Genomic DNA, 230686 nt, shown 5'->3' with positions numbered 1-230686 from the left:
GCGGCTCCTCACGATGTGGCCGAGGTTGCTGCGCAGATCGTGGCCGAGGGCCTGCCCCACGCGATGGGCGGCGACGGCCCGCCCTCAGGCGGCTCCCTGGAACTCCGTACTGCGCTCGCGGAGCGCCTCACGCTGGAGGGCGTCCCAACGGAGCCGGGCCAGCTGACTCTCACAGTGGGAGCCGCTGCCGGGCTCAACGCGGCACTGGCTGGGCTGGACCTAGGACCGGGTGTGGCGATCACCGAGTCTCCGACGTACCCGGCGGCCTTCGACCTGCTGCGGAAGCACCGGCTGGACGTGGTGGGCTGGCCCGCGGGCGTCTGGGATACGGACCAGCTCGCGCACCTCTGCCGACGCCACAAGCCGAAGGTGATCTACCTGCAGGCGGACAACCACAATCCGACCGGGTTGAGCCTGCCCGCGGACCGGCGTACGGCTGTGGTGGAGATCGCCAGGCGGTATGACGCTGCACTGATCAGTGACGAGACCATGCGGCCGTTATGGCTCGCCGGCGGGGAGCAGGCGGACCCGCTGAGTCGATATCCGCGGACGGTCAGCGTGGGATCGCTGAGCAAGACCGTGTGGGGTGGACTGCGCGTCGGCTGGGTCCGGACCGGGCGGCAGCTCCGCAGACGGATCAACACCGCGGCGCAGCTGAGTGTCACCTCGCCGAGCGCACTGGACGACTTGCTGGCGCAAGCGATCGTGGGCCGGCTCGATCGGGTGATCTCCCGGCGGAAGACCCGGCTGCGGGCGAACCTGGCCGCTCTGGAAACCGGGCTGAGAACTTTGGACGGTGTGGCCTGGCCCACGCCGACCGGTGGCATGACGTTGTGGCTGGAGCTGACCGCAGTACGTTCTCGGCGGGTGCTGGAGGCGGCTCGGGAGCAGGGGCTGCTGCTGGGGGCCGGCGACCTGTTCACGCCGGACGGCACGGACAGGCGGCACATCAGGATCCCGTTCACCGCGCCACCGGCGACGCTGCGGTTGGTCGTCGCCCGCCTCGAGGTAGCCCTGGAGCGGGCCGGCTGACCATCAGTCCAGTGGATTCGAGGTGGACTGAGGGATGCGCCGGAAAGCGTCCTACGCTGGAGGCGTGTCAAGCCGCGACCAGGAGGATGTAGTGACCGAGACCCAGAACAGCCCGCAGACCGGTACCGCGAAGGTCAAGCGGGGGATGGCCGAGATGCTCAAGGGCGGCGTGATCATGGACGTCGTCACCGCCGAGCAGGCCAAGATCGCCGAGGACGCCGGAGCCGTCGCGGTGATGGCGCTGGAGCGGGTCCCCGCCGACATCCGCGCCCAGGGCGGCGTCTCCCGGATGAGCGACCCGGACATGATCGACAGCATCATCAGCGCCGTCTCGATCCCGGTGATGGCCAAGGCCCGGATCGGCCACTTCGTCGAGGCGCAGGTGCTGCAGAGCCTCGGCGTCGACTACATCGACGAGTCCGAGGTGCTCACCCCGGCCGACTACGCGAACCACATCGACAAGTGGAAGTTCACCGTCCCCTTCGTCTGTGGCGCGACCAACCTGGGCGAGGCGCTGCGCCGGATCACCGAGGGCGCGGCGATGATCCGCTCGAAGGGCGAGGCCGGCACCGGTGACGTGTCCAACGCGACCACCCACATGCGCCAGATCCGCCAGGAGCTCCGCAAGCTGCAGAACCTGCCCGAGGACGAGCTGTACGTCGCGGCCAAGGAGCTGCAGGCGCCGTACGAGCTGGTCAAGGAGGTCGCCGCGGCCGGCAAGCTCCCGGTGGTGCTGTTCACCGCCGGCGGCATCGCCACCCCGGCCGACGCCGCGATGATGATGCAGCTCGGCGCCGAGGGCGTCTTCGTCGGCTCCGGCATCTTCAAGTCCGGCAACCCGGCCCAGCGCGCCGAGGCGATCGTCAAGGCGACCACCTTCTTCGACGACCCGGACGTGCTGGCCAAGGTGTCCCGCGGTCTCGGCGAGGCCATGGTCGGCATCAACGTCGACGAGATCCCGCAGCCGCACCGGCTCGCCGAGCGCGGCTGGTGACGACTCCCGTCAGTGACCGGACGGCCAGGGAGCTGCGGGGACTAGCCCGCGTCCTGGTCCGTTCGGGGTACGCCGACCGCGCCGCGGTCAGCGCCGCACTGACCGAGGCCGTCCAGGAGGACGCCCCCTCGGCCGACCCCGCAGTACTGGTGCCGGAACTCGTCTCCGGCGCCGAGGCGGAGCTGGCCGAGGACGCGGCCACCTGGCCGGCCGAGACCGACCCGGACCGGCTGGACGCAGTACTGGCCGAGCTGGAATCGCTCGGGCTCGTGGTGGTGCGCTACTGCGCCGACCACCACGAGGCCCGCAAGGCGCTCGAGGCGAGCATCGAGCCGAAGGGCTTGGTGTTCTTCACCGACACCGACGTCTGGCATGCCGTCGACTTCGGCATGCTCGAGCTGAAGGTGTGGCATCCCGACACGGCCAACGTGGTGCCGGGGGAGCCGTTGCTGGCGGACGTGCTCACCCTGCTGCGCGAGCGTGGTCTGCCGGCCGTCTTCGACGAGGGCCGGATCGAAGTCACCGTGAACTGGCAACGGAGGGTTCAGCTTTGACCGTCATCGGTGTGTTCGCCCTGCAGGGCAACGTCCGCGAGCACCTGGCGATGCTGGCCAAGGTCGGCGTCGAGGGCCGGCCGGTACGCCGCCCGTCGGAGCTGGCGGAGGTCGACGGCCTGGTGCTGCCGGGCGGCGAGTCCACCACGATGGACAAGCTGGCCCGGTCGTTCGAGCTGTTCGAGCCGCTGCAGAAGCGGATCGCGGACGGGATGCCGGTGTTCGGCACCTGCGCCGGGATGATCATGCTGGCGAACGAGATCACCGGCGGGATCGAGGGCCAGGAGACACTCGGCGGGCTCGACGTGACGGTCCGCCGGAACGCCTTCGGCCGCCAGGTGGACTCCTTCGAGGCGGACCTGACCTTCGCCGCGTTCGACACGCCGTACCACGCGGTGTTCATCCGGGCACCGTGGGTCGAACGGGTCGGCCGGGAGGTCGAGGTGCTGTCGACCGTGAGCTCTGGCCCCGCCAAAGGTAGGATCGTCGCGGTTCGCCACGATCGGCTGCTGGCCACGTCGTTCCACCCGGAGATGACGGGTGACGCCCGGCTGCACGGATACTTCGCCGATCTGGTGCGCGACCTCTAAGTCAGCAGCAGGCGGTAGAAGGGTTGGGTTCGCGATGTCAGGCCACTCCAAATGGGCCACCACCAAGCACAAGAAAGCGGTCATCGACTCGAGGCGCGCCAAGCTCTTCGCGAAGCTGATCAAGAACATCGAGGTGGCCGCCCGCACCGGCGGCGGCGATCTCGCGGGCAACCCGACCCTGTACGACGCGGTCCAGAAGGCGAAGAAGTCCTCGGTCCCGAACGACAACATCGACCGCGCGGTCAAGCGCGGCTCCGGTGCGGAGGCGGGTGGCGCGGACTGGCAGTCGATCACGTACGAGGGCTACGGCCCGAACGGCGTCGCCATGCTGGTCGAGTGCCTGACCGACAACCGGAACCGGGCCGCGGCCGACGTCCGGACCGCTATGACCCGCAACGGCGGTTCTCTGGCGGATCCGAACAGCGTCGCCTACCTGTTCAACCGCAAGGGCGTCATCGTGCTCGCCAAGGAGCAGGACGGCAAGACCCTGACCGAGGACGACGTGATGGAGGCCGTGCTCGAGGCCGGCGCCGACGAGGTGAACGACCTGGGCGAGTCCTTCGAGGTGATCAGCGAGGCGAGCGACCTGGTCAAGGTCCGCACCGCGCTGCAGGACGCCGGGATCGACTACGAGTCGGCCGACGCGTCGTTCGTGCCGTCGATGACGGTCGAGCTGGACGCCGAGGGCGCGGGCAAGATCTTCCGGCTGATCGACGCGCTCGAGGACAGCGACGACGTGCAGAACGTCTACGCCAACTACGACGTCTCCGACGAGGTGATGGAACAGGTCGGCTGACCTGCCCGCCTTCGACGCCCGTGGAACCGACCGGTTCTTCGGGCGTCGGTCTTTTCCGGGCAGGTTGGTAGGCGACAACTGCTGTTACCTATGGGTAACATCTTCCGTATGGCGACTCAGGTGCTGGCGATGTGGGAGAAGTTCCGGGGCGTGCCCGGCGGTCAGCGGGCGTTCTCGCTCGCGTTCACCTGGAAGGCGCCGTACTTCCGGTCGATCCGGCCGCGCTTCGTCCAGGTGAGCCCGAACTACGCGTCGCTGGTGCTGCCGAAGCGCCGCGCGGTGCAGAACCACATCGGCACCGTGCACGCGATCGCCGTCTGCAACGGCCTGGAGGCTGCCATGGGCGCTCTGGCCGAGGCGACCGTGCCGAATGGGAAGCGCTGGCTCCCCAAAGACATGGAGGTCGCCTACTTGGCGAAGGCCACGTCCGACCTCACCTGCTCGGCCGAGACCGACCCGGACGCGTGGGCCGCCGGCCCCGACGTACCGGTCCGGGTCAAGGCGACCCGCGACGACGGCACGGTGGTTGTCGAGGGCACCATCAACCTCTGGGTGACCGATAAGAAGTAGCCGTTGTCCGCAGGGGGTATCTGTGTCGCCGGGCCCCGGGGCTTCGTCGTAGGGTCGGGGCGTGACTGATGCTTTGCGACTGGTCGACATCACTGCGGCACACCTCGACGACGTGATCCGCGTCCGGTCCAGGTCGTTCGGGCCGCTGGGGGTGTCGAACCGGGAAGAGTGGATCAAGGACGCGCAGGAGTTCATCGACGGCAACCGGTACGTCGGGGTCGCCGACGGGAACGAAGTGGTTGCCGCGGGCCGGATCTGGGACTTCCGGCAGTGGTGGGGCGGTCGGCAGGTCCCGATGGCCGGCATCGCCAGCGTGGTCGTCTCCCCGGAGTACCGCGGTCGTGGTGTCGGCAGCATGCTGATGCGCGGGGTGCTCGCCCGGAGCGTCGAGCAGGGCTTCCCGCTCACCGCGCTCTACCCGGCGACGACCGTGATCTACCGGCACCTGGGTTACGAGTTCAGCGGCGGTCGCTACCGGTTCTCCTTCCCCGCTGCGGATCTGCGGTCGCTCGGTGGCAAGGACGTGGGCATCCGGCGGGCCGGTCCCGCCGATGCCGGGCGGTTCTTGGAGTTGGTGGCCGAGTCGCACGCGGCGGGCCGGGTCAACGGGCCGCTGGTGTGGGCCGAGTCCAAGGTGGCCGAATGGCTCGAGGACGAGGACAACTTCGGCTACCTCGCCGACGACGGGTTCGTCGTCTACAACTGGCATGACTCGGACCTGCGCATCGACGAGATCGTGGCGGGCTCCGAAGCGACCGCCCGCGCCCTGTGGGCCACCGTCGGTTCCGGCTCGTCGATCGCGACCAACGTCCAGGCCTACATCGCTCCGAACGACCCCGTGCACCTCCTCGTCAACCACGAGGCTGACAAGCACGCCCAACTCCAGCGGTGGATGCTCCGGGTGCTCGACGCTCCGGCGGCCATCGCGGCCCGCGGTTTCGCACCCGGTGCGACGGTGGAGGTCGACCTGGAGCTCGAGGACCTGGAGGTCGGCGGAAACACCGGCCGCTGGCATCTGTCCGTCGCCGACGGCTCGGGTTCGCTGGCGCCGTCCACTGGCGCCGGCGACGCCCTGCGCCTCGGCTCCCGCGGCCTCGCCGCCCTGTACGCCGGTACGCCGCTCGCTGCGCTTCGCCGATCCGGCCTGGCGTCGGGTGGTTCGGCCACCGCGGACGGGCCGATCGACACGGCCTTCGGCGGCGCCACGTCGTACATGCTCGACTTCTTCTGATCACTCCGGCGGGTTCTCGCATCGCGACGGCGGGTCTTCCGATCGCCCTCGGAGGTGGCGGGAATCCGTTGTCCACAGGCCCCGGCGCGTCGATTTCGCGGCCTGTCACCGGGCGTCTAGGGTTGTCGAACAAACGTTCGGAGGTGGTGTTCATGCGAGTGCTCGGCGTTGACCCGGGATTGACCCGGTGCGGCCTCGGCATCGTCGAGGGCACGCCCGGACGGCCTCCGACGCTGATCGCCGTCGGGGTGATCCGGACACCCGCCGACCTGGACGTCGCGAAGCGGCTGGTCCTGATTGAGACGGGGATCGACGAGTGGATCGCCGAGCACCGGCCGGACGCGGTCGCGGTCGAGCGAGTGTTCGCCCAGCAGAACGTGCGGACCGTGATGGGCACCGCCCAGGCGTCCGGAGTGGCGATGGTGGTCGCCGCGCGGCGCGGACTGCCGGTGGCGCTGCACACGCCGAGTGAGGTGAAGGCGGCGGTGACAGGGTCGGGCCGCGCCGACAAGGCGCAGGTGACCACGATGGTGACCCGGATCCTCAAGCTGGCCGAGCGACCGACGCCGGCCGACGCTGCGGACGCGCTGGCCCTGGCAATCTGCCATGTCTGGCGAGGCGGCGTGACGAACCGGCTGCAGGAAGCCTCCGAGGCCCGGGCCAACCTTGAGGCGCAAGCCCAGGCCCAGTCACGCCTCCAGGTCGCGCGTCTGCGCGCCGCGGTGGCGGCCCAGGGCGGCAAGCGATGACTGTTGTTGACCAGGCGATGACTGTTGTTGGGGTAGAGCGGGTCGGAACGCTGGGAGGTTGGGGATGATCGCGTTCGTGCGCGGGCCGGTGGCCGCGATCGGGCTGGACAGCTGCGTGATCGAGGTCGGGGGAGTGGGGCTGCAGCTCTTCTGTCACCCGGGGACGCTGGCGACGCTCAGACCGGGTCAGGAGTTCAAGCTGGCCACGTCGATGGTGGTGCGAGAAGACTCGCTGACCTTGTACGGCTTCACGGACGCCGACGAGAAGGAGCTGTTCGAGCTGCTGCAGACCGCCTCGGGAGTCGGCCCCAAGCTGGCCCAGGCGGCGTTGGCGGTGCTGAGCCCTGATCAGCTTCGGCAGGCGGTGGCGCAGGAGGATCTGGTGATGCTGGTGAAGATCCCCGGTGTCGGCAAGAAGGTGGCGCAGCGACTGGTGCTGGAGCTCAAGGACAAGATCGGCCTGCCATCGAAGACTGTTGCCGGACGGCCGCTGCAGCCGACCGAAGCTTGGCGCGAGCAGGTACACGCAGGTCTGGTCGGGCTCGGCTGGTCGGCCCGCGATGCCGACGACGCGGTGATCGCGGTATCGCCGCTGGCTGCGGGCAGCGCGGAGCCCTCGGTGCCCGACCTGCTCAGGGCCGCGCTCCGCGCGCTTTCGAAGGCGTAGCGGGCGATGGAAGACAACGTCAGGCCGCTGGTGTCCGCGGACGCGATGGATATCGAGGAACGCAAGATCGAGTCCGCGCTGCGGCCGCGCACCCTGGCCGAGTTCGGTGGGCAGCGCCGTGTCAGTGAGCAGCTGGAGCTGGTTCTGCACGCTGCCCGCGGCCGCAATCGCGCGCCCGACCACGTGCTGTTGTCCGGCCCACCCGGGCTTGGCAAGACCACGCTGGCCATGATCATCGCAAGTGAGCTCTCGGCGCCGCTGCGGATCACGAGTGGTCCGGCGATCCAGCATGCCGGTGATCTGGCGGCGATCCTGTCCGGGCTGAATGAGGGCGAAGTCCTGTTCCTCGACGAGATCCACCGGATGTCGCGGCCGGCCGAGGAACTGCTCTACATGGCGATGGAGGACTTCCGGGTCGACGTGATCGTCGGCAAGGGACCCGGGGCCACCGCGATCCCGCTGGAGATCCCGCCGTTCACGCTGGTCGGGGCGACCACCCGGGCGGGCCTGCTGCCTGGGCCGCTGCGGGACCGGTTCGGGTTCACCGGTCACCTGGAGTTCTACGACGCCTCCGAGCTGGAGAAGATCGTCAACCGCTCGGCCGATCTGCTCGAGGTCGACATCACCGCGGAGGGCGGTGCGGAGATCGCCTCCCGGTCGCGGGGGACACCCCGGATCGCGAACCGGTTGCTCCGCCGCGTGCGCGACTACGCGGAGGTGCGGGCCGACGGCATCGTCACCCTCGCGCTGGCCAAGGCTGCCCTCGAGCTCTACGAGGTCGACAGGATGGGCCTGGACCGGCTGGACCGCTCGGTTCTGGACGCTCTCTGCCGCCGCTTCGGCGGCGGACCCGTCGGCCTGTCGACGTTGGCAGTTGCCGTAGGCGAGGAACGCGAAACGGTGGAGGAGGTTGCCGAACCATTCCTGGTCCGCTCCGGCTACTTGGCCCGCACTCCACGCGGCCGCGTAGCCACCCCAGCCGCCTGGCGCCACCTCGGCCTCTCAGTCCCGAAGGGCGCGACCTTTGCCGACACCCTCTTCGATACCGAAGACGAATAGAGCGGCAGGGCTGAGGACCCGGGGCTGGATCGACGCAGACCCGGGTGCCCCACGGGATCAGCGCGGTGCCGCTCGAGACCTCATGTGATTCCTCCCCAGTCGGATACCACCGATGTCACGGTGTAGTCGGACTGTCGCTCACGGTGATCAGATCGGGAAGGGACGTAGACTAGCGTCCAAGGCAGGTCGTCAGTGACGCAAATGTGACCGTGGGTCAAGGTGGCAGTGGTTGCCCCCGGCGTTAGACTCGCCGTTGGCCTGGCTCCAGGCCGTCTCGTCGTACCTGCATGCCGTTTCGCAAGTGCGCGGGCCCCGCTAGCTACGAAGGATTCTGAGTCCCGATGGAACTGATCGCCGCACCGATGGCCTCCTCCGGGGGATCGGGCATCACGCTCCTGCTCCCGCTGATCCTGATCGTCGGGATGATCTGGTTCATGAGCCGCACCCAGCGCAAGCAGCGCCAGCGTCAGGCCGACACGGTCGCCGCGCTGGAGCCGGGCACCAAGGTGGTCACCACCAGTGGCGTGGTCGGCATCGTCGAGGAAGTCGACGACGAGTACGTCACGCTCGAGATCTCCGAGGGCGTGCTGGTGCAGTTCGTCAAGGCGGCGGTCGGCCGGGTGGTCCCCGAAGACGACGACCACGCTGACGACCACGCCGACGAGACCGCGGACGAGACCGTCGCGGAGGCGGCCGAGGAGCCGGTCGTGGCCAAGGATTCCGTCGAGGTGCCGGACGCCGGCGGCGAGAAGGTGCAGGACAAGTCCAAGCTGCCTCCCACGCACACCGAGAACTGATCCACCCCGTCCTAATCGGCGTGCGGCGCGCGAGCGGTCCCTGTGATGCTCGCGCGTGCCCTGTAGCGCAAGGAAGAATTTGACGTGGCAACGACGACGACATCCCGCCCCGGGAGGCTCCTGATCTTCCTGGGAGTCATCCTGGTCCTGTTGTTCGGGATCATGGGCCTCACCAAGAGTTGGAGTCCCAAGCTGGGGCTGGACCTGCGTGGTGGCACCACCATCACGCTGACGGCCGAGTCGCTGGCCGGTGGCGGCCAGGTGACCGCCGAGCAGTTGTCCGAGGCGAAGAACATCATCTCGCAGCGCGTGAACGGCGCCGGTGTCGGCGAGGCCGAGATCACCACCGCCGGCGCCAACCACATCACCGTGGCGGTGCCCGGGTCCAACCAGGACGCCCTGGTGAAGCAGGTCGGCCAGACCGCGCTGCTGTACTTCCGGATCGTCTACGGCAGCCAGCCCGGCGCGCCGGCGCCGACCACGCCGCCGTCACCGACTCCCACCGGGAAGCCGTCGACCACGCCGAAGCCGAGCACCACGCCGAAGGCCAGCACGACGGTCAAGCCGTCGACCTCGGCCACGCCGAAGGGCCGGGCCTGGAGCAGCGTGCTCGCGGCCGCCGACCCGACCCCGACCCCGTCGGCCAAGCCGAGTACTCCGGCCGCCACGCCGTCGCTCCCGCCGGTGACCGGTGACCCGCTGCAGTGGCAGCCGGACGCCGCGACCCAGGCCGCGTTCGCCGCCTTCACCTGCGGGGACAAACCGTCGTCGGAGGACCCGAAGCAACCGCAGATCACCTGTGACCGCGAGGGGACGACGAAGTACCTGCTCGGCCCGGCGATCATGCAGGGCACCGACCTCGCGGACGCCAACGCAGGTATCCCGCAGGGCGGCTTCCAGTGGCAGGTCAACCTGAAGTTCACCGGCGACGGCGGTGACAAGTTCCTCAAGGCCACCACGGCGATCTCCAAGCTGCCGCAGGGCCAGAACCTGTTCGCGATCGTGCTGGACAACGAGGTCATCTCGACGCCGAGCGTCAACAACCCGATCCCCGGCGGTCAGGCCGAGATCAGCGGCAGCTTCACCGAGGCCGAGGCCCGCGACCTGGCGAACGTGCTGAAGTACGGCGCGCTGCCGGTCTCGTTCGACGTCTCCTCGGTCGAGACGATCTCTGCGCAACTCGGCGGCGACCAGCTGGCCGCGGGCATCATGGCCGGCCTCATCGGCCTCGGCCTGGTGGTCCTCTTCTCGTTCCTGTACTACCGCGGCCTCGGGCTCGTCGTCGTGCTGTCGCTGGCGGTGGCTGGACTGCTCACCTACGCGTCCGTGGTGCTGCTCGGCAAGGCGATCGGCTTCACCCTGACACTGGCCGGCATCGCGGGTCTGATCGTGGCGATCGGTATCACCGCCGACTCGTTCGTCATCTACTTCGAACGATTGCGTGACGAGGTCCGGGAGGGCCGCAGCCTGCGCTCCTCGGTGGAGACGGGCTGGGCGCGCGCCAAGCACACCATCATCGCGGCCGACTCGATCTCGCTGCTTGCCGCGGTGGTGCTGTACGTCCTGGCGGTCGGCAGCGTGAAGGGCTTCGCGTTCACGCTCGGCCTGACCACCCTGATCGACCTGCTCGTGGTCTTCATCTTCACCAAGCCGCTCGTGACGCTGCTGGCCCGCACCGACTTCTTCGGTCACGGGCACAAGCTGTCCGGGCTCGACCCCGAGCACCTGGGCGTCGAACGGCTGCCCGGCCAGATGAAACCGACGCCCCGTCCGGCCAAGCCGACGACGCGCAAGCCCGTGGGAGGCGAGGTCTGATGTCGAAGCTCGGAAACATCGGTGCCAAGTTGCACCGCGGTGAGGTCTCCTACGACTTCATCGGCCACAAGAAACTGTGGTTCACCGTCTCGCTGGTGCTGATCGCGATCTCGCTGATCGGGCTGTTCGCCCGCGGCCTGGCGCTCGGCATCGAGTTCAAGGGCGGCGTCGAGTACCAGGCGAACGTCAAGGTCACCAGCAGCACCGTCGACGACTTCACCGCCGCGGTGAAGGCGACCAACGCGAAAGACCTGGGCGACCCGGTCGTCACCACGATCGGCCAGGACAAGGTCCGGGTGCAGACCAAGCCGCTGGCCCAGGACGACATCACCAAGGTCCGGGCCGCCATCGCCAAGGAGGCCGGGGTCTCGCCCGACCAGGTGAGCAACTCCCAGATCGGCGCCTCCTGGGGTTCCCAGATCGCGAACAAGGCGATCCTGGCGCTGATCGTCTTCCTGGTGCTCGTCTTCGCGGTGATCTGGATCTACTTCCGAGAACCCAAGGCGTCGATGGCCGCGATCATCGCACTGTTGCACGACGTGCTGATCACCGTCGGCGTGTACGCGCTGATCGGCTTCGACGTCACGCCCGCCACCGTGATCGGCGTACTGACCATCCTCGGTTACTCGCTGTACGACACGGTCGTGGTGTTCGACAAGATCCGGGAGAACACCCGCGGTATCACCGGGTCGAACCGCTACACCTACAGCGACGCGACCAACCTGGCCGTGAACCAGACGATCGTCCGGTCGATCAACACCACCCTGATCGCGCTGATGCCGGTCGGGTCGATCCTCGTGGTCGGCACCGTCGTACTCGGCACCGGGCCGCTGAAGGACCTGTCGCTGGCGCTGTTCATCGGTATCGCCGTCGGTGCGTACTCGTCGATCTTCATCGCGCCGGCGCTGCTGGCCACCTTCAAGGAGCGTGAGCCGGGCATGCAGGCGCTGCGCCGCCGGGTGCTCGCCAAGCGCGCTGCGGCCGGCACGACCGCCGTTGGCAAGCCGGTGGCGGTCGCTGCCGCTGGAGGTGGCGCGACCGTGGTGACGGACAAGCCGACCGCTGCTGGAGCGAAGGCGGGTGCACCGGCCAAGCAGGACCGGCCGAAGGCGAGTTCGCCGGTGTCCTCGAGCCGCCCGGTGAAGTCGACCAGCGGCGCGGGTCGCCCGCAGCCGACGCGCAAGCCGCGGTCCAAGCGCGGTAAGTGATGCGCTCGCTGGAAGAGGTCCTGAAGGCCGGTATCCGCGACATCCCGGACTACCCGCAGGCGGGGGTGGTGTTCAAGGACATCACCCCGCTGCTGGCGGACCACGACGGCTTCGCCCACGTGGTCCAGGCGCTGGCCGAGTCGGGCAAGGACGAGGACGGCAACGTCGTGGTCGACAAGGTGGTCGGGATCGAGGCCCGTGGCTTCATCCTGGCCGCCCCGGTCGCGCTCGCCCTGGGCGCGGGATTCGTCCCGGTCCGCAAGAAGGGCAAGCTGCCGGCCGCGACGTACGAGGAGTCCTACGCGCTGGAGTACGGCGAGGCGACCATCGAGGTCCACCAGGACGCCTTTGCTCCGGGTGAGCGGGTGCTGGTGATCGACGATGTCCTGGCGACCGGCGGCACGGTCGAGGCCTGCCTCCGGCTGGTACGCCGCTGTGGCGCCGAGGTGGTCGGTACGACGGTGCTGCTGGAGCTGTCTTTCCTGCCGGGCCGGGAGCGGCTCGCGGAGGAGCAGCTAACCGCTCTCGTCACTGTCTGAAGTCACGCGGTCCACTCGGTCGGCGTGTTGTCCACAGGCCGTGTCAGCCGCGTTGGTGGCTTCCCCCTAGACTGGTGGTCTGTCGGCGGAGGGAAACAACGTGGGCGAAGACCCGGCGATGACTTCAGCGGTGCCGGACGTGGTACCGCATGAGCCTCCGCGCGCGCCCGCGAGCCGCCCGGCGGCCAGTCCTTCGCCGTCCCCAGCCGCTGCCGCGCCCCCTGCGGCGCAGCCGCCCCGGATAGCGCCGGCCCGGGTCCGCGCGCGCCTGGCGCGGCTCGGCGGCACCCGGCACCCGAACCGGGCGCCGATGCTGGAGCCGCTGTTCCGGGTCGTCCGTGCGACCCACCCCAAGGCCGACCTGGCGATCATCGAGCGCGCCTACCGGACGGCCGAGAAGTACCACACCGGCCAGCTCCGCAAGAGCGGCGACGCCTACATCACCCACCCGCTCGCGGTGGCGACGATCCTGGCCGAGCTGGGTATGACCGCGCCGACGCTGTGCGCCGCGCTGCTGCACGACACCGTCGAGGACACCGACTACACGATCGACCAGCTGACCAAGGACTTCAGCGAAGAGATCGCCATGCTGGTCGACGGTGTGACCAAGCTGGACAAGGTCAAGTACGGCGAGTCCGCGCAGGCCGAGACGATCCGCAAGATGGTCGTCGCGATGGCCAAGGACATCCGGGTGCTGGTGATCAAGCTCGCCGACCGGCTGCACAACATGCGCACGCTGGGCTTCCTCCGGCAGGAGAAGCAGGAGCGGATCGCCCGCGAGACGCTGGAGATCTACGCCCCGCTGGCACACCGGCTGGGTATGAACACGATCAAGTGGGAGCTCGAGGACCTGTCGTTCTCGACCCTGCACCCGAAGGTGTACGACGAGATCGTCCGGCTGGTCGCCGAGCGCGCCCCGTCCCGCGACGAGTATCTGGCCTCCGTGATCGACCAGGTGCACGAGGACCTGCGCGCCGCGAAGGTGAAGGCCACCGTCACCGGCCGGCCGAAGCACTACTACTCGATCTACCAGAAGATGATCGTCCGCGGCCGCGAGTTCGGCGACATCTACGACCTGGTCGGCATCCGCGTGCTGGTCGAGTCGGTCCGGGACTGCTACGCCGCGCTGGGTGTGCTGCACGCCCGGTGGAACCCGGTGCCCGGCCGGTTCAAGGACTACATCGCGATGCCGAAGTTCAACATGTACCAGTCGCTGCACACCACCGTGATCGGCCCGCAGGGCAAGCCGGTGGAGCTGCAGATCAGGTCGTTCTCGATGCACCGCCGCGCGGAGTACGGCATCGCCGCGCGCTGGAAGTACAAGGAAGACCCGAACTCGCCGGCACCCGAGGTGGGCACCTCGCCGACCTCCGAGGTCGGCGCCCCGAACGAGATGCCGTGGGTCCGGCAACTGGTCGACTGGCAGCGGGAGACCTCCGACCCGTCGGAGTTCCTCGACTCGCTGCGGTTCGAGATCAACAACTCCGAGGTCTACGTCTTCACCCCGCGCGGTGACGTGATGTCGCTGCCGACCGGGTCGTCACCGGTCGACTTCGCCTACGCGATCCATACCGAGGTCGGGCATCGCTGCATCGGTGCCCGGGTGAACGGCCGGCTGGTCCCGCTGGAAAGCACCCTCGAGAACGGCGACGTGGTCGAGGTCTTCACGTCGAAGGCGCAGGGCGCGGGTCCGTCGCGCGACTGGCTCACCTTCGTCAAGAGCCCCCGGGCGCGGAACAAGATCAAGCACTGGTTCAGCAAGGAGCGCCGCGACGAGGCGATCGAGCACGGCAAGGACGCGATCGCCAAGCAACTCCGCAAGGAGGGCCTGCCGCTGCAGCGCCTGCTGTCGCACGAGACCCTGACCGCGGTCGCGAACTCCCTGCGCTACCCGGACGTCACCGGCCTGTATGCCGCCGTCGGCGAGAGCCACGTCAGCGCCCAGGCCGTAGTACGGCGCCTGATCGAGACGTACGGCGGCGAGGAAGGTGCGGCTGAGGAGCTGGCAGAGGGCGTTCGGCTCCCGGCCACGCGGGAGCGCCGCAAGCGCACCGCTCGCGGCGACGCCGGCGTCATCGTCAAGGGCGCCACCGATGTCCTGTCGAAGCTCGCCCGCTGCTGTACTCCGGTGCCGGGCGACGAGATCATCGGGTGGGTCACCCGCGGCGCCGGGGTCTCGGTCCACCGCGCCGACTGCGCCAACGTCGAGAACCTCCAGACCCAACCCGAACGCATCGTCGAGGTCGAGTGGGCCCCCACCGCCCAGTCCGTCTTCCTGGTAGCCATCCAGGTAGAAGCCCTGGACCGGGCCCGCCTCCTCTCCGACATCACCCGGGTCCTCTCCGACTACCACGTCAACATCCTCTCGGCCGCCCTGACCACCACCCGAGACCGCATAGCGAAGTCCCGCTTCACCTTCGAAATGGGCGACCCCACCCACCTTGGCCACGTCCTGAAGGCAGTCCGCTCGGTCGAAGGCGTCTTCGACGTCTACCGAGTAACCCAGTAACCCGCGAAAGTAAGAAATCAGGCGAGGCTTCGGCGGCGGATTCTGAAGGTGTACGTAGGGCGTGCGTGGGCGTCCGAGGTGGGGCTGGAGGTTTCCCAGGCGGCTGTGGTTGCGATGTCCCAGCCGCGTTGGTCGCGCATGTGGCGGGCGAAGGTCTTGAGGTCTCTCACCTCACAACCACAGTCCAGTCGAGCCTCGACCGACACATACGCACCAGTCGGGCGGTCCTCGCACGGGCTGATGCTCCACCGCACCTGATGCTTGTGCTCCTGCAGACCTGTCCGCACCGGATCATGCTGCAGCCCAAGCGCCTTCTCGTATTCATCAATGTCGTCGATGAGAAACAGATCGCTCCGGTAGTGCCCCGGCCAGACCGCATACAGCCGGCTCTCGCCGCGTCGCACCCGGACCTGCACGTGCTCCTCCGGCGGAGACGTCACACCTCCGTCAGCCCCCACCTCGATGTAACAAACCGTCGCCAACTCGAACGGAAAGTTCTCCGACTCACTGGCCAGGCGCATCAGCCTCACCCCCAGGTGGTCAGCTGAAGTCGTTGAGGGCGTTTTGGGCTTGGGCCAGCCATTCTCGGCGGGCTTCGATTGCCTCGCGGGCTTCGGTGGCCTTGCGGGTGTTGCCTTGGGACTCGTACTTGGCGGCCTGCTTCTCCAGGTCGGCGATGAGGGACTGGAGTTGCTTGACGGTGGCCTCGGCGCGGGCCCGGGCTTCGGGGTTGCTGCGGTTCCAGACCTCGTCCTCGGCGGACTTGACGGCCTGCTCGACCGCGCGGAGGCGGCCGTCGATGGCGCGCATCGAGTCGCGGGGGACCTTGCCGATCGCGTCCCATCGGTCGAGGAGCTCGCGGAGCTGCTCGCGGGCGGCCTTGGCGTCCTTGACCGGGAGGATGGCCTCGATCTCCACCAGCAGGGCTTCCTTGGCGGCGAGGTTGGCGACCTGCTCCTGGTTCTCCTCGGCCTGGACCGCGTCGCGGGCGCCGAAGAAGGCGTCCTGGGCGCTGCGGAACCGGGCCCAGAGCTTGTCGTCCACCTCGCGAGGCGCCGGACCGGCGGCCTTCCACTGGCGCATCAGGTCGCGGAAGCGGCCCGAGGTCGGACCCCAGTCGGTGGACGAGGACAACCCCTCGGCCTCGGCGGCCAGGCGTTCCTTCACCACCGCGGCCTCGTCGCGCTTGGAGGACAGCTCTGCGAAGTGCTGCTTGCGGTGCCGGGTGTACGTCGTCCGTGCGGAGGAGAACCGGTGCCACAGCTCGTCGTCGCTCGACTTGTCGAGCCGGGGGAGCGCCTTCCACTCGTCCAGGAGCTCCCGCAGCCGGGTGACGCCGTGCCGCCAGTCGGTGCCGGCGGCGATCGTCTCGGCCTCGGTGGCGATCTTGGTCTTCGCGTCGCGGGCTTCCTCGACCTTGGCGGCGCGTTCGGCCTTGCGCTTCTCACGCTGCTGCGCGACCAGCGGGGTGAGGGCCTCCAGCCGGGTCCGCAGGCCGTCCAGGTCGCCGACGGCCTGGGCCTCGTCGATCGAGCTGGTCACCTTCTTCACGGCGGCGCGGGCGTCGTCGGGGGACACGGTCCCCGCCTGCACGCGCTTCTCCAGCAGGTCCACCTCGAAGGCGAGAGCGTCGTACCGGCGGGTGTAGAAGGCGAGGGCCTCCTCCGGGTTGGCGTCCGGCCACTGGCCGACCGCTCGTTCGCCGTCCTTGGTCCGTACGAAGACCGTTCCGTCCTCTGCTACCCGGCCCCAGCTTTCCTCGGCCACAACTCGCCCCTTCCGGCGGTATGTACTGCGCTCGTGCCCATTCTGGTCAGTCCCCGGTTCAAACCGGGCAGACACAGCCAATCCGGGCGCGTCGGGAGCTCTCCCCACGCGTATCACTGAACAATCACAAACTCCCAGGCGCTACGCAACGGGGTTGCGGTCACAATCCGTCGAACGAGCCGCTATCCGGTTCGATCTCGGTACTGCGTGACCGGTAGCCTTGGGTGGTCCCGAAACGTTCCAGGAAGGTCTGTCGTGCTCATCGCCGGGTTCCCCGCGGGTTCGTGGGGCACGAACTGCTACGTCGTCGCCACCGGCCAGGGCGCGGAGTGCCTCGTCATCGACCCCGGGCAGGACGCCGCCCAGGGGGTCGACGAGGTGGTCCGGGAGAACAGGCTGAAGCCGGTCGCCGTGCTGCTCACCCACGGGCACATCGACCACATGTTCTCGGTCCTCCCGGTCTGCGGCGCCTACGACAGCACCGCCTGGATCCACCCCGACGACCGGTACCTGCTGAGCGACCCGATGGCCGGGATCAGTGCGGAGAGTGCCCGGATGCTGCTCGGCGGTGACCACACGTTCGCCGAGCCGGACGACGTCGCCGAGCTCAAGGACGGCCAGAGCCTCGAGCTCGCGGGCCTGCAGTTCACGGTCGACCACACCCCTGGGCACACCCGGGGCTCGGTCACCTTCACCACGCCGTACGACGGGCCGGAGAACAACGGCGCCGTGCCCGCCATCCTGTTCTCCGGTGACGTGTTGTTCGCCGGGTCGATCGGCCGGACTGATCTGCCAGGCGGCGACCATCCGACCATGCTGCATACGTTGGCCACCAAGATCCTGCCGATGCGCGACGAGATCGTCGTGCTGCCGGGTCATGGCGGCCAGACCACGATCGGCCGGGAGAAGGCGACCAACCCTTACCTGCAGGACCTGGAGACATAGCGCAATGAGCAAGGCCAAACTGTGAGCAAGATCAGCCCCATCAGTGGGTTCCCCGAGTTTCTTCCCGCGGACCGGATCGTCGAGCAGCACTTCCTCGACGTGATCCGGGAGACGTTCGAGCTGCACGGCTTCGCGTCGATCGAGACCCGCGCGGTGGAGCCGGTGGAACGCCTGTCCAACCAGGGCGAGGACGCGGACAAGGAGATCTACGGCGTACGGCGGCTCGGCGCGTCGGCGGACGACGAGGGGCCCGGCCTCGGGCTGCACTTCGACCTGACGGTGCCCTTCGCGCGGTACGTGCTGGAGAACTCCGGCAAGCTCGCGTTCCCGTTCCGGCGCTACCAGATCCAGCGGGTGTGGCGTGGTGAGCGCCCGCAGGAGGGCCGGTTCCGCGAGTTCACCCAGGCGGACATCGACATCGTCGGCGACGGCACGCTGCCGTTCCACTACGAGGTGGAACTGCCGCTGGTGATCGCGGACGCGTTCAGCAAGCTGCCCATCCCGCCGTTCCGGATCCAGGTCAACAACCGGCAGATCCCCGAGGGCTTCTACCGCGGCCTGGGGATCGAGGACGTCGCCGCCGTACTGCGGATCGTCGACAAGCTGGACAAGATCGGCCCGGACAAGGTGACCCAGTTGCTCACCGCAACGGACGGCCCGGGACTGCCGGCGGAGACCGCCAAGCAGGTGCTCCGGCTGGCGGAGATCTCGGCGACGGACGCGTCGTTCGTCGAGCAGGTCCGGGCGCTCGGCGTGCAGCACGAGATCCTGGACGAGGGCCTCGAGCGGCTCGCCGCCATCATGACCGCGGCCAACGAGCACGCGCCCGGTCTGCTGGTCGCCGACCTGAAGATCGCCCGCGGGCTCGACTACTACACGGGCACGGTCTACGAGACCCAGCTGATCGGCCACGAGTCGTACGGTTCGATCTGCTCCGGCGGCAGGTACGACTCGCTCGCCAGCGACGGCAAGACGACCTACCCGGGCGTGGGCATCTCCATCGGTGTCTCCCGCCTGCTTGCCCGGCTGTTCAGCCAGGGGCTGGTGAGGAGCACCCGCAGCACGCCGACCGCAGTACTGGTTGCCTTGAACAACGAAGACGAGCGGGGCGACGCGCTGCGTACGGCGGCCGCGCTGCGGCAGCGGGGGATCCCGGTCGAGGTGGCCCCGGCGGCGGCGAAGTTCGGCAAGCAGATCAAGTTCGCGGATCGCCGCGGGATCCCGTTCGTGTGGTTCTCCACCGAGACCGGTCCCGAGGTCAAGGACATCCGCAGCGGCGAGCAGGTGCCGGCCGACCCGGCCACCTGGACGCCGCCGCCGCAGGACGTACGACCAGGCATCGAAACCCCTCAGGAGAACTCGTGATCCGTACCCATTCCGCAGGCTCCTTGCGAGCCGAGCACACCGGCGAGACCGTCACGCTGGCGGGTTGGGTGGCGCGGCGGCGCGATCACGGCGGCGTGGCGTTCATCGACCTGCGCGACTCCAGCGGCACGGTCCAGGTCGTCATCCGGGACGAGGACGCCGCGCACGGCCTGCGGGCGGAGTACTGCCTGAAAGTCGTCGGCGTCGTCTCCCCGCGGCCCGAGGGCAACGCGAACCCGAACCTGCCGACCGGTGAGATCGAGATCATCACCGAGGAGGTCGAGATCCTCAACGAGGCCGCGCCGCTGCCGTTCCCGGTCGAGGAGCACCACGCGACGCCGGTGAACGAGGAGGTCCGGCTCAAGTACCGGTACCTCGACCTGCGCCGTCAGGGCCCGGGGTCGGCGCTGCGGCTGCGCAGCAAGGTGAACAAGGCCGCCCGGGACGTGCTCGACCGGCACGACTTCGTCGAGATCGAGACGCCGACGCTGACCAAGTCCACCCCTGAGGGCGCGCGGGACTTCCTGGTCCCGGCCCGCCTGCAGCCGGGTTCGTGGTACGCGCTGCCGCAGTCGCCGCAGCTGTTCAAGCAGCTGCTGATGGTGGCCGGGATGGAGCGGTACTTCCAGATCGCGCGCTGCTACCGCGACGAGGACTTCCGCGCCGACCGGCAGCCCGAGTTCACCCAGCTCGACATCGAGATGAGCTTCGTCGACCAGGACGACATCATCGCGCTGTCCGAGGAGGTCCTGGCCGAGCTGTGGAAGCTCGCCGGGTACGAGCTGCAGACGCCGATCCAGCGGATGACGTACGCCGAGGCGATGGCGCGGTTCGGCAGCGACAAGCCGGACCTGCGGATGGGCCTCGAGCTGGTCGAGTGCACCGACTACTTCAAGGACACCCCGTTCCGCGTCTTCCAGGCGCCGTACGTCGGCGCCGTGGTGATGCCGGGTGGCGCCGACCAGCCGCGCAAGCAGCTCGACGCGTGGCAGGACTGGGCCAAGCAGCGGGGCGCTCGTGGTCTGGCGTACGTGCTGGTCGGCCAGGACGGGGAGCTCGGCGGCCCGGTCGCCAAGAATCTGTCGGAGCAGGAGCGCGCGGGACTCGCCGACCACGTCGGGGCGAAGCCGGGGGACTGCGTCTTCTTCGCGGCCGGCCCGGTCAAGTCCTCGCGGGCGTTGCTGGGCGCGGCGCGGCTGGAGATCGGCCGCCGTGGCGGTCTGCTCGACGAGTCGGCCTGGTCGTTCGTCTGGGTCGTGGACGCGCCGCTGTTCGAGCCGGCCGACGAGGCGACGGCCGCCGGCGACGTGGCGGTGGGTTCGGGTGCGTGGACCGCGGTGCACCACGCGTTCACCTCGCCGAAGCCGGATTCGATGGACACCTTCGACACGGACCCGGGCAACGCGCTGGCGTACGCGTACGACATCGTCTGCAACGGCAACGAGATCGGCGGCGGGTCGATCCGTATCCATCGCGAGGACGTGCAGAAGCGCGTCTTCAAGGTGATGGGGCTGACCGACGAGGAGGCGACCGAGAAGTTCGGGTTCCTGCTCGACGCGTTCAAGTTCGGCGCGCCGCCGCACGGCGGGATCGCGTTCGGGTGGGACCGGATCACGGCGCTGCTGGCCGGTACCGAGTCGATCCGCGACGTGATCGCGTTCCCGAAGTCGGGTGGCGGGTTCGACCCGTTGACCGCGGCGCCGGCGCCGATCACCCCGGAGCAGCGCAAGGAGGCCGGCGTCGACGCCAAGCCGGAACCCAAGGGCGAGAAGGCAGAAGCCAAGCAGTAAGAGCCGGGGCCGGCGTCTGACGTCTGTGCGCTCGGGCTGGGCACGCGAGCGGGCTCGCAGCAAGGTTGCTGCGAGCTTGCTCAGCCGTACTCGATGTCGCTGGAGGTGACACGGCCGGCCTTGTCGAGCGTCCGGTAGTCGATCTCCATCGCGTGCTTCTCGTGGATCGCGCCCGGCTGCGAGGCCGTGACGTACCCACTGCCGTTGACCACCGCCACGCCGTACCAAGGTGATGCGCCGCCGGTCCAGCGGATCCTGATCTCGACCCGGGCCACGTCCGGCATGGTGACGAAGGTGAATTCGGTGAAGAGCAGAGTGGACCGGCCGTCGGGCAGGTCTCTGATCGTCCAGCTTCCGTTGATCGGCTCGGCCGCGTTCAGCGGCAGGGCCTTTTCGCGAGAGGTGCCGGCCAGGGCCGGGTCGAAGATGTCTGCCAGTTGCGAGTCGAGGCACTCGACCCAGACGTTCCTCCGGGTGGTGAAGGTCTGCAGCAGCATCCGGTCCCTGGCCGGACGGAGCTCGCCGTCCTGACCCGGGAGAACCTTCAGCCAGCGAGCCTGGTGGACCGTGGCCGTCTCGGCATCGGCCGGGGTGGCCGGGTTCGGCGCCCCTGTCGCTGCGGCTGACTTCTGCAGGCACTGCCGCGCGGCTGCCTTTGCCTCTGCGCCCGAGGCCGGCCCGAGATCGAGCGACACCTGCCGCGACTTGCCGGCTGGGACCTTCTGCACCTGCGCGGGGCTTGGCGTGATCGTCGCGGGCGCGGAGGCGACACCGGATCCGTCGCCGCCCGACCCATCACCGCCGGTCCGGGTCAGGACCACGACACCGATCGTGATCACCGCGATTCCGCAGGCCGCGGCCAGCGCGGGGACCCAGACGAACCGCCGGCGCCGGCTGCTCCGGGCGTCCTCCACGAGCCGGCCACGGATCCGGTCCGCGTAGTCTCGGTCGATTTCTTCGACCGGGGGTGGGGTGGTGAGGTTCATCGGGTCTCCTCCGGTCCGGTCTGGTCCAGCAGTGCGGGCAGGCGGCGCCGGGCCCGGGACAGCCGCGCCTTCACGGTCCCTTCGGCGACCCCCAGTACCACGGCCGCTTCGGCGACAGACAGTTCCGCCCAGTACACGAGCTCGACGGTCTCGCGCTCGTGAGCGGGCAGCTTCGACAGGGCCTGCCGGACCGTCTGGATCTGTTTCTCGGAGTCCACCCGGGCGGCGACGGCCTCGGCGTGGTCCGGATGATGCAGGGGATGCTGGCGGCTGATGAACTGCGCGAGCCGACGCCTGGCCCGGGTCGTGTTGCGCAGTTCGTTGCGGGCGATCGTGAGCAACCAAGCCCTGGCCGTGCCGTGCACGAGCGGGCCCGGATCCGACCGGGTGAACTGCCGCCACACGGTGATGAACGTCGCCTGTACCGTGTCGTCGGCGAACCCGTAACTGCCGGTATGACGAACCGCGTATGCGTGCACGACACCGGAGTACCGGCTGAACAGGTCGCCGAGGGCCTCCGGCTCGTGGCGGCGCAGTGCGTCCCACAACTCGTGGTCGGTCGGTCCGGGTGGACCCGCGGGCGGCGCGGCAGGCGGAGGCTTGTCCTGCCTGCTCGAGGTCATGGTCATACCCAACAGGGTCCGCGGGTCTGGATCAGGTTGCCGCGACTTGCTGGGGCCTTGCCCGGATCCAGGTCTGGTCAGGCGTCAGGTAGTCGACCAGTTCCAGCCCGGAGGCACGCAACTGATCGGTGAGCTGCTGCTCGGTGAGGTTCTGGACCAGGATGTCCTGGGACCAGGTCTCCTCGCCGACGGTGTGGGTCATCGTGGCCGCCTGCCGGTCACCGGGTAACTGCTGGACATCGGAGATCACGAGCCGGTGGTTCTCCCGCTCCAGTACTGCGTTCTGCGCGAAGGAGCGGCGGTCGTGCTGCTGGAGCAACACCGTGCCGTCGGGCTTCACGTGCCGGGCACAGGTGTCCAGGAGGCCGCGGCGGGCGTCGTCGTCAGGGACGTTGATCAGGAACGACATCATCAGCACAAGGTCGAACCGACGGTCCAGGCGCAGGTCCTCGATCGTCGAGCAGAGTGTCTCGGTCTCGGTGATCCGGGCGACCATGTCGGGTGATTCGTCGACAGCGAGCACCTGGTGGCCCAGGGCGAGGAGCGGCCGGGTGATCCGGCCGGTGCCGCAGCCGAGCTCGAGGATGCTGCTCCTCGGGGAGAGCACGGCGTTGATCAGTTGGTCCTCGCCCCGAGCCTCAGCGCGCTCGTACATCTCGATCGGGCTCCCGTCGGGACTGATCGGCCCCGGTCCGCTGCCGCCCTGGCCGACTCTGTTCGGTATCACCATGCCGATGACCCTCGCGGACGCCTTCCCCGCTGTCCAGACATTCGCCAGGAAGCGAAAGTTGTTCCAGCTCTGACCGGAGGGGTGCTTCGTATACGATAGACCGGGTGACTTCGAACTCGGTGCTCGTGGGGGACAGCCATCTGCCGCTGCGTGACGTGGTGGCGGCAGAGCTGCGCCGGTTGATCCTGGACGGTTCGCTGAAGCCGGGGGATCGGCTGGTGGAGGATCGGCTGGCCCAGCAGTTGGGAGTGTCGCGCAACCCGATCCGCGAGGCGATGCGGGTGCTGGAGGCGGAGGGATTCCTCGACGTGGTGTCCCGCCGGGGGGCCTTCGTGGCCAAGCTGACCGCGCGCCAGGCCGACGACCTCTTCCATGTCCGGTTGGCGCTCGAGCCCCTCGGAGCTCGGCTCGCGGCCTCCGCCGAGGAGCCTGAAGCCGCCCTACTCACGAGAGCCTGGGCGATTCTCGACCTGGTGAACGTGTCCGGCCCGGACCAGGACCGCGACACGCTGGCGACCCTGCACACCGAACTGCACTCGCTGATCTTCGAGATGACCCGGAACGACTACCTGATCGCGATCGCGATCCCGATGGTGAAGCGCGGCCAGTGGCTACTGCGCCAGAACGCCCAGCTGCAGACGCCGTCGGCCTGGTCCGAGCACTACGGCCTGATCGCGGCGATCGAGGCCGGCGACCCCGACCTCGCCGAGGCCGCCGCCCGCCACCACGTGCTCAGCGTCCGAAGCTCCCTCCGTCCCCGGCTCGAGCCGGCCTGACAGGGTCACCCTGGGCAGCTAGCAGCGCCGCAGGGCCCGCTCTACACCGTATACAGTCCCGCGCCACCGAACATACGGCCTCCGACCCGCCGAGAGGCTTCGGTTTCGCTGCGGTGACGTCGCGCCCTCGTTGTTTTACGGGGAGATGGGCTGAGTCGCCGCCTTCGTGCAGGTTGAGACGAAACCAGCTCGTGGCGGAGGCGAAACACGCATGTAGCACGAACCGTATACAACATACGGAAGAGCTTCCGTGCCAGCCCAAGGAGCACGTCCATGGACCAGCAAGACCTCCACCTCACCTCCGCGGCCTTCGGCCCCGCCCTCCGCCGGCCGCTCTCCCGCCGCCGGCTGCTCGGGCTGGGCGGCGGACTCGCCGCCGGCCTCGCCCTCGCGCCCCTGCTCTCGGCCTGCGGTGCCGATGACACCGCGTCGACGGCGTCGATCGGCAGCAGCGGCGGCACCCTGACGATGGGCATCAACGCGACCCCGGACACCCTCGACCCCGGTGCGACCGGCCTCGCGCTCACGCTGCTCATCTCGTTCGCGCTGTTCGACCCGCTGGTCTACTGGCTGCCGGACGGCAAGGGCGGGAGCGCCTTCCATCCCGGCCTGGCGGAGTCTTGGACGATCTCGCCCGACGCTTCCGTCTACACGTTCAAACTGCGCAAGGGCGTCACCTTCCACGACGGAACGGCGTTCACGGCGGCCGCGGTCAAGGCGACGTACGACCACGTGGTCGACCCGAAGACGAAGTCCAAGAGCGGCCTCGGCGCCCTCGGTCCGTACAAGGAGACCAAGATCCTGGACGACTACACCGTTCAGATCGTCTTCACGGCGCCGAACGCGTCGTTCCTGCACCAGCAGGCGGCCGGCAACTTCGGCATCTCCTCACCGGCGGCGCTGACCAAGTACGGCCCCACCGGCTTCGGCAACAACCCGGTCGGGACCGGACCCTTCACCTTCGACAGCTACCAGGCCGGCAGCCAGCTCACGCTGCTGAAGAACCCGAAGTACAGCTGGGGTCCGAAGGCGCTCGGCGACGGTCCGGCCAAGCTCGACAAGCTCGTCTTCCGGATCGTCACGGACGACAGCGGCCGCTACAACGCGTTGCAGAGCGGGCAGTTGCAGATCGCCATGAACCTGCCGCCCAACAACATCTCCGCCGCGCAGAAATCCGGCAAGTATCAGCAGTTGCTGGTGCCCTCGATCGGCACGCCGCTCGGGATGCCGATCAACGTCGCGAAGCCGCCCACCGACGATCCGCTGGTCCGTCAGGCGATCCTCTACGCCGTCGACCAGGACGCGATGGTCAAGAGCGTGCTGTACGACGTGTACAAGCCGGCCCACAACGTGCTGACGCCGATCACCCCCGGGTTCAGCGAGTCGGCGAGCAAGCTCTACTCGCACGACCCGGACAAGGCGGCGGCCCTGCTCGACCGGGCCGGCTGGTCCGTCGGCGAGGGCGGCACCCGGACCAAGAACGGCCAGAAGCTGAACCTCGACATCATCCTGTTCAGCGGTGGCGGCCTCGAACTGCCGACCCAGTTCGTCGTCTCGGAACTCCAGAAGGTCGGGTTCAGCGCCAGTACCAGCGTCCAGCCGTTCGCCACCGCGCAGGCCAGCTTCAACTCCGGCGCGCACAACCTCGGCTCCTTCGGCTACTACGGCGCCGACCCGTACCTGCTCAACATCTGGGTCAACTCGAACGCGATCGAGTCCGGCTTCAACTGGTCGCACTACAACAACCCGGGGATCGACAAGCTGATCGCGACGGCCAACGCGACCGCGGCCGACGCCGCCCGCGACGGTCTCTACGAGCAGGTCGGCACCAAGCTCATGCAGGACTCGATGTTCCTGCCGCTGTGGGATGTCGCGGGTGCCTTCACGATGTCGCCGAAGGTGAAGAGCCTGCACCAGACGCTGAACGGCTACCTGGCGTTCCACAGCGCCACTGTCGGCTGATGACGCTGTTCATCCTGCGCCGGCTCGGCGCCGCGATCCCGGTCGTGGTGGGGATCACCGTGATCTCGTTCGCGCTCGTCCACATCGTGCCGGGCGACCCGGCCAAGGTGATCCTCTACGGCTCGAACGCCTCGCCGGAGCAGATCGCCCTGCTCCGTCAGCAACTCGGCCTGGACGCGCCGATCTGGAAGCAGTACGCCGATTTCGCCGTCCACCTCCTGCACGGCGACCTGGGGACGTCGTTCCTGACCCAGAACCCGGTGGCCTACGAACTGCTGTCCCGGGCGCCGAGCACGCTGATCCTCACCGCGTCGTCGATGCTGGTCGCGGTACTCGTCGGCGTCCCGCTGGGCCTGGTCGCGGGACAGCGGCCCGGCTCGGTGCTGGACACGATCGCCCGCTGGGTCTCGTTCGTCGGCGTCGCGGTGCCGTACTTCTTCCTCGCCCTGCTGCTCGTGCTCGTCTTCAGCGTCAAGCTGGGCTGGCTGTCCGCGATCGACGACGGTACGGCGAAGAGCCTCATCCTGCCGGCCGTGTCCCTCGGGTGGGGCTACGCCGCGATCCTCACCCGGCTGGTCCGCGGCCGGGTCATCGACGAACTGCGCAGCGACTACGTGAAGTCGGCCCGGGCCAGGGGGAGCAGCGAGCGCAGGGTGCTGCTGCGGCACGTGCTGCGCAACTCCTCGGTCCCGGCCGTCACCACGATCGGCCTGCAGTTCGGCAACATCCTGACCGGAGCCGCCATCACCGAGGTGATCTTCGGCCGCGCCGGTCTGGGCAGCTTCCTGGCCACCTCGATCACCAGCAAGAACATCCCCGTCGTCCAGGGAGCCGTCGTGGTGATCGGGATCGGTTACGTCGTGATCAACCTCGCCGTCGACCTGGTCGTCGGCGCCATCGACCCGCGGACCAGGCAGGAGGCCACCGCATGACCTCGCTCGATCCGCTCAGTGTCGGCGCCCTGCACGTCCGCGTCTCCAGGCCGGCCCGCCGGTCCCGAAAGGGGCTCAGAGCAACGATTGGCGGGGCTGCGCTGGCCGCGGCGGTCCTGCTGGTACTGATCGTGCTCGCCGCTCCCGGCCTGCTCGCTCACGTCAGCCCGGTCGCGACCAGCGATGCCAACCTCCAAGGTCCCAGTGGCGCTCACTTGTTCGGCACTGATCTGCTCGGCCGCGACGTCTTCAGCCGCACCGTGTACGGCGCGCGCCCGGTGCTGCTGGCAAGCCTGCTCGGCGTACTGCTCGCCACCGCGTCAGGCGTCGCGATCGGTGTGCTCGGCGGGGTCGCACCACGGCTCGTCAATGCCCTGGTGATGCGTCTGGTCGACGTGTTCCTCGCACTGCCCGTGCTGCTCATCGCCCTCATCCTGATCGCGACGGCCGGGTCGGGAGTACGCAGCATCGTGCTGGCGATCGGCGTCGCCTTCACGCCCGGATTCGCCCGTGTGGTGGAGTCCTCGGTCCGCAGGCTGCGCAAGGCCGAGTACGTCGAGGCGGCCCGGGTGTTCGGATCGAGCACGTTGCGGACCTCCTGGCGCCATCTGCTGCCGAACCTGCTCACCGAGGTCGTGGTGCTCGGCAGCAGCGCGATCGGGTGGGGCGTGCTGACCGCCACGACGCTGAGCTTCCTCGGACTCGGCGTCCGGCTGCCGGCGCCGGACTGGGGCAGCGACCTGGCGGCGGGCGCGACGAACCTGGCCGATGCCTGGTGGCTCTCGACCTTCCCCGGGCTGGCGATCATGGCGACGATCCTGCTCGCCAACTTCTCCGGCGACCACCTGATGCGGGTCCTCGACCCGCGCGCGCGGCTGGGCCGCGGCTTCCGGCACCTCGCCACCCGTCTTTCCCGTCCTGGAGGTGAGACCAGATGAGCCTGCTCGAGGTCACCGGTCTGAGCACCGAGATCGACACCCGGCAAGGCCGGATCCGGCCGGTCGACAACGTCACCTTCTCCGTCGACGCGGGCGAGACGCTCGGGGTGGTGGGGGAGTCCGGTTCCGGCAAGACGATGACCGGGATGTCGATCATGCGGTTGCTGCCGCCCGGCGGCGAGATCGTCGGCGGCTCGATCCGGCTGGACGGGCAGGAGCTCACCGGGCTGGACGAGGGCCGGATGCGCGGCCTCCGGGGCAACCGGCTGGCGATGATCTTCCAGGACCCGATGACGTCGCTGAACCCGGTCCGGACGGTCGGCAGCCAGCTTCGCGAGGCGTACCGGATCCATCGGGGTGGCAGCCGTGCGGCAGCGACCGCCCGGGCCACGGACGTCCTCGGCCTGGTCGGGATGCCGCGGCCGCGTGAGCGGCTGGACGACTACCCGCACCAGCTGTCCGGCGGGATGCGGCAGCGGGTGATGATCGCGCTCGGGCTGATGTGCGACCCCGGCCTGCTGATCGCCGACGAGCCGACCACCGCGCTCGACGTCTCGATCCAGGCGCAGATCCTGACCCTGATCGACGACCTCAAGTCGCAGTTGTCGATGGGTGTTCTGCTGGTCACCCACGACATGGGCGTGATCGCGGAGTACGCGGACCGGGTCGCGGTCATGTATGGCGGCCGGATGGTCGAACAGGCCGGCGTCCAGGAGTTGTTCGCCGCGCCCAGGCACCGCTACACCGAGGCGTTGCTGGCGGCGATGCCGACGCTCGAGCTGGATCGGAGTGCGGATCTCGCGACCATTCCGGGAGCACCGCCGAAGTTGCTGGACCTGCCGCCACAGTGCCGCTTCGCTCCGCGGTGCGCCTTCGCCACGGACGACTGCCGGAGTACGGATCCAGCCCTGGTGCCGGCAGCACCGGGGAGCGAGCATTTGTATGCCTGCTTCCACCCGACCGAGGTGAAGGCGCAGGAGGTCGTGGTGGCCGATCGTGCCGGAACCGAGCTTCGGCAGGAGCCGCGCGGTAGCGACTCGCTGGTGCAGCTCTTCGACGTACACAAGAAGTTCGGGCTGAGGTCGCGGCGGCCGTTCGGGCCGAAGCGGGCCGTGCATGCGGTGTCGGGGGTGACCTTGACGATCGCGGCCGGGGAGACCTTCGGCATCGTCGGGGAGTCCGGCTGCGGCAAGACCACGATCGGCCGGATGCTGGTCGGCCTCGAGCGCCCGAGCAGCGGATCGGTCACCTTCGACGGGCGCGATCTCGCCGCGCAGGGCCGGAACGTGCTGCGCCGACGCCGGCGGGATCTGCAGATGATGTTCCAGGACTCCGCCGCGGCCCTGGATCCGCGGATGACCGTGGCCGCTCTGATCGAGGAACCGCTGGTCGCCCAAGGAGTCGGTACCAGGCGCGAGCGGCGCCGGACCGTCGCCGAGTTGCTGGACGCGGTCGGGTTGCCGCCGGACGCCGCGCAGCGGTACCCGCACGAGTTCTCCGGCGGTCAGCGGCAACGCATCGCGATGGCCCGCGCACTCGCGCTCCGGCCGAAGGTGATCGTCGCCGACGAGCCCGTCTCGGCTCTGGACGTCTCGGTCCAGGCGCAGATCCTCAACCTGATGCGCTCGCTGCAGGACCGGTACGGTCAGACGTACGTCGTGATCTCCCACGACCTGTCCCTGCTGAAGTACCTGGCCGACCGGATCGGGGTGATGTACCTCGGCCGGCTCGTCGAGCTCGGCGCGAGCGAGGACGTCTACAGCGCACCCCGGCATCCCTACACGGCCGGACTGATCAAGGCCATTCCGCTGCCCGAGTCGGCGAAGGCGGGCACCGAGCGAGCCGTCGGGCTCGGTGGAGAACTGCCCTCCGCGATCGATCCGCCCAGTGGGTGCCACTTCCGGACCCGTTGCCCGCTCGCCACCGATCGCTGCGCCGAAGAGGTGCCGACGCTTACCGCCGGCGACGGCCTGCACGCGGTCGCCTGTCACCACCCCCTGACCACCGAACCCCTGTCCATCGAACTGACGCCGGTGAGGTAGCGGATGACCATCCAGGACACCACCCACAAGCTCGACGCCACTCCCGGCACGACCGTCGACGTGTTCACCGCGGAACGCCCGCCGGTGCTGAGCGTGGACGCCGGGGACACTCTCGTCGTCCACTCGCTCGACGCGTCCGGCTACCTCTCGCCGCAGACCTTCCCGGGCGAGAAGCAACCGACGATGTTCACCGAGTCGCGAGGGCACTGCCTGACCGGTCCGATCGCTGTCCGGGGCGCCATGCCCGGCGATGTGCTCGCAGTCCAGCTCGTCTCCCTGACACCCGATCCCTGGGGCTGGACCGTCGCGGGTGCGCTGAAATCCCCGATCACCGAGCGCCTCGGCATCACGGACCAGCCGCCTGCCTGGCTGCTCTGGGAGCTGGATCCTGAAGCGGGCAAGGGCAGCTGCAACGGCGGCTTCACCCGCGACCTGGCGCCGTTCCTCGGTGTCATCGGCGTCGCACCGGATGCCACCGGCGAGTACTCGACGATCCCGCCGCGCGCTGTCGGCGGCGGGAACATCGACTGCAAGGAGCTGGTGGCCGGCTCGACGCTCTACCTGCCCGTGTCCGTCCTCGGCGCGATGCTCAGCCTCGGGGACGGACACGCCGCCCAGGGCGACGGCGAGGTCGGCGGTACGGCGATCGAGTGCCCGATGACCACCACGCTGACAGTGGACCTGGTGCAGGGTGCGATCGGGACCATCCACGCCGAGACGCCGGCGGGACGGGTCACCTTCGGGTTCGACCCGGACCTCGATGTCGCGATGGGCGACGCGCTGGACGCGATGGTCGGCTGGATGCAGGTGATCCACGACGTGGACAAGAGCACCGCCCTGGCCCTTGCGAGCACGGCTGTCGATCTGAGGATCACCCAGGTCGCCAACCAGACCTGGGGCGTCCACGCGCTGCTGCCGGCCGGAGTACTGGCGTGACGTCCTGGCCGGTGGAGACCGGAGTCTTCGAGCTGGGCGACCTCCCCGTCGAGCGCGGCGGCGTCATCCGCGGGGCCGAGCTGGCCTGGCAGACCCACGGCACGCTCTCTCCGGCGAAGGACAACGTGATCGTCTACCCGTGCAGCTACGGGGCGACGCACGAGACGCAGGACTGGTTGATCGGTCCGGACGGGGTGCTGGATCCCGAGCGCTGGTTCATCGTGATGCCGGACCTGTTCAGCAACGGACTCTCGTCCAGCGCGTCGTCCGATCCGGAGTTCCCGTCCCTCGTGACGATGGCGGACAACGTGCACGTGCAGTACCGGCTGCTCAGTGAGTACTTCGGGATCACCCGGCTGGCCGCGGCGTACGGGTTCTCGATGGGGGCGGGGCAGGCCTACCACTGGGCGTCGCTCTACCCGGACGTGGTCGAGCGGGCGATCGTCGTCTGCGGAAGTGCCCGGACCTCCCTGCACAACCGGGTCTTCCTGACCGGGCTGCTCAGCATTCTCGAGGCGGCGCCGGAGCACCTGGGCAACGGCCGGTTCAGCGCCGAGCCGGTCGCCGCCAAACGAGCCTTCGCGCACGTGTACGCCGGCTGGGGGCTGAGCCAGGACTTCTACCGCGAACGGCTCTTCGAGTCGCTGGGCGCTCCGGATCTCGACACGTTCCTGCAGACCGACTGGGTGGACCGCTTCGCCGAGAGCAGCTCGGCCGACCAGTACGCGCAGGCGCTCACCTGGCTCGAGGCCGACATCAGTACGCCGTACGCGGGTGACCTGGACGCTGCGCTGGGGGCCATCGTTGCCCGGGTTCTGCTGCTGCCCTCGGCCACCGATCTGTACTTCCGCACCGCCGACAACGAACTCGAGCTGGCCTCGCTGCGCAAGGCGGAACTGGTCGAGATCCCGAGCCTCTGGGGCCACCGGGCCGGGTCGCCACGGGACATCCCCGCCGATCTCGCCTTCCTCCGCGAGCACGTACGCGACTGGCTCGCTTCCTGAGGTATGGGAGAGTCGGGGGGTGACGATCGCTCAGGTTCCGATCGAGCTGCTGCCGCACCTGCGCCGCGCCAGGGATGTTGCTGATCGCAACTATGCGGAGCCGCTCGACCTGGCCGGGCTGGCCGCGGCGGCGGGCGTCTCGAAGTACCATTTCCTGCGCTGTTTCGCCGCGGAGTACGGCGAGACCCCGATGCAGTACGTCACCCGCCGCCGGATCGAGCGTGCCGCGGACCTGCTCCGGGCCACCAACCTGACCGTGACGGAGGTCTGCGGACTGGTCGGGTACGCCAGCCTCGGCTCGTTCTCCCGGCGGTTCGCCGAGCTGGTCGGGGTCAGCCCGTCGCGGTACCAGCGGACCCAGGCGGGCCCGAGGATCCCCGGCTGCTTCGTGTTCATGCTCGGGCTGAACTCAGCAATTCCGGAGAAGCACGCCGGGCCACCGCCGCCCTACCGTCGTACCGACCGCGACGACGAGGAGGAACCGTGATCACCAACGTCAGCCTGGTGACCGTCTATGTGAACGACATCGACGAGTCCAAGGTCTTCTACACCGAGAAGCTGGGGTTCGTGCTGAAGGAGGACATCAAGCTGCCGGACTTCCACTGGTGCACCGTCTACCAGGCGGACCACCCGGAGCTCCGGCTGGCGCTGATGAAGCCCGGCCCGCCGATGGACGAGGAGTCGGCCGAGTCGATCCGCCGGATCATGGCGAAGGGGTCGATGCACGGCTTCGGCATCCGCGTCGACAACTGCCGCAAGACCTTCGACGAGCTGGTCGCCAAGGGCGTCGAGTACATCCAGGAACCCTCGGACCGCCCGTACGGCGTGGAGGCCGTGCTGCGCGACAACTCCGGCAACTGGCTCGTCCTGATCGAGGAGAAGCCCTACAGCCCGGAGGACTTCGCCTGACCTTCCGGCAGTGCTTGACTCTGGGTTGTTTGTGTCAATACATTTGGCACAAACAACTCGGGGAGTCAGGGGAGTGACGAGGCTGATGTCGGGTACGAAGTGGGGGCTGCGGCGTTCGCGGCGGGTGATCGGATGATCATTTCGGTGGATCCGGCCGCCTCCCGGCCGCCGTACGAGCAGGTGAAGCAGCAGATCGAGCAGCTGATCCGGCGGGGGGAGCTGGCGCAGGGGACGCGGTTGCCGACGGTCCGGCAGTTGGCCGGCGAGCTGGGGCTGGCGGTGAACACCGTCGCGCGGGCGTACAAGGAACTGGAAGCGGACCGGCTGGTGGAGACGCGCGGGCGGAACGGGACGTTCGTGCTGGCGTCGCGCAGTCAGGTCGACGACGAGGAGACGCGGGCGGCGGCGACCGTGTTCGCCCGGGCCGCACGGAGGGCGGGTCTCAGCATCGCCGAGGCCACCCGGGTCCTCAACGAAGCCTGGTGATCCCGGAGTTGCGCGAAGTCGGTTGACGGTTCCGGACGGAAACGATTCCAAGCAAGTTGGGGGCAATTTGCCGACAACGTTGTCCGAGCTCTCGAGACGAGGAGTGAAGGTGGCTAATCTCCCCGTCATTTGACAGCGATGTCAACCACAGGGGAGTGGTCACGATGGTGTCGAGACGAACGTTCCTGGCGGGTACCGGCGCCCTGACGGCCGGCGGGTTCGGGTTGATCCCGGCTCAGTCCGCCGCGGCGGCGGGAGCCGGTGGCACTGGTGATGCCGCCAACGCGGCCCGCCGATTGCTGCCGGCCTTCGGCAGGCCGGAACACCTGCACTACGGCGATGTCAGCAAGCTCAGCGGCGGCGATCAGACCCTGCTCACCACCTTGCAGGGTGTCGTCAACCGCAGCAGCCCGGAGCTGTACTTCCTCTTCTCGCCGGGCGGTCCGGACGGCGTGGACGCCCGCTGGCTCAGGGACACCGGGCTCCCGACGACCCGGTACGCCGATCCGCTCGAGCTGGTCGCGAAGTACAGGCATCGCGTGCGTGGCGCGATCGTCCACGACCCGGACGTGATCGACTCGCTCAACGTGGCAACAACCTTGGCCGGCCTGGAGAACGCGGTGGTCGCGGATGCCGCGCAGGCGAAGGCGCACGGCCTGCGGATCGTCCAGGACCTGCGCGGGAAGTTCGACGGCGACCGGGTGAAGACGTACCGCTGGCAGTTGGAGAACCTGTTCCCGCGGTGCACTCACCAACTGCTCACCGGGTTGCCGCCGACGATGGTGGTCCAGGCCGAGAACCTCACCTGGCACGAGATCGCTCGCGAGACCCGGCAGATCCGTGACTCGTCGAACCGCGGCAGCTACACGCTCGACGTGTCGCCCGCGCTCGGCAAGGAGGCCGTGTACGTCCGCTTCGGGGACTCCTTCGGCGACGACGGCTGGGGTGCCTCGGTGGCGTCGGTGTCGGCCAAGGCGAACGGCGTCGAGATCGCGAACTTCCTGCCCGGCACGGACGCCGAGACGCCGTTCCTCTTCGACGGGCTGAACTCGTCGATCGGCGGCGAGGGCAACCGCTTCAGCGACGGCGGCGGCTACTTCATCTACAAGTTCACGCCGCCGGCCGGGACCACCTCTCTGACCGTCACGGTCGAGATGTGGAACCAGTACCTCGTGACGGCCACCGATACCGCGCCCACCCGCGTCGAGGCGTTCCCGTACTTCCGTGACTACGTGGTCGCGACGAAGGCCCTCGTCAGCTGGCTGCCGCCGAACGGCCCGACCGGCGACCTGCTCAAGGAACACTTCGACAAGGTGGCGCCCACCGCGCCGTACGCCGGGTGGTTCTCCAACGACGTCGCGGGGGAGTGGAGTGGCGTCGATCTCGCCGCGCAAGGCGGGGTCGAGGTGCTGCCGGCGGACTTCTACATGAACGGCACCGTGCACTCCGGGGTGTCCGCGCCGATCTCCGACAAGGTCCGCAAGCTGACTCCGGCCAAGCCCGGGAACAAGGTCTTCCTCACGCTGACCTTCGGCGAGGGCGACAACGTGCAGTACTGCCAGCGGCACATGCGCGATCTGTGGGACGACCCGCACCGCGGTGAGGCACCGGTCAACTGGACTGTCAGCCCGTTGCTCGCCGAGGTCGGCCCGGCGCTGTTCAGCCACTACCAGCGCACCGCGACCAAGAACGACCTGCTGATCTGCGGGCCATCCGGAGCCGGCTACACCTACCCGGGGGCCTGGCCGGCGGATGAGGTCGACGAGTACATGAAGCTGTCGGGGCGGTTCATGCGCAGTACCGGCATGGACCTCGTCTACGCCTACAACCACCGCGAGAACGACAAGTGGGTGCCGTTCTCCGAGGAGATCGGCCGCTCGTACGCCGAGCACACCCCGCTCCGCGGCATCATCCAGTCCTGGGAAGCCGGCGACCTGCTCGTACGCCGTGGCGGTATCCCCGTGATCGGCAACTTCTCCCCGCCTGGCAAGGCCGCGGAGTACAAGGCCGCCCTGGATGCCCACATCGCCGACTGGGACGGCAAGTCACCCTTGTTCATCGCCGGTGGCATCAACGCCTGGTCCTGGACCCCCACGGACGTCGCCGAACTCGCCAAGCTCCTCAAGGCCCCCTACGAACTACTGCTGGGCAACGCCTTCTTCGACCTCCTCAACCGCACCCTCTGACAGCAGCTGGACCTGCCGCAGCGCTTGCGGCAGGTCCAGGTGAGGCGGTGCTACCAGCTGTGCGCGACGTCGACGACGATCCGGCTATACCCCCCTCAAGGACACTTGTCAGATGCTCTCGAGGGGCCGAAAGTTACTGCTGGCGTTGAGGTTTCAGGAGTTTGGTCGGCGGGCGGCAGGCATGGGGCTGGACCTGCCGTGGGGGGACGGCAGGCCCAGGTGGGGGTGGGGGCTGACTACCAGCGATGGGCGACATCGACGACCACGCGGCTGGTGTTGCCGGGGCCGGTGAGGGTGAGGACGCGGAACGGGAGGCGGGCGCGGACACCCAGCCCGATCGTGGTCTGGCCTTCGAAGCTGCCGGCGTAGGCGACCTGGCGGAAGGTCTGGTAGCCGGTGACGTTCGTCAGTTCACGCCGGTTCGCCGGCTTGTAGGTCGAGACGCCCGCGTCGTTGTAGTCCGCACCGCGGACGACCAACTGGAGCTTGGCGCCACCGCGGAGCGGGACGAGAGCACCCTGACCGTCGGTGTAGACGTTCTTCACGTACGACACGTGGTACCCCGTCGGCTTCCCCGCGAGGTCGAAGACGATCCGGTCGAAACAGGCGTGCCGTCCGGTCCGGACGTTCGTCAGCTTGGCGGCGCTCATCTTGTTGTTGGCCTCGGGCAACGAGCCCCAGCCGGTCGGGCACTTGGTGGTGGCGGCGGCCATGGTGGCCGTCGTGTTGGTTGTGGTCGTCTGGCCGGCGAGTGCCGGCACAGCGATCGCGGCCGCCGGAACCGCGGCGATCGCCAGGACGGCGAAGGCGGTGCGGATCGGTCGGTGGAGCGGATTACGGATGGTGTGGAAGTGCTTCATGATGTCCCCCCTTAGAGACAACTGTTAGATGCGTTCAGGGGGACCTGAGTTGACATAATCCGTCGGTAATTTCAGGTGCCCGAGTGAGCACCCACGGCGATCAGTCGTCCCGGGGGAGAACGCCCGAAACCGCGACCAGGCAGCCGGACAGGACCAGCGGCAGAACCATCGCGTGCTGGACGCCGAAATGCTCGACCAGTTGGCCGATGATGGCCGGCCCGACGAGGAAAGCGGCGTACCCGAAGGTCACCACGATCGCGAGCATGCGACCATCGCCGACGTGGCCTGCGACCGCGTAGACCTGCGGAGCGACCAGTCCGACCCCGAGGCCGACAAGCGCCCATCCGACCAGCAGCAAGGGCAGCGGCTGGGTGAAGACCGTCACCAGGTAGCCGGCAATCGCTGTAACCGCACCGACGCGGACCACGGCGCGACGCCCGACGCGTGCGACAGCCTGGTCGCCAAGCAAGCGGATGATCACCATGAAGCCGCTGACCGCGACCAGACCGAGTGCGCCGGTCGACGGGTCGATCTTGGCCACGTCGGTGACATGGACGGACGACCAGTCGACGGCCGTGCCCTCGGCGAGGCCGAAGCAGAACGCCATCAGCCCGAGCGCCCAGGCCAGCCGGGGGATCGCGGTCCGGACGCCGTCCAACTTGTGCTCGATCTTCCGGCCGACCGGCACGATCCGGAAGCAGACCGCGATCGAGATCAGCCCGGCTGTGCAGAGGGTGCCGAGCGCCGGTCCGACGTTCGCGCCGCCGGTCCGGTCGAAGATGCGCGCGATCAGCACGATCGTGCCGGCCGCGGTGAGGTTGCCCAGGCTCCAGAACGCGTGGAACCGGCTCATGATCGGTTTCGGCCGGGCCTGTTCCACCTCGACGCCGAGCGAGTTCATCGCCACGTCCATCGCGCCGTTGCCGAGCCCGGCCAGCACCATCGCGACGATTGCCCAGGGCAACGATGACGTGAGGGCGAGCAAGCCGACTCCGACGGCCAGCAGGGTGAGCGTGCAGAGCGCCACCGGCCGGGCGCCGATCCTGTCCGCCAGCCGTCCACCGATCTGCATGGAGATGACAGCGGAGGCGGCCAAACAGAACAGCAGCAGGGAAAGGCCCGAGGCGCTGACCTCGAGCCGCTCGCGCAGAGCCGGCAGCGCGCCGCCGACCCCACCGATCAGAGCGCCATTGGTGATGAACAGCAGCCCGACCGCGACAGCCGCGGTCCGGGTCGACATCACCGGCGGAGTCTCCGTCGCCGTCATCAGGCGAGCCGAATCTCGACGTCAGCGGATCGATAGACCTCGAGCGCCGCCGCGTCGGCATCAGCGTCGGTGACGAGCACATCGACGGCGTCAGCTCCGGCCACGGTCACCATCGCGGTCCGTTCGAGCTTCGCGGACTCGATCGCGAGCACCACCCGCGCCGACGACTCGATCAGCGCACGCTTCATCGCCGCGTCCGCGAGCGTGTTCGTGGTCAGCCCGTGCGCCGGCAACGCCGCACAACTGCTGACCACCGCCGTGTCGAAATGAATCCCTCGTACTCCGGCCTCGGCGGTCGCGCCGTACGACGCGAGCTCGGGGGAGCTGACTTCGCCGCCCGGCATGATCAGCTTCGTCCGGGCGGATTCACCGAGCACCACGGCCGAGTGGAGCGACAACGGCATCACCGTGATCGCGCGGCCGGAGAGTTCGCGGGCCACCGCGAGGCAGGTGGTGCCGTTGTCCAGGGCGACCGCCTCACCGTCGCTGATCAGCTCGGCGACGGCGGCCGCCAGCCGGCGCTTGACCTCCTTGCCCTGCTTGTCGCGCAGCGTGAACGGGATCACCTCGCCCCGCAGCGCGACACCGACCGCGCCGCCCCGGACCCGGCGTACCAGTCCTTGGCTCTGCAGCAGGTCCAGGTCGCGGCGGATCGTCATCTCCGACGTGCCGGTGTCGTGGGCGAGTTCGGCGACCCCGACCCGGCCGGTGCGGGCCAGCTCCTCGACGACGAACCTCAGGCGTTCCTCACTGTTCACCTGTCCATTCGAACAGGCCTGATGTTCGTTCGCAACTCGGTTAACGGGTCGCGGTCTCACCAGTGGTGAGCGACGTCGATCACGAGGCGGGTGGTCCTAAATAGGGGTGACGGTCGACGGTGCAGGGGACAAGATGGCGCCTGATGACACCTGATGAGCTTCTCGACGTGTTCCACCGACGCATCCGCCTGCCGGACGCCGACACCATTCCCGGCTGGAAGCAGGAACTGGACGGCCTCGTGCATCGCTCGTACGCCGAGGGGCCGGGTGGCGGCGGATTCGTCGAGACGCCACGCGGGCTCGGCGACGACCCGGACGCGGTGATCGCCGGCCAGGTCGAGTTCTTCCGCGAGCGTGGGTTGTCGTTCGAGTGGAAGACCTACGCGTACGACGAGCCGGCGGATCTGGGGGAGCGGCTGGTCCGGGCGGGGTTCGTGGCGGAGGAGCCGGAGACGCTCATCCTCGGCGAGGTGGACCGGATCCTGGAGCGGCCGAGCGCGTTGCCGTCGAAGGTGCGGTTGCGCGATGTGCACGAGCAGGCCGACTTCCACCGGATCGCCGTACTGATGGACACGCTCTGGAACAACGGGCTGGAGCGGATCGAGGAGCGGCTGGCGAACGAGTCGAAGCTGTTCCCTGACCGGCTGGTCGTCACCCTGATCGAGGAAGCGCTCAACGGGCCGGACGGACCCGCGCTCACGGCCGCGTGGATCCGGTTCCACCCGGGGACGGGGTTCGCGAGCCTGTGGGGTGGCGGGACGTTGCCGGAGTGGCGGCGGCAGGGGTTGTACAGCGCGATCCTGGCGCACCGGGCCCGGATCGCGAAGGACCGCGGGTACGAGTTCCTCCGGGTGGACGCGTCCGAGGACTCGCGCCCGATCCTGCAGAAGCTCGGCCTGCACGCGGTCACCACCACCACGCCGTACCAGTTCTCCGTCTGACTCGCCCGGGCCGGTGCGCGGAACGAGCGGCCGAGGTTGTACGTTGCGGAGATCATGGCCATGAAACTGACCTCGCGCTTCCGCCGGCTTCTGCAGCGCCCCGGCTCGATCGACCTCGGCCCGTACGAGAAGCTGACGGCTCTGGTCGCTGCGGCCGAGGAGTCGCTCCAGGAGCTGACCGACGACGAGCTCACCGAGGTCGTCACCGAGATGCGCAAGCCCGAGGCCCTCGACGAGGACGACCTGATCGAGTTCCTCGCGCTGGCTCGGGAGGCGGGCAAGCGGGCGATCGGCGAGCGGGCTTTCGACGGCCAGATCGTCGGCGCGCTGGCGCTGCTGCGCGGCCGGATCGTCGAGATGGCCACCGGTGAGGGCAAGACGCTGGCCGGTGCGTTCGCCGCCGCCGGGTACGCGATGGGCGGCCACCGCGTCCAGGTGATGGCCGTGAACGACTACCTGGCCCGCCGCGACGCCGAGTGGATGGGCCCGGTCTACAAGCTGCTCGGCATCTCCGTCAGCTACATCGGCCAGGCGTCCACCCCGGAGGAGCGTCGCGAGGCCTACCAGGCGGACGTCTGCTACGCCCCGGTCAGCGAGCTCGGGTTCGACGTACTGCGGGACCGGCTGGTCGACGACGTCGCGGACAGGGTGACGGTCAAGCCCGACGTCGCACTGGTGGACGAGGCCGACTCGGTGTTGATCGACGAGGCCCGGGTGCCGCTGGTGCTCGCGGGCGCGACCCGGACCGAGGAGCTGGACGACAACGTCGTCGCCCTGGTCCGCACGCTGCGCGCCCGGATCGACTACGAGATCGACGGCGACGGCCGTACGGTCGCGCTGACCGACAAGGGCACGGACAAGGTCGAGGAGCACCTCGGTGGCATCAACCTCTACGAGGACGAGAACCTCGAGCAGCTGACCCAGATCAACGTCGCGCTGCACGCGGAGGTGCTGCTGCGCAAGGACGTCGACTACCTGGTCCGCGACGGCAAGGTCAACCTGATCAACAACAGCCGCGGCCGGATCGCCAAACTGCAGCGCTGGCCCGACGGTCTGCAGGCCGCGGTCGAGGCGAAGGAGGCCGTGCCGGTCAGCGACTCCGGCGAGGTCCTCGACAGCATGACCGTGCAGGCGCTGGTCAGCAGCTACCCGACCCTTTGCGGAATGACCGGTACGGCGGTCGTCGTCGGCGAGCAGTTGCAGGAGTTCTACAAGGTCGAGGTCGCGGTCGTCCCGCCGAACAAGCCGAACGTCCGTGTCGACGAGCAGGACCGGCTGTACCTGACCGTCGAGCAGAAGAACAAGGCGCTGGTCGAGCACATCGCCGAGGTGCACGAGACCGGCCGCCCGATCCTGATCGGCACGCACAGCGTCGAGGAGTCCGAGCAGCTGAGCGATCTGCTCGAGGCGGCTGAAGTGCCGCACGTCGTACTGAACGCGAAGAACGACGCCGAAGAGGCCGCGATCGTCGCCGAGGCGGGTGTGCCGGAAACGGTGACAGTGTCGACGCAGATGGCCGGTCGCGGTACCGACATCCGGCTCGGCGGACGGGACGAGTCGCACGACAAGGACCGGGCGGTCGAGCTGGGCGGGCTGTATGTGATCGGCACCGGCCTGCACGCCTCCCGCCGGCTCGACGACCAACTGCGCGGTCGCGCCGGCCGTCAGGGCGACCCGGGCGGCTCGCTGTTCTTCGCCAGCCTCGCCGACGAACTCGTCACCCGGTACTCCGTGACGTCGGGGCTGCGGCCGTCGCCGGACGAGAACGGGCGGCTCACCGACCGCAAGGCGATCGGGATGCTCGAGCACTCCCAGCGTGTGGCGGACGGTGCGAACGCCGAGCTGCACCGTACGACGTGGTCGTACCACCGGCTGACCGGACAGCAGCGGGCGATCCTGCTCGACACCCGGGAGAAGGTGCTGACCGAGGATCTCGCCGCCGATGAGCTCGCCGAGCGGGCCAAGGAGCGGTACGACGAACTGGTCGAGGAGATCGGCGAGGACAAGGTCAAGGACGCGGCCCGCAAGATCGCGCTGCACCACCTGGACCGGAAGTGGACCGATCACCTGGCCTATCTCGCCGATCTGCGCGAGGGGATCCACCTGCGGTCGCTGGCCGGCGGCATCGTGCACCTGAAGCCGATCGACGAGTTCAACAAGTCCGCGATCGCCTCCTTCGACGACCTGATCGCGGACGCCTGGAAGGAAGTGGCGGAGACGTTCACCGAGGCCGAGATCACCGAGGCCGGCCTGGACGAGGCAGCCTCCGGTGTACCGCGGCCGACGGCGACCTGGACCTACCTGGTCAACGACAACCCCTTCGGCACCGAGGCCGACCGCATCCTCGGCCGCCTCCGCAACGCCATCAAGCCGGAATCCGCCGCCCAGGCGGAGGAAATCCCGGAAGAGGAATTCGAAGACCTCCCTGAGGAACTCCGCGACCTGGACGACGACGATCTCCCGGAAGAACTCCGCGAGGCCGACGACGATCTCCCCGAGGAACTCCGCGACGCCGGCGACGACCTCCCGGACGACCTGCGCGAGGTCGATGACGACGAACTGCCCGAGGAACTGCGCGAGGCGGACGACCAGGACGAGAAGAAGTAACCCCGAGCCGGATCGTCCAACCCGAACTGAAACTCGGAGACCCCGGTCAGAAAGCCGGCACCTGGCCCCATCTTGGGGAACTTGGCACAGGGCGACCTGCCCGAGGTCCCGAGAACTCGCCCGCGCCAGGGTGAGCGATGTGGGTTCTCGCGCGGCCGGTGGAGGGTTGTTCGACCGGTGGCGCCCTACGAGGCGCCAGTCGCCAAGGAAGCCGCCATCGGGCAACCTCGGCCCCTTGGCAACACTCGGCAGACCTCGTCCGCTCGGTGGCCTTGCTGGGCTGGGCTCCGCCTGGTTGGGGGGAGTGTCGGTCGGCGTAGGTAGGCTCGTCGGGTGAGTGACGGTCTGTTCGATCTTCCCGGTGCGCCCGCGCCTGCTCGTGGGGGTGGCAGCCTGGCTGATGTCGACCACACCTCCGCCCCGCTGGCGGTCCGGATGCGGCCACGGAGTCTGGATGAGCTGGTAGGGCAGCAGCACCTGCTGGCCCCCGGGTCGCCGTTGCGACGGCTGGTCGAGGGCGACCAGCCGATGTCGCTGCTCCTGTGGGGCCCTCCCGGGACGGGGAAGACGACCATCGCGGCGGTTGTCTCGCACCAGACGAACCGGAGGTTCGTCGAGCTGTCCGCCGTCACCGCGGGAGTGAAGGACGTCCGCCAGGTGATCGACGGCGCTCGGCGTGACCTTTCCCGGCCAGGCAACACAGTCGAGACCGTGTTGTTCATCGACGAGGTACACCGCTTCACCAAGGCACAACAAGACGCCCTCCTCCCAGGAGTCGAGAACCGCTGGGTCACCCTCGTCGCCGCGACCACCGAGAACCCGTTCTTCTCCGTCATCTCCCCGCTCCTCTCGCGCTCCCTGCTGCTGACGCTCGAATCACTCACCGACGACGACATCGCAGTACTGCTCGATCGGGCCCTGACCGACGAGCGCGGCCTGAACGGTGAGTTCGAGCTCGACGAGGACGCCCGCGCGCACCTGCTCCGGATGGCCGGGGGAGACGCGCGTCGTGCACTCACGTACCTCGAGGCAGCCGCCGGTGGAGCCCGAGCCAAGCAGGCGGCCACCATCGACCTGAAGACCCTGGAGACCGCGGTCGACCGGGCCGCCGTCCGGTATGACCGCGCCGGCGACCAGCATTACGACGTCGCCTCCGCGCTGATCAAGTCGATCCGCGGCTCCGACGTGGACGCCGCGATGCACTACCTGGCCCGGATGATCGAGGCCGGTGAGGACCCCCGGTTCATTGCCCGCCGGCTGGTGATCTCGGCGAGCGAGGACATCGGCATGGGCGACCCGACCGCGCTCGGCGTCGCGGTGGCGGCGGCCGACGCGGTGCAGCTGATCGGCATGCCCGAGGCCCGGATCAACCTCGCCCAGGCGGTGGTCGCGCTCGCGCTGGCGCCGAAGTCGAATGCGGTGATCATGGCGATCGACGCGGCCATCGCCGATGTGAAGGCGGGCAAGGTCGGTCCGGTCCCACCCCATCTGCGCGACGCCCACTACGCCGGCGCCAAGAAGATCGGCCACGGCTCGTCGTACCAGTACTCCCACAACGATCCGCGCGGTGTGGTCCCGCAGCAGTACGCGCCCGACGTTGTGGACGACGCGGAGTACTACAAACCCACCCGCCGCGGCGGCGAGGCGGCGTACGCCGAGCGCCTCGCCAACATCCGCAAGATCCTCAAGGACCGCTGATGGACCGGGTCGCCGCGCACGTCGAGGCCTTCAACCTCGCCGTCACCACCGGCGACTGGGCCAGCTTCGCCACCCGCTTCGCCGACGACGCCACGATGACCTTCGTCGGCGTCCCCGCCGGACCGTACGAGGGCCGCCTCGCGATCACCCAGGCCTACCGCGACAACCCACCCACCGAAATCATGACCCTGCTGACCACGAACAGCGACGAAGCCCGCTTCCGCTGGTCCAGCGGAGGCACCGGGGCCATGCACCTGTCCTGGACCCCCGACGGCAGGGTGGCGGCGCTGACGGTGACCTTCGACGATTCCCCGCAGAGCCTCGACGATCGCTGACCGGACAGGTCCTTGGACCCGCCCAGCGATGGCATATGGCTCTGCCCCGGCCGCGGTCCTCGCGCTGCCATGAGGAAAAGCAGCTCGGACACGGGGAAGACAAAGGGGGCCATCATGGCGATCAGTAGGAGACGGCTGCTCCAGGTCAGCGCAGGTCTCGCGATTCCCGTGCGGTTCTCGGCGGACGCCGCCGCGGTTCCAGCAGGTATGACGATGTTCACGGAGCAACTGCCGACCTTGTCCGAACTCGGCGTCGTCGATGCAACCGCCGGCGGCAGCGCGACCTTGCGGATGGTCAACGCGACTCACCGCTTCCACGGCGCGCTGGCCCCGACACCGACGTTCGCATACCGCAGTTCCACCGGATCGCAGACCTACCTCGGACCGGTCATCGTCGCCCGGCAGAACACCGCCTTCGACCTGACCGTGAGCAACGAGCTCGGCGCGCACCCGCTCGCGTTCGCCATCGACGACGGACTGATCGACGACGCGGTCGGAGAAGGGCTGCTGCCGGCCGGAACCGACGATGCGGTGGGTCCGCGCGCCGCGACCCACCTGCACGGTGGCAACACCCGCCCGGAGTTCGACGGCGGTCCGCTGGACGTGTTCGGACTGGGAGCGTCGTTCACCTACTCCTACGAGAACCGGCAGGAGGCCGCCGGACTCTGGTACCACGACCACGCGCTGGCAATCACCCGGCTGAACGTGTACGCCGGGCTGGCGGGCGGCTACCTCATCCGCAACGACGACGATCCGGGCGACGGCAGCCGTCTCCCCGCCCCGCCCTATGAGGTGCCGCTGGTGATCCAGGACCGCATGTTCGCGGCCGACGGGACGTTCGCCTACCCCGCGAACCCGAACCCGACCACGCCCCGTCCGTGGGCGCCGGAGTTCTTCGGCGACGTCGCGACCGTGAACGGCAAGGCCTGGCCGAACCTGGACGTGGCGCGGGGGAAGTACCGCTTCCGGGTCTACAACGGGTCCAACGCCCGCTTCTACCTGCTGAAGTTCATGGTGGCCGGGAACAGTCTCAGCTTCCACCAGCTCGGCACGGACGGCGGTCTGCTGGACGCTCCGGTCCGGATGAGCAAGCTGACCCTCGGACCCGGCGAGCGGGCCGACCTGGTGGTCGACTTCGCCGCGCTGCCGGCCGGGAGCACAGTCGTCCTCGCGAACAGTGCACGGACGCCCTTCCCGGACGGACCACAGGCAACTCGTCGCGGTGGCGCGCCGCTGAGTCAGATCATGCGGTTCACCGTCACCGCCGCCACCGGGTACACGGCTCCGCTTCCGGCCCGGCTGCGGGCGACACCCATCACCCGGCTGGCGGGTCGCCCGGTCGCGGCCACCCGGACGATGACCCTGGTCGAGATCCTCGACGAGGCCGATACGCCGCTCATGGCCTTGCTGAACAACCGGCGCTTCGGCTCCAGCGACTACCTGACGGCACCGGTCGCCGCCGACACCCTCGAGCAGTGGGAGCTCGTCAACACCACCGGCGACGCGCACCCGATCCACCTGCACTTCACCCAGTTCCAGCTGCTCGACCGGCAGCGCTTCGATGTCGACCGCTACCTGACCGCGGTCTACGGTTCCGACGACTTCGAGCCCGGCACCGGCCCGTACCAGAGCCCGGGCATCGCGCCATCGGTGACGCCGTTCCTGATCGGCGGGGCCGCTCCACCTGCGGCCAACGAGCATGGCTGGAAGGACACCGTCGTGGCCATGCCAGGCGAGGTCACCCGGATCGTCGTCCCCTTCGGCGCCCAGGCCGCCGGAGGTGCCCCGCTGGCGATCGGCGCGACCTACACCGGTGAGTACGTCTGGCACTGCCACATCCTCGAGCACGAGGACAACGACATGATGCAGCGCTACGTCATCTCCTAGCAGTCCCCCCGCACCGCCTGGCGGCGCCACGCACCGCCGGCGGTGCCACGCGTCTCCTGGCGATGGCACCGTCACGCGCGGTGGCGAAGGCCGTCCATCGGTTTGGTGGGCGACTGTGATGTGAGGGATGGTGTCCCTGGGACTGGCCGGGGTCTGCCGCGCGATAAAGTCGGGCGGTCCACGAGGTGTACCAACGGAAGGTGGATCGTTTCCATGAGCGTCGGTGAAGTCGCGGGGCTGATCGCGGCCTGCGCGCTGCTGATCCTGGTGGGCCTGCTGGCCTATCCGATCCTGAAGCTCGGCAAGGTGTTCGACGAGACCCGGATCCTGGTCAAGGGGGTCTCGGACTCCGGCGTGCCGCTGATCGGTGAGGTGACGACCACCGTGGCGACCACGAACGCCCAGTTGCTGAAGGTGGACACCATCACCGACAACGCCAGCACCGTGACCACCAACGCGGCGGCGCTCACGTCGCTGTTCGCGGCCACCGCCGGCGGTCCGCTGGTCAAGGCCGCCGCGTTCACGTACGGCGTCCGCCGGGCGCTGGGCGAGAGCCAGCGCCGCGACGTCTCCCGCCGGGTGAAGGAAGAGATGAAGGCCGAGCGCAAGGCGAAGAAGCGCGGTGACGTCCGGTGAAGCGGATCCTGTGGTTCATCATCGGCACGGCCGTCGGCGTCTACGCGGTGACCCGGCTGAAGAAGCGGGCCCAGGTGCTCGCGCCGGAGAGCCTGCAGCAGTCCGCGGAGAAGGTGGCCAGCGCGATCCGGCACTTCGGCGACGAGGTGCGGGCGGGCATGGCCGAGCGGGAGACCGAGCTGCGCGACGCGCTCGGCATCGACACAGCACCAACTGAACGTGAGGACTACCGGTAACACCATGGAAACCAGTGAGATTCGCCGGCGGTTCCTGAGCTACTTCGAGGACCGGGGCCACACGGTCGTGCCGAGCGCGCCGCTGCCCTCGCCGGACCCGAACCTGTTGTTCAACGTCGCCGGGATGGCGCAGTTCGTGCCGTACTTCGTCGGCCAGCAGACCCCGCCGTACCCGCGCGCCACCAGCGTGCAGAAGTGCGTCCGGACCCTCGACATCGAGGAGGTCGGCAAGACCACCCGGCACGGCACGTTCTTCCAGATGAACGGCAACTTCTCCTTCGGTGACTACTTCAAGGAGCAGGCCGTCCAGTACGCCTGGGAGCTGGTCACCAAGCCGCAGAGCGAAGGCGGCTACGGCTTCGACGAGTCGGTGCTGTACGCCTCGGTGTACTACGAGGACGACGAGGCGATCGACATCTGGAAGCGGGTCGCCGGGCTGCCCGACGACCGGATCGTCCGGCTCGGGATGAAGGACAACTTCTGGTCGATGGGCATCCCGGGTCCGTGCGGCCCGTGCTCGGAGATCCTGATCGACCGCGGCCCGGAGTTCGGCGCCGACCGGGACTGGGAGGCGGGCGACCGCTACCTGGAGTTCTGGAACCTGGTCTTCATGCAGAACATCCGCGGTGAGGGTGGCGGCAAGGAGGGCTACCCGATCCTCGGCGAGCTGCCGAAGAAGAACATCGACACCGGCCTCGGCCTCGAGCGCGTCGCGTACCTGCTGCAGGGCGTCGACAACATGTACGAGATCGACGAGATCTACCCGGTGATCGAGAAGGCGTCGGAACTGAGCCGCCGTAAGTACGGCGCCGACCACGTCGACGACGTCCGCTTCCGGGTGATCGCGGACCACGTCCGCAGTGCGCTGATGCTGATCGGCGACGGCGTCACGCCGGGCAACGAGCGCGGCGGTTACGTACTGCGCCGCCTGCTGCGCCGGGCGGTCCGCTCGATGCGCCTGCTCGGCTACGAGGACCCCAGCCTGGTGGAACTGCTGCCGACCAGCCTGGAGCAGATGAAGAAGTCGTACCCCGAGCTGGAGGCCGACTTCGGCCGGATCAGCCAGGTCGCGTACGCCGAGGAGGAGGCGTTCCGCCGTACCCTCACGGCCGGTACGAGTGTCTTCGACCTGGCCGTGAAGTCGGTGAAGTCCGAGAGCGGCGCCACCCTCGCCGGGGCGCAGGCGTTCCAGCTGCACGACACCTACGGCTTCCCGATCGACCTGACCGTCGAGATGGCCGCCGAGCAGGGTCTGCAGGTGGACACCGAGGGCTTCAAGACGCTGATGACCGAGCAGCGCGAGCGGGCCAAGGCGGACGCGCGGGCGAAGAAGGCCGGTCACGCGGACACCTCGGGCTACCGCGAGCTGCGCGAGAGCGGCGCCACCGAGTTCACCGGGTACCAGGAGCTCACCACCGACTCCCAGGTCCGCGGCGTCCTGCGGGACGGCGTGGTGACGCAGGCCGCCGAGCCGGGTGACACCGTCGAGGTCGTGCTGGAGAAGACCCCGTTCTATGCGGAGTCGGGTGGCCAGATCGCCGACGAGGGCCTGATCGTGGCCGACGGCGTCAAGCTCCAGGTGCTCGACGTGCAGCGTCCGGTCAAGGGCCTGATCGTGCACCGGGTGAAGGTGCTCGAAGGTGTCGTCCAGCCCGGGCTCGACGTGCACGCGCAGGTCGACCACGAGTGGCGGGTCTCGGCCTGCCAGGCGCACTCCGGCACGCACGTCGTGCACGCGGCCCTGCGCCAGGTGCTCGGCCCGAACGCGCTGCAGAGCGGCTCGTACAACAAGCCCGGCTACCTGCGGCTCGACTTCGCCTGGTCGTCGGCACTGGACTCGGCCACTCGCAGCGAGATCGAGGAGGTCGCGAACCTCGCCGTCCGCCAGGACCTGCCGGTCTCCGCGCAGTACATGTCGCTGCCCGAGGCCCGGGAGTGGGGTGCGCTGGCGCTGTTCGGCGAGACCTACGACGAAGAGGTGCGCGTCGTGGAGATCGGTGGCCCCTGGTCGCGCGAGCTCTGCGGTGGCACGCACGTCAAGCACTCCTCGCAGGTCGGCGCGCTGACCGTGACGAGCGAGTCGTCCGTCGGTGCGGGCGTTCGACGCCTCGAGGCGTTCGTCGGCATGGACGCGCTGCACTACCTGGGCAAGGAGCGGGCGCTGGTCCGACTGCTCTCGGAGTCGCTGAAGACCCGGCCGGAGGAGCTGCCCGCGAAGGTGGCCGACCTGTCCGAGCGGCTGCGGATCGCCGAGAAGGAACTGGAGAAGGTCCGGGCCGGCCAGGTGCTGGCCGCGGCCGCCGAACTGGCGCAGAACCCGAAGGACGTCTTCGGGGTCGCGTACGTCGGCCACCGGGCTCCCGACGGCGTGAACGGCGGGGACCTGCGCAAGCTGGCCCTCGACGTCCGTGGCCGGATGCCGGCCGACCGGCCGGCGGTGGTCTCCGTGCTCAGCGTGAACGACGGCAAGCCCGCCGTGGTGGTCGCTCTGAACGACACCGCGCGCGAGTGGGGCCTCAAGGCCGGTGACCTGGTCCGGATCGCCGCCGAACAGCTCGGCGGTCGTGGCGGCGGCAAGGACGACGTCGCGCAGGGTGGCGGTACGGACGCGACCGGTGTGGACAAGGCGCTGGCCGCGGTCGAGCACTCCGTCGGCCAGTCGGTCACCGGCTGACCGTGAGACCGCAGTCGACCTGGCGCCGGGGTAGGGCACACCGGGTGTGCCCGCCCGGCGCCGCTGCGCGACCCGACGGCGGAGCACACTAGTGCGCCGGGGTGTTCGGCTCGCGCTCGATATCGGCGACGCCAGGATCGGCGTCGCGACCAGTGACCCGCACGGGATTCTCGCCACACCGGTCGAGACGGTGCGCCGTGGACCCGGGGATCTTGACCGGATCGCTAGTCTCGTAGCCGAGCTAGACGCGTTCGAGCTCGTGATCGGCCTGCCCCGATCGTTGTCCGGCGGTGAGGGACCGGCCGCGGTCCGGATCCGCGAGACGGCTGAGCAGGTGCGGTTGCTGGTGCACAAGGTGAACCCGGAGGCGACGGTGCGGATGGTGGACGAGCGGTTCACCACGGTCACGGCCGAGCGGATGCTCCGGGACCGGGGGAAGAAGGGTTCCAAGCGGCGGGCCGTGGTCGACCAGGCCGCGGCGGTCGTGATCCTGCAACACGCGCTCGACTTCGAGCGTGAGACCGGCAACCCGCCCGGGAGGCCCCTGTGAACGGAACATCGGTGAACGAAGACCGTGAGGACCTGGACGACCATCTCGGCCTGCGTCCGGAGAGCCGCACCGAGCGCCGGGCGAACCGGCGCAAGGCCCGGGCGCGGCGTGGTTTCGGGTGCTTCGCGGGGCTGGTCTCGCTGCTGGTCGTCGGCGCGCTGATCGGCGGTCTGGTGGTCGGTTACGGCAAGGGCCGCGACGCACTGGAGCGGATGTTCGCCGCACCGGACTACGAGGGCACCGGCACCACCGCGGTGACGGTCGAGATCACCCAGGGCCAGAGCGCCCAGGCGATCGCCGACACGCTGGAGAAGAAGGGCGTGGTCAAGAGCGCCAAGGCGTTCGAGCGGGTTGCCCGCGACGATCCCCGGTCCCGCCAGATCCAGGCCGCGACGTACACGCTGAAGAAGGAGATGTCGGCACAGGCCGCGCTGGACCTGCTGCTGAACCCGGCCAAGTCCGTGCTGGTCACCCGGATCAGCATCCCGCCGGGCCGGACGAAGGCCGAGGTGGTCGCGCTGCTGCAGAAGTCCAAGACCGCGAAGTTGCCGGCCGGCGCCGCCGCGGCCGCGATGGCCAACGGGCAGAACCTCAAGCTGCCGTCGTACGCGAACAACAACGCGGAGGGCTTCCTCTATCCGGGCACGTACGACATCCCGAAGAACGCCAACGCGACCACCATCCTGCGGCTGCTGACGGCGCAGTACGCGAAGACCTCGGCCGAGCTGCAGTTGCCGCAGACCGCGCAGCGCAAGAAGCTCGACCCGTACCAGGCGGTGATCGTGGCCAGCATCATCGGCGCCGAGACGAACCGCCCGGAGGACTACGCGAAGGTCGCCCGGGTGATCTACAACCGCCTGCAGATCGGCAAGAAGCTGCAGATGGACTCGACCGTGCACTATGTGACCGGCCGGGACGGCAAGGTCTTCACCACCGACGAGCAGCGCCAGAAGGACTCGGCCTACAACACCTACATGTACTCCGGGCTGCCACCGACGCCGATCAACTCGCCCAGCAAGGAGACCCTGCAGGCGGCGCTGAACCCGGCGAAGGGGAGCTGGCTGTACTTCACCCTGGTCAACCTCGACACCGGCGAGACCCAGTTCGCCAGCACGGGTGACGAGCACCAGGCGAACGTGAAGAAGCTGCAGGCCTGGTGCGCGTCCCACACCGGCCGGTGCTGATGACCCGTTGTGCCGTGCTCGGGCAGCCGATCGCGCACTCGCTGTCCCCGGCGATGCACCGGGCCGCGTACGCCGAGCTCGGGCTGGACTGGCGGTACGACGCGTACGAGGTCGGCGAGGACGAGCTCCGCGGATTCCTGAGCACGCTCGGCGACGAGGTACGCGGGTTGTCCCTGACGATGCCGCTGAAGCGGGTCGCGCTGGACCTGGTGGACACGGTGGACCCGGTCGCGGAGCTGATCGGCGCGGCGAACACGATGCTGTTCGAGCCGGACGGATCGCGCTCGGCCCACAACACCGACGTACCGGGGTTGGTGGCGGCGTTCGCGGAGCGCGGGATCACCGGCGCGGACACGGCCGTAGTACTGGGTGGTGGGGCGACGGCGGCGTCGACGCTGGCTGCCCTGCGGGGGTTGAAGGTCAGCGAGGTCACCCTCGTCGTCCGGGACCTCGGCAAGGTCGAGCGGCTCCGGGACCTGGCGGCGGAGCTGGGACTGAAGACGTCGGTCACGGATTTCGGCCAGGTCGAGCAGATCGGCGGGTTCGACCTGTGCGTCTCGACGTTGCCGGGTGGCGCCGTCGATCCGTGGGCGGCGCACTTCGCGCAGGTGGCGCCGGTCGTCTTCGACGTCGCGTACCACCCGTGGCCGACCCAGCTCGCGATCGCGGCGCACCGGATCGGTACAGAGCTGTTGAACGGCCTTGATCTACTCGTGCATCAGGCGACTCTCCAGGTGGAGATGATGACCGGTAGGTCGCCCGCGCCCTTGGCGGCCATGAGAGCCGCAGCGCGTGAGGAGCTCGATGAGCGTGAGCCAGGTTGATCGCCGTACCTTCCTGAGGGCAGGCGGCGCTGTCGCCGCCATCGCTCTCACCGGCCGCTCCGTCAGCACCTAATACGGCGCCACCTACACGCGGCTCCAGTCGATCAAGAAGAAGTACGACCCCACCAACTTTTTCCGCACTGCGTACACCCTTCCCTGATTAGCCTTCCGCCATGAAGTTGTGGCGGTTGGTCGCGGGGGTGCTGGCGTTCGTTGCCGTGGGCGCGGGAGTTTCGCCCGCGTGGGCGTGCGCGTGTGGCGGGTATCTGTCGGACGCCGGGTCGCGGGCGCGGGCCTTCGGGGAGAACGCGCTGGTGCGGTTCGACGGCACGCAGGAAGAGATCGTGCTGTCGATGTCGATCCAGGGGCAGTCGAAGAAGGCGGCCTGGATCATGCCGGTACCGGCCGCCGCGAAGGTGGAGCTCGGCGACCGCGACCTGTTCTACCGGCTGGAGTCGATCACCCGTCCCAAGGTGGTGATCCGCAAGACCTACTGGCCGTTCCGGGATCTGGGGATCATGGGCAGCGGCCGGGGCGACTCCGCCGGCGCCGCGCCGGGTTCGGCCGTCAACGTGCACCAGCAGATGGTGCTCGGCCCGTTCCAGGTCGCGCGGCTCGGTGGGACCAGCGCGACCGCCGTGACGGACTGGCTCAGCAGGAACGGGTACGTCGTACCGGCCGGGCTGGCGACCAACCTCACGCCGTACATCACCGAGAACTGGGAGATCGTCGCGGTCAAGCTGGCACCCGGGCGCGAGGGCGGTTCGATGAGCGGGTCGACCCCGCCGTTGCGGTTGAGCTTCCCGTCGACGCGCATCGTCTACCCGATGCGGTTGAGCAAGGGCGCGACCACCGACCAGACGGTGACCGTGTACGTCGCCGCGCCGTACCGGGTGGACACGACCAAGCTGCCGGACCCGGCGATCAAGCCGGAACTCCTGTACGCCGGGCGGACGGAGGGCGAGTCGTATCCGCAACTTGCCGCGCCGACGTCGTTCCTGACGGCGTACACGGTGTCGTACACCGAGCCCGGCCGGATCACCGACGACTTCGTCTTCGCCAAGGCCGCCACGGACGCGGAGTACCAACGGGTCACGTACGTCACCCGCAACGACGGGTTGCTGAGCACGATCGGGGTGATCTTCGGGATCCTGCTGCTGGTCGGTGCCGGCGCCGCGGTGATAGCCCGGATCCTGGTGCGCCGGTCCGCTTCCTGAGCTATCCACAGGGCGCGGTTGCCGGACCGGCGGGCGGCCGTCGGATCGTCTAGGCTCCTGCATCGTGCCGGCTGATCACGCGTTGCTCGCCGCGAGCGCCGGTGTGGTGCTCTGCGGCCCTGCGGCGTACCTGCTCGGCCCGTGGCTGTTACGCCGGATCCCCGAGCCGATCCTGGAGGAGGGGGAGACCAAACCCCTGTACGCCGAGCTGGCCGGGCAGCGGGCGGCGTACTGGTGCGGGGCGACCGCCGCGGTCGCGGGCGGGCTGCTCGGCTGGTCGCTGGGGAACTCGCCGGCGCTTGTGGCGTGGCTGATCCTTGCTGTGGTTGGTTCCGTGCTCGGTTACATCGACACCCGGACGAGGTACCTGCCGTCGGCGATCATCTGGCCGTCGTACCTGGTGGTCGGGCTGGCGCTGGTGGCCGGCTCGGCGGTGTCGGGGGAGTGGGGATCACTCCGGCGGGCGGCGATCGCGGGGGTGATCGGGTTCGGGGTGTTCTACGTGCTCTGGTACGTGTTCCCGCGCGGGGTGGGGTTCGGCGACGTACGGCTGTCCGGGTTGCTCAGCATGGCGCTCGGCTGGCTCGGCTGGGGTGAGCTCGTCACCGGTCTGTACGGCGGGTTCTTCCTCGGCGCGGTGATCGGGATCGTGCTCACGCTGGCGAAGGTGTTCAAGCGCAGACAGCTGTTCCCGTTCGGTCCGTTCATGCTGGTCGGTGCACTGGTCGGCGTACTGGTCGGTGGTCCGCTCGAACGCCTCTACCTGGGCTAGTGTCCCGTGAGGGCCGAGACTCCAGCGGATCAAGGCGACCTGGGACCCGCGTAATCTGTTCCGGCACAAGCTTTCGATCGAGCCGGCCTGACGGCTGACCTGAACCGGCCGGGGCGCCGGGCCTGATCCTCGGGGGACGGGCCGGACGCCCCGGCCCGCCTGTCAGTGACGTACTTCCAAGCCGATGGCGTCGCGGAGTTTCTGGGTGGCTTCCTGGAGTGCTGGGTCGGTGCGGGTCTGTGAGTGCATCAGTTCGGCGAGTGCCTCGGCGATGACGTTGAGCTTCTCCTGGGCGGCTTCCTCGGTACGACGGGCGGCGTTCTCCAGCAGCACCAGCAGGAGCAGCGTGCCCGGGTAGTGCTGTGACCTCCCCGGGCTCACCAGCCGGGGTAGCGCTGGCGCCAGCCGGTCTCGGGGCCGTACTCGCCGTGCAGCCTTGGCTGCTGGGTGAACTCGAACACCAGGTCGTCGGCCAACTCGAGGATCACGCCGCGGCCTTCGACGGCGAACACGAGTTCCGGCGGCAACGCGGTCTCTCCGTGCAGCGCGCCGAGGATGTTGCCGCAGATCGCGCCGGTCGAGTCGCTGTCGCCCGAGTGCGTGACCGCGAGGGCCAGAGCGTCGAGGAACTGCTCGGGCTCGGGATACGCCAGAGCGCAGTACACACCGATGCCGAGCGCTTCCTCGGCGATCCAGCCGCCACCGAGTCGTTCCACCGTTGCCGGTCCCGGCTGGCTGTTGGCGGCCAACTCCCGCGCGGCGGCGAGCGCAGTACTGGTCTCTTCGTGGCCGGGTTTCTGCGCGAGTAGAGCTTGCGCGGAGTCGAGCGCCGAGTTGAGGTCAGCGCCTTGGCAGATGGCGTGGACGATCGCGGCCAGCGCACCGGAGGCGAGCTTGCCGGTCACGTTCCCATGTGTGTACCCCGCTGCCTGCGCCGCCGAGTCGAACGCCCACTCGGCACTGAACCACTTCGCCGGCAACAGCCCGAAAGGCGCCGCCCGCATCACCCCGCCACAGCCCTTGGAGTCGTTGACCGCCTGCCCGCCGAACTGCTGAATCCGGTCGCCGCCCTTGCGAGCCTCGGTCAACGCCGACAGACACGTGTTGCCGGGAGCGCGGCGTGCGTACAACCACTGCTCACCCTGCAACCACCCGTCGAGTGCCCCACTCGGCCCCGGCAACAACTGCGTGTCGAGCCACCGGTCGTAAGCGTGATGCACCACCGCCACCGTGAACCCAAGCCCTCGATCAGTCCGCACCCCCGCCCGGATCAGCCCCTCGACGGTGAACAAGGTCATCTGAGTGTCATCAGTCACCGTCCCCGCCGGCCACCCCGTGCCCCCGGCAACAAACCCCCGCAACCCCTCCGGATGAGCAGCAACAATCTCCTGCCCCTGCGAGAACTCGACCGGCCCCCCGAGCGCATCCCCGATCGCCCCACCCAACAAACAACCCCGAACCCTGGACCGATAAGCCTCATCATCCGCTCGCGTCACCCGCCGAGCGTACGACGCGGAGGAGCCACTCCGACGCCACCTCCTTCGTCGGCGGCGGCCGCCACCCCGGGTCGCGGCTCCTTCGTCGCTCGCTCGACAACTGCCGGGCGGCACGGGTGCCGGGTGCTCTGTGAGCCGAGGACAGCCATCGCCACGCGACCTCCTCCGTCGATAGCTCCCGCCACCCCAGGTCGCGGCTCCTCCGTCACTCGTTCAGCAAGGGTCAGACGAGACGTGTGTCGGGAGGAGGACGCTGTGCGCCCGCTGCACCAGCCGAGGTAAGCCCTCGCAGCCAGCGATGCACAATCGGGCAATCACGTCGGGCCTCGCCCGGCAACGACCCCAGGCGCCACCCGGCAAACACACCCAGACCCCGCCCGGCAACCTCCCCAAGCCTCTGCGTCCACCCGCGGCCAGGAGGCCCGGCTGGCGGACTACCCCCTTCTGCTGAGCGGCGACGGAGGAGCCGCGACCCCGAGGGTGGGCGGGCCTGGCAAACGCTGAGGACGGGCGAGCGGCGTACGCAACGACAGGTAGTACTGCGTTCTCCGCACGCCTTGACCGCCTCGGTGAGCGTGGAGGTTGATGTCGCGAGCGACCTCTTCCTGTCGGTCGGTACAGCCGTGCCGCAGCAGCAACTCGGGGGGACTTCTTGTCAGGTGAGCCGGCCGGCTGGCTTCCTCTGGTCAGGCGGACCGGCTGACTACCTCTGGTCAGGTGAGCCGGCCGGCTGACTACCTCTGGTCAGGCGGGCCGGCTGACTACCTCTGGTACGGCGGGCCGGCCGGCTGACCACCTCGCCGCGGTCTAGTAACCAATCCGGGCCTGTCCGTGAGCCTTCGCTCCGCTGCGACCACCTGGCACCCGCTGAGCGGCGACGGAGGAGCCGCGACCTCCTGGGGCGGGTGGGGCAGCGACGCAGGAGCGTTGAGCTGTTCTACCCGGAGCCAGCCAGAGCTCAGGCTTGCAGACCACCTCGTTTCCGTTGAGCGGCGACGGAGGGGCCGCGACCCGGGATGGGCCGGAACATGCCCACGGAGGAGCTGCGTGGGCATGTTGTCCACGGGGTGGGCGGGAGCGGCCGTCGTGGGAGCGCGTGGGAGGATTGCGGCATGCTGCGCTGGCTTACCGCCGGCGAGTCGCACGGACAAGCGCTCGTCGCCGTACTCGAAGGTCTTCCCGCAGGCGTCCTGGTCACCACGGATGATGTGGCCGACGCCCTGGCTCGTCGTCGTCTCGGTTATGGCCGGGGCGCGCGGATGAAGTTCGAGCGGGACGAGGTGACTTTCATCGGTGGGTTCCGGCACGGGGTGTCGCTCGGCAGCCCGGTCGCGATCCAGGTCGGGAACACCGAGTGGCCGAAGTGGGAGCAGGTGATGGCTGCCGATCCGGTCGACCCGGAGGTGCTGGCCGATCTCGCCCGCAACGCCCCGCTGACTCGCCCGCGCCCTGGTCACGCCGATCTCGCCGGGATGCAGAAGTACGGCTTCGACGAGGCCCGTCCGGTGCTGGAGCGCGCGAGCGCTCGGGAGACCGCGGCCCGGGTCGCGCTCGGTGAGGTCGCCGCGCGGTTCCTCAAGCAGGCGTACGGGATCACCATCGTCAGCCACGTGGTCGAGCTCGGCACGGTGAAGGCGCCGTACGGCGTGATTCCCTCGGCCACCGATGTCGCCAGGCTCGACGCGGACCCGGTGCGCTGCCTGGATCCGGACGCGAGCAAGCAGATGGTCGCCGAGATCGATCAGGCCCAGAAGGCGGGTGACACCCTAGGCGGTGTCGTCGAGGTTGTCGTGGACGGCCTCCCGCCGGGTCTCGGCAGCTACGTGCACTGGGATCGCCGGCTGGACTCCAAGCTCGCCGGTGCATTGATGGGCATCCAGGCGATCAAGGGCGTCGAACTCGGCGACGGCTTCGAGCTGGCCCGTACGCCGGGATCCCAGGCGCACGACGAGATCGTCGCCGAGGACGGAGAGGTACGCCGTACCAGCGGGCGCTCGGGTGGTACCGAGGGCGGCATGAGCACGGGGGAGACCCTGCGCGTGCGCGCCGCGATGAAGCCGATCGCGACGGTGCCGAGGGCGCTGCGCACGATCGACACGGTCACCGGCGAGGCGGCTTCGGCGCACCACCAGCGCTCCGACGTCTGCGCCGTACCGGCCGCGGGCATCGTCGCCGAGGCGATGGTGGCCCTGGTTCTGGCGGACGTGTCGATCGAGAAGTTCGGCGGGGACTCCGTCGGGGAGACCTCACGCAACCACAAGTCGTACCTGGCGAACCTGCCGTCGACGATCGCCGCACGCGAGTGGGCCCAGTGAGCCCGGTCGTCGTCCTGGTCGGACCGCCCGGTTCGGGCAAGTCGACCATCGCCGCGCTGCTGGCGACGCGGCTCGGCAGGACGCACCGCGACACCGACACCGACGTCGTGAACGAGGCGGGCAAGCCGATCTCGGACATCTTCGTCGACTCCGGCGAAGCCGCTTTCCGCGCACTCGAGCGGGCCGCGATCGTCGCCGCTTTGAAGGACGACGACGCGGTGCTGTCGCTCGGTGGTGGCGCCATCTTGGACCCCGAGACCAGGGCCGATCTGGCCGGACACAACGTCGTCTACCTGGACGTGTCCATCGGCGAGGCGGCCAAGCGGGTCGGCCTCGGAGTCGCCCGGCCGCTGCTGCTCGGCAACGTCCGCACCCAGCTGAAGAACCTGATGGACGCCCGCCGGCCCTTGTACGTCGAGGTCGCCAAGCTGACGGTGACCACCGACGGCCGGACGCCGGAGGAGATCGCCGACGAGATCGTGGAGCACCTCGGATGAGCACCGAATCCGGTACCAACGGCGTGGTGGACAAGACCCGCAGGATCAGGGTCGAGGCGGCGTCGCCGTACGACGTTGTCATCGGCAACAACCTGCTGGACGAGCTGCCTGCCCTGCTCGGTGATGACGTACGACGGGTCGCGGTGATCCACCCGCGGGCCCTTCGCACCAGCGGCGACGCCATCCGCGACGACCTGACCGCGGGCGGGTTCACCGCGCACGCGATCGAGATCCCGGACGCCGAGGAGGCCAAGTCCGCCGAGGTGCTGGCGTACTGCTGGTCCGTGCTCGGCCAGGCCGGCTTCACCCGGTCCGACGCGGTCGTCTCGGTCGGCGGTGGTACGACGACCGACCTCGCGGGGTTCGTCGCCGCGACCTGGCTGCGCGGTGTCCGGGTGGTCCACATCCCGACCACGTTGCTCGCCATGGTCGATGCGGCCGTGGGTGGCAAGACCGGCATCAACACAGCCGAGGGCAAGAACCTGGTAGGCGCGTTCTGGGAGCCGGCCGGAGTGCTGTGCGACCTGGCCGCGCTCGAAACCCTGCCCCGCAACGATTACGTGAGCGGTCTGGCCGAAGTCGTGAAGTGCGGGTTCATCGCGGACCCGGTGATCCTCGACCTGGTGGAGAAGGATCCGGCCGGCGCGTCCGTACCGGCGTACGAGCACACTGAGGAACTCATCGCCCGGGCGATCCAGGTGAAGGCCGACACGGTCGCCGCCGATCTGCACGAGCGGACGACGACAGTCGGCGGCCAGGTCGGGCGGGAAGCCCTGAACTACGGGCACACCCTGGGCCACGCGATCGAGCGGGTCGAGCGGTACAAGTGGCGCCACGGTGCCGCGATCAGCATCGGCATGGTGTTCGTCGCGGAACTCGCGCGTGCCGCGGGCAAGCTCGACGACGCCACGGCCGACCGGCACCGCGCAGTACTGGAGTCCCTCGGCCTGCCGACGTCCTACCGGGCCGACGCCTGGTCGCACCTGCAGGACGCGATGAAGCTGGACAAGAAGACCCGGGCCGACCGGTTGCGCTTCGTAGTACTGGATGGGTTGGCCAAGCCGACCATCCTCGAAGCGCCCGACCCGAGTCTTCTCGTCGCCGCCTACGCCGAGATCAGCTGAGGTTCAGCGCGGCTTGGTGCTCTCGGGCTGCAGCGAGATGACGGAGTACTTACCCTCGTTGGTCAGGGCGACGACATAACGCCCGGTCAGCGAGGCGCTGACCGGCTTGCCGGCCTTGTCCAGCAGCCGGGTCTCCAGCTGGACCTTGTCGCCGGCTACGAGCTTCGCCTCGGCCTGGGCCTGAACGTAGCCGAGGCCGTCGGTCACCTCGCTCGTGAACCACGGCGTCGGCTTGCCCTTCACGACGATCCGGCGCTGGACGGTGGCGGCCCCCGGGGGGGCAACGACCCACCGGCTCGTGGACAGCTTCGCCGGTTTGCGCCCGCTCAGGTCAGTGATCAGCCCGACGCCATCACCGGTACCGCCGAGGCCGTCCGGGTACTTGGTGCTGAAAGTCCCGAACTCGTAGTCGCGTTGCACGTGGCCGTGCGCGTCTTTCGTCGGCATCCGGCCGACGCAGGCGTAGATGCGGTCGCCTGACTTGACCGCGACGGTCCAGCGCGTGCTTCCGGGGGGCGGTCCGGCGACCTGTCCGGCGATCTGGGTCGCGTGCAGAATCTTGTCGACCTTCGCTCCGGCTCCGGGCCAGTTCAGAGGCGCCGTTCCGTAGGTCTGCCCGGGAATGTCCTTGGAACCGATCCACTTGGCGCACTCGGTCCCGAACGCCTTCGCCTGGGCGTCGGTGAGCTTGCCCCGGTCGATCGAAACGGTCTGCTCGGTCGGCTTGTTCGTCGGCGCCTTGCTCGCACCGACCGACTGCCCGGCCGCGCCCGGGTCGTCATGCTTCAGCAGCGACGGCACGGTGAGAGCGCCGGTGGCAACCACCGCGATCGACGCGGCGGCCGTAACCGGCAGCAGCCAGCTCCTCCGGCCACGCTTCTCGTCGGTCTCGGCCAGTAGGTGGTCAAGGATCGTGGTCTTGTTGGGGAGCGGTCGCTCCGCCGGGATCTGCTTGGTCATCCGAGCCCTTCCGTGGTGCCGAGATCGAGGAGGCCGGCCAGGCGCGTCCGCGCTCTGGACAGCCGGGATTTGACGGTGCCTTCCGGTACGCCGAGGGCTCTGGCCGCCTCGGCGATCGAGCACTCCGACCAGATGACGAGTTCGACGGCCTCGCGCTGCTTGGCCGGGATCCGGTCGAGCAGCCGGCGGATCTCGCTCATCGCGCGTTCGTCGTCGACCCGGTCGGCCGCCGCTCCCGAATGGTCGGGGACGGTGCCGCTGTGATCGATCAGCTCGACCCGGTCCGTCAACGCTGTCTGTCGCCGGGTGGACCGCAGGACGTTGCCGCACTCATATCCAGCCATCACCAGCAGCAGCGGCCGGGCGGTGGCGAGTGTCAGCCGGTCGATCCGGCCGGCGCGAGCGCGTCGCCAGAGCGCGACGAAGGTCGCCTGGACGACATCCTCGGCGCTCGCCCACGACGACGTCCGCCGGAAGGCGAAGTTGTAGACCGCGTCGCTGTGGCGATGGAACAGATCGGCCAGGGCCTGCTCGTCGGCGACCCGGAGTCGTTCCCACGCCTCCCGGTCATCGCTGAGCGTGGACCTGGGGCTCGCCGCCATCCGCCGCACTCCCATCGTTGCTGTTCTTGTGCTCATACCGGGGAGAGTCCGGCAGCCGCGGCGTGGGTTCCATCGGGCTCGAAGTCAGCCCAGTTCGTCCGGCAGCGGGCGGTGGTGCAGGACGTCGAGCCGGGAAACCGCTCTGGTCAGCACAACATAGAGACGGTTCAGGCCGCGGGTTTCGGCTTCGACGATCGCGGCCGGCTCGACGGCGATCACGTGGTCGTACTCGAGTCCCTTTGCGAGTCACCACTAGGGTGGACCTGTGACTGATGTGGCTGGTGGGCGTCGTGTACTGGTCCTGAACGGACCGAATCTCGGCCGGCTCGGATCGCGCGAGCCCGACGTGTACGGCGCGACGACGTTCGCGGATCTCGTCGCGGACTGCGAGAAGACCGGCGCCGAACTCGGCCTCCAGGTGGAGGTCCGGCAGACCGACGACGAGGCGGAACTGGTCGGCTGGTTGCACGAAGCCGCCGACACCAAGACCCCGGTGGTGCTGAACCCGGCTGCCTTCACCCATTACTCGTACGCCCTGCGCGACGCGTGCGCCCAACGCACCGCCCCGCTGATCGAGATCCACATCAGCAACCCCGCCGCCCGCGAGGAGTTCCGCCACACCAGCGTCGTGGCCGCCGTAGCCACCGGCACCATCGCCGGCTTCGGCCTGAACTCCTATCGCCTCGCCCTCCAAGCCCTCACCACCCTCCCGTAACCCTCGGTTGTTTCGTCTTAAGGCTGGCTGAAGGGTGGGCGGGGAGGATGGGTGCGTCGAATGGGGGTCCGGTGTGAGTACAGAGGTTCAGCGCTCTGGGGGAGTGGGGCTTATGACGCAGCAACGCGTGCCGGTGTGGGTGAAGGCTCTTGATCCGTTGTCGCGGTTCGGGTTGATGCATGCGTTGAGGCAGCGGCCGGAGATCCTGCTGATCAGCGACGCCGACCTGGCGGAGTTCCAGCAGGCACAGGCAGACCAGCGCACCGCCCCGCCGCTCGTCGCGCTCGTCGTCGTCGACTCGCTGGACACGACCGCGGTCCAGGTACTGCGATCGGCCGCGCAGCGCGGGTGTCGCCGGATCGTGCTGATCAGCAGCACGATCGACGACGACGCGCTGATGACCGCGGTCGAGTTCGGAGTCTCAGGAGTACTGCGCCGCGCGGACGCCACGGCCGACCGGATCGTGCACCTTCTGCAGTCGGCCGCCGCCGGCAACGGCAGCCTGCCACCGGATCTACTGGGCCGCCTGCTCGGCCAGGTGTCCCGGATGCAGCGCCAGGTCCTCGCGCCGCGCGGCCTGTCCCGCACCGGCCTGTCCGACCGCGAGACCCAGGTCCTGCGACTCGTTGCCGACGGCAAGGACACCCAGGAGATCGCCCGCGAGATGTCGTACTCCGAGCGCACCGTCAAGAACGTCCTCCACGACATCACCACCCGCCTCCAACTCAGGAACCGCTCTCACGCCGTCGCCTACGCCCTCCGCGAAGGCCTCATCTGACGCTCACCCACCTCCGTCTCACCACTCCCGAACCGCCCAGCCGGGCGGCCGCCGGCGCTCGACCCGCCGCGGCCGCTCCGCCGCGGCCGCTCCGCCGAGGGCGCACCTTGTGTGCGGCGTGAGTGTCAGGTCGGGGGTCTGAGTCGGGTCGGGATGGTGGTTTCGGGGGTGGGCCTGTACCGACCGACAGGTAGAACCGGGCGGATCGCCGAGGTTCCAGGCGTGGGGTGCATGCCGGGGTCGTGTCTGCGGCGACTACCACCTGTTGTTCGGTACACCAGCAGACCCCGACGGTGGGTTACGCGCCGGTGGGTGGTGTGGTTGTGCCGATTCGGGGGTTGGTGCCGGCCGTTGTGGCTCGTGGCGGGGTTCTCTGGATGGTTGTTCGCCAGCTGGCGGCTTGTAGGACGCCAGCCGGCGAACGACCCGTCAGCGGGCGGCCGACCACCGTCCCGGGGCCGAGGGCGGGCGGTGGCGGGGACCGCGGACACCCTGTGGGGGCCTGGGGCACGGTCGGGGGTAGTCCGAATGCCGTGATGTGCGTTTCAGGTTCTTTGGAGAACGGGGACGACGGCCGGCGGTACGGGTTCCTTCTTCTTCGTCTGGGCAACCACCAAGGCGGTCAGTACGACGAGGCCGCCGACTAGCTGGGCGGGGCTCAACCGCTGGTCGAGAGCGAGCCAGCCGAGGACGGTCGCGACCACCGGGCTGAGGAGTCCGAGGAACGTGACGTCTGTAGGGGAGAGTCCTCGGAGCCCGCGGAACCACAGGGCATAGGCGAGCGCGGACCCGATGATCGTCAGGTAGGTATAGCCGGCCAGGTTCGCGAAGGTCAGAGACGCGGGAAGCGCTCCCTCGACGATCCAGGCCACCGGCAGCAGGAGGATCCCACCCGCGACGAGTTGCCAGCCCGTGGTCGCCAGCAGGGGAGCCGGTGATGCCCAGCGCTTGCTGAGCACGACCCCGGTCGCCATCACGACGGCACCTCCGAGGGCGGCGACGACGCCCCACGCGTCGAGCCGCGCGTCGGCCCGGAGTACGAGGAGACTGACGCCGGCCACGCCTGCGATCGCGGCCAGCAGCTTCCGCGTGGACAGGCGCTCGGCGAGCAGGCCGGTCGACAGTACGGCGACCAGCAGGGGCTGCAGTGCGCCGACGGTCGCCGCGACCCCGCCCGGCAGCCGGTACGCCGCGACGAACAGCAGGGCGAAGAACACGCCGATGTTGAGCGCGCCGAGGACGAAGGCGCGCCACCACCAGCTCCCCTGCGGCAGCCGCCGGGTGATCGCGACGAGCAGCAGCCCGGCCGGGAGAGCGCGGATCACCGCGGCGAGGAGCGGACGGCCCGGAGGGAGCAGTTCCGTTGTGACCAGATACGTCGTTCCCCACAGCGACGGCGCGATGGCCGTGACCAGGATCAGGGTGAGTCGATTGCTTAGCACTAAGACAATATATCTCAGCGCTAAGCAATCTTTCAAGGTTTTAGCTCACCGCTAAGAGATCCACTACGCTGAACGGATGGCGGATCATGTCGACCTGGTGCTCGAACAGTGGGGCGAGCAGCGCCCCGACCTGGACGCGTCACCGATGGCGGTGCTGGGCCGGCTGAAACGGCTCGCGCTCCTGGTCGACGGCGAACTCCGGCGCAACTTCGCCGCCCACGACCTGGACTCGGCCTCGTTCGACGTGCTGGCGACACTGCGCCGCAGCAACGCGGAGCACAGCCTGACTCCGGCCGGTCTGATGCGATCGTCGATGGTCACCTCTGGCGCGATCACCCAGCGGCTGGACCGGCTCGAGTCCCGCGGTCTGGTCACCCGGAGCCGCAGTGAGACCGACGGCCGCGGCGTCGAGGTGAAGCTCACCCCGGCCGGCCTCGAGTTGATCGACGCCGTCCTGCCGACCCACGTGGCCACCGAGAACCGGCTGCTGGAAGCGCTGTCCGGGCCGGAGCGCGAAGCCCTTGCGGACACCCTGCGGACCTTGCTCGAATCCCTCGGCGACAAGACGGACTGACGGCATGACCGCGGCCGGCAACGACCCCCGGTACGCCGCGAGGTTGCGCTCGGCGCTCACCGATCTCCTGGTGACGCAGGGCGTGATCCGCGACGAGCGGGTCGAGGCGGCCTTCCGGGCGGTGCCACGGCACGTCTTCGTGCCGTTGGTGCCGCTGGAGAGCGCGTACACCGACGACGTGGTGCTGATGAAGCGCGACGAGGCCGGGGTCGCGATCAGTTCGGTGTCCCAGCCGACGGTGGTCGCGATGATGCTCGAGCAGGCGGACATCCGGCCGGGGCACCGGGTGCTGGAGATCGGTTCGGGCGGCTACAACGCCGCGCTGCTGAAGGAACTGGTCGGTCCGGACGGCTCGGTGACCACGATCGACATCGATCCGGACGTCGTCGACCGCGCGCGGGTGAGTCTCGCCGAGGCGGGATACCCGGAGGTCCGCGTGGTCTGGACCGATGGTGAGTTCGGGTCGCCGGAGAGCGCTCCCTATGACCGGATCGTGGTCACGGTGACAGCCTGGGACATCGCCCCGGCCTGGATCGACCAGCTCAGCGCGAACGGGCGGATCGTCGTACCGCTGCGGGTGCGGGGGCAGACGCGGTCGATCGCCTTCGACCTGGAGAACGGGTTCCTGCGGAGCCGGTCGATGACGTTGTGCGGATTCGTGAACATGCAGGGGGCCGGGGCGAACTTCGAGCGGGTGGTCCCCATCCATGGGGACAAGGTCGAGTTGAGCATCGACGAGGACCAGTCGATCGACGCGGCCGCGCTCGACGGAGTACTGCGGCAGCCGCGGGCGCGGGCCTGGTCGGCGGTGCTGATGAACCGCGAGGAGCCGGTGTCCGATCTCGATCTCTGGCTGGCGTCGACGCTGCCGGGGTACTGCGTGCTGACAGCCGGGCGGTCCGCGCGGAAGAAAGGGCTGGTGTCACCGACGCCGCGCTGGGGAGCCTCCGCGATCGTTGCCGGCGGCACCCTTGCTTACGTGACCTCGAGAGCGACCGCCGACCCGGACTTCGTGGAGCTCGGGGCGATCGGACACGGACCGGACGCGGCCGACCTGGTCGAGCGGCTGACCGCCCAGATCCAGTTCTGGCACCATCACCACCGCCACGGCCCCGAGCCCGTTCTCACCATCCACCCCGCGACAACCCCCACTGCCGAGCTCCCCGCCGGCCACCACATCCCCAACCGCCACACCCGAACAACCATCACCTGGCCCTGACGGCCAACTGTGGGTCAGTTGTTCTGCTGGGGTGGTCGGCCGGCGTTGCGGACTGTTTGCCAGAGCTCGTCCATGTCGGTGCGGTCGTCGGCCTCGGGCTTGTCGACCCAGCCGCTGGCCCAGACGTTCTCGTCGGGGTCGGTGTCGAAGACGGATTCGGCGAACGCGGCGGAGCCGACGTACCGGGTCTCTTCCTCGGCCGGCTCGGAGCGGGGAGCGCTCTCGGGGCTCTCCTGGGTGTTCTGATCGCCCTTCGGGCGGCCCGGGGGAGCGGCCAGGCTGCGGGCATACTTCTGGGCCTCGATGATGCCCATGTCCTGCTCCTCGCTGAGCAGCCGGACCGCGGCGACCTCGTTGCCGGAGGCCATCAGTTCACGGATGCGCTGCTCGAACGCGCCCTTGGGGGACGGCAGGTTGTTCTGCGGCGGCCGGTGGGACTGCTGCCAGACGACGGGCGGAGGCGGCGCGTACTGACCCGACTGGAACTGGGCTGGCTGGTACTGGCCGGGTGCTGGGTACTGCCCGGGACCGGCGGCTTGCTTTCCTGCCTGGAGGAGCTGGTGGAGCATGCCGGCCAGTTGCGCGCTGCTCTGTGCCCGGCCGGACCCCTGCCTCTGAGGAGCGGGGGACATGTTGCCCTGGCCGGCGGGCTGGGTGTACTGGCCTTGGAGCTGGGTGGGCTGCGCGCCGGACTGCCGTGCCTGCATCCGCTCGATCAGGCGCTGCGCCCGGGGACTGGGCTTGCTCTTGTCCGCCTTGCGGTTGCCCACGTTCTTGATCAGCGCGCCGACGATCAGCACCCCGATGAAGACGATGAACTCCACCATCAAATGCCTCCCGGCGCCGCTCACTGAACTGCCTGGTACTCAGCGTAGGGGCAGCCCGGTCCTCCCGCGGGCCACCGGCCGGGCGGTGAGGCCGCCTGCGAGTGGGCGGGGAGTCGGCCGCAGTACGTGGTGCCCGCTACAATCTGGCGTACCGCTGATCACTTTCGAAGGGTTTCCCGCGTGGCAACGACGAACGACCTCAAGAACGGCATGGTGCTCAACCTGGATGGGCAGCTGTGGTCCGTCGTCTGGTTCCAGCACCACAAGCCCGGCAAGGGCGGTGCCGTGATGCGGACGAAACTGAAGAACGTGCTGTCCGGCAAGGTGGTCGACAAGACCTTCAACGCCGACGTCAAGGTCGAGGTGGCCAACGTCGACAAGCGGGACATGACGTATCTGTACAACGACGGCGGTTCCTACGTCTTCATGGACAGCTCCACCTACGAGCAGGTCCACGTCACCCCCGAGGTGGTCGGCGACGCCTCGCACTTCCTGCTGGAGAACCAGGACGCCATCGTCGCCGTGCACGAGGAGCTGCCGCTGTACGTCGAGCTCCCGCCGTCGGTCGAGCTGACCGTCGAGTACACCGAGCCCGGCCTGCAGGGCGACCGCTCGACCGGTGGCACCAAGCCGGCCAAGCTCGAGACCGGCTACACGATCAACGTCCCGCTGTTCCTGACCACCGGCGAGAAGGTCAAGGTGGACACCCGGACCGGGGACTACCTCGGCCGCGTCACGTCCTGAGCCCCGAAAGCTGACAACAGAACATGTCTGCCCGTAGCAAGGCCCGCAAGCGCGCTCTCGACGTGCTCTACGAGTCGGAGGTCCGCGGGCTGCCCGTCGGCGGCACCCTCGGCGACCGGGTGGCTGACAACGACCCGCCGGTGAACGAGTTCACCGTGGCGCTGGTCGAGGGTGTCTCGGAACACATCGACTCGATCGACGAGCTGCTCAGCACCCACTCGGTGGGCTGGACGCTGGACCGGATGCCGGCGGTCGACCGCAACATCCTGCGGATCGGCGTCTACGAGCTGCTGTTCGACGAGCAGGTGCCGGACGTGGTGGCGGTCAGCGAGGCGGTCTCGATGGCGCGCGACCTGTCCACCGACGAGTCGCCGGCCTTCGTGAACGGCCTGCTGGCCCGGCTGTTGCAGCTCAAGCCGACCCTCGGAGTCTGAGCTCGGCGCTCATCCTGCCGGGGTCTGAACAGACCCCGGTGAGTACAACGGGCCCGGTACCGCCACAGTACGGTGCCGGGCCTTCTCGGCGTCCCCGTTCATCGGCGCGGGGGGAACGGCCCCGGCCTGGATTACTGAAAATGCCTGGTACTACGTGCTTCAGGTCTTGCTGTGGCCCGTCCTCGTGAAGGAGGGCGGGCAGGCGGCCGCGGGCAAGCTGCTACGAGCCCCGACCGTCTTGTCGCGCCCGCCTCAGCCGGCTGCTTCGGACTCCTCCACGTCGCCCTTCGCCTCCGGGTTGAGGACGCCCCAGGAGATGAAACGCTCGGTCAGAGTCGTCGGCGACTCGTCGTAGATCACCGCAAGAGTGCGCATGTCGTCCTGACGGATCGACAGCACCTTGCCGTTGTAGTCCCCGCGCTGAGCCTGGATCGTGGCCGCGTACCGCGTCAGCGGACCGGCCTCGCTCGCGTCGAGGTGCTGCAGAGCCTCCAGATCGAGGATCAACCGGGGCGGAGCTGCAGCCGCAGCAGCCGCACTGGCGGATCCAGGAAGCAGCTCACGGATCGGCACGCCGTAGAAATCGGCGAGCTCCGCGAGCTTCTGGACGGTGACGGCCCGATCGCCACGCTCGTACGAGCCGACGACGACCGCCTTCCAGCGACCCTTGGACTTCTCTTCCACGCCGTGCAGCGATAGTCCCTGCTGCTGGCGGATGGCGCGCAACTTGCCGCCCAGTGTCTTCGCGTATTCGCTAGGCACGCTGGTTCTTCCCTCCGACTTTTGATCGATTACCGAGTGGCCCGGATGGGTGGGCCGTTTTGGTGAAACCCCCCACGATTACACAGAGTAACAATATTCCGGCCGCGAGGCCAGCGTCAAGACGGCGTGTCACATCCGCTAGCATGTCAAGCGGTCCGAACGTCCTTTAAAGACCCGTCCAGAGAGGCGGGAAAGGAGGAACGGTAGCGATGAGCCCTGCCTTGGTACCAGGTCCCGCGCCCGAGTCAGTCCCCGAGACTGCCCCGGTCGCCAAGGCCGTACCCCGCACAGTGCTGGATGCTTCCGACATTTCCCGGGCACTGACCCGGATCGCGCACGAGATCCTCGAGCGCAACCGCGGTGCCGACCCCGTGGTCCTGCTGGGTATTCCCACCCGAGGGGTGGGGCTGGCCAGCCGCATCTCCGACCGCATCGCGGCGGTCGAGGGGCGGAGCGTGCCGACAGGGTCACTCGACGTGACGATGTACCGCGACGACATCGGCCTGAAGCCGGCCCGCGCGCTGGAACACACCGACATCCCGCCGGGTGGCATCGACGGCAAGGTCGTCGTGCTGGTCGACGACGTGCTGTTCTCCGGCCGCACCATCCGCGCCGCGCTGGACGCGATCGGCGACATCGGCCGCCCGAGGGCGGTCCAACTGGCCGTGCTGGTCGACCGCGGGCACCGCGAACTGCCCATCCGCGCCGACTACGTCGGCAAGAACCTGCCCACCTCGCTGGTGGAGCGCGTCACGGTCCACCTGACCGAGTACGACGGCGCCGACGCCGTCCTGATCGCCGACCAGGCCCACCCGGACAAGACCCGCCCCGACAGGACATCGGCTGACAAGAAGTCCGGCAGCACCGACAAGACGGGAGCCTCCGCGTGATGCGGCATCTGCTGAGCGCGGGCGATCTGAGCCGCGACGACGCCCACCTGATCCTGGACACCGCCGAGGAGATGCGCTCGCTGGCGGACCGGCCGATCAAGAAGCTGCCGGCACTGCGCGGCCGCACGGTGGTGAACCTCTTCTTCGAGGACTCCACCCGGACCCGGATCTCGTTCGAGGCGGCCGCCAAGCGGTTGTCCGCCGACGTGATCAACTTCTCCGCCAAGGGCTCGAGCGTGAGCAAGGGGGAGTCCCTCAAGGACACCGCGCTGACGCTGCAGGCGATGGGCGCGGACGGTGTCGTCTGCCGTCACGGCTCCTCGGGTGCGCCGCACCTGCTGGCCAACTCCGGCTGGCTGACCGGCGCGGTCGTGAACGCCGGTGACGGCACCCACGAGCACCCGACCCAGGCGCTGCTCGACGCCTTCACCATGCGACGCCACCTCGGCTCGCTCGAGGGCCGCCGGATCACCATCGTCGGCGACGTCCTGCACAGCCGGGTGGCCCGGTCGAACGTGCTGCTGCTCTCGACGCTCGGCGCCGACGTCACCGTGGTGGCGCCCCCGACGCTGCTCCCGGTCGACATGACCACCTGGCCCTGCGAGACGTCGTACGACCTGGACGCGGCGCTGGCCAAGAGCGACGCGGTGATGATGCTGCGGGTGCAGCGCGAGCGGATGAACGACGCGTTCTTCCCCAGCGCCCGCGAGTACACCCGGCGCTACGGCCTGGACGTGCACCGGATGGCGCAACTACCGGACGAGGCGATCGTGCTGCACCCCGGCCCGATGAACCGCGGCATGGAGATCAGCGCCGAGGTCGCCGACTCGACCCGCTCGGTGATCGTCGAGCAGGTCACGAACGGCGTGGCGATCCGCATGGCCGTCCTCTATCTGCTGCTCTCAGGAAGTTCCGAAACACCCACCACTGAGGAGACCACCGCATGACCGCGTACCTGATCACCGGAGCCGGCATCATCGGCGGTGAGGTGGCGGACCTGCTGATCGACAACGGCGAGATCGTGGCCATCGGCAACGATCTGGACGCGCCCGCCGATGCCACCACGATCGACGGCGCCGGCAAGATCGCGCTCCCCGGTCTGGTCGACCTGCACACCCACCTGCGCGAGCCGGGCCGCGAGGACGCGGAGACCGTTCTCACCGGCACCCGGGCGGCGGCGCTGGGCGGGTTCACCGCCGTGTTCGCGATGGCCAACACCGACCCGGTCGCCGACACCGCCGGCGTCGTCGAGCAGGTCTGGCGCCTCGGTCGCGAGGCCGGGTACGCCGACGTCTACCCGATCGGCGCGGTCACGGTCGGCCGGCAGGGGACGCAGCTCGCGGAGCTGGGCGCGATGGCGGACTCGGCGGCCCGGGTGCGGGTGTTCTCCGACGACGGCGACTGCGTCTGGGACGCCGCCCTGATGCGGCGCGCACTCGAGTACGTGAAGGCCTTCGGCGGCACGATCGCACAGCACGCGCAGGAGCCCCGGCTCACCCAGGGCGCCCAGATGAACGAGGGAGCGCTCTCCGGTGTTCTCGGACTGACCGGCTGGCCGAGTGTGGCCGAGGAGTCGATCATCGCGCGCGACATCCTGCTGAACGCGCATGTCGGGTCCAAGCTGCACATCTGCCACCTGTCCACCAAGGGCTCGGTCGAGATCGTCCGGGCGGCGAAGCGCCGGGGGCTCGAGGTCACCGCTGAGGTGACGCCGCACCACCTGCTACTGACCGAGGACAAGGTCGAGTCGTACAACCCGGTCTACAAGGTGAACCCGCCGCTGCGGACCAAGGAGGACGTCGAGGCGGTCCGCGAGGGGCTAGCCGACGGGACGATCGACATCGTCGCCACCGACCACGCGCCGCACCCGGTCGAGGACAAGGACTGCGAGTGGAGCGCGGCCGCGTTCGGTATGACCGGGCTGGAGACCGCTCTCTCGGTGGTCCAGCACGCGATGATCGACACCAAGCTGATGACGTGGGCGGACCTCGCCGACCGGATGAGCTACCGCCCGGCCGCGATCGGCCAGGTCAGCGGCGAGCAAGGACAGCCGCTGGCAGCGGGAGCGCCCGCCAACCTGGTCCTGGTCGACCCGGCCAGCGAGCGCACCGTGGTACCGAGTGAGACGGCTTCGTTGTCGCGGAACACGCCGTTCGACGGGATGACCTTGCCCGGTCGCGTCGTCGCGACCTTCCTCCGCGGGAAGCCGACCGTGTTGGACGGGAAGCTGACCCGGTGAAGACGGCTCTGGGCATCGTCGGCACCTTGCTGGTGATCGGCGCGGGCTGGTTCGGCATGTACCGCGGCTGGCGCAACCGCCAGCAGCGGCAGGCCGACCTGGCCCCGCTCCCGGCCGTCCCGGCCGACGTCAAAGGCGCCAAGACAGAGGGCGTGTACGTCGCGACGACGACGGCAGGCGACTGGATGGACCGGATCGCCGTGCACGAGCTCGGAGTCCGCAGTACGGCGGACCTGGCCGTCAGTGAGGCCGGCCTGATCTTCCACCGGCAGGGCGCGGCGGATGTCTTCATCCCGGCCGACCACCTGACCGGGGTCCGGACCGACCGCGGCATCGCCGGGAAGGTGACTGCCGAGGCGTCCGGTCTCGTGGTGGTCACCTGGACCCACGACGGCCACGAGCTCGACACCGGCTTCCGGCCTCGCCGCAAGGCCGACACCGCCCCCTTGACCGATTCCATCTCGACCCTGATCGGAGCCGAGTAAATGAGCCAGGCAGCTTCCACAGCCGCCCTGCTGGTCCTCGAGGACGGCCGCGCCTTCGCCGGTACGTCGTACGGGTCTACCGGCGAGACCTTCGGCGAGGCGGTGTTCACCACCGGCATGACCGGCTACCAGGAGACGCTGACCGACCCGTCGTACCACCGCCAGATCGTCACCCAGACCGCGCCGCACATCGGCAACACCGGGGTGAACGACGAGGACGACGAGTCCCACCGGATCTGGGTCGCCGGGTACGTCGTCCGCGACCCCGCCCGGGTGCCGTCGAACTGGCGCGCCAAGCGAACCCTCGACGACCAGCTGAAGGCGCAGGGCATCGTCGGCATCTCCGGCATCGACACCCGCGCCCTGACCCGCCACCTGCGCGAGCGGGGCGCGATGCGGGCCGGCATCTCCACCGAGATCCTGGACCCTGCGGCACTGCTGGCCAAGGTGCTCGAGCAGCCGCCGATGGTCGGCGCGGACCTGGCCTCCGAGGTCACCGCCACCGAGGCGTACGTCGTACCGGCCGAGGGGGAGAGGCGCTTCACGGTCGTCGCGCTCGACCTCGGGATCAAGTCGATGACGCCGAAGCGGATGGCCGAGCGGGGGATCGAGGTCCACGTGCTGCCGGCCACCGCCACCCTGGAGGAGGTGCTGGCGGTGAACCCGGACGGCATCTTCATGAGCAACGGCCCGGGCGACCCCGAGACCACCGAGCACCCGACCACCCTGCTCAAACAACTCCTCGAGCAGAACAAGCCGTACTTCGGCATCTGCTTCGGCAACCAGGTCTTCGGCCGGGCTCTCGGGCTCGGCACCTTCAAGCTGAAGTACGGCCACCGCGGCATCAACCAGCCGGTGCTCGACCGGGCCACCGGCAAGGTCGAGATCACCGCGCAGAACCATGGGTTCGCCGTTGACGCGCCGATCGACGAGACGGTCGAGACGCCGTACGGGACCGCCGAGGTCAGCCACGTCTCGCTCAACGACAACGTGGTCGAGGGTCTGAAGCTGACCGGGCGCGACGGGCGGGTGCTGGCCTTCTCGGTCCAGTACCACCCGGAGGCCGCGGCCGGTCCGCACGACTCGGCCTACCTCTTCGACCGCTTCGTAGAACTGATGGAAGGTCGCAGCTGATGCCCCGCCGTACAGACATCGACTCGGTGCTGGTGATCGGCTCCGGGCCCATCGTGATCGGCCAGGCCTGCGAGTTCGACTACTCCGGCACCCAGGCCTGCCGGGTGCTCAAGGAGGAGGGTTTCCGGGTCATCCTGGTGAACTCGAACCCGGCCACGATCATGACGGACCCGGAGTTCGCCGACGCCACCTACGTCGAGCCGATCACGCCGGAGTTCGTCGAGAAGGTGATCGAGAAGGAGCGCCCGAACGTCCTGCTCGCCACCCTGGGCGGCCAGACCGCGCTGAACGCGGCAATCGCTCTGCACGAGAACGGCGTGCTGGACAAGTACGGCGTCGAGCTGATCGGCGCCTCGGTGGACGCGATCCAGCGCGGCGAGAACCGCGAGTCGTTCAAGGCGATCGTGGAGAAGCTGGGCGCCGAGGTCGCGCGCTCGGTGGTCTGCCACACCCTCGACGACGTGCTCGCCGCCGCGGCCGAGCTGGGCTACCCGCTGGTGGTCCGGCCGTCCTTCACGATGGGCGGCGTCGGCTCCGGGATGGCGTACGACGAACCGGACCTGCGGCGGATCGCCGGGGCCGGGCTGTCCGCCAGCCCGACGACGGAGGTCCTGATCGAGGAGTCCATCGTCGGCTGGAAGGAGTACGAGCTGGAGGTGATGCGCGACAAGGCCGACAACGTGGTGATCATCTGCTCGATCGAGAACGTCGACCCGATGGGCGTGCACACCGGCGACTCGGTCACGGTCGCGCCGGCGATGACGCTGACGGACCGCGAGTACCAGGTGATGCGGGACCTGGCCATCGGCATCATCCGCGAGGTCGGCGTCGATACCGGAGGCTGCAACATCCAGTTCGCGGTGGATCCGGCCGACGGCCGGCTGATCGTGATCGAGATGAACCCGCGGGTGTCCCGGTCGTCCGCGCTGGCGTCGAAGGCGACCGGCTTCCCGATCGCCAAGATCGCGGCGAAGGTCGCGATCGGCTACACGCTGGACGAGATCCCGAACGACATCACCAAGCAGACCCCGGCGAGCTTCGAGCCGACCCTGGACTACGTCGTCGTCAAGGTGCCGCGGTTCGCGTTCGAGAAGTTCCCGGCCGCGGACGCCACGCTGACCACGCACATGAAGAGCGTGGGCGAGGCGATGGCGATCGGCCGCAACTACACGGAGGCGCTGCAGAAGGCGTTGCGCTCGCTGGAGAAGCCGGAGGCGCGGTTCACCTGGGCCGAGGCACCCGCGAGTGATCTCGAGCCGTTGCTGGAGGCAATCAAGACGCCGCATGACGGCCGGCTGCGCACTATCATGGACGCGATCCGCGCCGGGGCGAGTCCCGAGCAGGTCTTCGACGCGACCAAGATCGACCCGTGGTTCGTGGACCAGCTGTACCTGATCCACGAGACCGCTCTCCAGGTCGCGGCCGCACCACGGCTGACCCCGGAGATCCTCCGGCTCGCCAAGCGCCACGGGTTCTCCGACCTCCAGCTGGCGGAGATCCGCGGGCTCACGGAGGACGTCGTACGGGGTGTCCGGCAGGCGCTGGGGATCCGGCCGGTCTTCAAGACGGTGGACACCTGCGCGGCCGAGTTCGCCGCCGCCACGCCGTACCACTACTCGTCGTACGACGAGGAGAGCGAGGTGGCTCCGCGCACCGAGCCCGCCGTACTGATCCTCGGCTCGGGTCCGAACCGGATCGGGCAGGGCATCGAGTTCGACTACTCCTGCGTGCACGCGTCGATGGCGCTGCGCGACGCCGGCTACTGCACCGTGATGGTGAACTGCAACCCGGAGACCGTCTCGACCGACTACGACACCTCCGACCGGCTGTACTTCGAGCCGCTCACCTGCGAGGACGTGCTGGAGATCGTGTACGCCGAGATGCAGGCGGGCCCGGTCGCCGGGGTCATCGTGCAACTGGGCGGGCAGACTCCGCTCGGACTGGCCCAGCGGCTCGCGGACGCGGGGGTGCCGATCGTCGGCACGCCGCCCGAGGCGATCCACCTGGCGGAGGAGCGCGGCGCCTTCGGCAAGGTGCTCGCCGACGCCTCGCTGCCCGCGCCGAAGCACGGCACCGCGATGTCCTTCGACCAGGCCCAGACGATCGCCGCCGAGATCGGATTCCCGGTGCTCGTGCGGCCGTCGTACGTGCTGGGTGGGCGCGGCATGGAGATCGTCTACAGCGAGGCCGAGCTGACGGCCGCGCTGCAGCGGCTCAGCGGTGACGCGATCGCGGCGAACTGGGAGCACCCGGTGCTGATCGACCGGTTCTTGGACGATGCGGTCGAGATCGACGTGGACGGGCTGTACGACGGCAACGAGTTGTTCCTCGGCGGCGTGATGGAGCACATCGAGGAGGCCGGGGTGCACTCGGGCGACTCGTCCTGCGCGCTGCCGCCGATCACCCTCGGGAACGCGGACATCCGGAAGATCCGCGAGTCGACCGAGGCGATCGCGCGCGGCGTCGGAGTACGGGGTCTGCTGAACGTGCAGTACGCGCTCGCCGGCGACGTGCTCTACGTGCTCGAGGCAAATCCGCGGGCGTCGCGGACGGTGCCGTTCGTCTCCAAGGCGACGGCGACGCCGCTGGCGAAGGCCGCGGCCCGGGTGATGCTCGGGGCGACGATCGCTGACCTGCGGGCCGAGGGGATGCTCCCGGCTCAGGGCGACGGTGGCACGCTGCCGGCTTCGACGCCGATCGCGGTGAAGGAGGCCGTGATGCCGTTCAACCGGTTCCGGACGATCGACGGTACGTCCGTCGACACCCTGCTCGGGCCGGAGATGCGGTCCACCGGCGAGGTGATGGGCATCGACGACACCTTCGGTACCGCGTTCGCCAAGTCCCAGGCGGGGGCGTCCCAGCCGCTGCCGGGATCCGGCAAGGTGTTCGTGTCGGTCGCGAACCGGGACAAGCGGCACATGATCTTCCCGGTCAAGCGGCTGGCGGATCTCGGTTTCCAGATCTACGCGACCGAAGGGACGGCCGACGTCCTGCGGCGCAACGGGGTCGAGGCGGTCACCGTGCGCAAGAGCAGCCAGGGCCCGGGGCCGAACGGCGAGCCGACGATCGTCCAGATGGTCCAGGACGGTGAGCTGAACCTGATCGTCAACACCCCGATCGGGATCACCCAGGGCGGTTCGCCGCGCATCGACGGCTACGAGATCCGCAGCGCGGCGGTGGCCCGGAACATCCCGTGCATCACCACGGTGCAGGGCCTGGCCGCGGCGGTGCAGGGGATCGAGGCGCAGCAGGCCGGGGACATCGGAGTGCGCTCCCTGCAGGACTGGACCTCCCGGATCCGCGGGACTGCCGACTCTCCAGCGGGCTCGGCGGCGGGTGTGGAGAGCTGAGCGGCGTGTACCGGAAGGTGATCAGGCCGGTCCTGTACCGGCTGGGCAAGGGAGATGCCGAGGTCGCGCACGAGCAGACCTTGCACGGGCTGCGCCGGCTGAGCCGCGTTCCGGGCGCGGTGAGCGCTCTCTCGCGTTCCTACGGTTCTCTGCCGGCCGGGCTCGAGCGGACGGTCTTCGGCGTCCGTTTCCCGAGTCCGGTCGGGCTGGCGGCCGGCATGGACAAGAACGGTGTCGCCCTGCCGGCCTGGCGTGCCCTCGGATTCGGGTTCGTCGAGGTCGGCACGGTGACGGCCCATGCCCAGCCGGGCAACGAGAAGCCGCGGTTGTTCCGGTTGGTCGAGAGCGAGGCCGTGATCAACCGGATGGGCTTCAACAACCTCGGCTCGGCGGCGCTCGCGGACCGGCTGGCGCAGTACGGCGATCTCGGGTACCCGCTCGGGGTCAGCATCGGGAAGTCGAAGGTGACGCCGCTCGAGGACGCGGTGGAGGACTACGTCACGTCGCTGCGGCGGCTCTACCGCTTCGGCGACTACTTCGCGGTCAACGTCAGCTCGCCGAACACGCCGGGATTGCGCTCTCTGCAGGACTCCGGGCACCTCCGGGAACTGCTCACGGCCCTGCACGCCGAGGCCGAGGCTCTGAGCTCCGGTGGTCGCGGGCCGAAGCCGATCCTGGTGAAGATCGCGCCCGACCTGACCGAGCAGGCGATCGACGAACTGCTCGGCGTCTGCACGGACGTCGGGGTGGCCGGGATCATCGCGACCAACACCACGATCGGCCGAGCCGGGCTCGCTCCGGCCGACGAGCGGCTGGCGGGGGAGGCCGGCGGTCTGTCCGGTCGTCCGCTGACCGAGATCTCCGCCAAGACCGTGGCCCACATCTACGCCGAGACCGGGGGAGCGCTGCCGATCATCGGCGTCGGCGGCATCCTCGATCCGGCCGACGCGGCCCGCCTGCTCGACGCCGGCGCCAGCCTCGTCCAGCTCTACACCGGCCTGATCTACCGCGGACCGGGCCTGATCCGCCGGACCAACCGCAACCTGGCCGCCCAGAGCCGATGACTTCGATGAGCTTGAGGACTTCGATGAGAGAGCGAGAACGCCCCATGAGCAGCCAGCCCTTCGGAACCCGGCTCCGCGCCGCGATGACCGAGCGCGGCCCCCTCTGCGTCGGGATCGACCCGCACGCACACCTGCTGGCGGCGTGGGGTCTGCCGGACGACCCCGACGGCCTCGCCTCGTTCACGTACGGCGTGGTCGACGCACTCGCCGAGCAGGTCGCCGTGTTCAAGCCGCAGTCGGCGTTCTTCGAGCGCTTCGGGTCGGCCGGCATCGCAGTACTGGAGCAGGCGACGATCCGCCTGCGCGAGGCCGGCGCACTGGTGATCATCGACGCCAAGCGGGGTGACATCGGCTCGACCATGTCCGGTTACGCGTCGGCCTACCTGTCCGAGAAGGCGCCGCTGGCGTGCGACGCGCTGACGGTCAGCCCGTACCTCGGGTTCGGCTCGCTCCAGCCTGCGATCGACGAGGCCCGCGAAGCCGGTGCCGGTCTGTTCGTGCTGGCGCTGACCTCGAACCCGGAAGGCCCGCAGTTCCAGTCCGCCCGTACTGCGGCCGGGCCGACCGTGGCCGGGGCGGTTCTCGACGGGTTGCGCGAGCTGAACGCCGATGCGGACGACCTGGGCTCCTTCGGTGCCGTGGTGGGCGCCACGATCCAGCCGACCGACGAGAACCTCGACATCCGTGGCCCCCTGCTCGCCCCGGGCCTCGGTGCCCAGGGAGCCACACCCGCAAGCCTGTCGAAGGTCTTCGGCACCGCGGTCCGCAACGTCGTACCGTCAAGCTCCCGCGAGATCCTCGGCGCCGGCCCCAACCCGACCGCCCTCCGCGAAGCCGCAGCCCGCTCCAACGACGCTTTCCGGACAGTCCTCGGCTACTGATCGTTGTAGAGCTCTGTGAGCAGAGCTACCGCGGCGTGGGTGGCGGGGTGGGGGTCGTGGCGGCGCCAGGCCAGGTGGACCTCGACCAGGGGAGCGTCGCGGACGGGGCGGTAGACGATGCCGTCGCGCCGGTACTGCGTGACGGTGGCTTGCGGGGTCAGGCCGACGTACCGGCCGGTGGCGATCGCGGCCAGCCAGTCGTCGATGTCCTGGGTGTACTCCAGTCGCGGCCGCGAGCCTTCCGGCCAGAGGTCGGTCGTGGTCGTCCCGGTGCGGCGATCCACCAGCAGGGTGCGTTCCCGTAGCTCGTCCATGGTGATCGAGCGACGACGCTTCCAGGGGTCGTCCGCGGCCATCGCGCAGTACCGGCGTTCGTCCGCGATCTTGGCGTGCGCGAACCGCTGGGTGTCGATCGGCGTCCGGACGACCGCCAGATCGCACAGACCTTCCGCCAGCCCGCCGGTGGTCGTGTTGGTGCGGACCAGATGCAACTCGACCTCGGGGTAGAGCGCGGCCCACCGTCGCTGGAACTCACCCGTGTGCTGCCCCATCGCCGACCACGCATGCCCGATCCGCAACCGCGTATGTCCGGTCGTCGCCTCCCGCACCAGATCGTCCGCCTCGGCCAGCAGATGCCGGGCCCGTGCCAGCACCTGTACGCCGGCCGTGGTCGGGCTGACGGTCCGGCTGGTCCGATGCAGCACGCGCACCCCGAGAACCTGCTCGAGACTCAGCAACGTCCGCGACACCGCCGCCTGCGAGATCCCCAGCTCGATCGCGGCGTCGGTGAAGGTGCCCGAGTCCACGATCGCCACCAGGCACCGCAACTGCCGCAGCTCGAGGTCCATGACTTCAGCGTATAGATCCCCTCGTCGATGCATTTTGCGAATAGTTGGCGCCGGCGCAGCCTCGAACCATGACAACCGCCAGTCATACCCACGAAGCGCCGGCGACAGCCGACCCTCAGCCCGCAATGGGCGTGCTGATGATGTTGGGGAGCGGGCTTTCCAATCAGGTCGGAGCGGCGATGGGAGCCCTCGCGTTTCCGGTGATCGGGCCGGTGGGTGTGGTGGCGGTGCGGCAGTTGGTGGCTGGGCTGCTGCTGGTGGCTGTCGGGCGGCCTCGGTTGCGGGAGTTCACGGCGCGCCAGTGGTGGCCGGTCCTCGGGCTGGCGATGGTGTTCGCGACGATGAATCTGTCGCTCTACACGGCCATCGACCGGATCGGGCTCGGCCTGGCGGTGACGTTGGAGTTCCTCGGGCCGCTGACGGTGGCGCTGGTGGGCTCGAGGCGGAAGATCGACCTGGTCTGTGCGCTCGCCGCGGGACCGGCGGTGGTGGTGCTCACCCGGCCGCAGGCGAGCACTGACTACCTCGGCGTCGGGCTGGCGCTGGTGGCGGCGGTCTGTTGGGGCTGCTACATCCTGCTCAACCGCACGGTGGGACAGCGAATCCCGGGAGCGCAGGGATCGGCAGCTGCGGCCGCCGTGTCGGCGCTTGCCTACCTCCCGGTCGGAGTCTTCGTGCTCTGGCACCATCCGCCGACGGTTGCGGCGATCGGGTACGCGCTCGCGGCCGGACTGTTGTCGTCGGCTGTTCCGTTCCTGGTGGACCTGCTGGCGCTGCGCACGGTTCCGGCGCAGTTGTTCGGGGTCTTCATGAGTGTGAACCCGGTACTGGCTGCCCTGGTCGGCCTGCTGGTGCTCGATCAGCGGCTCGATCACCTCGACTGGTTCGCCATCACCGTGATCGTCGCGGCGAACGCCGTCGCCGCGGGGACGGCCGGCCGACGCGGCAGATCAGTGCGTGCTGCCGTGGCGAACGGCGGCTGACGCGAGAGGTTACGGGCTGGTTCCAACGAGGTGATGCGACGTTGTTCACGGCGTTTGGTGCGCAGTGTTGACCCCCGGCGTTCGGAAGGGTTGCCGTGACGGAAGGCGAACGGCTTTCCGCGGCAACAGATGGGACTGGAATGCATAAGGTTGCGGCCCTCGCGGCGGTAGTGACAATGAGCGTCGGCACTTTGACGGCATGCTCGGGTGGCGACTACTGCAGCGAACTGCAGAACTATGCCGAGGCGGTCAAGAACGCCGACATCAAGGACTCCGGGGCCGTCGACAAGATCCGCACCGAGTCCGGCAAGCTGTCGAAGTCGGCGCCGGACGACCTGAAGGACGACTGGAAGGTCTTGAAGGACTTCCTCGACAAGGCGAAGGACGCGAACGGCGACCAGACCAAGCTGGCCGAGCTCGCCAAGAACGAGGGCCAGAAGATGGCGACCGCCTCCGAGGCGATCGCCAAGCAGGCGAAGGACACCTGCAAGGTCAGCATCGAGGACTGACCCCGCCCGCTCCGGCCCGCGCCCCGTACCCCGGGGCGCGGGCCGGGCCGACGGTGGCGAAAAGGTGGGTTTCCGGTTGGTTTGGTGACGGCCGGTAGCGTCTGCGGCAACACCCCCGAGGACCACTCGAGACCCCCCGAGGATGAGGAACAGATGCGCACAGTTGTGATCACCGCGACGATGATCGCCGCGGCCGCCGGGCTGACCGCCTGCACCGAGGAGCAGGCCTACTGCGTCGACCTGGCCGGTTACGCGGCCTCCGCGGTGAACGTGGACCCGCAGAACCCCGCCGACTACGCCAAGATCCTCGAGGACGCGAAGAAGCTCGAGAACAGCGCGCCGGCCGAGGTGAAGGACGACTGGGCCAAGATCGTGACGATCGCGGAGAAGGCCCAGAAGGCCGGTACGGATCGTGTCGAACTGGCTCGGCTGAGCAAGGAGACCGGGCCCGCGATGGCTGCCTACAAGTCGATCGCGACCCATGCGAAAGACTCGTGCAAGGTAGATGTCCCTGAGCTGAACTGAGGCCGTCCCGTCGCGTGTTAGGTTCAGCGGCGAAGCCACAAAACGGGACAGGTGAAACGGTGCCACTTCCTTCTTTGACCCCAGAGCAGCGTGCGGCTGCTCTGGACAAGGCCGCGGCCGCACGGCGTGAGCGTGCGGAGATCAAGAACCGGATCCGGCACTCGGGGGCGTCTCCTACGGAGGTGCTGCACGAGGGGCAGACGAACGACGTGATCGGCAAGATGCGGGTGAGCGCGCTGCTGCAGTGCATCCCCGGGGTCGGCAAGGTCCGCGCCCAGCAGATCATGGAGCGGGCCGGGATCTCCGATTCCCGCCGGGTGCGCGGCCTCGGGACGAACCAGATCGCCGCGCTCGAGCGCGAGTTCGCCGAGTGACGCTGATGTCGACGGATCTGATCACGACGCAGCAGGAAACGGGCCGGGAGATGGATTCGGACACGGGGAACGACGCGGAAAGCGGTACCGGCGGGGCCCGGCTGACCGTGCTGGCGGGCCCGACGGCCGTCGGCAAGGGCACCGTCGCCGCCGACATCAGGGAGCGCTTCCCCGACATCTGGATCTCGGTCTCGGCGACCACCCGCAAGGCCCGGCCGAACGAGGTGCACGGGGTGCACTACCTGTTCGTGTCCGACGAGGAGTTCGACCGGATGATCGCCGACGACGAACTGCTCGAGTGGGCGGTCGTGCACAAGGCGGCCCGCTACGGGACGCCGCGGCGGCAGGTGCTGGACAAGCTCGCCGAGGGCCGCCCGGCGCTGCTGGAGATCGACCTCCAGGGCGCGCGGCAGGTGCGCGAGACGATGCCGGAGGCGCAGTTCGTCTTCCTGGCCCCGCCGAGCTGGGACGAACTGGTCCGCCGGCTGGTCGGCCGGGGGACCGAGACGGCCGAGGAGCGCGAGCGCAGACTGCAGACGGCTACGCTGGAGCTGGCGGCCGAGAAGGAGTTCGACGTCACGATCGTGAACGCCTCCGTTCGGGAAGCGGCCGATCAGTTGGTAAAGTTGATTCGATCACCCTCCATCTCTGGAAAGAGCTGAACTTGTCTGGCAACCAGCCCGTCGCCATCGGCATCACCTCCCCGCCGATCGACGACCTGCTCACCCACACCGACTCGAAGTACAAGCTGGTGCTTTACTCGGCCAAGCGGGCTCGGCAGATCAACGCCTACTACTCCCAGCTCGGCGAGGGCCTGCTGGAGTACGTCGGACCGCTGGTCGAGACGCACGTCCAGGAGAAGCCCCTGTCGATCGCCATGCGCGAGATCAACGAGGGTGTGCTGACCTGCACGGACATCGACCCCGAGGCCGAGGCGGAAGCTGCCGCCGCCGCTGCGGAGAAGTCCGAGTAATCATCCGTCGATGACGACGCCGGGTTCAGGTCTGTGACCGCACAGCAGCGGCCGTCCGTGGTTCTCGGTGTCGGCGGCGGGATCGCGGCCTACAAGGTCTGTGATCTGCTCCGCCGGCTGACCGAGTCCGGGCACAGTGTCCGGGTGGTGCCGACCGCGGCCGCACTGGAGTTCGTCGGCGCCGCGACGTGGGCGGCGCTGTCGGGTCAGCCGGTCACCGCCGACCCGTTCGACGACGTGCAGGAGGTCCCACACGTCCGGATCGGCAAGGGAGCCGACCTCGTCGTGGTCGCGCCCGCCACCGCGAACCTGATCGCGAAGGCCGCGCACGGCCTGGCCGACGACCTGCTCACGAACACTCTGCTGACCGCTCGCTGTCCGATCCTGTTCGCGGCCGCGATGCACACCGAGATGTGGGAACACCCTGCCACCCAGGCCAACGTGGCGACCCTGCGGTCCCGCGGCATCACCGTGCTCGACCCAGCGGTCGGCCGGTTGACGGGTACCGACACCGGCCGCGGGCGGTTGCCCGAACCGGCCGAGATCTTCGCGATCAGCCAGTTGATGCTCGCCGACGAGACGGCCCGCGCTGCCGGGCAGTCCGTGGCGGATCTGACCGGCAAGCACGTCCTGGTCAGCGCCGGCGGCACCCGCGAGCACCTCGACCCGGTCCGCTACCTGGGCAACTCCTCGTCCGGCAAGCAGGGCTACGCGCTGGCGCGGATCGCCGCCGCCCGTGGCGCCAAGGTCACTCTGGTCGCAGCTAATTCCGAGCTCGCGGATCCCGCGGGAGTCCAGGTCGTCCCGGTCACCAGCACGCGCGACCTGTACGAGGAGATCACCAGCCGCGCAGCGGACTCTGACGCGATCGTGATGGCGGCTGCTCCCGCCGACTTCCGGCCGGCCGATGTCGCGGAGCACAAGATCAAGAAGACCGGCGACGGTACGGTGCCGGCGGTCAACCTGGTGGAGAACCCCGACATCCTCGCCACCATCTCGCATGACCGGCAGCGGTCGGATCAGGTCATCGTCGGCTTCGCTGCCGAGACGGGCGACGCCCAGCACAGCGTGCTGGAGCTCGGCCGCGCCAAGCTCGAGCGCAAGGGCTGCGACCTGCTGGTGGTGAACGACGTGTCCGGCGGCAAGGTCTTCGGTAGCGACAACAACGAGGCCGTCATCCTCGATCGCGACGACGGCGCCCTCCCGGTGCCCTCCGGCAGCAAGGACGCCCTGGCCGGTGTCATCTGGAACCTCGTCGCCACCCACTGGCACTAGTCCGTTCAAGGCGGTCACTGGACAGATCGCCCTGTGCCATGTGCAATATATTGCATGCCAGTGCCGCAGAGTCGAGGGCTCGTCTCCAGGACGCTCCTGCGAGAGAACTCCTACCGCGCCATCCGGGACGCCATCGTCGACGGCACTCTCGCGCCGGGGGAGCGCCTCAACGACGCAGACCTGGTCGAGTGGCTGGGAGTCAGCCGTACGCCGGTCCGCGAGGCGCTGGCGCGGCTCGAACAAGCCGGTCTGGTGCAGACCAAGCCCGGGCGTTCGACCACCGTCAGCCCGCTCGACGTCCGCGAGATCCGCTCCGCTCAGCTGGTCACCGCCGCGATGCACGAGTTGGCGGTGCGCGAAGCGATTCCCAACCTGTCGGCGGCCGAGCTCGACGCCATGCGTGAGGCGAACAAGCGCCTCGCTGATGCCCTGTGCCGCAACGACGTCGACGCCGCGATCGCCGCCGACGACGACTTCCACGGGGTGCCGGTCGCCGCCTGCGCGAACCGCGCGATCGAGACCGTCCTCGAACAGTTCACCCCCGTACTGCGACGCGTCGAGCGGCTGAGGTTCTCGTCGCTCGGCGGCCGCGGCTCGGTCGCCCAACACGACAGGATCATCGCCCTCTGCGAGGCGGGCGACGTCGAAGGCGCCACCGCCGCGACCCGCGCGAACTGGCAGACCCTCGTGCCGCTGCTCGACAACTCACTCCAGGAGACCTAGATGCGCATCGACGCTTTCGACCGCTACCCACTGCTCTTCGGGCCGAGCCCCGTCCACCCGCTGGATCGGCTGACCAAGCACCTTGGCGGTGCGCGGGTCTGGGCCAAGCGCGAGGACTGCAACAGCGGTCTGGCCTTCGGCGGCAACAAGACCCGGAAGCTCGAGTACCTGGTCGCCGACGCGCTGGCCCAGGGCGCCGACACGTTGGTGAGCATCGGCGGCGTGCAGTCCAACCACACCCGCCAGGTGGCCGCGGCCGCGGCCAGGGCCGGGCTGAAAGCCGTGCTGGTGCAGGAGAGTTGGGTCGACTGGCCCGACCCGGTCAACGACAAGGTCGGCAACATCCTGCTGTCGCGGATCATGGGCGCCGACGTCCGCCTGGTCCGGGCGGGCTTCGGCATCGGCTTCAAGGAGAGCTGGCAGCAAGCGCTGGAGGATGTCCAGGCCGGCGGCGGCACGCCGTACGCGATCCCGGCAGGGGCGTCCGACCATCCGCTAGGTGGGCTTGGGTTCGCCAACTGGGCCGAGGAGGTCAGGCAGCAGGAGCAGGACCTCGGCGTGTTCTTCGACACTGTGGTCGTGTGCAGCGTCACCGGCAGCACGCAGGCGGGCATGATCGCCGGTTTCGCGGGCCAGGATCGTCCGCGCCGGCTGCTGGGCATCGACGCCTCGGCCAAGATCGACGAGACCCGCGCGCAGGTGGCGAAGATCGCTCGCAACACCGCGGAGCTCATCGGCCTCGGCCGGGACCTGCGGGAGGACGAGATCACCGTGCTCGAAGGCTGGGCCGGCGATCTCTACGGCATCCCGGTGCAGTCGACGCTGGACGCGATCCGGCTCAGCGGCAGCCTCGAGGCGATGATCATCGACCCTGTCTACGAAGGGAAGTCGATGGCCGCGCTGATCGACCTCGTGCGCGACGGCGAGATCCCGAAGGACTCGAACGTGCTCTACGTCCACCTCGGCGGCCAGCCCGCCCTCAACGCCTACAGCGGGCTCTTCCAGTAACGCGCTCCGTCGAAGTATCGAAGCGGTCAGGAGCTGGCCGCTTCCCGTTCTAGCCTCAGTGACATGAGCGAGCAGCTGAAGTGGAAGTCCGTAGTCGCCCGCCGGATGGCCCGGCATCACCTGGCGGTTCCGGCGGCGAGCAGCCCGGCGGACGTAGTACGGGCGATGTGTGGGGCGCATGCGCAGGTGCTGTCGGCCGGGGAGGTTTCGGTTGCTCTCAGACTCGACGGGGCGACGCGGACGGACGTTCAGAGGGCCTTGTGGGAGGACCACAGGGTGGTGAAGACCTTCGGGCCGCGGGGGACCGTGCATCTGTTGCCGGCCGACGATCTGCCGTTGTGGACCGGCGCTCTGTCCGCTTTGCCGAAGGGTCCGGCGGCGCCGGCGTACATGCGACTGACGGACGACCAGCGCGACGAGGTGATCGCTGCTATCGGTGCGGCGCTGGCCGACGATGACCTGACTGTCGACGAACTCTCCGAGCAGGTGGTCGCGCGGACCGGTTCGTGGGCGGGTGAGCTGGTGATGCCTGCGTTCCAGGTGTTCTGGCCGCGCTGGCGTCAGGTGATCCCGGACGCGGCCAACGCGGGCATGCTTGCCTACGGCCCCAACCGCGGCCGCAAAGTCACCTACTCGAACCCGCACCGGTTCACGCCGTTCCAGCCGATGCACGGGGAGGAAGCGCTCACTGCGCTCTTGGACCGGTATCTCCGCAGCTACGGCCCGGCCACCCCCGAGCAGTTCGCGAAATGGCTCAGCACCTCGACGGCCTTCGTCAGGAACCTGTTCGACGGCCTGCCGGAGGTCGACCTCGAAGGCAGCCGCGCGTGGCTCGCCGAGGGCGACACCTCGATGACGGACAAGCCGGCCACCGGCGTACGGCTGCTGCCGTACTTCGACGCGTACGGCGTGGGCAGTCATCCGCGCGATCTACTCTTCCCCGGCCGGGCGTCGACCCGGGCGCTGGCGGGCGGACAGGCGGGCAACTACCCGCTGCTACTGGTGGACGGAATCGTCGCCGGGGTGTGGCATCAGCGGAGGTCGGGCCGCAAGCTCCAGGTCACTGTGGAGCCACTGAGCACCCTCAGTCCCACCCGGCTGCGCGCGCTCGACGCGGAGGTCGATCGCCTTGGTCACATTTTCGACGCGAGCCCGGTGCTCACGATCGGCCCGGTGGAGACCGGTCCGCACGCCTGAACTGAGCGTGAAACTCGCGCGGGGTAGGATCGGCTTCACCATCCGCTCATCTCGATTTGTCCACTATATGGCGTGCAATCTCACGAAGCGAACGGATCGGCCTGTCGTTCGGGACCTTGGCCGGATCTGCTGGCATACTTCCCAGATACATCGCGTGGGGCGGTGCTGTGACAGGGGAGAGGCTGCCCCGTCATGTGGCGAACGAGGAAACCCCGAGGAGAATCCGTGGCACGGCGCCTTTTCACGTCCGAGTCGGTGACTGAGGGTCATCCGGACAAGATCGCTGACCAGATCAGCGACTCCATCCTTGATGCCCTGCTGGCCGAGGACCCCAAGAGCCGCGTCGCGGTGGAGACCCTGGTGACGACCGGCCTGGTCGTCGTCGCCGGCGAGGTCACCACCACCGCGTACGTCGACATCCCCGGCATCGTCCGGGCGCGGATCCTGGAGATCGGCTACGACTCCTCGCTGAAGGGCTTCGACGGCGCTTCCTGTGGAGTCACGGTTGCCATCGGCAGCCAGTCGCCCGACATCGCGCAGGGCGTCGACACGGCGTACGAGACCCGTTCGGACGCGTCGGACGACGCGCTCGACCTGCAGGGTGCCGGCGACCAGGGCCTGATGTTCGGCTACGCGTCGAACGAGACGCCCGAGCTGATGCCGCTGCCGATCACCATCGCGCACCGGCTGTCCGCACGGCTGTCCGAGGTCCGCAAGGACGGCACGATGGCCTACCTGCGTCCCGACGGCAAGACCCAGGTCACCGTCGAGTACGAAGGCGACAAGGCGGTCCGGGTCCACACCGTGGTGGTGTCGAGCCAGCACGCCGCCGACATCAGCCTGGACTCGATGCTGAGCCCGGACGTGAAGAAGCACGTCGTCGACCCGGTGCTCGAGCAGTTCGACATCGACTCGACCGACTACAAGCTGCTGGTGAACCCGACCGGCCGGTTCGAGATCGGTGGCCCGATGGGTGACGCCGGCGTGACCGGCCGCAAGATCATCATCGACACCTACGGCGGCATGTCCCGCCACGGCGGCGGCGCGTTCTCCGGCAAGGACCCGTCGAAGGTGGACCGCTCGGCGGCGTACGCGATGCGCTGGGTGGCGAAGAACATCGTCGCCGCGGGGCTCGCCTCGCGGGCCGAGTGCCAGGTCGCCTACGCGATCGGCAAGGCGGCGCCGGTCGGCTTCTACGTCGACACCTTCGGCACCGAGACCGTGCCGGTGGACAAGATCAGCGACGCGGTGCTCGAGGTGTTCGACCTGCGTCCGGCCGCGATCATCCGCGACCTCGACCTGCTCCGGCCGATCTACGCCCAGACCGCCCGCAACGGCCACTTCGGCCGTACCGGCGAGGACTTCACCTGGGAGCGGCTCGACCGCGTCGAGGCGCTGAAGGCCGCGATCGCCCAGTAGTTCCCTGTGACCGCCCGCGACCCGACGAGGTCGCGGGCGTTCGCATGTCCGGACCTGTGCCGCAGTTGTCCCCAGGCCTCCGGGCGGTTGTCGGCCGGCCCGACTAGAGTTCACCGGTGGCACAGAACGGGGACTCACCTGAGCAGTTGACGCTGCTCCGCGAGACCGTTCGCCGTTCCCGCACCAAGGAGCCGGCCGGCATCACCTCGACGCTGCCGATCGCCCAGATCGCGGTGGACATGCCGCTGCCGCATCTCGACCGGCCGTTCGACTACCTGGTGCCCGACGATCTGGCGGACGCGGCGCAGCCCGGCGCCCGGGTCAAGGTGCGCTTCGCCGGCAAGGACCTCGACGGGTTCGTGCTGCGCCGGCTGGAGGCCTCCGGCCACGACGGCAAGCTCGCGCGGATCCGCAAGGTCGTATCACCCGAGCAGGTGCTGACTCCCGAGGTCGCCGATCTCTGCCGGACCGTCGCCGATCGGTACGCCGGGGTCTTCGCGGACGTGACCCGCCTCGCGGTTCCACCCCGGCACGCCAAGGTCGAAGCCGAGCCGCTGAAGTGCTCGCAGCCCGTCCGCCCGGTCGTGTCCGACTCGCGGTCGGAGTGGGCGCCGTACCCGGTCGCCGGTGGGTTCCTCGACGCATTGACCCGCTCGGAAGCCCCCCGAGCCATCTGGACCGCAGTACCGGGGGCCGACTGGGCGCTCGCGTTCGCGCAGGCGGCGGCGGTCTGTGCGTCCTCGGGACGTGGTGCGTTGCTGCTCGCGCCCGATGCGCGTGACCTGGAACGACTGGCCGACGCCTGTACTTCGGTGCTCGGGCCGGACGGATTCGTCTCGCTCTCGGCTGACCTCGGCCCGACCGCGCGGTACCGGGCGTTCCTTGCGGCGCTGAGAGGTTGCACCCGGGTGGTGATCGGCACGCGCGGGGCCGCGTTCGCGCCGGTGGCCGATCTCGGGCTGGTCGCGCTCTGGGACGACGGCGACGACTCGTACGCCGAGCCGCGCGCGCCGTACCCGCATGCGCGCGAGGTGCTGCTGCTGCGGGCGCATCGGCAGAAGTGCGCCGCTCTGCTGGGCGGGTTCGCCCGATCCGCCGAGACGGCCGCGCTGCTGGAATCCGGTTGGGCCGCCGAGCTGATCGCGGATCGCACGGTGGTCCGGGCGGCGGCTCCGGCCGTGCACATCGCGGGGGAGTCGGACACCGATCTCGCCCGCGATCCCGCTGCCAGGGCCGCGCGACTCCCGCACCGGGCGTTCGAGATCGCGCGCGAGGGCCTTCGCTCGGGCCCGGTGCTCGTCCAGGTGCCGCGAGCCGGGTATCTCCCCAGCCTGGTCTGCCAGACCTGCCGAGCGCCGTCCCGGTGTTCCACCTGCGGCGGGACGTTGCGTCGTACCGGTGGTTCCGGGCCGCCGAGTTGCAGCGTGTGCGGCCGGCCGGCGGTGGACCACCGGTGCCCGGAGTGCGGCGACACCCGGATGCGCGCTGCCGTCGTCGGAGCCCGCCGTACTGCGGAGGAGCTGGGCCGGGCCTTTCCGGGAGTTCTGGTCCGTACTTCGGGCGGGGACAACATGCTCGACAAGGTGTCCGACCAGGCGGCCCTCATCGTCACCACGCCCGGCGCGGAACCCGTGGCCGAAGGCGGTTACAGCGCCGCCCTCCTGCTGGACACGTGGTTGCTGCTCGCCCGGCCGGACCTGCGCGCCCCGGAAGAGGCCGTTCGGCGCTGGTTCAACGCGGCGGCGCTGGTTCGTCCGGCTCAGGACGGTGGTGCCGTGATCATGGTGGGTGAGCCGTCCTCCACCCCATTGCAGGCGGTGGTGCGGTGGAGCCCCGAGGGATTCGCGGCCCGCGAGCTGGAGGAGCGCCGTACCGCGCGGCTGGCTCCGGCGGCCAAGCTCGCGGAGCTCACCGGGCCGACCGAGGCGGTGTCCGATCTGCTGGCCCGAGTGCGGCAGTTGGTCGATCCCCAAGCAGGGTTGGAGGTTCTCGGCCCGGTGGCGATCGACGACGAGACCTCGCGAGCGGTCGTGCGGACCCCGCGATCAGCCGGTACGAGTCTTGCCCGGGCCTTGAAGGAAGGGCAGGCCGCGCGCAGTACCAAGAAGTTGATCGGATCCGTGCGGGTCCAGGTCGACCCCGCGTCCTTCGGCTGATCAGGCTCAGGCGGTGGCCGCGGCGAGGCCGGCCGGGCGGGACGCCGCCAGCAGCTGGTTGCCCAGCGACGTGCGCGAGTAGAGCACGGCCCGTCCGTCCCGGCGCGAGTCGACCACGCCAGCCGCGCGCAGGATGCTCAGGTGGACGCTCAGCGTCGGCGCCGAGACCCCCAGCTGATGCGCCAGGTGCGTGGTCGACATCGGCAGATCGAGGTGGCTCACGATCGCGGCGCGGGTTCTGCCCACCAGTTCAGCGAGCGGGGACTCGCTCACGTCCTCCTGGCTCTCCCAGAGCCGCCCTAGGCCGCGCGGCGGATACGTGATGGTCGGCACGTGCGGCGCGGCTGTCACGGGGAGCGCGGCAGGCCAGGTGAAGACGCAGGGCACGAGCAGCAGTCCCTGGCCCGGCAACGGTTCGCCGTCGCAGCTGTACGGCCTTTCGATCTCGATCCGGTCGCCGGTGAAGCGCACGGACGGATGCAGGTTCCGGAACAGCCGGTCCACGCCGCCGCTCGCGAGCTCCTCCAGCCGGAACGCGAGATCCTCCTGGAGCAGCGAGCGCATCCGCCGCCAGTCGGGCTCGATCGCCTGATGCCAGTAGTTGTCGAGGGCGGAGGTGATCCGCTCGAGCGCCTTGCGCGGATTCGCGATCAGGCCGGGCAGCAGCGGGTGCGGGGTCTCCGTGTGCAGCTTGGTGAGCTCGTCGACGACGAGGTGATGCGGTGTCGCCGCCACCGCGGCCAGGCCCGACTCGAAGCTGGTCGACCGTCGCGGCGGCGCGGGGGTGATGAAGTCCGGGATGTAGCTCACCGGCGGGATCAGGGCCTTGAGCAACAACAGGTCGTCGTCCGGGTCCGCGCAGAGCGGCCGGACCTTGCGCAGCCACGGTCCGTGAACGCTGCCGGCCGTGCTGTTGCTGAGCGCCCGGACACTCGTCACCGTCTCCCAGACCGGCGAGAACGCGAACCTGATCCGGCTCACGTCGTCGGTGCTGAGCCTGATGGTGATCACCCGAGCACTGTAACTCCGCGACAACTCGGCGATCGACGATTAGTCCTCCGCCTAATGTTCGACAGCCTGTCTACGGGGGCTCGACAGTGGAACCATGAACGCGCGTGCTGATGCCCCGGCCCTGCCAAGAGCCTTCTGGGCACTCTGGGTCTGCCAGTTGGTGAACCGGCTCGGCAGCTTCGTGCAGCCCTTCCTGGTGCTGTACCTGACCCAGGACCGCCACCTGTCCGCCGGTACTGCGGGTGCCGTGGCCGCTGCTGTCGGTGCGGGTTCGGTCGTCTCCCAGTTGGTCGGCGGCTGGCTGTCGGACCGGGCCGGGCGCCGCCGGACGATGCTGATCGGCTTCTTCGGTACCGCGGCCGCGCTGATCCTGCTCGGCTCGGCGCGCTCCATGGTGACGATCTGGGTGGCGGCCTTCGTCGTCGGCCTGATGGGCGACCTGTTCCGGCCTGCGGTTCAGGCGACCGTCGCCGACCTGCTCCAGCCGAGAGAGCGCGTTCGCGCGTACGGGTTGCTGTTCTGGGCAATCAACCTCGGCTTCTCCATCTCCACGGTCAGCGCCGGCGTCCTCGCGAGCATCGGCTACAACCTGCTGTTCTGGATCAACGCCGGTACTTCGGTCGTCGCGGCGCTGGTGATCCTGCGGATGGTGCCGGAGACCCGGCCGGTCCTGGACGAGGGACCTCGCCGGCCGTTGCTGCCGGTGGCCCTGCGCGACACGACCTTCCTGCTGATGATCCTGCTCCAGATCGGTTACGCGACGATCTACTTCCAGGGCTACTCGACCCTGCCGCTGGCGATGGCGGACGACGGACTGCCCTCGTCGACCTACGGGCTGGTGATCGCGCTGAACGGGGTCGTGATCGTGCTGGTCCAGCCGTTCGTCAACCGCCGGCTCTCGCTGCTCGACCGGCCGAAGCTGCTGGCGACCTCGATGCTGATCGTCGGAGTCGGGTTCGGCCTTGGCGCGATCGTGCACAGTTGGTGGGGGTACGGGCTGTCCGTGGTGGTCTGGACGATCGGCGAGATCGGCTTCGCCGCCGTCATCGGCGCGGTCTTCGCCGACCTCGCTCCGGTCGACCTGCGCGGCGGCTACATGGGCCTGGCCGGCAGCATGTCGTTCGGCCTCGGCAGCGTCATCGGCCCGCTGCTCGGCACCAACACCCTCGAACACGCCGGTCGTACGACGGTCTGGCTCGCTTGCGCCGTGCTGGGAGCCATCCTCTTCGCCGCCCAACTGGCTCTGGCTCCCGCGCTTCACGCCCGAGCCCGCGCTGCCGCGGCGGTTCCGGCGCCGAGTCCTTCCTGAGCGGCCTGGGACCATTCCGTAGGGTTGCGGCTATGACGGAGCAGAAGGTCGACCAGGTCGTGTTCGATATCGGTGGGGTGCTGCTGGACTGGAGTCCGGACTACCTCTACGAAGAGCTGATCCCAGACCAGGAGCAGCGCGAGCACTTCCTGACGAAGATCGCCACCCCGGTCTGGAACCAGCAGCAGGACGCGGGCCGCCCCTGGGCCGAGGCGGTCGCCGAGCTCACCTCGCTGCACCCAGAGCACGCGGAGTGGATCGAGGCCTACGACACGGGCTGGCTGAAGATGGCGAAGGGCCTCTTCGAGGACACCGCGGCCGTGCTCAGCGAACTCCGCGAGCTGGGCGTCCCGACGTACGCGCTGACCAACTTCTCGGAGGAGAAGTGGGCCGTGGCGCAGGAGACGTTCCCGATCCTGGCCGGCTTCGACGGTGAGGTGGTGTCCGGCACCGAGCGCACGGTCAAGCCCGGCGAGAAGATCTTCCGCATCCTGCTAGAGCGCTACGACCTCGATCCGGCGCGCAGCTTCTACATGGACGACAAGCAGTACAACGTGGACGCCGCGCGGGCGGTCGGCTTCGAGGCCGAGCTGTTCGTCGACGGCCAGACCCTGCGCAACCAGCTCAGGGACCGGGGGATCAACCTCCGTCCCTGACCGTCAGGCGGTGGTGGCCTGGAGCGCTTCCGTCCCACAGGGCGTGTGACTCCGCCTCCGCCGTTCCCCGCCGCTGGACCGGGTCGGGTTGTCCGTCACCGCGCGCCCTCCGGCCGTCCCAGAGCGGGGCGACGGGCGAGGCTGTGGGGGACCACTAGACTTGGCTGGTCCCCCGTTCGGTGAGTGTTGTGGAGTTTGCGTGTCGGTCCAGCCCATCCGCCTGTTCGGCGACCCTGTCCTGATCACCAAGGCCGACCCGGTCGTCGACTTCGACGCCGAGCTCCGCCGGCTGGTCTCGGACCTCACCGACACCATGCAGGCCGCGCCCGGGTCCGGCCTGGCCGCCCCGCAGATCGGCGTCGGCCTGCGCGTCTTCACGTACTTCATCGAGGGCGAGCTCGGCCACCTGGTCAACCCGGAGCTGAGCCTCTCGGCCGACGAGCAGTTCGGCCCGGAGGGATGCCTGTCGATCCCCGGCCTCACCTTCGACTGCCGCCGTGCCCAGCACGTGATCGCCAAGGGCTTCAACATGTACGGCGAGCCGGTGGTGATCGAGGGCTCGGACCTGCTGGCCCGCTGCATCCAGCACGAGACCGACCACCTCGACGGCGTGCTGTTCGTCGACCGGCTGGACACCGACACCCGCAAGGCCGCGATGAAGGCGATCCGCGAGGCGGAGTGGTCCGGCCTGGCCGGTCCGCCGCAGATCAAGGTCTCGCCCCACCCGACGAACGGATTCGGTCTGTGAGAGTCGTCTTCGCCGGCACCCCCGAGGTCGCCGTCACCGCGTTGAAGGCCATCGCCGCCAGCGGCCACGAACTGGTCGCCGTGGTCACCCGCCCGGACGCGCCCGCCGGCCGCGGCCGCAAACTCGTCGCCTCCCCGGTCGCCGAGTACGCCGAGGAGCTCGGCGTCGAGATCTTCAAGCCGGTCAAGCCGAGGGACCCCGACTTCCTCGAGCGGCTCCGCGAGATCGCCCCGGACGCGTGCCCGGTCGTCGCGTACGGCGGGTTGCTGCCGCAGGCCGCGCTCGACATCCCGCGGCACGGCTGGATCAACCTGCACTTCTCGGTGCTCCCGGCCTGGCGTGGTGCCGCGCCAGTGCAGCACTCGATCATCTCCGGCGACGACGTGACCGGCGCGAGCACCTTCCGCATCGTGAAGGCGCTCGACGCGGGACCCGTGTACGGCGTACTGACTGAGCGCATCGGCCCGAAGGACACCGCGGGCGATCTGCTCAGCCGGCTCGCGGAGTCGGGCGCCAAACTGCTGGTCGACACCCTTGACGGCATCGAGGCGGGCGTCCTGGAGGCTCGGGAGCAGCCTGCCGACGGAATCACCATCGCGCCGAAGATCAACGTCGAGGACGCCGAGTTGGACCTCACCGCGCCCGCGCAGCGGGTCGATCGGCTGGTTCGTGGCTGCAACCCCGCGCCGGGTGCCTGGACGACGTTCCGCGGGGAGCGCCTGAAGGTGCTCGACGTCGACCTGACCGACGAGGACCTGAAGCCAGGCGAGCTGGTGGCGACCAAGTCGAGCGTGACAGTCGGCACCGGCAGCAAGGCGCTCCGGCTCGTGACGGTCCAGCCCCAGGGCAAGAAGCCGATGGCGGCCGCCGACTGGGCCCGAGGCGTCCGCATCACCGACGACGATCGCCTGGGTGCAGAATCAGGCGCCGAGTGAGCGACCGCAGTCCTCGCAATCGCGCGCCGCAGCGTCGCCCCGACAAGGTCCGCCAGCTCGCCTACAAGGTGATCCGCCAGGTCACCTCCGAGGATGGCTACGCCAACCTCGTGCTGAACAAGGCGCTCCGCGACCAGCGACTCGGCGGCCGTGACGCCGCCTTCGCCACGGAGCTCGTGCAGGGCACGCTGCGCTGGCAGGGCACGTACGACGCGATCCTGGCGCGCAGCGTGTCCCGCCCGCTGGCGGAGCTGGACCCGGAACTGCTCGACCTGCTCCGCCTCGGGGCGCACCAGTTGCTCAACATGCGGGTCGACTCGTACGCCGCGGTGAACGAGATGGTCACGCTGACCCGCGCGGAGATCGGCCAGAGCCGAAGCGGCCTGGTGAATGCGGTGCTCCGCAAGGTGAGCCAGCGCTCTCTCGACCAGTGGATCGCCGCGGTCGCCCCGGCGCTCGACGACGACCTGTTCGGTCACCTCGCGGTCGCGAAGGCCCACCCTCGCTGGATCGTCGAGACCTTCGCGGATGCCCTCGGCACGGACGGCGACGAGCTGGACGAGCTGCTCGACGCCGACAACGATCCTCCCCGCGTGACGCTGGTAGCCAGGCCCGGCCTCGCGGACCTGGACGAGTTGGTCGAGGCCGGAGCCACCCGCGGCCGATGGTCGCCGTACGCGGCGGTGCTTCAGGGTGGCGGTGATCCGGGACGAATCTCCGCGGTCTCGTCCGGGCGCGCCGGAGTACAGGACGAGGGATCGCAGCTGGTCGCTGTCGCACTCGCGTCGGCGCCGCTCGAGGGATCGGACGCCAAGTGGCTCGACCTCTGCGCCGGGCCGGGCGGGAAGTCGGCGCTGCTGGCGGCGATCGTGAGCCAGCGGGACGGGGTGCTGACCGCGGTCGAGCCGCAGCCACACCGGGCCGAGCTGGTGAGGTCGAACCTGCGCGCGGTGCCGGGCGACCACCAGGTGCTGGTCGGGGACGGGACGAAGCCGACCTGGCCGGAGGGTTCGTTCGACCGGGTGCTCGCCGACGTGCCGTGCAGCGGCCTCGGGGCCTTGCGCCGGCGTCCCGAGGCGCGCTGGCGCCGTACGCCGGAAGACGTCGAGGAGCTGCGGCCGCTGCAGGAACGGCTGCTGGACTCGGCGATCACCTCGGTGCGTCCGGGCGGAGTGGTGGCCTACGTGACCTGCACGCCGCACCCGCGGGAAGCCGGATCGGTCGTCGACGCGGTACTCGCCCGACGGTCCGATGCCGTGCTCGAGGATGCGCGCCCGCTGTTGCCTGGCGTGCCGGCGCTGGGGAAGGGGCCTGACATCCAGCTCTGGCCGCATCTGCACGGAACGGACGCGATGTACCTCGCGCTGATCCGGCGTACCTGACGCACGATCCGTGGACCGGTGTCAGGGGCGTTGGCCTCGACGGTCATGATGGTGGGGTGACAACGACAGCATCCCGGCCCATCCGCTCCGACCGCCCGGTCCGCTCCACCCAGCGGCACCAGGTGATCGGACTGACCGCGGCCTTCGGTATCGGGACGCTCGTCGCGGTCCAGTCCCGCGTCAACGGTGAACTCGGGGCCCGGCTCGGCGACGGGGTTGCGGCCGCGCTGATCTCCTTCGTCTCGGGGCTGGTCATCCTGCTGGCCGTCTGGGCGATGGTGCCGCAGATCCGCCGGTCGGTGGGACAGGTCTGGCAGACCGTCCGTAGGCCGTCCGACGGGCAGGGCTCGCTCCGCTGGTGGCAGTGCATCGGCGGCCTCGCCGGCGCCTACCTGGTCGCGACGCAATCCATCACCGTCGCGGTGATCGGCGTCGCCGTGTTCACTGTCGCGGTGGTCGCGGGTCAGGCCGTCAGCAGCCTCGTGGTGGACCGCCTCGGCTTCGGCCCGGCCGGTCCCCAGCCGTACACGCCGCTACGAGTCTTCGGCGCGTTGCTGGCTCTCGTCGCGGTGGTGCTCGCCGTCTCCGATCGCTTGAACCACCCGTCGGGCCTGCTGCTCGCAGTACTGCCTGCGCTGGCCGGAGTCGGTACTGCGGTGCAGCAGGCCATCAACGGGCGCGTCGCGCACACGGCATCCCCGGACGCCTACGGGGCTGTCGCCGCCGGGCTGATCAACTTCCTGGTCGGCACGACTGCGCTGCTCCTCGTGTTCGTGGTCGACCTGATCGTGCGCGGCGCCCCGCACAGCCTGCCGACCGAACCCTGGCTGTACGTCGGCGGCGCGTGCGGCGTGATCTTCATCAGCGCGGCGGCCGCGGTGGTTCGGGTGGTGGGAGTGTTCGTCCTCGGGCTCGGCACGATCGCCGGCCAGCTGATCGCCAGCCTCTTCATCGACCTCTTCCTGCCCGCGTCCGACCAGGCCGTCACGCTGCCGGTGGTCGCCGGCACCCTGCTCGCCCTGGTCGCGGTCGTGATCGCGTCGATCCCCAACCTCCGCCGCTGAGACTGCTGCGCTGTCAGGCGGTTCCGCGGACGCGGCGGATGTAGTTGCCGTACTGGCGGCGGCCGGCGAACTTCCAGATCAGCCTGACCGGCGCCGGCAGGTTGGACAGGAAGTTCCGCTTCTCCTCCGGCGAGGTCTCCTCGAGGATCGCGCCCAGGAAGAGCAGCCGCTTGTGCTTGTCCTCGATCGACTCGGCGCCGCGTTCACCGAGCTTGCTCCACTGCTCGACCGTCAGGTACTTGCGGACCAGCGGCAGGATCTCCTGCTCCTCCTCGGCCATGTGCTCGTCGAGGATCGCCGCTGCGTCGCGGACGGCCTGGGCCAGGGCGTCGCGATCGGCCGGGTTCGCCGTGGCCCGCCAGGCCGGCGTCAGCTTGTCGATCTGGTCGAGCGCCGTCGACAGCGCCGCGTGCTGGAACTCCATCCGGTGCACTAGATCGGTGTGCAGCGTCGCAGTCTCCAGCAGCGGCGGCCACAGCAGGTCGTCCTCGTTCTCGTGGTGATGGTGCAACGCAGCCACGATGTCGCTCAGGTGCTCGCCGACGACAGCCGCGCGGCCGGTGTCGCCCGGGCCGACGCGGCTGATCACGTCGGGCAGCAGGCGGAACTCACGCCGGAACACGCGGTGGATGACGACCATCTCGTGAGTGTCGGGCTCTGCGGTGGTGCTCATCTGTTCCTCCCGGAGAACGGGCTCGGTCGCCCGTGGAGTCGAGAACCACCTGGAACCGGCGGTACCGGAGTACAGGTGTCGGCTGCCACACTGCCGGATGGCTCCCCCCAACCGACGCGATGCCGCCGTTTCACGGTACCGGAGCCGGCGTCACCTTCGTCGGGGTTTTCTGGTGGCCGGCGGAGCGGGGCAGCCGGATGAGGCCCTGGGAGACGGCGACGCCGGTGAGCACGACGAGCGCGCCGACCGGCTGGTACCAGGTGAGGTGCTCGTCCAGCACGATCACGCCGACGATGATCGCGAAGATCGGCATCACGTAGGTGACCATCGAGGTCATGCTGGCGCCGATCAGCCGGATCATCCGCAGGTTGAGCACGAAGGCGATCCCGCTGCCCAAGGCGCCCAGGGCAACGACGCTGGCGATCACCTCCACGGACAGTGACCACGGGGTCGGCGGCGCGTGACCGGCGATCAACGGGGCGATCACGGCCAGCTGGATGGTGGCGCAGAGCAAGAGTGCGGCCGACAACGCGGTACCGGAGAGGTTGCTGCCGGCGATGAAGCGCTTCTGGTACGGGATGGCGACGCCGTACGAGAGCGCGGCGCCCATGCAGAACAACTGGCCGACCAGATCCGCGCCGCCCTGCAGCTGCCAGGCGCCGAGCACGACCATCATGCCGAGGAAGCCGATGAGCAGGCCGAGCACTCGCTGCAAGGTGAACCTCTCGGTCCGGAACACCAGGACCGCGATCGGAAGCACAGCCAGCGGGGTGATCCCGTTCCAGATGCCGGCCAGCAGGGACGGGATGCGCTGCTCGCCGTACCCGAAGAGGGTCCAGGGGAGGGCGGAGCCGATCGCGCCGACGATGAAGGTGTGCGCCCAGATCCGCGGCGAGCGGGGCAGCGCCTCGCGCTTGACCAGCAGGATCGCGAGCAGTACGAGCGTGCCCGCGAGCACCCGTCCGAGCGCGAGGTACGCCGGATGCAGCTCGCGCACCCCGATCGAGATGAAGAGGAAGCTGCAGCCCCAGATCGCGGCGAGGACCAACATCGTGGGGGCCCAGGTCTTGACCGGCGGCTTGTCAGGAGTCGTCAGGGTGCTCACTCCTGACATCCTGCAGCAAACCTCCGACATTCTCAGAATTTTGTCTGGAACCGGGCAGATGGACGATCGGTGGCAGGGCAGGGGTGCGGCGGGGGAGGATGGCGTCATGGGTGACTTTGATGTTGATGCTGTCCGGAAGCAGTTCCCCGCGTTGGCGGAGGGGGCGGCGCACTTCGACGGGCCGGGTGGTTCGCAGACTCCGCAGGCAGTGGCCGACGCGGTCGCGCGGACGATGGTGTCGGCGCTGGCGAACCGCGGCCAGTTGACCGTGGCCGAGCGGCGCGCGGACGAGATCGTGGTCGGCGCGCGGCAGGCGATGGCGGACCTGCTGGGGACGGATCCCGGTGGCATCGTCTACGGCCGGAGCATGACGCAGTTGACCTACGACTTCTCCCGGACTCTCGCGAAGAACTGGGGGCCTGGCGACGAGGTGATCGTGACCCGCCTGGATCACGACGCGAACGTCCGCCCGTGGGTCCAGGCCGCCGGGGCCGTCGGCGCCACCGTGCGCTGGCTCTCCTTCGACCCCGCCACCTCCGAACTCGACGACATCCAGCCGTTGCTCTCCGCGCAGACCCGCCTGGTCGCGGTGACCGGCGCATCGAACCTGCTCGGCACCCGCCCGGACCTCGAGAGCATCGCGGTCAAGGTCCATGCGGCCGGCGCTCTCCTGTACGTCGACGGCGTGCACCTGACCGCGCATGCGCCGGTGGACGCCGCGTTCGCTGATTTCTACGCGTGCTCGCCGTACAAGTTCTTCGGGCCGCACTGTGGGGTGCTGTCGGCTTCGCCCGCGTTGCTCGAGGGACTCCGGCCGGACAAGTTGCTCCCGGCAAGCGATGTGGTGCCCGAGCGGTTCGAGTTCGGCACCCTGCCGTACGAGTTGCTCGCCGGAACCACCGCCGCGGTCGACTTCATCGCCGGTCTCGGCGGAACGGGGGCGACCCGGCGAGAGCGCTTGCTCGGATCTCTCGCGTTGCTGGAGAACTACGAGGACGAACTCCGCGCGGAACTGGAGCCCAGGCTCGCCGCGATCGACGGAGTCACCTTGCACGGCAAGGCCCAGCGCCGTACGCCGACTCTGCTCTTCTCTGTCGACGGGTGGGAGCCACGTGCGGTCGCCGCGGAGCTCGCGGAGGCCGGGGTCAACGCGCCGGCGGGCACTTTCTACGCGCTGGAGACAGCTCGCCACGCCGGTCTCGGAGACACCGGTGCCGTGCGCGCGGGCCTCGCGCCGTACACGGATCGCACGGACGTCGACCGCCTGGTCGAGGCAGTCGAGCGCCTAGGTTCCTGACCCCGGACACCGCCGTACGCCGGGCTGCTGGGGCGGCGACCAACTCCGGGGTGGTGCGCGCCGTCCGCAGGGCGACTGGGGGAGTGGACTCCGCGTCAAGCGCGTCCAGTACTGCGGTCAGTTGGGCGAGGTGGCTGCTTGGTTGGCCGGGTCCTCACTCCGGGCGGCGGCGACCTCGTCCCCGAAGCCCGCTGCGGCAGTGACCGTGAAGTCGTGGTCCGTGTAGCCGTGGTCCGTGTAGCCGTGGAGGTGGTCGAGCTCGACGGTCGCGTTCTCGAAGGCGAAGCGCAGGGCCGAGACCTGGCGAGGCGGCACCACCGAGTTGACGATGCTCGCCAGCAGCACCGGGTGCGGCAGATCGCCATCAGCGGCCGAAGCCGCCGGACTCGACGATCAGTTGCCCTTACTGACAGTGTGTCTGCAAGTAGTGATACACCGGCTGCTGCCGTTTCGGGTGTGAAGTTTTCCCTTGTGGACAAGGAGGATCGAGGGGTCGGCCGGCTTGCAAGCGAGGCATCACTCAGGGTAGTGTCGAACGCATGTTCGACGGTGATGTGGCTGATCTGGATGCGACCGAGACGCTGGCCTCGGCCGCCGAGCTGCATGTGCTGCGCAGGCAGGCCGAGGTCCGGCTGATCGAGCTCGCGCAGCACTTCGCCGACCTGCATCCCGACCCCGCGACGGTCCCCGGCCAGGTGTCGTTGGCGGGTGGTGAACGCGGCGTGGTGTACGGCGGTCCGGGCTGTCCGGCGATCGCCGAGTTCGCGGCCGCCGAGTTCGGGGCGATGATCGGCCGCTCGGCGGGTTCGGCGGCCGTCTTCATCGGCCAGTCCCTCGCTTTGCGTCACCGTCTGCCTCGCATTTGGGCGCAGGTCAGGAGTGGTCACGGCGAGCCCTGGAAGGCCCGTACCATCGCCACTGCCTGTCTGGCGCTGTCGGTGGATGCCGCCGAGATCGTCGACCGCCGGGTTGCCTCGATCATCGACACCGTGACTCCGGTGCGCCTGGAGAAGATCGTCAAGGCGGCTATCCAGCAGGCCGACCCGGACGCGGCCCGCGCGGCTGCCGAGGCCAGAGCCAAAGAGCGCGGCGTCTGGGCAGGTCGCACCGACGACCACGGCACCACCACTCTGTATGTCCGTGCCGCGACCGGCGACGTGATCCATTTCAAGGCCACGATCCGCCAGATCGCCGACGCGCTCGCCCAACTCGGCGACACCGACACCCTGCCCCAGCGCAAGGCCAAGGCGATCGGCATCATCGCCGACCCGGCCCTCACCAACGAACTACTCACCGTCGCCCACCACCTCACCCCAACCACCACCGAGGCCGGAGCGGTCGGGACCACCGCACCTGCATCAGGAAAGACAGGACCAGACGAAGCCGGCACAGGTGTCGCGGCGAACCCCGCTCCAGATACCACCGACCAGCCCGCGCATCCTGCCGACCTGCCTGTCTCGTTGGCCGACGAGACCGCGGATGTTGCGGGTGGTGGGGAGGATGGGGCGATGGGATGGTTTGTTGTTGATGAGCCTGGCGCGAGCGAGGAGGCTGATCGGGATCCGCCGCACCCCGGTGATCCGGCGTACGACCGCCCGTCGTGTTCGGCTGGTCTGCCTGATCCAGGGGCAGCGGACGGCCGTTGCGCGGAGAACCCTGAACCGGCTCGAGTCGCCGGTCCGGCGCTGGACAGTGCCGCGCGCCGGGAGGTCGCGAGGAAGCTGGCGGCGATCAAACACGGTGCCTATAGCAGCCAGAGCGCCGGTGTCACCGGGCGCAAGCCTGCCCGGACGACGATCTATGTGCACATCACCGACGAGACGCTGCTGGCCGGCGGTGGGGTCGCGCGGGTCGAGCGCTTCGGTCCCGTCCTCGCGGCCCGGCTGGAGGAGTTGCTCGGCCATGACCAGATCGTCGTCAAGCCGGTCATCGATCTGAACGACAGGCTCAGCGTCGACGCGTACGAGATCCCCCGCCGGATCCGGGAGCGGGTCAAGCTCACCCACCCGGTCGAGCAGTTCGTGTTCGGTGCCGCCGAGAGCACCGACAGCGTTGACCTCGACCACATCGCGCCGTTCGACTTCAATGCGACCGGCCCGCCAGGGCAGACCAGTACAGGCAACCTGACCCCGCTACGGCGCTACAGCCACCGGGTGAAGACCCATGGCGGTTGGCGGGTACGCCGCCTCGACGACGGTGGGCTGGAGTGGACAACCAAACACGGCTTCAAGTTCCGCGTCGACCACACCGGAACGCACCCACTGGTCGACCGATAGCAACCGGTGGTGTCGTCGCCTGGCGGGGGCATGCCTATGCGCGACCGCGACCTACGCCGAGGCGGGTCTGCGCGGGTCCGAGTGGGTTCGCCTGGATTCGCGTGGGCATCGCCACCGATCCGGTCGACGCGGCGTCGGCTGGAAGCAACTCGTCCACCCGGTGAGCGGCATGGCGATCGGCCTCTCAACGACGACGCCGCCAGCGGGATGCTCCACCTCTTCGCGAACTCCTCGGCCCGGTCGTCGTCGAGATCCACCGCCCACCAGCGTCTTCCAGATCTGTCGACCCCTTGTCCACAGCAGCGCGAGTCCGGTCATCAACGGCGCTTGACAGTCGTCGAAACGATTAACTAAAGTCCGTGGGGTAAGTCCGGTAGGTCCTGCCGCAGGCAAGGTTCGCCCGATCCATCCCCTTCTCGCACGCGTACTTCCCGGGTCGGCGAGTTCGACGAGGTGCTGCAGGTCGGCTCGTTGTGGGCGGCGCGCGCAGCGGTGACGGATTCGTCGGGCTGTGTCTGTTCGGCGTCGGTCGAGCGACGGGAACCGGCGGAATTGAGATCCTCGGGACCGGTCGCGGCCGGGATCTGCGGGGTCGCCGGGTACGACGACCTGCCGGCCTTCGCCTCGGTGTTGTCCTCGGCAACCATCGGGTGGTCCGGCGGGCGGCTGGAGTACGAGTCACCCGCGCGCGGGCGGCTGGAGTCGGGGGAGACGACCTGGACGGTGTCGCGTCACAGCATGACCTCCACCTTCTCGACCGGTTCGGCCGTGGGCGAGGGTAGTGGCGGGCGCTCCGCACCGGGAGAGCGCTCGCTTGTTTCCGAACAGACGGCGAAGGAGCACACGGAGTGAGCGAACCGAACAGGGTCTTCGTCCAGGCCGGTCCGTCGGACCTGACCCCCGCCCCGGGCAGCGGCAGCCGCTGGACCGCGGCCGGTATCGACGTCGAGTGGACCCCGGCGGGTGAGGTGGTCGTCAGTGCGGTGGGTGGAGTCTCCCGCGTGGCGCTTCGGTGGGACGAGGCAGTACCGGCCGAGGCGCTGGTGCTCGGCGACGCGTGGGAGCGGTCGTACGGCGATCTCCAGTGGCGGCACCTGCAACCCGAGCGGCTCCTGCCCTGGTACTGGCTGGCCCACGACCGCCAGACCGGGACAACGACCGGAATGGGCGTGGACGTTCACCCCGGCGCGTTCTGCTCCTGGACCGTCGACCAGACCGGCATCACCCTCTGGCTGGACCTCCGCAATGGCGGCGGACCCGCCCAACTCGCCGGCCGCGCGCTGACAGCCGCGACCGTACGCCACTTCGAGGACGTCGGCACCCCCTGGCTCACCCTGAACGCCGCGGTGGCAGCCATGAGCTCCCACCTGCCCGAGCGCCCGGCGCCCGCGCCGGTGGTCGGAGCGAACAACTGGTACTACGCGTATGGCGAGGGCTTCGACGAGAAGGCGGTCCTCCAGGACGCAGCCACGGTGGTCGAGCTGGCCGACGGCCACCCGGTGAAGCCGTTCAGCGTCGTCGACGACGGCTGGAACCCCGGCGGCAACGGTTCGGGCGGTCCTTGGGAGAGCGGGATCCCGGGCCTCTTCGACGACATGGCTGGGACCGCCGCCGCAGTAAAGGCGATCGGCGCGCGCCCGGGTCTGTGGTTCCGTCCGTTGCTGTCCCGGGAGAGCGGTCCCTGGGCTCGGACCGGCAGACCTGACGGACCAGGCCGCGCGCTCGACCCGTCGTACCCGGAGGTGCTCGACCTGGTGCGGGCGGACCTGCGCCGGTTCAAGGACTGGGGGTTCGAGCTGGTCAAGCACGACTTCAGCACGTACGACGTGTTCGGCCGCTTCGGCCCGGCGATGGGCTCGCGGCTGACGGACTCCGGCTGGCAGCTCCACGATCCGAGCCGGACCACAGCCGAGATCGTGCTCGCGCTCTACCGCGAGATCCGCGCGGCGGCCGATGACGTCGTACTGATCGGCTGCAACACGGTCGGCCACCTCGCCGCGGGCCTGGTCGACGTGCAGCGCACCGGTGACGACACGTCCGGGCGGGACTGGGAGCGGACCCGGAAGATGGGCGTCAACTCGCTCGCGTTCCGGCTGCCGCAGCACAACCGCTTCTTCACCCTCGACGCTGACTGCGTTCCCTGCACGCCGCAGACACCGTGGGAGCTGAACCGCCGGTTCCTCGATCTGGTGGCTCGGTCAGGAAGCGCTCTCTTCGTCTCCATCGATCCGGCCGCGCGCACCGAGCAGACCGATCGCGATCTTGGCGACGGTATACGGTTGGCGCTCAGTGGTGGCGACGCCGGTGGGATCGAGCCGGTGGACTGGCTGGTGAACACGACGCCGAACGTCTGGCACGCGGGCGCCGGCACGGTTCGCTACGACTGGGGGCAGCCTTGGGGTGCTGACCCGGCTTCGGGCTAGGGGTGCCCGTGCAGCGAGGACAGGGGGAGTGGTGAGCACCGAACAACCGCCGGCCGTGGTGCGCCGGGGTACGAATCTCGACCGGGTCGGCGGGTTCAACGACACCGTCGTGCTCGACGCGATCCGCCGGGCCGAGCAACGCCTCAGCCGGGTCGAGATCGCGGCGGCGACCGGCCTGTCCGGCCAGGCGATCTCCAACATCACCCGCCGCCTCCTCGACGCCGGCCTGGTCCGCGAGGCCGGCCGGCAGAAGAGCACCGGCCTCGGCAAACCCCGCACGCTGCTCGAACTCGAGCCCACCGGCCAGTACGCCGTGGGCGTGCACCTCGACCCGGCCGTCGTCACGGTCGTCATGCTCGACCTGACCGGCCAGGTGGTCGCGCGGCGGCGGGCGGAGACACCGGCCTCCGACGATCCGGACGTGCTGATCGCCGGGATCGCGGCGACGGTCGAAGACGTCATCGCGGAAGCCGGCGCACCGCGCGAGCGGGTGGTCGGCGTCGGGATCGCGGCGCCCGGCCCGATCGACGTCGACCGCGGTGTCGTGGTCGATCCGCCGAACCTCACCGCCTGGCACCTGGTCCCCCTGCGCGATGCCCTGCGCGAGCGGACCGGCCTGCCCGTGCTGCTCGACAAGGACGTCACCGCGGCCGCGTCGGCGGAGAAGTGGGCCGGTGGTCCGAACGGACGCGGCAGCTTCGTCTTCTTCTACCTCGGTACCGGTGTCGGCGCGGGGCTGGTGATCGGCGACGAGGTCGTCCGGGGCGCGACCAGCAACGTCGGCGAGATCGGCCACATCATCGTCGACCCCGACGGTCCGCTCTGCTACTGCGGGCGCCGTGGCTGCGTCGGCGAGACGAGCCAGCCGCGCTACCTGGTCCAGCAGGCGGCGCAGGCCGGAGTCGTTGCTGCTGGCATCGACCTCGACGATCGGCACGCGGTCGATCTGGCGTTCGCGCAGCTCTGCGCCGACGCCGCCGCCGGGCCTGGGGTGGCGCGCGAGATCGTCGCCGCGCTGGCCGAGAGGATTGCCAAGGTGGTCGAGGACATCGCGAACCTGCTGGACCTGGAGCGGGTCGTCTTCGGCGGTCCGCACTGGGACCAGCTCGCGCCGTTGTTCGACGAGTCCGTCCGGTCCGCGCTGGAAGAGCGCTTCCTGGTCCGTTCCGTGCACCCCTTCGTGGTCGCCGGGACCGCGCTCGGCGAGGATGTCGGCGCGGTCGGAGCGGCCAGCCTGGTGCTGGACCACACGTTCTCGCCCAATCCGTCCGTGCTCCTGCTCGGACCGACGGCGAGCGCTCCCGCAGTCGCTCAGGTCGGTTCTGCTGAAAGGTGATGTTGTGATGACCGGTATCGATGCCGATGTGCTGGCGCGCGCCGCCGAGGAGGTCCGCCGGGCGACCGGCGACCAGGTGATCGCGGACATGTTCCAGCGGTCGATGGCGGACAACCTGCCCGCGGTCGCGGAGCGGCGGCCGGACGGGACCACCTTCGTGCTGACCGGCGACATCCCGGCGATGTGGCTGCGCGACTCCGCCGCCCAGCTTCGGCCGTATCTGGTGCTCTGCGGCGACGACCCCGGGCTGCAGGACGTGCTGATCGGCGTACTGCACCGGCAGTTGGAGTACATCGTGATCGACCCGTACGCGAACGCGTTCAACCGCGAGGCCACCGGGGAGGGCCACACCACCGACGAGACCGAGATGTCGCCGTGGGTGTGGGAGCGCAAGTACGAGATCGACTCGCTCTGCTATCCGCTCGAGCTGGCCTACCGGCTGTGGCGGATCACCGGCCGGGAGGACGTGATCGACGACCGGTTCCGCGCCGCCGCGGACGCGATCCTCGAGCTCTGGACGGTCGAGCTGGACCACGAGGCGCGGTCGGCGTACCGGTTCCAGCGGCACGACGAGGAGCCGACGGACACCCTCGTCCGGGAGGGACGTGGACGGCTGACCACGCCGACCGGGATGTCGTGGAGCGCTTTCCGGCCGAGCGACGACGCCACGGAGCACGGGTTCAACGTGCCCGGGAACATGTTCGCGTCGGTGGTGCTCGGGTACGTGCAGGCGATCGCGTCCGAGGTGCTCCGGGACGAGTCGCTGGCGGCGCGGGCGAAGGAGCTGAAGGCCGGCATCGACGAAGGGATCGCGCTGTACGGCGTCGTCGAGCACCCGACCTTCGGTCGCGTCTACGCGTATGAGGTGGACGGCGCGGGGGAGCGGTTGCTGATGGACGACGCGAACATGCCGAGTCTGCTTTCCCTGCCGATGACGGGGTTCGCGGCCGCCGACGACCCGACGTACCTGGCGACTCGGTCATTGCTGCTCAGCCCCGAGAATCCCTACTACTACAGCGGAACCCATGCGTCCGGGATCGGCAGCCCGCACACGCCGCTGTCGCACGTCTGGCCGATCGCGCTCGCGGTCCAGGGCCTCACCAGCACCTCGGCCGAGGAGCGGCAGCAACTGCTCGAACTCCTCCGCGACACGACCGGCGGCACCGGCCAGATGCACGAGTCCTTCCACTGCGACGACCCGACCGTCTTCACCCGCGAGTGGTTCTCCTGGGCCAACGCCATGTTCTGCGAACTAGCCCTGGCCCACGCCGGCCGCACCCTCTGACATGCCCTTGTACTAGTCAGACGACGTCTCGGCGGCGCGTGGTGACGGCGGCCAGCAAGGCGAAGCCCAGGGTGTAGCCGAGGAGCGTCAGGAGAGCGCGTTCTCCGCTCACGGCATCGCGGACGCCGGGAGGTGCGTCGGCGGCGATCATGCCGGTGACGCTGAAGACCAACGCACCTGCGTTCGCCCCGGGCGTGGCGTCGGACAGGAACTCCAGATCCGGCAGCAGACTGCTGACAACCCCGGCCAGGAGCGCCTCGACGCCGAGGATCCAGACGACGCCCAAGCCGATCGGCAGCGCGACGTTGCGAAAGGCAACCGCCAGCACGACGCCGGCAAGACACCACATGGTCAGAACCAGCCAGCCGCCCGCCAGCGCCTGCAGGATCTCGAGCGCACCCGGCCAACTCATCGGCGCGTTCTCGGCCGCGGCGATCCCGATGCTGCACAGGGCACAGGCAACGAAGGTCCCGAGCACCCAAACTGCCAGCATGGTCAGCAGCCCGAGCAGTTGCCCGGCCAGCATCGCGCCACGTCCGGGCCTCTGGGTGAGGATGGTCTTGAGCGTTCCCCAGGTGTACTCGCCGCCGACCACGATCGCCCCGAGCACCAGAGCGAGTGCTCCCGCGAACACCGGGAAGCCGCCGATCGTGTTGTCCAGCACGCGTTCCGGCAGGATCCCGCGCAACACCTGCGCACGAGGTATTCCACTGGTCTGCTGGTTGTCGTCGCCGGTCGCGTAGCCCAGATACGGCAGCAGATATCCGAAGGTGAGGCTCAGCACGAGCCCGGCTCCGAAGAGCACCCAGACGGCTGATCGTTTGCGGAGCTTGAGCAGCTCGGCGCGATAGCTACCCAACATCGGCCTTCTCCTCCGGGTGGGTCGTGGTGAGCTCGAAGAACACGTCCTCGAGAGCCCGTTCGGTACTGCGGAGCTCGGACACCGCGATCCCCGCCTCGACCAGGACCCGGTTGACCTCGGCCGCGCGATCCGGGGCCACCTTGACCCGCAGTGTGTCGTCGTACAGGTGGACGGTGTCGGCGCCGAGAGCCTCCGTGAGAACGGAGCGAGCGCTCTCTCGGGGCACTGCCCTGATCACCAGTTCCTGCTGACCGCGCAGTTCCTCGACGTTGTGCTCGGCAACCATCTTGCCTTGGCTGATGATGCCGACGCGGTCGCAGATCTGCTGCACCTCGCCGAGCAGGTGGCTGGACAGCAGCACGGTCCGGCCGTCGGCGCCGAGCTCGCGGATCAGCCGGCGCATGTCCCGCATCCCGGCCGGATCGAGTCCGTTCGTCGGCTCGTCGAGGATCACCAGTTCGGGATCCTTGAGCAGCGCCGCCGCCACCCCGAGCCGTTGCTTCATGCCGAGCGAGTACGTCGAGAAGCGGTCGCGCGCTCGGTCGGTGAGATCCACCAGTGCCAGGACCTCGTGGATCCGGGCGCGCGGCACCTCGGCGTACTCGGCGAGCAGGCGGAGGTTGTCGAGCCCGGACAGGTAGGGGTAGAACGCGGGCGACTCGATCATCGACCCGGTGCGGGCGAGGACCTGGGCCTGGCCGGGGGCGCCGCCGAGCACGCGGACGGTACCGCTGGTCGGGGCGATCAGGCCAGTCAGGATCCGCAGCGCGGTGGTCTTGCCGGCGCCGTTCGGCCCGAGGAACCCGTAGACCTCACCGGGCAGGACCGTCAGATCGACACCGTCGACAGCGAGGGTGTCGCCGTAGCGTTTGGTCAGGCCGGTGACCTCGACCAGCGGGGCTGCTGTTTCACTCATACCCCGACCTTGCCCGCCACCACCCGTCTGCCGCGTCGCCTCGGGGGAGTGACCCGGGCTACCGCCAGGGGAGTATCCGGGGCAGCCCTCGCGGTACTAGCCGAGCCAGCCGGGGCGGACCAGGCCGGTCTGGTAGGCGACGACGACGAGCTGGGCGCGGTCACGGACGCCGAGCTTCACCATCGCGCGGCTGACGTGGGTCTTGGCCGTGGCCGGGCTGAGGACCAGGCGTTCGGCGATCTCGTCGTTGGACAGACCCTCGCCGACGAGCGCGACGATCTCCCGTTCACGCTCGGTCAGGACGTCGAGTTCCTTGCTGGCGTGCGGCTGCCGGCTCCGCGACGCGAACTCGGCGACCAGCCGGCGCGTCACCCCCGGCGAGAGCAGCGCGTCACCGCGGGCGACCACCCGGACCGCCTGGAGCAGCTCGACCGGCTCGGTGTCCTTGACCAGGAACCCGCTCGCACCGACCCGCAACGCCTCGAACACGTACTCGTCCAGGTCGAACGTCGTCAGGATCACCACGTGTACCTCAGAGAGCGCTTCCTCGGCACCGATCTGCCGAGTCGCCTCGAGCCCGTCCGTGCCCGGCATCCGGATGTCCATCAGCACCACGTCCGGCTTCTCGGCCCGAGCCACCTCCACTGCGGCCGCTCCGTCGGACACCTCGCCGATGACGGTGATGTCGTCCTCCGCGTTCAGCAACGAGCGGAACCCCGCCCGCACCAACGCCTGATCGTCAGCCAACAACACCCGAATCATGCGCCCACGCTAAAGCATCCCCCGGTCAGGCGAGCCCGGCATCGTGGGCCAGGAGGGCTATCTGGGTGCGGTTGCCCAGTTCCAGCTTGGTGAGAATGCGGGAGATGTGGGCTTTGACGGTCGCCACGCTCATGTAGAGCTCGGTGGCGATCTCCGCGTTCGCTTTGCCCTGGGCAACGGCCAGCATGACGTCGCACTCGCGGGGGCTGAGGCGAGAGAGCGCTTCCTGGGCCTCGGTGTGGGAGTCCGCCTGGGTGGCCGCCCGATCCATCAGCCGCCGGGTGATCGCGGGAGACAGGATCGGGTCACCCGCAGCGACCCGCCGTACGGCCTCGACGATCTGGGCCGGGGGAGTGTCCTTGAGCAGGAACCCGCTCGCGCCCGCCCGGAGCGCGTGGAGAACGTTCTCGTCCGTGTCGAACGTCGTCAGCACCACCACCTCCGGCGGGTTCCTCCGGGCCCGGAGTCGTCGGGTCGCGACGATCCCGTCCACCCGCGGCATCCGGAGATCCATCAGCACCAGATCCGGGAAGTGGGCGTCGATCGCCGCGGGTACCTCGTCGCCGTCGGCCGCCTGGGCGACCACCGAGATCCCGTTCGCGCCGTCGAGCATCATCTCCAGACTCGCCCGGACCAGTGCGTCGTCGTCCACCACCAGGACCCGGATGGTCTCGCTGTCGCTCATGCGGGCCACGGTAGCGAGGCGTGCAGCCGGAAGCCGCCACCGGCCGCCTTTCCGTGGTCCAGCGTGCCGCCCGCGAGATGCACCCGCTCGGTCAGCCCGACGAGCCCGGTGCCGCTGCCCGGAGTGAGCGGTACGCCGTTGCCGCCCGGGTTGGTGAGCTCGATCTGCAGGGATTCACCCGGCCGCCCTTGCACCACCAGCGTGACCGGATACCCCGCCGCGTGCTTCCTGGCGTTCGTCAGTCCCTCCTGGACCACCCGGTACGCCGTACGCCCGGTTGCTGGTGGCAACGAACTCGGATCCGCGACGGTCTCGTCGTACCGGATCTCGGCGCCGGCGTCTCTGGACTCCGCGACGAGTTCCCGCAGGTCGCCGAAGGTGGGTTGCGGGCGGCCTCCGGGCAGTTCGTCGATCTCGGTGTCGCGCAGGACGCTGATCACCTCGCGTAGTTCGTCGAGCGCCTGGTGGACCCCGGTGCGGATCACGCCGGCGGCCTTGGCGAGCTTCTCGGGGGAGGAGTCGGGCCGGTACTCCAATGCACCGGCGTACGTCGCGAGCAGGGACAACCGGTGCGCGAGTACGTCGTGCATCTCGCGCGCCATCTTCGTCCGCTCGAGCGTGCGTGCCTCCGCGACCCGTCGGCCTTGCTCGGCCTCGGCGCGGAGAGCGCGATCTCGAAGCGAGCCGACCAGTGCTCGCCGGGCCTGGGTCCATTGGCCCCAGCCGAGCAGCGCGGCGTGGACCGCCACGTCGAGTATTGCGTACCAGGCCAGGTCGAGGCCGTTCCGCGGCCGGACGATCCCCTGGACCAGGTGGCCGACGACACCCGCGAGAGCGACCAGCGCGGCCACCCGCAGCGGACGCCGCTGGGCGACGGTCAACGTGCCGACCGTGGCCGGCGGGGTGGCGGCCGGGGAGATCGCGGCGAGCGCGGCCAGAACCAGCGCGATCGGGATCGGGCGACGTCCGAGCAGCGGGATGAGCCCGCAGGCAACCACTCCGACCACGATGTCCAGTACCAGCCAGCCGGCCGCGGGCGAGTTTGCGTGCCGTCCGATGATCGTCAGCGCCGAGAGCGTTCCGACCGCACCCACGGCGAGCACGTTCCCCCAGCGCCGGTGGTTCGTCGGACCGCAGATCTCCTCGCCGCCGCTCTCGTTCATGCCGCCGAGGCTAGGCCGCGGCCCGGCCCGATCGCCACCGACCAAAGTCGATACCCCGCAGACTTCCGGCCGGGTCGCCGCAGCCTCGCGGCGGATGCCGGTCGGAAGCGCTCTCTTGAATCCTGTGGTCATCAGTTCAACGCCCACAGTGGAAGGACCCACAGCATGAGCACCACGAACAACACTTTCCGGAGCACACCTGAACGCGCTCTCCAGGGACCTACTCGGGTCGCCGAGCGCAGCAGGCTGGCTGTGGTCGGGGTCACGGTGGCGGCTGCACTCGCGGTCTGGGCGGTGCTGTCACCACTGGCGAGCATCGATCTTCAGGCCAAGCAGGGCTCGACGATTCACATCGGTGCCGTGTCGGTCCTCTTCGCCTCGGCCGCGATGGCCTTCGCCGGCTGGGGATTGCTCGCGATCCTCGAACACAACACCGTGAATGCCCGCAAGGCGTGGACAGTGGTCGCGCTGATCGCCTGCATCACCTCGCTGGGGAGCCCGATCTTCGGCGGGATCGGCGTCGGCGCCAAGCTCGGCCTGGCCTCCCTCCACCTCGTCGTAGGCGCCGTCACCATCCTCGGCCTCCGCCGCACAGCCCTCTCCGCCTCCGCCCGATGCACCGCCGTGGACTGTGAGTGAGCTAGGCAGGTGATACGGATGGATCGAGGTCTGGTGAGGAGGTGAGGCGGATGAGTGGCTGGGCGGGCTACGAGGCGAAGAAGCGGGAACTGGTCGGCGGGCTGAGCGGGACGGTGCTCGAGCTGGGTGCTGGCAAGGGCGCCAACTTCGGGATGCTGGGCAAAGGTGTCGACTGGATCGGTCTCGAGCCACGCGCCGCGAGCCGCCGCACGCTGGAAAGCAGGGCAGCCACCTGGGCCGACAAGACCGGCGGGAGCTATCGGGTTCTCGACACCGGCGCCGAGCAGATTCCGTTGCCCTCGGCAAGCGTTGACGCGGTGTTGTCGACGGTCGTCCTCTGCTCGGTGGACGAACTCGGCGGAGTACTGACCGAGGTACGGCGAGTACTCCGTCCTGGCGGCCGCTTCGTCTTCTTCGAGCACATCGGCGCGGCTCGTGGGAGCTGGGTTTGTCGCCTGCAGGGCCTCATCAGGCCGATCACCCGCACCTTCGACAAGGGTTGCGATCCCACCCGCCAGACAGACGACGCCATCCACGCGGCCGGCTTCACCACCGTCACCCTCGACCGCTACACCCTGCCCGGCCTCGTCCCCATCCCGTATATCGCTGGCACCGCAATCAGCTAGTTGCTCAAGAGGTGGAGAGACGGGCGGCCAGGTAGAAGCCTTCAATGTGGTCGGTGATCAGCTTGGCGGCCTTGGTGGGCTGGCCGGCGCGGATGGCAGCGACGATCGCTCGGTGTTCCTCGCGGAGACCGTGGGCGGTGGCGTCCCAGTCGGCGAGGTTGGGGACGGCGGCGAGGACGTAGCTGTGGATGGCGGTTCGCAGCGACGACATCACCGCCGCGATCAGCACGTTGCCGGCCAGCGCCGAAAGCGCGACATGGAACTCCGCATCCAGCAGGTGGAACTCCTCCGGCGTCAACCCCGGCGCATCCATCCGATCCAGCAGTTCCTCCGCAACCGCCAGCCCGTCGTCGGCCTCGTCCGCAGTCTCTCCGGCGCGGTTCTGGGCTGCTTGGCGGGCGGTCCAGGACTCGAGCAGGATGCGGGTCTGGACGATGTCGCCCATCGGCAGGTGGTTCGTGGCCAGGTGCAGGCGCAGCAGAGCGGTCAGGGGAGAGGCGGGTTCGGCGACGATCACGGCGCCTGCTTCGGGGCCGGAGCCGGTGGAGGTGCGGACGACGCCCATCGCCTCGAGCACCCGGACCGCCTCGCGGACCGAGGGCCGGCTGATCCCGAGCTGTTCCGCCAGCGTGCGCTCGCCCGGCAGCCGCTCGCCGAGCCGGAGCCGGCCCGCCGCCAGATCGGCCTCGACCCGGGTCAGGACCAGCTCGTAGTTCTTCACATCGGCGAGTGTAGCCCTGTGGTCGGACCACAGACTATGCTGTGGTCCGACCACACCGCCGACTGCCTGAGAGAAGTCCCATGACCGATCGCCAGATGCCTCGCTGGTCCGAGCTCAAGCCGTTGCTGCGGCCCAAGCCGGTCACCCTGAACGCGACCGACCGCCGCCTGGAGAAGGCGCTCACCATCGCGGATCTGCGCGCCATCGCCAAGCGCCGTACGCCGAGGTCGGTGTTCGACTACACCGACGGCGCGGCGGAGTCGGAGATCAGCCTGGCCCGCGCCCGCCGGTTGTTCGCCGAGATGGAGCTGCAGCCGTCGATCCTGCGCAACGTCGCCGAGATCGACCTGAGCACCACCGTCCTCGGCAAGCGCTCGGAACTGCCGTTCGCGTTCGCGCCGACCGGGTTCACCCGGATGATGAACCACGAAGGCGAGAGCGCGGTCGTGAAGGTCGCGCAGAAGATCGGCATCCCGTACGCGCTGTCCACCATGGGCACCACCTCGATCGAGGACGTCGCGGCGGCCGCGCCGGACGCGCGGAAGTGGTTCCAGCTGTACGTGTGGAACGACCGCGACGCCGGCGAGGACCTGGTGAAGCGGTCGGCCGCCGCCGGGTACGAGGCATTGATGCTGACGGTGGACGTACCCGTCGCCGGGGCGCGGCTGCGCGACGTACGGAACGGGTTCACGATCCCGCCGTCGCTGACGGTCAAGACGGTGCTCGACGCTTCCCTCCACCCGGCGTGGTGGGCCAATCTGCTGACGACTCGACCGCTGACGTTCGCCTCGCTCTCGAGCTGGGACGGGACCGTCGCGGAGCTGCTGAACCAGCTGTTCGATCCGACCATGACCGTCGAGGACCTCAACTGGCTGCGGTCGATCTGGGACGGGCCGCTGATCGTGAAGGGCATCCAGACGGTCGAGGACGCGCGCCGCGTGATCGACGCCGGTGCCGACGCGATCGTGCTGTCGAACCACGGCGGCCGTCAGCTCGACCGCGCTCCCACACCGCTGCGGATCCTCCCGGAGGTGCGGAAGGCCGTGGGGACCGACGCCGAGGTGTACCTCGACACGGGCATCATGAGCGGCGCCGACATCGTCGCGGCACTCGCGCTCGGAGCGGACGCATGCCTGGTTGGCCGTGCCTACCTCTACGGACTCATGGCCGGCGGCGAGCGCGGTGTCGCTCGCGCGGCCGAGATCCTGACCACCGAGGTACGCCGGACCATGGCGCTCCTAGGTGTCCCCAGCGTCGCCGAGCTCAACCCGTCGCACGTCCGCCTGCCAACCAACTAGTACTGCGTACGCCGCTTCCGCTGGGCGGTCAGGTGTGGGTCGGGGCTCCCAGCGTCAGCGGGCCGGCGTAGTGATCGAAGAACAGGCGGGCGACCAGCTCGCCGCGCCCGGCGCTCGCTGTCGGTGAAGCCGTACGCGTCGACCATCAGCGGCGCCATCTCGGCCGGCCGAGCCGCTTCGAGCATCACCGCGACCGGCGAGTCCGGGCCGTCACCCATCAGCGAGCCGCGGATGATCAGCCACTGACCGGATCGGGTGCGCGCTCGGGCCCGCGCCGGTCGCAGTACGGCGGGCGCCGGTGCCGCAGTCGTTGCCGGATCGCTGCAGAGCGCGCGGGTCTGGCGGGCGACGGCGGGAATCACCACCGGGAGTCAGGGGGACGTTCGCGCTCGCCTCGGCGGCGCTGACCGTCGGCGACGGCGGCCCGCTCGGCAGCCAGGTCACCGCCGTCATCGATGCAGCGTCGGTGAACACCGGCAACGACCAGCGTGACCGGCACGTCAGGTCCGCCGGCTTCCTCGACGTGGAGAACCACCCGACGATCGGGTTCACCTCGACCGAGGTCCGCGACTTCGACGGCGAGACCTTCACCCTGGTCGGCGAGCTGACACTGCACGGCGTCACCCGCACCGTCCAGCTGGACAGCGAGTTCCTCGGCGTCGTCGGCGACCCGTCCGGCGTGAAGCGCACCGGGTTCTCGGCGACGACCAGGATCAGCCGCGCCGCGTTCGGCGTCGACATCCAGTTGGGCTTCGGCGCCGGTAACGTCGTGGTCGCCGACACCATCGAGATCGCCATCGAGATCGAGTTCACCTCAGACGGATCGGAGCCGCGATGAGCAAGGTCGTGCTCTATATGTCGATGTCCGTGGACGGATTCATCGCGGGCCCGGATGACAGCAAGGAACACGGGCTCGGCGTCAACGGTGAGCGGCTGCACGACTGGCTGCGCCCGGGCGGCGTGGACCCGGCATCGTACCGGCCCGTCGATGGAGCCAGTGCCACGGTGTTCGACGAGTTGATGGACACGGGGGCGGTGATCACGGGCCGGCGGACCTTCGAGATCGCGGGTGGCTGGGCCGGCGATCACCACGACGGCGTACCGATCTTCGTCCTGACCCATTCCGCGCCCGACGAACCCGCGCCGGGATCTGCCCGCTATGTCACCGACGGCATCGAGTCCTGCGTTGCGCAGGCGAAGGCCGCGGCCGGTGGGCGCGACATCCTGCTGCACGGCGCCGCGACCGCACAGGAGTGCCTTCGGGCCGGGCTGCTGGACGAGCTGGAGCTGCAGTTGATGCCGGTGCTGCTCGGCCAGGGCCGTCGGCTGTTCGACAACCTGCCGCCGGATCATGTCGAGCTCGAACTGGTCCGTGACCTGGATGCGCCGGGTGTCCAGCACCTGCGGTACCGCGTGCGGTCGGAGGGCTGACCGATGGCGCAGATCCGGCTCTACATGACCATGTCCCTCGACGGGTACGTGGTCGGACCGCGGGACAGTATGGACAACCCGATGGGTTTGGACGGGTTCCGCCTCTTCGATTGGCTCGACCGGCGCAACGCCCCAGGACCAAGCGGCGACGTGTACGCCGAGTCGCTCGCCACCCGCGCCCTGATCTCAGGCCGCCGGACCTACGAACATGCCAACCATTGGCAGGGCGATCACCACGATGGCGTACCGATCTTCGTGCTCACCCACGATGTCCCTGACGGTCCGCCGCCGGGGAGCGTCCACTTCGTCACCGATGTGCGCGAGTGTGCCTCGCAGGCCCGTGCCGCCGCCGGAGAGGGCGACGTCATGGTGCACGGGGCCGGGGCGGCGCAGGCGTTGCTGCTGGCAAGGGAGCTCGACGAGTTGGAGTTGCACGTCGTGCCGGTGCTGCTCGGGCAGGGGAGACGGCTGTTCGACAACCTGCCGCCGGATCATATCGAGCTCGACCTGGTCCGCCGCGTGACCACCCCGGACGAGGAGCTCCCGCAGCGCGTCACCCACCTCCGCTACCGAGTCCTCCGTCCCTGACCCCGCGCCGCTCTGCCTGAACCGTGGAGTCAGGGGAGGGGGAGGGGGAGTTGGGCGGTGATGCGGAGGCTGCCGGTGGGGGTGCGGGTGGTGGTGAGGGTGCCGCCCAGGGCAGTGGCTCGCTCGCGCATGCCGACGATGCCGTTGCCTTCCTTGGGCGGACCCGCCAGAGAGTTCCCGTCGTCGTCCACCTGCAGCAGGAGCGACTCATCGCCGTATTGGATGCGCACGGTGGCCTCGGTCGCCTTGGCGTGCCGGACGATGTTGGTCAGCGACTCCTGGATGATGCGGAACGCCGCGCGGTCCAGCCCGGTCGGTAGCGGCCGTGCCTCCCCATGCACGACCGTGTGCACCTCCAGCCCGGCCATGGCGGTCCGGCTGACCAGGTGCTCCAGCCGGTCCAGCCCGGTGACTGGTTGGCGCGGTGCGGACTCGTCCGACTGGCGCAGTACTCCGACGATCGATCGCAGCTCGACAAGGGCTTCCTTGCTGGCCTCCTTGATCGCCGCGAGGGCAGGACCAGCCTGCTCGGGTTGCCGGTCGACCAGGTGTAATGCGGTCGAGGCCTGCACGTTGATGAGCGAGATGTGGTGCGCCACCACGTCGTGGAGCTCCTGGGCGATCCGCAGGCGTTCCTCGCCGGCCCGGCGGAGCTCTGCCTCTCGCCGGGTCTTGTTGGCCGCCATCACCCGCTCGCGGTGGCCTCGGAACAGCTCGGCCACGAAACCCAGTACTACGAAGCAGGTGCCAACGAGGAGGACCTGGTAGACCCCCTGCTCGTTGATGCCGAGGATGAGCCGCCCGACCACGTGCCCGACGTACAGAGCGATGAGGCCGGACCACCCGGCCAGCCGATGGCCGGTCCGGATCACCGTGAAGACGGCGATCACGAAACTGAAGATCACCGGGCCCCAGGGGTATTCCATCAGCATGTAGGCGAGCGTCGACACGACCGTTGCCCAGAGCACCGGGACCGGGTGGGTCCGGAGCCAGTAGAGCGACACGGTGCCGATGAGGAGCAGCACCACCATGAACCAGTCCGCCGCGCGCCGGTCCTCCTGACCGCGGGATGCCCCGAGCGACCCCACCACGGCGACGAACGACAGCACGACAGGCAGCGCCAGCCGCTTGACGCGGTCCCCGACGGTCGGCTCAGCAGTGCTCACCCTGGAACCGTAGAGGTCTGGCTCACCCGATGTCATCGTCGCCACGGCGTACTTGGCGCTGCTCCATACGGAGTAGTTCAGTACTTGACTTTATAGATGCCCTCTTCGTACTGCGGCCCGTAGTACGTCTCGAGCGTGGTCAGCTCGTCGTCCGGGCGGTCCAGGGCCTTGGCGATCTTCGCCCGGCTCGGCATCGCGTCCGGGTTCCAGGTCTCGGGCTTCCACAGCTTCGAGCGGAGGAAGGCCTTCGAGCAGTGGTGGAAGATCTCCTCGATCTCGACCACCAGCGCCAGTTGCGGGCGGTTGCCCTTCACCACCATGTCGTCGAAGAACGGCGCCTCGCGGATGATCCGGGCCCGGCCGTTGATCCGCAGCGTCTCGCCGCGGCCCGGCAGCAGGTAGATCAGCCCGACGTGCGGGTTGGTGAGGATGTTGGTGAAGCCGTCGATCCGGCGGTTCCCGGCCCGCTCCGGGATGGCGATGGTGGAGTCGTCGAGCACCATGGTGAAGCCGCCCGGGTCGCCCTTGGGGGAGACGTCGCAGCTGCCGTCGGCCGCGGAGGTGGCGATCAGGCAGAACGGCGACTCGGCGAGCCACTGCCGGTCGAGCTCGTGGAGCTCCTTGCGGGTCTTGTCCACTGCGTGCTGCAGGGGCTCGGGAACCACCTCGCGCAGTTCGTCGTACGAGGTGATCTCGACCAGTCCTGGGATCTCCATCAGGCGGCGCACTCCTCTACCAATGACGGCTGGACCACCGGGCCGGCGGACCGCGTCCGTGCCGCCCATCGTACGGCGGGACCAGTCGCGCAACTGGTCCCTAGGAACAGTGCACCGACCACGATCCAGCCGACGGGACCCCAGCCGAGTACCAGCGTGGTGAGCAGCGCCGGGCCGAGCATCCGGGCCACTGCGGGGCCGGTTCCGAAGAAGCCCTGGTACTGGCCCTGCTTATCGGCGGGGGCCAGGCCGAAGCTGATCTCCCAAGCACCAGAGGCCAGCTTCATCTCGCCGAGAGTCAGAAGAGCCGCAGCGACAGCCAGTACTGCGGCGGCGCCGGCTGGGGCTAAACCGAGCGCAGAGAGGGTGAACACCCCGCAAGCAGCCAGCATGGCGACCCCGGCGAAGCGGACCGAGCGGGTCGCCGTACGGAGGTCCGTGACGCTCCTGGCGATGCGTACCTGGAACAGGGTGACGCCGATCGTGTTGATGATCAGCAGGGAGGCGACCACCCAGCCTGGCGCGTTGGTGCGCTCCACGATCCACAGCGGCGCCACCAGACTCAGCAACGGCATGAACATCAGCATCACCGCATTCAGCAGAGCCAGTACTGCGTAGGGCCGGTCGCGCAGTACTGCGAGCCGGGGCTCACCCGCTACCCGAACAGTGACGGCGGTGACTGCGGGGACCCGATGGATCAGCGCGGCGGCGACCAGGAAGCTGGCGGCGTCGATCGCGAACACGGTCAGGTACGCCGGGGCGGTGTCGAACCGCAGGGCGACTCCACCCATCGCGGCACCTACGGCCAGACCGGCGTTCGTCGTCGACTGGACGAAGGCGCGGATGCGGGTGCGCTCGGCCGGCTCGACCAGGCCGGCGAGAAGAGCCTGACGGGCGGCGGTGAGGCCGGTCTGGCTGCTCGCGTACGCCACTGCGGCGATCACGAAGAGCGGGAAGCTCCGGACGAACAGGAACGACGCCACCGAGGCCGAGGTGGACAGCGCCAGCAGGATGGCGACACCGCGGGGTCCCTTGCGGTCGGCGAGGTTTCCGAGCGGTACCCCAGTGAGGAAGCCGACGAGCCACGCGATCGTCAGCCCGAGCCCGACCTGCGCCGTGGAGAGCCCGACCACCCGGGTGAAGAACAACGCAGACGTGACGATGAACGCCCCATCACCCACCGAGTTGGCCAACTGCGCGAACGCCAGGTTCCGTGGCGCCCCCGCGGGCGGCAACAACCGGCTGGTACGACGGTCGGTGTCAGTCATCGCAGTCTCCCTAAGCTCTCGATACCAAGAGCCTAGGAGTCCACCGGCCCACCGGTCAGATCCACTTGTTCCCACATTTCATGGGCCAATTCCCGTCCGCCAACCTTGACCACCCACTACTCCAACCCGCGCCCACCAGCGACCACAGAACCGGTGGCCACCCGCCGCACCGCACCACCACCCAGCCGCACCCGCCCCGGCAAACCCGAGGGGTTACCCACTCCTGTTGCGGGTTACCCCCCGAACCTTCGAGAGGGGAACCCACAACAACGGCAGGTAACCCCCCGCCGCGACCTGCGATCCGCGGCCCGCGGCCCGGGGGCCCCGCTGTGCGGCGATCGCCCTCTGAGGGGTCGCGCCCACAACCCCGCCGACAACCGCGCCCACAACCCCGCCGACAACCGCGCCCACAACCCGCGCCGACAACCGCGCCAGCAGCCCCGTCCCCCCGCCGACGCGACCTGCCGAGGGCAGAACGACGACCTGGACGACATGGGCGGCCTGGCCGAGGATCTCCGGGAGCGGGCCGGGGGTGGGGCTCAGCGGACGCCGGCTGGGCGGAACTGGATGCTGATGCGGGGGCCTACTCGGCCGGATGCTTTGGGGATGGCGTGTTCCCAGGTGCGTTGGCAGGAGCCGCCCATCACGATCAGATCGCCGTGGCCGAGGGGATGCCGGATCGTGCTGCTCACCGGACCGCTGGTGTTGCCCGGGCGTGGTCGGAGGGCGAGGACGCGGGGTTCGCCGACGGAGAGGATCGCGACCATGGTGTCCTCGCGATTGCCCCGGCCGATCCGGTCGCCGTGCCAGGCGACGCTGTCCCGCCCGTCCCGGTAGAAGCACAGCCCGGCGGTCCGGAACTGCTCGCCCAACTGCTCCGCGTAGTACGCACTGAGCCGATCCCGCGCCTCGTCGAGAATCGGCAGGGGAAGGTCTTCGTTCTCGCCGTAGAAACAGAGCAGCCGCGGTACGTCGACCATCCGGTCGTACATCTGCCGGCGCTCCTCGTGCCACGGCACATCCGCGGCCAGCCGCTCGTACACCTGGTCCGCTCCGGTCAACCACCCCGGCAACACATCGATCCACGCGCCCCGGCTCAACTCGGTCCGCTGCATCCCGCCCAGCGAACCCAGCGCGGGATCCTCGAACGCATCCAGCAACGAGGCCTGAAGGTCAGCACCCATGAACCCCACCATACACTGCACTCGAACATCTGTTCCCATCAATCCACAGACCACCCTCAGCGCCGGCACGGAGAAGGGTGAACCCTCGAGATGGAGAGACTGGAGGCAAAGCGCTGAGTTGGAGGATTGATGGCGGGTCTGGTGGTCAGGGGTTGTTCGGTGCTGGTGGTGCCGGAGGCGGGTGAGTGTCGCGTCGAGGAGGCGCGGGACATCCACGTCGAGGACGGCGCCATCACCGCGATCACGCCGACCGGTGAACTGCCGGCCGAAGGCGAGGTGGTCGACGCGAACGGCCTCATCGCCGTACCGGGGTTGATCAACTCGCACACGCACAGCCCGATGGTGATGATGCGGGGCGCGGCCGAGGACGTGTCGATCGGCGACTGGTTCAACCAGAAGATCTGGCCGATGGAGGTGAACCTGACGCCCGAGCGGGTCCGGGTCGGGGCTCGGCTCGCGTGCGCGGAGATGTTGCTTGCCGGGGTGACGACCTTCGTCGACCACTACTTCCACGCCGACCAGATCGCCGAGGCGGCCTTCGAGACCGGGATCCGTGCCGACCTCGCGCCGACCTTCTTCTCCTCCACGGGCACCGAAGGACGCGAAGCCGCCTACGACACGGCGCGGGAGATCCGCGAGGTGGGGGAGTCGGCCGCCCAGGGACGGATCACCGCCAGCCTCGGACCCCACGCGACGTACACGGTGTCCGACGAAGACCTCGCCCGTACTGCGGAAGTCGCGCGCGCCGAGGGATTCCGCATCCACCTGCATGCGGCGGAGACCGAGGACCAGACAGGTGCCTCGCGGGAGAAGCGGGGGCTGACTCCGATCCAGGTGCTCGCGCGGACCGGAGTACTGGAGGCCGGCACGCTGATCGCCCACGGTTGCGGGATCGTCGACACCGACCGCACCCTGCTGAGGAAGTTCGCGGACCGTACTGCGGTCGCCGCGTGCCCGAAGGTCTACCTCAAGTTGGCGATGGGCTCGACCACGCCGATCAGATTCCTGCAGTCGTTGGGCATCCCCGTCGGAGTAGGCACGGACGGAGCCGCCGTCCACAACACGCTAGATGTCTGGGAATCCCTGCGCCTGGTGGCGTTGACCCAGAAGCAGCGCGAGCAGGATGCCGAGTGGATGACGATCTCGGACACCCTCCGGCTGGCAACCCGAGGCGGAGCGGCCGCGGCCGGTCGCGCGGACAGCATTGGCGCGCTGGAGGTCGGGCGCAGAGCAGACATCGCCCTGGTGGACCTGTCCGGCCCGCACTGCCAGCCGCTCCACGACCCGAGGGCAGCACTCGTCTACTCGGTCCGTGCCTCAGACGTCGTCACGGTGCTGGTCGACGGCCAGGTCGTGGTCCGCGATCGCCGGCTCACCACCATCGACCTGGACGAGATCCTCAACGACGCGAGGGACCTCGCCCACACTCTCGTCGATCTCTCAAGGGACGGCGCCGTCCAGCACTACGCGCCCTGAAACCCGACGTGCCCCCGACCGAACTGGGCGGGGGCACGTGGCCTGCTAGCTGACGATCAGCTCACGCTGAGCGTCTTGTTCGCACTGATGGACTGGGCGTGGTCGGCATCCGCCGTGAACACGACCCGGTACGCGACCAGCCCACGAACCTTGGGCTTGATGCCGAAGGCGTAGTACCCCGTCGAGGTCTGCTTGACCGACGCGATCGTCGTCCAGACCTTGTTCCCGTACTGCTGCAGGTAGACCAGCCGGCCCGATTGCGCCGGGTTGACCGTGCCGGAAGTCGGTGGTCCACTTGCCGCCGAGCGCGTAGTACGCGTCCAGGATGCCGGCGCCGTAGTACGAGTCGATGCCGCGCGGGCCGGCGTCACGGGCGGTCGCCTTGTGGCGTCGGAACAACAAGGGACCCCCAAAGGGTCTTGATGAGACAGAGCGCCGGAGTATGTCAGATGCGGGCGGCCGATCCGCAACTCGATCCTGATGTCAAAAGCTGCAACCCGGCCTCGACGTCACTTTCGTGGACCGCCCTTGCTGGGTGGGGTTTCCGCGCGACGACGAGGAGAACTTATGAAGTACATGCTGCTGATCCGGCCGGAGGTGGACTTCGACGGCGAGGTGCCGGAGGAGATGGTCGCGGCGACCCGGGCCTGGGTAGCGGAGATGACGGAGCGTGGGGTGCGCCAGCAGGGCGCGGCGTTGCGGCCGCCGGCCGAGGCGACCGGGGTCCGCCGGCGGGCCGGCAAGGTGGTCGCCACCGACGGACCGTTCGCCGAGTCCAAGGAGCAGATGGGCGGCTTCGACCTGATCGACTGCCGCGACCTGGACGAGGCGATCGAAATCGCCTCCAAGCACCCCGTGGCGGCGATCGGCATGGTCGAGATCCGCGCCCTGGAGGAGGACTTCGAGGCATAGTCCCGGGCCGTACGGCGGGGCGCGCCCATACACCCGGTCGGCGGCCTCTTCGGGTCCTACGCTGGTTGATCCCCGAGGGCGAGGAGATCTCGAGATGGCCGGTACCGCACCGAGTTCCGACCTGACCGGCTGGCGGGGGGCGCCCTTCAGCGGTGCAGGCCTGACCTACGACTGCTACGAGAAGGGCTCGGGACCAGGCGTCGTGCTGATCCCGGAGATCCCCGGCATCACCCCGTACGTGCTCGGGCTCGGCGATCATCTGGTCGACGAGGGCTTCACGGTGGTGATCCCGTCCCCTTTCGGTGAGCCCGGGCGGCCGGAGTCGCTGGGCGCGGTGGCCCGGGTCATGCCGCGGCTCTGCGTCTCGGCCGAGTTCCGCGCGTTCGCGGTCGACGCCCAGCGCCCGATCACGGCGTACCTGCGAGCCGTCGCCGGCGACCTTGCCACCCGTACGCCGGGACCTGGCGTCGGGGTGATCGGGATGTGTTTCACCGGGGGATTCGCCCTCGCGACGGCGGTGGACGAGGCCGTCCTCGCCCCGGTGCTGAGCCAGCCGGCCACACCGTTCCCGGTGAGTGCGAAGCGTCGCCGCGATCCGGGGGTCTCGCGGGGCGAGCTCGAACGGGTGGTGGAGCGCTCTCGCACGGACGGGCTCTGCGTTCTCGGCCTGCGCTTCAGCGCGGACCGGGCGGTCCCGGACGAGCGGTTCGCCACCCTGCGCGAGCACCTCGGCGAGGCCTTCGAGGTGATCGAGCTCGACTCCGGCCCGGGCAACCCGGGCGGCTTCCGGAAGAGCGCTCACTCCGTTCTCACCGGCGAGGTCCGCGAGGATCCGCCCAACCCGGCGCGGGACGCTCGCGCCCGCGTGGTTGCCTTCCTCCGCACCCACCTCACCGGCCCCACCCCGCCCCTGGACCCCAGTCACATCATCTGACCCACCCGGCACCAGCTCTGGACATCGGGTCCCGTGTCCGGCCGGTCCGTCGTAGTGTTGGCCGAAGTCGTTGTACGGAAGGGATCTGGGGGCCGTTTTGTTACTGGGCAGTTCAAGTGAGGTCGAGGTGTAGTCGGGTGAGGACGCGCTGTCACGCATCGTCACGCACGGCTGCGGAGTGTTAAGTCGGCGTATGGAATTCGGTCTGTGTGATTCGGCCGGGGAAGGGTTGGGAACTGGTTAGGGTCAGGACTGGTTGTTGTTGCTCTGGGGCGGGGTTCCGGCGGCAGGACCGTCCGAATCGTTGCTCTGCGCAAGGCTTGTTGAGCCCTGTGTGACGCTCGGTGATTTGCTCTGGCCGCACCCCCCGCGGACATGGCACCATCGGCCACCGGGGAGCTAAGTATCAGGGGGCTGCGAATGGCGAAGACCAAGCGGGCGAACCACAGGACCGGAACAGAACGTAGTTCCTGGACGGCGAACGGTGCGGTCGACGAGGCAGGCGCGGACCAGGCAGACCGGGACCCCGAGGACGGCCCGGCTGATCACGCTACCGGCAGGAATGGTCACTCAGAAGACGTGTTCGCTGGCAATGGAGTCTCGACGCCGGGGCAGAACGGGCGCCCCGGATCCAATGGCAGGTCCGGTCCCAAGGGTCCGGGCGGTGCGGCAGGCGGCCAGAACGGCCGAGGTCAGGTCGCTGCTACCCCGCGCGACGGCGCGCCGGGCCAGGCCGGCCCGCCAGGCGGCCCGGGCCAGAACGGCCGCGGACCGCACGGACCGGCCCAAAACGGAACCGGCCAGAACCAGACCGGCCAGAATGGGCCAGCCCAGACCCGTCCAGCGCAGCAGAACGGGCCGGCGCAGAACCTGCCCGGAATGGCGCAGAACAGGACGAACGGCGGGAACGGGCAGGTCCGTGAACCGCAGGCTCGCTCGGGCGGATTCGGTACGCCGGTCCGGGTGGACGAGATCGCCGTCGCAGCCATGGCCTTGTCCGAGGGGCTTCATGCAGCCACTCGGGGCCTGCCCGAGTCGGTGGAGTCTCGGCAGTTCCGGCGCGACCTCGACGAGGCGGCGGACACGTTCCGCAACGTCGCGAGCGAACTGGAGACGACAGCCGGCAACCTGATCCGTCTCGCCGCGAGCGAGGGTCAGGCCTGTGGCGTGACCTGGGGCATCTGCCCAGAGCACGGCCTCAGCCTGATGAGCGTCGGTGAGACCGTCACCTGCCGCGTCCTCGGCTGCTACCGGGAGAACGAGGACGTCGTCGAGCAGTGCACGCAGCCCGTCGCCTATCGGGTCGTCGACGCCGTGGGCCCGGCTCTGATGACCTGCTCCGGCCACGCCATCGCCTGCCGCCTGCACCTCGACGGCGCCGTCATCACGCTCGCCTCGGACAGCCTCGAGCTCCTCTAGCTCCAGGATCCGCACGCGCGCCCGCCCCCGGCCTCCGGTCGGGGGCTTCGGCGTGAGCCCCGACTCCACCTCCGCCAGGGGATGAAGCCGGGGGCCTTCGCGTTCTACTGGATGCTGCAGGACGTGAGATGGTCGTTGGCGTTGGGGGAGAGGGCGACGAAGTTCGGGGTGTCCGCGGTACGGGTCCAGGACTGCCCGGTGAAGTTGTCGTCCGCGTAGATCGTGACCGACCAGCCGGCCGGAACGCGGACTGCCGCCACATCAGGTCGCCGTGCCTGCGGTGGCCCGACTGCAGGTCACCGGGATCACGCACGGCTGGTAGTCGATGCCGTGCGCGTTGCAGTCCGCCTGGTCCTGCTGGTTGACGTTGTTGTAGTCGCGGACGTCGGGCCAGCTGTCGAGCGCTGCGGAGAGTGGCGCCGAGCGTACAAACCGTCGCTTCAGGCGGCAAGACGGCATCGCAAGATTTGGACTTGAGTTTGCAAGATTGCGATCGAGAGCTCACAGCGAGCGTTCCCCGAGTCGGGAACGGCAGAGCTTCACGCTCGGCCGCAATCTCGCGGTGATCTGAAGAAACTTGCTCGCAACGTCTTGACGCAGTGTGGCCGGGTACTTAGTTTGTTGGCTCAACAGACAAAGTCTGTGACTGGCATCACTACCACGCCGAGGGGCCTCATGAGGCGGCGTGCGGGGATGCCGTTCTCCTGTCGGGGGAGAAGGGGGTGGGGCTGATGACGCTGACCGGTGGCAGTCGCCCGGGCCGCGGGGTCGTCGCGGCCGATCACGTGTCGCTCCGCCGCAACAACCTCTCTGTCGTCCTGCGGCACGTCCGGGAGAACGGATCGCGCTCTCGCGCCCGGATCGCCGCGGACACCGGCCTCAACAAGGCCACCGTGAGCAGCCTCGTCGCCGAACTCGTCGACCGGGGCCTGCTCCGCGAAGGTCAGGCTGAATCCGAGCGCGGCGCTCTCGGCCGGCCCGGCCAACTGGTCGAGCTCGACGGCCGGAGCGTCTGCGGCGTCGGCGCCGAGATCAACGTCGACTACCTCGCCGTCACCGCGCTCGACCTCAGCGGCGAGACGGTGACGGAGCGCCGCGTGCCCCTCGACGTCGCTCACCTGGACCCCGGTACGACGCTCGACCACCTGGCTGAGCTGATCCGCGAGGCGGTGGCGGCGGTGGTCGCCCGAGGTGGCCAGACGGTCGGCGTCACCCTGGCCGTGCCCGGGTTGGTCCAGAGCACCACCGGCTCCCTCAAGCTCGCCCCGAACCTCGGCTGGAAAGAGGTCCCGGTGGTCGACGAGATGCGCGCCCGCCTCGGCGACCCGGCGTACAAGGTGCGGGTGGACAACGAGGCGAACCTGGCCGCGCTGGCGGCGTACTCGGAGATGAAGGGCGACGGCGACGGCAAGGTCGAGGACCTCGTGCTGCTGACCGGCGCGGTCGGTGTCGGCGGCGGCATGGTCACCGGCGGGCACCTGCTGCGCGGCGGCCACGGGTTCAGCGGCGAGGTCGGGCACATGCCGGTCGCCCCGGTCGGCGGCATCTGCGGCTGCGGCCGGACCGGCTGCTGGGAGACCGTCGTCGGCCTGACGGCCCTGCTGAACAAGGCGACCGACGCGGACGACCCAGTCCGCGACCCGTCGCTCGACGTGGAGCAGCGACTGGCGGAGATCACCCGACGGGCCGAGGCCGGGGGAGCCCGGACGCTGCGGGCGTTGGCAGATGTCGGTACCTGGCTGGGAATTGGGGGAGCGATCCTGGTGAACATCCTGAACCCTGACGTGCTCGTGCTGGGCGGCTACTTCGCCGTCCTCGGGCCGTGGCTGAAAGAACCGCTGGAGAGCGCGATCCGCGAGCGCGTGATCGCTCCCGACGGTGGCGGTTGCCGGGTGGTGCAGTCGGAGCTCGGCTTCGCCGCCGCGGTGCGCGGTGGCGCGCAGATCTCGCTGGACCAGGTCTTCCTCGACCCCACACTCGTGGGTCGCGACGCGGCAGGAGTAGCCCAATGAGTGATGAACTGCTGCGGATGACCGGGATCGTCAAGGAGTTCCCCGGGGTCCGGGCGCTCGACGGCGTGGATCTCGACGTCCGCCGGGGCGAGGTGCACTGTCTGCTCGGTCAGAACGGCGCCGGCAAGTCGACGCTGATCCGGGTGCTCACCGGTGCCCACCAGCCCGACGCCGGCACCATCCACGTCAATGACCAGTTGGTCTCGCTGAACAGCCCGACCGACTCGATGCGCCTCGGCATCGCCGCGATCTACCAGGAGCTCGACCTCGTTCCCGACCTCACCGTCGCCGAGAACGTCTTCCTCGGCCACGAGCCGGCCCGGTTCGGGCTGACTCGCCGGTACGAGGCGAACAACAAGGCTCGCGAGCTCCTCAAGGGCCTCGGCCACGGCGAGATCCCGCCCGGCCGTACGGTCGGGCTGCTCTCCGCGGCAGGCCAGCAGGTGGTGAGCATGGCCAGAGCGCTCTCCCGGGAGGCGCAGCTGATCGTGATGGACGAGCCGTCCGCGGTCCTCGACTCCGAAGAGGTCGACAACCTGTTCCGGGTGATCCGCGACCTCACCTCGCGGGGCGTGGCCGTCGTCTACATCTCGCACCGGCTCGAGGAGATCCGCCAGATCGGCGACCGGGTCACCGTGCTGAAGGACGGCGCCACCGTCGCCACCGGACTGGACGCCCGCCAGACCCCGACCTCCGAGCTGATCCGGCTGATGACCGGCCGCTCGATCGAGTACGTCTTCCCGCCGCGGCAGGAGCTGCCGGCCGACGCGCCGGTCGTGCTCGAGGTGGAGAACCTGTCCCGGCCGAGGGAGTTCGCCGACATCAGCTTCGCCGTCCGGGCGGGCGAGATCGTCGGCCTCGCGGGACTCGTCGGCTCCGGCCGTTCCGAAATACTCGAGACCGTGTATGGCGCTCGCCGGGCCGCGACCGGCGTCGTACGGGTGGACGGCAAGTTGCTGCGGGCGGGACGGGTCCAGGAGTCCGTGAAGGCGGGGGTCGGGCTTGCTCCGGAGGAGCGCAAGAGCCAGGCGCTGCTGCTCGACGAGGCGGTCTACAAGAACATCACCGTGTCGAGCATGGGGCGGTTCGCCAGCGGCGGCTTCCTCAACGCGCGGGCCGAGAAGGAAGCGGCCGAGCAGCTCACCAAGGCGCTGGACGTCCGCCCGGCCGGGGTGGAGCATCCCGTGCGCAACCTGTCCGGCGGCAACCAGCAGAAGGTCGTGCTGGCTCGCTGGCTGCTCCGGAACTGCCGGGTGCTGCTGCTGGACGAGCCCACCCGGGGAGTCGACGTGGGAGCGCGCTCCGAGATCTACGGGTTGGTGCGCAAACTGGCCGACAACGGCGTCGCGATCGTGCTGGTCTCCAGCGAGGTCGAGGAAGTGCTCGGTCTGGCCGACCGGGTCGTGGTGATGCGGGAGGGGCGGGCCGTGCACACAGGTCCCGCGCAAGACATCGACGAGCACCGGGTCCTCGACCTGGTGATGGAAGGAAGTGCCGTGTGATGAGTGAGGAAGTCGCACGACCCCAGGCAACGAAGGACCAACCGCAAGACGTGCCGATGCCCTCGGGCCAGGCAATGATCGAGGTCGACCCGACCGAGACCGCGCCACGCAACGGCCGGTCGGGCGGCGACGGCGGCGGCGGCGGGAACGTGGTGGTCAACCTGCTCAAGAGCGGTGCCGGCCGCAACGTGGGCCTGGTGATCGCGCTGGTCCTGCTCTGCATCGTCGGCGTCGCCACGGCCGGTGACCGGTTCGCCAGCACCGCCAACGTGCTGACGATCCTCCGGCTCGCCGCGGTGATCGGCGTGGTCAGCATCGGCATGACGTTCGTGATCACCGGTGGCGGCATCGACCTGTCGGTCGGCGCGATGGTCGCGCTCGCCTCGGTCTGGGCGACCACGCTGGCCACCCAGCAGCTGGCCACCGACTACCACTGGATCTTCATGGTCAGTACCGCGCTGCTGGTGGGCGCCGCCTGCGGCCTGGTGAACGGGCTGCTGATCGCCTACGGCAAGATAGTGCCGTTCATAGCGACGCTGGCGATGCTGGCCGGCGCCCGGGGTCTGGCCGAGATCCTGGCCGACCGCAAGACCCAGATCATCAGCGTGAACTCGTTCGTGGACTTCTTCGGCGGTTCGCTGATCGGCATCCCGGTGCTGGTCTGGATGTTCGTCCTCGTTGCGGCGGCCGGCTGGGTGCTGCTCAACCGGACCACCTTCGGCCGCCGTACCTTCGCCGTCGGTGGCAACGCCGAGGCGGCGCGGCTGGCCGGTATCAAGGTCCAGCGTCACACGGTCGCTCTCTACGTGCTGTGCGGGCTTTGCTGCGGCATCGCCGCGGTGATGCTGATGGCGCGGACGACGACCGGTAGTGCCACCCACGGCCAGCTTTACGAGCTGGACGCGATCGCGGCCGTGGTGATCGGCGGCACGCTGCTGTCCGGCGGTCGCGGCACCATCGTCGGCACCGTGTTCGGCGTCCTCATCTTCACCACCCTGAACAACGTCTTCACCCTGAACAACCTGTCCATCTCCGCCCAGTCGGTGGCGAAGGGCCTGATCATCGTGATCGCGGTCCTCCTCCAGCAACGCCTGGCCGCCCGCGCCACCGCGCCATAGTCGCCCGCAGCAACCGCACCAGCAACACCCTGTAGAACACCATCTTTTGGAGGACAAGATGTCCGTACGTTCCGCCCGAGTGCTGCTCACCGCAGGCCTCGTCGGGCTCAGTTCGATGGCGTTGATCGCCTGCACCAGCAACACCCCGGAAGCCGAGAAGACCACCGACGACAACGCGACCCAGGCGGTCGCCGCCGGTGGCAACGACGAGCCGGGCAAGAAGGTGAAGATCGGCTTCTCCGCGCCGGCCGCCGACCACGGCTGGATGGGCGCGATCACGAAGGCGACCCAGGAGGAGGCCAAGAAGTACTCCGACGTCGAGCTGGTCGTGGCCGAGGGCACCAACGACGTGAACCTGCAGATCAGCCAGGTCGAGACCTTCATCAACGACAAGGTCGACGCGATCGTGCTGCTGCCGTTCGACGGCGCCGCGCTCACCCCGGTGGCGACCAAGGCGATGGAGGCCGGCATCACGGTGGTGAACGTGGACCGCGAGTTCGACAGCACCTTCGCGGCCCGGACCACCGTGCTCGGCGACAACAAGGGCATGGGCGTGTCCGCCGGCACCTACATCTGCAAGGAGATGAAGGGCAAGACGGACGCCGTGATCGCCGAGATCGCCGGTATCGACTCGCTGCCGCTGACCCAGGCCCGCAGCGCCGGGTTCAAGGAAGCGCTCGCCGACTGCGGGCTGAAGGTCAACAACCGGGTGGCGGCGGAGTTCACCGTCGAGTCCGGGGAGAAGGCGGCCGCCAACCTGTTGCAGGCAGCGCCGAAGATCGACGCGATCTGGAACCACGACGACGACCAGGGTGTCGGCGTGATGGCCGCCATCAAGAACTCCGGCCGCAAGGAGTTCTTCGTGGTCGGCGGGGCCGGCTCGGCCAACGTGATGCGTGACATCAAGGCCGGCAACACGCTGATCCGCGCGACCGTGATCTACCCGTCCACGCAGGGCGCCGACGGCCTCAAGCTGGCCCGTCTGCTGGTGCAGCAGAAGTCCCTCAGCGACCTGGTGGAGGTCGAGGTGCCGCGCACCGTGCAGCTGTACGCGCCGGTCGTCACCAAGGACAACGTCGACCAGTACCTGCCGACCGCCTTCGAGTCCTGAGCCACTGAGGAGAAATCCGTATGACGAACCTGGGCATCGGCCTGATCGGGTACGCCTTCATGGGCGCGGCCCACTCGCAGGCCTGGCGGAGCGCGCCGCGGTTCTTCGACCTGCCGCTGAACCCCACGATGAACGTGTTGTGCGGGCGGAACGCGGAGGCGGTCCAGGCCGCCGCGAAGAAGCTCGGCTGGAGCGACACCGAGACCGACTGGCGCAAGCTGCTCACCCGCGACGACGTGCAGCTGATCGACGTCTGCACGCCGGGGGACAGCCACGCCGAGATCGCGATCGCCGCGCTCCAGGCGGGCAAGCACGTGCTCTGCGAGAAGCCCTTGGCCAACACGGTCGCCGAGGCGGAGGCGATGGCCGCCGCCGCGGCGGACGCGGCGGCCAAGGGCGTCAGGTCGATGGTCGGGTTCACCTACCGGCGGGTGCCGGCGATCGGTCTGGCCCGGCAACTCGTTGCCGACGGCAAGATCGGTACCGTCCGGCACGTGCGGGCGCAGTACCTGCAGGACTGGATCGCGGACCCGGAGGCGCCGCTGTCGTGGCGGCTGGACAAGGAGAAGGCCGGGTCCGGCGCGCTCGGTGACATCGGCGCGCACATCGTCGACCTCACGCAGTACATCACCGGCGACCGGATCGCCGAGGTGAACGGTCTGCTGGAGACGTTCGTCAAGGAGCGTCCTGTCGCCGCCGCTCACAGCGGGCTGTCGGGCGAGGCCGGCACCGAACGCGGTCCGGTCACCGTCGACGACGCGGCGATCTTCCTGGCCCGCTTCGGCTCCGGCGCGCTGGGCGTGTTCGAGGCGACCCGGTTCGCGACCGGGCGCAAGAACGCGATCCGGATCGAGATCAACGGCAGCCTGGGCAGCCTCGCGTTCGACTTCGAGGACATGAACGAGCTGCATTTCTACGACGCAGGAGAGGATCCGCTGACGGCAGGTTTCCGGCGGATCCTCGCGACCGAGGCGGTGCACCCGTACGTCGCCGCCTGGTGGCCGCCCGGCCACCTGCTCGGGTACGAGCACGGTTTCACCCACCAAGTGGTCGACCTGGTCGGCGCGATCGCCGAGGGCAAGGATCCGGCGCCCTCGTTCGCCGACGGACTGCAGGTCCAGCGGGTGCTGGCCGCGGTCGAGGACAGCTCGACCTCCCGACAATGGCAGGAGATTCCTGAATGAGTCGCTATACCCCCTCGAAAGACGACAAGTTCTCCTTCGGCCTGTGGACCGTCGGCTGGGAGGGCGTGGACGTCTTCGGTACGGCGGTCCGCGCGCCGCTCGACCCGGTCCTGGCGGTGGAGAAGCTCGCCGAGCTGGGCGCCGCCGCGGTGTCCTTCCACGACGACGACCTGGTCCCGGACGACAGCCGCCGCCAGCAGGTGCTCGAGCGGTTCACCAAGGCGCTCGGGGACACCGGGCTCGTCGTCGAGATGGCGACCACCAACCTGTTCAGCCACCCGGTCTTCAAGGACGGTGGCCTGACCGCCAACGACCGCGACGTACGCCGGTACGCGCTGTCGAAGGTGCTGCGCAACGTCGACCTGGCCGCCGAGCTCGGCGCGAAGACGTACGTGCTGTGGGGCGGCCGCGAAGGCGCGGAGTCGGGTGGTTCGAAGGACGTGCACGCGGCCCTCGACCGGTACAAGGAGTCGATGGACCTGCTCTGCGCCTACGTGCGGGAGCAGGGCTACGACCTGCGTTTCGCGATCGAGCCGAAGCCGAACGAGCCGCGCGGCGACATCCTGCTGCCGACCATCGGGCACGCGATCTCGTTCATCAACGGGCTCGCCGATCCCGACCTGGTCGGCATCAACCCCGAGGTCGGCCACGAGCAGATGGCCGGGCTCAACTACGCGCACGGGATCGCCCAGGCGCTGTGGCACGGCAAGCTGTTCCACATCGATCTGAACGGTCAGCACGGCCCCCGGTTCGACCAGGACCTGCGCTTCGGCGCCGGCAACCTGCGTGAGGCGTTCTGGACGGTCGACGTGCTGCAGGGCACCGCGGGTGGACCGGGCTACGACGGCTACGTGCACTTCGACTACAAGCCGCCGCGCACCGAGGATCTCGAGGGGGTCTGGGAGACCGCGCGCGGCTGTATGCGCAACTACCTGATCCTGCGCGAGAAGGTGCAGGCGTTCCGGGCCGACCCGGAGGTCGCCGAGGCGCTTGCCGCGGCACGCGTCGGTGAGCTCTCGCAGCCCACCCTGGGCGCCGGCGAGACGCTCGACGAGTTGCGCAAGGCAACGTACGACGCCGAGGCCCTGGCCGCTCGCGGCCTCGGGTTCGAGCGTCTGGACCAGCTCGCCATGGACCACCTTCTCGGAGTTCGCTGACCAGTACGTGAGGAGTCCCGGGCAGGGCAGAGCACGGGAAAGCAGTAGCTGAACAGCACCACCAGGGCCGACGTCCGGGGACCCGCCCCGGGACTCGTGCAGCCGCACGGGACAGATGGAGCGCGCACCTTATCCGACCCATGAGGAGCTCCCGATGATCCAGCTACGCAGGCACGGAACTCTGATCCGTGCCCTCGTGCTCGCCCTGATCGCCGCGCTGGCGATCCCTCTGACCGCGACCACCGCCCGAGCCCACCCGGGGCACGGCGACGAGACCTTCAACGCGCTGGTCTTCAGCAAGACCGCCGGGTTCCGGCACGACTCGATCCCGGCCGGGATCCAGGCGATCAAGGACCTGGCCACCGCGAACGGCTTCACCGTCACCGCCACCGAGGACGCGGCGATGTTCAACGACACCGAGCTCGCGAAGTACGAGGTGGTGATCTGGCTGTCCACCACCGGTGACGTGCTCAACGCCGACCAGCAGGCGGCGTTCGAGCGCTACATCCGCGCCGGTGGTGGGTACGCCGGGGTGCACGCCGCCTCGGACACGGAGTACGACTGGCCCTGGTACGGCAAGCTCGTCGGGAGCTACTTCGACAGTCACCCGGCCGGTACGCCGAACGCGACCGTGAAGGTGGAGGACCACGCGCACCCGTCGACCGCGGGAGCGCCGACCACCTGGCCGCGGACGGACGAGTGGTACAACTACCGGACCAACCCGCGCGGCGCCGTGCACGTGCTCGCCTCGCTCGACGAGACGACGTACACCGGCGGCAACATGGGCCCGGAGCACCCGATCGCGTGGTGCCAGGACTACGAGGGCGGCCGCGCCTGGTACACCGGCATGGGCCACACCATCGAGTCGTACGCCGACCCGGTGTTCCGCGACCACCTGCTCGGCGGCATCAAGACCGCGGCCGGGGTGGAGCCCGCCGACTGCGGCGCCTCGCTGAGCGACAGCTACCAGAAGGTCACCCTGGACGACGACACGTCCAACCCGATGGAACTGGCCATCGCCGCCGACGGCCGGGTGTTCTACATCGACCGCAACGGCGCGGTGAAGATCGTCAAGACCGACGGCACTGTCCTGACCGCCGGCACCCTGAACGTCTACACCGGCCAGGAGTTCGGCCTGCTCGGCATCGCGCTCGACCCGGCGTTCGCGCAGAACGGCTTCATCTACCTGTACTACTCGCCGGCCGGCAGCGAGCCCTTCGACCGGGTCTCCCGGTTCAAGGTGAACGGCGACACCCTCGACCTGACCAGCGAGAAGCAGGTACTGCGGGTCGACACCCAGCGGGACCAGTGTTGCCACGCGGGTGGCGCGCTCGAGTTCGATGGCCAGGGCAACCTCTTCGTCGCCACCGGTGACAACAGCAACCCGTTCGACTCCGACGGCTACTCGCCCCTCGACGAGCGGGCTGGGCGCGCGGCCTGGGACTCCCAGCGCAGCGCCGCCAACAGCAACAACCTGAACGGCAAGGTGCTCCGGATTCACCCGGAGGCCGACGGCAGCTACACCGTTCCGGCCGGGAACCTGTTCCCGGCGGGGACGGAGAAGACGCGGCCGGAGATCTACGCGATGGGCTTCCGGAACCCGTTCCGGATCGGCATCGACCCGACCACCGACCACCTGTTCGTGGCGGACTACGGGCCGGATGCCGGCCAGGTCAGCCCGACGCGGGGACCCGACGGCCGGGTCGAGTGGAACATCCTGGACAAGCCGGGCTTCTACGGCTGGCCGTACTGCGTCGGCAACAACACGCCGTACAACGACTACAACTTCGAGACCGGAACGTCCGGCGCGACGTTCAACTGCGCGGCGCCGGTGAACAACTCGCCGAACAACACGGGTCTCACCCAGTTGCCGGCGGCGATCCCCGCGAACCTGTGGATGGGCAAGTCGACCACGGGTGTGCCGGAGGTCGGCGGCAGTGGCGCGCCGATGACGAGTGGAGCGTACAAGTTCGACCCGGACAGCGACTCCGACCGGAAGTGGCCGAAGTACTTCGACGGCAAGGCGGTCTGGGCCGACTGGAACGACAGCCGGCTGTTCTCGGTGCAGTTGAGCGACGACCGGACGAAGGTCGCGGACGTCTCCCGGATGCTGCAGGAGATGAGCTTCATCCGGCCGCATGCGCTGCAGTTCGGACCAGACGGCGCGCTTTACGTGATCGAGTGGGGCAGCGGGTTCGGCGGCAACAACGCGGACTCCGGCATCTACCGGATCGACTATGTGCAAGGTAATCGCGCGCCGATCGCGCAGTTCAGCACGGACAAGACGTCGGGACCGGTGCCGCTGACGGTGGCCTTCGACTCGACCGGGTCGCGTGATCCGGACGGTCAGCCGATCACCCTCGCCTGGGACTTCGACGGCAACGGGACGACGGACAGCACCGAGCCCAAGCCGTCGCACACCTACACCGCGGCCGGCGTCTTCACGGCACGGCTGACGGTGAGCGACAGCGACGGCCGGACGGCCGTGTCGAACCGCACGATCACGGCCGGGAACACCGCGCCCACGATCACGGTGGAGGCGCCAGTCGACGGTGGGTTCTTCGACTTCGGCGACACCATCAAGTACAAGGTCACTGTCACCGATCCGGAGGACGGCACGGTCGACTGCAACGACGTGGTCACCCAGCCGGCGCTCGGCCATGACGAGCACGCGCACGGGTACGAGCAGTACCACGGCTGCGAGGGGACGTTCCCGCTCCCGGGTGACGAGGGCCATGTCGGGGCGAACATCTTCGGCATCGTGACCGTCACCTACACCGACAAGGGCGCACCGGGCTCCGGCCGGATCACCACCCAGCAGGTGGTCCAGTTGCAGCCCAAGACCCGCGAGGCGGAGTACTTCGACGAGACCGGCGGCCCGGGCTCGGCCCCCGGAGTACAGGTCGAGGACACCGGTGACATCGCCGGTGGCGGGAAGAACATCGGGTTCATCGAGGACGGGGACTGGTGGGGCTGGAAGCCGACCAACCTGACCGGGATCGACCAGATCCAGTTGCGCGCGGCTTCACCTGACGCGGGTGCGACGGTGCAGGTGCGGACCGGTTCGCCGACCGACGGCCCGATCGTCGCGACGATCCAGGTGACACCCACCGGCGCCTGGCAGACGTACGCCAACTTCACCGCGCCGGTCAGCGGTGCGACGTTGGCCAGCGGCCCGTTGTACTTCGTCAAGACGACCGGGCAGCTGAACGTCAACTGGGTGAAGTTCATCGGCAAGGGCGTGACGGAGAACCAGCGTCCGGCGGTGACCATCACGGCGACACCCGTGCAAGGCAAGGCGCCTTTGAAGGTCGACTTCACCGCCGCGGCGACCGATCCCGAAGGGGACCTGCCGCTGTCCTACACGTGGAGCTTCGGTGACGGTGCCACCGCGACCGGCGCCTCCGTGAGCCACACCTACACGACGTCCGGGACTCACGTCGCGACTGCCACCGTGACGGATGCTCGCGGAGCCTCCGGTACGTCGACCGTCCAGGTGAAGGTGGACGCCACCGCTCCACCGACTTGCCTGACCGGCCGATCGGACGGCTTCGAAGGGACGGCGGTCGACACCGGACGCTGGGATTCCATTGTCCGGGGCAACCAGGAACTTGCCGTCAGCAACGGCAACCTGGTGCTGCCGCTCACCGCGACCGACATCTACGGAACTGGCAACACGGGCACACCGAACATCGTGCTCCAGCAGCTTCCGGCCGGCGCCTGGCAGGCCACGGCGAAGCTGACCCTGCCGGCCAGGCTCGCCTATCAGCAGGCCGGGTTGATCGTCTACGGCGACGACGACAACTACGCGAAGATGGTGCTGCAGGGTCGCTCGACCGGTGCACCGTCGGCGGCCGACCGGATCTTCCAGTTCATCCGCGAAGAAGCCGGTACGCCGAACGAGGTCGCCGCGTCGAACACCGCCAACCTGGGTGCAGCGTACCCGGACACGGTGTGGGTGCGGTTCAGCAGCGACGGGGCGAACCTGCGCGCGGCGTACAGCGCTGACGGTGCGACGTTCACGGACATGCCGGAGACGAAGCAGTTGGCGGGGATCTCGAACCCGAAGATCGGGCTCTTCGGGCTGACCAACCGGACCGAGGCGTTGCCGTTGTCCGCGCAGTTCGACTACTTCACCATCACCCCGGACGACACCGCCGAGGTGCCGGCCCCGGACGACCAGTTCGATGGTACTGCGCTCGACGCCTGCCGGTGGTCCGCGAGCGTGCGGCCCGACGCCACGGCGTACCGAGTGACGGGCGGAGCCATCGAAATCGACACCAGCAAGGGCGACATCTACCAGGGCACGGCGACGAACCCCCGGAACCTGTTGCTCCAGCCGGCGCCGGACGGTGACTGGACCATCGAGACGAAGGTGGACGGGTCCGCCTTCAACGAGGCCTACCAGCAGGGCGGCCTGATGGTCTACGGCGACGACGCGAACTACGTGAAGCTGGACTTCCTCACCACGAACGCCTCGGGTGGCGCCGTGACGCGGGAAATCGAGCTGCGCAGCGAGGTGAACAACGCGATCGTGCAACCGGCACCGAACGCCTCACCCGCACCCACCCAGGGTGTCTGGTACCTGCGGCTGGCCAAGAGCGGGACGACCTTCACCGGGTCGTACAGCGCGGACGGTCTGGCCTGGACAGCGCTCCCAGCCGTCACGAACACGGCGCTGAGCTCGGCGAGCTTCGGGATCTACGCCTTCGGGGTCGACCAGGTCGCGTCGAAGACGGCGAAGTTCGACTACTTCAAGCTCGTCCGGGACACGGTCGCGCCGCAGGTGAACCTGTCGGTGAACCCGTCGGCTCCGTCCGGGCAGAACGGCTGGTGGAACGACGCGGTCGTCGCGACGGCGATGGCGACCGACGACCAGCCCGGCCAGCTCTACCTGGAGCAGAAGCTCGGCGACGGGGACTGGGCCGAGTACACGGCTCCGATCACGTTCTCCGCGGACGGGACGCACACGGTCCAGGTCCGGGCGAGTGACACCGCGGGCAACGTGTCCGCGCGGGAATCCGTGACGGTCAAGATCGACCGCACCGCTCCGGAGGCGGCGGTCACCGGTCTGGCCAGTGGCGGGAAGCTCGGTGTGGCGAGCGTCGTGAACGTCGCGGCCACGGCCACGGACGCGCTCTCCGGGGTCGACTCGGTGACCCTGGCCGTCGACGGGAAGCCAGTGGCTGCCACCGGGAAACTGGATGGCGCCCTGCTCGGGCTCGGAGCCCACGAGCTGGTCGCGACGGCCAAGGACAAGGCCGGCAACACGTCCGTGACGAAGGTTCCGTTCACGGTCTTCGCCTCCTACGCGGAGGCGACCAAGCTGGTCGAGCGGTATCGGGTCGCCAGGACGGTGCCGTTGGCCACCGCCACGGTGCTGAAGAACCAGCTCGGCCTCGCCGAAGAACAGCAACGCCGTGGGAATGACCTCGCCGCCGCCGTCGCCCTGGATGTGTTCATCGCCAAGGCGCGCACGGTGTCCGACGTACCGGCCCGGACGTTGCTGACCGCTGTCGGTCTGGATCTGAAGAAGGCGCTCTGATCCGACCGATGAGACGTCACCGTGCGAGATCGCATCCTGTCCGACGCGGAGAGGCGTGCGGGAGCTTCCGTGCCCCGGGGCGGTTCGGCCCCGCCCCGGGATCCGGGAGAGCGATCTCGCGCGGTCGGCGGGGGACCGGTTCGCCGGTCCTCGTCCCCGGCGTCGCGACCTGCGCTCCGGTCGCGGCGCCGGGGGCACCACCACGCAGTACGGCAGCACTCTCGTTCAGCAGAACGCTTGTTCAGTAGCACGCCTCGAGAAGGAGTAGACCGTCATGGCTCGACCGATCACCCTGTTCACCGGCCAGTGGGCCGACCTGCCGTTCGAGGAGGTGGCCCGGCTGGCCTCCGAATGGGGGTACGAGGGGCTGGAGATCGCCTGCTGGGGTGATCATCTAGATGTCCGGAAGGCCGCCGAGGACGACGCCTACGTGCAGAACCGGCTGGACGTCCTGGAGAAGTACAACCTGAAGGTCTGGACGATCTCGAACCACCTGCTCGGCCAGGCGGTCTGCGACGACCCGATCGACAAGCGGCACCAGGCGATCCTGCCCGCGCACATCTGGGGCGACGGCGACGCCGAGGGCGTGCGGCAGCGCGCCGCCGAAGAGATGGCGACCACCGCCAGGGCGGCTCGGCGGCTCGGCGTAGACGTCGTGGTCGGCTTCACCGGATCGTCGATCTGGAAGACGGTGGCGATGTTCCCGCCGGTGCCGCCGGCCATGATCGAGGCCGGGTACCGCGACTTCGCGGACCGGTGGAACCCGATCCTCGACGTGTTCGACGAGGTCGGGGTGAAGTTCGCGCACGAGGTGCACCCGTCGGAGATCGCCTACGACTACTGGTCGACCACCGCGACGCTGGAGGCGATCGGTCACCGTGAGGCGTTCGGGCTGAACTGGGACCCGAGCCACTTCGTCTGGCAGGACCTCGACCCGGTCGGCTTCCTCTGGGACTTCAAGGACCGCATCTACCACGTCGACTGCAAGGACGCGAAGCGTCAGGTCGGCAACGGCCGCAACGGCCGGATGGGTTCCCACCTCGCCTGGGGCGACCCACGCCGCGGCTGGGACTTCGTCTCCACCGGCCACGGCGACGTCCCCTGGGAAGCCTGCTTCCGAATGCTCAACACGATCGGCTACACCGGCCCGATCTCAGTCGAATGGGAAGACGCCGGCATGGACCGCCTAGTCGGCGCCGCCGAAGCCGTCAACTTCGTCCGCTCGTTGGCCTTCGACCCGCCGACCGCCTCCTTCGACGCCGCCTTCTCTTCCTAACCACCGCTCCCGCGCCCCACCCGGCTGGCCCGCGCCCCACCCGGCTGGCCCGCGCCAGGTGAACACGCCGGTTCGCCACACGCGGGTACGCCGGTTCGCCACACGCTGGTTGGCCGTACGCCGGTACGCCGGACGGGTCGTTCCGCGACACTTGCGCGGGCGGACCGTCCGGCACGAGCGCGGGTGATTCCGCCAGGCATGAGCGGCGGGTGGTTCGCCGGGCATAGGTGCGGCTGGTTCCGGCCGGGGCGTGGGTGCGGGTGGTTTGCGGTCTCCGCTGCGTGATGGTGCTAGTCGTGCTGGGGTGCGTCAAGAGCGCTTCGCGTCCCTTCGGGATCGAAACAAGTTTCGACTCTTGACCCACCCCATCCCGACCAGGGAAGGACGCAGCTACGCGGATCCCGCGGAGGGGGCTGAGCCGGGTCCGGGGTGGTGCTTTCGGGGTGGGGTGTACCGGCGACGGAGGTGTGAGCCGGTCCGCGGTGGTGTTTCGGGGTGGGTGTACCGACCGACAGGTAGTACTGGGGTGGCCGCGGAGGTTCCAGGCGTGGGATGCCTGCCGGGGTGGGTGTGCGGCGACTACTTCCTGTCCGTCGGTACGCCTGCGGGGCCCGGGGCTGGGGTTTCGCCATGGTGGGTGGTGGTTGCGGCGATTCGGGGGATGGTGCCGGCGGGTTGTTCGACCACTGGCGGGTTGTTCGTCCCCTGGCAGGTTTGTTGGCCGGTTGGGCGGGGTTGGTCGGCGGCGTGTGGCTCGTTTCGGGGTCGGCTGGCGGGGTGTTCGCCGGCTGGCGGCTTGTAAGGCGCCAGTGGCCGAACACCGCGTCATCGGGAGGCCGATCGCCGGTCTGGGGGCCGACGGGGTGCGGTGGTGGGGACCGCGGACACCTTCTGGGGGGTGACGGCCGGTGGCGGTGCGGGTTGTGGGGGACCTCGGACACCGTGTGGGGACTTGGGACAGGTATTTCGTGTCCGAGGTCGCGACTTGGTGTCCGAGCCCCACCTTGTGCACCAGATGAGCGTCCGGATCGGACGGATCTGCTCAACCAGTGCACAAGGTGCCGGTTTCCGGGGGTCCGCTGCCCCTTCCGGGAAAGGAACACCTCGATGCTCAAGGCAAGCCAACTCCTCGAGCGTTTGGTCGGAGGAACTCCCCGAAACCTTTGTCGCCACACCCCTCAGCGGCTCCGGGATAGCTGCGTTCCTTCCCTGGTCGGGGTGGTGTGGGTCAAGAGTCGAGCTTGCTCGATCCCGAAGGGACGCGAAGCGCTCTTGACGCACGCCGGCCCGACTAGCACCATCACGCAGCCCGGGGACGCAACCACCCGCACTGATGCGGGACGCAACCACCCGCACTGGTGCGGGACGCAACCACCCGCACTGATGCGGGACGCAACCACCCGCACTGATGCGGGACGCAACCACCCGCACTGATGCGGGACGCAACCACCCGCACTGATGCGGGACGCAGCACCCCAGCCGATGCCGGAGGCAACCACCCGCACCTCAGTGATCTTCGACCCCCATCGGGTCCCCCGAGAATCCGCCTGAGAGCAGGAGGCCGCAGTGGGGCGGGCGTGAACGCGGTGGATGGTCAGAGCTCGAGGAAGCTTTCGACTGCCTGCAGCCAGAGTTCTGGTTGGTCGATGTGAGCCATGTGGCCGGCCTCTTCGAGGATGACCGGGGTTGCCGTGGGGATGAGTGCTGCGGCTTGGTCGGTGAGGTGGGCTGGGAAGGTCATGTCCTGGCGGCCGTGGAGGAGGAGCATCGGAAGGCCGAGGGTGGCGAAGCGCTCAGGGGCATCGGGGTATCGCGGCGAGGGGAGGATGCCGGCCAGGTAGGGTGCATCCCAGTCGTCGGTGAAGTGGACCTGGTCGAGCCGCTCGAGGTAGTCGTCCAGCACGGCGTCCCTCCATACGCCGGTGCGAGCACCCGCGACCGCCTCGGCACGGTTACGGTCTGGGCCTTGGAGATTGGCGGGGAGCAGAGCGGCAGCCTCCGCGTTGCGGGCGTCGCGTTCCTCCCAGCCTGAGAAGGCGTCGGGTGGGACGGGCAGGACGCTGCTGGAGGCAACAATCAGTCTCCGCACCCGGCCGGTCTTCAGGGCGAGGCGTTGCGCGATCATCCCGCCGTACGAGAAACCGAGGACGTCGGCCTGCTCGAGTTCCAGGTGGTCGAGCAGGCCGATGAGGTCGTCGATGACGAGGTCCGGGGTGTAGCGGTCGGGGCTGAGGCCACCGGTGGAGCGGCCGCAACCGCGGAGGTCCGGGAAGACGAGGTGGTGACGTGGCGCCAGGCGGATCAGCGGTTCGCGGAGGTAGGTGTGGTCCCAGCAAGGGCCGCCGTGGATCACGACCAGGGTGCGGTCGCGCGGACCGAGGGATTGGGCGACGAACAACTCGACCTCGGCGGACACCCGGATGCGATCCTCACTCAACACCCGGGTGAGTCTGGCATCTCAGCCGACAGTTTCGTTCATCAGTCCGGCGGTTTGAGCTTCCAGCCAGGGGAGAGCGGCCTGGCGGGACCAGCGGCTGACCTCGGTGGCGATGGCCACGGAGGCGGTGGGATTGCCTTCGTCCTTGGCCAGTACTGCGAGGAGGGTCAGCTGGGCGAGGGCGCCTAGGAGGTGGCCGACCTTCTGGCGGAGTTCGGTGGAGCGTTCCCACTGGGTGCGGGCGAGGGGGAGGTCGCCGGCGGTGTGGGCGTGGTCGCCCAAGTGGCGGAGGGCCAGCGAGACTAGGAGGTCGTCGCCGGATCGCTCGCCGAGTTCGAGTGCGGAGGTGTAGGCGGCGAAGGCGTCCGCAGGGAGCTCGCGGAGGTTGTCGGCGATCACTCCGGCGTAGAAGGCTGCGTGCCCGGCGCGCGCGTCGTCGGGTGCGAGGTCGCGAAGTCGCTCGACGCGCTTCCCCAGAGCTTCGGCGTCGGCGCGCTTCGCGAGGTCTTCGTCGGAACCGCCGTCGTCTGCTCCGGGCTGGAGCTCGTCGCCACCTGCTAGCAGCGCGGTCCCGTAGTCCTTCCGGAGGCGGAGGAAGTCGAGATCCCAGCCGATGATCGCGTCAGGCGACTCAGCGAGCGCTTCCTCTAGTACCGCGATGGCGTGGTCGGCGTTGGTGGTCTGTTGGGCGAAGTCCTGGTCGACGGCGACTTCGGCGAGGGCGGCGGCGACCGCCAGGCGTTCGGCGGGAGTGGCTGGGGTGACGGCCTGCAGCAAGGTGGTTGCCGTGCTCCACCTGCCTGCTCGCATCAGGGCGGTGCTGGACTCCAGTACGGGAGATAGCGCGATCTCTGCCATCGGTCTGGCCTCACTTTCGACTCGGAGAATCACTCGCGGCTTGGTGAGTCGCAGAGTATTTCGACATCGAAACTTTTGACAACAAACCTTCAGTCGCTGAATAATCCAGTGCGTGAAGGACTCGATCGACGCGCACGTCGACCTCTGGGCCCAGGAGCTCCCCGGAATGGATCTCCGGGTGGAGGGGATCGCGACCCGCCTGCAGGCGCTGGCGAAGTACCTTGACCGCAGACGGGACGCAGTACTGGCTGAGCATGGGCTGCAGTGGTGGGAGTTCAAGACGCTGCACATGCTGCGGCGGGGCGGGGCGCCGTACCAGGCGACGCCGGGGCAACTGGCAACCCAGCTCGGCCTCTCACCAGCCGCGATGACGAACCGTATCGACGCTCTCGAACGCCACGGCTACGTGGAGCGCCACCACGATCGCGACGACCGCCGCAAGGTCGTCGCCACGCTCACACCCTCGGGACTCGAGCTCTGGCAGCAGGCACTCGGCGACATCACCCAGGTGGAGGTCGACCTGGTCGGCCACCTCTCCACCTCCGACCAGGACAGCCTCATCACCCTCCTCCGCAGCCTGATGTTGGCGACCGAATCGGCGCCTCGCTGAGAACCGCACCAGCCTCGCTGAAATTCGCAGCCCAGAAATGTAAAGGCGGGCGGGCCGGCTCCGACGTACCTGTGAAAGCGCCCGAGCGGGAGGCGCCCATCGGTAGGAGTGCGGAGTCATGGAAGCGCTGAGTGTGATCGTGAACAGCAAGATCGTCGCCGGCGACACCCGTCGGTCCGTCGCTGGGGACCTGCCGTTCGACCGGCCGAGGCGTCACCCGTTGCGCGCTGTCCGGCGGAGGCTCAGCCGACGCGCAGTAGCGGCGAGTCAGGGAGTCGGTCGCCCCCGGCTCGTGGCACAGTCTTCTGGTGACTGAACGGACGAGTGATGACCAAGTAGGTGTCCTGCTCGCGGCGTACGACGAGCAGCTCCGCGGCGGGAGTGAAGCCGCGGACGTGCCGACGAGTACCGACGGACCGCTGATCCGGGTCGAGTACCCCGGGCGCGGGTTCGTCAGCTATCGCTCCCTCGAGGGGATCGACGGCGCTGAGCTGGACGCGCTGATCGCCCGCCAGCGGGACTACTTCGCGGCCAAGGGCGAGCCCGTCGAGTGGAAGACGCGGGGACACGACCAGCCGGCTGATCTGACCGACCGGCTGGTCGCGGCCGGCTTCTTGCCGGAGGAGCGCGAAACGGTCGTGATCGCGGAGAGCGCTCATGTCGTGGAGCGCCTGAGCGGCCGCGACTCCGTGGACGGCGTCACCATCCGCCGGACCACCGAGCGGGCCGACTTCGAGCGCATCGCAGCGATGGAGTCGACCGTCTGGAGCCAGAACTGGTCCTGGCTCGCCGACGACCTCGTACGCCGCCAGGCCACCGGGCTGACCGACGTCTTCGTGGCGGAGGCGGACGACGAGGTGGTCTCGGCCGCCTGGGCCGTCTACAAGAAGAACACCGACTTCACCGGGCTGTGGGGCGGGTCCACCCTCGCCGAGTGGCGAGGCAAGGGCATCTACAAGGCACTCGTCGCGGTCCGTGCCGCCCGGGCCGTGGAACTCGGCTACAAATACCTGCAGGTAGACGCGTCCGACGACAGTTCGCCGATCCTCCAGCGCCTGGGATTCGTCGCGGTCACCACGACCACGCCGTACGTTTACACGCCTGCTAGCTGATACACAGGTGCCATGCACCAACTCCGCGCGCTGGGGATTTCCGCCGAGGCCGAGGCGATCTACCTCGACCTGATGGCGCGCGGAGCGCTGAGTATCGAGGAGGTCGCTGACGGTGCGCCGGGATCGGTGGACGGGCCGTTGGACGAGCTGGCCGCGGTCGCCCTGATCGAGCGGTCCGACGGCAAGGTGTTGCCGCAGCCCCCGCATCTCGCGATGGAAGCGCTCGCCCAGCGGCATACGAAAGAGGCCGATCTCGCCCGGGAGAGCGCTGCCCTGCTCTCCGAGCTGTGGACCGCCGGCATCGGGCAGCAGACCTATGTCGAGTTGCTGCCGTCGGCAGAGACGGCGTGGTCGGTGCTCGGCCACGTGCAGGTCGATGCCCGTGAGCGGGTGCGGGCGATGACCGTTGGCAACCAGGCGTCGCCGCAGCACCGGATCGTGGACGGCCTGTTCGACGCCCTCGCCCGCGGCGTGTCGTACGAGGTGATCTACGGGACCCAGGTGCTCCAGGATTCGGAGGCGCTGCGGAAGGTGCAGCTGTGCGTCGACGCTGGGGAGCAGGCGCGGGTCTTCCCGCAGGTGCCGCTCAACCTGACCATCGTCGACGACCGCTGGGCCTTGGTCTCCGCGCGCACGACGGTCGGCGGGATCACCAGTACCGCGGCGATGGTGGTGCATCATTCGCCGTTCCTGACCGGTCTCGTCGGGGTGTTCGACGCGTTCTGGCGGATGGCGGTCCCGATCACCAGCGGGACAGAGCCGAGCGACGTGACGGGCGCGCCCTCGCTGGAGACGAAGCGGTTGCTGACCTACTTGAGCGCGGGGCTGACCGATGAGTCGATCGCTCGGGAGTTCGGAGTCAGCGAGCGGACCATCGCCCGCCGGATCAGCCGTCTGCAGGAGACCCTGGGCGCCCAGACCCGCTTCCAGCTCGGAGTACAGGCCTCTCGTCAGCAGTGGCTGTAGCTCGGATCTGGTGGTTGGGTAGGCCGTGTCGAGATCGGGAAGTCGGCTCCGACGTTGCTGATAGGCGACCCCGGTATGGAGTCGCAAACGACGGATCAGAAGGAGCGGGACCGATGAAGTACATGCTGCTCATGCACGCGAACAAGCAGGGCTGGGACGACATGCCCAAGACCTGGTCGCAGCAGGACCTCGAGGTGATGGTCAAGTACATGCGCGAGCTGGACCAGGACCTGAAGGACTCGGGCGAGCTGGTCGAGACGCGCGGCCTCGCCGGGCCCGACCAGATGAAGACCCTGCAGGCCCAGGAGGATGGCGAGCCGATCATCACCGACGGGCCCTTCAGCGAGACCAAGGAGGTGCTGGCCGGCTACTGGGTCGTCGACGTCGCCTCCGAGGCGCGCGTCCTGGAACTGGCCGAGCACATCTCCCGCACCCCCGGTCCTGGCGGCCTCCCGGTCAACCAGGCCGTGGAAATCCACCCCGAAGGCGTAGCCCCCGCCTGACCACACACCCATCCCGGTGCCGCCACCTCGCCTCGCCACCCGTACGCCGGTGAGGTGGGCGGTGCCCTCGGGAGCCGTCGCCGACCGACGCTGAAGCCCTCGGAGAGCGCTCTGGCGCCTACTCGGAGCGGAGCTTCTGCAGGATCAGGTCGGCGACGGCAGCCATCCCCGCGGCGTTCGGGTGGTACGGCGCGGCGCCGGGGCGCAGGGTGAATCCGGTGGTCCACGGCTCGGCCGAACCGATCGCGTGCTCTCTGCTTGCAGCCGAAGCGGCGATCAGATCCGCGCCGGTCTTCTCGGCGGCAGTCGCGAAAGCACCAGCAAGCCCGTCCGCGATGAAGCCGATGCTCGGGAGTTGCTCCTCGTTCAGCGGTACGTCGAGCCGCGGCCGGGTGGCCGGCCCGACCAGCGTCAGGTAGTCGACCAGCAGGATCCGGCTCTGGGGAGCGCGTTCCCGGATCCTCGTCACGACCTCCGCCAGCGAGGCGGCAGCCGCGTCGTACTCCGACTGCGCCTTCAGGTAGCTGACCCGGGCCCGGATCCGGTTGGCGACGCGGCGGCCGAGCAGCGTGGCCGGCTTGGCGAGGGTGTTCATCATGCTGCCGCGCAGGAACGTGCCGATGTACTCGAGGTCGTTGCCCCCGGCAGTGATCGTGACCAGCCGGGTCTCGGGACCGATAGCCTCGACCTGCGGAGCGGCCCCGTCCTGCGGCTCGGACAGCAGGTTCGCCGTCGTGGCACCGGAGTACGTGACGTCCACCAACCGCAAGTCGAGCGCCTCGGCCACCAGATGCGCGTAGTTCCGCTCCGAACGCCCGGCGGCCTTGTCGACCAGCGGCTTGATGCCGGGACCCGCCGCGAACGAACTGCCCATCGCGACATAGAGACTGCCAGGTGAGATCACCGAACAGAACCTATCCCGCCCCGCCAGGATGAGCGAACGCCCCTCACAGCCGAACGACCCTGACGAGAACGGCTCCTCCATACGTGGCGTTCGCGGGCGGGCCGGCTCTCGGCGCCGAGCACGCTTCGGGGTGGGTACCGGGAGGCTGGGCGACAACTCACCGCAGGAGGAGCCATGCAGAGCAGAGCGAGGGCGGCCGGGCACAGCATCCACCCGGTCCTGATCGTCTATCCGCTGGGGCTGTTGACCACGGCGGTGGTGTTCGACATCTTGGGGCTGATCACAGACCGGCCCGGCTTCGCCGTCGCGGCGGCGTACACGATGGCCGCGGGGCTGATCGGCGGCGTGGTGGCCGGCGTGTTCGGACTGGTCGACTGGCTTTCGGTGCCGAAAGGGACGCGAGCCCGCCGGGTCGGGGCGCTGCACGGCCTGACGAACGTTGTGATGCTCATGCTCTTCACCGTCAGCTGGTTCGTTCGCAACGGCCACGACAACTGGGAACCGGGGTGGCTGGCCGTCGTGCTCGGCTTGGTCGGGGTGCTGCTCAGCGGTATCGCCGGCTGGCTGGGCGGTGAGTTGGTCGAGCGGCTGGCGATCGGCGTGCACGAGGGTGCCCATCCCAACGCGCCCAGCTCCCTGAGCGGCTGGCCGGCGAGCCCCCCAAGTGACCGTGCCCGCGGCTGACCGGCCTCGTCACTGAAGCGCATCGCGGACCGGCTGACCGGCCTCGGCGGCCCGTCGTCAGCTCACCGGGCTGGGGCGGCATACTCGCGGGGTGACTGATGTGTTCGGGAGTGGTGGGATTCGGGAGCGGGTGCTGGCCGGGTGGGTGGCGGCGCCTGTTCGGTTCCGGGAGGATGCCAACGCCGAGGAGGATCTGGCGCTCGGTGGGTATCTGGACCGGGTGGTGGTCGAGCTCGCCCAGAACGCGGCGGATGCGGCCGCGAGGGCCGGGGTGCCCGGGCGGGTGCGGCTCTCGTTCCGGGACGGGACGCTTGTCGTCGCGAACACCGGTACGCCGTTGTCGGCCGAGGGGGTCGAGTCGCTGGCCACGTTGCGGGCGTCGGCCAAGCGGGACGACGCGGAGAGCGCTGTCGGGCGGTTCGGCGTCGGGTTCTCGGCCGTGCTGGCGGTGACTGACGAGCCGGTGATCCTGTCCCGCACCGGTGGTGTCCGGTTCTCACGGGCCGACACCGCAGCCGCTGTCGCCGAAGCGGGCCTGCAGTCGCCCGGCCTCGAGACGGAACTCCGCCGGCGCGACGGCCAAGTGCCCGTACTGCGCCTCCCGTTCACGGCGGAAGGTGAACCGCCGGAGGGTTACGACACCGCGGTGATCCTGCCGCTGCGCGACGAGGCGGCCGCGGAGCTGGTCCGGCGGTTGCTCGACGAGGCGGATGACGCGCTGCTGCTGGCACTGCCCGGTCTCGAGCGGATCGAGATCGAGGTGGACGGCTCGGTACGCGTTCTCACGGACGCGGAGTCGCGGTGGTACGTGCAGCGGGCCGCTGGGATCCTCGACGAGAACGACAGAGAGCGTTTGCTCGCGGATCGCCCGACCGAGGAACGCTCCCGGCCCTTCTGGTCGGTGCTCTGGGCTCTACCGCGGGACGCGGACACGCAACCGCCGCGCACAGTCCACGCGCCGACGCCGACCGACGAACCGTTGTCGCTGCCGGCGTTGCTGTTGGCAACTTTCCCGCTCGACCCCTCGCGCCGGCACGTCGCGCAGGGACCGTTGACCGACCGGCTCGTGCAGGAGGCCGCGTCCGCCTATGCCGAGCTCCTGCGCACCCGCGCCGAAGACGGCGCCGATGTCCTCCCGCTGGTCCCCACCGGCCTCGCCGCCGGTGCACTCGACCGGGCTCTCCGCGAGCTGATCCTGACCGAGCTCCCCGGTATTCCGCTGCTGCCCGCGGTCGAGGACGGCGCGCTGCTCAAGCCTCGCGATGCCGTCGTGGTCGAGGGCTCCGACGACGCGTTCAACACCGTTCTCGCCCCGATCGTCGGTGGCCTGATCAGGTCGGCCCGCCAAGACCGGACCGCCCTGGACGCGTTGGCTGTTCGCCGTCTTGACCTTGCGGAACTGGTGGATCAGCTCGGCGCGGCGGCAGAAGCCGAATCACCCGAGTGGTGGCGTGAGGTCTACGCCGCGATCTCTGCCATGGTCACGGATCCCTTGCTCCGTGAGTCTCTCGGCACCCTTCCCGTCCCGTTGGCGGACGGACGGCTCGTCCGCGGAGTCCGTGGCCTGCTCCTGCCCGGCCACGAACTGCCTGCCGGAGTACTGGCGACCTTCGGCGAATACGGCGTACGCGTCGTGCATCCGGCTGCGGTGCACCCGTCGCTGGAGAGGCTGGGAGCGCTCTCCATTTCCCCGCGGGCGTTGCTCGAGGACAGCGCCGTGCGTACCGCGGTCGAGCATTCCGGCGAGGCCGATGACCCCGATGCGATCGCCGCGGCCGTCCTCGCCGTGGTCGCGGCCGATCCTTCCTATGCGGACGGCCTGTGGTGGCTCAACGACCTCGTACTGCGGGACGCCGACGGCGAGCTGGTCCCGGCGAACGCGCTGGTGATTCCCGGGTCGGACGCTGAGTCCGTGCTCGACGACGAGGAGGTTGCGCCGATCGATCGCGCGATCGTCGAGCGGTTCGGAATCCCCGCGGTCGAGGCTGTCGGCGTACTGCGCTCGCTGGGAACGGTGTCGGCGTCCGACGTCGCGCTCGACGAGTTGCCGGAGGCCATGGCGGATCTGGACGGGATCCAGGACTGGGCGTACGACATTGCGCCGGACGGGTCGCGGTTCGGCGCGACCGTGGGGGAGGTGGCGGCGGTACGCGATCTCGACTGGATCGTGGACGACGCCTGGCCGCGAGTGCTCGAGATCCTCGGCTCGTCCCCGGAGCTTCGTCGCGCGCTGGTCGAACCGGTGCGCGTGGTCGGCCCGGACGACCGGCCGCACGGCGCTCCGTCGTACACGGCGTGGTGGATCAGAGAGCGCGTTCTGCTGCCGGACGGTGAACCGCTGGCCGGCCGGGCGGATCCCGGGGCAGACCCCGTCCTCGCGAACTTCCTCGATCGGGCGCCGGAGTGGAGTGCACGGCTGGACCCGGGCGTGCGCACGGCAGTGGGCCTCGTCAAGGAGGTCGGCGACCTCGATTCCGAAGGGGTCGGGCTGCTGCTCGACCGGCTCGCGGATCCGGAGCGGGTGGTCGAGGAGAGCGCGATCTTGCGTCTCTGGAGTCAACTCGGATCGTTGACGGCCTATCCTGCGCAGACGCCGGAGCGAGTCCGCGTGCTCGGGACCGGGGGAGCGACCCGCGTGGTCGCGGCAAGCGGCGCGGTGGTCGCGGATGCGCCAATGTGGTTGCAGCGCGAGGATCTCGGCGGATTCGTGGTCGCGTCCGGGGTGGTCGCCGACGGGCTGAGCGACCTGCTCGACGTACCGATGGCGCAGGAAGTGGCCGCAGGCAAGATCGATGGCGAGGGAACCGCGGCCGACGTACCGGACATCGTGCGGGAACTGGTGCCCGAGGTTCCGGACGTCTGGTGGGAGCACGAGGAGCTGACCGTCGACGGCGCAGAGGTCTCCTGGTGGGTTGACGAGGAAGGCGAACCGCACGCCGCGACCTTCAACGGACTGGCGAAGGCGTTGGCCTGGTCGGCCGGCCGCTGGGACCAGCGCCATGCGATCCTTGCCATCCTCAACGATCCCGCCCGCGCCTCCCAACTCCGCATCGACGCGACCTTCGACCACCCGGCCACGCCGCCCGACTGAACCCACCTGACCGGCCGCTGAGCCAGGCGGAAGGGTCAGTCGGCGAGCGGCCGGCCGTAGGTGATCGCCTTGAGGACCGCGGGCGGAGCGACAGACCTGTACTCCGCGTCCGGCCGCGCTCCGAGGGCGTCGTTGACGGTGGAAAACGCGATCCGCAGCGCCACGAACGCGGTGATCGCGAAGATCTGCCGATCCGTCCATCCGGTCTCACGTAGCGCACGAACGTCCGGCGCCGAGGTGGCGTTGGGATCACGAGCCACCTTCCGGGCCCACTCGGCGAGTGCGTGCTCGGCGGGGGAGAGACCGAAGTCGTCCCCGCGCAGCACCCCGGCCGCCAGGTCCTCGTCGGCCACCCGGGCGAGCTTGGTGCCCCAGGCAACGGAGCAGTACGAGTCGCCCAGCGCCGAAGCGCACGCGGCGACAAGAATCCCGCGCTGGCGATAGCTCAACCCGTGCTCGTGAACCAACTGGCCGAGGAGCTCGAAGATCCCCTCATGCAGTGTCGGCTGATAGGCCCACAACCTCGACGCGTTCATCACGAAACCGACCTCCTCGCGGTCATCCGCGAAGATCGCCTCGGACCTGGCGGTCGGCTCCGGCCAGTCGATCAGACTCATCGCCCATCCGCCGTCCGCGCCAGATACGCGGTCACCGCGAGCTCGGCCCGCAGCGGCAGCCCGTCGCGCACCCGCCCCTGAGCCTGAGCAACCGCTCTCTGCAGGAACTCGGCCTCTCCCACGTTCTGGATCGCCTCGTACGCCGGCCCGGTGGATGCCAGCGCGCGTGCATAGTGCTCGGGATCGGCGAACTCCCAGGCGAACGGCAGGCTGACCCGTTGGACCTCCACGAATCCGAACCGCGGCAGCAGTTCCTCTCCGACACCAGGTCGCCCGAGGGACACCATGTTCGCCTGATTCTGCACCTTCGCCGTCGACGCGAGCCGGAACGGCTGAAGTGCCCACACCCCGGGGGACTTCTTGAGATGTCCCCAGACGCTCAGGCCGACGCGGCCACCCGGCGCCAGCACCCGGTGGACTTCGGCCAGCGCGGCCGGCGTCGTACCCCAGACTCCGCGGAAGCTGGTGACGACGTCGAAGCTGCCGTCATCCCAGGGCAGCGCGTGCATGTCGCCCACCCGTACGTCGGAGTCCGGGTTCCGGTCCTTGGCAATGGCAACGAGTCGCGGAGCCGCGTCGATGCCCGCGCAGCGAGCACCCCGAGCCCGGGCCAGTTCGATCGAAAGCCCTGCCCCACAAGCGATATCGAGCAGTCTGTCACCGTCGGTGACACCGAGCCGGTGGTGCAGAGCGGCGTACTCGCGGCAGTTCGCGGGCTCGCTCAAAGTCGCGAAGTCGGCTGCCCGACGGCCCCAGCCCTCGTCGACCAGCGTCCAGGCCGCCGCAGCGGTACTGGTGGTCATGGTGACTCCCAAGATCAATGAATTAGTGCGGTGAGGGCGGGATTGTCGATGCCGGCGGCAAGGAGCCGCGCGGACCCGGCGGCCTGCTCGTCGCCGAGTCGGGCCTGGTGCAACTTGGCCCGGACCACGAGTTCCCGCATATCGCAACGTGCAGCCAGGGCGGCCAGCTGAGTCACCAGCGGTTTGGCCCGTACGTCGTCGTCGCGATCCAGTGCGGTTGTGATCGCCGCATCGAGCACGTGCGCGTGGATCCACTGGTAGCGGTCGGGTTCGCGGCTGGACCGGGTGGCTGCCTGCTCGAGCCACTCGGTGGCGCCCGCGTGATCGCCGCGGCCGGCGCTGAGCATGCCGAGTCCGCGGCCCGCCATACCTTCCCAGCAAGGGTCATTGAGCTGGCAGCCCAGCACCCACGCCTGCTCGAATCCGTCGACCGCGGCGTCGACATCACCCGCCATGAGGTTGAGCTCGGCCATGAGCGCCTGCGGCCAAGGCAGGAAGGCGATCCAGCGTTCTTGCCGGACGAGATCGAGCGACTCCCGGACGATCGCGTTCGCCTGGCTGTGCTCGGCTCGCAGCAGGTGTGCTCGCCCCAGCAACGACAGGGACCACGCTTGCTGGCGGCGATCCCCGCACCCACCGGCGAGCTCGGCGGACTCGGCGAGCTCCGCGAGCGCGGCCGGATAGTCCCCGACGTCCGAAGAGTTCATCCCTTGTACTCCGAGGATCGCCGCCTGCTCCTCATCCGTCTCGGCCAGCGCCTGGGCCTTCGCCAGCCAGGTGGCCGCAGTACCGCGTCGTCCGGCCTGGACCTCCACGAAGCCCAGTTCGCGATGGGCGGTCACCGAGGTGATCCGGTCACCTGCCTGGTCGGCGACCAGGATCGCTTCGTGCAGGACGATCGCGCCTTCTTCGTCATGACCGCGGATCGCGTGCACGAGAGCACCGCCGAGAGCGGCGAGAGCGCGACCTCGGAGTGCGGTGTCACGGCAGTGATCAGCCTCGGCGACCGCTCTCCGCAGACACTGCACTCCGGCGTCGACCGCACCCGCCACGATCGCCGCCCGGCCCGCCTCCAGCTGACTTGCCGCAGCGGCCCGGCCGCTCAGCGGCGGACCCGACAGCGAGCCTGGTCCGACTGCCGAAGCCTCTTTGAGAGTGGCAGAAGCAGAGACCCCGAGCTCTCGCCGGAACAGGTCCTCACAGACCGCGATCTGCCGCAGCGCGCCCTGCCGATCGCCTGAGATCGCGAGGCTCCGGACGAGCAGTTCGTGGTTGCCCTGCTCGAGCGGATTGATCGCCACCGCCTTCGACGCATAGGGAATCGCGTCCTTCGCCTGCCCGGAGGCGACCAGCGAGACCGCCGTCTCCCGCAGCCGAGCTTCGATCGCGGCGGAGAGCCGCAGCCGCTCCACCAGCAACCACGAGGCGAATTCGGGGCACGAGGCAACTTCTACCCCTTCGAGAAGTTCCCCGTCGAATTTCAGCAGCGGCTCCGGATCGGCCGACTCCGCGGTGACCAGCAGGACGTCCACGCTCGTCCGGTCGTCGAGTGTCGTGACGACCGGATCCCCGGTCAGGACGTCGCGCGCGTCCATCGCGCGCCGAAGCTCGGCCAGAGTCCAGCGCAACGCCCCCAACGGATCGTCCGCGTCCGCGAACAGCAAATCGGCCAGCTTCTTGCGGCTCGGCGGGCGATCCGTGAGCAGCAGGTAGGCGAGCAGGGCCCAGGCCTTGCGGCCGCGGGGCGGACGAACCGGACTGCCGGCGTGCTCGATCGTCGGCGGTCCCAGCAGCCGGATCGTCCCCATCGTCACCCTCCCCTGGAGATCCTCGGTGTGACCGGTCAGTGCCTGATGCCGACAGCTTCGAGATACTCCGCGCGGGCGGCGACCGTGCCGTCGTCGGCCTTGTTGAACGCGCGCGGCACCTCGGCGAGATCTGCCGCGAACTTCGCCAGGTCGTCGCCGGACAAGGTGCCCGCGAGCTTGGTGATCGGGCCGTAGAACTGCCGGAACCACTCGGAGAAGTGGTCGAGGGAGCGGTACCTGAAGACGTACTCGCGCTTGGTCATGCCGACCCACTCGACCCGGTCGCCGAACAGCGTGGCCAGGTGCTCCTCTGTTCCCCACAGCGTGGCGGGCTGGACGCCAGCCGGCGGCGGCGCCCACTTGGACACCGTCTTGAACAGCTGGCCGACCATCCCGGCCGGCGTCCAGCTGGCCAGCGCGATCTTGCCGCCCGGCGCGGTGACCCGGACCAGCTCGTCCGCGGCCTGCTGGTGGTTCGGTGCGAACATCACTCCGACCGTGCTGAGCACCAGGTCGAACTCCTTGTCCGGCACCGGCAGCTGCTCGGCATCGCCTTCGAGGAACGTGACCGGCAGATGCTCGGCGGTAGCCCGCTCGCGGCCCTGGGCGAGCAGGTTGGCCGCGTAGTCGACACCCGTCGCGTCGGCGAAGCGACGCGCGGCGGCCATCGCGGCGTTGCCCTGACCGCAGGCGACGTCCAGGACCTTCTGGTCCGCGCGGACGTCGGCGGCTTCGACCAGCAGCTCGGCGATGATCTGCAGCGTGTTACCGACCCGGGGATAGTCCCCGGTCTCCCAGCCGGCGCGTTGCTTGTCCTTGATGGCCTCGAAATCGACAGCCGTGCTCGTCATGCGTTTCCCCCTACTGCCGTTGGTGCGTCCCCCAGCAACGCCACCGCCCCTTGCGGCGTTGGCTCGATCAAACCAGCCGGGCGTGTGATCGGCCGTGTGACGGGAGTGGCGAATCCTTCGTCACGGAGAGCAAGGCAGCGTTGTCAGGGGTTGATATATCGACTGACCAGCGAGTTAGGCACACGCATTACGACGTTGGAGCCAAGGTCTTGCCAACGTTGTCATGGCTACTTATAGTCCGAGGAACATTCCGGACTGTAGTCGGAGCCGGGGAACAAGTGAAAGGGAGGTGGCTTCCATCACACAGGTCGGCGCGCGAGGAAGCGCCGGGTGAGGGCGCGAGAAGCGCCGAGTGAGGAGAGTCCCGCGGGGGACTCGGAACCAAAGGGATCCACATCGTGACCGACGCGCCGCGCCCCACGGGACCAGTCGGTCATCGTCGGCCAGGTCGAGTACACGGTCTTCGACAGTTTCAACGGGATGATCCCGAACGGCACGCCGGGCGGCGCCGGCGTGGAGCTGAGCACCGAGCCGATGTTCTTCCTCAGCTTCGCCACGGGCAAGCTGACGCCGTGGCTGGCGACGGAGTACAAGTACAACGACAGCCACACCGAGCTGACCATGAAGTTCGACCCGAAGGCGCACTGGAATGACGGCCGGCCGCTGGGCGCGAACGACTTCAAGTTCACCGTCATGCTGCTGAAGGATCGTCCTGACCTGTTCGGCGGCGGCGGTGACCTGAAGGAGTTCGTGAAGGACGTCGAGGTGACGGACGACCACACCGCGGTGGTCAAGCTGCTCAAGCCGACGCCGCGGCTGCACTACAACTTCATCGCCGCGATCGCCGGCGCGCCGATCAACCTCATGCCCGAGCACGTGTGGAAGTCGCAGGACCCGACGAAGTACAAGGACAACCCGCCGGTCCGGTCCGGACCGTACAAGCTGAAGCAGGCGATCCGGAACCAGAAGATGTTCATCTGGGAGAAGGACCCGGACTACTGGAACAAGGACAAGCTCGACCCCAAGCCGCAGTACGTGGTCTTCCAGAGCACGTCGAAGCAACTCGACCAGGCGTCGCTGGCGTTCGAGCGGGCCGAGTTCGACGTCGGCTCGGTCGACGAGCAGCATGCCAAGCAGTTGCGCAACACCGGGTACCCGAATCTGGTCACGACCCAGTTCCACGACCCGAACCCGCGGGTGATGTGGCTGAACTGCGACCCGGCCCGGGGCGTGGTCTCGGAGCCGAAGATGCGCTCGGCGATCAACTACTGCCTGGACCGGGAGAAGATCGGCAAGTCGATCTGGCCGATCCAGGTGCCGCCGGCCCAGTACCCGTGGGCGGACTACCCGACCAACGACAAGTGGAAGAACGACGAGCTGGCGAACAAGTACAAGTTCGAGTTCAACCTGGACAAGGCGACCGAGCTGCTCGACGAGATCGCGCCGAAGAACGCCGCCGGCAAGCGCGCGTACAAGGGCAAGGAGGTCAACCTCGAGATCATCACGGTCTCGCCGGTCGACGGACCCGAGTACGCGATGGCGAACGTGCTGAAGGCGGACCTCGCAAAGGTCGGCGTACCGGCCACCCTGCGCAGCCTGGCCGGCAGCGTGCACGACGAGAAGTTCCAGCGCGGTGAGTACGACATCGACTCGAACTGGGCCGGCTTCGCGATCGACCCCGAGCAGCTGTACTCCGACTGGGAGAGCAGCAAGGCGCAGCCGATCGGCAAGAACGCCGCCCAGAAGAACAAGATGCGGTTCCGGAACGCCGAGTTCGACGCGGTGTCGTCGAAGCTGGCTCAGCTCGACCCGGAGTCTCCGGAGGCCAAGCCGCTGCTCGACAAGGCGCTGGAGATCTACTTCCAGCAGCTGCCGTTGCTGCCGGTGATCCAGACCGGCTACCCGTCGTACTTCAACACGGCGTTCTGGACCGGCTGGCCGACCGACGACGATCTCTACGAGGTGCCGCTGAACTGGTGGCCGCATTTCATCTTCGTGCTCGGCAAGATCAAGGCCACCGGGCAGAAGGGACCGGCGTGACGACGGAGGCGCCGCCGGTCGTTGCTGTCGACAAGCCGCAGGACTCCGCACCCTCGACGGGGGTGCGGGCCCGGCTGTCGCGGCATCCGCTCGCGGCGTACGCGATCCGCCGGTTCGGGCTCTACCTGGTCGAGCTGTGGGGCGCGCTCACCATCGCGTTCTTCTTCTTCCGGCTGATGCCGGGTGACCCGATCCAGACCCTGATCCAGACCCTGCAGCAGAACTACATCTACAACCAGCAGGCCAGTGCCGAGATCATCGCCCGGTACCAGCACGAGTTCGGCCTCGACGGCAACATCTTCTCCCAGTACCTCAGGTACATGGAGAAGCTGGTCCTGCACGGCGACCTGGGGCCGTCGTTGATCAACTACCCGACGCCGGCCCAGGACGTGATCCTCCGGGCGTTGCCCTGGACCATCGGTCTGCTCGGGATCTCCGCCGTCCTGGCCTGGGTGTTCGGCATCATCATCGGCGCGATCGCCGGCTGGCGGCGCGGCAGGCTCGGATCGTCGATCGCGACCAACCTGTCCATCGCGCTGTCACACGTGCCGTACTTCTTCGTCGCGCTGATCCTGGTCTACATCTTCGCGTACTCACTCGGGATGCTCCCGGCCAGATCGGCGTACGACTCCCGGATCGAGCCGGGCATCAGCCTGGACTTCATCGGCAGTGTGCTGAAGTACGGCCTGTTGCCGGGGTTGTCGATCGTGGTGATCGGGACGTTCAGCTGGATCCTGTCCACCCGGATGCTGATGGTGCCGGTGCTCGGCGAGGACTACCTGGTCTACGCCGAGGCCAAGGGCCTGAAGGGATGGCGGATCCTGACCCGCTACGCGCTGCGGAACTGCTACCTGCCGCAGATCACCGCGTTCGGCATCTCGCTCGGCTTCATCTTCAACGGCAACGTGCTGGTCGAGCAGCTGTTCAACTATCCGGGTCTCGGGACGACGCTCGTCACGGCGATCCAGCAGCTCGACTTCAACACGATCCTCGGGGTGACGAACATCGCGATCTTCTCGGTGCTGACCGCGGTCCTGATCCTCGACCTCCTGCTCCCGTTGCTTGACCCTCGGGTCAAGTACTGGAACTGATCGCGATGAGATTTCTGGAAGCGGTTCTGCGAACGGTCCGGCACAGCCGGCGGCTGGCGACCGGACTGGTGATCCTCGGGCTGATGGTGCTGCTGGCCCTGCTCAGCCCGCTGATCGTGAAGGCGATCGGTGGCAGCACCGATCCGCTCGAGCTGGCGGCGTACGAACGCTGGCTGGTGCCGGGGCCCGGCCATCTGCTCGGCACCGACCAGTTCGGCCGGGACGTGTTCGCGATGGTGGTCAGCGCACTCGCGGTGTCGCTGCAGATCGGGGCGATCGCGGGTCTCATCTCGACCGTCGTCGGTGTGATCGTGGCGTTCGTGGCCGGGTACAAGGGCGGCTGGATCGACGGGTTGCTGTCGACTTTCACCGGGATCCTGCTGGTGATCCCGACGTTCCCGTTGCTGATCGCGCTGTCGGCGTACGCCAAGAACGTCAGCCTGTTCCAGGTCGGCGTGATGATCTCGATCTTCAGCTGGCCGTTCGCGGCCAAGACGATCCGCTCGCAGGTGCTCAGCCTGCGCTCGCGGCCGTACGTCGACCTGGCCCGCGTGAGCAAGGCCCGGGACCTGGAGATCATCGGTACCGAGCTGCTGCCGAACCTGCTGCCGTTCATCGGCGTCGGGTTCGCCTCGTCGGCGCTCGGCGCGATCTTCGGGCTGGTCGGGCTGGAGGTGATCGGTCTCGGTCCTGGCGGCGTGATCGACCTCGGGCAGATCATCTTCAACGCGATCAACACCGGCGCCCTGACGCTCGGCGCCTGGCCGATGTTCGTCGTCCCGATCGGGTTGCTGACGCTGCTGTTCGCCGCGCTCAACATGATCAACATCGGGTTGGAAGAGGTCTACAACCCACGGCTGAGAGGAGTGGCCGGTGAGTGAGCCGACCGTTCTGGAGGTGTCCGGCCTCGAGGTGACGTATTCGACCAACCGCGGCGACGTGCGCGCGGTGCAAGGCCTCGACCTGTCCGTACGCCGGGGCGAGATCCTCGGGGTGGCCGGGGAGTCGGGGAGCGGCAAGAGCACCCTCGCCGTCGCGCTGCTCAGGTTGCTCAAGCCTCCGGGCAAGGTGACCGCCGGCTCTGCGATCTTCCACCCGAAAGGCAGATCGCCGGTCGACCTGCTGAAGGTGGAGGGCGAGGAGCTCCGGGTACTGCGGTGGAGCGCTCTCTCCTATCTGCCGCAGGGGTCGCAGAGCTCGCTCAACCCGGTGATGCGGGTCGAGGACCAGTTCAGGGACGTCATCCTGGAGCATGCGCCGGAACGCAAGGAAGCGCTCTCCGAGCTGATCCACCGGTTGCTCGCGCAGGTCGGGCTGGAGCCCCGGGTGGCCCGGATGCACCCGCACGAGTTGTCGGGCGGGATGAAGCAGCGCGTGCTGATGGCGATCTGCGTCGCGCTCGAACCCGACCTGGTGATCGCCGACGAGCCGACCACCGCGCTGGACGTGACGATCCAGCGGGTGATCCTGCAGAGCCTCGCGGACCTGCGGGACGACTTCGGCGTCACGCTGATGGTCATCTCGCACGACATGGGGGTGCACGCGCAACTGGCCGACCGGGTCGCCGTGATGTACGAGGGCCGGCTGGTCGAGGTGGGCGACGTGCACCAGGTCTTCAAGGATCCGCGGCATGAGTACACCCGGCAGTTGATCGAGTCGATCCCGCGGGTCGGAAGGAGAGCGTCATGACCGACAAGGTGATCGAACTCCGGGGCGTCCAGCAGCGGTTCCACGCTCGCGGGACCGCGGACGGCTACCTGACCGCGGTCCAGGACGCCAGCTTCACGCTGGCGGCCGACCCGCCGCAGGTGGTCAGCCTCGTCGGTCAGAGCGGTAGCGGGAAGAGCACCATTGCCCGCAACGTCCTGGGTCTGCAGAAGCCGACGGCCGGCACGGTGACGTATGGCGGCAAGGACATCTTCAACCTGTCGCGCGCGGAGTACGACGAGTACCGCAAGAACGTGCAGCCCGTCTTCCAGGACCCGTACTCGATCTTCAACCCGTTCTACCGGGTCGACCGGGTGCTCTGGAAGGCGGTGAAGAAGTTCTCCCTCGCGTCCACCCGGGAGGCGGGGGAGGCGTTGATCGAGGAGTCGCTCGAGGCGGTCAGCCTGGATCCGGGTCGCGTGCTCGGCAGGTATCCGCACCAGTTGTCCGGCGGGCAGCGGCAGCGGATCATGCTCGCCCGGATCCACATGCTGCGTCCGGCGTTCGTGATCGCCGACGAACCGGTCTCGATGCTGGACGCCCAGATCCGCAAGATGTTCCTCGACATCCTGCTGGACTTCCAGCGCGAGCACCGGATGACGACCCTGTTCATCACCCACGACCTGTCGACCGTGTACTACCTGGGCGGCCAGGTGATGGTGATCACCAAGGGCGACATCGTCGAACGCGGCCCGGTCTCGTCGGTGATGCACGAGCCCAGTCACCCCTACACCCGGCTGTTGCTCGACTCCATCCCCCAACCCGACCCCGCGAACCGCTGGACTACCCGCATCAAGGTCGACGAGTCACCCGACACCGACACGACCGCGGCCGAGGCGCCGGAACCACGGCCGCTGCTCTAGCCGGACGCCCAGGCTATTTGATGGCCCGGAGGTCCGGCCCGTGAGAGCCGGCCGGTCAGTCCGTGATGATGGCGGGGTCGCTGAGGCCGGGGTCGCCGGTTTCGACGTGGCCGGCGAGCCTTCTGAGGAAGGCGTCGGCGGTCACCACCACGTCGTACCAGCGTCGGCTGTGGGCGAGGTCGACCGTGTACTTCGCGTGGCTTCCGGCCCGGAGCGTGAGCGTCTTGGGCTTGCCGCCGTAGGCGTTCGTGATGGTGACCGTCGTGGTGGCGTCGCCGTTGTTGGTGATCGTCAGGTCGAGGTCACCGCTGCGGGCGTTGTGTTTGGCGGCCACCTCGAGACCGGCGACGGGCTTGCCGTGGAAGGTGCGGAGGAACCCGTTCGGGCCGTGCACGGTCAGGTCGTACAGGCCGCCGGAGTACGCAGTGTTCCAGGTGTCGGAGATCGACTTGCCGGCCTCGGTCGTGTAGGTCCAGGGGCCGTCGGAGCGGTTCCCGGAGGTAACCAGGAACTGCCCGCCGGCCGCCGCACCGGACCGGAACGTCAGGCCGAACTTGCCGCCGGCAACCACCGCGCCGTCCACGGTCGGTGCGTAGGGCAACGGCCTGGTACGCCGCGCGCCGCGCTCCTGGCCCGGCACGCTCCCGACCGCGGGAGGCGTCGGCCGGTAGTCCGGGTGACGCTCGTTGTCCGGCGGCTCGTAAGCGGATGTGTCGGGCAAGCGGCCGGGCCAGTTGTCCTCGCGGCTGAAGTCGAAGGCCGACGTCAGGTCACCGCAGACCGCCCGGCGCCACGGCGAGATGTTCGGCTCGTGCACGCCGAACCGGCGTTCCATGAACCGGATGATCGAGGTGTGGTCGAAGACCTCGGAGCAGGTGTAGCCACCCGTGCTCCATGGCGAGACCACGAGCATCGGCACGCGCGGCCCGAGGCCGTACGGCCCGGCGGCGTACCGCGGGCCACCCGGGTAGAGGTCGGGGGCGACGTCGGTGGTGGACAGGCCCTGCGCCGCCGACGACGGCGGGTACGGCGGTACGACGTGGTCGAAGAAGCCGTCGTTCTCGTCGTAGGTGATGAAGAAGGCGGTCTTGCTCCAGACGTCCGGGTCGGACGTCAGCGCGTCGAGCACCTGCGAGATGTACCAGGCGCCGTAGTTCGACGGGAAGTTCGAGTGCTCGGTGAACGCCTCGGGCGCCGCGATCCAGGAGATTTGCGGGAGGTTGCCGCTCTTGACGTCCGCGCGAAGGTGGTCGAACAGGCCGTCGCCGGCCTTCGCGTTCGTACCGGTGCGGGCCTTGTCGTACAGGGGATTGCCGGGCGAGGCGTTGCGGTACTGGTTGAAGTACAGCAGCGAGTTGTCGCCGTAGTTGCCGCGATACGCGTCTTCGATCCAGCCCCAGCTCCCGTCGGCGTTCAGGCCGTCGCCGATGTCCTGGTAGATCTTCCACGACACCCCGGCCTGCTCGAGCCGCTCCGGGTACGTGGTCCAGCCGTAGCCGAGTTCGTCGTTGCCGAGCACCGGGCCGCCGCCCGTGCCGTCGTTGCCGGTATACCCGGTCCACATGTAGTAGCGGTTCGGGTCGGTGGCGCCGATGAAGGAGCAGTGGTACGAGTCGCAGATGGTGAACTTGTCGGCCAGCGCGTAGTGGAAGGGGATGTCGTCCCGGGTCAGGTACGCCATCGTCGGCGCTGTCTTGGCCGGCACCCACTGGTCGTACTTGCCGTTGTTGATCGCCTGGTGACCGTCGGGCCAGCTGTGCGCGAGGCCCTGCAGGAACTGCATGCCGAGATCGTCGGCCTCGGGGTGGAAGGGCAGGACCTCCTTGCCGCCGCCGGTCTGGTGGAAGACCGACTTGCCGCTCGGCAGACTCACCGGCCGCGGGTCGCCGAAACCGCGGACGCCCTTGAGCGAGCCGAAGTAGTGGTCGAAGGACCGGTTCTCCTGCATCAGCACGACGATGTGCTCGACGTCCTTGATGGTGCCGTGCCGGCGATGGGCCGGGATCGCGGCGGCCTGCTCGATGCTGTTCGACATCGCTGCGAAGGCCGCGGTACCACCGGCCAGCTGGAGAAACCTCCGGCGATTGAGCTCTGGCATGACTGGGTCTCCTCATCGGGGCGGACGGGTGGAGCGTTCAACACCAGCACTGCATCGCAGGCACCCTGACCGGAACACCCGATGGACGGAACATGAAGTTTCGTGTTCGCTACTCCCGACTTCCAAGCCATACTGCGCGACGCTGTCCAGTCGTCCTCAGCTCGGGGGTGACCGCGTGTTGTCGGGGTCCGGCATCGGCGGCACACTCGGAAAGGGGGTCGCCGGTTTGTCCGGCGATGGGGAGGACACGATGGCTGAGCAGGCGCCTGCTGGGGGCGCCGTCACTGCAGTGGAGCACGAGCAGCTCCAACGGGATTTCACGGCCCTGACCGACCAGTTCGCCGCCGCCAACGAGGTGCTGTCCGCGATCGGCCGGTCGGCCGGTGACCCTGACAGAGTGCTGACCACCATCGTCGAGAGCGCCCGCCGGCTGTGCCGATCGCAGGCCGCCCACCTCTACCTCCTCGAGAACGGCTTCTACCGGTTGATCAAGGCGGTCGGGCTGTCCGAGGAGTCGATCCGCTTCATCAGCGAGCATCCGATGCCGATCGATCGCCAGACGCTGGTTGGCCGCGTCGGTCTGGACCACACCACACAGCAGATCGCCGACGTCCTCGCCGACCCCGACTTCGGCCGCCGGGACCTCCAACGGGTCGCCGGCTTCCGCACCACGATGGGCGCACCGATGCTCGTCGACGACGAGGTTGTCGGGGCGCTGACTGTCTGGCGCAATGTGGTCAGCCCCTTCGACGACCGCGAGCAGGCCATTGTCACCGCCTTCGCCGGCCAGGCGGCGATGGCAGTCAACGGCGTGAAGTTGGTTCGTCAACTCGAGGCCCGCGGTGCCGAGCTGGCGCGGAAGGTCGGGGAACTGGAAGCGCTCCGCGAGGTCGGCGAGGCGGTCAACTCCAGCCTCGATGTCGCCAACGTGCTCTCGACCATCGCCAAGCATGCGGTCAGGCTGTCTTCGACCGACGGCGGTTCGATCATGGAGTACGCCGATGACGAGTGCTGCTTCCTGGTGCGTGGGGTCTACCGGACCGAGCCGAGTGTCGTCGAGCGTCTGAGGGCCACCCGGATCCACCTCGACGAGACGCTGGTCGGCCGCGCCGCGAAGCTCGGACGGCCGATGGTGCTCGCGGATCTCGGCGCTGCCGACCTCGATCCGCATCTCCAGGTCCTCTACGACGCAGGCTGGCGGTCGGTCGCCGCGGTACCGATGCTGCGAGAGGGGCAGATCGTCGGCGCCCTGGTGGTACGGCGTAAGCAGCCGGGCGAGTTCTCCGAGGAGTCGCTCGACCTGCTGGAGATGTTCGCCGATCAGTCGGCGCTCGCCCTGCTCAACGCCCAGCTGTACCGCAAACTGGAGGAGCGCAGCGCCGAGCTCGAGGTGGCCAGTCGCCACAAGTCGGAGTTCCTGGCGAGCATGTCCCACGAGCTGCGAACGCCGCTGAACGCGGTACTTGGCTTCTCCGAGGTGCTGCTGGAGCAGATGTTCGGCGAGGTCAACGAACGCCAGGAGGAGTACCTGCGCGACATTCACGGCTCGGGCAAGCACCTGCTGGAACTGCTCAACGAGATCCTCGACCTGTCCAAGGTCGAGGCAGGCCGGATGGAACTGGCGTACTCGACCTTCGAACTGCATGCGTTGCTGGACAACACGGCCTCGATGCTGCGGGAGCGAGCGGCCCTGCACGGGATCGACGTAAGCGTCGAGGTCGGTCCCGACGTCGGGACCGTGTACGCGGACGAGCTGCGGCTGAAGCAGGTGGTGCTGAACCTGATGACGAACGCGGTGAAGTTCACCAGGGACGGCGGCTCGGTGGTGGTCCGTGCGTCCCGGACCGGTTCGGAGATCGAGATCACCGTCACCGACTCGGGGATCGGCGTCCCGCTCGAGGACCGCGAGCGGATCTTCGAGTCGTTCCAGCAGGGCGGTAGGGGACCGTCGCAGGAGGAGGGCACGGGGCTCGGCCTGACTCTGTCCCGCCGCATTGTCGAGCTGCTCGGCGGCAAGATGTGGCTGGAGAGCGAGGTCGGCATCGGAAGCACCTTCGGGTTCTCGCTGCGAAGCCGTGAGGTCGTGGACCGGCCGGGACCGACGCGTCGGCCGGTCGGCGATGTCGTCGTGATCGAGGACGACCGGCCGTCGCTGGACCTGATGACGGCCTACTTGGCCGGTGCCGACCTTCAAGTCACTACGGCCGGCGATGGTCAGACCGGCCTCGACGCGGTCCGCCGGGTGCGGCCGGCGGCCGTACTGCTGGACATCCGGCTGCCGGGCATTGACGGCTGGGCGGTGCTGCAGGCACTGAAGACAGAGCCCGAGACAAGGAGAATCCCGGTGATCGTAGTGTCGATCGTCGACGAGCAGGCTCGCGGTGCCGCGCTGGGAGCAGCTGCCTATCTGGTCAAACCGGTCAGCCGCGATGCGTTGCTGAACGCCCTCGTAGCCACGGGCGTCCTGGGCTCGGCCGAACCCGGGATCGAGGGGCCACCATGAGTCCGGGCCGCATTCTGGTGGTCGAGGACAACCCGAAGAACCTCAAGCTGGTCAGAGACGTGCTGCAGTACTCCGGGTACGAGGTACTCGAGGCGACGTCAGGCGAGGACGGGGTCCGACTGGCCGTGGAGGAGTCGCCTGACCTGATCCTGATGGATCTGCAACTCCCCGGGATCGACGGCGTCGAGGCTCTCCGGCAGATCAGGGCGAGCGACCGGACCCGCGGCGTACCCGTGGTCGCGGTGACGGCGTTCGCGATGGACCACGACCGCGAGCGTGCCTTCGACTCCGGCTTCTCCGGCTACGTCGAGAAGCCGATCAGTGTGCGTCGCCTTCCTCAGCAGATCCGCGATTTTCTCAGGCTCGGAGGCGTGACATGACCACCACTCCCAACTCCACGGTGCTCGTGGTCGACGACCAGCCCGCCAACGTCCGGCTGCTCGAGGCGATCCTCGCCCCGCGCGGGTACGACGTACGGACGGCGTCGTCGGGGGACGAGGCGCTGCGGACGATCGCCGCGAACGAGGTCGACCTGGTCCTGCTCGACATCGTGATGCCGGGGATGGACGGATACGAGGTCTGCCGGCGGATCCGGGGGCAGGTTGACACCGCCTATCTGCCCGTCGTGATGGTGACCGCCAGCGGGGATGAGCAGAAGGTGAAGGCACTCGAAGCCGGAGCGGACGACTTCCTGACCAAGCCGGTCAACCAGAGCGAGTTGCTGGCACGGGTCGCCTCGCTGGCCCGGATCAAGCGGTACCAGGACACCATCAAGCGGCAGGCCGGGGAGTTGGCGGCGTGGAACCAGGAGCTGGAATCGCGGGTGGAGACCCAGGTGACACAGCTGCAGCGGATGAGCCGGCTGCGGCGGTTCCTCTCACCGCAACTGGCCGAGCTGATCGTGGACTCCGGCGACGAGTCGCTCCTCGAGAGTCACCGGCGCGAGATCGTGGTCGTCTTCTGCGACCTGCGCGGCTTCACCACGTTCGCCGAGGCGAGTGAGCCGGAAGAGGTGATGGGCGTGCTGGAGGAGTACCACCACGCGCTCGGCGACCTGATCTTCCGGTTCGAGGGCACGCTGGAGCGATTCGCCGGCGATGGCCTGATGGTGTTCTTCAACGACCCGGTGCGCTGCGAGGACGGACCGCTTCGTGCGATCCGGATGAGCGTGGCGATGCGAACCCGGGTACGCGGGCTGGCGGAAGCCTGGCGCCGGCGCGGGCATGACCTGGGGCTGGGGATCGGGATCGCCCAGGGCTACGCCACCCTCGGCAAGATCGGCTTCGACAGCCGGCTCGACTACGCCGCGATCGGGAGCGTGACGAACCTCGCGGCCCGGCTGTGCGCAGATGCGGACCCGTGGCAGATCCTGGTGACCGAGCGGGTCTACTCGGCGGCGGGCGACCTGGTCGTCGGTGAGGACAGCGGCAACCGCGAGGTGCGTGGCTTCAGCCGGTCCGTTCATGCCTTCAGCGTCAGGGGCATCGACAACGCCAGGATCGTGTCATGACCGGCGACCTGTGGACCGCCGAGCCGGCCACCGCGGTCAGGCTTTCCGCACTCAGCGAGCAGGATCGTTACCGGTACTTCGACCGCCTGCAGGCGCGAATGGCCGCGGTGTGGGACGTGATGAAGCTCAACTACGAAGACGAGTCGGTCGTCATCATCCCGTCGATCTCACTGGACAAGGCGGAGACGGTCGGGACCGGGACGATCATGGAGGCCTATGAGGAGAGATTCCTCTTCTTGCTGATGCTGCTCCGTGAACCGCGGCTGCGGATGATCTACGTGACGTCGATGCCGGTCGCTCCGGAGATCGTGGAGTACTACCTCAGCCTGCTGCCTGGGGTGATCCCCAGTCACGCGCGTGCGCGGCTGTCCCTGATCGCGGTCAACGATGCCTCGCCGGTCCCGCTGAGCGAGAAACTTCTGGACCGGCCGCGGCTGATGCAACGCATCAGGGCCCTTGTCCCGAACCCCGCGCGTTCTCATCTGGTGCCCTACAACACCACGGAGCTGGAGCGTGATGTGGCGCTGAGCCTCGGCATTCCCATGTACGGCGCAGATCCGCGGCTGGCGGATCTCGGGTCCAAGTCCGGGTGCCGCCGGTTGTTCGCCGAGGTCGGTGTACCTCATCCGCTGGGCGCGGAGAATCTGCGCACTCTCGATGACATCGCGGACGCCTTGGTACGGATGCGGGCCGAGCGGCCGTCGATGGACAGCGCGATCGTGAAGCTCAACGAAGGCGTCTCCGGGGAAGGGAACGCGGTGGTCCGGCTGAACGGCCTGCCTGCGCCGGGCTCGTCGGATGAGCGGGCCGAGGTGATGAAGCGGCTGCAGGCGATGGAGCTGGAGTCGCAGACCACACCCTTCGAGGCCTACCTCGCCAAGTTCGCCGAGAACGGCGGGATCGTGGAAGAACGCATCGTCGGGGAGGAGCTCCGCAGCCCGAGCGTTCAGCTGCGCGTGCTGCCGTCCGGCGAGGTCGAGCTCCTCTCCACCCATGACCAGTTGCTCGGTGGCGCCAGCGGCCAGAGCTACCTGGGCTGTGTGTTCCCCGCCGCCGCCGAGTACGCGCGCCTGATCACCGAGCACGCCGAAGCGATCGGACAACGCGTCGCCCGCGAAGGCGCGCTCGGGCGGTTCGCGGTGGACTTCGTCGTAGTACGAGGCTCCGGCGGTAGGTGGTCGCCCTACGCGATCGAGCTCAACCTGCGCAAGGGTGGCACAACGCACCCGTTCCTCACCCTGCAGTTCCTGACCGACGGCCGGTACGACCCCGTCACCGCCCTCTTCATGACACCGGCGGGACACGAGAAGCACCTGGTGGCCACCGACCATCTCGAGTCCGACCTGCTGCGGGGTCTCGTGCCGGCCGACTTGTTCGACATCGTCGCGCGGCATCGGCTGCATTTCGACCAGTCGCGCCAGGTGGGCGTCGTCTTCCACATGATCAGCTGCCTGACCGAACTCGGCCGGGTCGGCCTGACGGCCGTCGGCGACACGCCGGCCGACGCGGACCGTCGCTACCGTGCTGCCTCACGCATTCTTCTGGAGGAGGCCCGCCTGGCCTTCGACGAACGTCCCCTACCGGTCTGAGAGGCTCGATGCAGCGAGTCTGGTACGTCGCTTATGGGTCGAATCTCGCATTCGAGCGGTTTCGTTGTTACCTGTCGGGAGGCCGTCCCGCGGGTGGGATGCGAGAGTATCCCGGCTGCCGGGACAAGCAGGACCCCAAGCGGGTGGTGAGTCTCGACGTACCGGGTGGGTTGATGTTCGCAGGCGAGTCGCGGGCGTGGGGTGGTGGAATGGCCTTCTACGACGTGAAGGGCGCCGGGCTGGTCGCGTGCAGGGCATATCTGCTGAGTGGGGAGCAGTTGGGGGATGTGGCCGCGCAGGAGATGCGCCGGGAACCAGGTGGGGAGTTCGCGCGGGACCTAGCCGGGTTGCTGGGTGAGGTCGAGTCGGTTCACACGATGGGCCCGGGCCGGTACGAGACGGTTGCGCGGCTGGGGACTCGGGACGGCTTACCGATGTTCACCGTGACCCACGGCGACGTGTCCGAGTTGGAGCCGGCCGCCCCGAGCGCGACGTACGTGGGCTGGATCGCGGCAGGGCTGCGTGAGGCGCACGGATGGTCGGCGGACCAGATCGCCGACTACCTGTTGGCAGCACCAGGAGTGAGCAAGACCTGGACAAGAGGCGAACTCACGACCCTGGCGTCCGGAGAGGACTGACAGGTCCGGGTTGCGACGAGGCCGCAGCTCGACGTCGCGCAGTAGATCCTCCAACAGCCACAGGGGATTCGGCCCCATGCAGAGGTCCACCTGCCACTGGAAGTCGTACTGCGCCGACCGGGGATAACCCGGTCGGCGCAGTACCTCAAGAGCTGGCATGCAGTTCGTCAAGAGCAGGCATGCAGCCGATTCTTCGAACTCGACCATCAGCAGCAAACGAATTTCGACTACTTCGCGATGGCGACGCAGGTGGTGGTGGATTTCTTGGTGGGGTCGCTTTCGGAGGTGGCGGTGAGGGTTACTCGGGCTACCTTGGCGGCCTCGGGGGTGGCTTTGGCCTGGACCGGGATCTCGATGGTCGAGCCGGCCTTGGCGGTTGCCAGGGCGTTCGGGACGGCGACCGACCAGCCGCTGCCGTCGATCTCGGCCGCGACGCGGTAGACGTCGCCATTCAGGTACTGCGTGACGTCCTCCGGGTGGCCGCCGGCGGGAGCGGTCTTGCCGGTGTTGGTGAGCGGGAAGGCGCAGGTGGAGACGCCGTCACGGTCGGGCACGCCGACGGTCGGCTGCAGCCGGACGCCGCGCTGCTGCGGGCCGGCTCCGTCGAGGGACTTGACCGCCACCGTGTACGAGAGGACGCCGACCTTGTCGCGGCGCACGTTCGTCACGTAGAAGTGCAGCCTGTTCGCCGCGTCGACGTACTCGAACTCGCTGCCGGAGTTGGTGCCGGCGTGGAACAGCGCGTCCGACAGTTGGCGGTAGTCGCCGATCGTGATCGGTACCTCGGTGCCGTCGGGCAGCACGTAGTCGGTCATCCCGATGTCCTGCGGGTTCGCGTCGACGACCCACTCGAAGGGGGCCTGGTCCTGGTTCTTGGTCTTGGCCAGCAGGACGCCGGAGTCGGGCGTGAACGAGTCCGTGCCGACCCGGTCGACGACCTCGAGCGTGTAGTTGTTGTAGCCGCCGCCGTCGCACAGCGGATTGGTGGTGACGTTGCACGCCGGGGAGAGATCGCCGGTGCCGAGCACGATGTTGATACCCGACAACCCCTTCGGCCCGGGCTGGTTCACCCGGGCGGTCACGTCGGCGATCACCACGCCGGACTCGGCGAGCCCCTCGCGCGACAGCCGGAGTACGTTCTGCTCGTCGACCATCTGCAGCTTGATCTTGTTGCGCAGCATGTGTTGCGCGCCCATCGAGGCGCCACCCGTCGCCGGGATCATCCAGCGGCTGTGCGGACCACCCGGGCCGTTGAACGTACCGCGGCTGAGCATCTCCCAGATCCCGCTGTACGCGCGCCGGGCCGGTACGCCGTACGGGTTGTTGTAGTTGTCTCCGATGCCGAGCACGTGGCTCAGTTCGTGCGCGAAGACCGACATGCCGGAACTCTCGGCCTGTGTGGTGGAACCACCGCCGGCGTTCGGCCAGAGGGTCGAACCCGACGCCCACGAGGTCCACTCGACGTACCGGGTGCGGGTCCAGTTCGGCAGGGCCGGGTCCGGCGGGCCGAAGGTATCGGAGACGTCCTCCTTGGTCGGGAACTTCATCGGCCCGAACTCCTGCCAGGTGGACGACTCGTCCTGACCGGCGCTCAGGTAGAACACGAAGTCGAACCCGGCAGGCACCTCGGCTCCGACGTCGGCGACCCAGGCGGCTCGCGCGTCGGTGCGCAGGTTCTTGTTGCAGGAGTCACCGGCCGGGCAGCCGGTGCCGGCCTGGAACTCCATCGCGTACTCGTACGACTTGCCGGGCATCTGGTAAGCGCCGAACGAGGTCAGGTCGACGCCGTACCGGCCGCCGGAGTCCTCCATCCAGTACTCGTGGATGGTGTGGCCGCGGTTCAGCGCGCCGGGCTTGTTCAGGAAGTCGCGGTAGAAGTTGGCGACCTCGGCCCGCGGTACTCCGTTGGCCTCGGCGCTCGGGTTGCCGAACGGGGTCGAGCCCTTCGGCTGGGTGATCACGAACGGCTGGTTCGAGTAGTCGACCAGCACGAGCGCGCCCTTGAAGGTCCGGACCGAGCCCTTCTTCGAGGGGTCGGCCCAGTCTGTGCCGGGCGGCAACTTGTAGTCGGCCCACGTCATGTGGTCCGGGTTGACCCAGTTCTGTGGGTCGATGGGCGCGCCGAAGCCGGGCTGGGCGAGCCGGTTCGCGATCAGTGGGGACGACTGCTGCCACGGCTGGGTCTGCGGCCAGTGGTCGTACTGCCATGGGTTGGCCGGGTCCGGCTGGGCGGAGGCCGATGCCGGATCGGCGGCGGCCGTGATGGGGGCGGGAGCGGCGAGTGCGACTCCCGCGACGGCGGCTGACCCCAGTACTGCGGCCAGCCTCAGGGCTAGGCGGGACTTCCGTTGAACGGGCACGGGCGGTATCCGATCGACGATGGGCGGACTTTCGTGCCCCCAAGCATGCCCCTCCGGTCAGCTGTGAAGCGACGGTTTTCCCCTGTCCACTTCTGGCCGCTACCGGCCAACTGCCGTCACGTGGCGGCGGACGAGGCAGTAAGAAGTTTCCTGAAGTTGACGCAGGGTGGTGCATAGATCACGGAGCGAGAGTACAACTGAAAAGACATGGGTCGATCCGCCCTGAGACCTAGGAGGAACTGTCATGGCTGGAGTGAACGGCGAGGTTTCGTGGTTCTGTTGCGGTAATTCGTGGGGCCCGTGCGGCAGCGCGGGAACCGGTGCCTGTGGCACCTGTCATTCGGGCAAGTTCCAGCACGCATGGCCGAACACCTCGGACGCGTGCTACTCGATCACCCGGCCGGACCGCTGCGGGGTCACCGCGATGTCGCGGCGGACCTGCGGGTTCCGGCACTCGACCACCAACCTGTGCAACGGTGCCCGGGTGGTCACCTCGATCGCGGACTGCGGTCCGCAGACGGATCTGTTCTGCGGCGAGCGGGCCTGCTGCGGCGGCACCTGCGCGTCGAACCGGATCATCGATCTGACGCCCGCGGCCTTCAGCGCGATCGCGAGCCTGAACGCCGGTCTGGTCCCGTGCACGGTCAACGTGGGTTGAGGGGAGTGACTGAGATGACTGGACCGATCGGACGTCGCACCCTGCTCACCAGCGCGGTGCTCGGCACCAGCGCAACGCTCGTCGGCGCGACCGCGATGGGCTCGCTCGCCCCCGAAACGGCCTTCGCCGCAAGGGCGCAACTGCCCGAGCCCGGCCAGCCGGACCCGAACTTCGCCGAAGGTCGCGTCGTCAGCCGCGACGGCAGCGTGGTGATGGCGTCCGGCTCGGACGGCCGCCTGCACCGGATCCAGCTCACCGGCGGGACCAGCGTCTGGAAGCTGCGGCCCACCACGGTCGACCAGGTGCTCGTCGGCGATGGCCTGTACGCCCGCGGTGTGCTGATGCCCGGCGGTCTGCTCGCCGCCGAGTCGGTCTGGGTGAACATCGTCAACCTCAAGGTGCACATCACCGCGATCGGCAAGAACGTGCTGTACCTGGACCACAACGGCCAGCAGGTGGTCGGCCACGTGGTGCCCGGGACCAGCGCGGCCGTCTACAACGGGACCGCGGCGATCTCGGACCTGTCGATGCTGAAGGTCGGCAAGCACGCCCAGGTGATCGGCGCCTGGCGCCCGGACACCAACGAGGTCGATCTCGCCACCATCTACGCGGCCGCCTGACCGAGGAGGTCGCAGATGCTGGGAGAACTCGCGGCCGTACAGCCGCTGGTGATCGGCCTGCTGCTGGCGTGGTCGGCGTACGGGAAACTCCACGGGTCGCACCTCGCCGCCAAGGCGCGGCGTACGGCTCTGTCGAACCTGGTCGGTGACCGGTACGCCGCTCCGGCGTATCGCGCGGTCGGCGGGATCGAACTGGTGATCGCCGTCGCCTTGCTGCTGCCGCCCCTGTGGCTGGGGGAAGCAGCGGCCGCGGTGGCACTCGCGGCGGGCTTCGTCGGGTATGTCGTCTACGCGCGGGTGGTCGTGCCCGAGTCGTCGTGCGGTTGCATGGGCTCGGCCGCGACGCCGGTGAGGTGGCGCGCGATCGCCCGAGCCGGGGTGCTCCTTGTCGCGGCTCTGGTGGCGCTGACTGCCGACACCGGCTGGTGGTCCGTGCAGCCGTGGTCGATCGCGCTGGTGGTTGTCGAGGCGATGGTGTTCGTCGGCTTGTCGGCCGAGCTGGACCGGTACTGGTTGATGCCGCTGCGACGCCTTCGCGTCCGGCTCACGCATCCGCTGGCCGGCACAGCGTCGTACGACGTACCGCTGGCGGCGACGCAGCAGCAGTTGCTGCGGAGCACCGCCTACCAGTCCGTCAACCCGTTCCTGCGATCGGACATCCGCGATCACTGGGACGAGGGCGACTGGCGCTTCGTCAGCTACACCGCGGCGTACGGCGAACGCCCGGCGACCGCGGTCTTCGCAGTACCGAGGCTGAGGTACGAACCGGACGAGGTGCGGGTAGCGATCGTCGACGAGTCGTCGGGGGAGACCCTCTACCGCCCGGCGACCCCGCTCGCTCTGGTCGACTGAGGCCGAGGGCCGGCCGCCCTCGCGGCGGTCGGCCCTAGGCGGTGGTTCCGTGGAAGTCCTTGGCTGGGGAGACGTCGGCGAACCATGACTCGGTCTCCTCCGGGGGCAGCACCCGCTCGAGCGTCAGGGAGCCGCGCATACCAGGGAAGAACCGCCCCGCGTCCCAGCCGCGGCTGTACGGAGGCTTGTCCAGTACTACGAGCCGGGTGTCCCGGACTGGGGTGATGTCGCTCGGCGTGCCCTCGTTCCAGATCCAGGTGCCGTCGGCGGTGACCAGGTTGAAGGCGCCGGTGGTCTGGATGAAGCCGGGCACGTCCCGGCAGGCGGCAACCGCCTGCGCGCTGGGCGCATCGCCGGGCACTTGACCTCCGCCCACCAGTTCACCGGCCAGCAGAGTGTGCAGCTGGAAGTTGTCGCCGAGCCCGGACATCCGCAACAGATAGCCGGTCCGCGTTTCGCGGTGCAGCGCGACCAGCGGCTCGTCGTCCAGCACGAGGAGTGCGTAGGTCAGACACTTCAGATCGCCTTGGGTTGCCTCGTAGAGCGACAGCGCGTCAGTCAGCAGCTCGTCGCGGTCGGACAGTGCCGTCCGGACGTTCTGGTCGTTGAGCATCGCGACCGCCGCCATCTCCCACTGCTGCAGGGTCCACCAGGCCAGCGCAGCCGACGCCCCGACCCGGGCCACCACCTCGTCGCTCGGCCCTTGCTGGTCGACCACCGGCAGTTCGCCACCGCCCGTGGACACCCACTGGTCGACGAACGCCCGGATCTCGGACAGCACCGCGCCCACCTCCCGGAGTACGGCGGGAGCGCAGCCGGCCGGATCGGCCCCGCGCTCGACGCAGGCGCCGATGATCACAGCGAGCATCGACCGCGGACCGAGCGGTACCTCGGGCAGCAACGCCGCCAGCCTGGGGGCGCCGGCCCCGATCTCGTCCGGGCCGGCCTTCGCAAAGGTCTTCTGCAGCTGGTCGAAGGCCCGGCCGGCGGCGTCGGTGTCGCGGGCGCGTACGCCGGTCTCGAGGTCCGCGATCGTGCTGGTGAACGTGCTGCGCCGGAAGATCATCGGGGCACTGTAGCGATCTCCGGGGTCGCAAGGTGGCTGGGGAGTGAGATGAGTGTATACAGTATGTACTGGAGCGGTTAGCCTGTCCTCTTCGCACTGTCGTAGAGAACGGAGGACTCGTCCCCCATGTACGCAGTCACCAACCCGGCGACGGGTGAACTCATCGAGCAGATCGAGAACGCGACCGAGGAGGAGGTCGGCGCCGCGATCGGTCGCGTGCACCGCGGTTATGACTCGTGGCGGCGCCGTACGGTCGCCGACCGCGCGAAGATCGTCTCCCGGGCGGCCGAGCTGTTCGCCGAACGGGCCGGCGAGCTGGCCGCGATCATGACCCTGGAGATGGGTAAACGGATCAACGAGGGCCGCGGCGAGATCGGCATCGTGGTCGACATCTTCAACTACTACGCGGACAACGGGCCGGATCTGCTGGCCGACGAGCCGATGACGATCAAAGGCGGCGAGGCGGTCATCACCAAGGGCCCGATCGGCCCGCTGCTCGGTGTGATGCCCTGGAACTTCCCGATCTACCAGGTGGCCCGCTTCGTCGCGCCGAACCTGGTGCTGGGCAACACGATCCTGCTGAAGCACGCCTCGATCTGCCCCCGCTCGGCCGTCGCGATCGAGTCCGTACTCCGCGACGCCGGCGTACCGGACGACGTGTACGTGAACACGTTCGCGTCCTCGTCGCAGATTCCGGCGATCCTGGCCGATCCGCGGATCCAGGGCGTCTCCCTCACCGGCAGCGAGCAGGCGGGCATCTCCGTCGCCGCCGAGGCCGGCCGGAACCTCAAGAAGACCGTGCTCGAGCTCGGCGGGTCCGACCCGCTGATCGTGCTCGACACCGACGACCTGGACGAGACCGTCAAGGCGACGGCGACCGCGCGGATGCGCAACTGCGGGCAGTCGTGCAACGCGCCGAAGCGGATGATCGTGCTGGCCGACCTCTACGACGAGTTCGTCGATCGGCTGACCAAACGCGTGGCGGACTTCTACCTGCCCGGTGACCCGGCGGACCCCGAGACGAAACTGCCGCCGCTCGCCTCGATCGCGGCGGCCGACGAGGTGGCCGGGCAGGTCGAGAAGGCCGTCGAACAAGGCGCCACCCTGCGCACCGGCGGCCGCCGGGTCGGCCCCGGTGCCTACCTCGAGGCCACCGTGCTGACGGATGTGACCCCGGAGATGGACGCGTACTACGAGGAGATCTTCGGCCCGGTCGTGATCGTCTTCCGGGCGGAGACCGAGGAGCAGGCGATCGCCATCGCGAACGACAGCCCCTTCGGCCTCGGCGCCAGCGTCTTCGGCACCGACCGGGAACGCTCCAGCCGGGTCGCCCGCCAGATCGAGGCCGGCATGGTCTACCTCAACAGCGCCGGCGGCTCCCAGGCCGACCTCCCCTTCGGCGGTATCAAGCGCTCCGGCATGGGCCGCGAACTCGGCCCGGCCGGCATCGAGGAGTTCATGAACAAGAAGTCCATCCGGCTCTGACCTGCCCTCTCTACGGAGCCCGCCGCGCGCCGGGCTCCGTACGGCGGGGCTCCGCACAGCAGCCTCCGTACCGGGGGAAGGAATCCGGCGGTTGCGTTGCTGAGGGTTGGTGGACCATTCAACGACCTGCGGGAGACCCCTGATGACCAAGCAAGCCGACCAGTTCATCCAGGTGCTGCGCGCCGGGCACGACGACCTCGCCGGCCAGGTGGCGAAGTTCCGGGCGGAGGACCTCACGCGCGGGTCTGGCGCGTCGGAGTGGACGGTGGCGCAGGTGCTCAGTCACCTGGGCAGCGGCGCCGAGATCAACCTGGCCACGCTCGAAGGCGCGCTCGCCGGCACCGGCCCTGCGGGCGGCGAGTTCAACAAGGCGACCTGGGCTCGCTGGGACGCGATGTCGCCGGGGAAGCAGGCGGCGGGTTTCCTCACCGCCGCCGAGAAGCTGGTGCAGCGTTACGAGGGTCTGGACGACAATCAGCGCCAGGACCTCAGGATCGACTTCGGCTTCCTGCCCGAGCCGGTCGACGTGGCCACCGCCGTCCGGATGCGGCTCAGCGAGTTCACCTTGCACAGCTGGGACGTACGGGTCGCCTTCGACCCCGCCGCTGTGCTCGCGCCGGAGGCGACCGAAGCGCTGCTCGATGGCATCGGTCAGACGCTCGCCTGGACCGGCAAGGCTGACCAGCTCGACGGCACCGCCCGGATCGCCGTGAACACCGTCGAACCGGACCGGGCTTTCGGTCTGCTCATCGAGGACACCGTCCGCCTGGCCGACGTGCCGCAGCCCGCGGACGCCGTGCTCACGGCACCGGCCGAGTACTTCGTCCGCCTGGTCAGCGGCCGGCACGGGGCGCAGTACACGCCGGCCGCGGTGGAGTTTGCCGGCGAGCGGCTGACGCTGGACGACCTGCGCAAGGTCTTTCCCGGCTTCTGATGCTGATGGCCCGGTACGCCGCTACGGCGTACCGGGTCAGGCCCATTCCCAGGTGATGCCGATGATGCCGCGGTGTCAGTAGCCGGTGGGTGGGCGAGGGCTGTAGGAGTCCTCGAGGGCGGTGATCTCCTCCGGGGTGAGCTTGAGGTCGAGGGCGGCGACGGCGTCCGGGAGGTGGTGGGGCTTGGTCGGGCCGACGATCGGCGCGGTTACGACGGGGTTCTTCAGCACCCAGGCGAGGGCGACGTGCGCCATCGGGACGCCGCGGGCCTCGGCGATGCGCTGCACGGCGTTGGCGATCGGCTGGTCGTTGGCGGCGAAGAAGCGCTGACCGACGGGGTCGGTGTCGGCGCGGTGGGTCTGGGTGCCCCACGGGCGGGCGAGCCGGCCCTTGGCGAGCGGGCTCCACGGGATGCTGCCGACGCCCTGGTCCGCGAGCAGCCCGAACATCTCGCGCTCCTCCTCGCGCTGCATCAGGCTGTACTGGTTCTGCATCGAGACGAAGCGGGTCCAGCCGTGCAGGTCGGCGGTGTACTGGAGCTTGGAGAACTGCCAGGCCCACATCGACGAGGCGCCGAGGTACCGGGCCTTGCCGGCCTTGACGACGTCGTGCAGGGCCTCCATCGTCTCCTCGACCGGCGTCTGGGGATCGAAGCGGTGGATCTGGTAGAGGTCGACGTAGTCGGTCCCGAGCCGCGAGAGCGAGGCGTCGATGTTCTCCAGGATGGCCTTGCGCGACAGCCCGGAACCGCCCGGCCCGTCGTGCATCTTGAAGTGCACCTTGGTCGCCAGCACGACGTCGTCGCGCTTGGTGTACTTGCCGATCGCCCGTCCGACGATCTCCTCGGAACTCCCGAACCCGTAGACGTTGGCCGTGTCCCAGAAGTTGATCCCGAGCTCAACCGCCTGCCGGAAGATCGGCTCTGCCGCCGCATCGTCGAGCGCCCACTCGCTGAACCCCCGCGACGTGTCCCCGAAACTCATGCAACCCAGCGCGATCCGGCTGACCTTCAGCCCCGAGTTGCCAAGACGTACGTACTCCATCAGTCACTCCTGTGTCGCGTGGTCGAAGAACAACATTTCAGTCGCGGGGCACGAGCCGCAGCGTTCCGGCGGCAGCCCGGTCTCCGACGACGGTACCGACGATCTGAGGACCGTAACGGTCGTACTTCGCGTGGTAAGCCGCATCGATCGCTGGATGAACCTGGCTTCCAGCCTGGGCGAAAGTCACCCCGCGTTCGAACCGACCCGCGCGGATCCGGCCCGCTCCGCTCGCCTTGGCCCGGCGGTACCAGGGATTGTCGGTGCCGTAGGCGGATCGCACGTACAGCTCCTCGCCGACCTGGACGATCCAGATGGTGACGTAGGGGCGAACCGTGCCGTCCCCTCGCTCGGAGCTGACCTGTACCTCCGTCGAACCGCCGACGCGTTGAAGCTCCTCACTGCTCCAAGCTCTGGTCATCGGCCGGGATCTTCTTCGGGTGAGAAGAGTTCCTTGGCGAGGACGATCGCGGACATCGCCTTCGGCCAGCCGGCGTAGAAGGCCAGGTGGATGATGACCTCTTTGAGTTCCGTCTCGGTGAGGCCGTTGTCCTTGGCCCGGGTGAGGTGGCCGCGGAGTTGCTCGGTGTTGCCGCCGGTGATGAGGCTGGCGACGGTGATGAGGCTCCGGTCCCGCGGGGACAGCTCGGACCGGGCCCAGACGTCGCCGAAGAGCGTCTCGTCGGTGAGGGAGACGAGCTTCGGAGCGAAGTCGCCGATGAGCTTCTGGGCCGCGGTCATTTGATCATCACCTTCAGGGCTTGGCGGGTGTCCATGGCCTCGTACGCGGCCGGGGAGTCCTCGAGGGAGACGGTTCGGTCGAAGACCTTGCCGGGGTTGACCTTGCCGTCGAGGACGTCGGGCAGCAGGCGCTCGATGTAGGCACGGGCTGGAGCCGGACCACCGGTGAGCGTGATGTTCTGGCCGAAAAGGCTGCCGAAGCCGACTGGCGCCTCTTCGTACTGCGGTACGCCGACGCGGCTGATCACGCCGCCCGGCCGGATCACGCCGAGAGCTTGTTCGTAAGCAGGCATGTGCCCGACAGCCTCGAGTACTACGTGGGTCCCGTCGCCGCGGGTGAGTTCGCGGACCTTGGTGATCCCTTCCTCACCACGCTCGGCCACGACGTGGGTTGCGCCGAACTCGATGCCCAGGTCGGTTCGGTCCTTGTGCCGGCCCATCAGGATGATCTGCTCGGCCCCGAGTTGCCTCGCAGACAGGACAGCCAGGAGTCCGACCGCGCCGTCGCCGATGACGGTGACCGTCGTCCGCGCGGTGACTCCACCCTTGCGTGCGGCGTGGTAGCCGGTGCCGTAGACGTCCGACAGGGTCAGCAGCGACGGCAGCAGTTCGGAGTCCTCGCCCACGGGCGCCTTGACCAGAGTGCCGTCCGCCAACGGCACGCGGATCGCCTCGGCCTGACCGCCCCCGATGCCGTTGCCCGCCCAGAACCCACCGTGACGGCAGGAGGTCTGCAGCCCTTCGAGGCACAGGTCGCAGGTCCCGTCGGACCAGGCGAACGGCGAGATGACGAAGTCGCCCTTCGCCAGCGTCGAGACCTCGGCACCGATCTCCTCGACGACGCCGAGGAACTCGTGGCCCATCGGCTTGCCCTCGGGCAGCACCGGCAGGTTGTGGTACGGGTGCAGGTCGCTGCCGCAGACGCAAGAGCTGACCACCCGGACCAGGGCATCGGTCGGTTGCTGGATCACCGGATCGGGTACGTCGATCACCCGCACGTCGCCGGCGCCGTACATGTAAGTGGCTCGCATGATGTCCAGTGAACGGGGTCGCGAGCCGGTGTGGGAGTGCCTGTCGTTCCAGGTAATGCCAGTGCCCCCTTCGCCACCGGGACCCGCCGTACGGTGGTAGGCATGGACCAACGAGCCGAGATCCGCGAGTTCCTCAGCTCCCGGCGTGCCCGCATCACCCCGGAGCAGGCCGGGCTCCCGGCGTACGGGGGCAATCGCCGGGTGACCGGGCTGCGGCGCGAAGAGGTCGCGATGCTGGCGGGTGTCTCGGTGGACTACTACGTGCGGCTGGAGCGCGGGAACCTGTCCGGCGCCTCCGAGACCGTGCTCGACTCGCTGGCCCGGGCGCTGCAACTGGACGAGGCCGAGCGCTCGCACCTGTTCGCGCTCGCCCGCGAGGCCACTCCTGCTCCGGCCTCCCGGCGGCGGAGCTCCACGGCCAAGCAGGTGCGCCCGGCCATCCAGCAGATCCTCGACGCGATCACGGACGCTCCCGCCTGGGTTCGCAACGGGCGGCACGACCTGCTCGCCGCGAACCGGCTGGCCCGCGCTCTGTACGCGCCGATGCTCGCCGACCCGCGTCGTCCGGCGAACACGGCGCGCTTCGTGTACCTCGACCCGGCGTCGCAGGAGTTCTTCGTCGACTGGGAGCGGGCCGCCTCCGACATCGCGGCGATCCTCCGGTCCGAGGCCGGCCGCAACCCGCACGACAAGGCGCTGACCGAGCTCATCGGCGAGCTGTCCACCCGGAGCGAGATCTTCCGCACCCGCTGGGCCGCTCACAACGTCCGCTTCCACCGGACCGGCAAGAAGAAGCTGCACCACCCGGTGGTCGGCACCCTCGACCTCGACTTCGAGGCGATGGAGTTCCCGTCCGACCCGGGCCTGATCCTGCTCGTCTACACCGCAGCGCCCGACACTCCCACCGCCGACGCCCTGAAGCTTCTGGCGAGCTGGGCCGCCACCCAGGACCACGCCGACCACCTCAGCGACGGTGCGGCGGCGTCCCGGACGGCATCAGACCAAGGCTGACGGACACCTGGATCAGGCTGCCGTAGCCACCTTCTGCGACTCCACAACCTCCACCTTCGGCGCCTCCTCCTCCGCTGCGATCGCCCGGGCGTAGCCGTCGTTCACGAAGGCTTCCCGGGGGTGTTGTACAGAGGCCAGGGAGACGATGTCGCGGCCGTAGAAGAGGGCGGTCAGCCAGATGGCGAGCACGCGGATCTTCCGCTCCCAGGTCGGCACGGCCAGGACGTGATACCCGCGGTGCATCAGCCAGGCCGGGAACCCCTTGATCACGATCCGCCGGTACTGGAAGATGCCACGCCCGAGGCCCAGGGTCGCGACGGAGCCGAGGCTGTGGTGGACGTAGTCCTTCGTCGGACGGCCGCGCAGCGTCGCCAGCAGGTTGCGGGCCAGATGCTTGCCCTGCCGCACGGCGTGCTGGGCGTTCGGCACCGTCAGCACATCGTGCGTCGGCGAGGCCAGGTCCGGTACCGCCGCGTCGTCGCCCGCGCCCCAGGCATCCGGCACCGGGTCGGTCTCGGTGCCGACTCGGAGATCGGCCCGGACCTGGAGCAGGCCGCGGTGGTCGACGGGCAGGTCGGTGTGCTTGTGGACCAGCGGGGTCGCGGCGTTGCCGGCCGTCCAGACGATCAGCTCGGAGTCGAACTCCGTACCGTCGGACAGCACCACATGGCCGTCCTTCGCCGACACGACCTGGGAGTTCAGGTGCACCTGCGCGCCGCGCTTCTCCAGCGAGCGCACGACCCACCTACCCGGGCCGTCGGTGACCTCGGGCAGGATCCTGTCCTTCGCCTCCACCAGGTGGAAGGCGAGGTCCGCCGGGGACAGTTCGGGGTACGACTTGAGCAGGCCGGTCGCGAGCGACAGCAGTTCGCCGAAGCCCTCGACGCCGGAGAATCCGCCGCCCACGAAGGTGACCGTCAGCAGGCGTTGCCGCTGCGGTCCGGGTTCGAGCACGGCCGCCTGGTCGAAGGCGGTGAGCAGGCGGTCCCGGATCGCGACCGCCTCCTCGACGTGCTTCATGCCGATCGCCTGCTCGGCGACCCCGGGGATGGCGAACTTGCGGGTCGTCGCTCCGGCGGTGACGACGATGATGTCGTAGCCGACGGCGAAGTCGGGTCCCTGCGCGGGGCGGACCGTGACGGTCCGGTGCGCGTGGTCGATCGAGGTGACCGTCCCGGCGAGCAGCTTGGTCTTGCGCAGGTGCCGCCGCAGGGACACGGCGGCGTGCCGCGCCTCGATCGATCCCGCCAGTACCTCGGGCAGGAAAGGCTGATAGGTCATGTAGGGGCGGGGATCCACCACCGTCACCTCGGCCTCGCCGCGGCGGAGCTTCTTCTCCAGCCGCCAGGCCGTGTAGAAGCCGGCGTAACCGCCACCCACCACCAAGATCTTGCGCACTCGCGTCCTCCATCCCTTTCCGTTCACCAGCTAAGACAAGACAGCCCCCGATTCTGTGACATCTCAGGGACATCTCGGGGACATCTCGGGACACCTCGCGACACCTCGCGACACCTCGGGTCCGCCACTGAGATGAGCCTTTCGCGGGGAACGCCGGGCGTTCTAGCCTCGACACCATGGGTCGCGATGTCCGGCGGTGAGGTGGGGTCGTGGTTGCACGGCCGACGCGCGGAGTGTGCCGTACTGGACCGGATGCTCGCGGCTGTCCCGGGCGGGGCAGGGACCAGGAGGCGATCGAACGCCTCGAGCGAAGCCGCGTCGCGGTCCACCTCGCCCGCGCGCACCTGCTGTACGGCGAATGGCTGCGACGGGTGAACCGCCGCCAGGACGCCCGCGAGCAACTCCGCATCGCCTACGAGCTGCTCGAGCCCGCACACGGTGGAGTGGCACCTGCGCAAGGTCTTCGCCAAGCTCGGCATCACCTCCCGCCGGCAGCTCCGGGTGCAGACGACCTGATCAGCAGGCAGTAGGTCGCCGCCGGGCAGGTCAGCGCGGGATGTCGGCGGCGAGGAGTTCCTCGAGCTCGGCCAGGTCGCCACCGCCGGCCGCGGCGACGAGTGCCTGCAGGAGACGCCGGTGGGTGGTCGTGGTCACCGGCTGGCGCCGGTCGGCGGCGAGTCGCTGACGGGCGCGGGTCACCAGCTGTCTCGCGTTGGCCGCGCCGAGCTGCAGGGTCTCCGCGATCTGCCGGTACGGGTACTCGAACCCCTCGCGCAGAACGTAGGCGGCCCGCTCAGACGGCGACAACCGCTCCAGCAGCAGGTGCACGGCCTGCTCGACCGCCTCGCCTCGTTCGGCCTCGGTCTGCGGATCGACCCAGGCGCCCGCCCGGTCCGGGAGCCACGGGCCGACACAGGTCTCGTGCCGCCGGCGGGCCGATTTCGCGACGTTGATCGCCAGCCGGGCGGTCATGGTCGCCAGGAAGGCCGGGGGATTGACCACCACCGTCCGGTCGGTGCGCTGCCACCGGAGCCAGACGTCCTGCATGACGTCCTCGGCCTCGCAGACGCTGCCGAGCACCCGGTAGGCCACCTTGAACAACCGGGGCCGCGCCGCCACGAAGACCGCCGCGGCGTCCTCGAGATCGTCGGCCGCGACGGCCGCGACCGGCTTCTCCAACGTTGTGGTAGTCACTTTCCGGCTCCTTCGCTCGTCAGCCGCCAGGGGGTCCGCGAAGGGCGACTGCCATCACCGTCTCCCGTGGAGTCCGTGGGCCGCGCCCTGGAAGTCCGTAGTGGACCCCGTGGTCCGCGCACACCACGAACCAGACGAGTGGTTCGACCGGTACTACGTGGTCTGCTCCCGCGCCGCTTTGTCACAGCCGCCCGGTCTGCCTGGTCATAGCCAGTACCGGCCCGAACCAGCCGGTGATCCGGAGCCGAGGAGCGACATGACGACCATCGACACCGAGCGCCTGGTGATCAGGCCCTGGGAGGACGCGGACGCGGCGGACGCACTGGCGATCTACGGGGACGAGCAGGTGACCCGCTGGCTCAGTCCGGTGATGAGCCGGGTCCCCGACGTGACCGCGATGCGCTTGTTGCTGCAGAAGTGGCAGGAGAACGGCGATCCGGCGCCGGCGGGCCACTGGGCGGTGGTCCGTCGCGACACCAGCCAGCTCGTCGGCGGAGTGGGGCTGCTTCATCTGCCGCCCTGGCAGGGGGATCTGGAGCTCGCCTGGCAGTTGGCCCCCACTGCCTGGGGACACGGCTACGCCGCGGAGGCCGGCTCGGCACTCGTGCGGTGGGCGATGCATCAAGGTAACGTCGATGAGGTCTTCGCGGTCGTCCGCCCGGACAACACCCGCGGTGCGGCGACGGCTCAGCGGATCGGGATGGAGTGGATCGGCGAGACCGACAAGTACCACGACCTGAACCTTCACCTCTACCGCATCCGCCACTACGACCTGTCCTACCGCTAGGACCAGTCCTGCCGCCGGCCCGGGACGGGGAGACATCCTGAAGGTCTCCGGCGGGGGGTGACCGGAGACCGTCCAGTGGGGTGCTCTACCGGGTGGAGATCCCCAGTGCGTCCAGGATCGAGGCCGTCACCACGTCCGGGTTCGAGACGCTGAGGGCGTGGGAGGCGCCGGCCACCTCGCGGGTGCCCTTCGCGTCGGCGCGATTGGCCATGAAGCGGTGCAGGGTGACCGGGATGTTGAGGTCCTGGTCGCTGAACACGAACCAGGACGGCAAGGTCGTCCAGGCCGGCGCCGCGGCCGGTAGTCCTTCGGTGAGCGCGGCCTCGGTGACCGGTCGCTGGGTCGCTGCCATCACAGCCGCCTGGTCAGCAGGCACATCGGCGGCGAACTGGTGGTGGAACGCGTCCGGCCGGATGGCGAACTCGTTGCCGCCGCTGGACACCGGATACGCGGCCAGCGCCTCGCGGAGCGTGCTGCCCGGGAACTTGCCCGACAGTTCCAGCGCGCTCTCGCCATGGTCCGGCGCGAACGCGCAGACGTAGACCAGTCCGGTCACGGACTCGTTGCCCGCCGCAGCCTCCGTGATCACCATGCCACCGTACGAATGGCCGACCAGTACCGCGGGTCCGCCGATCCCCGCGATCACGTCGCGCACGTAGGCGGCATCACCCGCGACGCTGCGCAACGGGTTGGCGGCCGCGACGACGTCGATCGACCTCGCCCGCAACTGCTCGACCACGCCGTTCCAGCTGGCCGACTCGGCGAACGCGCCGTGGACCAGGACGACGGTCGGGTACTGCTCACTCATGGCTTCTCCTCCTCGTGGACTGCTGCTTCACCCACAAGGACCGGACAGCGATCCCCGTTGTGACGCTGGTCTCGACGGCCCCGGGAGCTGTCACACCGCCGGGCGCGGTCTTGTCCTTAGCTGTACAACCAGTCTCCTTCCGGCACAGAAACGAGAGAGCGAACCGATGAACACAGCGGACCAACAGATCTCGACCTCGGTGCTGGTGATCGGTACGGGTGGCGCCGGCCTGCGGGCCGCGATCGAGCTGGCCGAGCGAGGTGTCGACGTACTTGCCCTGGGCAAGCGCCCGCGGTCCGACGCGCACACGTCGCTGGCCGCCGGCGGCATCAACGCGGCGCTGGCGACGATGGACCCCGAGGACACCTGGCAGCAGCACGCCGCCGACACGCTGGCCGAGAGCTACCTGCTCGCCAACCCGGTCACGGTGCGGATCGTGACCGAGAACGCGGCCCGTGGCATCGACGACCTGGAGCGCTACGGGATGCCGTTCGCGCGCGAGGCCGACGGCCGGATCTCGCAGCGCTTCTTCGGCGCTCACACCTATCGGCGGACGGCGTTCGCGGGCGACTACACCGGCCTGGAGATCCAGCGGACGTTGATCAACCGGGCCGTCCAGCTGAAGGTGCCGATCCTCGACACCGTGTACGTCACCCGGATCCTGGTGCACGACAACACCGTCTTCGGCGCCTACGGCTTCGACGTGGAGACCGGGCACCGCTACGTCATCCACGCGGACGCGGTGATCCTCGCCGCCGGCGGGCACACCAGGATCTGGCGGCGCACCTCCTCGCGACGCGACGAGAACACCGGGGACTCCTTCCGGCTGGCCCTGCTCGCCGGCGGGAAGATCCGCGACCCCGAGCTGGTCCAGTTCCACCCGTCCGGCCTGATCGAGCCGGAGAACGCGGCCGGCACGCTCGTCTCCGAGGCGGCCCGCGGCGAAGGCGGCCAGCTGCGCAACGCCCTCGGCGAACGGTTCATGGCCCGGTACGACCCGGAGCGGATGGAGCTGTCCACCCGGGACCGGGTCGCGCTCGCGGCGTACACGGAGATCAAGGAGGGGCGCGGTACGACGAACGGGGGCGTCTGGCTGGACGTGTCCCAGCTGCCGCGCGAGACGATCATGCGCCGGCTGCCGCGGGTCTACCAGACGCTGCTCGAGCTGCAGATGCTCGACATCACCCAGCAGCCGATCGAGATCGCGCCGACCGCGCACTACTCGATGGGCGGGGTCTGGGTGCGGCCCGAGGACCACGGCACCGGCGTCGAGGGGTTGTACGCGATCGGCGAGGCGGCGAGTGGCCTGCACGGCGCCAACCGCCTCGGTGGGAACTCCCTGATCGAGCTCCTGGTGTTCGGCCGGATCGTGGGGGAGGAGGCGGCGAAGTACTCGACCGGCCGGCAGGTCCAGCGACGGTCCGCCGAAGCGCTGGGGGAGGCCCGGGCCGAGGTCGACGGTCTGCTCGACGCCGACGGACCCGAGAATGTCCGCGCGCTGCAACGGGCGGTACGCGACACCATGACCAACCACGCCGGCGTTGTCCGCGACGAGGCGGGGTTGCTCGCCGGCCTGTCGGAGCTCGAGTCCATCGAGGCCCGGGGCCAGCAGGTCGGCGTCCACCCTGATCTGGCCGGCTTCCAAGACCTGGCCCACGCGTTCGACCTGAAGTCCTCGCTGCTGTCCGCCCGCGCGACAGTGGAGGCTGCACTCGAACGGCGGGAGACCCGCGGCTGCCACAACCGCTCCGACTACCCGGACCTCGACGAGTCGCTGCAGGTGAACCTGGTGTGGTCAGGCCCGGGCCAGCTCGAACGGGAGGAGATTCCGCCGATCCCCGAAGAGCTCAGCCGCCTGATGCGCCACGTCTCCAGCATTGGCAAGCTCGTCGAGTAACAGGTCTCGCGGTGTGCAGGCTCGGCCACGACCTGCACCGCCGCCCGGTTGCTGTGCGGGCCGTTCGGATAGACGGTGCCGCCTCGCAGGAGCAGCGCGGCCTGGCCCGGACGATCATGGCCGGGGTGCCTTTGTGGAGCGTGGGCGGCGTCGAGCGGTTGGTGCGGGCTCCGCGCCCAGCATGCGGCGCAGGCGACGCAGTACCTGGTCGGTGAAGAGGCCGGCCAGGCAGCCGGTCAGGACCAGGACGGCCACTCCCGCACTCGAGGTGGTCTCGTCGCCGATGCTGATCAGGCCGGTGTTGACGGCGATGACGGCCACTGCGCCCAGCAGTGCCGACCACAGCGGACGCATCAGATACCACCAGGCGTACCGGCGCTCCTCGGTCCCCGTACTGCGGGCGAAGGCCATGCTCTGGTGGATGATACTGCCGACCGCACCCGCCGCGGCGCCGACGATCAGCAGGCTCATGTTCAACGTGGCCGAGAAGTCCGGCCCCCACCAGTGCACTGCGCGGACCGCCACGGTGCCCTCGCCGGCTGCTTCCTGGGCGGCCACCAGGCGTTCGGCCAGACCGTAGGCGGCCAGCAGACAGACCAGGCCGACTACAGCCTCGGTGACGTTGAGCGCGACGATCAATCGTTTGGTCGACCGCCGCAGCGCGGTCTCCCTTCGGCGTCGCGGCTTCGCTGGACTCACAATCCTGGTCATCTCGAGCCTCCCCCGGGTGTATCCACCTCTCTCTTGGGCGGAGACCCCGGGACGCTCGCGAATACACGACACAATCTCTGTATCACGGTCGCCGCCGCCGACTCCGCTCTATGTGGGGCACATCCGGGGGGAGAGGGCTGACGCGGTGCGCGAGAACCTTGTCAGGGGGAAGGCAACTCGGCACCGCGTCAGCCGGCCGGCAGCGACGACGTTCGTCATCGACCAGCTGTTACGGCCCGATCGAAGCCCCCGCGTCACCCGGCAGCAGGACCGGTCCGACGCCCGGCGCGGGTTGCGTCAGCGCGTAGGCCAGCAGTGCGTCCGCGGCCTGCCTGGCGCTCTCACCGGTCGCCGACATCCGCCCGGCGATCAGGCCCGCCACCAGAGGTGTCGAGAACGACGTACCGCTCCAGCGCGCCATCTCGGCGAAGGTACGCGTGGTTCCCGTGTTCGGCGGCTCCGTGCAGGTGTAGGTCCCGGTCAGGAACGCGTTGACGAGATTCTCGCCCGGCGAGTAGACGTCGACCCAGGTGCCGAAGTTGCTGAAGGACGCCTTGTCCCGCCCGTTCTCCGCCAACGCGCCGACTGAGACCACTTCGGGAAACGCCGCGGGCCAGAAGTACTGGCGGCTGTTCTCGTTGCCTGCGGCAGCCACCAGGACCAGGCCGTTGACGCGGTTCAAGCGCGTCTCGATGAAAACGTCGAGGCTCAGCGACGGAAGGTTGTTCCGGGTCGAGGTCCCGGCGGACAGACTGATGATGTCGGGCGACTCGGCCAGTACTTCGTCCAGCCGCACGGCCAGGTCGTCCTCGAAGGCCGCGCCGGCCTTGTCGAAATAGCTCTTGACCACTACCTCGGTATTGCGCGCGATCGAGCGCACGACGCCGGCGATGAAGGTCCCGTGACCGGCGTACGGGCCGATCGTCTGCGTCACCGGGTCGTACCCCGGCTCCGGCTCGCCGGTCACACCGTCCAGCCAGTACGCCGCGGGCGCGGGCGTCCACCCGACATCCAGGACGACCACCTTGACTCCCCGCCCGTCGGTCGCGCCGGCCGGCAGCAGCGGGTCCGGCGGGATCCCCGGCGGTACCTCCTCCGGTTCAGTCGCCGGACAAGGGCTCACGCTGCACACATAGAAAAGGTGCAACGGCGTGACGACGCCACGTCCGAACAGCAGGTCCGCGAACTCCAGGAAGCGTTGGGTCGGGCTGAACGCCTGTGGCGCCTCATCGGGTACGACGGACGGCAGGTCGAGTCGGGTGACACCGCCGATGCCCCCCTCGTGCGCAGTTCCGCCGTCTTGCCGACGGCCGCGACCGAACGCTGTCATCACGCGGTCCAGATCGGTGTCCCGGACCAGCACGCTGCCTGCTCGGCACAAGTAGCCCGCGCCCTCCGTGCGCCAGTCCTCGGGCCAGACCTCGACGACACCGTCCTCGAACTCACTGAGAATCAGGTCGATCTGGGAGATGTCTTTTCTCTTCGGATCGCCTTTCGGATCGCCTTTCGGCTGGTTGGAATCGCCGTCTGGTTTCGGCTTCTCCGCCATGAATTATTCCTCCCCTGAGAATCGCCGGCACGAGTGCTCGGCCAGCTAGCCTTTCACTGTGCCGATAACCGGGGGTGGTGTCGAGGTGATAGCGGCCCCGGAGGATCTGTTGCCGCTGGCTCTGTCGCGTCCGCACGATGCGATCGCGGGCGCGAAGTCGTTGCTCGAGTCCGGTCCGGCGCCGCTCGTCGCGTCCATCGCTCATCAGGCGAGCGGGATCAGCCTGCGGCAGCTGGGAGACGTCGACGCCGCGATCCGGGAGATGCGGATCGCGCTGCGGCTCGCGACGAAGTCGGGTCAGCGCCGGCGCGAGGCCGACGTACTGGCGACGCTCGGCGCGACACTCGGGCGGGCTGGTCATGGCAAACAAGGGTTGGCTTGTCTCGACCGTGCGGTGGCTGGAAGCCGGGGTGCCCTGGCCGGGCGGGTGCTGATCCGGCGCGCCGACGTTCTGCTGATCCTCGGGCGACATCAGGAGGCACTCGACGACCTGCGGGGTGCCGTGACCCGACTCCGGCGCGCCGGTGATCAAGTGTGGGAGGCGCGATCGCGCAACTATCGCGGCTTCGCCCATCTCGCGCTCGGCAGCACCCGGCAGGCCGACGCGGACTTCGCCGTCGCGGAACGCCTGTACGCCGCGAGCGGGCAGGAGTTCGAGTACGCCGAAGCCAGGCAGAACCGCGGCCTGGTGGCATTCGCGCGCGGAGATCTTCCCCTGGCCCTCGAGTACCTCGGCGATGCGGGGCAGCGGTTCGAGGCGGTCGGCGTCGTCTGGCCCGACCTCGCCATCGACCGTTGCAGGGTGCTGCTCGCCGCCGGTCTGACCACCGAGGCGCTGGACGAGGCGGACCGGGCCGTCGTACGGATGGAGACCGAAGGCGGTCAGGCGACGAAGAAGGCCGAGTTGTTGTTCACGGCCGCGACCGCGGCCCTCGGAGCGACGGATCCGCTGACCGCCCGCGAACGTGCTGAGCAGGCGCGTCGGCTCTTCTCCGCGCAGGGCCGCGCCCGGTGGTCGGCGCGGGCAACGTTGATCCAGCTCGAGGCTCGCCATCAAGGAGGCGAGCGAGGGCCGCAGCTGCTGCGCCGGGTGACTGAGACGGCGACGCGATTGGATCGGCTGGGCGCAGCCGAGGCACCCGCCGCGCACCTGCTCGCGGGACGGCTGGCTCTGGTCGAAGGGCGGCGAGTGGCCGCCGACCGGCATCTCGAACATGCTGCGCGGTTGCGGCGAGGCGCACCGCCGCTGGCGCGTGCAGCTTCCTTGCTCGGCAAGGCGTTGCGGTCGGAGGCCGGCGCAGACGTCCGCGGGATGCTGGCTGCCTGCGACCGCGGGTTGGATGCCCTGGACGAGCATCGACTGACGATGGGCGCGACCGAGCTGCGAGCCAGGGCAACCGCACATGGCGCCGAGCTGGCCGGACTTGCGCTGCGGGAGGCCCTGCAGCGCAAGGACGCTCGCCAGTTGCTGCTCCGGAGCGAACGCTGGCGTGCGACCGCCCTGGCTGTGCCGGCTGTGCGGCCGCCGGGGGATGAGCAACTGATCGCGGACCTCGCCGCGCTCCGCGACGTGGCCCGGCGGCGGGAGACCTCCGGCGATGACCTCAGTACTCCGGCTGGTGCGGCACTCGGCCGGGAGCAGCGGCGGCTCGAGGACGCCGTGCGCTCCCAGACCTTGAAGGCTCGCGGCCACGATGCGGCCGCGAGCTCTCCGCCCTTCGATCTAGAGGAGTTGATCGACGAACTGGGCGGAACAGTGCTGGTCGAGCTGATCGAGGTCGACGACGTCCTGTACGCGGTGGTCGTCCGGGATCGCCAGGTCCGGCTTCATACCGTTGGCCCTTTGCCCGCCGCGGCGCACGAAGTGGAGCGAGCCCGGTTCCGCCTGCGATGGTTGGCTCGCGGTCGGCCGCCGACCGGGCCGTCGCTGGAGGTCATCGGGGCGCGGCTCTCGGCGGCGCTGCTCGGAGCTGCCGCGGCCGACCTGGGCGACGGACCTGTTGTTGTCGTTCCGCCGAGCCGGTTGCAGGCGCTGCCCTGGGCCTTGGTTCCTGAGCTGGTGGGCCGCGCGGTGAGCGTTGCACCGTCGAGCGCGACCTGGTTGTGGGCTCGCCGGTTGCGCCCGCCGAACGGCCGTCGCGTGGTGCTGGTGCTCGGCCCCGGCCTGACCGCCGGCCGCGCAGAGATCTCGCAACTGGTCGAGCGCTACCCGGCGGCGACGGTGCTCGCCGAGGGCGCGGCGACTGCCGAGCAGGTACTGCGTGCGTTGGATGGCGCCTGGCTCGGGCACATCGCGGCGCACGGCACCTTCCGTTCGGACAACCCGTTGTTCTCGTCACTCCGGCTCGACGACGGACCCCTGACTGTGTACGACTTCGAGCGGCTCCGGCATGCGCCGTACCGGCTGGTGTTGTCGAGTTGCGAGTCCGGGCTGGCGAACCCGGTCGGCGCGGACGAGTTGCTCGGTCTCACCAGCAGCCTGGTGCCACTCGGCGCGGCCGGGATCCTGGCCAGCGTGGTACCGGTGAACGATCCGGCCGCAGTGCCGCTGATGACAGCGCTGCACGGCAACCTGCATGCCGGCCAGTCGCTCGCGGAGGCGTTCGCGGACGCCCGGACCGCGGGCGGTGACGATCCGGTCGCGCATGCGACAGGTTGCTCGTTCGTCGCACTCGGGGCCTGAATTTGGCCCTGAATCCGGAGGTATCAAAGAGCACTCGACGCTCTCCGTACCAGTGAGAGACGTCCTTGGTGGTGAGGGAGGCGCGGCATGCGCGATGATCCAGCGGTGATCCGGCTGGTCACAGGCGCCAGGGACGGGGACAAGAGTGCCTGGGACGAACTGGTGGAGCGGTATGCGCCACTGGTCTGGGCGGTCAGCCGGCGCTACCGGCTGTCGGCCGAGGACATCGACGACGTCGGCCAGAGCGTGTGGCTGCTGCTGATCGAGCATCTGCCCGGGCTGCGGGAACCGGCGGCGTTGCCAGGCTGGATCGCGACGACCACCCAGCGAGAGTGCCTGCGGGTACTGCGGGTCGGTCGGCGGGTCGAGCCGATCGATCCGGCGGATGCCGACCCGGACGTGCCCGACGCCGCGGTGGCGGTCGACGAGGAACTGCTTCTGCACGAACGCCGCGAAGCGCTCCGGGCCGCCTTCGGTCAGTTGGCGCCGCGTTGCCAGTTGCTGTTGTCCATGCTCACCCAAGACCCGCCCGTGCCCTACAGCGAGATCAGCCGGAAGCTGCACATGCCCGTCGGCAGCATCGGTCCCAACCGGGCCCGCTGCCTGGACCGACTGCGGCAGGCCCCGGCACTTGTTGCGCTGATCGACACCGGGAACGAGACCGCCCATCGAACCGGAGGAGGTGAGCAGCATGGCAGGCCAGTGGTGGACCGATGACGACCAGTTGCTCGAAGAGCTGCAGGACGCGTTGACGATTACGCGGGAGATGTCTCCTGACTTCATCGACGTCGGCAAGGCCGCCTACGTGTGGCGGACGATCGATGCGGAGCTCGCCGCACTCACATATGACTCGGTCTGGGACGGCGGGGAGCTCGCCCTCACCCGGGCGGACAGCGCGATGCTGCGGACGCTCACCTTCGGCTCGGACGCGCTGACCATCGAACTCGAGCTCACCTCGGACGAGGTGCTCGGCCAGATCAGCCCGCCCGAGGGGGGAACGGTGAGCCTGCGAACGGACACCGAGGAGCTCGGGCGGGCTGCCATCGACGACCTCGGCTTCTTCATCGTCCGGCCGGTTCCGGGCCGGCCGTTCCGGGTGCTGTGCCAGACGGACTCGGGTGCCACCGTGCTCACCGGCTGGGTGTCGCCCTGACGAAAGTTGATCATCATGGGGGGAAGTTCACGCCGGCAGGCCGGGATTCACCGGCTTGTCGGACAGCAGGAGGCGGGAAGGCCGGCGCGTGTGCCAGCTCGTGTTGTGGCTGGTGTGCTGATTGGTGCGCTGGTGCTGCTCGGGCTCGCGACGGCTGGTGCCGCCCACGCAACGAGTACCGGGCAAGCAACGATGACAGCGCCGACGTTGTCGATCGAGCCGAGCAGCGGCGCGCCCGGTAGCAAGGTGACCGCGGTCGCCCGGGGGTACCAGGAGTGTCGCCTCGCCCAGGAGCCTTCTGTTGAAAAGCCTTCAGCAGAAGAGTCTCCGGGCCGGGAGCCGGCTCTGGCCGATACTCCGGCCGATCAGGGTGCGGCGGGAGTTGTGGTGTTCGTCTGGGACACCAGCGTTGAGCTGAAGCGGGTCCCGGTCTCCACGGGTGGATCGGCGACGATCACCTTCACAGTGCCCGAGTCCGCGACCGCGCGGCGGTACTGGGTCGAGTCGCGCTGTGATGGTGACGAGTCGATGACACAGACCGTCCCGTTCAGGGTGACGGGCACCGACAAGCCGTCGGTCGTCGTTCCCGGAGTCGTCGGCCTGAACGCCGATCAGGCCCGGAAAGCCCTGGCGGACAAGGGATTGCTGCTCGGCAGGACGTCGGGGGACGGGGACAAGATCCAGAGCCAGAACCCGGCCGCCGGCAAGGAAGTGGCGTCCGGCAGCAAGGTCGATGTCGACCTGGGCAAACTGCCACCACTGGTGGCCGTGCCGAACCTGGTCGACGGCTCGCAGGAGAGTGCCGAGGCAGCCTTGGCATCGGTGGGTCTGAAGCTCGGGAGTGTCGAGGGCCGCGGAGACGTCGTACGAGTGCAGAATCCGGTCGCCGGCCGCGAGGTGAGACGCGGTACCGCCGTCGACATCTCGGTCGTCTCGCTACCGCCGCAGACAGTCACCGTGCCCGACCTGGTCGGCGCGAGTGCCGCTGAGGTACCTACCATCCTGCGCGGCCGCTGGCTGGTGCTCGGCCAGGTGTCCGGCGATGGCGACGTGGTCCGTCAGCAGAGCCCGAAAGCCGGATCGAGGGTCCGGATCGGAAGCGCCGTCACGATCAGTACGGCGGTCGGGGTCGATCCACCTCGGCTGGTTCAGGTCCCGGACCTGGTCGGCGGGAGGCTGGCCGCGGCTCGCTCGGCGTTGACCGCGGTTGGCCTGGTGCCGGGCGGAAGCCAAGAGGGTGACCGGGATATCGCCAGTCAGCAGCCGGTCGCCGGAACCCTGGTACCGGCGGGGACAACGGTCACTCTGACCGTCGTACAACCGCTTCCCTGGCGGGCAGCTGCGGCCGCTTTGGTCCTCCTGCTGGGGATCGGCGCAGTCGGCTACCGCATCCTGCGGAAGCGCCTGGAGCATCGATGGGTCCGCGGCAAGGTCCGGGTGACGGCACGGCAGACTCCCGCAGCCGCCCCGACGATCACGGAGTCACGGACGACGAAGCCGATGCCGGTGGTGCGGATCGAACCGCACGCCGACGCCGGTCGCAGCATTCTCGAGGAGGTCTGACAGATGAGCAGTTCCACTCTCTACGCACCGCTGACAGCCGGGGCTTTCCTGTTCGGTGACAGCCCGGGGGCCCACACCGCGGAGGCGGTCGCGCAGGCGATCAGCCAGCAGGGCGCCGCCCGTTCCGCACTGCGGTCCGTCCGCCGGCTTTCGGCCTCGTCGGTGGAGACCGTCGACCGCGAGATCGGCTCCGTGACCGGCCGGCTGCTCGACCTGGATCTCGGCGAGATCCTGGTGTCGAGCTGGCAGAAGTACTCGAAACTGATCGAGTCGGCGGAGCGGACGCAGGCAGCTCCCGGCAGTGAGGAGATCGTCGAGCTCGTCACGCACCGGGTCAGCTCGACCTACACCCCGCACGTCGACCTGGCGGTCGAGCGCACGCTGGTCCACTCCTTCGAGTTCGAGCTGGAGCTCGTCTTCGACGTGATCGGACTCGAGGCGGTCGTCCGCGACGGCGCCCTGGCGATGGTGCGCGCCGGCGAGTGCGTGGTCACGGCGACGCTGACGCTCGACGGCGCCCGGCTGGCGAAGAAGCGTCACCTGGTCAACCTCGACCTGATGGTGCGGCTGGATCCGCCGCGTCCGCTGATCTCCGGGTCCGACCCGGTCCGTACGCCGGCCGCCGACTCCGCCGCCACGCCGATCGACGCCCGGCCGAGCCGCTGGCCCGAGGCGGTGCCCCTCCGCAGCCGAGGCCGCGGCTGACGAGCAGCGGTCTTGCCCTGGACCCTGCGTCAGACGCTGCGCAGTACCGAGACCACGATGCCCAGGATGACGGCGCTGTCGCCGTCGATCACGTCGTACTCCGGGTTGCGGGGCTCGAGGTACACGTGGCCGTTGCGGCGGCGGTAGACCTTGACGGTCGCCTCGTCGTCGATCATCGCGGCGACGAGCTGGCCGCTGTGGGCCTCGGTCTGCTGCCGGACCACGACGATGTCGCCGTCGCAGATCGCGGCGTCGATCATCGACTCGCCCCGCACCCGCAGGCCGAAGACGTTGCCCCGGCCGGTCAGGCCGCGGGGGAGCGAGAGCACATCGTCGACGTGCTCCACGGCCGAGATCGGCGTACCGGCGGCGATGTCACCGACGACCGGCACGGAGACGGAGTCGTCGGACACCGACCGGCCCGGCGAGTCCTGCAGGAACAACCGCACGTCGATCGGCCGCGACATCGAGGTACCGCGCCGGAGGAACCCCTTCTCCTCCAGGCTCGCCAGGTGCTTCGACACCGAGGACGCCGACCGCAACCCGACCGCGTCGCCGATCTGCCGCGTACTCGGCGAATAGCCGTACTTGACCACCCAGTCCCTGATCGCCACCAGAATCCGCTGCTGCCGCTCCGGCAGACCTGAGGCGTTGAGGTGTTCGAAGGGATCGAGATCGTCGTAGGTCACCCGCGGAATCGTAGAGGCAATCACTGCGGCCACCACCGCCCGGGCGGTATCCCGGGCTCGCGTTGATGGCCGGTTGTGAGGTGCCGGTTGTGAGGCGCATGTGGTGCCGCGGGCGCGGCGCGATCGGCTGGACCGGCCGATCGCGCCGCTGGGGAGGGCAGCGCTCAGTTGATCGGGGAGATCATGCCGCCGTTGACGTAGACGGTCTGGGCGGTGACCCAGCGGGTCTCGGGCGAGACCAGGAAGCGCATCACCGGAACCACGTCGACGGGGTCGCCGAGGTCGCCGCTGATCGTCATCCCGCTGAGCCAGGCGATCGTCTCGGGAGTCTCCGCGTCGAAGAAGAAGCTCGTCTTCTGCGGGCCGGGGGCGATGCAGTTGACCGTGACGCCGCGGGGGCCGATCTCCTTCGCGAACGCCTTGCTGAAGTGCTCCACCGGCGCCTTGCTGCCGGCGTACGCCGAGTAGGTCGCCGCGGTGACCGCGACCTGGGTGGTCACCATGTTCACGATCCGGCCGTTGTCGGCCATCTTGCCGAAGGCCTCGGCCATGAAGAAGTACGGCACCTTGGCGTTGATGGCGAACGAGCGGTCGTACTCGTCCTCGGTGGTCTCGGACAGCGGCTTGCGGATGATCAGGCCGGCCGTGTTGACCAGGATGTCCCAACTGCCGAACCGCTCGATCGTGGTGTCGACCAGCCGGGTGATCTCGGAGTTGTCGGTCAGGTCGCCCTGGTGGGCGAAAGAGCGCACGCCCCGCGACTCCAAGTCCTTTACCACCAGATCGGCCTCTTCGGCGCGTCGCGCGCTGTTGTAGTGCACGACGACGTCGGCGCCGTCGTCGGCGAGTGCCTCGGCGAACAGCCTGCCGATGTTGGCGGAGCCGCCGGCGACGATGGCGACCTTTCCGCTGAGCTTTCCTGCCATGTCAGTGTCCCTTCGGGGTGGTGGGGTGGAGCAGATCGGCCAGGCCGAGCCGGGTGAGGAACTCGGCGCGGATGCGGTCGGCGACCGCGTTGACGACGACGGCGCCGTCGTCGGAGGGGTCGTAGTGCACCCGGAACGGGCGGCGGCCGGCCGGCGTGCCGACCACCCCGGCGACGATCCGCGCGATCCGGCTCGGGTCCGCGTCGGCCGGCTCGAGGGCGGCCATCCTCGTGCCGATCTCCTCCATCAGCTGTGGGTAGCGGGCCTCGTACTCCGCGGCGATGTCGGCGTCGGCGGGGCGGCCCGCGTGGGCGTAGTGATTGGTGCCGTGGGTGAACGAGCCCGGTACGACGATGGTGGTCTCGATGCCGAACCGGGCCACCTCGAGTGCGGTGGTGGCCGCGAGGGCATCCAGGGCGGCCTTGGCGGCGAAGTACGGGGCGAGGTACGGCGGGGTGCCGCCGCGGGTGCTCGTGCTGCCGATCCACACCAGCAGCCCTTCGCCCTGGATGCGCAGCGTCGGCAGCAGCGCGCGGTTGAGCCGGTGCGCGCCGAGCACGTTGGTGTCGTAGAGCTCGGCGAGTTGCTCCGCGGTGAAGGCCTCGGCCGGCCCGACCACCATGTGGCCGACGTTGTGCACCACGACGTCGAGCCGCCCGGTCTCGCTGAGCACGTCGTCGGCGGCCCGTCGGACGGACTCCTCAGAGGTGACGTCCAGCTCGACGACGCGCAGGTCGGCACCGGTGTCCTTCGCGTACTCCGTGGCTGCCGCGGCCTGCTCGGCGTTGCGGCCGCCGATGTCACGGATCCCGGCGAAGACGGTGTGGCCCGCATCGGCGAGAGCGCGAGACGTCATCAGCCCGAAGCCGCTGGACGCACCGCTGATGAAGACGTTCCTGGCCATGCTCGTCAGTCCTTCCTTGTCGATCGCAGTCCCAGCGTGCGGAGCCGGGGAGGGAGGAACAATCCGTCATTCTGCGAAGAATCCGGCCCGGGGGCTGTTGCCCGCGGACGGTCGTAGGTAGCGTCAAATGACTCTGATTTCCTGGCTGTAGCGACCACTACGCAAGCGGGCCTGTTGTAGTATTTGCTACGTTCAGCTCGCGGGCGGGCAGCTAGCGAATGGATTCGGAAATGACGGACGCACCCTGCTCCCCGCACAGCTCCTCGCAGCTCGTCGGCCGGGAGAGCGAACTGCGGATGATCCACGAAACGGTCCGCGCCGCCGAACGGACCGGCGGCACCCTGCTCGTCGTCGGAGACGCCGGCATCGGCAAGAGCGTCCTGCTGGACGCGGCCGCCGCCGTGGCCGCCGGCAACGGCGATCGGGTCCTGCGGGCCGCCGGCGTAGAGTTCGAGACCGACATCAGCTTCGCCGGGCTCAACCAGCTGCTGCTGCCGGTGATGCGTGAGGCCGCGTTGCGGGATTCTCCGCAGAGCGGGCCGCTGCGAGTGGCGCTGGGCCTCGATTCGGGGCCGGCGCCGAACTTCCTGGCCGTGTCCAACGCGGTGCTCGAGCTGCTGGCCGAGCTGGCGGCGGCCGTCCCGGTGCTGCTGGTCGTCGACGACGTGCCGTGGCTCGATCGTTCGAGCGCCGTCGTCCTCGGCCTGGTCGCGCGGCGGCTGACCGACGTACGGGTCGGGCTGCTGGTCGGCCAGCGCACCGGAGCGAACGGCTTCTTCGAGTACAGCGGAATGACCCAGCTGGTCCTTCGTCCGCTCGACGACGCGGCCAGTGAGGAGCTGCTCCGGCAGCGCCATCCCCAGCTCGGCCCTCGGGCGCGACGACGCATCCTCGACGAGGCGCAGGGCAACCCGCTCGCGCTGACCGAGCTGCCGGCCCTGCGCGACGGGAGGAAACCGCTGTCGGCGCTGCCGATGAGCCGCCGGTTGCACGAGGTCTTCGCGGTCCGGATCAGCGGGCTGCCCGACGCGACCCGGGAGCTGCTCCTGCTGGCGGCGTTGTCCGGGCCGTGCTACCTCCGGGTGATCGCCGGTTCGGTCGAGGCCATCCGGCACCTTGATCCGGCGCTGCGGGAAGGCGTGGTCGAGCTCGACCAGCAGACGGGGAAGCTGAGCTTCCGGCATCCTTTGAGCCGGCTCGCCGTGGTCGAGCTCTCGACCCTTGCCGAGCGCAATGAAGCCCACCGGCTGCTGGCCGATCGGTCCCCTGACCCGGTCCGCCGGGCGCGCCACCTGGCCGAGGCCACGGTGGAGCCCGACGAAGAGGTCGCCGGGCTCGTCGAGCAGGCCGCCCACATCGTGCTTCGTCGCGGTGACGCGGTGGCCAGTGTCGAGACCCTGACCCGCGCGGCAGAGTTGAGCGTGGACCGTCAGGCCCGGATCCGCCGGCTGGCCGAGGCCGCCACCATCGGCGCCGAGGTGACCGGGACCCTCGGCAGCGCGGAGGAACTGCTGGCGACGGCGAATCAGTACGCCGTCGATCCTTCGAGCTCTCTGCAGCTGTCGATGGCGGCCGCGAGTGTCCTGTTCAACCGGGACTGTGCAGTCGACACGCCACACCGGCTGCTCACCCTGGCGCTCGAGGCACACGCCGACAAGGTGGACAGCGAGACCCTGGCCGAGGCCCTGCAGCTGCTCGCCATGGTCTGCTACTTCGGCGGCCGGGCGAAGTTGTGGGTGCCGTTCCACACCGAGATGGACCGGCTGGGCGCGGCCGCGCCGGCGAGCCTGGTGCTCCTGAGCGGGCTGTGGGACCCGGTCTACCGGGCCAAGTCCGTGCTGCCGCTGCTGGACGACGAACTGCGCAGCCTGGGTGGGTTGGACAATCCCTGGGAGATCATCCGGATCGGTGTCGCATCGGTCTACGTCGACCGGATCGGGGAATGCCGGGAGGCCCTCTGGCGAGTCGTCGAGGACGGCCGGCAGGGTGGTGCGGTCTCCGCCGCCATCAACGCCATCGTCTCGCTGACGGTGGACGGCTGGATGCACGGCCGCTGGGACGAGGTCGACGTGCTCGTCGCCGAGGGGCGCGAACTCGCCAAGCTGCACGGCTATCTGCGGTACACGTGGGTCTTCGACGGCTACATCAGCAACCTGGTGGGAGCCGCGCGGGGGATCGAGACGGCGGAGGCAGGGGCCGCGGAGCTGGACCAATGGGCAGGATCCCGCGGTGCGCTGGTGGTCAAGGGGATGGCCCAGCAGATCTACTGCCTCGTCGCACTGGGCCGCGGCGACTTCGATACGGCCTACCGGTACGCCGCCGAGATCAGCCCGCCGGGGGTCTTCCCGCCGTACATGCCCCAGGCGCTCTGGGTGCTGTTCGAGCTGGTGGAGTCCGCCATGCGGTCAGGTCGCGAGCGGGAAGCCCGAGCTCATGTCGAGGCCGCCCGGGCAGCGTCGATCGACGAGTTGTCCTCGCGGCTGGCGGTGGTGGTGCGCGGCGCCGAGGCACTCGTCGCGCCGGAGGATCGTCGTACCGAGCTCTTCGAGCAGGCACTCGCGGTGCCCGGCGCCGAACAGTGGCCTTTCGACCTGGCGCGGGTGCGGCTCTGCTACGGCGAGGCGTTGCGCCGGGAGCGGCACATCGCGGCGGCCCGGCGGCAACTGTCGGCGGCGCGGGCGGTGTTCGACCAACTCGGTGCGCGCCCGTGGGCCAGGAGAGCCGCCAACGAACTGCGGGCCGCCGGACTGACCCGATCGCAGGCATCGCACCCGGCCGCGATCCCGCTGACCGCCCAGGAACGTGAGATCGCCATGCTCGCGGCGACAGGCCTTACCAACAAGGAGATCGGGGAGCGCCTGGCGCTGTCACCGCGCACGGTGGCGGCCCACCTCTACCGCACGTTCCCGAAACTGGGCATCACCGCCCGCGCGGCCCTCCGCGACGCCCTCTCCGCCCGCCCCGACGACTGAGCCGGCGCCGTACGGTCAGTTCAGGATGCGGGAGATGCCGACGCCGCTGCGGGCGTCGCGGCCGTACTTCGCGAGCTCGGCGGCGAGGTCCAACGGCGCGACGCCCGCCTTCTGGCGATCCTCGTCGGTGAGCAGGTCGGCCGGGATGATCCAGACGATCTCGAACTCCAGCCCGCTCGGATCCTTGCCGTAGAGCGACTTGGTGGTGCCGTGGTCCGATGCCCCGACCAGGGCGCCGACGTCGCCCAGCGTCTTCGCCAGGTCCTCGAGGTCGCCGAGGGTGTCCACCTCCCAGGCCAGGTGGTAGAGCCCGACGGTGGTCCGGCCGGCCCCGGACGGCCCGGCCTGGGCGCCGAGCTCGAACAGCCCGAGGTCGTGGTCGTTGGTCGATCCCGGCGCGCGCAGGAACGCGGCTCCCTGGAAGGAGCCGCCGCCGTCGGTGTACCCGAACCCGAGCACGTCGCGGTAGAAGGCGACACTCTCGGCCAGGTCGCGCACGTACAGCACCGCATGGTTCAACCGGAAGATCGCCATGTCCTCGACTTCCCCTCGTCGTTTCGGTTTCAACACTAGTTGAGGACTCAACTGAGGGGTAGTGGCAGGCTTGCCCGCGGTTGTCGGAGAGGGCCGCGAGGCCCGGCGAAGGGACGGATGCATGGAAGAAGAGGGCGCCTACTCGCTCAGTGCACAGGAACGGTCGATCCTCGGACGGCTGGCGGAGTTGGCGGTGCCACGTGATGAGTTCCCGTCGGCGGCCGACGTCGGTGCGGTGGCGTTCGTCGAGCGGGTTCTCGCCGAGGACCGGCCTGACTGGCGGCCCCGGGTTCTTCGGGCGCTGGAGGTAGCCGGTGCCGAACCCGACCTCGACGCCGTGCTCGCCGACTCCGACGGGGCCTGGCTCGTCCGCCTGGTGGCGCAGGGCTTCTACGCCGGCGACGGTCACAGCCCGTACGGCGAGCGACCGCCGGCGTGGGAGATGGTGGGCTGGCGGCCGGACGCGGCCGGGACCTGGGAGACGACCCAGACCGAACTGACCGTCACCCCACGGTCGGCGCTCGCCGGCCGCTACGACTGCGTGATCATCGGGTCAGGCGCCGGCGGGGGAGCGGCAGCCCAGGTGCTCGCCGAATCGGGCCGGTCGGTGCTGGTGGTCGAGACCGGCTGCTACCCGTCGACGGAATCGCTGACCCGTGATCACCTGCGCAACCCTCGGTCCACGGTTGGCCTGCCGGCCTTCACCGACCCGGATCCGCAGGGACGCCCGAGGGTCTCCGTAGTCGACGGCGAGGCGCAGATTGTCCTGCCACCCGACGGTGGTTGGGGCAACAACGCGTTCACTGTCGGCGGCGGCACCCGGGTGTACGGCGCCCAGGCCTGGCGGTTCGCCCCGCGCGATTTCACCATGGCGAGCACCTACGGCGTCCCCGAGGGCAGCGCGCTCGCGGACTGGCCGATCACGTATGCCGACCTGGAGCCGTACTACAGCCTGGCCGAGCAGAGGTTCGGGGTGAGCGGTGGCGGGGTGGACCCGTGGCACGATTCGCGCTCGATCCCGCTGCCGATGCCGCCGCTGCCGCGATCCGGTTCCGCGCAGCGGCTGGTGGATGCGGCCGATCGCCTGGGCTGGGGCACCCTCGACGTACCGCTGCTCATCAACTCGGTCGACTACCAGGGGCGGTCCGGTTGCGTGCGTTGCGGACAGTGCGTTGGTTTCGCCTGTCCGGTCGACGCCAAGGCGGGCACCCACAACACGGCGTTGCCGGCGGCACTGGCGACCGGTCTCTGCACGCTGGTCACCGAGACAACAGCCGAACGACTCGTCACCGATGCCCGAGGCCGAGTCACCGGCGTGGCCCTGGTCGCCGCTGACGCCGACGGCCGGATCTGGCGTCGTACGGTCGACTGCGCTGAGGTCGTCGTCGCTGCCGGTGCCACCGAGACCCCGCGACTCTTGCTCAACAGCGCGCACGACCACGAACCACGGGGACTCGGCAACAATCGCGACCAGGTGGGCAGATACCTCCAGGCGCACGTGTACGCCGGTGCGGCCGGGGCGTTCGACGACGAGGTGGTCGACCTGCTCGGCCCGGGGGTGTCGATCGCGACCTGCGACTTCCGGCACGGCAACGACGGGATCGTGGGTGGCGGGATGCTGGCCAACGAGTTCGTCGCCACCCCGGCATCGACGTACGACTATCTGACCGGGGCAGGCCTGATCCCACCGGCCGGAGCGGCCGGGAAGCAGGCGATGCGGCGTGAAGCCCTCCGCACGTTGCGTGTGGTCGGGCCCATCCAGGAGGTCACGTCGGCGGAGTCCAGGGTGCGGGTCGATCCGGAGGTCACCGACCGATTCGGCAACGCCGTGGTGAGGATCAGCGGGTCGATCCACCCCGAGGACGTCCGCACTCAGGCATACATGAGCGATAAGGCCAGGCAGTGGCTGGTCGAGGCCGGCGCAGCCCGTACTGCGGTCGGCGGCGCCGGAACTGCGCGGCGAGCCAGCGTCGGCCAGCATCAAGCTGGAACGTGCCGGATGGGCGACGATCCGGCGCGCTCGGTCACCGATCCGTACGGCCGGGTCTGGGGGCACGAGAACGTCCGGATCGTCGACGGCTCGGTGCACGTGACGAACGGCGGGGTGAACCCGGTGCTGACCATCCTGGCCGGCTCGCTGCGCATCGCCGAGCACCTCGCCGGCGTCACGCGCTGACGTGAAGGCGCCCGGGGTCGGGTGGTCCGACCCCGGGCGCCCGCGTCACCAGCTGTTGTTGGAGATGTCCAGGCCGAGGATCACCTGGTCGAAGGTGTTGCCGTCGTTGTCGTCGGTGTAGGCGACGGCCACCTCGGACCACGGCGACACCGCGACCGCCAGCTGCTCCTGCCGGCCGACGGTGACCTGGCTGAGTTGCTGCGCCGACAGCCGTCCGGTGTCCGTCCCGTCGGTGCCGAACCCGCGGACCCAGACGTCGAGGTCGGTGGCCTGAATCGTCCACCCCACGACGCTGTTGCTCTGGTCATCGATACCGACATCCGGGTCCTTGCCCCCGGCAGCGACCTGCACATCCGCGAAGCGCGGAGTGCCCGCCCCGTCGAAGGTGCGGGTCCACGCCCCCGCAGTACCGGTGTGGTCGGACTCCCAGGCGACGGCGAAGTCGCCGTTGAAGTTCGCCGCCACGGAGGCGTGCGTCTGCTGCCCGCCGCCGTTGGAGTTCGCCGTACGGCGGGACAGGGTGACCGCGCCGTTGGTCCGGGCCAAGCCGAGCAGGCCGATGTTGTACCACGCGTTGGCGTCGCCGTCCTCGTCCCAGACGACGATCGCGTCGCCGGACGCCGACACCGCGACGTCCGGTTTGTGGTGCTGACCGGTCGTCTGCGAAGCGGTCACCTGCCACGCCCGGGTCGTCGGCCCGGTGAACCCGGCAGCCTTGATCAGCGGCTGGGCTCCGGTCTGGATGTCCTCCCACACCACGGAGAACGCGACCGCTCCACCGGCCGGCGCGCCGTCCGGGTCGACGGCCACCCGCGGGTTGATCTGCTGACCGGTCGAGCTGTTGTTCGCGTTGCCCGAGGCGGTGACGGTGCCCGCGGTATTCACCACCCGGTACGGGACGTTGTAGTAACCGTTGCCGTCCGGGTCGTCGGCCCAGACCACGACGGCGTTGCCCTTGTCGTCGAGACCGACGTCCGGCTGGAGGTGGCGCCAGTTGGTGACGCCGCTGCTGCCGCCGGCGGACAGCTTCTTCTCGTAGACCGCCGTGCCGTTGCGGAACAACCGCACGAAGATGTCGCTGTGGGCGTTGTCGGTCGCGGCGGTGGTGTCCCGGTCGTCCTCCCACACCACGGCGACGTAGCCGTTGCGGTTGGTCGCGATCGAGGGAACGTCCTGGTCCCCGGTGGCCACGCTGTTCGCGGTCAGCCAGGTCGGCGTCGCCACGGCGGCCTGGGCCGGGGTGGCGATGGTTGCGCTGAACAACAAGGACGACGCGGCAGCGCCGATGGCGAAGAGCTTCTTCATGTCCGGTCCCCTCACACGGCCTGAAGGCCGGGCCGGCCCTCTTCGATCACGAACGACTTGACCGTGGATGCCGCGGCGTCGTGTTCCGAGACCTTCGCCACGGCCCGGTAGTCGGCCCGCAGCTGCGTCGGGCTGATCGTCGTCCGGACGTAGCCGCGCCTGTTGTTGTAGAACTTCAGCCACGGGTTGGTCCCGACGTCGGGGATCGCGGTGGCACCGTCGCCGTCACCGCTGGAGGTGACCGAGCTGGTCACCAGTTCGCTGCCGATCACGGCCGAGGCAGGATTGTTGTAGTCGGCAACCAGGTTGCTCGCCCAGGCGCGGTGGACGTCACCGGTGAGGACCACGGGGTTCCGGGTGGCGCGGTCGACCCAGCCCTGCTGGATCCGGGCCCGGGAGGCGCGGTAGCCGTCCCACGAGTCCATGCTCGCGCCGGTCGAGTTGAACCGCCGCGCGAAGAACACCTGCTGGCCGATGATGCCCCAGGTGCCGGAGTGCTGGGCGAGTCCGTCGAGCAGCCAGGTCTCCTGGGCGTTGCCGGGCAGGCTGCGGGACGCCAGATCCGCGTCCGAGCAGATCTTCCAGCCGTCGCCACACGCCTGGTCGTTGCGGTACTGCCGGGTGTCGAGCATGTGGAAGGTGGCGAGGTTGCCCCACCGGAGCCTGCGGTACAGCGGGATGCTGTTGCCGTTGTTGGCCTGGGCCGGCCGCAGCGGCATGTTCTCGTAGTACGCCTGGTAGGCGGCGGTCCGCCGGGCGGTCCACTGGGCCGTGGTCAGCGACGGGGTGCTGTCCGCCCGCACCATGTTGGCGTAGTTGTTCTCCACCTCGTGGTCGTCCGGTACGACGATCCACGGCGCGACCGCGTGCGCGGCCTGGAGATCCGGGTCCGACTTGTACTGCGCGTAGCGGCGGCGGTAGTCCGCGAGCGACACGATCTCCGTGGCGCCCAGGTGGAGCCGCGTGCGGCCCGCCGTGGCCGGGTACTCGTAGATGTAGTCGCCCAGGAACAGGATCAGGCCGGGGTTGTCCTCGGCCATCCGGCGGTACGCGGTGTAGTAGCCCTCTTCGTAGTGCGCGCACGAGGTGAAGGCCATCACGAGATCGCGGCCGTTGGTGTCGTCGGCCGGAGCGGTGCGGGTCCGGCCGACCGGGGAGAGGTGACCTTGGGCGCGGAAGCGGTAGTAGTAGTCCGAGTCGGGGTTGAGGCCGTTCGCGATCACATGCACGGAGTGGGCGGCCCCGTAGGTCGCCGTCACCTGGCCCTGCGTGACAAGCGTGGTGAAGCGGTCGTTCGTCGACACCTGCCAGTCGACTGTGACGTTGGTGTTGGCCATGCCACCCTGGCCGTCGGCGTTGAGTGGCGAAGGGGCCAGCCGGGTCCACAGCACGACGCTGCTCGCATCGGGTTCACCCGAGGCGACGCCGAGCTGGAACGGATACGGAACTGCTGCGGTGGCGGTGATGATGCTGGAGTGGGCGGGCAGTGCGGTGGCACCGGCCGCCGCTAGTCCACCGAGGACAAGGGTTCGACGACTGATCGGTCTCATGGGCCTCACCTTCAGAAATGCGCATGGCGACAGGCCCCTCGGACAGCTGAAACGGGCGGAAACATCCGGGAACCTCCAGGGCGGTGGTAGTTCGTTCCCATGGTCACCGGAATTGCGTAACTTTTCTACGGCGCGTGACCGGGCAGTACCTCTCTGGCGCCGAGAACGCCGGGCTGCTCAGGGTGTGATGCGGTCAGGTGTTGTCCGGGTCCTCGTTCTGGCGCAGGTTGTCGACCCGGCCCTGGTCCTCGCCGGCGTCGAGCAGGTTGTCCTTCGACGCGCCGCTGTCGGGGTACTCCGACATCGCGATCTTCGGGTGGTGGAGGTCGAACGCAGGGCTCTCGGACCGGATGCGGGGGAGGGTGACGAAGTTGTGCCGCGGCGGCGGGGACGAGGTGGCCCACTCCAGCGACCGGCCCCAGCCCCACGGGTCGTCCACCCCCACCAGCGGCGATCTACGCGACCTGTAAACGTTGTAGAAGAACGGCAACATCGACAGACCCAGGATGAACGCCCCGACGCTGGACACCTGGTTCAGCGTGGTGAAGCCCTCGTTGGCGCCGTACGTCGCGTAGCGGCGCGGCATGCCTTCCACACCGAGCCAGTGCTGGACGAGGAAGGTGGTGTGGAAGCCGATGAACAGCAGCCAGAAGTGGAGTTTGCCGAGTCGCTCGTCGAGCATCCGGCCGGTCATCTTCGGCCACCAGAAGTAGAACCCGGCGAACATCGCGAACACCACCGTGCCGAAGACGACGTAGTGGAAGTGCGCGACCACGAAGTACGAGTCGGTGACCTGGTAGTCCAGCGGGGGTGACGCGAGGATCACGCCGGTGAGTCCGCCGAACAGGAACGTCGTGAGGAACCCCACGGCCCACAACATGGGCGTGTCGAAGGACAGGGAGCCGCCCCACATCGTGCCGATCCAGTTGAAGAACTTCACCCCGGTCGGCACCGCGATCAGGAATGACATGAAGGAGAAGAACGGCAGGTTCACTCCGCCGGTCGCGAACATGTGGTGCGCCCACACGGCGGCGGACAGCGCGCCGATCGCGAGCGTCGCGGCGACCAGGCCGATGTAGCCGAAGATCGGTTTGCGGCTGAACACCGGCAGGATCTCGGTGATGATGCCGAAGAACGGCAGCGCGATGATGTAGACCTCGGGATGCCCGAAGAACCAGAACAGGTGCTGCCACAGCAGTGCGCCGCCGTTGGCCGCGTCGTACACGTGAGCGCCCAGGGCGCGATCGGCCTCCAGCATCAGCAAAGCGCCGGCCAGGATCGGGAACGCGATCAGCACCAGGATCGACGTGATCAGGATGTTCCACACGAAGATCGGCAGCCGGAACATCGTCATCCCCGGTGCGCGCATGGTGATGATCGTGGTGACGAAGTTGACCGCACCCAGGATGGTGCCCAGACCGGCCATCCACAGACCCATGATCCACAGATCACCGCCGACGCCTGGCGAGCGGACCCCGTTCGACAGCGGCGAGTACGCCGTCCAGCCGAAGTCGGCGGCACCACCGGGCGTCAGGAACCCGGCCAGCGTGATCAGCCCGCCGAACAGGAACAGCCAGTAGCTGAACATGTTGAGCCGCGGGAACGCGACGTCCGGGGCGCCGATCTGGACCGGCATGATCACGTTCGCGAAGCCGACGAACAGCGGCGTCGCGAACAGCAGCAGCATGATCGTGCCGTGCATCGTGAAGAGCTGGTTGTAGACCTCTTCGTTCACGATCTGCAGGCCCGGCGTGGCGAGCTCGGAGCGGATCACCAGCGCCATCAGGCCGGCCGCCAGGAAGAACGCGAACGAGGTGATCAGGTAGAGATGACCGATCACCTTGTGATCGGTGGTGGTGAGCAGCCGCACGGCGACGACGCCGAGGCGACGCCGGGGGACCGTCAGGGACGGACTGATGGTCGCCGAGCGGCGTTCGTCGAGGCTGGTCACTGTGGCCCTCCCGTCAAATCGGTGGCCGGGCAACGGCCCGGCAGGGGAGGACGGCGGCTGCCAGGGTCCATGCCCCCTCCTCAGACTGCGCGCTTACCGCCCAGTTGTGAAGGGTCAGCCGGACAGCTGGGCGGCGTGGTCGGGGACCTGGGTCTGCATGTCACGCGGGGTGCGTTCGTAGCCCTTCGACGGAGGCCGGGGCGGGAGCGCGAGCGGCGGGCGCTGGACCTCGAAGTACGGGACGGTCGCGAGCAGGTGGGCGATCATGTTGATCCGCGCGGCGCGTTTGTCCTCGCTCTCGACGACGTACCACGGGGCCTCGGGGATGTCGGTGTGCACGAACATCTCGTCCTTGGCGCGCGAGTAGTCCTCCCAGCGGGCGATCGACTCCAGGTCCATCGGCGACAGTTTCCAGCGGCGCATCGGGTCCTCGAGGCGTTTGCGGAAGCGGTTCTCCTGCTCGTTGTCGCTGACGGAGAACCAGTACTTGCGCAGCAGCACGCCGTCCTCGACCAGCAGCCGCTCGAAGATCGGGGACTGGTGCAGGAACCGGCTGTACTCCTGGTTCGTGCAGAAGTTCATCACCCGCTCGACCCCGGCGCGGTTGTACCAGCTGCGGTCGAACAGGACGATCTCGCCGGCCGCCGGAAGATGCTCGATGTAGCGCTGGAAGTACCACTGGGTGCGCTGCCGCTCGGTGGGCGCAGGCAGGGCCACGATCCGGGCGACCCGGGGGTTGAGGAACTCTGTCACCCGCTTGATCGTGCTGCCCTTGCCGGCCGCGTCGCGACCTTCGAAGACCACCACGACCCGCGCGCCCTCGACCCGGACCCACTCCTGCAGCTTGACCAGCTCTGCCTGCAGGCGGATCAGCTCCCGCTCGTACAGCTTCTTCGGTACCCGCTTGACCTTCTGCGGGCTCTTCTCCTTGTCGCGGCTCATCCTCCGACGGTAATCGTCAGCCGGCCGGAACGGCGGCCGGGATCGGCCGGCGGGGTGTCGAAAGTCGGTCAGCTGCCGGTGGACTTCAGGCGCTCGGCTTCCTTCTGGACCTCGGCCTGGGTGGCGCGCTCGCGCTGCAGCCACTCGGGGTCTGCCGCCCGCAAAGCCTGGATCTGCTCCGTGGTGAGGGGCTCGGTGATACCTCCGCGGGCCAGGCCGGAGATGGAGATTCCCAGCCTGGCGGCGACCACCGGGCGAGGGTGCGGGCCGGTACGGCGGAGCTCCCGCAGCCACTCGGGCGGGTCGGCCTGCAGGGCGTTCAGCTCGTCGCGCGAGACGACACCCTCCTGGAACTCCGCGGGGGTGGCCTCGAGGTACACACCCAGCTTCTTCGCCGCGGTAGCGGGCTTCATCGTCTGGGTGGTCTTGTGCGACGTCATACCGCCCAGGGTATCGACTGCGAGCCGGGCTCCCGACCACGCCGGATAGCCTGGCCCGGTGACAGCCCCGGACGAACGGCCCTCCTTCCGGCTCGCGTACGTCCCGGGCGTCACGCCGGCCAAGTGGGTGCGGACCTGGAACGAGCGGCTGCCCAAGGTCCCGCTGACCCTGATCGGTGTGACCGCGCCCGAGGCGGCCGACGTCGTACGGGCGGGTGGCGCCGACGCCGGGCTGGTGCGGTTGCCGATCGACCGGACGGGGCTGAGCGCGATCCCGCTCTACACCGAGACGACGGTGGTCGTGGTGCCGAAGGATCACCTCGTGACCGCGGCCGAGGAGGTCACCACCGACGACCTCGCGGACGAGTTCGTGCTGCACCCGCTCGACGACTCCCTGGAGTGGGACCAGTTGCCCGGGCAACCGGCGTTCGAGCGTCCCGCCACGACCGCGGCCGCCATCGAACTGGTGGCGGCGGGAGCGGGGGTGCTCGTCGTCCCGCAGTCGCTCGCCCGGCTGCATCACCGCAAGGACCTCACCTACCGGCCGATCACGGACGCGCCCCAGTCGCGCGTCGCGCTGACCTGGCTGGAGGACCAGACCACCGATCTGATGGAGCAGTTCATCGGGATCGTCCGCGGCCGCACCGTCAACAGCTCGCGGGACCAGCCGACCCCACCCCAGCCGAAGCGCAAGCGCCCCGAGTCGGAGGCGCGAAAGCCCGCCCCCCGCAAGCGCAGAGCCTCCGACGCCGCCAGCTCCGGCAAGCGCGGCAAACCCCGCCGCCCCCGCTGACCCTCAGCTGCTCATCGTTCTGGTGGAGGGCCGCCTGGTCGCGTGAGCGCCGGGGGTCGTCCGAATAGGGTGATGTGTGTCCGCTGAGCGGGTCCTAGGTTCGGGTGCGCGCTCGACAGCGAGTCGAGGCGCTGGACCGGGGAGGCCGGACAATGACTCAGAACCAATCCACCGGGCGGCAGCCCGTCTCGGACTGGGCGGTGGGCGGCGTCGTGTTCGCCGCCGCCATGATGCTGATGAACGGCCTGTTCCAGGTGATCGCCGGACTCGCAGCGCTGATCAACGACGAGTACTTCGCCGTGATCCGAGGTTATGCGTTCGACCTCGACATCACCGCCTGGGGCTGGATCCACCTGATCCTGGGCCTCATCGTCGTGGGGGCCGGCATCGGCCTGCTCGTCCGGGCGAGCTGGGCACGAGTGGTCGCGCTGATCGTCACCGCGCTGAGCGCGCTCGACAACTTCTTCTTCATCCCGTACGCCCCGTTCTGGTCGTTGCTGGTGATCGCGCTCGACGTGTGGATCATCTGGGCGCTGACCCGCCCGAACGTGCTCCAGCAATAGCGGTCACGCACACCGCAGGGTCTTCGACACGGCGGCGCTGGAGAAGACGTTCGCAGAGCGGTCTCAGTAGCGGACATCGCTTTGCAGCAAGGGCGGATACACGGCCGAAGGCTCGCCGTCGACCGTGGCACCCGCGAACTGCAGCATCGCGTTCTGCGCGCCGTGCATCGGTGCCGGGTAGTTCAACGTCGGGGCGGAGACCTCTTCCAGCCGCTGAAGCTGTTCAGCGCTGAGCCCCACCTCCAGCCCGGCGACATTGGTCTGCAGGTGTTCGAGGCGTCGCGCGCCGATGATCGGTACGACGGTGCCGCGGCGGGCGCGCAACCAGGCCAGGGACACGGCCGCAGAGGTGGTCCCGAGTTCTTCGGCCACCGCGGCGACGGCGTCGATGACGGTGAACTCGTCGTCGCTCGGCCCGCCGACGAACGCAGTACGGGCGGAGTCGGTGACCTGGGTGTCCCGGCGGTACTTGCCGGACAGGAAGCCATTCTTGAGCGGGCTCCATGGGACCAGCGCCATGCCCTGGTCCAGCGCCAGCGGTGCGAGTTCACCTTCGACGGTGCGGGCGAGCAGCGAGTACTCGACCTGCAGCGCGCTCAGCGGGGTCCAGTTCTTCAACAGCGCCATGGTCTGGGCCTGGGCGGTGAACCAGGCCGGGGTGTTGGAGAAGCCGATGTAGCGGATCTTGCCCGCCCGGACCAGATCGTCGAGCGTGCGCAGAGTCTCCTCGATCGGGGTGTGCCTGTCCCAATTGTGCAACCAGTACAGATCGAGGTAGTCGGTCTGCAGGCGGCGGAGGCTCTCGTCGAGCTGGGCGATGATCGCCGAGCGGCCGGCACCGCCTCCGTTGGGATCGCCGGGGAAGAGATTGCCGAAGAACTTCGACGCCAGCACCACGTGCTCGCGCCGGCCGGGGTGGGCGGCGAACCAGTCGCCGAGGATCTTCTCCGAGTGCCCGTTGGTGTAGAAGTTCGCGGTGTCGACGAAGTTCCCGCCCAGATCGAGGTAGGTGGCGAGGATCTTCTCCGACTCCTCGACGCTGGTCCCGGCGGCGCCGGGATCCTCGCCGAAGGTCATCGCGCCGAGCGCGAACGGGCTGACCCGCAGGCCGGACCGGCCGAGGCTGACGTAGTGGTCGAGTGACATGAGATGGCTCCGATCAGTGCTGGAAACGGTCACCACCATCGAATCGCGAGGCACCGGATCCGAGGTAGACCGATCGAGCTCACCTCTTGCACAATCCTGCCGATCTCGCGTCGATCGGGTTGCGCGCGATGATCGCGGCTGCTTCGCTCAGGATGTGAACACCACCGTCGACCTGCTGGCTGAGCTCAGGGGCATCATCGCGACCCACGCCCGATCGGATCTGGGGACGTCGATCGACGGACTGCTGCTGTCCAAGGTGGAGACGGTCGAGCCGGACTACTCGCTCACGGAGCCGCTGCTGGTCGTCATGGCCCAGGGTGGCAAACGCCTGCTGCTCGGCGACCAGGTGTACGAGTACAGAGCCGGCCAGTGCCTCGTGGTCACCGCCGACCTACCCGTCACGGGTCACTTTCTCGACGCCAGCCCGCAGATCCCGGCTTTGGGCATCGGCCTGGTACTGCGACCGGCCGTCATCGCAAGGTTGTTGCTGGAGGCACCGGCAGGACGCTGGTCCCGCAGTACGGCGGAGCTGCCCGCGATGGCGACCGGCGACGCCGACCCCGACCTGCTCGACGCGGTGACCCGCATGCTGCGCCTGCTCGATCACCCGGCTGACGCGGCCGTGCTGGCTCCGCTGGTGGAGCAGGAGATCCTCTGGCGGCTACTCACCGGCCCGCACGGCGGCATAGTCCGGCAGATCGGCCTGGCGGACAGCAGCCTGTCCTACCTCAGCCGGGCGATCCGTTGGATCCGCGACAACTACGCCGAACCGATGCGGGTCGAGGACCTCGCCCGGCTGGCCGGGATGAGCACCTCCGCGTTCCACCGCCACTTTCGCGCCGTCACCGCGATGAGCCCCCTGCAGTTCCAGAAGCGCATCCGGCTCCAGGAGGCGCGCTCGTTGCTGGTCTCCCGCGCGGGAGACATCGCCGGCGTCGGGCATCTGGTCGGCTACGACAGCCCCTCCCAGTTCAACCGCGAGTACCGCCGCCTGTTCGGCGCTCCGCCCGGCCAGGACGCCGTACGCCTGCGCACGACCATCACCCCGTCCGCCACCCCACACCTCCCGTAGCGCCAGCAGGACTCGCCAGACTTGTTCTTGAATGATTCCAGAAAATGCGACAGACTCCGGGACGTGCCAACACCGTCGGAGTACGAGCGCATGTTGCGGCGGGCCGCACTGCGGGTGACGCGGCCCCGGGTGGCCGTGCTCGCCGCGGTGCACGACCGTCCGCACGCCGACACGGACTCGATCATCGGCGCCGTGCGCGAGGACCTCGGCGAGGTCTCCCACCAGGCTGTCTACGACGTACTCCGCGCGCTGACCGCGGCGAGTCTGGTGCGGCGCATCCAGCCGACGGGGTCCGTGGCGCGGTACGAGTCGCGGGTCGGCGACAACCACCACCACGTCGTGTGCCGGTCCTGCGGTGCCATCGCCGACGTGGACTGTGCCCACGGCTCCGCGCCCTGCCTGACCGCCTCCGACGACCACGGCTTCGCGATCGACGAGGCCGAGGTCGTCTACTGGGGCCGCTGCCCCGACTGCTCCACCGCATCCAGTACTTGAGTACCCCCTAGTCTCCGGAAGGTTTTCCCGTGTCTGACAAGCCTGACGCCGTTGTTGGAGAGATGAATGAGGAGAGCGAGGCCCAGTGCCCGGTCGCGGGTGGGCATTTCAAGCACCCGACCGAGGGTGGGAGCAACCGTGAGTGGTGGCCGAACCAGCTCAACCTGAAGATCCTCCGCAAGCACCCCGCGGTGGCGAACCCGATGGGCGAGGACTTCGACTACGCGGCGGCCTTCGGCACCGTCGACCTCGACGCCCTGGCCCGTGACGTCGACGAGGTGCTGACCACGTCGCAGGACTGGTGGCCCGCGGACTTCGGCCACTACGGGCCGTTCATGATCCGGATGGCCTGGCACAGCGCGGGCACCTACCGGATCCACGACGGCCGCGGCGGCGCGGGCGCCGGCATGCAGCGCTTCGCCCCGCTGAACAGCTGGCCGGACAACGGTAACCTCGACAAGGCGCGCCGGCTGCTGTGGCCGGTGAAGAAGAAGTACGGCGCCTCGATCTCGTGGGCCGACCTGATGATCTTCACGGGCAACCGCGCCCTGGAGACGATGGGCTTCAAGACCTTCGGCTTCGCCGGTGGCCGGCCGGACGTCTGGGAGCCCGACGAGGACGTGTACTGGGGCCCCGAGACCACCTGGCTCGGCGACGAGCGCTACACCGGTGACCGGGAGCTCGAGAACCCGCTGGCCGCGGTACAGATGGGTCTCATCTACGTGAACCCGGAAGGCCCGAACGGCAACCCGGACCCGCTCGCCTCGGCGCGCGACATCCGCGAGACCTTCGGCCGGATGGCGATGAACGACGAGGAGACCGTCGCGCTGATCGCGGGTGGCCACACGTTCGGCAAGACCCACGGTGCCGCCGACCCGGAGCAGTACGTCGGACCCGAGCCCGAGGGCGCCCCGCTCGAGGAGCAGGGCCTCGGCTGGAAGAACAGCTTCGGCTCCGGCAAGGGCCGGGACGCCATCACCAGCGGCCTCGAGGTCACCTGGACGGCCACGCCGACGCGGTGGAGCAACAGCTTCTTCGAGAACCTCTTCGGCCACGAGTGGGAGCTGACCAAGAGCCCGGCCGGCGCCCACCAGTGGCAGCCGAAGGACGGCGCCTCGGCCAACACCGTCCCGGACCCCGAGGACGGCTCGCTGACCCGCCCGCCGACGATGCTGACGACCGACCTGGCCCTGCGGGTCGACCCGATCTACGAGCAGATCTCGCGGCGCTTCCTCGAGAACCCGGACCAGTTCGCGGACGCGTTCGCGCGGGCCTGGTACAAGCTGACGCACCGCGACATGGGCCCGATCCAGCGCTACCTCGGCCCGCTGGTCCCGCAGGAGACGCTGATCTGGCAGGACCCGGTGCCCGCGGTCGACCACGAGCTGGTCGGGGCCGAGGACGTCGCCTCGCTCAAGGGTCAGATCCTCGACTCGGGTCTGTCGGTCTCGCAGCTCGTCGCCACCGCCTGGGCGTCGGCCTCGACGTTCCGGGGGAGTGACAAGCGCGGTGGGGCGAACGGTGCTCGCATCCGCCTCGAGCCCCAGTCGGGCTGGGAGGTCAACGAGCCTGACGCCCTGGCGCAGGTGCTGCGCACGCTCGAGGGGATCCAGGAGTCCTTCAACAGCTCCGGCAGCAAGAAGATCTCGCTGGCCGACCTCATCGTGCTCGCTGGTGGGGCTGCCGTGGAGCAGGCCGCCAAGACCGCCGGCTTCGACGTACAGGTGCCCTTCACCGCTGGGCGCACGGACGCGTCGCAGGAGCAGACTGACGCCGACTCCTTCGCCGCGCTCGAGCCGGTGGCCGACGGGTTCCGTAACTACCTCGGCAAGGGCACCCGGCTGCCGGCGGAGTACCTGCTGATCGACCGCGCGAACCTGCTGACCCTGAGCGCGCCCGAGCTGACCGTCCTGGTGGGCGGCCTGCGGGTTCTGGGCGCGAACTTCCAGCAGTCGTCGCTGGGCGTCCTCACCTCGACGCCCGGGTCGCTGACGAACGACTTCTTCGCGAACCTGCTCGACCTGGGCACGACGTGGAAGCCGACGTCCGAGGACGCGGAGACCTTCGAGGGCCGCGACGCCAGTGGCGCGGTCAAGTGGACCGGCAGCCGCGTCGACCTGGTCTTCGGCTCCAACTCCGAGCTGCGCGCCCTCGCCGAGGTCTACGCCAGCGACGACGCCCGGGAGAAGTTCGTCCGCGACTTCATCGCCGCCTGGACCAAGGTGATGGAGCTCGACCGCTACGACATCGCCTGACCCACCCGTCCAGGTCAGCCCGCCTGCACACGACAGCCAGGTCCACCCCCGGTGGACCTGGCTGTCGCCGGTTTGGCCGGTACTGAGCCGGCCCGAGGGCATACGTGCCCTTGGCAACCGGTTTCGTCAGGAAACTTCGGCGGGACCGCGGCCGTTGGTAGGAATATGAGCAACCTCACGAGCGAATATGAGCAGCTGGCGGACGAGTACCACGGCACGGTGGATCCCGAGGGGGCCGGGCTGGAGGATCCGACGTTCGACGGGCTGGTGGGGGACGTGCGCGGGCAGCGGGTGGCCGCGGTGGCGTGTGGGCAGGGGCGGGATGCGCGGCGCCTGGCGGATCTCGGGGCCGAGGTGGTGGGGATCGATGCCTCGGAGTCGCTGCTGGCCCACGCCCGCAGGTTCGAGCAGGAGACTCCTCGCGGGATCGAGTACGTCCACGGGGATGCTCACGATCTCCGCCGGCTTCCCGACGCGTCGTTCGACGGAGTCGTGTGCCACATGGCGTTGATGGACATCCCGGAGCTCGAGCCGGCGTTGCGGTCGATCGCTCGGATCCTGGTGCCGGGCGGGTGGTTCGTGGCGTCGATCGTGCACCCGTGCTACAAACCGCCGGCCCACGGGGAGTTGGTCGACCACGTCGACGGCTTCACCAGGCGGATCACCGGCCGCTACTTCGAGGAGGGCCCGTACAACAGCGTGACCCGCTGGGCGATCCTGCCGCGCGTCTCCTACCACCGGACGCTGTCGACGTACGTGAACACTCTGGTGGCGGCCGGCCTGCCCCTCACCCGGATGGAAGAGCCCGTCGGCGACCGCCCGGTCTGGAAGGAGGCCGCCGGCATTCTCTACTTCCGCTGCGAACTCAGGCAGCCAGCCTGACGCTCCGATCTCTGAAAACGAAAATGGACTCACAGGTCCATTCCGTCGAGCCCCGGCCTGAGCGCGTTCGGCGGCGTAGCCTGAAGGTATGGGTGGGGGCGGGCAGGGCTTTCGCACCAGCATTCGGTCGTTGAACAAGTTCCTCGGCGTGAGCGTGCTGGCGGGCGCCCTGGCCGCGGGACTGATGGTTCCCTTCGCCGGGCTGGCCGAGTTCGGCTCCAAGAAGGCCGCGGAGTCGGTCGAGAGCCTGCCACAGGAGCTGGAAACGGAGCCGCCGGCGGTGCGGAGCAGGATCCTCGCGGCCGACGGCAGCCTGATCGCCACCCTGTACGAGCAGAACCGCGTCCCGGTGCCGCTCAGCCTGATCAGCCCGATCATGCGCAAGGCGATCGTGGCGATCGAGGACTCGCGCTTCTACGACCACGGCGCCCTGGACGCGAAGGGCACGCTGCGGGCGCTGATCCGGAACCAGACCGGGGGCTCGGTGCAGCAGGGTGGTTCGAGCATCACCCAGCAGTACGTGAAGATGAGCCTGATCGAGAAGGCGCAGACCGCCGAGCAGCGCCAGGCCGCCACCGAGGTGACCTACCAGCGCAAGCTGACCGAGCTGCGCTACGCGGTCGCCATGGAGAAGGAGTTCTCGAAGGATCAGATCCTCGAGCGGTACCTGAACCTGGCGAACTTCGGCGACGGCTCGTACGGCGTACAGGCCGCTGCCCAGCACTACTTCAGGACCACCGCCAAGAAGCTCACGCTCCCGCAGGCCGCGCTGCTGGCCGGGCTGGTGAAGAACCCGACCGGCTACGACCCGACGAACGACCTCAAGCGCGCCAAGGAACGTCGCGACGTGGTGCTGCGCAGGATGCGGGAGCTGGGCGTGATCACCGCGAAGCAGACCAACGACGCGATCAAGGCGCCGGTGATCGACAAGAAGAAGATCTTGAAGGTCCGCAACGGCTGCGCCAGCTCCCGCTATCCCTTCTACTGCGACTACGTCGTCTCCAAGCTGCTGGACAACCCGGCCCTGGGCCGGACGCCCAAGGACCGGGACCACTTCCTGAAGACCGGCGGCCTCACCGTGAAGACGTCGCTGGACCCGAGGATCCAGTCGGCCGCGCAGGCGTCGATCAAGGCACACAGCAAGACCACCGACACCGCCATCGCGGCCATCACCGTGGTCGAGCCCGGCACCGGGCTGGTGAAGGCGATGGTGCAGAGCAAACCGCACGGGAACGGCAAGAACGAGACGGCGTACAACTACAACGTCGAGAAGTCGTACGCGGGTGGCTACGGCGGGTTCCAGAACGGGTCGACGATGAAGGCGTTCGTGCTCGCCGCCGCGATCCAGAAAGGCCTGCCGCTGACCTACCGGATCAACTCGCCGGCGCAGATCAACCTCAGCGGGAAGAAGTTCCGGACCTGCACAGGCTTCACGCGGGACCCGGACTATCGTCCGCAGAACTCGACCCGCAGCGGCAACCTGACCATGGTCGAGGCGGCCAGGTACTCGACGAACACCTACTTCCTGCAGCTGTCCCAGCGGACCGGGCTGTGCGCGCCGGCCACCATCGCCGCCGACCTGGGCATGTACAACGCGCAGACCCTCCAGCCGCTCGACCAGGTGGTGTCCTTCACCCTGGGTGTCGGCTACGTGACGCCGTTGATGCTGTCGAACGCCTATGCGACGTTCGCGGCGCGGGGCAAGTACTGCTCGCCCGTCGTCGTCACCGCGCTGCTGGACAAGACCCGCAAACCCATCAGGACGCCCAGCATCGACTGCCGGCAGGCCATCGCACCGGAGGTGGCCGACGGGGTCAACCGGGTGCTCAGCGCCGTGATGGAGCCCGGCGGCACCGGTGGACGACTCAACTTCGGCAACTGGGACCTGGCAGGCAAGACCGGAACCATCCAGGACAACCGTGCTGTCTGGTTCGCTGGGTACGCGCCGAACCTGGCAGCCGCCGCCGTGGTCGCCGACGCGAACCTGCCGTACACCAACCTGATGTACGGCCACACCCTGGACGGCAAGGACATCTCCGACCCCACCGGCTCCGGTACTGCGGGTCCGCTGTGGCAGACCGCGATGGAGAAGGCGCTGGACGGTATGCCGCTGCTTCGATTCGTCGCTCCCAGCAACCGCGTGGCCAGGGGCGACACGGCCGACCTCCCGCCGGTCAGCGGCAAAAGCCCGGACGAGGCCGCCAACATACTCCGGCAGGCCGGTTTCGACGTCGTCATCTCCGACGAGCGGGTGGACTCCCCGGAGGCCGAGGACACCGTGGCCTACACCGACCCGCGCAGCCGCGACGGCGCCCCCGAGGGCTCCCTGGTCACGATCTACGTCTCCAACGGCCAGAACTAGCGGCCCGCAGCAGGGTCGGGGGACCGTGCTGGGCCCGATCCGGGGGCCCGACTCGACGGTAGGCCCGGCTGCCTGGGAATGTGTGCGGTAACAGACTCGTCAACGACAGGAGTGCCGCCCGGTGTTCAACCGCATCGCCATCGTCAACCGGGGAGAGGCCGCGATGCGGCTGATCAACGCGGTCCGCGAGCTCAACGCCGAGACGGGGAGCCAGGTCGAGACGGTCGCCTTGTACACCGAGGCGGAGCGTACGGCGACGTTCGTGCGCGAGGCCGACCTGGCCTACCCGCTCGGCCCGGCCGCCGACCGCCCGTACCTCGACCACGGGAAGCTCGAGCAGGCCCTGACCGAGACGAAGGCCGACGCTGCCTGGGTCGGCTGGGGGTTCGTCGCCGAGGACCCGGCGTTCGCGGAGCTGTGCGAGCGGATCGGCGTGACGTTCATCGGGCCGGGCGCGGAGGCGATGCGCAAGCTCGGCGACAAGATCGGCTCGAAGCTGATCGCCGAGGAGGTCGGCGTACCGGTGGCGCCGTGGAGCCGCGGGGCGGTCGAGTCCCTGGACGCGGCGCTCGCGTCGGCGGGCGAGATCGGCTACCCGGTGATGCTGAAGGCGACCGCGGGTGGCGGCGGCCGCGGTATCCGGGTGGTCCGCGACGACGACGAGCTGCGTGAGGTCTACCAGCGGACCAGCGACGAGGCGGCCCGCGCGTTCGGCAGCGGCGTGGTCTTCCTGGAGCGCCTCGTCACCGGCGCGCGGCACGTCGAGGTCCAGGTGATCGCGGACGGCCAGGGGACGGCGTGGGCGCTGGGCGTGCGCGACTGCTCGGTGCAGCGGCGCAACCAGAAGGTGATCGAGGAGTCGGCCTCGCCGGTGCTCGCGCCGGACCAGACCGCCGAGCTGAAGGCGTCCGCCGAGCGGCTGGCACTGGCCGTCGGCTACCGCGGAGCGGGCACGGTCGAGTTCCTGTACCACCCCGGGGACAAGCTGTTCGCCTTCCTCGAGGTGAACACCCGCCTCCAGGTCGAGCACCCGATCACCGAGCTGACCACCGAGGTCGACCTGGTCAAGGCGCAGCTGCACGTGGCCTCGGGCGGCCGGCTCGAGGGCCCGCAGCCCGCCGAGCACGGCCACGCCGTCGAGGCCCGGCTGAACGCGGAGGACCCGGACCGCGAGTTCGCGCCGTCGCCCGGGCGGATCGCGCGGCTGCGGTTGCCGTCCGGCCCCGGCGTACGGGTGGACACCGGGGTCAGCGAGGGCGACACGATCCCGGCGGACTTCGACTCGATGATCGCCAAGATCATCGCGTACGGCCGGACCCGCGACGAGGCGCTCGGCCGGTTGCGCCGCGCGGTGGCCGACACGACCGTCGTCCTCGAGGGCGGCGCGACCAACAAGAGCTTCGTGCTCGACCTGCTGGACCAGCCGGAGGTGATCGACGGCAGCGCCGACACCGGCTGGATCGACCGGGTCCGCGGTGAGGGGCGCCTGGTCTCACGCCGGCACTCCGGTATCGCCCTGGTGGCGGCGGCGATCGAGGCCTACGAGGAGGCCGAGCAGGTCGAGCGCCAGCGGTTGCTGGAGACAGCCCGCGGCGGCCGCCCGCAGGTCCAGCACGAGGTCGGCCGGGCCATCGCGTTGAAGCTGCGCGGCGCGGCGTACAAGGTGACTGTCGCGAGAATCGGGCGGCAGCGGTACCGGGTGGGTGTCGGAGTCGGCGACGAGCTGCAGTACCTCGACGCCGAGCTTGATCGGCTGGACGCGTACGACGCGCGGCTGGAGGTCGCGGGCCGCCGGTTCCGGCTGGTCACCGCGACGCACGGCCCGGTGCACATGGTCGAGGTGGACGGTGTCACGCACCGGGTCAGCCGCGACGAGGGCGGCGTACTGCGTGCGCCCAGCCCGGCCCTGGTGGTCGCGACTCCGGTCGCGGCGGGCACCGAGGTGGAGGCCGGGGCGCCGGTGCTCGTCCTCGAGAGCATGAAGATGGAGACGGTGCTCTACGCGCCGTTCAAGGCGATCGTGCGCGAGCTGCCGGTGTCGACCGGTAGCCAGGTCGAGACCGGCGCGCCGCTGGTCCGGCTGGAGCCGGTCGGCGACGCCGACGTCAAGGTCGAGGCGACCGAGGGCATCGACTTGGAGTTGCCCGAGCCGGCGGCCCCGCCGACGGCGGCGGAGCGCGCGGCCCGTGGGCTGGACGACCTGCGCAGCATGCTGCTCGGGTTCGACATCGATCCGCGCGACGAGGGCCGGACGCTGACCGGCTACCTCGCCGCCCGCGCGGAGCTGGCCGTGCCGCCGGTCGCGGAGGAGATCGGCGTACTGCGGCTGTTCGCCGACTTCGCCGAGCTGAGCCGCAACCGGCCGGCCGGCGAGGACCTGAACACCGAGCTACGGGTGCACAGCCCCAAGGAGCACTTCCACACCTACCTGCAGACCCTGGACGCCGAGCGTGCCGGATTGTCGGCGGAGTTCTGCGACCGGCTGGCGCGGGTGCTCGTCCACTACGGCGTCACCGAGCTGGAGCGCAGCGACGAGCTGACCGACGCGGTCTTCCGGATCTTCCTGGCCCAGCAGCGCACCTCGCCCGACGTACTGCTGATGACCTCACTGCTGCAGCAGTGGCTGGTCGAGCCGATGCCCGAGCCGCCGCTGGACGCCGAGGCGCACGCTGTGCTCGATCACCTGGTGCTCGCCACTCAGCTGCGCTTCCCGGTGATCGGCGACCTGGCCCGCAGTGTGCGGTTCCGCTGGTTCGACCAGCCGCTGGTGGACCAGGCGCGGGCCGACGTACTGTCCGGCGTCGGCGACGAGTTGGCGGCGCTCGCGCTGGACCCGGACGCGCCTGACCACGTCGCGCGGGTGGAGGCGCTGGCGACGATCCCTGAGCAGATCGTGCGCTTCCTCGCCGAGCGGCTCGAGCATGGCGTCAACGGCACCGAGCCGATGCTGGAGGTGCTGGTCCGCCGCCACTACCTCGAGTACGAGCTGCACGACCTGCGCAACGCGACCGTGAACGGCCGCGCGTTCACCACGGCCGACTACACGCTGGACAATCGCCCGACCCATCTGGTCAGCACGATCGGCACCGTCGACGAGCTGGCCGATCCCGAGAGCGCGCTGGTCCGCGACCTGTCCGCCGAGATCGACGCCCGCCCGGCCGGGCACGAGGCGGTCACCGACCTGTACCTGTCCTGGCCGCAGACCCCCGGGACCCAGCAGGAAGCGTCCGACCGCTTGCGCGAGATCGTCGCGGCGCTGCCGTCCATGCAGCAGGTACGCCGGGTCGCGGTCGCCGTGGCCCCGGGTGGTGGCCGCGAGGTCTCGTACTTCACCTACCGACCGTCGGCCGAAGGTGTGGTCGAGGACGGTAACGTGCGCGGCGTCCACCCGATGGTCGGGCGACGGCTCAACCTGTGGCGGCTGCACGACTTCCGGATCACCCGGCTGGACGCGCCCGAGGACGTGCTGCTCTACCACTGTGTCGCCCGTGACAACGAGGCCGACGAGCGGCTGGTCGCCCTGGCCCAGGTCCGGCAGTTCGCCGTGGTGCGCGACGAGGACGGCAAGGTCACCTCGCTGCCGCACGTCGAGCGGGCGATCGCGAACTGTCTGGAAGGCATCCGCCGGGCACGGACCGCGCGCGGCGCCGCCGGAGCCCGGCTGGAGATGAACCACGTCTGGGTGACGATCTGGCCGGTCGTCGACGCGCAGGTCGCCGAGCTCACCGCGCTGCAGCGCAACATCGCGCCGCTGACGGCCGGAGCCGGGATCGAGGAGGTCGTCGTCACCGGCCGGGTGACCGGCTCGAACGGCAACCCGTTCCCGGCCGTCGGCCGGTTCTACTACCAGCCCGGCGCGGGTGTCATCGCGGCCGTGGAGCGGCCCGCTACCGAACGGCTCAAGCCGCTCGACGACTATGCGCAGAAGGTCCTCCGCGCCCGTCGGCGCAACACCGTCTATCCGTATGAGGTGGCGGGGATGGTCGCGGGTGCGGGTGGCAGCTGGGTCGAGTACGACCTGGACGACACCGGCACGCTGGTCCCGGTCGAGCGGCCGCGCGGGCTGAACAAGGCCGGCCTGATCGCGGGCGTGATCAGTACGCCGACCCGCCGGTACCCCGAAGGCGTCTCCCGGGTGGCGCTGAGCGGCGACCCGACCAAGGCGCTCGGCGCGGTGGCCGAGGCGGAGTGCGCGCGGATCATCGCCGCCCTCGACCTGGCCGAGAAGCTGGGCGTCCCGGTCGAGTGGTTCGCGGTCTCGGCCGGTGCCCGGATCTCGATGGACTCCGGCACCGAGAACATGGACTGGGTGGCGAAGGCGCTGAAGCGGATCGTCGAGTTCACCCAGGCCGGCGGCGAGATCAACATCGTCGTCGCGGGCATCAACGTCGGCGCCCAGCCGTACTGGAACGCCGAGGCGACGATGCTGATGCACACCAAGGGCATCCTGGTGATGACCCCGGACAGTGCGATGGTGCTGACCGGCAAGCAGACGCTGGACTTCGCCGGCGGCGTCTCCGCGGAGGACAACTTCGGCATCGGCGGCTACGACCGGGTGATGGGGCCGAACGGGCAGGCGCAGTACTGGGCCCCCGACCTGGCCGGTGCGCGGGACATCCTGATGGCGCACTACGACCACACGTACGTCGTACCGGGGGAGTCCGGTCCGCGCCGGGCACCGTCCACCGACCCGCACGACCGGGACGTCACGTCGTACCCACACGACCCGGTGGACGGCGGGTTCAGCACGGTCGGGGAGATCTTCTCCGCCACGACCAACCCGGATCGCAAGAAGGCGTTCGACATCCGCACCCTGATGCGGGCGGTGGCCGACCAGGACCACCCGATGCTGGAGCGCTGGGCCGGTATGGCCGACGCGGAGACCGCGGTCGTCGCGGACACCCGGCTCGGCGGCCTGTCGGTCTGCCTGCTCGGGATCGAGTCCAAGCCGGTACCGCGCAGGGGCTTCCCGCCCACCGACGGGCCGGACACCTACAACGGCGGCACGCTGTTCCCGCGGTCGTCGAAGAAGGCGGCCCGCGCGATCAACGGTGCCAGCGGCAACCGTCCGCTGGTGGTGCTGGCGAACCTGTCCGGCTTCGACGGGTCGCCGGAGTCGATGCGCAACCTGCAGCTCGAGTACGGCGCAGAGATCGGCCGCGCGATGGTGAACTTCGAGGGCCCGATCGTGTTCTGCGTCGTCTCGCGGTACCACGGCGGAGCCTTCGTGGTGTTCTCCAAGGCACTGAACCCGAGCATGACGGTGCTCGCCGTGGAGGGCTCGTTCGCCTCGGTGATCGGTGGTGCGCCGGCGGCCGCGGTGGTGTTCTCCGGCGAGGTGAACAACCGGACGTCGGCCGACCCGCGGGTGACCGAGGTGTCGGCCCGGCTGGCCAAGGCCGAGGGCGCCGAACGGGCCGCCCTGGCCAACGAGCTGGCCGAGGTGCGGTCGGCGGTCCGGGCCGAGAAGCTCGGCGAGGTGGCCTCCGAGTTCGACCGGGTGCACAACATCCACCGAGCCGTCACGGTCGGCTCGGTGGACGCTGTGATCCGCCCCGAGGAACTGCGTCCGCAGCTCATCGCCGCCCTGGAGGCCGGGCTGTCCGGCTGAGGAGCAGCGGCGTCGCGGGCCGCCGGCTAGAACGTGCGCCAGGCACGTTCAGCCGGGTGGCGACGGCTTGACCGCCAGGGCGATCGTGAGGTCCAGAACGGTCTGTGGGTCGTCGAGGCGGGCGCCGTAGAGGTCGCGGAGCTGGCCCATCCGGTAGCGCACGGTCTGTGGATGGACGTGCAGCGCCGCGGCGACCTCATCGCGGCGGCCGAGGTGGAGCAGCCATTCGCGCAGGGTCTCCTCCAGCCGCTCGGCGGTGGCAGGACGGAGTGCTTCGAACGGCGCGAGCACCTGCCGGCGGAGATCGTCGAGTGCCGCGGAGTCGGACGTCACGACGAAGGTGGTCAGGTGGCGCTCGGTGTCGACCGGCGCGTCGGCTTCGGCGGTCAGCTGGAGCTGCCGCGCCCGGAGGGCCCGCAGGTACGACGTACGCGCAGTCGTCCACGACTGGGTAGGGCCCACCCACGCCTGGTACCCGCGCAGGTTCCGCAGCAGGGCGGATCGCGCTGAGCCGTCGGCGTCGGGGACCAGCAACACCGCCACCTCGGCCGGGTCCTCGTCGACGTCGCCGAGTTCGGTGAGGTCGTCCTCGGGCCGTAGCGTCCGTGGATCCAGGGCACCGAGAATCCCGCGCACGTGGGCGCTCGGCAGGATGACCGCCGTCAACGTGCGCGGTGGCTCCCAGTCGGCGAGTTCCGCCCGGCCTGCCAACTGGTCCGCGGACTCACCCTGCAAGAGACCCCGGCCCAGCTCCTGGAGGTAGCGCTCCCGGACCCGGCCCGTGGTCGCGAGCTCGTCGGTGTGACCGGAGACGCTGGCCGCGGACAGCTCGTCGATGTAGGCGAAGACCAGCTCGGCGAACTTGGCCAGTGTCTCGGCCGGGAGACCTGCCTCGACGACGGTACGGGACAGTTCGCGCCAGGCCACCCGGGCGCCGACCCGATAGGCGGCGAGCAGCGCGTCCATGCTCCGGCCGCTGCGCGCTTCGCCGCGGCCCAGGACGTAGGCGCCCTCGAGTGCGGGAGCGAGCGGAGTTCCGGGGTCGCCGCTGCCGGTCAGGCGGAGGAATCCGCCGAGGGCGAGCTGGACGGCCCCTTCGATCTTGGCCCCCATCGGCCCGGCCAGCGCATTTGTGTAGCCGGGGACCTCGGCGATGATCGCGGTGACGGTCTTCCCGGCGATGTCCGGCAGGCGGGATCGCAACAGGTCGATCGCGGCCTGGCCGAGCTCCAGCTCGGCGGCCCCTCGGGCCGTCCGGCTGGCGTGCCGGGTGGGGTCAGCATCGGACAAAGTTATTCCTTCCGAACAAATACGCGCGACAGATTCACCGCTGTCGGTCATGAAACTACACCTCGCGTCGAGGATGCTGGACAGCATGACCACCTTCGCGTCAGACCCTGACGCTCCGGCGACTCTCCGCAGCCGTCTGCGCGACCGGGTCTGGCGGGTCGCGGCCGCCGCCGCCCATCCGCTCGATCCCGCCGACTATCTCGACATGTTCCGCCCGCTGCGGGCCGGTGCCGACCTCAGGGCCCGGGTCGTCGAGGTTCGCCCCGAGACCTCCGACGCGGTCACCGTCGTACTGCGACCCGGCGCCGCCTGGCGCGGCCACCAGCCGGGCCAGTACGTCCGGATCGGCCTCGACGTCGACGGCGTACGGCTGTGGCGCTCGTACTCGTTGACCTCCGCGCCGGGGAGCGAGCTCCTCACCATCACGGCGAAGGCGGTCCCGGACGGCCTGGTCAGCGCCCACCTCGCGCAGGAGTTGAGCCCCGGTCAGTTGGTGCACCTCGATCAGGCGGTCGGCGACTTCGTCCTTCCGGACCAGGCACCCCGCAAGGTCCTCTTCGTCACCGGCGGCAGCGGCATCACGCCCGTGATGGGCATGCTGAGGTCCGGTCTCGACCGGCTCGGCGATGTCGTCCTCGTGCACTCCGAGGCCTCCGCCGAAGACGTGATCTTCGGTGCCGAGCTGCGCGACTTCGCGCGCAAAGGCCGGCTCCGACTGGTCGAGCAGCACACCGACATTCACGGCCGGCTCGACGTTGCGGAGCTAGCGGTTCTCGTGCCCGACCTGGCTGAGCGGGAGACCTGGGCCTGCGGGCCGGCCGGTCTCCTCGACGCTCTGGAGGAGCAGTGGGCTGACCTCGACCTTCCCGACAGGCTGCACACCGAGCGGTTCCGGACCGCACTCGCCGAGCCTGGCGAGGGCGGCACCGTTCGGTTCACCGGTGCGGGAGTCACTCTCGAGCTCGACGGCGTTACGCCGATCCTCGACGCGGGCGAGCAGAACGGAGTACTGATGCCTTCCGGTTGCCGGATGGGTATCTGCTACTCGTGCGTGCTCCCGCTGCGTTCGGGCTCGGTGCGCGACCTGCGCTCCGGTGACGTCACCACAGCCGCCCCCGGTGACGGCGTACTCATCCAGACCTGCATCTCGGCCGCGGCCGGGGCCTGCGACATCGACCTGTGAGCCTGCGACATCGACTGGTAAGACAAGGATCCCTGTGACTGTGCTGCAGAAGAAGGCCGACAACCCCATCGGTCACCTGACTCCCGACGACATCGAGGAGATCGGCCGCCGGCTGGACGCGATCCGCGCCGACATCGTCGCCTCGCGCGGGGCGACGGACGCGGCGTACATCCGCAAGGTCATCAACGTGCAACGGAAGCTGGAGCTCTCCAGCCGCGCCGTGCTGCTGTTGTCGCTGTTCCCGCCGGCCTGGCTGGTCGGTACGGCGGGCCTCTCGGTGGCCAAGATCCTCGAGAACATGGAGATCGGCCACAACGTGATGCACGGCCAGTGGGACTGGATGCGTGACCCCAAGATCCACTCGACCACGTGGGAGTGGGACCACGCCTCGCCGTCGGACCAGTGGAAGCACTCGCACAACGAGTTGCACCACACGTACACGAACGTGGTCGGCAAGGACAACGACCTCGGCTACGGCATCATGCGTGTCGACGAGGACCAGCGCTGGTACCCGCTCTATCTCGCGCAGCCGCTCTGGAACCTCATCAACGCCTGCTTCTTCGAGTACGGCATCGCGGCGTACGACCTCGAGCTCGGCAAGAACCTGGCGACGAAGAAGCGGCGCAAGGACCCCGAGTTCAAGGCCCGCGCCCGGCAGGTGCTGAAGAAGATCCGCGGCCAGATGACCAAGGACTACGTCGTCCACCCGCTGCTGTCCGGTCCGTCGTTCCTGCACACCCTCGCCGCGAACGCGACCGCGAACGTGGTCCGCAACCTGTGGGCCCACTCCGTCATCATGTGCGGTCACTTCCCCGAAGGCGTGCAGACCTTCGAGCGGCGCTCGATCGAGGGCGAGACGCGCGGGGAGTGGTACCTGCGCCAGATGCTGGGCTCCGCCAACATCAGCGGCGGCCGGGCCCTGCACATCATGACCGGCAACCTGTCGTACCAGATCGAGCACCACCTCTTCCCCGATCTGCCGAGCAACCGCTACCAGGAGATCGCGCCCCAGGTACAGGCGATCTTCGAGGAGTACGGCCTCACCTACACCACCGGCCCGCTCCCGAAGCAGGTCGCGTCCGCGTGGGCCAAGGTCTTCCGCCTGTCCCTGCCCAACGACTTCGCCGAGAAGCTGGGGGCCAGGTTGAGTGGCGGATCGCCCCGGCCGCTCACGTCCTGAACCGCTGGGCCGCCTGAGCCGGCGCCTGCGGGAGGACGAGCGGGAAATCGCTGGTCTTGGTCGGTGAACGACGAACGCCGCTTATCGCAGATCTTCGGACAGCGCCTTGCCGGCCTGGGTGAGCAAGGGGACCGCGCGTTCCACCAGTTCCTCGGTCATGCGGCCGGCGGGGCCCGAGATCGACATCGCCAGCCGCGACGGTACGTCGGTCACCGCCACCGCGACGCAGCGGACGCCGACCTCCTGCTCGCCCTCGTCGGTGGCGTAACCCTGCTCCTGGGTGGCGCGCACCTGGGCCATGAAGGCGTC

General features: G+C 69.2%; 210 protein-coding genes and 2 pseudogenes (2 of these 212 running past the window's edge). 146 read left to right on the top strand and 66 right to left on the bottom strand.

The genetic code is table 11. The features are described 5' to 3' along the window. The 15 genes from EV644_RS14630 to EV644_RS14560 form a co-directional block, all read left to right on the top strand. On the top strand, positions 1 to 1032 hold the 3' portion of the coding sequence (locus EV644_RS14630) for an aminotransferase-like domain-containing protein (protein WP_132188789.1). 324 nt of this gene lie to the left of the window's left edge; the window shows 1032 of its 1356 coding nt (coding positions 325–1356); its start codon lies beyond the left edge, outside the window; its stop codon occupies positions 1030 to 1032. A 91-nt stretch (positions 1033 to 1123) separates the two neighbouring features. Further along, positions 1124 to 2026, top strand: a complete 903-nt coding sequence (gene pdxS, locus EV644_RS14625; protein WP_199239812.1) for a pyridoxal 5'-phosphate synthase lyase subunit PdxS — start codon at positions 1124 to 1126, stop codon at positions 2024 to 2026. Beyond that, on the top strand, positions 2023 to 2580 hold the full coding sequence (locus EV644_RS14620) for a DUF6891 domain-containing protein (RefSeq protein WP_132188787.1): 558 nt from the start codon (positions 2023 to 2025) through the stop codon (positions 2578 to 2580). Before pdxS ends, EV644_RS14620 begins: the two co-directional genes overlap by 4 nt. After that, positions 2577 to 3170 carry a pyridoxal 5'-phosphate synthase glutaminase subunit PdxT gene (pdxT, locus tag EV644_RS14615; RefSeq protein ID WP_132188786.1) on the top strand — a complete coding sequence of 198 codons (594 nt, stop codon included), beginning with the start codon at positions 2577 to 2579 and terminating at the stop codon, positions 3168 to 3170. Before EV644_RS14620 ends, pdxT begins: the two co-directional genes overlap by 4 nt. Positions 3171 to 3204: 34 nt before the next feature. Beyond that, positions 3205 to 3966 carry a YebC/PmpR family DNA-binding transcriptional regulator gene (locus EV644_RS14610; RefSeq protein ID WP_132188785.1) on the top strand — a complete coding sequence of 254 codons (762 nt, stop codon included), beginning with the start codon at positions 3205 to 3207 and terminating at the stop codon, positions 3964 to 3966. 108 nt (positions 3967 to 4074) lie between these two features. Next, complete coding sequence (locus EV644_RS14605) at positions 4075 to 4536, top strand: hotdog fold domain-containing protein (RefSeq protein WP_132188784.1); 462 nt, start codon at positions 4075 to 4077, stop codon at positions 4534 to 4536. 61 nt (positions 4537 to 4597) lie between these two features. Then, positions 4598 to 5767: a GNAT family N-acetyltransferase gene (locus tag EV644_RS14600; RefSeq protein WP_132188783.1), complete on the top strand. Its 1170-nt coding sequence runs from the start codon at positions 4598 to 4600 to the stop codon at positions 5765 to 5767. 152 nt (positions 5768 to 5919) lie between these two features. Continuing rightward, on the top strand, positions 5920 to 6516 hold the full coding sequence (gene ruvC / locus EV644_RS14595; RefSeq protein WP_132188782.1) for a crossover junction endodeoxyribonuclease RuvC: 597 nt from the start codon (positions 5920 to 5922) through the stop codon (positions 6514 to 6516). Positions 6517 to 6580: 64 nt separating this feature from the next. Beyond that, entirely contained in the window at positions 6581 to 7183 is a 603-nt protein-coding gene (gene ruvA, locus EV644_RS14590) for a Holliday junction branch migration protein RuvA (protein ID WP_132188781.1), read from the top strand. A 6-nt stretch (positions 7184 to 7189) separates the two neighbouring features. Next, complete coding sequence (gene ruvB, locus EV644_RS14585) at positions 7190 to 8242, top strand: Holliday junction branch migration DNA helicase RuvB (RefSeq protein ID WP_132188780.1); 1053 nt, start codon at positions 7190 to 7192, stop codon at positions 8240 to 8242. 341 nt (positions 8243 to 8583) lie between these two features. Beyond that, positions 8584 to 9039: a preprotein translocase subunit YajC gene (gene yajC, locus EV644_RS14580; RefSeq protein ID WP_132188779.1), complete on the top strand. Its 456-nt coding sequence runs from the start codon at positions 8584 to 8586 to the stop codon at positions 9037 to 9039. A gap of 84 nt (positions 9040 to 9123) precedes the next feature. Beyond that, a complete protein-coding gene (secD, locus tag EV644_RS14575; RefSeq protein WP_199239811.1) occupies positions 9124 to 10854 on the top strand; it encodes a protein translocase subunit SecD in 1731 nt (576 codons plus the stop codon). Beyond that, entirely contained in the window at positions 10854 to 12062 is a 1209-nt protein-coding gene (gene secF, locus EV644_RS14570; protein ID WP_132188778.1) for a protein translocase subunit SecF, read from the top strand. The genes secD and secF overlap by 1 nt, the downstream gene beginning before the upstream one ends. Continuing rightward, positions 12062 to 12601: an adenine phosphoribosyltransferase gene (locus EV644_RS14565; protein ID WP_132188777.1), complete on the top strand. Its 540-nt coding sequence runs from the start codon at positions 12062 to 12064 to the stop codon at positions 12599 to 12601. The genes secF and EV644_RS14565 overlap by 1 nt, the downstream gene beginning before the upstream one ends. Before the next feature lie 118 nt (positions 12602 to 12719). Beyond that, positions 12720 to 15110 carry a RelA/SpoT family protein gene (locus EV644_RS14560; protein WP_439649163.1) on the top strand — a complete coding sequence of 797 codons (2391 nt, stop codon included), beginning with the start codon at positions 12720 to 12722 and terminating at the stop codon, positions 15108 to 15110. A gap of 17 nt (positions 15111 to 15127) precedes the next feature. Here EV644_RS14560 and EV644_RS14555 read toward each other — a convergent pair whose 3' ends face one another. Beyond that, positions 15128 to 15631 (bottom strand): hypothetical protein, encoded by a 504-nt coding sequence (locus EV644_RS14555; protein WP_132188775.1) that lies wholly within the window; start codon positions 15629 to 15631, stop codon positions 15128 to 15130. Positions 15632 to 15650: 19 nt separating this feature from the next. Further along, positions 15651 to 16877 carry a DUF349 domain-containing protein gene (locus tag EV644_RS14550; RefSeq protein ID WP_132188774.1) on the bottom strand — a complete coding sequence of 409 codons (1227 nt, stop codon included), beginning with the start codon at positions 16875 to 16877 and terminating at the stop codon, positions 15651 to 15653. Positions 16878 to 17132: 255 nt separating this feature from the next. Between EV644_RS14550 and EV644_RS14545 the strand changes: the two genes are divergently transcribed. Genes EV644_RS14545 through aspS form a run of 3 tightly spaced genes read left to right on the top strand, consistent with a single transcriptional unit; the run spans position 17133 to position 20977 of the window. Beyond that, the gene (locus tag EV644_RS14545) at positions 17133 to 17822 is read left to right on the top strand and encodes an MBL fold metallo-hydrolase (RefSeq protein WP_132188773.1); all 690 of its coding nucleotides are present in this window, start codon (positions 17133 to 17135) and stop codon (positions 17820 to 17822) included. A gap of 21 nt (positions 17823 to 17843) precedes the next feature. Then, positions 17844 to 19187, top strand: a complete 1344-nt coding sequence (gene hisS / locus EV644_RS14540) for a histidine--tRNA ligase (RefSeq protein WP_132188772.1) — start codon at positions 17844 to 17846, stop codon at positions 19185 to 19187. Then, entirely contained in the window at positions 19184 to 20977 is a 1794-nt protein-coding gene (gene aspS / locus EV644_RS14535; RefSeq protein WP_132188771.1) for an aspartate--tRNA ligase, read from the top strand. The genes hisS and aspS overlap by 4 nt, the downstream gene beginning before the upstream one ends. An 80-nt stretch (positions 20978 to 21057) precedes the next feature. Here aspS and EV644_RS14530 read toward each other — a convergent pair whose 3' ends face one another. Genes EV644_RS14530 through EV644_RS14520 form a run of 3 tightly spaced genes read right to left on the bottom strand, consistent with a single transcriptional unit; the run spans position 21058 to position 23316 of the window. Further along, complete coding sequence (locus EV644_RS14530; protein ID WP_132188770.1) at positions 21058 to 21963, bottom strand: hypothetical protein; 906 nt, start codon at positions 21961 to 21963, stop codon at positions 21058 to 21060. Next, positions 21960 to 22592 carry an RNA polymerase sigma factor gene (locus EV644_RS14525; protein ID WP_241998151.1) on the bottom strand — a complete coding sequence of 211 codons (633 nt, stop codon included), beginning with the start codon at positions 22590 to 22592 and terminating at the stop codon, positions 21960 to 21962. The genes EV644_RS14530 and EV644_RS14525 overlap by 4 nt, the downstream gene beginning before the upstream one ends. Positions 22593 to 22617: 25 nt before the next feature. Further along, positions 22618 to 23316 (bottom strand): class I SAM-dependent methyltransferase, encoded by a 699-nt coding sequence (locus EV644_RS14520; RefSeq protein WP_132188769.1) that lies wholly within the window; start codon positions 23314 to 23316, stop codon positions 22618 to 22620. 104 nt (positions 23317 to 23420) lie between these two features. Between EV644_RS14520 and EV644_RS14515 the strand changes: the two genes are divergently transcribed. From EV644_RS14515 to EV644_RS14465, 11 genes are all read left to right on the top strand, one after another. Then, a complete protein-coding gene (locus EV644_RS14515; protein WP_132188768.1) occupies positions 23421 to 24092 on the top strand; it encodes a GntR family transcriptional regulator in 672 nt (223 codons plus the stop codon). 273 nt (positions 24093 to 24365) lie between these two features. Further along, on the top strand, positions 24366 to 26054 hold the full coding sequence (locus EV644_RS14510; protein ID WP_132188767.1) for an ABC transporter substrate-binding protein: 1689 nt from the start codon (positions 24366 to 24368) through the stop codon (positions 26052 to 26054). Beyond that, entirely contained in the window at positions 26054 to 26986 is a 933-nt protein-coding gene (locus EV644_RS14505; protein WP_132188766.1) for an ABC transporter permease, read from the top strand. Before EV644_RS14510 ends, EV644_RS14505 begins: the two co-directional genes overlap by 1 nt. Continuing rightward, positions 26983 to 27924 carry an ABC transporter permease gene (locus EV644_RS14500; RefSeq protein WP_132188765.1) on the top strand — a complete coding sequence of 314 codons (942 nt, stop codon included), beginning with the start codon at positions 26983 to 26985 and terminating at the stop codon, positions 27922 to 27924. Before EV644_RS14505 ends, EV644_RS14500 begins: the two co-directional genes overlap by 4 nt. Next, on the top strand, positions 27921 to 29966 hold the full coding sequence (locus tag EV644_RS14495; protein WP_132188764.1) for a dipeptide ABC transporter ATP-binding protein: 2046 nt from the start codon (positions 27921 to 27923) through the stop codon (positions 29964 to 29966). Before EV644_RS14500 ends, EV644_RS14495 begins: the two co-directional genes overlap by 4 nt. Before the next feature lie 3 nt (positions 29967 to 29969). After that, a complete protein-coding gene (locus EV644_RS14490; RefSeq protein WP_132188763.1) occupies positions 29970 to 30902 on the top strand; it encodes an acetamidase/formamidase family protein in 933 nt (310 codons plus the stop codon). Then, positions 30899 to 31906, top strand: a complete 1008-nt coding sequence (locus tag EV644_RS14485; protein ID WP_132188762.1) for an alpha/beta fold hydrolase — start codon at positions 30899 to 30901, stop codon at positions 31904 to 31906. The genes EV644_RS14490 and EV644_RS14485 overlap by 4 nt, the downstream gene beginning before the upstream one ends. Before the next feature lie 19 nt (positions 31907 to 31925). Beyond that, the gene (locus EV644_RS14480) at positions 31926 to 32393 is read left to right on the top strand and encodes a helix-turn-helix transcriptional regulator (RefSeq protein ID WP_241998149.1); all 468 of its coding nucleotides are present in this window, start codon (positions 31926 to 31928) and stop codon (positions 32391 to 32393) included. After that, on the top strand, positions 32390 to 32815 hold the full coding sequence (locus tag EV644_RS14475) for a VOC family protein (protein ID WP_132188761.1): 426 nt from the start codon (positions 32390 to 32392) through the stop codon (positions 32813 to 32815). Before EV644_RS14480 ends, EV644_RS14475 begins: the two co-directional genes overlap by 4 nt. A gap of 132 nt (positions 32816 to 32947) precedes the next feature. Beyond that, positions 32948 to 33301, top strand: a complete 354-nt coding sequence (locus EV644_RS14470; protein ID WP_132188760.1) for a GntR family transcriptional regulator — start codon at positions 32948 to 32950, stop codon at positions 33299 to 33301. 164 nt (positions 33302 to 33465) lie between these two features. Next, complete coding sequence (locus tag EV644_RS14465) at positions 33466 to 35487, top strand: GxGYxYP domain-containing protein (protein ID WP_132188759.1); 2022 nt, start codon at positions 33466 to 33468, stop codon at positions 35485 to 35487. A 236-nt stretch (positions 35488 to 35723) separates the two neighbouring features. Here EV644_RS14465 and EV644_RS14460 read toward each other — a convergent pair whose 3' ends face one another. The 3 genes from EV644_RS14460 to EV644_RS14450 all read right to left on the bottom strand — a co-directional run bounded on the left by EV644_RS14460 (position 35724) and on the right by EV644_RS14450 (position 38372). Then, on the bottom strand, positions 35724 to 36347 hold the full coding sequence (locus EV644_RS14460) for an AMIN-like domain-containing (lipo)protein (protein WP_199239810.1): 624 nt from the start codon (positions 36345 to 36347) through the stop codon (positions 35724 to 35726). Positions 36348 to 36447: 100 nt separating this feature from the next. Next, complete coding sequence (locus EV644_RS14455; protein WP_241998147.1) at positions 36448 to 37614, bottom strand: MFS transporter; 1167 nt, start codon at positions 37612 to 37614, stop codon at positions 36448 to 36450. Further along, complete coding sequence (locus EV644_RS14450) at positions 37614 to 38372, bottom strand: DeoR/GlpR family DNA-binding transcription regulator (RefSeq protein WP_132188758.1); 759 nt, start codon at positions 38370 to 38372, stop codon at positions 37614 to 37616. The genes EV644_RS14455 and EV644_RS14450 overlap by 1 nt, the downstream gene beginning before the upstream one ends. A 143-nt stretch (positions 38373 to 38515) precedes the next feature. Here EV644_RS14450 and EV644_RS14445 point away from each other — a divergent pair, with 143 nt between their 5' ends. The 16 genes and pseudogenes from EV644_RS14445 to EV644_RS47735 all read left to right on the top strand — a co-directional run. Next, a complete protein-coding gene (locus EV644_RS14445) occupies positions 38516 to 39313 on the top strand; it encodes a GNAT family N-acetyltransferase (RefSeq protein WP_132188757.1) in 798 nt (265 codons plus the stop codon). A gap of 60 nt (positions 39314 to 39373) precedes the next feature. After that, entirely contained in the window at positions 39374 to 41920 is a 2547-nt protein-coding gene (gene secA2 / locus EV644_RS14440) for an accessory Sec system translocase SecA2 (RefSeq protein WP_241998145.1), read from the top strand. 333 nt (positions 41921 to 42253) lie between these two features. After that, positions 42254 to 43618, top strand: a complete 1365-nt coding sequence (locus tag EV644_RS14430; RefSeq protein WP_132188756.1) for a replication-associated recombination protein A — start codon at positions 42254 to 42256, stop codon at positions 43616 to 43618. Further along, the gene (locus tag EV644_RS14425; RefSeq protein ID WP_132188755.1) at positions 43618 to 43953 is read left to right on the top strand and encodes a nuclear transport factor 2 family protein; all 336 of its coding nucleotides are present in this window, start codon (positions 43618 to 43620) and stop codon (positions 43951 to 43953) included. The genes EV644_RS14430 and EV644_RS14425 overlap by 1 nt, the downstream gene beginning before the upstream one ends. A gap of 114 nt (positions 43954 to 44067) precedes the next feature. Then, positions 44068 to 45840, top strand: coding sequence for a multicopper oxidase family protein (locus EV644_RS14420; protein WP_132188754.1), 1773 nt, complete (start codon positions 44068 to 44070; stop codon positions 45838 to 45840). 213 nt (positions 45841 to 46053) lie between these two features. Beyond that, on the top strand, positions 46054 to 46476 hold the full coding sequence (locus tag EV644_RS14415; RefSeq protein WP_132188753.1) for a DUF948 domain-containing protein: 423 nt from the start codon (positions 46054 to 46056) through the stop codon (positions 46474 to 46476). Then, the gene (locus EV644_RS14410) at positions 46473 to 46712 is read left to right on the top strand and encodes a DUF6167 family protein (protein ID WP_132188752.1); all 240 of its coding nucleotides are present in this window, start codon (positions 46473 to 46475) and stop codon (positions 46710 to 46712) included. Before EV644_RS14415 ends, EV644_RS14410 begins: the two co-directional genes overlap by 4 nt. Before the next feature lie 4 nt (positions 46713 to 46716). Beyond that, complete coding sequence (gene alaS, locus EV644_RS14405; protein ID WP_132188751.1) at positions 46717 to 49386, top strand: alanine--tRNA ligase; 2670 nt, start codon at positions 46717 to 46719, stop codon at positions 49384 to 49386. Positions 49387 to 49477: 91 nt separating this feature from the next. Next, complete coding sequence (gene ruvX, locus EV644_RS14400; RefSeq protein ID WP_132188750.1) at positions 49478 to 49936, top strand: Holliday junction resolvase RuvX; 459 nt, start codon at positions 49478 to 49480, stop codon at positions 49934 to 49936. Between the two features lie 11 nt (positions 49937 to 49947). Next, entirely contained in the window at positions 49948 to 51120 is a 1173-nt protein-coding gene (mltG, locus tag EV644_RS14395; RefSeq protein WP_241998143.1) for an endolytic transglycosylase MltG, read from the top strand. After that, a complete protein-coding gene (locus tag EV644_RS14390; RefSeq protein WP_241998141.1) occupies positions 51093 to 51944 on the top strand; it encodes a shikimate dehydrogenase in 852 nt (283 codons plus the stop codon). Before mltG ends, EV644_RS14390 begins: the two co-directional genes overlap by 28 nt. Next, positions 51925 to 52017, top strand: a complete 93-nt coding sequence (locus EV644_RS47740; RefSeq protein WP_132188748.1) for a twin-arginine translocation signal domain-containing protein — start codon at positions 51925 to 51927, stop codon at positions 52015 to 52017. The genes EV644_RS14390 and EV644_RS47740 overlap by 20 nt, the downstream gene beginning before the upstream one ends. Before the next feature lie 9 nt (positions 52018 to 52026). Next, positions 52027 to 52104 (top strand): annotated as a pseudogene (locus EV644_RS47505) (BBE domain-containing protein); the annotation flags it as partial. A 13-nt stretch (positions 52105 to 52117) separates the two neighbouring features. Continuing rightward, a complete protein-coding gene (locus tag EV644_RS14380) occupies positions 52118 to 53161 on the top strand; it encodes a DUF2330 domain-containing protein (RefSeq protein WP_132188747.1) in 1044 nt (347 codons plus the stop codon). A gap of 64 nt (positions 53162 to 53225) precedes the next feature. Then, the gene (locus EV644_RS14375; RefSeq protein WP_132188746.1) at positions 53226 to 53933 is read left to right on the top strand and encodes a prepilin peptidase; all 708 of its coding nucleotides are present in this window, start codon (positions 53226 to 53228) and stop codon (positions 53931 to 53933) included. A gap of 22 nt (positions 53934 to 53955) precedes the next feature. Further along, positions 53956 to 54024: pseudogene (locus EV644_RS47735) on the top strand (BBE domain-containing protein); the annotation flags it as partial. 71 nt (positions 54025 to 54095) lie between these two features. Here the strand turns inward: EV644_RS47735 and EV644_RS14365 are convergent. After that, positions 54096 to 54314, bottom strand: a complete 219-nt coding sequence (locus EV644_RS14365) for a hypothetical protein (RefSeq protein ID WP_199239809.1) — start codon at positions 54312 to 54314, stop codon at positions 54096 to 54098. Further along, entirely contained in the window at positions 54311 to 55429 is a 1119-nt protein-coding gene (locus EV644_RS14360) for an ADP-ribosylglycohydrolase family protein (protein ID WP_132188745.1), read from the bottom strand. Before EV644_RS14360 ends, EV644_RS14365 begins: the two co-directional genes overlap by 4 nt. A 1112-nt stretch (positions 55430 to 56541) precedes the next feature. Here EV644_RS14360 and aroC point away from each other — a divergent pair. From aroC to aroB, 3 genes are read left to right on the top strand one after another with little or no spacing between them, the layout of a single operon-like run. Next, positions 56542 to 57744, top strand: a complete 1203-nt coding sequence (gene aroC / locus EV644_RS14355) for a chorismate synthase (protein ID WP_132188744.1) — start codon at positions 56542 to 56544, stop codon at positions 57742 to 57744. Then, the gene (locus EV644_RS14350; protein ID WP_132188743.1) at positions 57741 to 58241 is read left to right on the top strand and encodes a shikimate kinase; all 501 of its coding nucleotides are present in this window, start codon (positions 57741 to 57743) and stop codon (positions 58239 to 58241) included. The genes aroC and EV644_RS14350 overlap by 4 nt, the downstream gene beginning before the upstream one ends. Then, positions 58238 to 59365, top strand: a complete 1128-nt coding sequence (gene aroB / locus EV644_RS14345; protein ID WP_199239808.1) for a 3-dehydroquinate synthase — start codon at positions 58238 to 58240, stop codon at positions 59363 to 59365. The genes EV644_RS14350 and aroB overlap by 4 nt, the downstream gene beginning before the upstream one ends. Positions 59366 to 59368: 3 nt before the next feature. Here the strand turns inward: aroB and EV644_RS14340 are convergent, their stop codons facing one another. From EV644_RS14340 to EV644_RS47150, 3 genes are read right to left on the bottom strand one after another with little or no spacing between them, the layout of a single operon-like run. Beyond that, positions 59369 to 60325, bottom strand: coding sequence for a hypothetical protein (locus EV644_RS14340; RefSeq protein WP_132188742.1), 957 nt, complete (start codon positions 60323 to 60325; stop codon positions 59369 to 59371). Then, on the bottom strand, positions 60322 to 60963 hold the full coding sequence (locus EV644_RS14335) for an RNA polymerase sigma factor (RefSeq protein WP_241998139.1): 642 nt from the start codon (positions 60961 to 60963) through the stop codon (positions 60322 to 60324). Before EV644_RS14335 ends, EV644_RS14340 begins: the two co-directional genes overlap by 4 nt. A gap of 48 nt (positions 60964 to 61011) precedes the next feature. Next, a complete protein-coding gene (locus tag EV644_RS47150) occupies positions 61012 to 61146 on the bottom strand; it encodes a hypothetical protein (RefSeq protein ID WP_255511302.1) in 135 nt (44 codons plus the stop codon). Between the two features lie 55 nt (positions 61147 to 61201). On the opposite strand from EV644_RS47150, the gene aroQ reads away from it, so the two are divergent. Next, positions 61202 to 61642: a type II 3-dehydroquinate dehydratase gene (gene aroQ, locus EV644_RS14325; RefSeq protein ID WP_132188936.1), complete on the top strand. Its 441-nt coding sequence runs from the start codon at positions 61202 to 61204 to the stop codon at positions 61640 to 61642. A 112-nt stretch (positions 61643 to 61754) separates the two neighbouring features. Continuing rightward, entirely contained in the window at positions 61755 to 62420 is a 666-nt protein-coding gene (locus tag EV644_RS14320) for a response regulator transcription factor (protein WP_132188741.1), read from the top strand. 545 nt (positions 62421 to 62965) lie between these two features. Here the strand turns inward: EV644_RS14320 and EV644_RS14315 are convergent. Continuing rightward, positions 62966 to 63862: an EamA family transporter gene (locus tag EV644_RS14315; RefSeq protein WP_132188740.1), complete on the bottom strand. Its 897-nt coding sequence runs from the start codon at positions 63860 to 63862 to the stop codon at positions 62966 to 62968. A 76-nt stretch (positions 63863 to 63938) separates the two neighbouring features. Between EV644_RS14315 and EV644_RS14310 the strand changes: the two genes are divergently transcribed. After that, the gene (locus tag EV644_RS14310; RefSeq protein ID WP_132188739.1) at positions 63939 to 64436 is read left to right on the top strand and encodes a MarR family winged helix-turn-helix transcriptional regulator; all 498 of its coding nucleotides are present in this window, start codon (positions 63939 to 63941) and stop codon (positions 64434 to 64436) included. Positions 64437 to 64440: 4 nt separating this feature from the next. Continuing rightward, positions 64441 to 65655, top strand: a complete 1215-nt coding sequence (fxlM, locus tag EV644_RS14305) for a methyltransferase, FxLD system (protein ID WP_132188738.1) — start codon at positions 64441 to 64443, stop codon at positions 65653 to 65655. 14 nt (positions 65656 to 65669) lie between these two features. Here fxlM and EV644_RS14300 read toward each other — a convergent pair whose 3' ends face one another. Then, positions 65670 to 66482: a hypothetical protein gene (locus EV644_RS14300; RefSeq protein WP_132188737.1), complete on the bottom strand. Its 813-nt coding sequence runs from the start codon at positions 66480 to 66482 to the stop codon at positions 65670 to 65672. A 210-nt stretch (positions 66483 to 66692) separates the two neighbouring features. Between EV644_RS14300 and efp the strand changes: the two genes are divergently transcribed. Beyond that, entirely contained in the window at positions 66693 to 67226 is a 534-nt protein-coding gene (gene efp, locus EV644_RS14295; RefSeq protein ID WP_241995598.1) for an elongation factor P, read from the top strand. Between the two features lie 23 nt (positions 67227 to 67249). Next, positions 67250 to 67660, top strand: coding sequence for a transcription antitermination factor NusB (gene nusB / locus EV644_RS14290; protein WP_132188735.1), 411 nt, complete (start codon positions 67250 to 67252; stop codon positions 67658 to 67660). A gap of 252 nt (positions 67661 to 67912) precedes the next feature. Here the strand turns inward: nusB and bldD are convergent, their stop codons facing one another. Next, a complete protein-coding gene (bldD, locus tag EV644_RS14285; RefSeq protein WP_132188734.1) occupies positions 67913 to 68422 on the bottom strand; it encodes a transcriptional regulator BldD in 510 nt (169 codons plus the stop codon). Positions 68423 to 68631: 209 nt separating this feature from the next. Between bldD and pyrR the strand changes: the two genes are divergently transcribed. Genes pyrR through pyrF form a run of 8 tightly spaced genes read left to right on the top strand, consistent with a single transcriptional unit; the run spans position 68632 to position 78465 of the window. Continuing rightward, positions 68632 to 69312 (top strand): bifunctional pyr operon transcriptional regulator/uracil phosphoribosyltransferase PyrR, encoded by a 681-nt coding sequence (pyrR, locus tag EV644_RS14280; RefSeq protein WP_241998138.1) that lies wholly within the window; start codon positions 68632 to 68634, stop codon positions 69310 to 69312. After that, positions 69312 to 70259 carry an aspartate carbamoyltransferase catalytic subunit gene (locus EV644_RS14275; RefSeq protein ID WP_199239807.1) on the top strand — a complete coding sequence of 316 codons (948 nt, stop codon included), beginning with the start codon at positions 69312 to 69314 and terminating at the stop codon, positions 70257 to 70259. Before pyrR ends, EV644_RS14275 begins: the two co-directional genes overlap by 1 nt. Continuing rightward, entirely contained in the window at positions 70256 to 71551 is a 1296-nt protein-coding gene (locus tag EV644_RS14270) for a dihydroorotase (protein WP_132188732.1), read from the top strand. Before EV644_RS14275 ends, EV644_RS14270 begins: the two co-directional genes overlap by 4 nt. Next, positions 71548 to 72036 carry a PH-like domain-containing protein gene (locus EV644_RS14265; protein ID WP_132188731.1) on the top strand — a complete coding sequence of 163 codons (489 nt, stop codon included), beginning with the start codon at positions 71548 to 71550 and terminating at the stop codon, positions 72034 to 72036. The genes EV644_RS14270 and EV644_RS14265 overlap by 4 nt, the downstream gene beginning before the upstream one ends. Then, positions 72037 to 73170, top strand: a complete 1134-nt coding sequence (carA, locus tag EV644_RS14260) for a glutamine-hydrolyzing carbamoyl-phosphate synthase small subunit (protein ID WP_132188730.1) — start codon at positions 72037 to 72039, stop codon at positions 73168 to 73170. Then, complete coding sequence (gene carB / locus EV644_RS14255) at positions 73170 to 76520, top strand: carbamoyl-phosphate synthase large subunit (protein ID WP_132188729.1); 3351 nt, start codon at positions 73170 to 73172, stop codon at positions 76518 to 76520. Before carA ends, carB begins: the two co-directional genes overlap by 1 nt. Before the next feature lie 5 nt (positions 76521 to 76525). Further along, entirely contained in the window at positions 76526 to 77584 is a 1059-nt protein-coding gene (locus EV644_RS14250; protein ID WP_132188728.1) for a quinone-dependent dihydroorotate dehydrogenase, read from the top strand. A gap of 44 nt (positions 77585 to 77628) precedes the next feature. After that, entirely contained in the window at positions 77629 to 78465 is an 837-nt protein-coding gene (gene pyrF, locus EV644_RS14245; RefSeq protein WP_132188727.1) for an orotidine-5'-phosphate decarboxylase, read from the top strand. Here the strand turns inward: pyrF and EV644_RS14240 are convergent. Next, positions 78459 to 79313: a LysR family transcriptional regulator gene (locus tag EV644_RS14240; protein ID WP_132188726.1), complete on the bottom strand. Its 855-nt coding sequence runs from the start codon at positions 79311 to 79313 to the stop codon at positions 78459 to 78461. The genes pyrF and EV644_RS14240 overlap by 7 nt on opposite strands. A 68-nt stretch (positions 79314 to 79381) precedes the next feature. On the opposite strand from EV644_RS14240, the gene EV644_RS14235 reads away from it, so the two are divergent. The 12 genes from EV644_RS14235 (at position 79382) to EV644_RS14180 (ending at position 90455) form a co-directional block, all read left to right on the top strand. Beyond that, entirely contained in the window at positions 79382 to 80296 is a 915-nt protein-coding gene (locus EV644_RS14235) for an EamA family transporter (protein WP_199239806.1), read from the top strand. Between the two features lie 176 nt (positions 80297 to 80472). Continuing rightward, on the top strand, positions 80473 to 80805 hold the full coding sequence (locus tag EV644_RS14230) for a hypothetical protein (protein ID WP_241998137.1): 333 nt from the start codon (positions 80473 to 80475) through the stop codon (positions 80803 to 80805). 153 nt (positions 80806 to 80958) lie between these two features. Then, positions 80959 to 81330: a hypothetical protein gene (locus EV644_RS14225; protein WP_132188724.1), complete on the top strand. Its 372-nt coding sequence runs from the start codon at positions 80959 to 80961 to the stop codon at positions 81328 to 81330. A gap of 59 nt (positions 81331 to 81389) precedes the next feature. Beyond that, positions 81390 to 81704 carry an integration host factor, actinobacterial type gene (gene mihF / locus EV644_RS14220; RefSeq protein ID WP_132188723.1) on the top strand — a complete coding sequence of 105 codons (315 nt, stop codon included), beginning with the start codon at positions 81390 to 81392 and terminating at the stop codon, positions 81702 to 81704. A gap of 50 nt (positions 81705 to 81754) precedes the next feature. Next, positions 81755 to 82366 (top strand): guanylate kinase, encoded by a 612-nt coding sequence (gene gmk / locus EV644_RS14215; RefSeq protein WP_132188933.1) that lies wholly within the window; start codon positions 81755 to 81757, stop codon positions 82364 to 82366. Between the two features lie 2 nt (positions 82367 to 82368). Beyond that, entirely contained in the window at positions 82369 to 82677 is a 309-nt protein-coding gene (gene rpoZ, locus EV644_RS14210; RefSeq protein WP_132188722.1) for a DNA-directed RNA polymerase subunit omega, read from the top strand. 33 nt (positions 82678 to 82710) lie between these two features. After that, positions 82711 to 83952: a bifunctional phosphopantothenoylcysteine decarboxylase/phosphopantothenate--cysteine ligase CoaBC gene (gene coaBC, locus EV644_RS14205; protein ID WP_132188721.1), complete on the top strand. Its 1242-nt coding sequence runs from the start codon at positions 82711 to 82713 to the stop codon at positions 83950 to 83952. A gap of 54 nt (positions 83953 to 84006) precedes the next feature. Then, positions 84007 to 84675, top strand: a complete 669-nt coding sequence (locus tag EV644_RS14200; RefSeq protein ID WP_132188720.1) for a GntR family transcriptional regulator — start codon at positions 84007 to 84009, stop codon at positions 84673 to 84675. Next, positions 84676 to 85683 carry a 1-aminocyclopropane-1-carboxylate deaminase gene (locus EV644_RS14195; RefSeq protein WP_132188719.1) on the top strand — a complete coding sequence of 336 codons (1008 nt, stop codon included), beginning with the start codon at positions 84676 to 84678 and terminating at the stop codon, positions 85681 to 85683. It begins immediately after the preceding gene. Positions 85684 to 85746: 63 nt separating this feature from the next. After that, a complete protein-coding gene (locus EV644_RS14190) occupies positions 85747 to 86880 on the top strand; it encodes a winged helix DNA-binding domain-containing protein (RefSeq protein WP_132188718.1) in 1134 nt (377 codons plus the stop codon). A 225-nt stretch (positions 86881 to 87105) separates the two neighbouring features. Continuing rightward, positions 87106 to 88299, top strand: coding sequence for a methionine adenosyltransferase (gene metK, locus EV644_RS14185; protein ID WP_132188717.1), 1194 nt, complete (start codon positions 87106 to 87108; stop codon positions 88297 to 88299). Between the two features lie 116 nt (positions 88300 to 88415). Further along, positions 88416 to 90455: a primosomal protein N' gene (locus tag EV644_RS14180; protein ID WP_132188716.1), complete on the top strand. Its 2040-nt coding sequence runs from the start codon at positions 88416 to 88418 to the stop codon at positions 90453 to 90455. Between the two features lie 6 nt (positions 90456 to 90461). Here EV644_RS14180 and EV644_RS14175 read toward each other — a convergent pair whose 3' ends face one another. Next, complete coding sequence (locus EV644_RS14175; protein WP_132188715.1) at positions 90462 to 91466, bottom strand: ArsR/SmtB family transcription factor; 1005 nt, start codon at positions 91464 to 91466, stop codon at positions 90462 to 90464. A gap of 94 nt (positions 91467 to 91560) precedes the next feature. On the opposite strand from EV644_RS14175, the gene EV644_RS14170 reads away from it, so the two are divergent. From EV644_RS14170 to EV644_RS14145, 6 genes are all read left to right on the top strand, one after another. Next, positions 91561 to 92775, top strand: a complete 1215-nt coding sequence (locus EV644_RS14170) for an MDR family MFS transporter (RefSeq protein WP_132188714.1) — start codon at positions 91561 to 91563, stop codon at positions 92773 to 92775. Positions 92776 to 92807: 32 nt separating this feature from the next. Continuing rightward, complete coding sequence (locus tag EV644_RS14165) at positions 92808 to 93431, top strand: HAD family hydrolase (protein WP_132188713.1); 624 nt, start codon at positions 92808 to 92810, stop codon at positions 93429 to 93431. 199 nt (positions 93432 to 93630) lie between these two features. After that, positions 93631 to 94179 carry a peptide deformylase gene (gene def / locus EV644_RS14160; RefSeq protein WP_132188712.1) on the top strand — a complete coding sequence of 183 codons (549 nt, stop codon included), beginning with the start codon at positions 93631 to 93633 and terminating at the stop codon, positions 94177 to 94179. Further along, a complete protein-coding gene (gene fmt, locus EV644_RS14155; protein WP_132188711.1) occupies positions 94176 to 95114 on the top strand; it encodes a methionyl-tRNA formyltransferase in 939 nt (312 codons plus the stop codon). The genes def and fmt overlap by 4 nt, the downstream gene beginning before the upstream one ends. Next, positions 95111 to 96496, top strand: a complete 1386-nt coding sequence (locus tag EV644_RS14150) for an RsmB/NOP family class I SAM-dependent RNA methyltransferase (protein ID WP_132188710.1) — start codon at positions 95111 to 95113, stop codon at positions 96494 to 96496. The genes fmt and EV644_RS14150 overlap by 4 nt, the downstream gene beginning before the upstream one ends. 56 nt (positions 96497 to 96552) lie before the next feature. Continuing rightward, on the top strand, positions 96553 to 97560 hold the full coding sequence (locus EV644_RS14145) for a DMT family transporter (protein WP_132188709.1): 1008 nt from the start codon (positions 96553 to 96555) through the stop codon (positions 97558 to 97560). 13 nt (positions 97561 to 97573) lie between these two features. Here EV644_RS14145 and EV644_RS14140 read toward each other — a convergent pair whose 3' ends face one another. Both EV644_RS14140 and EV644_RS14135 read right to left on the bottom strand, forming a co-directional pair. Next, positions 97574 to 98233: a hemerythrin domain-containing protein gene (locus tag EV644_RS14140; RefSeq protein ID WP_132188708.1), complete on the bottom strand. Its 660-nt coding sequence runs from the start codon at positions 98231 to 98233 to the stop codon at positions 97574 to 97576. 130 nt (positions 98234 to 98363) lie between these two features. Further along, on the bottom strand, positions 98364 to 99347 hold the full coding sequence (locus tag EV644_RS14135) for a DMT family transporter (RefSeq protein WP_370451426.1): 984 nt from the start codon (positions 99345 to 99347) through the stop codon (positions 98364 to 98366). Positions 99348 to 99444: 97 nt separating this feature from the next. Between EV644_RS14135 and EV644_RS14130 the strand changes: the two genes are divergently transcribed. Further along, positions 99445 to 100635, top strand: a complete 1191-nt coding sequence (locus tag EV644_RS14130) for a cysteine desulfurase-like protein (RefSeq protein WP_132188706.1) — start codon at positions 99445 to 99447, stop codon at positions 100633 to 100635. Positions 100636 to 100752: 117 nt separating this feature from the next. Here the strand turns inward: EV644_RS14130 and EV644_RS14125 are convergent, their stop codons facing one another. Continuing rightward, positions 100753 to 100980 (bottom strand): hypothetical protein, encoded by a 228-nt coding sequence (locus tag EV644_RS14125; RefSeq protein WP_199239803.1) that lies wholly within the window; start codon positions 100978 to 100980, stop codon positions 100753 to 100755. 194 nt (positions 100981 to 101174) lie between these two features. On the opposite strand from EV644_RS14125, the gene EV644_RS14120 reads away from it, so the two are divergent. The 5 genes from EV644_RS14120 (at position 101175) to EV644_RS14100 (ending at position 107955) form a co-directional block, all read left to right on the top strand. After that, positions 101175 to 102911, top strand: a complete 1737-nt coding sequence (locus EV644_RS14120) for a DUF222 domain-containing protein (protein ID WP_132188705.1) — start codon at positions 101175 to 101177, stop codon at positions 102909 to 102911. Positions 102912 to 103463: 552 nt separating this feature from the next. Then, on the top strand, positions 103464 to 103763 hold the full coding sequence (locus EV644_RS14115; RefSeq protein WP_132188704.1) for a hypothetical protein: 300 nt from the start codon (positions 103464 to 103466) through the stop codon (positions 103761 to 103763). Beyond that, positions 103760 to 105334: an alpha-amylase family protein gene (locus EV644_RS14110; protein ID WP_132188703.1), complete on the top strand. Its 1575-nt coding sequence runs from the start codon at positions 103760 to 103762 to the stop codon at positions 105332 to 105334. The genes EV644_RS14115 and EV644_RS14110 overlap by 4 nt, the downstream gene beginning before the upstream one ends. A 31-nt stretch (positions 105335 to 105365) precedes the next feature. Then, positions 105366 to 106670, top strand: coding sequence for an ROK family transcriptional regulator (locus tag EV644_RS14105; protein ID WP_132188702.1), 1305 nt, complete (start codon positions 105366 to 105368; stop codon positions 106668 to 106670). Between the two features lie 7 nt (positions 106671 to 106677). After that, positions 106678 to 107955 carry a glycoside hydrolase family 125 protein gene (locus tag EV644_RS14100; protein ID WP_132188701.1) on the top strand — a complete coding sequence of 426 codons (1278 nt, stop codon included), beginning with the start codon at positions 106678 to 106680 and terminating at the stop codon, positions 107953 to 107955. A gap of 16 nt (positions 107956 to 107971) precedes the next feature. Here EV644_RS14100 and EV644_RS14095 read toward each other — a convergent pair whose 3' ends face one another. The 5 genes from EV644_RS14095 to EV644_RS14075 form a co-directional block, all read right to left on the bottom strand. Next, positions 107972 to 108817 (bottom strand): ABC transporter permease, encoded by an 846-nt coding sequence (locus EV644_RS14095; protein ID WP_132188700.1) that lies wholly within the window; start codon positions 108815 to 108817, stop codon positions 107972 to 107974. After that, on the bottom strand, positions 108807 to 109733 hold the full coding sequence (locus EV644_RS14090) for an ABC transporter ATP-binding protein (protein WP_132188699.1): 927 nt from the start codon (positions 109731 to 109733) through the stop codon (positions 108807 to 108809). The genes EV644_RS14095 and EV644_RS14090 overlap by 11 nt, the downstream gene beginning before the upstream one ends. Positions 109734 to 109829: 96 nt before the next feature. Beyond that, positions 109830 to 110495: a response regulator gene (locus tag EV644_RS14085; protein ID WP_132188698.1), complete on the bottom strand. Its 666-nt coding sequence runs from the start codon at positions 110493 to 110495 to the stop codon at positions 109830 to 109832. Between the two features lie 25 nt (positions 110496 to 110520). Further along, a complete protein-coding gene (locus EV644_RS14080; protein ID WP_132188697.1) occupies positions 110521 to 111180 on the bottom strand; it encodes a response regulator in 660 nt (219 codons plus the stop codon). Further along, complete coding sequence (locus EV644_RS14075) at positions 111177 to 112343, bottom strand: sensor histidine kinase (RefSeq protein ID WP_132188696.1); 1167 nt, start codon at positions 112341 to 112343, stop codon at positions 111177 to 111179. The genes EV644_RS14080 and EV644_RS14075 overlap by 4 nt, the downstream gene beginning before the upstream one ends. Positions 112344 to 112508: 165 nt before the next feature. Here EV644_RS14075 and EV644_RS14070 point away from each other — a divergent pair, with 165 nt between their 5' ends. Beyond that, positions 112509 to 112982 (top strand): DUF6069 family protein, encoded by a 474-nt coding sequence (locus EV644_RS14070; RefSeq protein ID WP_132188695.1) that lies wholly within the window; start codon positions 112509 to 112511, stop codon positions 112980 to 112982. 50 nt (positions 112983 to 113032) lie between these two features. After that, entirely contained in the window at positions 113033 to 113608 is a 576-nt protein-coding gene (locus tag EV644_RS14065) for a class I SAM-dependent methyltransferase (RefSeq protein WP_132188694.1), read from the top strand. 4 nt (positions 113609 to 113612) lie between these two features. Here the strand turns inward: EV644_RS14065 and EV644_RS14060 are convergent, their stop codons facing one another. Continuing rightward, positions 113613 to 114329: a FadR/GntR family transcriptional regulator gene (locus EV644_RS14060; RefSeq protein WP_132188693.1), complete on the bottom strand. Its 717-nt coding sequence runs from the start codon at positions 114327 to 114329 to the stop codon at positions 113613 to 113615. A gap of 80 nt (positions 114330 to 114409) precedes the next feature. On the opposite strand from EV644_RS14060, the gene EV644_RS14055 reads away from it, so the two are divergent. Then, positions 114410 to 115627, top strand: coding sequence for an alpha-hydroxy acid oxidase (locus EV644_RS14055; RefSeq protein ID WP_132188692.1), 1218 nt, complete (start codon positions 114410 to 114412; stop codon positions 115625 to 115627). On the opposite strand, the gene EV644_RS45300 is transcribed toward EV644_RS14055, so the two are convergent. Then, positions 115624 to 115989: a hypothetical protein gene (locus EV644_RS45300; RefSeq protein WP_132188691.1), complete on the bottom strand. Its 366-nt coding sequence runs from the start codon at positions 115987 to 115989 to the stop codon at positions 115624 to 115626. The two genes, EV644_RS14055 and EV644_RS45300, sit on opposite strands and share 4 nt — an antisense overlap. Here EV644_RS45300 and EV644_RS14045 point away from each other — a divergent pair. The 3 genes from EV644_RS14045 to EV644_RS14035 are packed head-to-tail and all read left to right on the top strand — an operon-like array spanning position 115926 to position 117646. Continuing rightward, positions 115926 to 116465, top strand: a complete 540-nt coding sequence (locus EV644_RS14045; protein ID WP_158292823.1) for a YceI family protein — start codon at positions 115926 to 115928, stop codon at positions 116463 to 116465. The two genes, EV644_RS45300 and EV644_RS14045, sit on opposite strands and share 64 nt — an antisense overlap. Then, positions 116462 to 117058, top strand: a complete 597-nt coding sequence (locus EV644_RS14040; protein ID WP_132188689.1) for a dihydrofolate reductase family protein — start codon at positions 116462 to 116464, stop codon at positions 117056 to 117058. Before EV644_RS14045 ends, EV644_RS14040 begins: the two co-directional genes overlap by 4 nt. A 3-nt stretch (positions 117059 to 117061) precedes the next feature. Then, a complete protein-coding gene (locus tag EV644_RS14035) occupies positions 117062 to 117646 on the top strand; it encodes a dihydrofolate reductase family protein (RefSeq protein ID WP_132188688.1) in 585 nt (194 codons plus the stop codon). Between the two features lie 29 nt (positions 117647 to 117675). Here EV644_RS14035 and EV644_RS14030 read toward each other — a convergent pair whose 3' ends face one another. The 4 genes from EV644_RS14030 to EV644_RS14015 form a co-directional block, all read right to left on the bottom strand. Beyond that, positions 117676 to 118812, bottom strand: coding sequence for a sensor histidine kinase (locus EV644_RS14030; RefSeq protein WP_241998136.1), 1137 nt, complete (start codon positions 118810 to 118812; stop codon positions 117676 to 117678). Positions 118813 to 118889: 77 nt separating this feature from the next. After that, the gene (locus tag EV644_RS14025) at positions 118890 to 119528 is read right to left on the bottom strand and encodes a pyridoxamine 5'-phosphate oxidase family protein (protein WP_132188687.1); all 639 of its coding nucleotides are present in this window, start codon (positions 119526 to 119528) and stop codon (positions 118890 to 118892) included. Beyond that, entirely contained in the window at positions 119528 to 120796 is a 1269-nt protein-coding gene (locus EV644_RS14020; RefSeq protein ID WP_132188686.1) for an MFS transporter, read from the bottom strand. Before EV644_RS14020 ends, EV644_RS14025 begins: the two co-directional genes overlap by 1 nt. A gap of 539 nt (positions 120797 to 121335) precedes the next feature. Continuing rightward, positions 121336 to 121980: an alpha-ketoglutarate-dependent dioxygenase AlkB gene (locus EV644_RS14015; protein WP_132188685.1), complete on the bottom strand. Its 645-nt coding sequence runs from the start codon at positions 121978 to 121980 to the stop codon at positions 121336 to 121338. A gap of 129 nt (positions 121981 to 122109) precedes the next feature. Here EV644_RS14015 and EV644_RS14010 point away from each other — a divergent pair, with 129 nt between their 5' ends. Continuing rightward, positions 122110 to 123456, top strand: coding sequence for an amidohydrolase (locus EV644_RS14010; RefSeq protein WP_132188684.1), 1347 nt, complete (start codon positions 122110 to 122112; stop codon positions 123454 to 123456). Between the two features lie 56 nt (positions 123457 to 123512). Here EV644_RS14010 and EV644_RS14005 read toward each other — a convergent pair whose 3' ends face one another. Beyond that, entirely contained in the window at positions 123513 to 123827 is a 315-nt protein-coding gene (locus EV644_RS14005; protein WP_132188683.1) for a hypothetical protein, read from the bottom strand. A gap of 196 nt (positions 123828 to 124023) precedes the next feature. On the opposite strand from EV644_RS14005, the gene EV644_RS14000 reads away from it, so the two are divergent. The 3 genes from EV644_RS14000 to EV644_RS13990 all read left to right on the top strand — a co-directional run bounded on the left by EV644_RS14000 (position 124024) and on the right by EV644_RS13990 (position 126721). Beyond that, positions 124024 to 124368 (top strand): YciI family protein, encoded by a 345-nt coding sequence (locus EV644_RS14000; protein WP_132188682.1) that lies wholly within the window; start codon positions 124024 to 124026, stop codon positions 124366 to 124368. 94 nt (positions 124369 to 124462) lie between these two features. Further along, positions 124463 to 125302, top strand: a complete 840-nt coding sequence (locus tag EV644_RS13995; RefSeq protein WP_132188681.1) for a dienelactone hydrolase family protein — start codon at positions 124463 to 124465, stop codon at positions 125300 to 125302. Positions 125303 to 126181: 879 nt separating this feature from the next. Continuing rightward, on the top strand, positions 126182 to 126721 hold the full coding sequence (locus EV644_RS13990) for a hypothetical protein (RefSeq protein WP_132188680.1): 540 nt from the start codon (positions 126182 to 126184) through the stop codon (positions 126719 to 126721). Between the two features lie 104 nt (positions 126722 to 126825). Here the strand turns inward: EV644_RS13990 and EV644_RS46260 are convergent, their stop codons facing one another. After that, the gene (locus EV644_RS46260; protein ID WP_241998135.1) at positions 126826 to 126981 is read right to left on the bottom strand and encodes a beta/gamma crystallin family protein; all 156 of its coding nucleotides are present in this window, start codon (positions 126979 to 126981) and stop codon (positions 126826 to 126828) included. A gap of 1 nt (position 126982) precedes the next feature. Next, positions 126983 to 127180, bottom strand: a complete 198-nt coding sequence (locus EV644_RS46255) for a hypothetical protein (RefSeq protein WP_242001020.1) — start codon at positions 127178 to 127180, stop codon at positions 126983 to 126985. A 272-nt stretch (positions 127181 to 127452) separates the two neighbouring features. Here EV644_RS46255 and EV644_RS13980 point away from each other — a divergent pair, with 272 nt between their 5' ends. The 8 genes from EV644_RS13980 to EV644_RS13945 all read left to right on the top strand — a co-directional run bounded on the left by EV644_RS13980 (position 127453) and on the right by EV644_RS13945 (position 141626). After that, positions 127453 to 128733 carry an ROK family transcriptional regulator gene (locus EV644_RS13980; RefSeq protein ID WP_132188679.1) on the top strand — a complete coding sequence of 427 codons (1281 nt, stop codon included), beginning with the start codon at positions 127453 to 127455 and terminating at the stop codon, positions 128731 to 128733. Next, positions 128730 to 130235: a sugar ABC transporter ATP-binding protein gene (locus tag EV644_RS13975; protein ID WP_132188678.1), complete on the top strand. Its 1506-nt coding sequence runs from the start codon at positions 128730 to 128732 to the stop codon at positions 130233 to 130235. Before EV644_RS13980 ends, EV644_RS13975 begins: the two co-directional genes overlap by 4 nt. Further along, entirely contained in the window at positions 130235 to 131353 is a 1119-nt protein-coding gene (locus EV644_RS13970) for an ABC transporter permease (RefSeq protein ID WP_132188677.1), read from the top strand. Before EV644_RS13975 ends, EV644_RS13970 begins: the two co-directional genes overlap by 1 nt. 58 nt (positions 131354 to 131411) lie before the next feature. Next, a complete protein-coding gene (locus EV644_RS13965; protein ID WP_132188676.1) occupies positions 131412 to 132464 on the top strand; it encodes a substrate-binding domain-containing protein in 1053 nt (350 codons plus the stop codon). Positions 132465 to 132484: 20 nt separating this feature from the next. Further along, positions 132485 to 133648 (top strand): Gfo/Idh/MocA family protein, encoded by a 1164-nt coding sequence (locus EV644_RS13960; RefSeq protein WP_132188675.1) that lies wholly within the window; start codon positions 132485 to 132487, stop codon positions 133646 to 133648. Beyond that, on the top strand, positions 133645 to 134805 hold the full coding sequence (gene xylA, locus EV644_RS13955) for a xylose isomerase (protein ID WP_132188674.1): 1161 nt from the start codon (positions 133645 to 133647) through the stop codon (positions 134803 to 134805). The genes EV644_RS13960 and xylA overlap by 4 nt, the downstream gene beginning before the upstream one ends. Positions 134806 to 134959: 154 nt before the next feature. Continuing rightward, positions 134960 to 140350, top strand: coding sequence for a ThuA domain-containing protein (locus EV644_RS13950; protein WP_132188673.1), 5391 nt, complete (start codon positions 134960 to 134962; stop codon positions 140348 to 140350). A gap of 274 nt (positions 140351 to 140624) precedes the next feature. Beyond that, on the top strand, positions 140625 to 141626 hold the full coding sequence (locus EV644_RS13945; RefSeq protein ID WP_132188672.1) for a sugar phosphate isomerase/epimerase family protein: 1002 nt from the start codon (positions 140625 to 140627) through the stop codon (positions 141624 to 141626). 1594 nt (positions 141627 to 143220) lie between these two features. Here the strand turns inward: EV644_RS13945 and EV644_RS13940 are convergent. Beyond that, positions 143221 to 144066, bottom strand: a complete 846-nt coding sequence (locus EV644_RS13940; RefSeq protein WP_132188671.1) for an alpha/beta fold hydrolase — start codon at positions 144064 to 144066, stop codon at positions 143221 to 143223. Positions 144067 to 144084: 18 nt separating this feature from the next. After that, positions 144085 to 144921: a hypothetical protein gene (locus EV644_RS13935; RefSeq protein WP_132188670.1), complete on the bottom strand. Its 837-nt coding sequence runs from the start codon at positions 144919 to 144921 to the stop codon at positions 144085 to 144087. A gap of 112 nt (positions 144922 to 145033) precedes the next feature. Between EV644_RS13935 and EV644_RS13930 the strand changes: the two genes are divergently transcribed. The 4 genes from EV644_RS13930 to EV644_RS13915 all read left to right on the top strand — a co-directional run bounded on the left by EV644_RS13930 (position 145034) and on the right by EV644_RS13915 (position 148112). After that, positions 145034 to 145531 carry a MarR family winged helix-turn-helix transcriptional regulator gene (locus EV644_RS13930; protein ID WP_132188669.1) on the top strand — a complete coding sequence of 166 codons (498 nt, stop codon included), beginning with the start codon at positions 145034 to 145036 and terminating at the stop codon, positions 145529 to 145531. Between the two features lie 308 nt (positions 145532 to 145839). Beyond that, positions 145840 to 146643: a GNAT family N-acetyltransferase gene (locus EV644_RS13925; RefSeq protein ID WP_132188668.1), complete on the top strand. Its 804-nt coding sequence runs from the start codon at positions 145840 to 145842 to the stop codon at positions 146641 to 146643. Positions 146644 to 146655: 12 nt separating this feature from the next. Beyond that, positions 146656 to 147609, top strand: a complete 954-nt coding sequence (locus EV644_RS13920; RefSeq protein WP_132188667.1) for a helix-turn-helix domain-containing protein — start codon at positions 146656 to 146658, stop codon at positions 147607 to 147609. 113 nt (positions 147610 to 147722) lie between these two features. Next, positions 147723 to 148112, top strand: a complete 390-nt coding sequence (locus EV644_RS13915; RefSeq protein WP_132188666.1) for a YciI family protein — start codon at positions 147723 to 147725, stop codon at positions 148110 to 148112. Positions 148113 to 148230: 118 nt separating this feature from the next. On the opposite strand, the gene EV644_RS13910 is transcribed toward EV644_RS13915, so the two are convergent. Then, positions 148231 to 149016: an SGNH/GDSL hydrolase family protein gene (locus EV644_RS13910; protein ID WP_199239802.1), complete on the bottom strand. Its 786-nt coding sequence runs from the start codon at positions 149014 to 149016 to the stop codon at positions 148231 to 148233. A 174-nt stretch (positions 149017 to 149190) separates the two neighbouring features. On the opposite strand from EV644_RS13910, the gene EV644_RS13905 reads away from it, so the two are divergent. Both EV644_RS13905 and EV644_RS13900 read left to right on the top strand, forming a co-directional pair. Next, the gene (locus EV644_RS13905) at positions 149191 to 149700 is read left to right on the top strand and encodes a DUF2231 domain-containing protein (RefSeq protein WP_132188664.1); all 510 of its coding nucleotides are present in this window, start codon (positions 149191 to 149193) and stop codon (positions 149698 to 149700) included. A 91-nt stretch (positions 149701 to 149791) separates the two neighbouring features. Beyond that, on the top strand, positions 149792 to 152791 hold the full coding sequence (locus EV644_RS13900; protein WP_132188663.1) for a sacsin N-terminal ATP-binding-like domain-containing protein: 3000 nt from the start codon (positions 149792 to 149794) through the stop codon (positions 152789 to 152791). A gap of 35 nt (positions 152792 to 152826) precedes the next feature. Here EV644_RS13900 and EV644_RS13895 read toward each other — a convergent pair whose 3' ends face one another. The 4 genes from EV644_RS13895 to EV644_RS13880 are packed head-to-tail and all read right to left on the bottom strand — an operon-like array spanning position 152827 to position 156870. Continuing rightward, complete coding sequence (locus tag EV644_RS13895; RefSeq protein WP_132188662.1) at positions 152827 to 153408, bottom strand: carboxymuconolactone decarboxylase family protein; 582 nt, start codon at positions 153406 to 153408, stop codon at positions 152827 to 152829. Then, positions 153405 to 154211 (bottom strand): class I SAM-dependent methyltransferase, encoded by an 807-nt coding sequence (locus EV644_RS13890; RefSeq protein ID WP_132188661.1) that lies wholly within the window; start codon positions 154209 to 154211, stop codon positions 153405 to 153407. The genes EV644_RS13895 and EV644_RS13890 overlap by 4 nt, the downstream gene beginning before the upstream one ends. 14 nt (positions 154212 to 154225) lie before the next feature. Beyond that, a complete protein-coding gene (locus EV644_RS13885) occupies positions 154226 to 156019 on the bottom strand; it encodes an AfsR/SARP family transcriptional regulator (RefSeq protein WP_132188660.1) in 1794 nt (597 codons plus the stop codon). A 35-nt stretch (positions 156020 to 156054) separates the two neighbouring features. After that, positions 156055 to 156870, bottom strand: coding sequence for a class I SAM-dependent methyltransferase (locus EV644_RS13880; RefSeq protein ID WP_132188659.1), 816 nt, complete (start codon positions 156868 to 156870; stop codon positions 156055 to 156057). Positions 156871 to 157350: 480 nt separating this feature from the next. Here EV644_RS13880 and EV644_RS13875 point away from each other — a divergent pair, with 480 nt between their 5' ends. From EV644_RS13875 to EV644_RS13855, 5 genes are read left to right on the top strand one after another with little or no spacing between them, the layout of a single operon-like run. Continuing rightward, positions 157351 to 158910, top strand: a complete 1560-nt coding sequence (locus EV644_RS13875; protein WP_241998134.1) for an ABC transporter substrate-binding protein — start codon at positions 157351 to 157353, stop codon at positions 158908 to 158910. Beyond that, positions 158907 to 160001, top strand: coding sequence for an ABC transporter permease (locus EV644_RS13870; RefSeq protein WP_132188658.1), 1095 nt, complete (start codon positions 158907 to 158909; stop codon positions 159999 to 160001). The genes EV644_RS13875 and EV644_RS13870 overlap by 4 nt, the downstream gene beginning before the upstream one ends. A gap of 5 nt (positions 160002 to 160006) precedes the next feature. Then, a complete protein-coding gene (locus tag EV644_RS13865) occupies positions 160007 to 160882 on the top strand; it encodes an ABC transporter permease (RefSeq protein ID WP_132188657.1) in 876 nt (291 codons plus the stop codon). Then, positions 160875 to 161690, top strand: coding sequence for an ABC transporter ATP-binding protein (locus EV644_RS13860; protein ID WP_132188656.1), 816 nt, complete (start codon positions 160875 to 160877; stop codon positions 161688 to 161690). Before EV644_RS13865 ends, EV644_RS13860 begins: the two co-directional genes overlap by 8 nt. After that, a complete protein-coding gene (locus EV644_RS13855) occupies positions 161687 to 162571 on the top strand; it encodes an ABC transporter ATP-binding protein (RefSeq protein WP_132188655.1) in 885 nt (294 codons plus the stop codon). Before EV644_RS13860 ends, EV644_RS13855 begins: the two co-directional genes overlap by 4 nt. A 55-nt stretch (positions 162572 to 162626) precedes the next feature. Here EV644_RS13855 and EV644_RS13850 read toward each other — a convergent pair whose 3' ends face one another. Then, positions 162627 to 164669, bottom strand: a complete 2043-nt coding sequence (locus EV644_RS13850) for a phosphocholine-specific phospholipase C (protein ID WP_132188654.1) — start codon at positions 164667 to 164669, stop codon at positions 162627 to 162629. Between the two features lie 250 nt (positions 164670 to 164919). On the opposite strand from EV644_RS13850, the gene EV644_RS13845 reads away from it, so the two are divergent. The 5 genes from EV644_RS13845 to EV644_RS13825 all read left to right on the top strand — a co-directional run bounded on the left by EV644_RS13845 (position 164920) and on the right by EV644_RS13825 (position 170909). Further along, the gene (locus tag EV644_RS13845) at positions 164920 to 167172 is read left to right on the top strand and encodes a GAF domain-containing protein (RefSeq protein ID WP_158292822.1); all 2253 of its coding nucleotides are present in this window, start codon (positions 164920 to 164922) and stop codon (positions 167170 to 167172) included. Continuing rightward, the gene (locus tag EV644_RS13840) at positions 167169 to 167552 is read left to right on the top strand and encodes a response regulator (protein ID WP_132188652.1); all 384 of its coding nucleotides are present in this window, start codon (positions 167169 to 167171) and stop codon (positions 167550 to 167552) included. Before EV644_RS13845 ends, EV644_RS13840 begins: the two co-directional genes overlap by 4 nt. Beyond that, the gene (locus EV644_RS13835) at positions 167549 to 168682 is read left to right on the top strand and encodes an adenylate/guanylate cyclase domain-containing protein (RefSeq protein ID WP_132188651.1); all 1134 of its coding nucleotides are present in this window, start codon (positions 167549 to 167551) and stop codon (positions 168680 to 168682) included. The genes EV644_RS13840 and EV644_RS13835 overlap by 4 nt, the downstream gene beginning before the upstream one ends. Then, on the top strand, positions 168679 to 170271 hold the full coding sequence (locus EV644_RS13830; protein WP_132188650.1) for a peptide ligase PGM1-related protein: 1593 nt from the start codon (positions 168679 to 168681) through the stop codon (positions 170269 to 170271). Before EV644_RS13835 ends, EV644_RS13830 begins: the two co-directional genes overlap by 4 nt. Before the next feature lie 98 nt (positions 170272 to 170369). Continuing rightward, positions 170370 to 170909 (top strand): histone deacetylase, encoded by a 540-nt coding sequence (locus EV644_RS13825; RefSeq protein ID WP_199239801.1) that lies wholly within the window; start codon positions 170370 to 170372, stop codon positions 170907 to 170909. Between the two features lie 227 nt (positions 170910 to 171136). Here EV644_RS13825 and EV644_RS13820 read toward each other — a convergent pair whose 3' ends face one another. Continuing rightward, positions 171137 to 173269 carry a M6 family metalloprotease domain-containing protein gene (locus EV644_RS13820; protein ID WP_132188648.1) on the bottom strand — a complete coding sequence of 711 codons (2133 nt, stop codon included), beginning with the start codon at positions 173267 to 173269 and terminating at the stop codon, positions 171137 to 171139. A 244-nt stretch (positions 173270 to 173513) separates the two neighbouring features. Between EV644_RS13820 and EV644_RS13815 the strand changes: the two genes are divergently transcribed. From EV644_RS13815 to EV644_RS13805, 3 genes are read left to right on the top strand one after another with little or no spacing between them, the layout of a single operon-like run. Continuing rightward, positions 173514 to 173927 (top strand): RlpA-like double-psi beta-barrel domain-containing protein, encoded by a 414-nt coding sequence (locus EV644_RS13815; protein WP_132188647.1) that lies wholly within the window; start codon positions 173514 to 173516, stop codon positions 173925 to 173927. 14 nt (positions 173928 to 173941) lie between these two features. Beyond that, on the top strand, positions 173942 to 174547 hold the full coding sequence (locus EV644_RS13810; protein WP_132188646.1) for a cell wall protein: 606 nt from the start codon (positions 173942 to 173944) through the stop codon (positions 174545 to 174547). Between the two features lie 15 nt (positions 174548 to 174562). Next, a complete protein-coding gene (locus tag EV644_RS13805; RefSeq protein ID WP_199239800.1) occupies positions 174563 to 175399 on the top strand; it encodes a MauE/DoxX family redox-associated membrane protein in 837 nt (278 codons plus the stop codon). A 34-nt stretch (positions 175400 to 175433) separates the two neighbouring features. On the opposite strand, the gene EV644_RS13800 is transcribed toward EV644_RS13805, so the two are convergent. After that, a complete protein-coding gene (locus tag EV644_RS13800; RefSeq protein ID WP_132188645.1) occupies positions 175434 to 176465 on the bottom strand; it encodes a hypothetical protein in 1032 nt (343 codons plus the stop codon). A 126-nt stretch (positions 176466 to 176591) separates the two neighbouring features. Here EV644_RS13800 and EV644_RS13795 point away from each other — a divergent pair, with 126 nt between their 5' ends. Both EV644_RS13795 and EV644_RS13790 read left to right on the top strand, forming a co-directional pair. Beyond that, positions 176592 to 177950 (top strand): NAD-dependent succinate-semialdehyde dehydrogenase, encoded by a 1359-nt coding sequence (locus EV644_RS13795; protein WP_132188644.1) that lies wholly within the window; start codon positions 176592 to 176594, stop codon positions 177948 to 177950. Between the two features lie 142 nt (positions 177951 to 178092). Then, positions 178093 to 178884, top strand: coding sequence for a maleylpyruvate isomerase family mycothiol-dependent enzyme (locus EV644_RS13790; protein ID WP_132188643.1), 792 nt, complete (start codon positions 178093 to 178095; stop codon positions 178882 to 178884). 75 nt (positions 178885 to 178959) lie between these two features. Here the strand turns inward: EV644_RS13790 and EV644_RS13785 are convergent, their stop codons facing one another. Genes EV644_RS13785 through EV644_RS13770 form a run of 4 tightly spaced genes read right to left on the bottom strand, consistent with a single transcriptional unit; the run spans position 178960 to position 181697 of the window. Further along, positions 178960 to 179928, bottom strand: a complete 969-nt coding sequence (locus EV644_RS13785) for an aldo/keto reductase (protein WP_132188642.1) — start codon at positions 179926 to 179928, stop codon at positions 178960 to 178962. A 37-nt stretch (positions 179929 to 179965) separates the two neighbouring features. After that, a complete protein-coding gene (locus EV644_RS13780; protein ID WP_132188641.1) occupies positions 179966 to 180346 on the bottom strand; it encodes a DUF2255 family protein in 381 nt (126 codons plus the stop codon). Then, positions 180343 to 180666, bottom strand: a complete 324-nt coding sequence (locus EV644_RS13775; protein ID WP_132188640.1) for a carboxymuconolactone decarboxylase family protein — start codon at positions 180664 to 180666, stop codon at positions 180343 to 180345. The genes EV644_RS13780 and EV644_RS13775 overlap by 4 nt, the downstream gene beginning before the upstream one ends. Further along, the gene (locus EV644_RS13770) at positions 180663 to 181697 is read right to left on the bottom strand and encodes a zinc-binding dehydrogenase (RefSeq protein WP_132188639.1); all 1035 of its coding nucleotides are present in this window, start codon (positions 181695 to 181697) and stop codon (positions 180663 to 180665) included. The genes EV644_RS13775 and EV644_RS13770 overlap by 4 nt, the downstream gene beginning before the upstream one ends. A 102-nt stretch (positions 181698 to 181799) precedes the next feature. Between EV644_RS13770 and EV644_RS13765 the strand changes: the two genes are divergently transcribed. Beyond that, positions 181800 to 182708, top strand: coding sequence for a helix-turn-helix transcriptional regulator (locus tag EV644_RS13765; protein ID WP_132188638.1), 909 nt, complete (start codon positions 181800 to 181802; stop codon positions 182706 to 182708). Between the two features lie 12 nt (positions 182709 to 182720). Here EV644_RS13765 and EV644_RS13760 read toward each other — a convergent pair whose 3' ends face one another. Continuing rightward, complete coding sequence (locus EV644_RS13760) at positions 182721 to 184106, bottom strand: NAD(P)/FAD-dependent oxidoreductase (RefSeq protein WP_132188637.1); 1386 nt, start codon at positions 184104 to 184106, stop codon at positions 182721 to 182723. 209 nt (positions 184107 to 184315) lie between these two features. On the opposite strand from EV644_RS13760, the gene EV644_RS13755 reads away from it, so the two are divergent. After that, the gene (locus EV644_RS13755) at positions 184316 to 184636 is read left to right on the top strand and encodes a hypothetical protein (RefSeq protein ID WP_199239799.1); all 321 of its coding nucleotides are present in this window, start codon (positions 184316 to 184318) and stop codon (positions 184634 to 184636) included. Positions 184637 to 184652: 16 nt separating this feature from the next. Here EV644_RS13755 and EV644_RS13750 read toward each other — a convergent pair whose 3' ends face one another. Beyond that, positions 184653 to 185300, bottom strand: coding sequence for a sigma-70 family RNA polymerase sigma factor (locus tag EV644_RS13750; protein ID WP_241998133.1), 648 nt, complete (start codon positions 185298 to 185300; stop codon positions 184653 to 184655). 256 nt (positions 185301 to 185556) lie between these two features. Here EV644_RS13750 and EV644_RS13745 point away from each other — a divergent pair, with 256 nt between their 5' ends. Beyond that, positions 185557 to 186087 (top strand): GNAT family N-acetyltransferase, encoded by a 531-nt coding sequence (locus EV644_RS13745; protein WP_132188636.1) that lies wholly within the window; start codon positions 185557 to 185559, stop codon positions 186085 to 186087. A gap of 85 nt (positions 186088 to 186172) precedes the next feature. Here the strand turns inward: EV644_RS13745 and EV644_RS13740 are convergent, their stop codons facing one another. Further along, the gene (locus tag EV644_RS13740; RefSeq protein WP_132188635.1) at positions 186173 to 186895 is read right to left on the bottom strand and encodes an alpha/beta fold hydrolase; all 723 of its coding nucleotides are present in this window, start codon (positions 186893 to 186895) and stop codon (positions 186173 to 186175) included. Between the two features lie 166 nt (positions 186896 to 187061). On the opposite strand from EV644_RS13740, the gene EV644_RS13735 reads away from it, so the two are divergent. Beyond that, on the top strand, positions 187062 to 188792 hold the full coding sequence (locus tag EV644_RS13735; RefSeq protein WP_132188634.1) for an L-aspartate oxidase: 1731 nt from the start codon (positions 187062 to 187064) through the stop codon (positions 188790 to 188792). 114 nt (positions 188793 to 188906) lie between these two features. Here the strand turns inward: EV644_RS13735 and EV644_RS13730 are convergent, their stop codons facing one another. Both EV644_RS13730 and EV644_RS13725 read right to left on the bottom strand, forming a co-directional pair. Next, positions 188907 to 189503, bottom strand: a complete 597-nt coding sequence (locus tag EV644_RS13730) for a hypothetical protein (protein ID WP_132188633.1) — start codon at positions 189501 to 189503, stop codon at positions 188907 to 188909. 229 nt (positions 189504 to 189732) lie between these two features. Beyond that, a complete protein-coding gene (locus EV644_RS13725) occupies positions 189733 to 191052 on the bottom strand; it encodes a S8 family peptidase (protein WP_132188632.1) in 1320 nt (439 codons plus the stop codon). A 58-nt stretch (positions 191053 to 191110) separates the two neighbouring features. Here EV644_RS13725 and EV644_RS13720 point away from each other — a divergent pair, with 58 nt between their 5' ends. From EV644_RS13720 to EV644_RS13700, 5 genes are all read left to right on the top strand, one after another. Further along, a complete protein-coding gene (locus tag EV644_RS13720) occupies positions 191111 to 193735 on the top strand; it encodes a CHAT domain-containing protein (RefSeq protein WP_199239798.1) in 2625 nt (874 codons plus the stop codon). 87 nt (positions 193736 to 193822) lie between these two features. Then, the gene (locus EV644_RS13715; protein ID WP_132188631.1) at positions 193823 to 194452 is read left to right on the top strand and encodes an RNA polymerase sigma factor; all 630 of its coding nucleotides are present in this window, start codon (positions 193823 to 193825) and stop codon (positions 194450 to 194452) included. Then, positions 194427 to 194888, top strand: a complete 462-nt coding sequence (locus EV644_RS13710; RefSeq protein WP_132188630.1) for a hypothetical protein — start codon at positions 194427 to 194429, stop codon at positions 194886 to 194888. The genes EV644_RS13715 and EV644_RS13710 overlap by 26 nt, the downstream gene beginning before the upstream one ends. Positions 194889 to 195002: 114 nt before the next feature. After that, positions 195003 to 196451: a PASTA domain-containing protein gene (locus tag EV644_RS13705; protein ID WP_158292821.1), complete on the top strand. Its 1449-nt coding sequence runs from the start codon at positions 195003 to 195005 to the stop codon at positions 196449 to 196451. 3 nt (positions 196452 to 196454) lie between these two features. Next, positions 196455 to 197156 carry a hypothetical protein gene (locus EV644_RS13700; RefSeq protein WP_132188628.1) on the top strand — a complete coding sequence of 234 codons (702 nt, stop codon included), beginning with the start codon at positions 196455 to 196457 and terminating at the stop codon, positions 197154 to 197156. A 29-nt stretch (positions 197157 to 197185) separates the two neighbouring features. Here the strand turns inward: EV644_RS13700 and lexA are convergent, their stop codons facing one another. From lexA to EV644_RS13685, 3 genes are all read right to left on the bottom strand, one after another. Further along, positions 197186 to 197845, bottom strand: coding sequence for a transcriptional repressor LexA (gene lexA / locus EV644_RS13695; RefSeq protein WP_132188627.1), 660 nt, complete (start codon positions 197843 to 197845; stop codon positions 197186 to 197188). Positions 197846 to 198009: 164 nt separating this feature from the next. Next, positions 198010 to 198771, bottom strand: a complete 762-nt coding sequence (locus tag EV644_RS13690; RefSeq protein WP_132188626.1) for an SDR family oxidoreductase — start codon at positions 198769 to 198771, stop codon at positions 198010 to 198012. Between the two features lies 1 nt (position 198772). Further along, the gene (locus EV644_RS13685; RefSeq protein WP_132188625.1) at positions 198773 to 199675 is read right to left on the bottom strand and encodes an SDR family NAD(P)-dependent oxidoreductase; all 903 of its coding nucleotides are present in this window, start codon (positions 199673 to 199675) and stop codon (positions 198773 to 198775) included. A gap of 230 nt (positions 199676 to 199905) precedes the next feature. On the opposite strand from EV644_RS13685, the gene EV644_RS13680 reads away from it, so the two are divergent. After that, positions 199906 to 202647, top strand: a complete 2742-nt coding sequence (locus EV644_RS13680; protein WP_158292820.1) for an AAA family ATPase — start codon at positions 199906 to 199908, stop codon at positions 202645 to 202647. Positions 202648 to 202662: 15 nt separating this feature from the next. On the opposite strand, the gene EV644_RS13675 is transcribed toward EV644_RS13680, so the two are convergent. After that, on the bottom strand, positions 202663 to 203181 hold the full coding sequence (locus EV644_RS13675) for a VOC family protein (RefSeq protein WP_132188623.1): 519 nt from the start codon (positions 203179 to 203181) through the stop codon (positions 202663 to 202665). Positions 203182 to 203302: 121 nt separating this feature from the next. Here EV644_RS13675 and EV644_RS13670 point away from each other — a divergent pair, with 121 nt between their 5' ends. Further along, positions 203303 to 205357 carry a GMC oxidoreductase gene (locus EV644_RS13670; RefSeq protein WP_132188622.1) on the top strand — a complete coding sequence of 685 codons (2055 nt, stop codon included), beginning with the start codon at positions 203303 to 203305 and terminating at the stop codon, positions 205355 to 205357. A gap of 45 nt (positions 205358 to 205402) precedes the next feature. Here the strand turns inward: EV644_RS13670 and EV644_RS13665 are convergent, their stop codons facing one another. From EV644_RS13665 to EV644_RS13645, 5 genes are all read right to left on the bottom strand, one after another. After that, positions 205403 to 206662, bottom strand: coding sequence for a hypothetical protein (locus tag EV644_RS13665; RefSeq protein ID WP_132188621.1), 1260 nt, complete (start codon positions 206660 to 206662; stop codon positions 205403 to 205405). A gap of 11 nt (positions 206663 to 206673) precedes the next feature. After that, positions 206674 to 208212, bottom strand: a complete 1539-nt coding sequence (locus EV644_RS13660; RefSeq protein ID WP_132188620.1) for an alkaline phosphatase D family protein — start codon at positions 208210 to 208212, stop codon at positions 206674 to 206676. A 193-nt stretch (positions 208213 to 208405) separates the two neighbouring features. Continuing rightward, positions 208406 to 210163, bottom strand: a complete 1758-nt coding sequence (gene ctaD, locus EV644_RS13655; protein WP_132188619.1) for an aa3-type cytochrome oxidase subunit I — start codon at positions 210161 to 210163, stop codon at positions 208406 to 208408. A gap of 114 nt (positions 210164 to 210277) precedes the next feature. Then, a complete protein-coding gene (ppk2, locus tag EV644_RS13650; protein ID WP_132188618.1) occupies positions 210278 to 211105 on the bottom strand; it encodes a polyphosphate kinase 2 in 828 nt (275 codons plus the stop codon). 68 nt (positions 211106 to 211173) lie between these two features. Further along, complete coding sequence (locus EV644_RS13645) at positions 211174 to 211545, bottom strand: DUF5997 family protein (RefSeq protein ID WP_132188617.1); 372 nt, start codon at positions 211543 to 211545, stop codon at positions 211174 to 211176. Positions 211546 to 211603: 58 nt separating this feature from the next. On the opposite strand from EV644_RS13645, the gene EV644_RS13640 reads away from it, so the two are divergent. Together EV644_RS13640 and EV644_RS13635 are read left to right on the top strand one after the other, a co-directional pair. Beyond that, positions 211604 to 212338 carry a LysR family transcriptional regulator substrate-binding protein gene (locus tag EV644_RS13640; RefSeq protein WP_132188616.1) on the top strand — a complete coding sequence of 245 codons (735 nt, stop codon included), beginning with the start codon at positions 211604 to 211606 and terminating at the stop codon, positions 212336 to 212338. Positions 212339 to 212490: 152 nt separating this feature from the next. After that, positions 212491 to 212901: a DUF7144 family membrane protein gene (locus tag EV644_RS13635; RefSeq protein ID WP_132188615.1), complete on the top strand. Its 411-nt coding sequence runs from the start codon at positions 212491 to 212493 to the stop codon at positions 212899 to 212901. A gap of 63 nt (positions 212902 to 212964) precedes the next feature. Here the strand turns inward: EV644_RS13635 and EV644_RS13630 are convergent, their stop codons facing one another. Then, positions 212965 to 214047, bottom strand: a complete 1083-nt coding sequence (locus EV644_RS13630) for an aldo/keto reductase (RefSeq protein WP_132188614.1) — start codon at positions 214045 to 214047, stop codon at positions 212965 to 212967. Between the two features lie 154 nt (positions 214048 to 214201). Here EV644_RS13630 and EV644_RS13625 point away from each other — a divergent pair, with 154 nt between their 5' ends. The 6 genes from EV644_RS13625 (at position 214202) to EV644_RS13600 (ending at position 226724) form a co-directional block, all read left to right on the top strand. Continuing rightward, positions 214202 to 215119 (top strand): AraC family transcriptional regulator, encoded by a 918-nt coding sequence (locus EV644_RS13625; protein WP_241998132.1) that lies wholly within the window; start codon positions 214202 to 214204, stop codon positions 215117 to 215119. Positions 215120 to 215209: 90 nt separating this feature from the next. Beyond that, positions 215210 to 215614, top strand: coding sequence for a Fur family transcriptional regulator (locus EV644_RS13620; protein WP_305000062.1), 405 nt, complete (start codon positions 215210 to 215212; stop codon positions 215612 to 215614). A 62-nt stretch (positions 215615 to 215676) separates the two neighbouring features. Beyond that, on the top strand, positions 215677 to 217869 hold the full coding sequence (gene katG, locus EV644_RS13615) for a catalase/peroxidase HPI (RefSeq protein WP_132188927.1): 2193 nt from the start codon (positions 215677 to 215679) through the stop codon (positions 217867 to 217869). Between the two features lie 165 nt (positions 217870 to 218034). Beyond that, positions 218035 to 218751 carry a class I SAM-dependent methyltransferase gene (locus EV644_RS13610; protein WP_132188612.1) on the top strand — a complete coding sequence of 239 codons (717 nt, stop codon included), beginning with the start codon at positions 218035 to 218037 and terminating at the stop codon, positions 218749 to 218751. A 130-nt stretch (positions 218752 to 218881) separates the two neighbouring features. After that, complete coding sequence (locus tag EV644_RS13605; protein ID WP_241998130.1) at positions 218882 to 221113, top strand: penicillin-binding protein; 2232 nt, start codon at positions 218882 to 218884, stop codon at positions 221111 to 221113. A gap of 121 nt (positions 221114 to 221234) precedes the next feature. Continuing rightward, entirely contained in the window at positions 221235 to 226724 is a 5490-nt protein-coding gene (locus EV644_RS13600; protein ID WP_132188610.1) for an ATP-binding protein, read from the top strand. Positions 226725 to 226772: 48 nt separating this feature from the next. Here EV644_RS13600 and EV644_RS13595 read toward each other — a convergent pair whose 3' ends face one another. After that, positions 226773 to 228014 carry a PucR family transcriptional regulator gene (locus EV644_RS13595; RefSeq protein WP_199239795.1) on the bottom strand — a complete coding sequence of 414 codons (1242 nt, stop codon included), beginning with the start codon at positions 228012 to 228014 and terminating at the stop codon, positions 226773 to 226775. A gap of 85 nt (positions 228015 to 228099) precedes the next feature. Between EV644_RS13595 and EV644_RS13590 the strand changes: the two genes are divergently transcribed. Together EV644_RS13590 and EV644_RS13585 are read left to right on the top strand one after the other, a co-directional pair. Continuing rightward, positions 228100 to 229197 carry a ferredoxin reductase gene (locus EV644_RS13590; protein WP_132188608.1) on the top strand — a complete coding sequence of 366 codons (1098 nt, stop codon included), beginning with the start codon at positions 228100 to 228102 and terminating at the stop codon, positions 229195 to 229197. A 34-nt stretch (positions 229198 to 229231) separates the two neighbouring features. Beyond that, positions 229232 to 230377 (top strand): fatty acid desaturase family protein, encoded by a 1146-nt coding sequence (locus tag EV644_RS13585; RefSeq protein WP_132188607.1) that lies wholly within the window; start codon positions 229232 to 229234, stop codon positions 230375 to 230377. Positions 230378 to 230458: 81 nt separating this feature from the next. On the opposite strand, the gene EV644_RS13580 is transcribed toward EV644_RS13585, so the two are convergent. Beyond that, positions 230459 to 230686 carry the end of an IclR family transcriptional regulator gene (locus EV644_RS13580; RefSeq protein ID WP_132188606.1) on the bottom strand. It continues 537 nt past the right edge of the window, so the window shows 228 of its 765 coding nt (coding positions 538–765); its start codon lies beyond the right edge, outside the window; the stop codon is at positions 230459 to 230461.

This window comes from Kribbella orskensis, assembly GCF_004342085.1.
Classification (GTDB): domain Bacteria; phylum Actinomycetota; class Actinomycetes; order Propionibacteriales; family Kribbellaceae; genus Kribbella; species Kribbella orskensis.
Note: the sequence above shows the minus strand (reverse complement) of the source record. Positions and strands in the feature narration are given on the sequence as shown.

Coding starts and splice junctions, on each gene's coding strand:
- EV644_RS13890 (WP_132188661.1), bottom strand. CDS start 154,211: ATGACCACCAGTACCGCTGCGGCGGCCTGGACGCTGGTCGACGAGGGC.
- EV644_RS13775 (WP_132188640.1), bottom strand. CDS start 180,666: ATGACCGCGGCCCAGAAGCTCATCGGCGACTTCGCTCCGAAGCTCGTC.
- EV644_RS13660 (WP_132188620.1), bottom strand. CDS start 208,212: ATGAGACCGATCAGTCGTCGAACCCTTGTCCTCGGTGGACTAGCGGCG.
- aroC (WP_132188744.1), top strand. CDS start 56,542: ATGCTGCGCTGGCTTACCGCCGGCGAGTCGCACGGACAAGCGCTCGTC.
- EV644_RS14020 (WP_132188686.1), bottom strand. CDS start 120,796: ATGACTGACACCGACCGTCGTACCAGCCGGTTGTTGCCGCCCGCGGGG.
- EV644_RS13700 (WP_132188628.1), top strand. CDS start 196,455: ATGAGCAGTTCCACTCTCTACGCACCGCTGACAGCCGGGGCTTTCCTG.
- EV644_RS14300 (WP_132188737.1), bottom strand. CDS start 66,482: ATGGTGGAGTTCATCGTCTTCATCGGGGTGCTGATCGTCGGCGCGCTG.
- EV644_RS13880 (WP_132188659.1), bottom strand. CDS start 156,870: ATGACGAGCACGGCTGTCGATTTCGAGGCCATCAAGGACAAGCAACGC.
- EV644_RS14080 (WP_132188697.1), bottom strand. CDS start 111,180: ATGAGCGACAGCGAGACCATCCGGGTCCTGGTGGTGGACGACGACGCA.
- EV644_RS14465 (WP_132188759.1), top strand. CDS start 33,466: ATGGTGTCGAGACGAACGTTCCTGGCGGGTACCGGCGCCCTGACGGCC.
- pyrR (WP_241998138.1), top strand. CDS start 68,632: ATGAGCCCTGCCTTGGTACCAGGTCCCGCGCCCGAGTCAGTCCCCGAG.
- EV644_RS13645 (WP_132188617.1), bottom strand. CDS start 211,545: ATGACGTCGCACAAGACCACCCAGACGATGAAGCCCGCTACCGCGGCG.
- EV644_RS14165 (WP_132188713.1), top strand. CDS start 92,808: ATGACGGAGCAGAAGGTCGACCAGGTCGTGTTCGATATCGGTGGGGTG.
- EV644_RS14455 (WP_241998147.1), bottom strand. CDS start 37,614: ATGACGGCGACGGAGACTCCGCCGGTGATGTCGACCCGGACCGCGGCT.
- EV644_RS14190 (WP_132188718.1), top strand. CDS start 85,747: ATGAGCGAGCAGCTGAAGTGGAAGTCCGTAGTCGCCCGCCGGATGGCC.
- EV644_RS14320 (WP_132188741.1), top strand. CDS start 61,755: ATGACGCAGCAACGCGTGCCGGTGTGGGTGAAGGCTCTTGATCCGTTG.
- EV644_RS14225 (WP_132188724.1), top strand. CDS start 80,959: ATGCGCACAGTTGTGATCACCGCGACGATGATCGCCGCGGCCGCCGGG.
- EV644_RS14195 (WP_132188719.1), top strand. CDS start 84,676: ATGCGCATCGACGCTTTCGACCGCTACCCACTGCTCTTCGGGCCGAGC.
- EV644_RS13790 (WP_132188643.1), top strand. CDS start 178,093: ATGACCAAGCAAGCCGACCAGTTCATCCAGGTGCTGCGCGCCGGGCAC.
- EV644_RS14500 (WP_132188765.1), top strand. CDS start 26,983: ATGACCTCGCTCGATCCGCTCAGTGTCGGCGCCCTGCACGTCCGCGTC.
- EV644_RS14085 (WP_132188698.1), bottom strand. CDS start 110,495: ATGATTCGGGTGTTGTTGGCTGACGATCAGGCGTTGGTGCGGGCGGGG.
- EV644_RS13685 (WP_132188625.1), bottom strand. CDS start 199,675: ATGGCCAGGAACGTCTTCATCAGCGGTGCGTCCAGCGGCTTCGGGCTG.
- pyrF (WP_132188727.1), top strand. CDS start 77,629: ATGAGCAGCCAGCCCTTCGGAACCCGGCTCCGCGCCGCGATGACCGAG.
- efp (WP_241995598.1), top strand. CDS start 66,693: ATGGTGCTCAACCTGGATGGGCAGCTGTGGTCCGTCGTCTGGTTCCAG.
- EV644_RS14445 (WP_132188757.1), top strand. CDS start 38,516: ATGACACCTGATGAGCTTCTCGACGTGTTCCACCGACGCATCCGCCTG.
- EV644_RS13975 (WP_132188678.1), top strand. CDS start 128,730: ATGAGTGATGAACTGCTGCGGATGACCGGGATCGTCAAGGAGTTCCCC.
- EV644_RS14130 (WP_132188706.1), top strand. CDS start 99,445: ATGGGTGACTTTGATGTTGATGCTGTCCGGAAGCAGTTCCCCGCGTTG.
- EV644_RS13665 (WP_132188621.1), bottom strand. CDS start 206,662: ATGAAGAAGCTCTTCGCCATCGGCGCTGCCGCGTCGTCCTTGTTGTTC.
- EV644_RS14025 (WP_132188687.1), bottom strand. CDS start 119,528: ATGGAGATCCCAGGACTGGTCGAGATCACCTCGTACGACGAACTGCGC.
- EV644_RS13730 (WP_132188633.1), bottom strand. CDS start 189,503: ATGACCAGGATTGTGAGTCCAGCGAAGCCGCGACGCCGAAGGGAGACC.
- EV644_RS14525 (WP_241998151.1), bottom strand. CDS start 22,592: ATGACCATGACCTCGAGCAGGCAGGACAAGCCTCCGCCTGCCGCGCCG.
- EV644_RS13635 (WP_132188615.1), top strand. CDS start 212,491: ATGACTCAGAACCAATCCACCGGGCGGCAGCCCGTCTCGGACTGGGCG.
- EV644_RS14565 (WP_132188777.1), top strand. CDS start 12,062: ATGCGCTCGCTGGAAGAGGTCCTGAAGGCCGGTATCCGCGACATCCCG.
- ruvB (WP_132188780.1), top strand. CDS start 7,190: ATGGAAGACAACGTCAGGCCGCTGGTGTCCGCGGACGCGATGGATATC.
- EV644_RS14015 (WP_132188685.1), bottom strand. CDS start 121,980: ATGGGTGCTGACCTTCAGGCCTCGTTGCTGGATGCGTTCGAGGATCCC.
- EV644_RS13865 (WP_132188657.1), top strand. CDS start 160,007: ATGAGATTTCTGGAAGCGGTTCTGCGAACGGTCCGGCACAGCCGGCGG.
- EV644_RS14230 (WP_241998137.1), top strand. CDS start 80,473: ATGAGCGTCGGCACTTTGACGGCATGCTCGGGTGGCGACTACTGCAGC.
- EV644_RS14605 (WP_132188784.1), top strand. CDS start 4,075: ATGGCGACTCAGGTGCTGGCGATGTGGGAGAAGTTCCGGGGCGTGCCC.
- EV644_RS13745 (WP_132188636.1), top strand. CDS start 185,557: ATGACGACCATCGACACCGAGCGCCTGGTGATCAGGCCCTGGGAGGAC.
- EV644_RS14415 (WP_132188753.1), top strand. CDS start 46,054: ATGAGCGTCGGTGAAGTCGCGGGGCTGATCGCGGCCTGCGCGCTGCTG.
- EV644_RS14070 (WP_132188695.1), top strand. CDS start 112,509: ATGAGCACCACGAACAACACTTTCCGGAGCACACCTGAACGCGCTCTC.
- EV644_RS14460 (WP_199239810.1), bottom strand. CDS start 36,347: ATGAAGCACTTCCACACCATCCGTAATCCGCTCCACCGACCGATCCGC.
- carA (WP_132188730.1), top strand. CDS start 72,037: ATGAGCCAGGCAGCTTCCACAGCCGCCCTGCTGGTCCTCGAGGACGGC.
- EV644_RS14510 (WP_132188767.1), top strand. CDS start 24,366: ATGGACCAGCAAGACCTCCACCTCACCTCCGCGGCCTTCGGCCCCGCC.
- EV644_RS13620 (WP_305000062.1), top strand. CDS start 215,210: ATGTTGCGGCGGGCCGCACTGCGGGTGACGCGGCCCCGGGTGGCCGTG.
- EV644_RS13810 (WP_132188646.1), top strand. CDS start 173,942: ATGACTGGACCGATCGGACGTCGCACCCTGCTCACCAGCGCGGTGCTC.
- EV644_RS13915 (WP_132188666.1), top strand. CDS start 147,723: ATGAAGTACATGCTGCTCATGCACGCGAACAAGCAGGGCTGGGACGAC.
- fxlM (WP_132188738.1), top strand. CDS start 64,441: ATGACCGCGGCCGGCAACGACCCCCGGTACGCCGCGAGGTTGCGCTCG.
- EV644_RS13590 (WP_132188608.1), top strand. CDS start 228,100: ATGACCACCTTCGCGTCAGACCCTGACGCTCCGGCGACTCTCCGCAGC.
- EV644_RS13610 (WP_132188612.1), top strand. CDS start 218,035: ATGAGCAACCTCACGAGCGAATATGAGCAGCTGGCGGACGAGTACCAC.
- EV644_RS13675 (WP_132188623.1), bottom strand. CDS start 203,181: ATGGCGATCTTCCGGTTGAACCATGCGGTGCTGTACGTGCGCGACCTG.
- EV644_RS14035 (WP_132188688.1), top strand. CDS start 117,062: ATGGCGCAGATCCGGCTCTACATGACCATGTCCCTCGACGGGTACGTG.
- EV644_RS13815 (WP_132188647.1), top strand. CDS start 173,514: ATGGCTGGAGTGAACGGCGAGGTTTCGTGGTTCTGTTGCGGTAATTCG.
- EV644_RS14425 (WP_132188755.1), top strand. CDS start 43,618: ATGGACCGGGTCGCCGCGCACGTCGAGGCCTTCAACCTCGCCGTCACC.
- alaS (WP_132188751.1), top strand. CDS start 46,717: ATGGAAACCAGTGAGATTCGCCGGCGGTTCCTGAGCTACTTCGAGGAC.
- EV644_RS14380 (WP_132188747.1), top strand. CDS start 52,118: ATGAAGTTGTGGCGGTTGGTCGCGGGGGTGCTGGCGTTCGTTGCCGTG.
- EV644_RS13690 (WP_132188626.1), bottom strand. CDS start 198,771: ATGGCAGGAAAGCTCAGCGGAAAGGTCGCCATCGTCGCCGGCGGCTCC.
- EV644_RS14235 (WP_199239806.1), top strand. CDS start 79,382: ATGACAACCGCCAGTCATACCCACGAAGCGCCGGCGACAGCCGACCCT.
- EV644_RS14495 (WP_132188764.1), top strand. CDS start 27,921: ATGAGCCTGCTCGAGGTCACCGGTCTGAGCACCGAGATCGACACCCGG.
- yajC (WP_132188779.1), top strand. CDS start 8,584: ATGGAACTGATCGCCGCACCGATGGCCTCCTCCGGGGGATCGGGCATC.
- EV644_RS14555 (WP_132188775.1), bottom strand. CDS start 15,631: ATGCGCCTGGCCAGTGAGTCGGAGAACTTTCCGTTCGAGTTGGCGACG.
- EV644_RS13990 (WP_132188680.1), top strand. CDS start 126,182: ATGGCGCAGAACAGGACGAACGGCGGGAACGGGCAGGTCCGTGAACCG.
- EV644_RS47740 (WP_132188748.1), top strand. CDS start 51,925: ATGAGCGTGAGCCAGGTTGATCGCCGTACCTTCCTGAGGGCAGGCGGC.
- EV644_RS14420 (WP_132188754.1), top strand. CDS start 44,068: ATGGCGATCAGTAGGAGACGGCTGCTCCAGGTCAGCGCAGGTCTCGCG.
- EV644_RS14100 (WP_132188701.1), top strand. CDS start 106,678: ATGACCGGTATCGATGCCGATGTGCTGGCGCGCGCCGCCGAGGAGGTC.
- EV644_RS14335 (WP_241998139.1), bottom strand. CDS start 60,963: ATGAGCACAAGAACAGCAACGATGGGAGTGCGGCGGATGGCGGCGAGC.
- gmk (WP_132188933.1), top strand. CDS start 81,755: ATGGATTCGGACACGGGGAACGACGCGGAAAGCGGTACCGGCGGGGCC.
- EV644_RS13850 (WP_132188654.1), bottom strand. CDS start 164,669: ATGCCAGAGCTCAATCGCCGGAGGTTTCTCCAGCTGGCCGGTGGTACC.
- EV644_RS13965 (WP_132188676.1), top strand. CDS start 131,412: ATGTCCGTACGTTCCGCCCGAGTGCTGCTCACCGCAGGCCTCGTCGGG.
- EV644_RS13995 (WP_132188681.1), top strand. CDS start 124,463: ATGGCCGGTACCGCACCGAGTTCCGACCTGACCGGCTGGCGGGGGGCG.
- EV644_RS13770 (WP_132188639.1), bottom strand. CDS start 181,697: ATGCGAGCCACTTACATGTACGGCGCCGGCGACGTGCGGGTGATCGAC.
- EV644_RS14000 (WP_132188682.1), top strand. CDS start 124,024: ATGAAGTACATGCTGCTGATCCGGCCGGAGGTGGACTTCGACGGCGAG.
- EV644_RS13800 (WP_132188645.1), bottom strand. CDS start 176,465: ATGATCTTCCGGCGCAGCACGTTCACCAGCACGATCGCGGACCTCGAG.
- EV644_RS14240 (WP_132188726.1), bottom strand. CDS start 79,313: ATGGACCTCGAGCTGCGGCAGTTGCGGTGCCTGGTGGCGATCGTGGAC.
- EV644_RS13680 (WP_158292820.1), top strand. CDS start 199,906: ATGACGGACGCACCCTGCTCCCCGCACAGCTCCTCGCAGCTCGTCGGC.
- secF (WP_132188778.1), top strand. CDS start 10,854: ATGTCGAAGCTCGGAAACATCGGTGCCAAGTTGCACCGCGGTGAGGTC.
- EV644_RS14065 (WP_132188694.1), top strand. CDS start 113,033: ATGAGTGGCTGGGCGGGCTACGAGGCGAAGAAGCGGGAACTGGTCGGC.
- EV644_RS14530 (WP_132188770.1), bottom strand. CDS start 21,963: ATGAACCTCACCACCCCACCCCCGGTCGAAGAAATCGACCGAGACTAC.
- EV644_RS14610 (WP_132188785.1), top strand. CDS start 3,205: ATGTCAGGCCACTCCAAATGGGCCACCACCAAGCACAAGAAAGCGGTC.
- EV644_RS13840 (WP_132188652.1), top strand. CDS start 167,169: ATGAGTCCGGGCCGCATTCTGGTGGTCGAGGACAACCCGAAGAACCTC.
- EV644_RS46255 (WP_242001020.1), bottom strand. CDS start 127,180: ATGCCGTCTTGCCGCCTGAAGCGACGGTTTGTACGCTCGGCGCCACTC.
- EV644_RS13960 (WP_132188675.1), top strand. CDS start 132,485: ATGACGAACCTGGGCATCGGCCTGATCGGGTACGCCTTCATGGGCGCG.
- EV644_RS13855 (WP_132188655.1), top strand. CDS start 161,687: ATGACCGACAAGGTGATCGAACTCCGGGGCGTCCAGCAGCGGTTCCAC.
- EV644_RS14075 (WP_132188696.1), bottom strand. CDS start 112,343: ATGAACGAGAGCGGCGGCGAGGAGATCTGCGGTCCGACGAACCACCGG.
- EV644_RS13950 (WP_132188673.1), top strand. CDS start 134,960: ATGATCCAGCTACGCAGGCACGGAACTCTGATCCGTGCCCTCGTGCTC.
- EV644_RS13630 (WP_132188614.1), bottom strand. CDS start 214,047: ATGTCACTCGACCACTACGTCAGCCTCGGCCGGTCCGGCCTGCGGGTC.
- EV644_RS14520 (WP_132188769.1), bottom strand. CDS start 23,316: ATGGTGATACCGAACAGAGTCGGCCAGGGCGGCAGCGGACCGGGGCCG.
- EV644_RS13945 (WP_132188672.1), top strand. CDS start 140,625: ATGGCTCGACCGATCACCCTGTTCACCGGCCAGTGGGCCGACCTGCCG.
- EV644_RS14055 (WP_132188692.1), top strand. CDS start 114,410: ATGACCGATCGCCAGATGCCTCGCTGGTCCGAGCTCAAGCCGTTGCTG.
- EV644_RS14095 (WP_132188700.1), bottom strand. CDS start 108,817: ATGTTGGGTAGCTATCGCGCCGAGCTGCTCAAGCTCCGCAAACGATCA.
- EV644_RS13670 (WP_132188622.1), top strand. CDS start 203,303: ATGGAAGAAGAGGGCGCCTACTCGCTCAGTGCACAGGAACGGTCGATC.
- nusB (WP_132188735.1), top strand. CDS start 67,250: ATGTCTGCCCGTAGCAAGGCCCGCAAGCGCGCTCTCGACGTGCTCTAC.
- EV644_RS13845 (WP_158292822.1), top strand. CDS start 164,920: ATGGCTGAGCAGGCGCCTGCTGGGGGCGCCGTCACTGCAGTGGAGCAC.
- EV644_RS14560 (WP_439649163.1), top strand. CDS start 12,720: ATGACTTCAGCGGTGCCGGACGTGGTACCGCATGAGCCTCCGCGCGCG.
- EV644_RS14310 (WP_132188739.1), top strand. CDS start 63,939: ATGGCGGATCATGTCGACCTGGTGCTCGAACAGTGGGGCGAGCAGCGC.
- EV644_RS14170 (WP_132188714.1), top strand. CDS start 91,561: ATGAACGCGCGTGCTGATGCCCCGGCCCTGCCAAGAGCCTTCTGGGCA.
- EV644_RS13740 (WP_132188635.1), bottom strand. CDS start 186,895: ATGAGTGAGCAGTACCCGACCGTCGTCCTGGTCCACGGCGCGTTCGCC.
- EV644_RS13795 (WP_132188644.1), top strand. CDS start 176,592: ATGTACGCAGTCACCAACCCGGCGACGGGTGAACTCATCGAGCAGATC.
- secA2 (WP_241998145.1), top strand. CDS start 39,374: ATGAAACTGACCTCGCGCTTCCGCCGGCTTCTGCAGCGCCCCGGCTCG.
- EV644_RS14090 (WP_132188699.1), bottom strand. CDS start 109,733: ATGAGTGAAACAGCAGCCCCGCTGGTCGAGGTCACCGGCCTGACCAAA.
- aroB (WP_199239808.1), top strand. CDS start 58,238: ATGAGCACCGAATCCGGTACCAACGGCGTGGTGGACAAGACCCGCAGG.
- EV644_RS13735 (WP_132188634.1), top strand. CDS start 187,062: ATGAACACAGCGGACCAACAGATCTCGACCTCGGTGCTGGTGATCGGT.
- EV644_RS14470 (WP_132188760.1), top strand. CDS start 32,948: ATGATCATTTCGGTGGATCCGGCCGCCTCCCGGCCGCCGTACGAGCAG.
- EV644_RS14340 (WP_132188742.1), bottom strand. CDS start 60,325: ATGACCAAGCAGATCCCGGCGGAGCGACCGCTCCCCAACAAGACCACG.
- EV644_RS14040 (WP_132188689.1), top strand. CDS start 116,462: ATGAGCAAGGTCGTGCTCTATATGTCGATGTCCGTGGACGGATTCATC.
- EV644_RS13875 (WP_241998134.1), top strand. CDS start 157,351: ATGATCCCGAACGGCACGCCGGGCGGCGCCGGCGTGGAGCTGAGCACC.
- EV644_RS13980 (WP_132188679.1), top strand. CDS start 127,453: ATGACGCTGACCGGTGGCAGTCGCCCGGGCCGCGGGGTCGTCGCGGCC.
- EV644_RS13895 (WP_132188662.1), bottom strand. CDS start 153,408: ATGAGTCTGATCGACTGGCCGGAGCCGACCGCCAGGTCCGAGGCGATC.
- EV644_RS13905 (WP_132188664.1), top strand. CDS start 149,191: ATGCAGAGCAGAGCGAGGGCGGCCGGGCACAGCATCCACCCGGTCCTG.
- ruvA (WP_132188781.1), top strand. CDS start 6,581: ATGATCGCGTTCGTGCGCGGGCCGGTGGCCGCGATCGGGCTGGACAGC.
- xylA (WP_132188674.1), top strand. CDS start 133,645: ATGAGTCGCTATACCCCCTCGAAAGACGACAAGTTCTCCTTCGGCCTG.
- EV644_RS13710 (WP_132188630.1), top strand. CDS start 194,427: ATGGCAGGCCAGTGGTGGACCGATGACGACCAGTTGCTCGAAGAGCTG.
- EV644_RS13780 (WP_132188641.1), bottom strand. CDS start 180,346: ATGACCAGAGCTTGGAGCAGTGAGGAGCTTCAACGCGTCGGCGGTTCG.
- EV644_RS13805 (WP_199239800.1), top strand. CDS start 174,563: ATGCTGGGAGAACTCGCGGCCGTACAGCCGCTGGTGATCGGCCTGCTG.
- EV644_RS13830 (WP_132188650.1), top strand. CDS start 168,679: ATGACCGGCGACCTGTGGACCGCCGAGCCGGCCACCGCGGTCAGGCTT.
- katG (WP_132188927.1), top strand. CDS start 215,677: ATGAATGAGGAGAGCGAGGCCCAGTGCCCGGTCGCGGGTGGGCATTTC.
- EV644_RS13715 (WP_132188631.1), top strand. CDS start 193,823: ATGCGCGATGATCCAGCGGTGATCCGGCTGGTCACAGGCGCCAGGGAC.
- ruvC (WP_132188782.1), top strand. CDS start 5,920: ATGCGAGTGCTCGGCGTTGACCCGGGATTGACCCGGTGCGGCCTCGGC.
- EV644_RS13765 (WP_132188638.1), top strand. CDS start 181,800: ATGGACCAACGAGCCGAGATCCGCGAGTTCCTCAGCTCCCGGCGTGCC.
- EV644_RS13885 (WP_132188660.1), bottom strand. CDS start 156,019: ATGGGGACGATCCGGCTGCTGGGACCGCCGACGATCGAGCACGCCGGC.
- EV644_RS14505 (WP_132188766.1), top strand. CDS start 26,054: ATGACGCTGTTCATCCTGCGCCGGCTCGGCGCCGCGATCCCGGTCGTG.
- EV644_RS13725 (WP_132188632.1), bottom strand. CDS start 191,052: ATGGCGGAGAAGCCGAAACCAGACGGCGATTCCAACCAGCCGAAAGGC.
- EV644_RS13825 (WP_199239801.1), top strand. CDS start 170,370: ATGCGAGAGTATCCCGGCTGCCGGGACAAGCAGGACCCCAAGCGGGTG.
- EV644_RS14275 (WP_199239807.1), top strand. CDS start 69,312: ATGCGGCATCTGCTGAGCGCGGGCGATCTGAGCCGCGACGACGCCCAC.
- EV644_RS14200 (WP_132188720.1), top strand. CDS start 84,007: ATGCCAGTGCCGCAGAGTCGAGGGCTCGTCTCCAGGACGCTCCTGCGA.
- EV644_RS14135 (WP_370451426.1), bottom strand. CDS start 99,347: ATGTCAGGAGTGAGCACCCTGACGACTCCTGACAAGCCGCCGGTCAAG.
- EV644_RS14120 (WP_132188705.1), top strand. CDS start 101,175: ATGTTCGACGGTGATGTGGCTGATCTGGATGCGACCGAGACGCTGGCC.
- ppk2 (WP_132188618.1), bottom strand. CDS start 211,105: ATGAGCCGCGACAAGGAGAAGAGCCCGCAGAAGGTCAAGCGGGTACCG.
- EV644_RS13785 (WP_132188642.1), bottom strand. CDS start 179,928: ATGGAGTACGTACGTCTTGGCAACTCGGGGCTGAAGGTCAGCCGGATC.
- EV644_RS14140 (WP_132188708.1), bottom strand. CDS start 98,233: ATGAGCACCACCGCAGAGCCCGACACTCACGAGATGGTCGTCATCCAC.
- EV644_RS13935 (WP_132188670.1), bottom strand. CDS start 144,921: ATGGCAGAGATCGCGCTATCTCCCGTACTGGAGTCCAGCACCGCCCTG.
- carB (WP_132188729.1), top strand. CDS start 73,170: ATGCCCCGCCGTACAGACATCGACTCGGTGCTGGTGATCGGCTCCGGG.
- EV644_RS14010 (WP_132188684.1), top strand. CDS start 122,110: ATGGCGGGTCTGGTGGTCAGGGGTTGTTCGGTGCTGGTGGTGCCGGAG.
- EV644_RS14490 (WP_132188763.1), top strand. CDS start 29,970: ATGACCATCCAGGACACCACCCACAAGCTCGACGCCACTCCCGGCACG.
- EV644_RS13970 (WP_132188677.1), top strand. CDS start 130,235: ATGAGTGAGGAAGTCGCACGACCCCAGGCAACGAAGGACCAACCGCAA.
- EV644_RS13920 (WP_132188667.1), top strand. CDS start 146,656: ATGCACCAACTCCGCGCGCTGGGGATTTCCGCCGAGGCCGAGGCGATC.
- EV644_RS13835 (WP_132188651.1), top strand. CDS start 167,549: ATGACCACCACTCCCAACTCCACGGTGCTCGTGGTCGACGACCAGCCC.
- EV644_RS14270 (WP_132188732.1), top strand. CDS start 70,256: ATGACCGCGTACCTGATCACCGGAGCCGGCATCATCGGCGGTGAGGTG.